Here is a 185,985-nt window from a genome sequence, read left to right on the forward strand (position 1 = left end):
TTAAGCAACTCGTTGAATTTCAAGGAGTTTCTCGTTCCGACTACGCTGGAAGTGGGGCGCATTATAAGGGGATTCGAACGCCCGTCAAGGCTTATTTCCAATAAACCCCACTATCGCTGAAAAGCAAAGCGGGGAGGCCTGACGACCTCCCCGCTTCTATATATAGCTACGCCGCCAGACACTCACTCTGCCTTGAGCTTGACCCGGGCAAACGCCTTCTTGCCCGCCTGGCACACATGAGTGGCGCCAAGCGCAAACATAAAGTCACGCTCAACCACAACACCATCAACCTTGACCGCACCACCATTGAGCAGGTCGCGCGCCATCGCCGAGTTCTTCACCAGGCCAGCACGGTTCAGTACAGCAGCGATCGGCAAGTCTTCAGCAGCGGTCACCTCAATCTCGGGAAGATCTTCTGGCAACTCACCCTCTTTCATGCGATTACCCGCCGCGCGATGGGCATTGGCAGCCGCTTCTTCACCATGGAAACGCGCAACGATTTCTTCCGCCAGCTTGATCTTGATGTCGCGCGGGTTCGCACCATTGGCGACATCGGCACGGAACTGCTCGATCTCATCCATGGAACGGAAACTCAGCAACTCGAAGTAACGCCACATCAGCGTGTCCGGGATCGACACCAGCTTGCTGTACATCACACCAGGCGCTTCCTGGATACCTACATAGTTGCCCAGCGACTTGGACATTTTCTTCACGCCGTCCAGCCCTTCGAGCAGCGGCATGGTCACGATGCACTGCGCTTCCTGCCCGTAAGCGCGCTGCAGCTCGCGCCCCATCAGCAAGTTGAACTTCTGGTCGGTACCACCCAGCTCCACATCAGCCTTGAGAGCTACCGAGTCATACCCCTGCACCAGCGGGTAAAGGAACTCATGAATGGCGATCGGCTGATTGGTGGTATAGCGCTTGTCGAAATCGTCGCGCTCAAGCATGCGCGCCACCGTGTACTGCGACGCGAGGCGGATGAAGTCAGCAGGTGTCAGCTTGTCCATCCAGGTGGAGTTGAACGCGACCTCGGTCTTGGCCGGGTCGAGAATCTTGAACACCTGCTGCTTGTACGTCTCGGCATTATCCAGCACCTGCTCACGGGTCAGCGGCGGACGAGTCGCACTTTTGCCGCTCGGATCACCGATCATTCCGGTGAAGTCGCCGATCAGGAAGACGACCTGATGACCAAGCTCCTGGAACTGACGCAGCTTGTTGATCAGCACGGTGTGCCCTAGGTGCAGGTCAGGCGCGGTCGGATCGAAACCTGCCTTGATACGCAGAGGCTGGCCACGCTTGAGCTTCTCCACCAGTTCCGACTCGACCAACACTTCTTCCGCACCGCGCTTGATAAGCGCCAGCTGCTCTTCAACCGACTTCATAGACAGACCCGCAAGGCTCAGATTCAAGGGGAGCCAACCATACAAGATCGGCCATCAAATACAAGTTTCGCAACGGAATGTGACCTGACCGCAGCCTCGCGGCGTCTACGCGCCCTTGCGTGAAATTGGATTTGGTTATATTTTATACAGTTATTTCATCTTCATCATGTCATTCATCTTTTCCATATTCACTTTTCTTCAAAAAGTCACCTTACCTATGACCGACGAAACGCCTAAAGCGCCACCGCTTTATCCGAAAAGCCATCTGCTGGCCGCCAGCGGCATAGCCGCCCTGCTCAGCCTGGCTCTGCTGGTATTCCCATCCAGCGAAGTCGAAGCCAAGAAGACCACCCTCAGCCTCGAGCTGGAAAGCCCGTCAGAGCAACTGAAGGATGAGTCCGGCGCCGCGCCGCTGGTGCAGACCGAAGCCGATCAAGGCTCGCCGTTCGCACAGATCGAAGGTGCCGATTCCAAAACCGAACAAGCTACTCAAGAGCTTCCGCCCCTAGAGCAACAACCAGAGGCCAAGGAGCCTGGGCATCGCGAAGTCACGGTGGCGCGAGGCGATACATTGTCCACCCTGTTCGCGAAAGTCGGTCTGCCAGCCAATGCGGTGCACGACCTGCTGGCCAGCAGCAAGCAGGCCAAGCAGTTCAGCCAACTCAAGCATGGCCAGGTACTGCAATTCGAGCTCGACAACGACGGCCAACTGGCCAGCCTGCAAAGCAAGGTCAGTACCCTCGAGACCATCCGCCTGACAAAGACCGCCAAGGGCTACAGTTTCGACCGTGAAATCAGCAAGCCGGTGGTACGCACTGCCTACGCCCATGGCGTGATCAAAAGCTCGCTGTCTGCCTCGGCCCAGCGTGCCGGCCTGTCACACAGTCTGACCATGGACATGGCCAAGGTACTGGGCTACGACATCGATTTCGCACAGGACATCCGTCAGGGTGACGAATTCGACGTGGTCTACGAGCAGAAGGTCATGGATGGCAAGGTGATTGGTACTGGCAACATCCTGTCCGCCCGCTTCACCAACCGCGGCAAGACCTACACTGCGGTGCGCTACACCAACAAGCAGGGCAACACCAGCTACTACACAGCCGACGGCAACAGCCTGCGCAAGGCGTTTATCCGTACCCCTGTGGACTTTGCCCGTATCAGCTCGCGGTTTTCCGCTGGCCGCAAGCACCCGATTCTGAACAAGATCCGCGCGCACAAGGGCGTCGACTATGCCGCACCACGCGGGACACCGATCAAGGCGGCCGGTGACGGTCGCATCGAGCTGGCCGGCCGTCGCGGTGGGTACGGCAACACAGTGATCATCGCCCACGGCAACAGATACAAGACCCTCTACGGGCACATGCAGGGCTTCGCCAAAGGCATCAAGACCGGCAGCAGCGTGAAACAGGGGCAGATTATCGGCTATATCGGTACCACCGGCCTGTCTACAGGCCCGCACCTGCACTACGAGTTCCAGGTCAACGGCGTCCACGTCGATCCGCTGAGCCAGAAAGTACCGATGTCAGACCCGATCGCCAAGGCTGAACGCCAGCGGTTCTTGCAGCAGAGCAAGCCACTGATCGCGCGCATGGATCAGGAAAAGGCCACCATGCTCGCAGCGAACAAGCGCTGATCTATGGCGCTCTACCTAGGAGTAATGTCTGGCACCAGCCTCGACGGCCTGGACATTGCCCTGATAGAACAAGGCGAGCAGCTGGAGCTGCTCGCCACCCACTACCTGCCAATGCCCGCCGAGCTGCGCCAGCAACTGCTTGCCCTGTGCGCCAGCGGCCCTGACGAAATCGCACGTGCCGCGTTGGCGGAAAACCGCTGGGCCAGCCTGGCCGCAGAAGGTATACAGCAGTTGCTGCAAAAGCAGGGGCTGCAGGCTGATGCCATTCGCGCCATCGGTAGCCATGGCCAGACCATCCGCCACGAGCCTGCCCGAGGATTTACCGTGCAGATCGGCAACCCGGCATTGCTCGCCGAGCTTACCGGAATCACAGTAGTAGCCGACTTCCGCCGGCGCGATGTGGCTGCTGGCGGCCAAGGCGCTCCTTTGGTGCCAGCGTTTCATGAAACCCTGTTCGGCCGTCTTGGCCAGCGGCTGGCAGTGCTCAACGTAGGCGGCTTCAGCAATCTCAGCCTGATCGAGCACGACAAGCCGGTCCACGGCTTCGACTGCGGCCCCGGCAATGTGCTACTGGATGCCTGGATCGAGCGTAAACGCGGCCAGGCTTATGACGCCGACGGAGCCTGGGCGGCCAGTGGAGTGGTCCAGACCGATTTGCTGAACGCGTTGCTGAGTGACCCTTTCTTCGCCGGCAGCGGCCCGAAGAGTACTGGCCGCGAAGTGTTCAACCTGTCTTGGCTGGATGGCCATCTCGCTTGCATGCCCCGTTATCGTGACGAAGATGTCCAGGCCACGCTGCTTGAGCTGACGGCGCGCAGCATCATCGAGTCCTTGCGCGATGCACAGCAAGGCACAGAAGCACTGCTTGTGTGTGGCGGCGGTGCGCGCAACGGTGCATTGATGGCTCGCCTTGACGCGCTACTACCCGATGCCCGGGTCACCAGCACCCAAGCATATGGCGTAGACCCCGACTGGGTCGAGGGCATGGCATTTGCCTGGCTGGCTCACTGCTGCCTGGAACGCATCGCCGCCAACCGCCCCAGTGTGACGGCAGCGAAAGGGCTGCGGGTTCTCGGCGCGATATACCCGGCCTGACCTTGCAGCCGCAACGAAAACGCCGCGCAAATGCGCGGCGCTTTTGTACTACCGGGCTTCAGATCGAGAAGGAAGAGCCGCAGCCACAGGTGGTAGCGGCATTCGGGTTCTTGATCACGAAGCGTGAACCCTCAAGGCCTTCCTGGTAATCCACCTCCGCGCCCGCCAGATACTGGAAGCTCATAGGATCAACCACCAGGGATACACCTTCGCGCTCGACGATGGTGTCATCTTCGGCCACATCTTCGTCGAAGGTGAAACCGTACTGGAAACCCGAGCAGCCGCCACCAGTCACGAAAACCCGCAGCTTCAGACGATCATTGCCCTCCTCGGATACGAGGGTCTTCACCTTTTGCGCGGCGCCGTGAGTGAATTCCAAAGCCGTAGGGGTGAAGGTTTCGACGCTCATGTTGATTCTCCCGGCGCAGTAGCCGCCATAAAACTCGATGAGGCGCATTATCCGCTTCTCCGAGAAAATCGGTCAACAATACGTAAGCAGCAAGTGACAAGCTACAAGCTGAACGCAATACGCTCACTTGCAGCTTGTCGCTGCTGTCAGGGCAGCAGGCCGGCATGGGACAGGCCCATGCGCTCGTCCAGGCCGAACAGGATGTTCAGGTTCTGCACCGCCTGGCCGGATGCGCCCTTGACCAGGTTGTCAATGACAGACAGAACCACCACCAGGTCACCACCTTGCGGACGATGAACGGCAATACGGCAGACATTTGCACCGCGAACGCTACGGGTTTCCGGGTGGCTGCCCGCTGGCATCACATCGACGAACGGCTCGTCCGCGTAGCGCTTCTCGAACAGTGCCTGCAAGTCGACCGACTTATCGGCCACCGTCGCGTACAGGGTCGAGTGAATACCGCGGATCATCGGGGTCAGATGCGGCACGAAGGTCAGGCCGATGTCCGTCCCCGCAGCCAAGCGCAGGCCTTGGCTGATTTCCGGCAGGTGACGGTGGCCCTTGACCGCGTAGGCCTTCATGCTCTCGCCAGCCTCACAGAACAGCGAACCCACGGCGGCACCACGGCCGGCGCCACTGACACCCGACTTGCAATCGGCGATCAGGCGCGACGGGTCGGCCAGGCCAGCTTCGAGCAGCGGCAGGAAGCCCAACTGGGTAGCAGTCGGGTAGCAGCCTGGCACGGCGATCAGGCGCGCCAGGCGAATTTTCTCACGGTTGACTTCAGGCAGGCCGTAGACCGCATCCTTCAGCAACTCCGGCGCGCCGTGCGGCTGCCCGTACCATTTCGCCCACTCGGCAGCGTCCTGCAAGCGGAAGTCGGCGGACAGGTCAATGACCTTGGTCCCGGCAGCCAGCAACTCGCCGGCCAAGGCGTGGGCGACACCGTGCGGGGTGGCGAAGAAGACCACGTCGCAAGCTGACAGAGCCTTGCTGTCCGGCACGCTGAAAGCCAGACCATCATAGTGACCGCGCAGGTTCGGATACATGTCGGCGACCGCTACGCCCGCCTCGGAACGCGAAGTGATGACCGCCACCTCGGCCTGTGGATGCTGTGCCAGCAGACGCAACAGTTCGACGCCGGTGTAACCCGTGCCGCCGACGATACCGACCTTGATCATAACGCTTGCCCCTTATCAACGAGCCGTCTGGAAAGCGCACGATGATAGGGGCGCAAGGCGCCTGTAACAACTCTTCGGGTGACCCTTCGGGCGCTTGGCCTCTACTATCTGACGACCGTGAATACCTGAAGGAACTCTCTCCATGCTTTACCTATGGATAAAAGCGCTGCACATCGTCAGCGTAGTCTGCTGGTTCGCCGGCCTGTTCTACCTGCCCCGGCTGTTCGTCTACCACGCGCAAAGCCAGGACAGCATCAGCCAGGAGCGCTTCGTGACCATGGAGCGCAAGCTGTACCGCGGCATCATGAACCCGGCGATGATTGCCACCTATGTGTTCGGCGCCTGGATGCTCTATCTCACGCCGGGCTGGCTGAGCCAGGGCTGGCTGCACGCCAAGCTGACACTGGTGATCCTGCTCACCGGCTACCATCACATGTGCGGCGCCCAGCGCAAACGCTTTGCCACCGGTGCCAACACCCGCAGCCACGTTTACTACCGCTGGTTCAACGAGGTACCCGTGCTGTTCCTGCTGGGCATCGTGATTCTTGTGGTGGTCAAACCGTTCTGACGATAATCGCACTGTACAGGAGCCTTGCCCATGTCCTTGCCTGCTTCGCTCGAACAACGCCTGCGCTTGCCCGTGGTGGCGGCGCCGATGTTCCTGATCTCCAATCCCCAGCTGGTCCTGGCCTGCTGCGGCAACGGCGTGGTCGGCAGTTTCCCCGCCCTGAACCAGCGCGACAGTGCCGGTTTCAAGGGCTGGCTCGAGGAGATCGAAGCGGGCCTTGGGCAGCTGCAGGCGCCAGCCCCTTATGCGGTCAATCTTATCGTCCACCCATCCAACCCGCGCCTGCAGGCTGACCTTGCCCTGTGTGTCGAGCATCAGGTGCCTATAGTCATCACCAGTCTTGGCGCGGTGAAGGAAGTCGTCGATGCCGTACACGCCTATGGCGGCCTGGTGTTCCATGATGTGACCACCCGGCGTCACGCTGAGAAAGCTGCACAGGCCGGCGTCGATGGCCTGATCGCGGTGGCGGCAGGTGCAGGCGGGCATGCTGGCACCTGGAGCCCGTTCGCCCTTGCGGCAGAAATCCGCCAGTTTTTCGACAAGACACTGCTATTGGCCGGCTGCATCAACCACGGCCATGAAATACTCGCCGCCCAGTTGCTTGGCGCGGACCTGGCCTACATGGGTACTCGCTTTATTGCCACCCGGGAGAGCCATGCCCAAGAGGCGTATAAACAGATGCTGCTCGGCGCGCATGCAGCGGATATCGTCCATACCCCAGCGGTTTCCGGCATACCGGCAAGCTTTTTGCGCCAGAGCCTTGAACAGGCCGGGTATGACATGGCCGCACTGAAGGCCGGCCAGGAGCAGGGCAAACTCAAGCCGATCGATGATGAAGCCAAGGCCTGGAAGACAGTATGGTCTGCCGGGCAAGGCGTCGGAGAAATCCATGACTTGCCCGGCGCCGCCGCACTGATCGAGCGCCTGCACGGCGAATACAGAGCAGCCCTGGAGCGCAGCCAGGCGTTACGCGCCAAGGCCTTGTAGCAAAAGGCAACACCTGGCCTGGCCACGCTGTACACTAGGCGCCCTCTTTAGCCCTCAGGAGCCTTGCATGACCCGTTACGCCATGATCACTGGTGCTTCCAGCGGCCTGGGCCTGGCCCTGGCGGAAGCTCTGGCGCGGCGCGGGCGCAATCTGATCCTGGTGGCACGCCACCGCGAAACCCTTGAACCGGTAGCCATCGAGCTGACCCAGCGCTTCGGCGTCGAAGTACTGCTACGCGCCTGCGACCTCAGCCAGCCGCTGCGCCTGTCCGGTTTCGTACTCGAGCTGGAAGAGGGCGAGCGGCGCATCGACCTGTTGGTCAACTGCGCCGGCCAACGTACCTATGGCCCGTTTCTGGCCCACGAGTGGGCGGACGAGCAGGACCTGCTGGAAGTGAACATTCTCGCCATGAGCCGCCTGTGCCATGCCATCGGTAACCTCATGGCAGTACAGGGAGGCGGGCAGATCCTCAATGTCGCCGGCCTGGCCGCCGTAGCGCCAGGCCCCCGGATGGCCACCTATGCCGCCAGCAAGACCTATGTGATGCATTTCACCGAAGCCCTGCGCGAAGAGCTCAAGCCCACGGGCATCAAGGTTTCGGTCCTTTGCCCCGGTCCGGTGCGCTCTTCGCGCCGCCGTATTCCAAGGCTCGAAGGCAGCAGCCGCTGCCTCAGCCCCGAAGAGGTGGCGCTGTATACCGTGCGCGCATTGGCGAAAAACCGGGCGCTGATCATTCCGGTTCGCCGCAACCGCTGGCTGGCATTCGCCCCGCGCCTGTTGCCCCGCTGGTTGGCTCGCAAGCTTGCAGGCTTCATCCACCGCCGTTACTGCCCGGTCGGAATGGAATAGCCCACTGGGCGAGCGGCGCCTGGCTAAGTACACTCGGCCAGGACCCTCACCATGGAGCAAGTGCTGTGGACGATTTATTCATCAAGATCATCAACCGGGAAATCCCGGCGAAGATCATCTACGAGGACGACCAGGTTCTGGCCTTCCACGACATCGCGCCTCAGGCGCCGGTGCATTTTCTGGTCATCCCGAAAAAACACATCCGTACGCTCAATGACCTGACCGAAGAGGACAAGGGCCTGGCCGGCCATATCCTGTTCACCGCCCAGCGCCTGGCCAAGGAGCTTGGCTGCGAGGATGGCTTCCGCGTGGTCATGAACTGTAACGAGCAAGGTGGCCAGACCGTCTACCACATCCACATGCACGTGCTCGGCCAGCGTCAGATGCACTGGCCACCGGGCTGACCCAAGGCAAGCCCACCCCGGGCGATTGAGGTAAACTGTCGGGCATCACTTCAGCGGAGGTGCCCGATGGCTACCGAACGTCACTATTCGCCGCTCGACCGCTTGTTGCTGCAGGCCGATACCGCCATGCGCACCTTGCTGCCCTTCAGCGGCCAACCCTCCCGGCCGTCCCCGGCCATTGTCCAGCCCGACGTCGAACTCGACGAAAGCCAGACCCGCCACATTGCCGGGCTCATGCGCATCAACCATACCGGCGAGGTCTGCGCCCAGGCGCTGTACCAGGGCCAGGCCCTGACCGCCAAGTTGCCCCAGGTGCGCAAGGCGATGGAGCATGCGGCGGAGGAAGAAATCGACCATCTGGCCTGGTGCGAACAGCGCATCCGTCAGCTGGGCAGCCACCCCAGCGTGCTCAATCCGCTGTTCTACGGCATGTCGTTCGGCATCGGCGCGCTCGCCGGCATGGTCAGCGACAAGGTCAGCCTGGGCTTCGTCGCCGCCACAGAGCATCAGGTGTGCAAACACCTCGACGAACACCTGGAGCAGATCCCCCATGAGGACGAAAAGTCCCGTGCCATTCTCGAGCAGATGCGCGTTGACGAAGAGCAACACGCCGACTCGGCCCTTGAAGCAGGTGGCTATCGCTTTCCCGCGCCGGTACGTTTCGGTATGAGCATGCTGGCCAAGGTCATGACCAAGAGCACTTACCGCATCTAGGGGCACGCCAATGACGGACCGTATCGACGCCAAGGACCTGGCGCGCGCCGTACAAGCAGGAGTTCTCCAGCCTGGCCAGGACAAGGCCCTGCTGGACTTCCTGCTCCAGCAGCCAGCAGCTCGTGGCAGTTTCCAGCTGGCGCACGTCGCGTTCTATTTCGGCGCAATGCTGATCATGGGGGCGATGGGCTGGCTGTTGACCGAAGCCTGGATGCGAATCGGTGACTGGGCGCTGCTGGCCATCGCCGTCCTTTACATCGGTCTTCTCACCTTGTTCGCCCTCAACCTGCAAAAACGCCAGCAACCCATCGCATCTGGCGTCCTGGCGGCGGTTGCGGTAAGCATCGTGCCCTTGGCTGTCTTTGCCATCGAACGCCTGGCCGGCTGGTGGCCACTGGATGATCGGCAAACGGACTATCACCAGTACTACACCTATGTGCAGGGTGGATGGCTGTTGATGGAGGCGGCCACGGTGGTCGCCGGTTTGCTCATGCTGCGCCTGATCCCCTACCCGTTCATTGTGATGCCGATTGCCATAGCCTTATGGTTCATGTCGATGGACCTTACCGAGTGGGTGTTCGGCTCACCCTTCAGCTGGGAACAGCGGCGCACGGTTTCGCTGTGGTTCGGGCTCGGGCTACTGCTGGTGTTTCTGGTGGTCGACGGGCGCACGCGTGAGGATTACGCCCACTGGGGTTACCTGGCCGGGCTGGCAGCGTTCTGGGGTGGGCTGACGATGATCGAAAGCGACAGCGAGCTGGGTAAGGCGTTGTATTGCCTGATCAACCTGGGTTTGATGAGCGTTGCGGTGCTGTTGCGTCGGCCGGTGTTCATGGTATTCGGGGCGCTGGGGGTGGCGGCTTATCTTGGCTACCTGTCTTACGAGGTGTTTGCCGATTCGCTACTGTTCCCGGTTGTGGTGACCTTGATCGGGCTAGGGGTAATCGGGCTGGGGCTGGGTTATCAGAAGCGCCGGGAGCACCTCAGCCAGTCATTTAGGCGCTGCGTACCCCGTTGGTTGGTGGTCGCTCTTCCAGCCTTGCGCAACTGAACACCGTCGGGGGCCGCATTGCGGCCCAAAAGTCTCAACCCAGCTCAACGATCTCGTAGCCATGGGTGATTTCCACACCCGCGCGCTCCAGCATGATCGACGCCGAGCAATATTTCTCTGCCGACAGCTCCACCGCACGCTTGACCTGAGCCTCTTTAAGCCCGCGCCCTTTGACCACGAAGTTCATATGAATCTTGGTAAACACCTTCGGGTCTTCGCTAGCGCGCTCGGCCTCCAGGAAGGCTTCGCAGCTTTCCACCGCTTGGCGCGATTTCTTCAAGATGCTCACTACGTCGAAGCTGCTGCAGCCGCCTAGGCCGAGCAGAAGCATTTCCATCGGGCGCACGCCCAGGTTGCGGCCACCCGCCTCCGGCGGACCATCCATCACCACGACATGGCCACTCCCCGATTCGCCAAGGAACATCGCTTCACCGGCCCATTGGATGCGTGCCTTCATCTGTCCGTACTCCTAAATTTCGCAAAAGGGTGTCAGCTTAAGCGTTGTGTGGCTGTCGGAAAAGCTCCACACGTTTGGCATTTGTGCCGAAACATCCTTCAGTGTCTGATAAGCTGGCGCCAATTGACTGACGCGTCGCGTTAGCCAACTCCCCACCAGAGCCTATGGGTCGTATCGAACAGGATTTCGTGATGGTTGCCTCAGCCCTACCCGCCAAGATCAAGAACATCGACAAGCTGCTGATGCACTGCCAGCGCCGCCGCTACACTGCAAAGAGTAATATCATCTGTGCTGGTGACCGGGCCGAAACGCTGTCGTTCATCATCAAGGGTTCAGTCACTATCCTCATTGAGGATGACGAAGGCCACGAGATGATCATCGCCTACCTCAACAGTGGCGATTTCTTCGGCGAGCTGGGTTTGTTCGAACCCGCCGGCAGCGATCAGCAGCGCAGCGCCTGGGTGCGCGCCAAGACAGAGTGCGAGGTAGCGGAGGTCAGTTATGACAAGTTTCGCGACCTGGCCCGCCAGGACCCGGATATTCTTTACTCCCTCGGCAGCCAGATGGCCCAGCGCCTGCGCAACACCACGCGCAAGGTGGGCGACCTGGCGTTCTTCGATGTTACTGGCCGAGTCGCCCGTTGCCTGCTGGACCTGTGCAAGCAGCCAGACGCCATGACCCACCCGGACGGCATGCAAATCAAGATCACCCGCCAGGAAATTGGCCGTATCGTCGGTTGCTCGCGGGAAATGGTCGGCCGCGTGCTCAAGGACCTCGAGGAACGCAGCCTGGTTCAGGTCAAGGGCAAGACCATGGTGGTTTACGGTACCCGTTAATCCTTGGGCAGCGCTGCAAGTACTTCCCTGTAAGCCTGCGAAAGGCGCTCGAACCACGGTACTGCGGGCGCCACTTCGTGCAGGGCAATATGGCTGTCAGCCCGGCAGCGCTGCTCGAGCCCGCAACATTCATTGAAACGGTTGACCGCCGCGACCATCGACTCGCGCTCGTTGTCCAGCAACAACGCACCATGCACCAGCACCACCGGCCGTTTTCCACCCAGCCCCTGGCGCCAGCGCTGGGCAGTCCCCACCAGCTTGCGGCCATTGAGGTTGACATTGTAGCGGCCGTCGCAGAAGGCCCCGTCGATCTCGCCCACCGAAGCCACGCCGCCCCATTCGCGCAGCACATCGCACAACGGCAGACAGAGGCGTTCATACGCGTTCTCGATGCGGCCATGGTCGCCTTCGCTGCGCGGAGCGACATACACCAGCGCCACATTCACTGTCGAATTCGACTGAGGTACCGGCTCACCACCGGTTTCTCGCAGCAGCACTGGCCAGCCAGCGATCGCCAATTCCGAGCAGGCTGTCTCGAAGTTGTCCAGGCGGCTCATGCGCCGAGGCATGACCAGCGCATGATCTGTCGGGCGCCAGAAAAGCACACCACTTTCGGTTTCGCCACGGCAGACCGAAGCCAAAAGATCTTGCTCGGCGTGCAGACCCTGCTCGACGGTGAGGGCCAGGGGTTGATCGGTCATTGATCCACCTTCGATAAAGCCGGCGATTGCCGGCTTCAACGTTGCTTAGTCCAGTTGCTGAACAGTCTTCTTCACCTGTTCAGGGAAGAACAACCGCTGCAGTTCCAACCCCGGCTGCTCGGCCCGCATGAACGCCTCGCCCACCAGGAACGAATAAACGTCATTGATTTCCATCAACTCGACATCGGCACGGTTGAGAATGCCACTCTCGGTGATGGCCAGGCGATCGCGGGGGATGCGCGGTAAAAGGTCGAGAGTGGTTTCCAGGCTAACTTCGAAGGTATGCAGGTTACGGTTGTTGACACCCACCAGCGGGGTATCAAGCGTTTTCAACGCACGCTCCAACTCGTCACCGTCATGTACCTCGACCAGCACGTCGAGACCGACTTCCTTGGCGGTAGCGGCCAACTCGGCCATCTTGACGTCGTCGAGCGCCGACACGATCAGCAGCACGCAGTCTGCGCCCAAGGCGCGTGCTTCGATGATCTGATAAGGGTCGACCATGAAATCCTTGCGGATCACCGGCAGCGAAACGGCGGCGCGTGCCTGTTGCAGATACTCATCAGCACCCTGGAAGTAGTCCACGTCGGTCAGCACCGACAGGCAAGTCGCCCCGCCCTTTTCGTAACTGACGGCAATTTCCGACGGCACGAAGTTCTCGCGGATGACACCCTTGCTCGGCGAGGCCTTCTTGATTTCGGCGATCACCGCTGGCTGCTTGCGCTTGGCTTGCTCGATCAGGGCATTAGCAAACCCGCGCGGGGCATCCGCCCCCTTGGCCAGGTGCTCCATTTCGGCGAGGCTGACGCGCGCGCTGCGCTCAGCCACTTCCTGGAACTTGCGGGCAACTATCCTTTCCAGCACCGTCGGGACACTCATGCTTCGTTCTCCACCTTGAATACCGCTGTAAAGGCACCCAGCTCCTGCAGCTTTTCCCAAGCCAGCCCGGTGTGCAGCACATCGTGGGCCAGATCCACACCAGCCTTCAGACTCATGGCGTGATCAGCGGCGTACAACGCAGCGCCCGCGTTGAGCACTATCATCTCGGCAGCCTTCTGGCCATTCTCGGTCTTGCGCCGGCCCAGTGCATCACGGATCAACTCCAGCGATGCCTGTGGGTTTTCGACTGCCAGGCCATGCAGGCTCTGGCTCTTCATGCCAAGGTCTTCAGGCTCGACCCAGTATTCGCTGATCTGGTCGTTCTTCAGTTCGGCGACAAAGGTAGGCGCGGCCAGGCTGAACTCATCCAGGCCATCCTTGGAATGCACGACCAGCACATGCTTGCTGCCCAGGCGTTGCAGCACTTCCGCCAGCGGGCGGCACAAGGCCTGGCTAAATACACCGACCACCTGGTGTTTTACTCCAGCCGGATTCGTAAGCGGGCCGAGCATGTTGAACAGGGTACGCAGGCCCAGGTCGCGGCGCGGGCCTGCGGCATGTTTCATGGCGGAGTGATGGCTTTGGGCGAACATGAAGCCGATGCCGAGGCTGTCAATGCAACGCCCCACTTGCGTGGGCGTCAGGTTCAGGTAGATGCCCGCAGCTTCCAGCAGGTCCGCACTGCCGCTCTTGCCGGAAACCGCGCGATTGCCATGTTTGGCCACGGTGCAACCCGCCGCCGCAAGGACGAAAGAAGAAGCGGTGGAAACGTTGAAGATGTTGGCGCCATCACCGCCCGTGCCGACGATATCGACTACGCCATCAAGGCTTTTCAGCTCGACCTTGTCAGCCAGCTCACGCATGACCGAAACCGCGCCAACGATCTCGTCGATGCTCTCGCTCTTCATGCGCATGCCCATCAGGAAGGCGCCGATCTGCGCCTCGCTGCACTGGCCGGTCATGATCTGGCGCATCACATCGCGCATTTCTTCGGTGGAAAGGTCCAGGTGGCCGACAATACGGCTCAACGCGCTCTTGATATCCATGCTCGGTCCTTAGCGGCGGCCGCCGGTCTGCTTGAGGAAGTTGGCGAACAGCTCGTGGCCCTGCTCGGTCAGGATGGACTCAGGGTGGAACTGCACCCCTTCTATATTCAGTGTCTTGTGGCGCAGGCCCATGATCTCGTCGACCGAACCATCGTCATGTGCAGTCCAGGCAGTCACTTCCAGGCACTCTGGCAGGGTCTCGCACTTGACCACCAGGGAATGGTAGCGGGTTACGGTGAGCGGATTGTTGAGGCCGGCGAAGACGCCCAGGTCGCGGTGATATACCGGGCTGGTCTTGCCGTGCATGACCTGGCGGGCACGCACTACATCGCCACCAAACGCCTGGCCGATTGATTGGTGGCCCAGGCAAACTCCAAGGATCGGCAGCTTGCCGGCAAAATGCAAAATGGCCTCGATGGACACACCGGCTTCGCTCGGCGTGCAAGGGCCAGGGGAGACGACGATGCGCTCAGGGTTGAGGGCTTCTATCTGGGCAACGGTGATTTCGTCGTTGCGAATGACTTTGACCTCGGCACCCAACTCGCCAAGGTACTGAACGACGTTGTAAGTGAATGAGTCGTAATTGTCGATCATCAGTAACATCGGGCTAAACCTCTAGAATCTACTGACTTTAAAAGTCGAACCTTCCTACACCAAAAACAGACACGGCGTTGCCACTAGGGGCGCTCGGAAACGGACAGGAAGGCAAACGGGGGCGGGCCGGACAGGCCGGCAAGAGATAAAGTCAGGCGCGCCAACGCCAACGGGCGTGGGCCTTGATAACGCGCATCAAGAGTTTGCTGACGATCAACACGGGATAGGTCTCGCTCATACTTGCAGGCACAGTAGCCTACCGGCGCGGCGGGCGCAATATGCCCGTAAATACGGGAAACGAATGGACTTGGAAGGCATGCCCTGCGATTTGCTAAGGTCGATCGGGTTGTCCTCATAAAAACAATGAAAAGGATGTTCCCAGATGCGAAAAGCACCTTTGCTACGTTTTACCTTGGCTACGTTGGCGCTCGCCTGCAGCCAGGCTTTCGCAGCCCCCTCGCCTTACTCGACAATGATCGTCTTCGGCGACAGCCTCAGCGATGCCGGGCAATTTCCTGACCTGACCGGCGGTACTGCCGGCATGCGCTTTACCAACCGTGATGAGAATGGCAACTTTGCACCTGTCTCGCCGATGATCCTCGGCGCACGCCTGGGTGTGAATCCGGATGAGCTCAACCCATCCACATCATTCGGAATACGCCCCGACGGCAACAACTGGGCCGTTGGCGGCTACACCACGCAGCAGATCCTGGATTCGATCACCACCACTTCCGAGACAGTCATTCCGCCAGGCCAACCTTTTGCCGGCCTGGTACTACGCGACAAGCCCGGCTATCTGGCCAATGGCTTGCGCGCAGACCCCAATGCCCTCTACTACCTGACCGGTGGCGGCAACGACTTCCTGCAAGGCCTGGTGAGCAGCCCTGCCGATGCCGCCGCTGCGGGATCGCGCCTGGCAGCCAGCGCCCAGGCCCTGCAACAAGGTGGCGCCCGCTACATCATGGTCTGGCTGCTACCCGACCTCGGCCAGACGCCGAACTTCAGTGGCACCCCGCAGCAAAACGCCCTGTCGCAACTGTCCAGCGTGTTCAACCAGTCACTGGTCAGCCAACTGGGCCAGATCGATGCCGAAATCATTCCACTGAACATTCCCGTACTGCTGAACGAAGCACTGGCCAGCCCGACGCAATTCGGCCTGGCCAGCGGGCAGAATCTGGTCGGCACCTGCTACAGCGGCAACAGTTGCGTGGAAAACCCACTGTACGGCATCAATGGCACCACACCCGACCCCACCAAGCTGCTGTTCAACGACTCGGTACACCCGACCATCGCCGGCCAGCAACTGATTGCCGACTACGGCTACTCGATCCTTTCCGCACCCTGGGAGCTGACGCTGCTGCCGGAAATGGCCCACGCCAGCCTGCGTGCGCATCAGGACGAACTACGTAATCAATGGCAGGCACCCTGGCAAGCGGCTGGCCAATGGCAGGCCTTCGTTGCCACCGGTGCGCAAGATCTGGACCTCGACGGGGGGCGTACTTCTGCCGACGCTGACGGGCGCGGCTACAACCTCACGCTGGGTGGCAGCTACCGGCTCAACGACACCTGGCGCGTAGGGCTTGCCGGCGGTATCTATCGCCAGAAACTGGAGGCAGGAGAACAAGACTCGGACTACAAGCTGGACAGCTACCTGGCCAGTGCCTTCGCCCAGTTTCGTAAGGACCGCTGGTGGGCCGACGCAGCGCTGAGTGCTGGGCACCTGGATTACCAGGACCTCAAGCGCTCCTTCGCCCTGGGCGTGAATGACCGAAGTGAGAAAGGTGATACTGACGGCGAAGCCTGGGCTGTGACCGGCCGACTGGGATACAACCTGGCAGCCGATAGCAGTCGCTGGCAGCTGGCGCCGTTCATCAGCGCCGACTACGCGCGGGTGAAGGTGGACGGTTATGACGAGAAGAGCGGACGTTCGACGGCACTGGGCTTCGATGACCAGGAACGCACTTCGCGTCGTTTGGGTCTAGGGTTGCAGGGCAGCGTGCAGGTACTGGCCAACACCAGGCTGTTTGCCGAGGTGGCGCAGGAGCATGAGTTCGAGGATGACCAACAGGATGTGACGATGCACCTGACGACACTGCCAGCCAATGACTTCACGCTAACCGGGTACACACCGCAGAGCAATCTGACACGCGCCAGCCTTGGGCTGAGCCATGAGCTCGCAGCGGGGGTGCAACTGCGCGGGAACTACAACTGGCGCAAGAGCGATGAGTTGACCCAGCAAGGCATAAGCCTGGGCGTCAGCGTCGACTTTTAACAGAACGGGGCCGCCATGCGGCCCCACGCCTGTGAATCACTCGGCAGGACGTTGCTCAGCCAACGCCACCGCACGGAACATCGCCCGGCGCTTGTTGATGGTTTCTTCCCACTCCAGCGCCGGCACCGAGTCGGCGACGATGCCGCCACCGGCCTGCACATGCAGCTCGCCGTCCTTGATCACTGCCGTGCGAATGGCAATCGCGGTATCCATGTTGCCATTCCAGGCAAAGTAGCCCACTGCACCACCGTAGACGCCACGCTTGACCGGCTCCAGTTCGTCGATGATCTCCATCGCGCGGATCTTCGGTGCACCCGATAAGGTACCCGCCGGCAGAATCGCCCGCAGTGCATCCATCGCGGTCAAGCCCTCGGCCAGTTGCCCGGTAACGTTGGAAACGATGTGCATTACATTGGAGTAGCGCTCGATCACCATCTTTTCGGTCAGGCGCACGCTACCGGTGGAGGACACACGCCCCACATCGTTGCGGCCCAGGTCGATGAGCATCAGGTGCTCGGCGATTTCCTTGTCGTCCGACAGCAGGTCATCTTCCAGCGCCCGGTCGGCCTCCTCGTTGGCCCCCCTTGGACGGGTACCGGCAATCGGGCGTACGGTGACCAGGTTGTCTTCCACCCGCACCAGTACTTCCGGCGAGCTGCCGACAACGTGGAAGTCCCCGAAGTTGAAGAAGTACATGTACGGCGTCGGGTTGAAGCAGCGCAGCGCACGGTACAAGTCTATGGGCGCTGCCTGGAAGTCGATCGACATGCGTTGGGACGGCACCACTTGCATGCAGTCACCGGCCAGGATGTACTCCTTCACGGTGTCCACAGCGCGCTCGTAATCCTCCTGGGTAAAGGAGGAGCGGAACGCCGGCTCTGCCGCCATGGGGCCGCTCAGGTCCAGGCCGCGTCGCGGCGTGATGGGTTCGCGCAGCTTGGCCAGCAGGCCTTGCAGGCGCGCCTGGCCTTGCTCGAAAGCCTGCTCCTCGGACGGGTCGACCAGTACGATCGCATGCATCTTGCCGGCCAGGTTGTCGAACACCACCACGGCATCCGAAACCATCAGCAGGATGTCCGGCACGCCCAACGGGTCAGGATTGGGGCAAGCGCCCAGGCGCTTTTCCACGTAGCGCACACAGTCATAGCCAAAGTAGCCGACCAGGCCACCGTTGAAACGCGGCAGACCGGCAATGTCAGCAACCTTGTAGCGGTCCTTGAAGGTTTCGACGAATGCCAGCGGGTCTTCGACATCATGGCTTTCGACCTGCACGCCATCGTGCAGGATGCTCACGTGATAGCCATGCACACGCATCACCGTGCGCGACGGCAGGCCGATCATCGAATAACGCCCCCACTTCTCACCGCCCTGCACCGACTCGAGCAGGTACGAGTTGGCCTGGTCGGCCAGCTTCAGGTAGATAGAAAGCGGGGTATCGAAGTCGGCCAGGGTTTCACAGGCCAAGGGGATGCGGTTGTAGCCGGCAGCGGCCAGGCGCAGGAATTCTTCGCGGGTCATGAGTAGCCTCGGAGCAACAATGAGAGTCGGGCAAACGGACGGGCCGGCAAAGGCCGGCGGGCAGAAGTCAGGCGCGCCAACGCCAACGGGCCAGGGCCTTGATGACTTTCATCCAGAATTTGCCGGTAACCACCACGGTGGGCTCTCTGTCTTGTGAGGCTTGAAGGTCCGCCAACGTTATCCCAGTGTCGGTGACTACGCAACCAGGTAGCAGCAGGCGCAGGTCGCCTATGACCAGGCTGGGCGCTTCCTCATCGATCGGCCGGCCGTGGTTATAGCCATAGCTCAGCCCAACGCACTGCACGCCGGCAGCCTTGGCCGCCAGCACATCACTGCGCGAGTCCCCCACAAACAGCGCCTGGCCGGGCTTCACGCCGGCCATTTTCATGACGAACAGCAACGCAGCAGGGTCGGGCTTCTTCTGTGGCAGGGTATCGCCGCCGATGATCCAGCGGAAATAACGGCCGATCTTCATCTGGTCGAGCAACGGTGCGACGAAGCGTTCAGGCTTGTTGGTGATCAGCGCCATCTCCACGCCCTGCTTGCGCAGCCAGCGCAAGGTGTCGTGCACACCAGGGTATACAACCGTTAGATCATGGCTTTCGGCGTACGCCTCCATGAACAGTGCAAGGCCGCGCTCGGCCAGCTCATCGTCTACGGTCGCGTGGTCCAGGCCGCCGGCAAGTGCGCGGCGCACCAGCACCGGTGCGCCGTTGCCGACCCAGTGCCGCACGGCGTCAAGGCCGGCGGCCGGACGGCCAAGTTCGAGCAGCATGCGGTCAACGGCTGCGGCCAGGTCGGGGACTGAATCGATCAGGGTACCGTCCAGATCGAACATCACCAGCCTGGGCAGCGTCCCGGGGAACAGCTGCTCGAAGCCGCTCATGGGCGGGCCTGAGCCAGTTCGGCGCGCATCTTGGCGATCACTTCCTGATAATCCGGCGCGTTGAAGATCGCCGAGCCGGCGACAAAGGTGTCAGCGCCAGCGGCAGCGATCTCACGGATATTGTTGACGTTGACCCCACCGTCGATTTCCAGGCGGATATCACGGCCACTGGCGTCGATCAGCGCACGGGCTTCGCGCAGTTTGTCCAAGGTGCCAGGGATGAACTTCTGTCCGCCAAAGCCTGGGTTGACGCTCATCAGCAGCACCATGTCGACCTTGTCCATCACGTACTTCAGCGCGTCCAGGCTGGTAGCCGGGTTGAACACCAAGCCGGCCTTGCAGCCACCGTCACGGATCAGCTGCAGCGAGCGGTCGATGTGCTGCGATGCCTCCGGGTGGAAGGTGATGTAGCTGGCACCGGCTTCGATGAAGTCACCGATGATGCGGTCTACAGGGCTGACCATCAGATGCACATCGATCGGCGCGGTCACACCATACTTGCGCAAGGCGGTGCAGACCATCGGGCCAATGGTCAGGTTGGGTACGTAGTGGTTGTCCATCACGTCGAAGTGGACGATGTCGGCACCAGCGGCCAGCACCTTGTCGACGTCCTCGCCCAAACGGGCGAAATCGGCGGAGAGAATGGAGGGGGCAATAGCGTAGGGCTGCATGGCGCACCTGTTGGCAGAATCTAGGTGGCGCGCATTGTAACTCAGGGAACCGGATAGGGGCTGATTGGCATCAATCCGTGGCGACGGGGTGTCGCCCCCCTCCCCGGTATCGGCCTTTTCGCGGGCTTGCCTGTGAAAAGGCCGATACCGGGGACATGACTCAGGCAGGCTGCTGAGTCCTAAGCTTCTCACTGCGCCCGCGCAGCCACTCCAGGGTCAGCAGCAGCACCACCGAAAAACCGATCAGCAAGGTCGCCGCCGCTGCAATCGTCGGGCTCAGGTTCTCGCGAATGCCGCTGAACATCTGCCGCGGCAGAGTGGCCTGTTCTGGCCCGGCGAGGAACAGCGTCACCACCACCTCATCGAACGAGGTCGCGAAGGCGAACAGCGCCCCCGAGATCACCCCGGGAGCGATCAGCGGCAAGGTGACCCTGCGAAACGCAACCACCGGTGAGGCCCCCAGGCTGGCAGCCGCACGCACCAGGTTGTAATTGAAGCCTTGCAAGGTCGCCGAAACGGTGATGATGACGAACGGCACACCCAGCACCGCGTGCACCAGGATCAGCGAAATGAAGCTGTTACCCATCCCCAACGGGGCAAAGAACAGGTAGCTGGCTACACCAATGATCACCACCGGCACCACCATCGGCGAAATCACCAGCGCCATGACCAGCGACTTGCCCGGAAAGTCGGCGCGGGTAAGCCCGATCGCTGCCAGCGTACCGAACACCATGGCCAGCAGCGTGGCCGCCGGGGCGACGATGACGCTGTTCCTCAGGGCGCGCATCCACTCGGCCGAGGCGAAGAAATCGTGGTACCACTGCAGTGAGAAGCCTTGCAGTGGGTACACCAGGAAGCTGCCACTGTTGAACGACAGCGGCACGATCACCAGTACCGGCAACACCAGAAACAGCAATATCAGGCCGCAAAGGATACGCAGGCTGTAGAACCACACCCGCTCCACGGGCGACATGTATGGGCTAAGCATCACTAGGCTCCTCAGCTCAGGCGCAGGCGGCTGGCACCGACCAGCCAGCTATAGATCAGGTACAGCAGCACGGTCGCCAGCAGCAACAGCCCGCCCAGCGCGGTAGCCATGCCCCAGTTGATGCTGGTGTTGGTATAGAAGGCCACGAAGTAGCTGACCATCTGGTCGTTCGGGCTGCCGAGCAGTGCCGGGGTGATGTAGTAACCGATGGCCAGGATGAACACCAGCAGGCAACCGGCGCCTACTCCCGCATAGGTCTGCGGGAAGTACACCCGCCAGAAGCTGGCGAACGGGTGGCAACCCAAGGAGATCGCTGCACGCATGTAGCTCGGCGAAATGCCTTTCATCACGCTGTATAGCGGCAGGATCATGAACGGCAGGAGGATGTGAACCATCGAGATGTAAACGCCAGTGCGGTTGAACACCAGCTCCAGCGGCTGATCAATGATGCCTATTGCCATAAGGGCGCTGTTGATCAAGCCGCCTGACTGCAGCAGCACGATCCACGCCGCCACCCGAACCAGTATCGAGGTCCAGAATGGCAGCAACACCAGGATCATCAACAAGTTGCTCTGGCGAGTTGGCAGGTTGGCCAGCAGGTAAGCCAGCGGATACGCCAGCACCAGGCAGATTGCCGTGATCACCACACCCATCCACAGGGTGCGGGCAAAGATATCCAGGTAGATAGCCTGGTCGGGGGTGGCCTTGGCCACCTCGCCAAGGTCATCAATACGGTGGTCGACCGATGCCAGCAGGTAATAGGAAGTCACGCTGCTGGTGTTGCGGCGGATAGCCTGCCAGTACGCCGGGTCCCCCCAACGTTCATCTAGGGCCTGCAATGCCTCTTTGTAAGAAGCAGGTTCGGCCTTGAACGGCAGCGCCCGAGCGGTTTTGGAGAGCAGGCTGCGGTAGCCGGCCAGCTCCATGTTCAGGCGTTTGGACAGGTCGCCCAAGGTCTGGTTCTTGCGCGATTCGGCCAGGTCCTGGCTCAGGGCCTTGTAAACCTCCTCGCCGGGCAGGCTCTTGCCGTCCCACTGCGACACAGCCTGGACCGTGCGCGGCAGGCCGCCGACCACTTCCGGGTTGTCAACGCTCTTGAACAACAGCGCCGCGATGGGCACCAGGAACACCAGCAGGAGAAACAGCGCCAGCGGCGCGATGAGCGCCTGCGCCTTCCAGCGGTTGACCCGCTCGGCGTGCTTGAGGCGCTGCTTGAGACTTGGACCTGCGCCTTCGGTGAGGGGCACTGCGATGGCCATGGCGAACTCCGCAAAAACAGGGGAACAGGGAGCGCCAGCCAGCGGGCCGGCGCTCCTTCGAGGCGTCTTACTTCTTCGCCGCCCAGGCGTTGAAGCGTTGCTCCAGTTGCTCGCTGTTGTCAGCCCAGAAGGCCACATCGATCTGCACCTGGTTGGCGATGTTTTCAGGCGTGGTCGGCATGTCCTTCTTCACCGCGTCCGCCAGCAGCGGTACGGCCTTGGAGTTGGCCGGGCCGTAGGCGATGTTCTCGGAGTAGGTCTTCTGCTGCTCAGGCTGAACGGTATAAGCGATGAATTTCTTCGCTTCCTCGACATTCTTGGCCCCTTTCGGGATGGCCCAAGCGTCGAAGTCGTAGATGCCACCGTTCCACACCACCTTGAGGTTGCTCTCTTTCTGTACCGCAGCGATGCGCCCGTTGTAGGCCGAGCTCATGACCACATCACCCGAGGCCAGGTACTGCGGCGGCTGGGCGCCCGCTTCCCACCACTGGATGCTCGGCTTGAGTTCGTCGAGTTTCTTGAAGGCGCGGTCCACGCCTTCCTTGGTGGCCAGCACCTGGTACACATCCTTGGGCGCAACGCCGTCGGCCATCAGGGCGAACTCCAGGGTGTACTTCGCGCCCTTGCGCAGGCCGCGCTTGCCCGGGAATTTCTTCGTGTCCCAGAAATCGGCCCAGCTGGTCGGGGCTGTCTTGAGCTTGTCAGCGTTGTAGGCCAGCACCGTGGACCAAACGAAGAAGCCCACGCCGCACGGTTGGATGGCGCCCTTCACATAATCGCTTTCGTTGCCGAACAGAGCCGGGTCGAGCTCCTCGAACATGCCTTCATCGCAACCACGGGCCAGCTCTGGCGACTCCACCTCCACCAGGTTCCAGGACACGCTGTTGGTGTCGACCATGGCTTTGATCTTGGCCATTTCACCGTTGTACTCGCCAGCGACGATCTTACCCTTGCCGGCCTTCTCCCATGGCTCGTAGAACGCTTTGACCTGGGCCGCCTTGTTGGCGCCGCCGAAGGACACTACGGTCAGGTCTGCCGCCATGGCCTGGCCGGCGGCGAACAGGCCAAGGGCCAGGGCGGTCAGTTTCAGCTGCTTGCGCATTATTATTCTCTCCACAGTACAGGGTTGGTGCAGCAATCCATCAGTGGGCCTCGGCAATCGGATCGAGCGCGCGCGCGTGCTCCACCTCCCAGCCCAGCGGTACCACATCGCCCACGGCCAAGGCCGGGTCGAGCTCGGCAATCGGCTGCTTCACGAAAAAGTCAGCCTTGCCACAGACTTCCAGACGCACCCGTACATGGTCGCCCAGGTAGATGAACTCGGCCACGCGGCCGGAGAAGCGATTGACGCAGCTTTGGCTGTGGCCATTGAGGCGCACGCGCTCCGGGCGGACCGACAGGGTCACCGGCTCCCCAGCCTGGCCGACGTTCACCGCCAGCGCCTCGACCCGCTCGCCGCGGGCCAACTGCACCTGGCAACGGTTACCGTCACTGGCCAGCAGCGTGCCGTTGATGCGGTTGTTCTCGCCGATGAAGTTGGCGACGAAGGTATTGCGCGGCTCCTCATAAAGAGTGCGCGGGTCGGCGATCTGCTGGATCTCGCCCTCATGGAACACGGCCACGCGGTCGGACATGGTCAACGCCTCGCCCTGGTCGTGGGTTACGTAGACCACTGTTACACCCAGGCGCTGGTGAATATGCTTGATCTCCATCTGCATGTGTTCACGCAGCTGCTTGTCCAGCGCGCCGAGCGGCTCGTCCATTAGTACCAGCTGCGGCTCGAACACCAACGCCCTGGCCAAGGCAACGCGCTGCTGCTGGCCACCGGAAAGCTGGCCAGGGTAGCGTTTGGCGAAGGCATCGAGCTGCACCATGTTGAGTACCCGCTTGACCCGCTCACTGATGTCGGTCTTGCTCAGGTTGCGCACGCTCAGCGGAAAAGCGAGGTTTTCCGCCACGGTCATGTGGGGGAACAGTGCGTAGTTCTGGAACACCATGCCAATGTCACGTTTGTGCGGCGGCACGTTGTTGATGGAGCGCCCGGCCAACTGGATTTCACCGGCGGTCGGGGTCTCGAAACCGGCCAGCATCATCAGGCTGGTGGTCTTGCCCGAGCCGGAAGGGCCGAGCAAGGTGAGGAACTCACCCTTGCGAATGTCCAGGTTGAGGTCTTTGACGATCAGCGATTCGCCGTCGTAGCTCTTCTGCACACCACGGAAACTGACCAGCGTCTCACCGGTGGTCGCGTTCGAATTCGCCTCGCTCATGCCTGCACCTTCTTGTTGGAATGACTGCGTAGGCAAAGACTAAAGAAGACGCAAGCGCCCGGAAATCGGGGGCGCTGAGAGAATGCCATCATCCGGCTGGAAGAGTTTGTGTAGGGATTGCCCTACACCGATGGCGGGATTGGAATGCAAGTATCAGCCAGCCAGCGGGAAAGTGGTGCCTGGCAGATAACCTATGTCGCAAACAGAACGGTCATACCAGCTTGTGCTCCATGGCGTACTTCACCAGTTCAGCCAGCGAGTTGACCTTGAGCTTCTGCATCAGCCTCGCCTTGTGGGTGCTGATGGTCTTGCTGGAGAGCGCCAGCTGCTGAGCGATATCGTTGACGTTGGCACCTTGAGCCAAACGTTCGAACACCGAGAACTCGCGCTCCGACAGCAGAGTATGCAGCGGCCGAGTTTCGGTCAGGCCAACCTCGAAGACCATGCGGTCGGCCAACGCCGGATCGATGTAGCGCCCACCGCCGGCCACCCGCCGGATTGCGGTCAGCAGCAAGGCAGGGTCACTGTCCTTGGTGGCATAGCCGGCAGCGCCGGCCTTGAGCGCGCGCGCGGCCATCTGCGCTTCGTCGTGCATCGACAGCATCAGGATCGCCGGCGGGTTGTGCAGCGCGCGGATCCGAGCAATTGCCTCCAACCCACTGACACCGGGCATCGAGATATCCAGCAACACCACTTCGCAGGGGGTGTGGCGCAGGGTTTCCAGCAACTGTTCACCATTACCAGCCTCCCCCACCACCTGCATATCCTTGGCCAGGCCGATCAACTGCTTGATGCCTTCGCGGACAATGGTGTGGTCTTCGGCCACCAGCACTCGAATCACGATCGTTCTCCTAATCCAACGCTATGGTCACGCTCAGGCTGGTGCCTTCACCTGGCTCGCTATTCAAAACCATGCTGCCACCGAGCATCAGTACCCGCTCACGCACCCCCACCAGGCCGAAAGAGGTTGGCCGTGCCTGGTCCAGGCAGAACCCGCTACCGTCATCACTGACCGTCATACGCAGTTTTTCGCCCTCGCGCACCAGCTCTACCTCCACACTGTGCGCCTGGGCGTGGCGCATGACGTTGGTCAGAGCCTCCTGCAGGATACGGAACAAGCCGATGGCTTTTGCATCGCTCAATGCTGGCAGATTATCCGGTACCTGCACCAGGCAGGGGATCTGTGTGCGCGCTTCGAAGCGCCGTGCCTGCCATTCGATGGCCGAAGCGATACCGGCGTCCAGGATCGGCGGGCGCAACGCCGTTGCCACATCGCGCACCAGCTGGAACAGCTGAGCGATCAGGCGCTTCATGCTGGCCAGGCGCTCGTTCAGCGCAGGGTCGAGCTCGGCAAAAGCCAATTCGCACATCGACACCTCAAGCTTGAGCACGGTCAGCATCTGGCCCAGTTCATCGTGCACTTCGCGGGCGATACGGGCCTTTTCTTCCTCGCGCACGCTTTCCAGGTGTGCCGACAGTTCGCGCAGTTGCTCCTGGGACCTTGCAAGTGCCAGCTCCGCGCGTTTGCTTTGGGTAATGTCCCAGACAACACCGTCCCAGACCACCCGGCCGTCGGCCAGGCGGCGGGTACTGGCCTTGATGTCGGCCCACCGCTGCTCACCTTCGCGGGTGAGGATGCGCCCTTGCCAGGACCAGTCCTGATCACTGGCAATGGCCAGGTCCTGAACCTGGTGATAGTCCGCACGATCGTCCGGGTGGACCAGATTGCGCAAGCCCATCTTCGGGTGCTGGATCTGCGCGGGCGTATAGCCCACCAACGCCTCACTGCCCTCGCTGATATAGGGAAACTCCGGGTCCCCTTCCGCTGGCGCGGGCTCCAGGCGGAACACCAGCCCCGGCACATTGCCAGCAATACCCTTGAGCCGCGCCTCGCTTTCACGCAGCGCCGCCAGAGCACGGTGGCGTTCGGTGACATCGGCAAGGTACACCACCAGATACTCGGCATCGCGAAAGCGCAGGAAGCTCAACGACAACTCCACCGGCAACAGGCTGCCATCGGCGCACAGGCATTGGGTCTCGAACTGCCTAGCCCCGGCCTCCCCGGCTCGCGCGGCCCGCCACAACTGCAGCCAGCGGTCCATGCTCAGGTTCGGCTCGAAGTCGCTCAGCGGACGCTCCAGCAACGCCGCCTCGGCATAACCGAGCATGCGCCCCACAGCGTGGTTGGCGTAACGCACGTGGCTGTCCCAGTTGACCCAGAGGATGCCGACCGTGCTCTGGTCGATGGCGAACTGGCTCAGGCGCAGTGCCTCCTCGCGCACCTGCCGCTCTGCCAGGTGCTCCCGCGCCGCCAGCAGGCTGCGCTCTAACTGGCGTTGCTGGCGGCGCTGCCACATCAGGGTGGCCCCGGCACACAGCAGCAACATGCCGAACAGCAACGCAAGGTTTTGCCAGAAACCGGTGGATTCGCTCAGGCGCGCGTATTTGGGCTGCAACCAACGCTGATGCAGTTGCTCCAGCTCTTTGGCGGGCATGGCCTGCAGGCCCCGTTCAAGCACGTCGGCCAGCAACGGCCAGTCACGCCGCGAACCCACCCGCAATAATTGTGGCAGGCCGATGTCACCGAGCACCGCCAGCTCACCGAACTCGCTTTCACGGGACAATCGGCTGAGCTGGGCTTCATCCAGCACCGCGTAGCTGGCCTGGCCCCCTACCACCAGTTGCAAGGCCTCGCGCTCGTTGGGCACACCTTGCAGGTTGAGATTGGCGTAATTGCCCCGCAGGTATTCGGCCAGCACGCTGGGCATGCGTACCGCCACGCGCTCGTTGGCTTCAAGTTTTTCCAGCTCGACGGCCAACGCACCGGTGCGCGGCCCGACCAACAGCTGCGGCACACGCATGTAGGGGTCGCTGAACAACCACAGACGCAAGCTGGCCGGTGTTTGCGTAAGGCCCGGGGCAAAGTCGATTTCACCCGCTTGCAGGGCGTGTTCGAGACTGGCCTGGTCAGTGAAGTTGCGCCAGGTGAGGTCTAGCTTCAGCGCCTGCGCCAGCCAGTTCACCAGCTCGACATTGGCCCCGTAGAGTTGCTGCAGACGGCGGTCGAACTGGGCATAGGGCGCCTGCAGCACCAGGCCGACCCGCAGACTGCGATGGGTGTCCAGCCATTGCTGCTGGGCAGGTTCGAGTACCACCGCAGGTGCTGCCTCAGGCCTTGCCAAAGCAATCAAGGGTAGCCACAAGCAGCCGATAACCAACAGGCGACGCAATCGCTTCATCTACACGCTCGTCTTGGCAAGGGCGGCCATGCAGCATGGCCGTCGCGGGCAAATACTATTAGGCTGCCGGTATCATTCTGGCCTTGGGTTGATTCATGTTCACACTTTATCGCACGACGCTGGCAATGTGCTGCCTTGCCTCGCTCCTACCACTTGGTGCCCTGGCCGCCGACGCCGAAAAACCAGCAACCGAAGAGGCTGCCGCCGCACCTGCGCCACGCCCACCGCTGCTGGAGCGTAGCCAGGAAGATGCGCAGGCCCTCGAACGCCTGTTGCCCAAAGCCGAGCAGCAAACTCTGGACGCCGGCTCCGACAGCTTCCTGGCCCTGTGGAAACCAGCCAACGACAGCGACCCGCAAGGCACGGTGATCATCGTTCCTGGCGCCGGAGAAACCGCCGACTGGCCCAATGCGGTCGGCCCATTGCGACGCAAGTTCCCTGACGCCGGCTGGCACAGCCTGAGCGTGAGCCTGCCCGACCTGCTCGCCGATAGCCCACAAGCACGGGTCGAGGCCACGCCAGCTACCGCACCGCAGCCAGACCAGGGCGAGAGCGCACCGGCAAAGGAAACCCCCGCCGATGCCAACGCCAATGTAGCCCAGGCTACCGCGGCGGATGCCGACACGGCAGAAAGCACCGATGCCGAACAGGCCAGCGAACAGAACGATCAGGCTGATGCCGAACGCATCTTCGCGCGTCTGGATGCTGCGGTTGCGTACGCTCAACAACACAACTCACGCAGCATCGTGCTGATCGGCCATGGCAGCGGCGCCTACTGGGCAGCGCGCTACCTGAGCGAGAAGCAACCACCGCAGGTACAGAAGCTGGTGATGATCGCCGCGCAGACCCCGGCAAGGGTCGAGCACGATCTGGAAAGCCTGGCACCGACGCTCAAAGTGCCGACTGCCGATCTTTATTACGCAACCCGCACAGGCGACCGCAATGCCGCCATGCAACGCCTGCAGGCCAGCAAGCGTCAGAAGGACAGCCAGTACAAGCAGCTGTCGCTGATTGCGATGCCGGGGAACAAGAGCGCGGAACAGGAACAGTTGTTCCGCCGGGCCAGGGGGTGGATGAGCCCGCAGGAATGAAGTGACGGGCCCGCTCCAGCCGTTTACCGGCAGGCAGGCTGCCAAAGGTATAGAGCCGCTTGCCGGTGACAGGGGTCTTAGAGCCCCCGCCTTTTACGGATCAACGCATAGGCCTGGTGCAGCTCTCGAGTGCGTTCGGTGGCCTCCCTGACCTGCGCTTCACTGGCACCGCTCCCGGCCAGCTTGTCCGGATGGTGCCGGCTGACCAGCCGGCGATAAGCCTGCTTGACCCGGTCGCCTTCCGTATCGGCATCTATCCCCAGCAAGCGCAGCGCAGCCGCATAGGTCATGACGCTACTGGCCGTGCTCATTTTGCGTGGCTCATATTCCAGCGACATGGCCTGCACCTGTCGCCGGCTGAGCCCCAGCTTCTGTCCCCAGTCCAGCAGCAGTTCCCGCTCATGATCCCCGGCCTTGCCGTCAGCCCAAGCCATACGCCAACACGCCCGCAACGTGCCTTCGGCCGCATGTGGCTGCAAGCGAATGCGACGCAGGTGGTGGGTCAAGCGGTCCTTGCCCGCCTTGCCACGGTTGAAGGCAGCAATCGCACGCATCCTCGCGGCCTCGGCCAGCCCCAGCCGGACCATCTCCTGGCGCGCCTGCTGAATATGCTGTTCGCCCACTCGCCCATCGCTTTTGGCCAGCCGCCCAAGCAGGACGAACAACAACTCCTCGTCACGCAGGGCCGGCCTACCTCCCAACCGTTCGCGCATGTCTTCCCAGCCCTGCACACGCAGGCGCCGATCCATGGCTTGGCCAAGCAATGCCCCCAGCAGCGCGCCAGGGATGCTGGCGACAGCGAAACCCGCGCCTAGCCCGATCACCGTGCCTGGCCACCACATCTCAGGAACGCTCGCGTATAAGGCGCTCGGCCTCGGCCAGGCGCTCCTGGGTACCAACATCGACCCACGCGCCACGGTAGTGCTCGCCGGTCACCTTGCCTGCCGACATGGCTTGGCGCAGAAGTGGCGCCAGTTTGAAGGCCCCTGCCTGGCAACCTGCGAACAAGTCTGGATGCAGCACTGAGAGGCCGCTGAAGGTCAGGGTGCCAGGGGCGTCGTCACCGTCCACGACCTGTCCACCTTGCAGGCGGAAGTCGCCCCGCCCGTGATGCCCAGGGTTATCGACCAGCACCAGGTGCGCCAGGCCCTGCAGCGGTGCACGCAAGCACGCGAACGGATAATCGGTCCAGACATCGCCGTTGACCAACAGGAACGGCGCGTCGCCCAGCAAAGGCAATGCTTGGAATATCCCGCCCCCGGTCTCCAGCGGCTCGCCTTCAGGGGAGTAACGAATGCTCAGGCCGAAACGGCTGCCATCACCGAGGTGATCCTCGATCTGCTGGCCAAGCCAGGCGTGGTTGATCACCACCTCGGTAAAACCGGCCGCCGCCAGGGCACGCAGGTGGTATTCGATCAACGGCTGGCCGGCCACGGACAACAAAGGCTTTGGCGTGTGCAGGGTCAGCGGGCGCATGCGCTCGCCCTTGCCTGCGGCAAGGATCATCGCTTTCATGCACGCGCTCCGGCCTTGAGTTCGGCGATCAGCTGGCCGAGCTCGGCCAGTTCAGGGCGACGGCCGATCACTTCGTCTATATAAGCGAAGAAACGCGGCACATCAGCCAGGTAGCGCGGTTTGCCGTCACGGTGGCAGATGCGCGCGAAGATGCCGATCACCTTCAGATGGCGCTGCACTCCCATCAGGTCGCTGGCGCGCTGGAAATCTTCGAACGAGGGCTGCACCGGGATCCCGGCGGCTTGCGCTTTGTCCCAATAGTTGCGCAACCAGCTTTCGACTCGCGCTTGTGGCCAGCTGAGGAATGCGTCCTTGAACAGGCAGGTTATGTCGTAGGTGACCGGACCGTACACCGCGTCCTGGAAGTCGAGCACGCCCGGGTTCGGTGCGCTCTGCATCAGGTTGCGCGGCATGTAATCGCGGTGCACCAGCACCTTGGGTTGGGCAAGGGCACTGTCGATCAGCAACTGGCTGATGCGCTGCCAACTGGCCTGCTGCGCCTCGTTGAAGGCCAGGCCGAGCTCACGCCCGACATACCACTCGGGGAACAGCTCGACCTCACGGCGCAGCAAGGCGTCGTCATAGCTCGGCAATGGCGCTTCCATCGGTAGGCGCTGGAACGCCAGCAGGGCGTCGATCGCGTCGGCAAACAATGCATCGGCGTTATCCGGGTTAATGATGTCGAGGTATGTCTGATGGCCCAGATCCCCCAGCAACAGGAAACCACGGTCCAGATCTTCGGCATGAATCACCGGTACATGCACGCCCGCACTGGCCAGCAGGTGGTCGATGGCAACGAACGGGCGGCAGTTTTCCTGGGGCGGCGGCGCATCCATGATCACAAAACTGTGGCCTGCGCCCTGCCAGCGGAAGTAACGGCGGAAGCTCGCATCGCTGCTGGCGGCGGTCAGGCTGCCCTCGGGCACCTCGCCCCAGGCGTTGTTGCGGAAAAGAACATTGAGCTGCTCGGCGAGCCAGACAGTCAGTTGTTGCAGGCGTACATCGTGTTCAGGCATTACAAGGGTCTCCGACGGCCCTAGCCGTCAAGCGGGTCATGCTTTATTATCCAGCATCTTTTTCAGACCATCGAGAGGCGTGCGGCCCCACACGCGGGCAGATGGCACGCAGGAAGCCCGGACTAATAAGATGGCATTGAAATCCCCCGCGTTTCGTAGAAAGTTTCCGTTGCTGGTCACCGGCGGTCTGCTGGCCCTGCAACCTTTTGCCACCTCGTACGTGGTAGCAGCCGAGCAGTTCGACTGCCAAGTGTCCGCCTCCGGTGGTTGGGACTGCAAGCCCAAGAGCCCAGTCAACAACTTGCCACCGCGCCCAGTGCATGACGGCGCTGCGCTCACTTCCGGCACCGAGGCCCCATCGGCCGAGGCCGAAAGTGCTGACAAGCCGGTGCTGGTTACCGAGAGCAAAGGCCGTGGCCTGAAGTCGCGCAGCGAGGATTACAGCCATCTCGATTGGGTCCCGCGCGAAAAGCTCACCGCTGCCCAGCTGGCCGAAACCGGTCCGTACTGTGGTGGCGCGTACATCGAGCCGACTCGCCCTGGCATGGCAGACACCACGCCCAAGGACGAATCGCCGACCTACATCAACGCCAAGGTCTCCAAGTACCAGCAGGAGCAGCAGATCGCTACCCTCGCCGGTGACGTGGTCATGCGCCAAGGCAGCATGCAGGCCGAAGCCGATGAGGCCAACCTGTACCAGGCCGAGAACCGTGGCGAGCTCAAGGGCAACGTCAGGATTCGCGACAACGGCTCGCTGGTCGTGGGCGACGAGGCGCAGATCCAGCTCGACACGGGCGAAGCCCAGGTCGACAACGCCGAGTACGTGATGCACAAGTCGCACATCCGCGGCAACGCGCTGTACGCCAAGCGTAGCGAGAACGCCATCATCCGCCTCAAGGATGGTACCTACACCACGTGTGAACCGGGCAGCAACGCCTGGCAGCTCAAGGGCAACAACATCACCCTGAACCCGGCCACCGGCTTCGGTACCGCGACCAACGTCACTCTGCGGGTCAAGGATTTCCCGGTGTTCTACACACCGTACATCTACTTCCCGATCGACGACCGTCGCCAATCCGGCTTCCTGCCACCGTCGTTCAGCAGCACCAGCGACACCGGCTTCATGCTGGTCACCCCGTACTACTTCAACCTGGCGCCCAACTACGACGCCACGTTGTACCCGCGCTACATGACCAAGCGTGGCTTGCTGATGGAAGGCGAATTCCGCTACCTGACCAAGTCCAGCGAAGGCCAGTTCGGCGGCGCGTACCTGAACGACAAGAACGATGATCGCAAAGACCAGACTGATTACGAAGATCAGCGCTGGATGATCAACTGGCAGCATAAAGGTGGCCTGGACGAGCGCCTGATGACTGAAGTCGATTACACCGACATCAGCGATCCGTTCTACTTCCAGGACCTGGAGAGCGATCAGATCGGCGTCGAGAGCAATGATGTGGTCAACCAGCAAGGTGCACTGACCTGGCGTGGCGACACCTATACCGCTCGACTGAATGCGCAAGCGTACGAGATGGCGACCCTGTCGCAGATCACCCCGTACAACAAGCTGCCGCAGATCACTGTAGACGGGATGCTGCCGTATCACCCGGGTGGTTTTGATTTCAGCTACCAGACCGAGGCCGTGCGCTTCGATCGTGACCTGAAGGATGACTTTGTCACTGACGAAGATGGCAACCCGGACTTCACCGCCGGCGCAGCAGGCCGACGTCTCGATGAAAACGTCAGCGGCATCGCGCGCGCCAACGGCAACCGCCTGAATTTTGCCCCGGCAATCAGCCTGCCTATGCAAGCCAGTTACGGTTACGTTACGCCAAAGCTGAAGTATGTTTACACCAACTATGACCTTGATCTTGATGGTCAAGGCAAGCAAGAAGCGCTGGCGCAAGCGTCACAACCAGGATACGGCAGCTACAGCAGCTCCATCAGCCGTGACGTTCCTGTCTTCAGTGTTGACAGCGGGTTGTACTTCGACCGCAACACCTCGATGTTCGGCACCAACTATCGCCAGACACTCGAACCGCGCATGTTCTACCTCTACGTTCCTTACAAGGATCAGACGGACATTCCGCTGTTCGATACCAGCGAAACGCTGTTCAACTTCGATTCGCTGTTCCGCGACAACCGCTTCAGCGGCACCGACCGTATCGGTGACGAGAACAAGCTGTCGCTGGGCGTGACCACCCGCTGGATTCAGGACGACGGTTTCGAACGTCAGAACTTCAGCATCGGTCAAGCACTGTACTTCAAGGATCGCAAGGCCCAGCTGCCAGGCATCAACTACCGTGATCGCAGTGACGCGCAGTCTGACGTTTCGCCATACGCGCTGGTGTACAACTACTACTTCAACCGCGACTGGCGCTTCAATTCGGACTTCAACTGGGACCCGGACAGCCGCAGCACCCGCTCGGGCAGCGCGATGTTCCACTACCAGCCTGAAGACAACCCGAACAAGGTGGTCAACCTCGGCTATCGCTACCGCAACGACACTATCGCCTACGACTCCACGACCGGTACCTGGAAAGTGGGTGGCGGTGACTATGGCAACCCAGGCGACCCGAACTACATCAAGGACTACTACAAGATCCAGCAGCACGACTTCTCGGTGATCTGGCCGATCGTGCCGCAATGGAACGTGATCGCCCGCTGGCAGCACGATTACAACCGCAACCGCACCCTGGAAGCCATGGGCGGTTTCGAATACGACAACTGCTGCTGGAAACTACGTCTGATCAACCGTTACTGGATCGACTATGACGACTTCAGCCAGGCCGCCCCGCAAAACGAAAAAGGCGACCATGGCATCTTCCTGCAGATCGTGCTGAAAGGCCTCGGTGGCGTGGTAGGCAACAAGGTCGAATCTTTCCTCGACCAAGGCATTGAAGGTTACCGTGAACGTGAAGACCAAGCTTATTGATCGTCTGCGCCCAGTGTTGCTGGGCGCTGTATTGCTGAGTGGCGCGGTGCATGCCGCGGTGCAACCCCTGGATCGTGTGGTGGCCATCGTCGACAACGACGTGGTCATGCAAAGCCAACTGGACCAGCGTGTCCAGGAGGTTCAGCAAACCATCGCCAAGCGCGGCGGCGGCGTACCGCCGACCAGCGCCTTGGAGCAGCAGGTACTGGAGCGCCTGATCGTCGAGAATCTGCAGTTGCAGATCGGTGAACGTTCGGGCATCCGCATCACCGACGAGGAACTGAACCAGGCCATCGGCACCATTGCCCAGCGCAATGGCATGTCGCTGGACCAGTTCCGTGCCGCGCTGGCCCGCGACGGCCTGTCGTTCGATGACGCCCGCGAACAGGTCAAACGCGAGATGATCATCAGCCGCGTGCGCCAGCGCCGTGTGGCCGAGCGCATCCAGGTTTCCGAGCAGGAAGTGAAAAACTTCCTCGCCTCGGACATGGGCAAGATGCAGATGTCGGAAGACTACCGTCTGGCCAACATCCTCATCCCAACCCCGGAAGGCGCCAACTCGGACGACATCCAGAAGGCTGCGCGCAAGGTCGGTGACGTGTACCAGCAACTGCGCCAGGGCGCTGACTTTGGCCAGATGGCGATTGCCAACTCGGCCAGCGAGAACGCCCTTGAAGGTGGCGAGATGGGCTGGCGCAAAGCCGCCCAGTTGCCACCTGAGTTTGCCAAGCTGCTCAGCAGCATGGCCACAGGCGACATCACCCAGCCACTGCGCATCCCTAGCGGCTTCATCATCATCAAGCTCGAAGAGAAGCGTGGCGGCAGCGAAAACGTGCTGCGTGACGAAGTGCATGTACGCCACATCCTGATCAAGCCGAGCGAAATCCGCAGCGAAGCAGCCACCGAGCAGCTGGCTGAGCGCCTGTACGAACGGATCAAGGGTGGCGAAGACTTCGCAGAGCTGGCGAAAAGCTTCTCGGAAGACCCGGGCTCAGCGCTCAACGGCGGTGACCTCAACTGGGTCGACCCGAACAGCCTGGTACCGGAGTTCCGCGAGCAGATGGCCAACGCCCAGCAGGGTGTCGTGACCAAACCGTTCAAGACTCAGTACGGCTGGCATGTGCTGGAAGTACTGGGCCGTCGTGCCACCGACAGCACCGAACAGGCACGTGAGCAGCAGGCAATGAACGTACTGCGTAACCGCAAGTACGATGAAGAGCTGCAGACCTGGCTGCGCCAGATCCGCGACGAAGCCTATGTTGAAATCAAGCTGCCTGGCGCTGACCAGGCCGCACAGTGAAGCCACTGCGCTTCGCCGTCACTCCCGGCGAACCGGCCGGCATAGGCCCCGACCTGTGCCTGCTGCTCGCCGCCGAGGCCCAGCCTCACCCCCTGATCGCCATCACCAGCCGTGACCTGCTCGCCGAGCGGGCCACGCGACTGGGGCTGGCCGTCAACCTGCTCGCGGTAGCGCCGGGCCACTGGCCTGACCAGCCGGCGCCGGCTGGTAGCCTCTACGTCTGGGACACTCCCCTGGCCGCCCCGGTGGTACCGGGCATGCTGGACAAGGCCAACGCGGCTTTTGTCCTGCAGACCCTGACACGGGCCGGGCAAGGCTGCCTTGAAGGGCATTTCGCCGGGATGATCACGGCCCCAGTGCACAAGGGCGTGATCAACGAAAGCGGTATTGCCTTTTCTGGCCATACCGAATTCCTGGCAGAGCTGACCCACACCGCCCAGGTCGTGATGATGCTAGCGACCCATGGCCTGCGGGTGGCGCTGGTAACCACACACCTGCCACTGCGGGAAATTGCGGACGCTATCACCCCTGAGCGCCTGGAGCGGGTTACCCGCATCCTGCATGCCGATATGCGCGACAAGTTCGGCATCGCCAACCCACGAATCCTGGTCTGCGGTCTCAACCCGCATGCCGGCGAAGGCGGCCATCTAGGCCGCGAAGAAATCGACATCATCGAACCGGCACTGGCCCGTCTGCGTACCGAAGGCATGGACCTGCGCGGCCCGCTGCCGGCCGATACCCTGTTTACCCCCAAATATCTGGAGCACTGCGACGCGGTGCTGGCGATGTACCACGACCAAGGCCTGCCTGTACTCAAGTACAAAGGTTTCGGCGCTGCAGTCAACGTGACCCTGGGCCTGCCGATCATCCGCACGTCGGTCGATCACGGCACCGCCCTGGACCTTGCCGGTACCGGCAACGTCGACACCGGCAGCCTGCGCGTCGCCCTGGAAACCGCCTACCAGATGGCCGAGAACCGACCATGAACGAGCACTATCAACACCGGGCGCGCAAGCGCTTCGGCCAGAATTTCCTGCATGACGCCGGCATCATCGACCGCATCCTGCGCGCCATCAATGCCAAAGCAGGCGAACACCTGCTGGAGATCGGCCCGGGCCAGGGCGCCCTGACCGAGGGCCTGCTGGGCAGCGGCGCACAGCTGGACGTCGTGGAGCTGGACAAAGACCTGGTGCCGATCCTGCAGCACAAGTTTGCCGGGCGCGACAACTTCCGCCTGCACCAGGGCGATGCCCTGAAGTTCGACTTCAACCAGCTGGGCGTGCCGGCACGCAGCCTCAAAGTCGTAGGTAACCTGCCCTACAACATCTCCACCCCGCTGATTTTCCACCTGCTCAGCCACGCTGGGCTGATTCGCGACATGCACTTCATGCTGCAGAAGGAAGTGGTCGAGCGCATGGCCGCAGGGCCGGGCGGCGGTGACTGGGGCCGGCTGTCGATCATGGTGCAGTACCACTGCCGGGTCGAGCACCTGTTCAACGTAGGCCCAGGTGCGTTCAACCCGCCGCCGAAGGTGGACTCGGCAATCGTACGCCTGGTACCGCATGAGGTGCTGCCGCACCCGGCCAAGGACCACCTGCTGCTGGAACGCGTCGTGCGCGAAGCGTTCAACCAGCGCCGCAAAACGCTGCGCAATACCCTCAAAGGCCTGCTTGACAGCCAGGCTATCGAGGCCGCTGGCGTTGATGGCAGCCTGCGCCCCGAGCAGCTGGACCTGGCCGCATTCGTGCGCCTGGCAGACCAGTTGGCCAACCAGCAAGCCTGACAGCTACAGCGCAGCGTCTTCGCGGCAACCCCGCGAAGACGCTGCCCCCCGAAGACTTTAAAGCCCCCTCCCTCCCCGACACCACTGGCCCTCCCCCCCGCCAATGGCCTAGACTGCATGTATCGCCGTATTCGCTTGTTTGCCCAAGGCCCATGCATGTCCGATCCCCGTTACCAGATCGACGTCAGCGTCGTGACCCGCTATCTGAAAGACCAATCCGACCCCGAAAGCGATCGCTTTGCATTCGCATACACCATAACCGTGCAGAACAATGGCTCGATCAAAGCCAAGCTGATGTCTCGACACTGGCTGATCACCAACGGTGATGGCGAAGTGGAGGAGGTACGCGGCGCAGGTGTGATCGGCCAACAACCGACCATCGAGCCGGGCCAGAGCCATACGTACAGCAGCGGTGCAGTGATCAGCACCCGCGTGGGCACCATGCAGGGCAGCTACCAGATGTTCGCCGAGGACGGCAAACGCTTCGAGGCCGACATTGCCCCCTTCCGCCTGGCGGTGCCGGGGGCCCTGCACTGATGGCTACCTACGCCGTCGGTGACCTGCAAGGCTGCCTGCAACCCCTCAAGTGCCTGCTGGAGCGCGTCAGGTTCGACCCGGCTGTCGATCGCCTGTGGCTGGTCGGTGACCTGGTCAACCGCGGGCCTGAATCGCTGCAGACCCTGCGCTACCTCTACTCGATCCGCCACTCGCTGACCTGCGTGCTGGGCAACCATGACCTGCACCTGCTGGCTGCATGGCAAAATGTCGAACGCCTGAAGAAAAGCGATACCCTGCGCGAAATCATCGAGGCGCCAGATGCCGATCAACTGCTCGACTGGCTGCGCCAACAAAAGCTGCTCCACTACGACGAGCCGCGCGGCATTGCCTTGGTGCACGCTGGCATCCCCCCCCAGTGGACACTGGGCAAAGCCCTGGAACTGGCAGGCGAAGTCGAGGAGGTGCTGCGCGATGACGAGCGCCTGAAGCTGTACCTCGATGGCATGTACGGCAACGAGCCGAACAAGTGGAGCAAGAACCTCGGTGGCGTCGAGCGCCTTCGGGTGATCACCAACTACCTGACTCGCATGCGCTTCTGCACCGGCACAGGCAAGCTCGACCTCAAGAGCAAGGAAGGGTTGGGCACGGCACCAAAAGGTTACAAGCCCTGGTTCGCGCACAAGGACCGCCGCTCACGGCATGTGAAGATCATCTTTGGCCACTGGGCAGCCCTCGAAGGGCGCGTTGACGAGCCCGGCATCATCGCCCTCGATACAGGCTGTGTATGGGGTGGCACCATGACCCTCTACAATGTCGACAGCGGTGAATACCTGCGCTGCGACTGCGCCGACGACGGCACCCTGCGCCCGCCGGCACAACCGACTAAACTTATCGATCAGCCCTGAAGGAAAGCCTTACCCATGAGCGAATTCAAACGCATCCCTCCCGAGCAGGCCCTGGCCTTGCGCGCGCAAGGTGCGGTCGTCGTCGACATTCGCGACCCGCAGGCCTATGCCGCCGGCCACATCGCCGGCGCCCGGCACCTGGACAATCATTCGGTTGCCGACTTCATCCGCAATGCCGACTTGGATGCCCCGACCCTGGTGGTGTGTTACCACGGCAACTCCAGCCAGAGCGCGGCCGCGTACCTGGTCGGCCAAGGTTTTTCCGACGTTTACAGTGTCGATGGCGGCTTCGAGCTGTGGCGCTCCACTTACCCGGACGAGACTGCGCAAGACACCCCTGAATAATTTTTTAATTCCACTCCAGCCCGCGCCCCACGCGGGCTTGCGCCTCACCTGACGAACGGTCGCCGACAACTTCTGCGCCGCTTGCCCTTGACCTTGCGGATAACCAACTATTCTTAAGCGCAGGCCATCCAAAAAAGGGGAGAGCCGGTACACCGGCGTGCGGGTCATCGGTAGCGTTACAGGGTGTTCTGGGGGGTATACAGCAATCGGCAAGCCCGGTTGCATGCCAGCATCAGCTGACTGATCCGGCGTCGTCTCCACGTATCGAGCGAGGTGACGTCATGAGTATTTTTAGCCACTTCCAACAACGTTTCGAGTCTACGCGCCAGGAAGAACTCTCGCTGCAGGAGTACCTCGAGCTGTGCAAAGAGGATCGCAGCGCCTACGCATCGGCGGCTGAACGGCTGTTGCTGGCCATCGGCGAGCCGGAACTGATCGACACCTCAAGCAACTCCAGACTGTCGCGCATATTCTCCAACAAGGTGATCCGCCGGTATCCGGCCTTTGCCGACTTCCATGGCATGGAAGAGTGCATCGACCAGATCGTTTCCTACTTCCGCCACGCCGCCCAAGGTCTTGAAGAGAAGAAACAGATCCTCTATCTGCTGGGCCCGGTGGGGGGCGGTAAATCGTCGCTGGCCGAAAAGCTCAAGCAGCTGATGGAAAAGGTCCCTTTCTACGCGATCAAGGACTCACCGGTTTTCGAGTCGCCCCTGGGCTTGTTCAACGCCACTGAAGATGGCGCCATTCTCGAAGAGGAGTACGGCATCTCGCGGCGCTACCTGAACACCATCATGTCGCCATGGGCTACCAAGCGCTTGCAGGAGTTCGGTGGCGACATCAGCAAGTTCAGGGTGGTCAAGCTTTACCCCTCGATCCTCAACCAGATCGCTATCGCCAAGACCGAACCAGGCGACGAAAACAACCAGGACATCTCTGCCCTGGTCGGCAAGGTGGATATCCGCAAGCTCGAGGAATTCCCGCAGAACGATGCCGACGCCTACAGCTACTCTGGCGCTCTTTGCCGGGCCAACCAGGGCCTGATGGAATTCGTCGAGATGTTCAAGGCGCCCATCAAAGTCCTGCACCCGCTGCTGACCGCCACCCAGGAAGGCAACTACAACAGTACCGAAGGCCTGGGCGCGATCCCTTATTCCGGGATCCTGCTGGCCCACTCCAACGAATCGGAATGGCACACCTTCCGCAACAACAAGAACAACGAGGCGTTCATCGACCGGATCTACATCGTCAAGGTGCCGTACTGCCTGCGCGTCAGCGACGAGATCAAGATCTACGACAAACTGCTGGTCAACAGTTCGCTGGCCAAGGCCCATTGCGCACCCGATACGCTCAAGATGCTCGCCCAGTTCACGGTGCTCTCACGCCTGAAGGAGCCGGAAAACTCCAACATCTACTCCAAGATGCGTGTCTACGATGGAGAAAACCTCAAGGACACCGACCCGAAAGCCAAGTCGATCCAGGAGTACCGCGATTCTGCGGGTGTCGATGAAGGCATGAACGGCCTGTCCACGCGTTTCGCCTTCAAGATCCTCTCCAAGGTGTTCAACTTCGACCCACATGAAGTAGCGGCCAACCCCGTGCACCTGCTGTATGTGCTGGAACAGCAGATCGAACAGGAGCAATTCCCCGCTGAAGTGCGCGAACGCTACCTGCGCTACCTGAAGGAATACCTGGCGCCCCGGTACATCGAGTTCATCGGCAAGGAAATCCAGACCGCCTACCTCGAGTCCTACAGCGAATACGGTCAGAACATCTTCGACCGCTACGTGCTGTACGCCGACTTCTGGATCCAGGATCAGGAATACCGCGACCCGGAAACTGGCGAGATCCTCAACCGCATTGCCCTGAACGAAGAGCTGGAAAAGATCGAAAAACCGGCTGGCATCAGCAATCCGAAGGATTTCCGCAACGAGATCGTCAACTTCGTGCTGCGCGCCCGTGCCAACAACAACGGCAAGAACCCAAGCTGGCTCAGCTACGAGAAGCTGCGGGTGGTGATCGAGAAGAAAATGTTCTCCAACACCGAAGACTTGCTGCCAGTCATCAGCTTCAACGCCAAGGCCAGCAAAGAAGATCAACAGAAACACAACGACTTCGTCACGCGGATGGTGGAGCGTGGCTACACCGATAAACAGGTGCGCCTGCTGTCGGAATGGTACCTGCGGGTCAGGAAATCGCAATAAAGCGGCAAGCTGCCCCTGCAGCAAGCTCCAAGCCGCCAGCAGCAAGCTGCAAGCTGTGCGCGCTCGGTTAACACCCGACGCGACAGTTTGCGGCAGCGCTGGCTGCTCTTTCTTGAAGCTTGTGGCTTGAAGCTTGTGGCTTGCAGTTGCAGCTGCATCCAGTCACCGGAGGGACCATGAGCTACGTTATCGACCGACGCCTGAACGGCAAGAACAAAAGCACGGTCAATCGCCAGCGTTTCTTGCGGCGCTACCGTGAACACATCAAGAAAGCCGTCGAAGAGGCCGTAAGCCGTCGCTCCATCATGGACATGGAGCACGGCGAGCAGATCAGCATCCCGGGACGCGACATCGACGAACCGGTGTTGCACCATGGCCGCGGCGGCAAGCAGACCATCGTACATCCGGGCAACAAGGAGTTCACCGCTGGCGAACACATCGCCCGGCCTCAGGGCGGTGGCGGCGGTGGTGGCCGCGGCAAGGCAGGCAACTCCGGCGAGGGCATGGACGACTTCGTCTTCCAGATCACCCAGGAAGAGTTCCTCGAGTTCATGTTCGAAGACCTCGAACTGCCCAACCTGGTCAAACGCCACCTGACCGGTGCCGACACCTTCAAGACCGTGCGCGCCGGTATCGCCAACGAAGGCAACCCGTCACGCATCAATATCGTGCGCACCCTGCGCTCGGCCCATGCCCGGCGTATCGCCTTGACCGGCAGCAGCCGTGCACTGCTTCGCGAGGCGCAGAAGGAACTGGCCCGGTTGAAAGTCGAGGAACCCGACAACTTCACCGACATCCAGGAGGTCGAGCAAGAGATCGAGCGGCTCAAGGCCCGTATCAACCGCCTTCCGTTCCTGGACACCTTCGATCTCAAGTACAACCTGCTGGTCAAGCAGCCCAACCCCAGTTCCAAGGCAGTGATGTTCTGCCTGATGGACGTGTCCGGCTCGATGACCCAGGCTACCAAGGACATCGCCAAGCGGTTCTTCATCCTGTTGTACCTGTTCCTCAAGCGCAACTACGACCGCATCGAGGTGGTGTTCATACGCCACCACACCAGTGCCCGCGAAGTGGACGAAGAAGAGTTCTTCTATTCCCGCGAGACCGGCGGCACCATCGTTTCCAGTGCACTCAAGATGATGCAGGAGATCATGGCCGAACGTTACCCGGCCAGCGACTGGAACATTTATGCCGCCCAGGCTTCCGACGGCGACAACTGGAACGACGACTCGCCCATCTGCCGGGAGATCCTTTCCAAACAAATCATGCCGCACGTGCAGTACTACACTTACGTGGAGATCACCCCCCGCGAGCATCAGGCGCTGTGGTACGAATACGAGCGTATCGGCGAGGCTTTCCCCGACACGTTCGCCCAGCAGCAGTTGGTTTCGGCCGGTGACATTTACCCGGTCTTCCGTGAACTCTTCCAGCGCAGGTTAGCCACATGACCGCCAGAGCACAGAGACGCCAACCCATTTCCACCGGGTCCGAGTGGACGTTCGAGCTGATCCAGACCTACGATCGTGAAATCGGCCGTCTGGCCGAACGTTATGCCCTGGACACCTACCCCAATCAGATCGAAGTGATCACTGCCGAGCAGATGATGGACGCGTATGCTTCCGTCGGCATGCCGCTGGGCTATCACCACTGGTCCTACGGTAAACAGTTCCTCAGCACCGAGAAGTCTTACAGCCGCGGCCAGATGGGCCTGGCATACGAAATCGTGATCAACTCCGATCCGTGCATCGCCTACCTGATGGAAGAAAACACCATGTGCATGCAGGCACTGGTGATTGCCCACGCCTGCTATGGTCACAACAGTTTCTTCAAAGGCAATTACCTGTTCCGCACATGGACCGACGCCAGTTCGATCATCGACTATCTGGTGTTCGCCAAGCAGTACATTGCCCAGTGCGAAGAGCGCCACGGCATCGATGCAGTCGAAGACCTGATCGACTCCTGCCACGCCTTGATGAACTACGGCGTAGACCGCTACAAACGCCCCTACCCGATCTCCGCCGAAGAGGAGCGGCGCCGCCAGAAGGAGCGAGAGGAGCACCTGCAACGCCAGATCAACGACCTGTGGCGCACCATTCCCAAAGGCGCGGAGAAAGGCGGCGACCGCGATGATGCGCGCTTCCCCGCCGAACCGCAGGAAAACATCCTATATTTCATCGAAAAACACGCCCCGCTGCTCGAGCCTTGGCAGCGCGAAGTGGTGCGTATCGTGCGCAAGATCGCGCAGTACTTCTACCCTCAACGCCAGACACAGGTCATGAACGAAGGGTGGGCGACCTTCTGGCACTACACCTTGATGAACGACCTTTACGACGAGGGTCTGGTCACCGACGGTTTCATCATGGAATTTCTTCAGTCGCACACCAGCGTGGTGTTCCAGCCCGGCTTCGACAGCCCTTACTACAGCGGCATCAACCCCTATGCCCTGGGTTTCGCCATGTACACCGACATCCGCCGCATGTGCGAAAACCCTACCGAGGAAGATCGCCGCTGGTTCCCGGACATTGCCGGCAGTGACTGGCTGTCGACCATCAAGTTCGCCATGAGCAGCTTCAAGGATGAGAGCTTCATCCTGCAGTACCTGTCTCCCAAGGTGATCCGCGATCTCAAGCTGTTCAGCATCCTCGATGACGACCAGCGCGACGACCTGCTGGTGCCGGCGATCCATGACGAAGCTGGCTACCGGGCGATACGCGAGCAACTCGCGGCCCAGTACAACCTGGGCAACCGCGAACCCAACGTACAGATCTGGAGCATAGACCGCCGCGGCGACCGGTCCCTGACCTTGCGCCACCAGCAACACAACCGCAAACCGCTGGGTGACTCCACTGAAGAGGTGCTCAAGCACCTGCACCGCTTGTGGGGCTTCGACATCCACCTGGAAACCGTGCAAGGCGATCAAGTGGTCAAGACCCATCACATGCCACCGCGTGGCGAGCATGGCGAAGCCGGCGACTATGGCCGTATGGACCTGGCCGTCATCCATCACCTCTAGCCTACACACCACCATTGCTGCCGACAGGGTATCCTGTGGGCAGTAATGGAGGCTGTACATGCAAATCTACAAAGTCGGCGGCGCCGTGCGCGACCGCCTGCTCGGGCGCACGGTCAGTGATATCGATTGGCTGGTGGTGGGTGCTAGCGTCGAAGAAATGCACGCCAAGGGCTTTCGCCCGGTCGGCGCTGACTTCCCGGTTTTCCTGCACCCCAAGACGGGCGAGGAATATGCCTTGGCGCGTACCGAGCGCAAGAGTGGGCGCGGCTATGGCGGTTTTACCTTCCACGCCAGCCCCGAGGTGACTCTCGAAGAAGACCTGATCCGTCGCGACCTCACCATCAATGCCATGGCAGAGGATGATCAGGGTAACGTTCTGGACCCCTTTCACGGTCGGGCTGATCTTGAGCAACGCCTTCTGCGCCATGTTTCCCCGGCATTCGCCGAAGACCCCTTGCGCGTACTGCGGGTTGCCCGCTTTGCCGCGCGCTATGCCCCGCTAGGGTTCAGGGTCGCCGATGAAACACTGGAGCTGATGAAGCAGATCGCGGCTTCTGGCGAACTGCAGGCGCTGACGGCTGAACGCAGCTGGAAAGAGATCGAGCGCGCACTGATGGAAGACGAGCCACAGGTGTTCATCAACGTGCTGAGCGACTGCGCAGCACTAAAACAATTGATGCCTGAGTTTGAGGGAGATGCGGCTGCGCTGGCTGCACTGACGCAAGCAGCCGAACATCATCAGCCACTGCACATTCGCTGGGCCTGCCTGCTGCATAACCTGAAGCCAGCCTCAATCAAGGCGCTCAACCAGCGCTTCAAGGCGCCGCGTGAATGCCAGGAACTGGCCATGCTGGTGGGTGAATGCGCCAGCAACGGCCACAGGGCCTTGCAGCTGGAGCCTGAAGACATGCTGGCATTGCTTCAGAAGTTCGATGTGTATCGGCGACCACAACGCTTCGAGGATTTCATTTCCGTGTGCCAGATGGTTGCCCGAGGAAGCGGACAGGCTTATCCACAGGCGGATTACCTGCGCGCAGCGGCAGCGGCCGCCAGGGCGGTAGAGGCAAAGCCCCTGGTGGAAGCAGGGCTGACCGGGCAGGCATTGGGGGAGGCGCTGAGGCATCAGCGCCTGGAGGCACTAAAGGCCTACAAGGCCAATGCAGAAAACTGATCGCTCAACTGCTCGTACCTGCCCGCGAAGGGGCCGGTACGTGCAGCGCTGCCCCCGGCTCAGACGCTGGTAAGCTGCAACCCGCGCCATTCAAACGCAACCGGCGCCAGCACCTGGTCGATATTTGCCTCCTGCCACAACCGGGCCATGCTCTTACCCTCTCCCGGGTGCACCAGCTCAGGCGCCAGCAATGCCAACGGCCATAGCACGAACGCGTTCTTCAGAATCTCGGCCCTGGGCAACGCCAGCCCATCGAACGTGCCATGCAGATCGTCATACATCAGCACATCGATATCCAGCGGCAGGCCCTTGCGGTCAGGCGCATAGCGGCCATTGTCGGCCTCGATGAACTTGAGCCGGCGGTCCAGCTCCATCAACCCAAGGTCCGTCTTGCCCGTCACCACGAAATTGATGAATGGACCGCTCTTGATCCCCACAGCCTGGCTTTCGAACGCCGGAGAACAACGCATGTCGCAGAGGATCGCCGCCAATGCATCGAGCCCGGCGCACAGGTGCGCATGGCGATCGATGTTGCTGCCCAGGCCCAGGTAAACCGTGCTCAGAGACATCCGCGCTCGATCTCCACACCAACACCGCCACGGGCCGCTGGGACCGCGCCCGGCTTGGTCAGCTTGAGCCGCACCCAGGGGATGTGGAACTCTTCCATCAGGGCCGCGACCAGCCGCTCGGCGAACGTCTCAACCAGCTCGAAACGCGCCTGCTCGGCAAAGGCCTGGATACGCGCCGAAACACTGGCATAGTCCAGAGCCAGGTTCAGATCATCGCCGGCCGCTGCCGGGCGATTGTCCCAGGCGAAACTCAGGTCCAGGCGCAGGCACTGGCGAATATCCCGTTCCCAGTCATAGGCACCGATGACGGTATCGACTTCCAGGCCTTCGATGAACACTCTGTCCAAGCACTTCTCTCCACAGCACGACAAGGGCGACTGGCGCCGTTAGAATCAGGGCGTCCTCGCCCGGAATAGTTAGCATGTTTTGGTTACTGGCGCTGCTCGCCTACCTGCTCGGCTCGCTGTCCTTCGCCATCGTCCTCAGCCGCCTCTCGGGCAGCCCGGACCCGCGCTCCTGCGGTTCGGGCAATGCCGGCGCCACCAACATGCTACGCCTGGCGGGCCGCAAAATGGCGATCCTGACCCTGCTTGGCGACCTGTGCAAGGGCTTGCTGCCCGTAATGCTGGCACGCCTGGCCGGGCTAGACCTGCAAGAGCAGGCCTGGGTAGGCGTCTGCGCGGTGCTCGGCCACCTGTTCCCAGTGTACTTCCGCTTCCAGGGCGGCAAGGGCGTGGCCACGGCGGCCGGCATGCTCATGGGCCTGTACTTCCCCGCCGCGCTACTGGCCATCGCCGCCTGGCTGCTGACGTTCTACCTCACCCGCACCAGCTCGCTGGCCGCGCTGATTGCCACACCGCTGACCCTGCCACTGCTGGCCTGGCGTGAGCCAGCGGCCCTGCTGCCGATCAGCGTGCTGACCGTGATGATCGTCTGGCGCCACCGCAATAACCTGCGCGATCTGTTCGCCGGGCGCGAACGCCACTTCTGACGCACACGCAGGCAGCTTACAACGGTGGCAACTGCTCCATCGGCCAGCGCGCCTGCACGCTGATCGCCAGGTCCTGCTGCTGCCCGGCCAACAACCGCTGGCAACCGGCATAGGCGATCATCGCGCCATTGTCGGTACAGAACTGGGGACGGGCGTAGTACACGTTGCCTTTGATACTGCCGAGCATGTCCTCGAGGGACGCACGCAATGCCTTGTTGGCGCTCACGCCACCGGCAATCACCAGACGCTTGAGGCCGGTCTGCTTCAGTGCGCGCTTGCACTTGATGGTCAGAGTCTCCACCACAGCCTGCTGGAACGCCAGGGACACGTCGCAACGGGTTTGCTCGTTGTCGTCGCCAGCATCGCGGCACTGCTGCCAGGTGTTCAGGGCAAAGGTCTTGAGGCCACTGAAGCTGAACGCCAGGCCCGGACGGTCGGTCATCGGCCGCGGGAACACAAAGCGCCCCGGTACGCCCCGTTCGGCCAGGCGAGCGATTTCCGGGCCACCCGGGTAATTGAGGCCGATCAGCTTGGCAGTCTTGTCGAACGCTTCGCCAGCAGCGTCATCCAGGCTCTCGCCCAACAACTCGTACTGGCCGATGCCATCGACCCGAACCAGTTGGGTATGCCCCCCTGACACCAACAAAGCGACGAACGGAAACTGCGGTGGATTTTCCTCAAGCATGGGCGCCAACAGATGGCCTTCCATATGATGCACGCCGATCGCCGGAATATCCCATGCGAAAGCCAGAGCCTGGGCGCAGGAAGCCCCCACCAGCAGCGCTCCGACCAGGCCAGGGCCTGCGGTGTAGGCAATGGCGTCGATCTCGGTGGCCACGCAGCCCGCCTCGTCCAGCACCTGGCGGATCAGGGGCAGCATGCGCTTGACGTGGTCCCGCGAGGCAAGCTCGGGTACCACCCCGCCAAACACGCGGTGCAGGTCGATCTGGCTGAACAGCGCGTCGGCCAACAAACCGCGTTCGCTGTCGTATAATGCGACGCCGGTTTCGTCGCAGGATGTTTCCAATCCCAGTACTAGCATGGGCTCGTCCCTTGTGGGGGCTGATTTCGAAGCCGCGCATGATAGTCCCCGTGCCGGGTGCCGACCAGCGGTTTTCGATCAGAGGCTTTGCATTCCGGCTTGCTAAGGGTTAACATCCGCAACCCTTGAAAACCGACGTTCTCCAGCACACCTTTGTTTTGCCAGGAGCACGTCTACCCCGGTAATGAATTAAGGTAGCCCTGGATGCCAGCCGTCAAAGTTAAAGAGAACGAACCCTTCGACGTAGCTCTGCGTCGTTTCAAGCGCTCCTGCGAAAAAGCCGGTGTACTGGCTGAAGTTCGTAGCCGCGAGTTTTACGAGAAGCCGACCGCCGAGCGTAAGCGTAAAGCAGCTGCTGCTGTTAAGCGTCACGCCAAGAAAGTTCAGCGCGAACAGCGCCGCGCCGTTCGTCTGTACTAATACAGTACAGCCGTTCTACGCAAAGCTTCTGCCCTGCCCGGCTCACCGCCGGGCCGATGGCAGCGGTTTGTTTCAACCTTGAGCAGCTAGCTCAAGGCGTCCATCGCAACTTGCAATGGGCAAAGCGCATCAAAACGTCAGAGCTGGTTTCGACCAGTCGTGCACGTCCTCACTGACGAGCCCCTGGTTAACCTGGAGGCTACCGACGAGCACACATTCCCTCGCACATCCCCTAGCAGCTCTTGCCCCTAACGGCGCGCTAGCGATTAGACTTGCCAGTTGCCAGATGACGAGACTGCCATGGCCGGGCTGATTCCCCAAAGCTTCATTGACGACCTGATCAACCGCCTCGACATCGTCGACGTGGTAAGTTCGCGTGTCCAGCTGAAAAAGGCCGGCAAGAATTACTCCGCCTGCTGCCCGTTCCACAAAGAGAAAACCCCGTCCTTCACGGTCAGCCCGGACAAGCAGTTCTACTACTGCTTCGGTTGCGGCGCAGGCGGCAACGCCCTGGGTTTCGTCATGGATCACGACAACCTGGACTTCCCCCAGGCCGTCGAGGAACTGGCCCGCGCCGCAGGCATGGAAGTACCACGCGAGGAAGGCCGGCGCGGCCAGAAGCCGCGACAACCTACAGACTCGCCGCTTTACCCGCTGCTGGATGCAGCCTCGGAATTCTACCGCCAGGCCCTGCGCAGCCACCCCACCCGCAAGGCAGCGGTGGATTACCTCAAGGGCCGCGGCCTGTCGGGCGAGATTGCCCGCGACTTCGGCCTGGGGTTCGCACCACCTGGCTGGGACAACCTGCTCAAGCACCTCGGCGCGGACACCCTGCAACAGAAGGTGATGATCGACGCCGGCCTGCTGATCGAAAACGCCGAAAGCGGCAAACGCTACGACCGCTTCCGCGACCGGGTGATGTTCCCGATACGCGACAGCCGCGGGCGCATCATCGCCTTTGGCGGCCGCGTTCTGGGCGACGACAAGCCCAAGTACCTCAACTCCCCGGAGACCCCGGTATTCCATAAGGGCCAAGAACTTTACGGGCTGTATGAGGCGCGCAAGCACAACCGCAACCTCGACGAGATCATCGTCGTCGAGGGCTACATGGATGTCATCGCCCTGGCCCAGCAAGGCCTGCGCAACGCCGTAGCCACACTCGGCACCGCCACCAGCGAAGAACACCTCAAGCGCTTGTTTCGCGTGGTGCCCAGCGTACTGTTCTGCTTCGACGGCGACCAGGCCGGGCGCAAGGCCGCCTGGCGCGCCCTGGAGTCGACCCTCTCGGCACTGCAGGACGGGCGCCGCGCGCGCTTCCTGTTCCTGCCCGAAGGCGAGGACCCGGACAGCCTGGTGCGCGCAGAAGGCACCGATGCCTTCATGGCGCGCATCAACCAGCACGCCCAGCCGCTGGCCGACTATTTCTTCGAGCAACTGAGCGTCGAGGCCGACCCGCGCTCGCTTGAAGGCAAGGCGCACATGGCGACCCTCGCTGCACCGTTGATCGAAAAAATTCCCGGCGCCAACCTGCGTCAGTTGATGCGCAACCGCCTGAAGGAAATTACCGGCCTCGATCCACAGCAGGTCGAGCAGTTGGCCCAGCAGGCACCTGCCGCCAACAGCGTGCCGGACTATGATCCTGGCTACGACTACGACGCCATGGCTAGCTACACCCCCGACTATGCCGACATGCCGCAACACGACTACGCCCCGGCGCAGCAGGAGCAGCAGTGGAAGCCGAACAAGGGGGGCGGCAAAAAGCCGTGGAGCGACAAGCCCTGGGACAAGAACCGCAAAGCAGGCAAGCCGTGGCAGCAGCGTGATGAAGCGCCACCACGCACGCCAGCACCGGTGGAACCCCCGACCCTGGCGGCCTTGCGCACGCTGCTGCACCACCCGCTGCTGGCCGGCAAAGTCGAGGACGCCAGCCACTTTGCCGACGAAGAGCACCTCTACAGCCAGTTGCTGGTGGCGCTGATCGAGGCCGCGCAGAAAAATCCTGGGCTAAGCTCAATGCAGCTGATCGCACGCTGGCACGGGACTGAACAGGGCCGCTTGCTGCGAGCCCTGGCAGAAAAGGAATGGCTGATCGTGGCCGACAACCTTGAACAACAGTTTTTCGACACTATAACTAGCTTGTCCGCCCGCCAACGCGAGCGCAGCCTGGAACATCTGCTCAGGAAAGCACGTCAAAGCGAGTTGAGCAGTGAGGAAAAATCTCAGCTTCTCGCCCTGCTGAGCCGGAATGTTCCCGCACAAACGCCGACCTCATCTGGCGCGTGAGGCCCATGCTCGGGTATAATCCTCGGCTTGTTTTTTGCCCGCCAAGACCTTCAGTGGATAGGGTGTTATGTCCGGAAAAGCGCAACAGCAGTCTCGTATCAAAGAGTTGATCACCCGCGGTCGTGAGCAGGGCTACCTGACTTACGCGGAGGTCAACGACCACCTGCCTGAGGATATTTCAGATCCTGAACAGGTGGAAGACATCATCCGCATGATCAACGACATGGGGATCAACGTATTCGAGAGTGCTCCGGATGCGGATGCCCTTCTGTTGGCGGAAGCCGACACCGACGAAGCCGCGGCCGAAGAAGCCGCTGCTGCGTTGGCGGCCGTTGAAACCGATATCGGCCGCACGACCGACCCTGTGCGCATGTATATGCGCGAAATGGGTACTGTCGAGCTCCTGACCCGCGAAGGCGAAATCGAAATCGCCAAGCGTATCGAGGAAGGCATCCGTGAAGTGATGGGCGCTATTGCCCACTTCCCGGGCACAGTTGACTACATCCTCGGTGAATACGACCGCGTCACCACCGAAGGTGGCCGTCTGTCCGATGTTCTCAGCGGTTACATCGACCCTGACGACAATATTGCCGCTCCGACCGAAGAGGTGCCGATCCCTGGCGCCAAGGCCGCAGCCGCGAAGGAAGAGGCCGACGACGAGGAAGAAAGCGACGATAGCAGTGACGATGAGGAAGAGACCGAAAGCGGTCCGGACCCAGTCGTTGCAGCCCAGCGTTTCGGCGCGGTGTCGGATCAGCTCGCCATCACCCTCAAGGTGCTGAAAAAGCATGGCCGCAGCCACGCCGAGAGCATCGGTGCAATGCAGGCCCTGGCCGATCTGTTCATGCCGATCAAGCTGGTGCCCAAGCAGTTCGACGTACTGGTAGAGCGCGTTCGCGATGCCCTGGCCCGCCTGCGTCAGCAAGAGCGTGCCATCATGCAACTGTGCGTGCGTGATGCGCGCATGCCGCGTGCCGACTTCCTGCGCCTGTTCCCGAGCAACGAGACCGACCAGACCTGGAGCGGTGACCTGGCCAAGCGCAACACCAAATGGGCTGCTGCCCTGGGTGAAAAGGACGCCGCCATCGTCGCCTGCCAGCAAAAGTTGATCGACCTTGAGACCGAGACCGGCCTGACCGTTGCCGAGATCAAGGACATCAACCGCCGCATGTCCATCGGTGAGGCCAAGGCCCGCCGCGCCAAGAAAGAAATGGTCGAGGCGAACCTGCGTCTGGTGATCTCCATCGCCAAGAAGTACACCAACCGCGGCCTGCAGTTCCTCGACCTGATTCAGGAAGGCAACATCGGCCTGATGAAAGCGGTGGACAAGTTCGAATACCGTCGCGGTTACAAGTTCTCGACCTACGCCACCTGGTGGATTCGTCAGGCGATTACCCGCTCGATCGCCGACCAGGCACGCACCATCCGTATCCCGGTGCACATGATCGAGACGATCAACAAGCTCAACCGCATTTCCCGGCAGATGCTGCAGGAAATGGGTCGCGAACCGACCCCGGAAGAGCTCGGTGAGCGCATGGAGATGCCTGAGGACAAAATCCGCAAGGTCCTGAAGATCGCCAAAGAGCCGATCTCCATGGAAACCCCGATCGGTGACGATGAAGATTCGCACCTGGGCGATTTCATCGAGGACTCGACCATGCAGTCCCCGATCGACGTGGCCACGGTCGAAAGCCTCAAGGAAGCGACCCGCGACGTGCTTTCGGGCCTGACCGCACGCGAAGCCAAGGTGCTGCGCATGCGTTTCGGTATCGACATGAACACCGACCACACCCTCGAAGAAGTGGGCAAGCAGTTCGACGTGACCCGTGAACGGATCCGTCAGATCGAAGCGAAGGCGTTGCGCAAATTGCGCCACCCGACGCGCAGCGAGCACCTGCGATCTTTCCTCGACGAGTGATGACGAACCCCGGCCCAGGCCGGGGTTTTTCTTATGTGACAAAAGGTCGTGGCAAGTAGCTACCCTTAGCGGCGATTGCCCGTCTACACTCGAGTTCAGACCACCTGAATGCGAGGCTGCCATGCCGCCAATGCCGGCCATTCTGTTGCTGCTCCTGATCCTGTGGAACACAACGGCCGGTGCCCTGACCCTGACAGACGAGGAAAAAACCTGGCTCACTGCCCACCCGCAGTTGAAGCTGGGCGTCGACGCCTCCTGGCCACCGTTCGAATTTCGTGACCAGGAAGGCCGGTACCAGGGATTGGCCGCCGATTACATCGCCATGCTCCAGGACCGTCTGGGCGTGGCATTCAAGCCGGTCGAACCCAGCACCTGGACCGAGGTACTTGAACAGGCGCGCGAAAGCCGCATCGACCTTTTACCCGGCGTCATGTCAACCCCCGAACGCCAAGGCTACCTGGCTTTCACGCGCCCTTATCTGGACTTCCCCATCGTCATCCTGGCCCATGAAGGCGGCCAGCAACCCCGCACACTGAAGGACCTGTACGGCCTGAAAATCGCTGTGGTGGAGAATTACGCTCCACACGAACTGCTGCGTACCCACCATCCAGATCTCAACCTGGTCGCCATGCCCAATGTCAGCTCGACCTTGCAGGCACTGGCCACCGATGAGGTGGATGCCGTAGTCGGTGATCTCGCCTCGAGCATCTGGAGCCTGCGCCAGCTCAAGCTGGACGGCCTTTATGTCAGCGGCGAAACGCCCTATCGCTATCAGCTGGCCATGGCCGCACCGCGCGACAAGAAGGTCCTGGTCGGCATCCTCGACAAGGTCATGGCCGACATGTCGACTGACGAGATCAGGCAGATCCAGCAACGCTGGGTCGGCAATGTGGTCGATCAACGCACCTTCTGGCACGACATGCTCATGTACGGCCTGCCCGGCGTCCTTTTGCTGATCGCCATCCTGGCCGTGGTGATCCGCATCAACCGCCGCCTCAGCTCGGAAATATCCAGGCGCATCGCACTGGAACAGGAACTGCGCAGCAGCGAGTACCACTATCGTGGGCTGATCGAAAGCCTCTCAGCCATCGCCTGGGAAGCTGACGCCAATGATTTCACCTATAGCTACGTCTCACCCCATGCCGAAGACCTGCTTGGCTACCCCTTGCACGAATGGCTCAAACCAGGCTTCTGGCGCACCATTTTGCACCCGGAGGATGCACTCTGGGCCCAAGCCTACTGCGAAAGCGAAACAGCAGCCGGGCGCGACCACAGCCTCGATTACAGGGTGATGCGTGCCGATGGCCATTCACTCTGGGTACGTAATATCGTCAGCATGATCGAGCATGGCCACCGCCCGGTGATGCGCGGCCTGATGATCGACATCAGCGAAACCAAGCGTACCGAAGACGCCTTGCGCCTGTCGGAGCAGAAGTTCGCTTCGGTATTCCAGCAATGCCCCGACATCCTGTTGATTGCACGCCACAGTGATGGGTGCCTGCTAGAGGTCAACGAAGCTTTCGAGGAGCAGATCGGTCTGACCCCGGGTCAAGTAGTGGGCCGCACCGCCACAGAGCTGAACCTGTGGGGCGCCCAAGGCGCCGGGCCCTTGTTGCTCGAGCGCCTGCACCAAGGAGGTATCCGCAACCTGGAAATGAGCTTCCGGCGCAGCAATGGCGAATTATTCACAGGCCTGACCTCTGCCGAAACCTTCGAGCTGGATGGAACGCTGGCCTTCGTAGTCGCGGTTCGCGACATCAGCCAGCTGAAAGAAACCCAGCAGCAACTGCAAACCTCCGAAGAGAAATTTGCCAAAGCCTTCCACGCGTCTCCGGACGGCCTGCTGCTGTCGCGCCAGAGCGATGGCTTGCTAATCGAGGTCAACGAGGGTTTCTGCAGACTGACCGGCTACGACCTCGACCCTGCCCTGGACCAGACGTCTTTCGACCTGGGTATCTGGGTCGACCTCAATGAACGTAAACGCCTGATCGCTCAACTCGCCCGCGATGGTTTCGTGCGTGATTTCAGCTGCCATATCCGCCGCAGCGACGGGCAGATTCGCCTTTGCGAGCTGTCCGCACGGCCACTGCCGATTGCCGGCGTCGACTGCATGCTGACCATCGCCCGCGACATCACCGAGCGCCATCTGATGCAGGAAAAACTGCAACTGGCCGCCACCGTGTTCGAAAACACCGCCGAAGGCGTTCTGATCACCGATATCGACCAGCGCATCAGCGCGGTAAACCGTGCGTTCAGCGAAATCACCGGCTACAACGAGACCGAAGCCCTGGGCCAGACCCCGCGCCTGCTTGCCTCCGGCCAGCATGACAGCGCCTTCTACGCCGCCATGTGGCATCAGCTAACAGCCGAAGGCCATTGGCAAGGCGAGATCTACAACAAACGCAAAAATGGCGAACTTTACCCGGGCTGGCTGACTATCAGCGCTGTGCGCAATAGCGACCGCGAGATCACCCACTTTGTCGCCGTGTTCGCCGACATTTCCAGCCTCAAGCACGCTCAGGCCAAGCTCGACTACCAGGCTCACCACGACCCGCTCACCGGCCTGCCCAACCGGGCGCTGTTCGAGAACCGCCTGCAGGCCGCGCTCATCTGCCCGCAAGCCTCCAACCGCCAGGGCGCGGTGCTGTTCCTTGACCTTGATCGCTTCAAGCACATCAACGACAGCCTTGGCCATCCGGTCGGCGACCTGCTGCTCAAGGGCATCGCCCAGCGTCTCAAGGAGCAAGTGCGCGACGTCGATACCGTGGCGCGCCTGGGTGGCGACGAGTTCATCATACTGCTACCCGGCCTGCACAAACCCAGTGACGCCAGCGCCATCGCCAACAAACTGCTGTCATGCTTCAGCGCCCCCTTCCAGGCAGGCGAACACGAGTTTTTCACCAGCGCGAGTATCGGCATCAGTCTCTATCCCCAGGACGGTAGCGACGTCGCCACGCTGATCCGCAACGCCGACGCCGCCATGTACCGCTCCAAGGCCAAAGGCCGCAACCGGGTCGAAGCCTACACCCGTGACCTCACCGCCCAGGCCAGCGAACGTATTGCCCTGGAGCACGAGCTGCGCCGCGCCATAGAACGCAACGAAATGAGCCTGTGCTACCAGCCCAAGTTCAGTCTCAAGACCCAGACCCTGGTTGGCGCCGAAGCACTGATACGCTGGAGCCACCCCGCCTTCGGCGAGGTGCCGCCAGAGCACTTCATCCACCTTGCCGAAGAGAATGGCACCATCCTGCAGCTCGGCGACTGGGTACTGGAGCAGGCCTGCCGGCAGATGCACCACTGGAAGAAGCACTACCAGGCCTTCGGCCCGCTGTCGATAAACCTCGCCGGTGCGCAGCTGCGCCATCATGGCCTGGCCAAGCGCATCGAGCAGTTGCTCAAGACCTACCAACTGAAGGCGGGCGACCTGCAGCTGGAAATTACCGAAAACTTCATCATGAGCCAGGCCGAAGAAGCCCTGGCCGTGCTGCACCAGCTAAAGCAGCTGGGTGTGCAATTGGCGATCGATGATTTCGGCACCGGTTACTCATCCTTGAGTTACCTCAAGCGCCTGCCACTGGACATCCTCAAGATCGACAAGTCGTTCATCCGCGGTTTGCCGGACGACCCGCACGATGCAGCCATCGCCCGCGCCATCATCGCGCTGGGGCGCAGCATGCAGTTGACCATCATTGCCGAAGGGGTGGAGAACCAGGCGCAGCAACGGTTCCTGGCTGCCGAAGGTTGTGAACAGATCCAGGGCTATATCGTCAGCCTGCCGCTGCCACCAGATGATTTTGCAGCGGCGTTTCTTCGCATAGCACTAACCGATCTTTCGGATGGCACGCTTTCGAAACCCTCGTTATAATCCGGGCACTTACTGAGGGCCTATAGCTCAGTTGGTTAGAGCAGAGGACTCATAATCCTTTGGTCCACGGTTCGAGTCCGTGTGGGCCCACCACCTTCAAAACCGCGCATTGCGCGGTTTTTTCATGTCTGCAGGAAAACAACCGACCCTGCGGCCTAAAAGTAAAAATCCCCAAGATCGTCGCTTGCCTGCAGAGGAAGAACGCCTCCCGCCGCTGACAACACCACCACAAAAGATGCTTGTATTCTGAGTTCCTGACACTAGTGGAGTTGGACAGGGAGCCGAATAGCCGGCATTATCGGCTCACCAAATGAGCCGAATAAGCTCGTTAATCGGCTCAAAAAAGAGCACCCCTCCATGAATGAACCGCTCTGGATCTGGCAGCAGCCCAACTGGGCGCACTTTAGCTGGCAAGCCGATGCACTTGCCCCGCTGCTGCGCGCTTGCAGCCAGGCTCAGGGTCGCTTGCTCGGGATGCTGGGAGCTGTAAGTAGTGACACGCAAGTGCAGAGCAGCCTGGATGCCCTACTGCAGAATATCGTCACTTCATCCGCCATCGAGTGTGAGCAGCTGAATGTCGGCTCGGTGCGCTCGTCGCTGGCGCGGCGCCTGGGGCTGAACGAGGAAGGTCGCACCACCTCTCGATCCGAAGGCCTGGCGCAACTGCTGCTCGATGCCACCCGCGCCTATCAGCAGCCGCTCGTTCTGCAGCGGCTGTTCGCCTGGCATGCTTGGCTGTTCCCCAGCGATGACCACTTGATGGCCCGCCCGTTACGCGTCGGCATGCTGCGCGGCGAAGAGCCCATGCAGGTAGTTTCCGGTCGTCTCGAGCGCCCTACCGTACATTTCGAGGCCCCACCTCGCGCCGGGCTGGAAGCGCAACTGGACGACTTCTTTGCCTGGTTCCAGAGCAGCCGCAGCGATGCGAGCCTCGACCCATTCTTGCGTGCCGGCATTGCGCACTTCTGGTTCGTTACCCTGCACCCATTCGATGACGGCAATGGTCGTCTTACACGCGCCATCACCGACCTGGCTTTGGCTCAGGGCGAACAGCACGCTATCCGCTTTTACGCCATGTCGGCTAGCATCCTCGACGATCGTGCCGGCTATTACCGCATCCTGGAGGCCAGCCAGAAGGGCACGCTGGATATCACCGCCTGGCTGCAATGGTTCCTCGCAACGCTGCTCAAAAGTCTGGAGCAAGCCCTTGCTCGTATAGACCGCGTGCTGGCCAAGGCGCGCTTCTGGCAGGCTCACCGCAGCCAAGCCATATCTGCCGAGCAGGTCAAAGTGCTTAACCGCCTGCTCGATGGCGGCGAGAGAGGTTTCGAGAACGGCATCAGCGCCGCGCAATACCAGGCCGTGGCCAAGGTCTCGAAAGCCACCGCCACGCGCCACCTGAGCGATCTTGTCGAGAAGGGCTGCCTTGCCCGACTGCCCGGCGGCGGGCGCAGCACGCGCTACCAGCTACAGCACCCGGAAAACGCTCAAGGCTGACCTCGCAGCGACAAAACAGCGCAACGCGACACGATCCTGCCATTACGCCAGTTCGAGTCCGTGTGGACACCCGATACAAGAAAGCCGCGCGACTGCGCGGCTTTCTTCATTTTCAGGCTCTCAAGAATCCTGCCGTGTCTACATGTTCCGCTGGCGCGGGTTGTAGAAGGTGCTATCGGGAGGAATGTCTCGGGTCACCAGCGACATGGCCCCAATGACCACGTTGTTGCCGATGCTGATATGGTCAGCAACGATGCAGCTATTGGTACCGAGGCTGACATTATCGCCTATGCACAGCGAGTAATGGTCCAGGCCAAGGGTCTTGATGCCGACCGAGCAATTCTGCCGTATCAAAAAATTACGCCCGATGCTTACTTGGCCAGTGATCACCACACCTGGCAGATGGGCGATACGAAGGCCGGGCCCTATTTGCGCACCGATGTCGATATCCACGGCGTACTTGAGGTTGAGCCGCTGCTGCATGCCGCGCGCATATCGCCTGCTCAGGCCGCCGCGACCATCGAGGTACTGCGCCAGGCGATAGGCGAAAAGAAAGCGCAGCTTGTTGTCCTTGCGCGCTCGACGCAGCACGTTGAAGAACAAGCTGATACGGCGTCCGGGCTTTTTCTTGTTGGAGACCTCCTGTCGCCAGCATTCCAGCAAGGTTTCGAAATTCACGACGTGGGCCCACTTGGATCAGCCACCCATGATGCCGCAATCAAGTCAGCCACGCATCAGCACTTTGTCTTGCCCTGGTCGCTGCAGCCTGGCTAGGCTTGCAAGCCCACTGTAGAGACTCGCCATGTCGAATCCCCGCCAGATCGCCCTCGATGACATCGATCACCAACTGATCGCCCTGCTGCAGATCAATGCCCGCGAAAGCGTTGCCACCCTTGCCCGCCACCTGGGTATCGCTCGCACTACCGTCAACTCGCGCCTGGCGCGCCTGGAGAAGGGAAAAGTCATCACCGGATATGGCGTACGCCTGGGCCAGCGCCTGGCCGATGGTGGCTTGCAAGCCTATGTCGGGATCAAGGTGCAACCGCGCTCTGGCAAGGAGGTCGTGCGGCGCCTGGCTGCCATGGGGCAAGTGCAGCAATTGTGCGCGGTCAGCGGCGAGTTCGATTACGTAGCATGGCTGCGCAGCGATTCGCCAGAACAACTGGACCAGTTGCTGGACCAGATTGGCAGCGTAGAAGGCGTGGAGAAGACCACCACCTCGATCATCCTCAGCAGCAAAGTGGACCGCGGCCAGCCCGTCTAAATGGCAACGGTGCAGCTGCCAAGCATCAATCGTCAAAAGTATTGATATACATGTCGTTATGACAAATAAAACGCCAATACGACGACGCTTTGCATCTTAATTACGAACACCCGTCGCCCTAAAATGACCACCAGGCATCTCCTATACTCAGGCTCCGCCCCTGCGCAGCCGCTCTGGCAAGGTAACTGCAATGAACAAGAAAAACCGCCACCCGGCCGACGGCAAGAAACCCATCACCATCTTCGGTCCGGACTTCCCGTTCGGCTTCGACGACTGGCTGGAACACCCTGCTGGTCTGGGCAGCATTCCGGCTGATCGCCACGGTGAGGAAGTCGCTATCGTCGGTGCCGGCATCGCAGGCCTGGTGGCGGCCTACGAGCTGATGAAGCTGGGGCTCAAGCCTGTGGTGTATGAGGCCTCGAAAATGGGTGGCCGACTGCGCTCCCAGGCCTTCAATGGCACCGACGGGGTCATCGCCGAGCTCGGTGGCATGCGCTTTCCGGTGTCCTCCACCGCCTTCTACCACTATGTGGACAAGCTGGGCCTGGAAACCAAGCCCTTCCCCAACCCGCTGACACCGGCATCCGGCAGCACGGTGATCGACCTGGAAGGCCAGACCTACTACGCCGAAAAAGTCAGCGATTTGCCCAAACTGTTCCATGAGGTGGCCGATGCCTGGGCCGACGCGCTGGAGAGCGGCGCGCAGTTCGCCGATATCCAGCAGGCGATCCGCGATCGCGATGTTCCGCGCCTCAAAGCGCTGTGGAACAAGCTGGTACCGCTGTGGGACGACCGCACCTTCTACGACTTCGTCGCAACCTCGCGCTCGTTCGCCCAACTGAGCTTCCAGCACCGCGAGGTGTTCGGCCAGGTCGGCTTCGGCACCGGCGGCTGGGACTCGGACTTCCCCAACTCGATGCTGGAAATCTTCCGTGTGGTGATGACCAACTGCGACGACCACCAGCACCTGATCGTCGGCGGCGTGGAGCAGGTACCGCAAGGCATCTGGCGCCATGTACCGGAGCGCTGCGCCCACTGGCCCGAGGGCACCAGCCTGAGCGCGCTGCATGGCGGCGCACCGCGCACCGGGGTAAAGCGCATTGCCCGAGCAGCCGACGGGCGCCTGGCCGTCACCGACAACTGGGGCGACACCCGCCACTACGGCGCCGTGCTCGCCACCTGCCAGAGCTGGCTGCTGACCACCCAGATCGATTGTGAAGAGTCACTGTTCTCGCAAAAGATGTGGATGGCCCTGGACCGCACCCGCTACATGCAGTCGTCGAAGACCTTCGTCATGGTCGATCGGCCGTTCTGGAAGGATAAAGACCCGCAAACCGGCCGCGACCTGATGAGCATGACCCTCACTGATCGGCTGACGCGCGGCACCTACCTGTTCGACAACGGCGACGACAAGCCAGGCGTGATCTGCCTGTCCTACGCCTGGATGAGCGACGCCCTGAAGATGCTCCCGCACCCAGTGGAAAAACGCGTGCAACTGGCCCTGGATGCACTGAAGAAGATCTACCCCAAGACCGATATCGCCGGGCATATCATCGGCGATCCGATCACCATTTCCTGGGAGGCCGACCCGCACTTCCTCGGTGCCTTCAAGGGCGCACTGCCTGGCCACTATCGCTACAACCAACGGATGTACGCGCACTTCATGCAGCAGGACATGCCAATGGAGCAGCGCGGGATGTTCATTGCCGGCGATGACGTGTCCTGGACCCCGGCCTGGGTCGAGGGGGCAGTGCAGACTTCGCTGAATGCGGTGTGGGGTATCATGAACCACTTCGGTGGCCAGACCCATCCGGACAATCCAGGCCCAGGCGACGTGTTCGACGAGATCGGGCCAATCGCCCTGGCAGACTGAGACAAGGAGGCAGCATGCGCATCGCTCTGTTCCAGGGCAAACCCAACCCGCTGGACGTGCCCGGCAACCTGCAACGGCTGCGCCACCAGGCGCAGTTGGCGGCCGAGCGCGGCGCGCAGTTGCTGGTGTGTCCGGAGATGTTCCTGAGCGGCTACAACATCGGGTTGGCACAGGTAGAACGCCTGGCAGAGGCCGATGATGGCCCGTCGGCCATGGAGGTGGTGGAAATCGCCCAAGCGCATCGCATCGCCATCGTCTACGGCTACCCCGAGCGCACTGACGAAGGCGCGATCTACAACAGCGTGCAACTGATCGACGCCCATGGCCGCAGCCTGTGCAATTACCGCAAGACGCACCTGTTTGGTGAGCTGGACCGCTCCATGTTCAGTCCCGGCGCCGATCACTTTCCGGTGGTCGAGCTGGAGGGCTGGAAGGTGGGGTTGCTGATCTGCTACGACATCGAGTTTCCGGAGAATGCCCGGCGCCTGGCGCTGGACGGCGCTGAGCTGATCCTGGTGCCGACCGCAAACATGACACCGTATGATTTTGTCTGCCAGGTGACGGTGCGCTCCCGGGCCCAGGAAAACCAGTGCTACCTGGTGTATGCCAACTATTGCGGGGCCGAGGGCGATATCCAGTACTGCGGTCAGAGCAGCATCATCGGGCCGGATGGCAGCCTGCTGGCCATGGCCGGTCGGGATGAGTGCCAGTTGCTGGCGGAACTGCAGCATGAACAGGTGGTGCAGGGGCGCCAAGCGTTTCCTTACCTCGTAGATCTGCGCCAAGAATTGCATCTGCGGCGGGGCTGAGAGGGGCCTGAGTCGGTGCTCAGGCCAACTAATTTGTTAGCATGAGTGCTTACCCCGGAGCCCCCATGCCTGATGCCACTCGCCACCTCAGATTAGCCAACGGCCTGCAGCTCACCCTGCGCCACGCCCCGCGGCTCAAGCGCTCGGCTGCGGCGCTGAGGGTCCACGCGGGCAGCCACGATGCCCCGGCAAAATGGCCAGGGCTCGCGCACTTTCTCGAGCATCTGTTCTTCCTGGGCACCCCTCGATTTGCCCTGGATGACGGCCTGATGCGCTACGTCCAGACCCTCGGCGGGCAGGTCAACGCCAGCACCCGCGAACGCACCACAGATTTCTTCTTTGAAGTCCCGCCCGCAGCCTTGGCCGGCGGGCTGGAGCGCCTTTGCCAGATGCTCGCCGAACCCGACCTGGGTAGCGAACGCCAGCGCCGCGAGCGTGAAGTGATCCATGCCGAATTCATCGCCTGGTCGCGCAACCCTAAGGCCCAGAAAGATTTTGCCCTGCTGCAATCAGTGTCGGCTGGCCATCCGCTAGGCGGTTTTCATGCTGGCAACCGGTATACCCTGGCGTTGCAGGATCCTGCCTTTCAGCGGGCCCTCACAGATTTCCATCAACGCTACTACCACGGTGGCCAGATCACCTTGAGCCTGTGTGGGCCGCAGCCGCTGGATGAGCTCGAACAGCTTGGCAGGCAATACGCTGGTTTGTTTACCTTCGGCGAACGCACGCCCCAAACGCCGCCACCTGCCCTGTCGAACACGAAAACAGCATTGGTATTCACCCATGAAAACCTGCCCCCTGGTGGCGAACGAGCATTGGAGTTGCTGATTGCCGGCTTGAGCGACAGCAGGCCGGGCACCTGGCTGGATGCACTGCGCCAGCGCAGCTGGCTGCAATCTTTCAAGGCTGAAATGCTGTATGCCTTCGCCGGGCAGATGCTCTGGCACATCGAGCTCGAACTCAGCGCAGACGCCTGTGCAGAGGAAGTACACGCCCTGCTGCACGGATGGTTCGGCTTCATCCGGCAATCCGATCCGGCGCACCTGAACGCCGAATTCGACCTTCTGCAACAGAGCCGCGAACGCAACGCCAGCCCCCTCGAGTTGGCCCGCCGTGACAGCGCAGGCCAGCCATTGGCGGCACTTGATGCACAAGCACTCTGCGCACTTCAGGCACTGCTCGAAGGCCTGCCATCGCGCAAGCATGGGCAATGGCAGTTGCCAGCACCCGAGCCTTTGCTGTTTACCGGCTTGCCCCCCACGCAGGCGCCTCAATTGCCTGCAGCGCTGACGGTCAGTGACCAACTGCCGGCGGCACGCCAATACGGGGCAGTTCACCTGCGCTGGCAAGTGCCTTCGGCCCTGCGCCAGGGCTTGCACGCCGTGCTCGAACGCGCCATGCAGCCGCTACAGGCGCGATGCGAGCGTGCCGCGTTGCAACTGCAGTTCAGTGCCGCAGGCGACTATTGGCAGCTGCGTTGCACTGGCCTGCCCGCAGCGGTCACGAGGGCCGTCGAACTCGCGATGGCGTGCTTGCGTTCGCCCGCTGACTGGGAGCCTGCGACACAACAGCCCCCCTTGCTGATCCCGATCAGGGCCCTGCTCAACCAACTGCCAGATGCACTCACCGGCGCAGCACCAAAGCCCGAACCAACCCGCGCGCTCAATCAACAGGCGCTCGACGATGCATGGCAGCACAGCCGATGGCATGGCCTGGCTGTGGGGTTCGACGCAACCGCCCTGCAAGCCCTGAGCGCAGCATTGCAAGGCTGCCCCGGGCAGTTCGGCATGCCGGTACCGCCGCCCGACTGGCAGGGCCGCCGCTGGCATCACGCCAAGGTGCCGGGCAGCGAACCCGCACTGTTGCTTTTTTGCCCCATGCCTGCCCATCAGCAAGCCTGCGGCCGGCTTCTCGCCCAGTTGCTGCAAGGGCCCGTGTACCAAAGGCTACGGGTGGAATTGCAGCTGGGTTATGCCGTGTTCAGTACCTTTCGTCAGGTAGAGGGCATCGGCGGGCTGCTGTTCGGCGTGCAATCGCCCCATGCCACCCACGCCGAGATCCTCGGTCACCTGCTCGCCCTCCTGCGCCAAGGTGTACGTCTCGACGCTGCTGCACGCCAAAGGTTGGCGGAGCAGTTCGACGAGCCAGCCATGGCCAACGCGGATCTTGCCGATTGGGCATGGCAGACACACTTGGCTACACTACCCTGCGATCTGCCCGCGTTACGCGTGGCTATCCTGAGGACGCAACAGGCGCATCTGGACGATTTGCTGGGCCGCTTGCTCGCAGCCGATTCACCCTTGCTCTGCCTGGCCAATGGGCCTGCGACAGAGGGGGCCTGGCACTGATCCGGCGTCAATTGTTACGTATACCGCAAGGGCGCTTTTCGAAGAATTAACCTTTCGGTACAAGATTTTCTTGTAAGATAACGCTATCTCAGCCGCCGGAACCTTCGGCGCGAGGCGACGCCAAACAAATAGCTGAACCCTCTACCCTAACCCGGAAGGAGCAAAAACCATGTGGACCAAACCTGCATACACTGACCTGCGTATCGGCTTCGAAGTGACCATGTACTTCGCCAGCCGCTAAGCATTGCCTGCGTTTCAACGCCTCGGCCAGCCGGGGCGTTGTCGTTTTTTCGGCTACGGTTCTTCGGACAGTTCGGATAGAGAGCAACCATGTACATCCAGATTCTCGGTTCCGCCGCCGGCGGTGGCTTCCCGCAGTGGAACTGCAACTGCGCCAACTGCAAGGGCTATCGCGATGGCAGCCTGCGCGCCACCGCACGCACCCAGTCGTCGATAGCCTTGTCCGATGACGGTGTGCACTGGATCCTGTGCAACGCCTCACCCGACATCCGTGCCCAACTGCAGGCCTTCGCGCCAATGCAGCCGGCCCGCGCCCTGCGCGACACCGGCATCAACGCAATCGTCCTGCTCGACAGCCAGATCGACCACACCACCGGCCTGCTCAGCCTGCGCGAAGGCTGCCCGCATCAGGTCTGGTGTACCGACATGGTCCATCAGGACCTCACCACCGGCTTCCCGCTGTTCAACATGCTCAGCCACTGGAACAGTGGCCTGCAGTGGAACCGCATCGAGCTCGAGGCCAGCTTTGTCATCCCGGCCTGCCCCAACCTCAGGTTCACTCCGTTCCCACTGCGCAGCGCCGCACCGCCTTACTCCCCGCACCGCTTCGACCCACATCCGGGCGACAATCTGGGGCTGCTGGTGGAAGACATCCGCACCGGCGGCAAACTGTTCTACGCGCCCGGGCTGGGCCAGGTCGACGACAAGCTGCTGGCAATGATGCACGGCGCTGAATGCCTGCTGGTCGACGGCACGCTGTGGGAGGATGATGAAATGCAGCGCCGCGGCGTCGGCACCCGCACTGGCCGCGAAATGGGTCACCTGGCGCAGAACGGCCCCGGCGGCATGCTCGAGGTGCTGGACGGTTTCCCACGCCAGCGCAAGGTACTTATCCACATCAACAACACCAACCCGATTCTGGACGAAGACTCCCCCGAACGCGCCGAGGTCCAGCGCCGAGGGGTGGAAGTCGCCTTCGACGGCATGAGCATCGAGTTGTAAGGAGGCCCGATGAGCGAGGCACTGCCACTGTCGCCTGCCGAATTCGAGCAGGCCCTGCGCGCCAAGGGCGCCTACTACCACATTTATCACCCCTACCACGTGGCGATGTACGAAGGGCGCGCCACCCGCGAACAGATTCAGGGCTGGGTGGCCAACCGCTTCTATTACCAGGTGAACATCCCGATGAAGGATGCCGCGATCCTGGCCAACTGCCCGGACCGCGAAGTGCGCCGTGAGTGGATCCAGCGCCTGCTCGACCACGACGGAGCCCCGGGCGAAGACGGTGGTATCGAAGCCTGGCTGCGCCTGGGCCAGGCCGTGGGGCTCGACCCGGACCAGCTGCGTTCCCAGGAGCTGGTGCTGCCAGGTGTACGCTTCGCCGTCGATGCCTACGTGAACTTCGCCCGCCGTGCCAGCTGGCAGGAAGCGGCCAGCAGCTCGCTGACCGAACTGTTCGCCCCGCAGATCCACCAGTCGCGCCTGGACAGCTGGCCGCAACACTATCCGTGGATCGATCCTGCCGGCTACGAGTACTTCCGCACCCGCCTGGGCCAGGCCCGGCGCGATGTCGAACACGGTCTGACGATCACATTGCAGCACTACACCACCCGGGCGGCCCAGGAGCGTATGCTGGAAATCCTGCAGTTCAAGCTGGATATCCTCTGGAGCATGCTCGATGCCATGAGCATGGCCTACGAGCTGCACCGCCCGCCGTATCACACCGTCACCCAGCAACGGGTATGGCACAAGGGGATTGCCCTATGAGTTTCGACCGCAAGCAAGTGCCGAACTGGCGCCCCGGTTACCGTTTCCAGTACGAACCGGCGCAGAAAGGCCATGTGCTGCTCTACCCTGAGGGCATGATCAAGCTCAACGACAGCGCGTCCCTCATAGGCGGCCTGATCGACGGAAAACGTGATGTGAACGCGATCATCACCGAGCTCGAACAGCAATTCCCTGGTGTGCCCGAAGTCGCTGATGACATCGAGCAATTCATGGAGGTGGCCCGTGGCGAACACTGGATCACTCTCGCCTGAGGTACCGGTCGGCCTGCCGCTGTGGCTGCTGGCCGAACTGACCTATCGCTGCCCGCTGCAGTGCCCTTACTGCTCCAACCCCCTCGACTTCGCCGAACAGGGCAAGGAGCTGTCGACCGCGCAGTGGTTCAAGGTGATGGCCGAAGCCCGTGAAATGGGTGCCGCGCAGATCGGTTTTTCCGGCGGTGAGCCGCTGGTGCGCCAGGACCTCGCCGAGCTGATCGGCGAAGCGCGCCGCTTGGGTTACTACACCAACCTGATTACCTCCGGCATCGGCCTGACCGAGGCACGTATCGCCAACTTCAAGGAAGCCGGCCTGGACCACATCCAGATCAGTTTCCAGGCCAGCGACGAGCAGGTGAACAACCTGCTGGCGGGGTCGAAAAAGGCCTTCGCACAAAAGCTGGAGATGGCTCGGGCAGTGAAAGCCCATGGCTACCCGATGGTGCTCAACTTCGTCACCCACCGGCACAACATCGACAAGATCGACCGCATCATCGAGCTGTGCGTGGCACTGGAGGCCGACTTCGTCGAACTCGCCACCTGCCAGTTCTATGGCTGGGCACACCTCAACCGCCTGGGCCTGTTGCCGACCCGTGCGCAGCTTGAACGCGCTGAACGCATCACCAACGAGTACCGTGCAAAGCTCAAGGCCGAAGGCAACCCGTGCAAGCTGATCTTCGTCACGCCGGACTACTACGAGGAGCGCCCCAAGGCCTGCATGAATGGCTGGGGCAGCCTGTTTTTGACCATCACGCCGGACGGCACTGCCCTGCCCTGTCATGGCGCACGTCAGCTGCCGGTGCAGTTCCCGAATGTTCGCGATCACGACCTCAAGCACATCTGGTACGACTCGTTCGGCTTCAACCGTTTCCGTGGTTATGACTGGATGCCCGAGCCCTGCCGCTCGTGCGACGAGAAAGAAAAGGACTTCGGCGGCTGCCGCTGCCAGGCCTTCATGCTCACCGGCGATGCCAGCAACGCCGACCCGGTGTGCGCCAAGTCGAGCGACCACGGCATCATCCTCAAGGCCCGCGAGGAGGCAGAAACGGCCGACCTCGCCATTGAACAGATGACCTTCCGTAATGAGCGCAACTCACGTGTCATTGCCCGCGGGTGAATTCAGTGCCGCGCAGGCCGTCGCCGCCGGCACCGATTTCGCCGAACTCAAAGCCAGCCCCAAAGGCCTGTTCTGGAATGAATTTCGCCCGGCCGACGGTGCCTGCCGCATCTGGTGCTGGCGTGACCAGCAGGCACGCTGCCTCACGCCTGACGGCTTCAGCGTGCGCAGCCGGGTCTATGAATACGGTGGAGGCAGTTTCTGCCTGAGCGATGACGCAGTGGTGTTCGTCAACGAGAAGGACCAGCAGATCTATCACCAGGGACTTGATGGCGCGCCACCGCATGCGTTGACCCAGAATGCCCAATGCCGCTACGGCGACCTGCAATGGCACGACGGCCAAGTGCTGGCGGTCGAGGAGTGCCATGGCGAGAGTGTGGAACATCGCCTGGTGGCATTGGGTGAGGGCACCGTTGAAGTGCTCGCCGCAGGCGCTGATTTCTATGCATCCCCTACGATCAGCGCCGATGGCACACGTCTGGCCTGGATCGAATGGGACCGACCGGCGCAGCCATGGACAGTCACACGGCTGATGTGTCGCGAACGGCAAAGTGACGGTAGCTGGGGCGCGCCGCGCTGCATCGCGGCGAATGACGAATCCCTCCAGCAACCGCGCTTCGACGCTGAAGGGCGCTTGTACTGCCTGTCCGACCGTAATGGTTTCTGGCAGCCCTGGGGCGAGCTCGACGGGCTATGGCAAGCCTTGCCGGCCGAGCCTGCGGACCACGCTGCCGCCCCCTGGCAACTGGGCACCAGTACCTGGCTGGCACTCGGACCACAAAGCTACCTGGCCAGTTGGTTCGAAGGTGGCGTAGGGCAACTCGGGCTACGCACAGCCGACGGTCAGATGGAGCGTTTCGCCAGTGCCTATAGTCGTTTTCGTAGCCTGGCCATCGACGCCGGGCATCTCTACGCAATCGCTGCCTCGCCGATCAGCCCGCCAGCCGTCATTGCCATTGACCGGGCAAGCCACGAAGTACGGGTTCTGGCAGGCGGCGCCGAATTACTGCCAGCCGATTGCATCAGCCTGCCGCAATCCATCCTCTACGACAGTGGCGGTGAGGTTGCCCATGGTTTCTTTTATCCGGCAGCCGGCGCCAAAGGGCCTTCCCCACTGGTGGTGTTCATCCATGGTGGGCCAACCTCAGCCTGCTATCCGGTCCTGGACCCACGGGTTCAGTACTGGACCCAGCGTGGCTTTGCCGTTGCCGACCTGAACTATCGGGGCAGTACTGGTTATGGTCGCGAATATCGCCAGGCCCTGCACTTGCGCTGGGGCCAGAGCGATGTTCAGGATGCCTGCGCGGCGGTCGAACACCTGGCCGAACGCGGTTTGATAGACCCCCGCAAAGCCTTCATACGTGGCGGCAGTGCCGGCGGTTATACCACCCTGTGCGCCCTGGCGTTCCATGACGTCTTCCGTGCCGGTGCCAGCCTCTACGGGGTGAGTGACCCGGTTGCGCTTGGCCGCGCCACGCACAAGTTCGAAGGCGATTACCTCGACTGGCTGATCGGTGACCCGCAACAGGATGCCGAGCGCTATCGCCAACGTACTCCACTGCTGCATGCCGAGCAGATCAACGTACCGGTGATTTTCTTTCAGGGTGAACTGGATGCTGTGGTGGTGCCGGAGCAGACGCGCTCGATGCTTGAAGCGTTAACGGCCAATGGCATCGAGGCCGAGGGGCACTTCTATGCGGGCGAACGGCATGGCTTTCGAAAGGCCGAAAACCTTGCACATGCCCTTGAGGAGGAATGGAAATTCTATTGCCGGGTGCTGGCCCTGTGAAACCTGGGGCCGCGCTGCGGCCCCAGCAGATTCAGCGCTTGGCGATGATATACACCGCATGCACGATACCCGGAATGTACCCCAGCAAGGTCAGCAGGATATTCAGCCAGAACGCCCCGCCGAACCCGACCTGCAGAAACACACCCAGCGGCGGCAGGATGATGGCGATGATGATGCGAATGATGTCCATGCAAGTTTCTCCTCAAAGGGTCTAAACAGAGACTAGCTGGGCATCACAGAGGTTCCAATGGTGCACGTCGTGGTTTTTTTTGCAGGGCCCAGCCGCCTCGCCAAAGGCCTGCCCCACCACAAAAAAAACGCCCCGGGCCAAATGAATCAGGCCAGGGGCGATGCGCAGGAACGCCAGACGGTTCGTAGAATTCTTATCAGGCCGAGACTTCACGGCGGGCATGCTGCTGCGCGTGCAGGCGTGCGAAGGCCCGGGCTAGGCGCAGGAGCATTTCATCGATGTTGCCTTTGCTCACCGTCAGCGCCGGTGTAAAACGCACCACATCGGCCTGCGGCGCATTCAATAGCAGGCCCTCGTGCAAGGCTGCCTGCACCAGGTCCTTGGCCAGATGTTCCTGCAACTGAAGCGCCCAGAGCAGCCCTTGGCCGCGCACTTCGCCCTGGCCATAGCGGCCGGCCAGGCGGCTCAGGCCATCGCGCAGATGGCGGCCACTGTCCTGGACATGCTCGAAAAAGCCCGGCTCCAGTACGGTATCCAGTACCGCGAGGCCCGCAGCGCACATCAGCGCATTACCGTGGTGGCTGCCCTCCAGCTCGCCGGGGGCCGCACAACAGGCGGTACCACGAGCGAGCAAGGCCGCCAGCGGCACGCCGGCTCCCAGGCCTTTGCCCAAGGTAATGATGTCAGCGCGCACCCCGTAGGTTTCCTCGGCCAGCAATGCTCCGCAGCGGCCAATGCCGGTCTGCACCTCGTCAAGGATCAGCAGGATGCCCAGCTCACGGCACAACCGCTCGACGCCTTTGAGGTATTCCCTTGTCGCGGGAATCACACCTGCCTCGCCCTGGACCGGCTCAAGCATGATTGCCACAGTTCGCGAGTCGACTTCTGCATGCAGCGCCGCCAGGTCGTTGAATGGCACTTTGCTGAAGCCAGGCAGGCCGGGTTCACAGCGGTTGCACGGCAGCGGATCGGACGCCGACAAGGCCCCCAGGCTGCGGCCATGGCAGCCCTGGCTGGCAGTGATGATGTGATAGGCGCCGTTGCGGTGTAGTTGGCCCCATTTGCGCGCCAGCTTGATAGCCCCCTCACAGGCCTCGGCGCCACTGTTGAGCAGGTACACCTGATCGCTACCGGTGCTCTGGCACAAGCGGTTGGCCAGCGCCAGCAGACCACGACTATGGAAACCAGCCCCCGGGTTGATCAACGCCTGGGCCTGGTTTCCCAGCGCCTTGACCAACACGCTGGGGCTGTGGCCCAGGCTATTTACTGCGCCGCCCTGGGTAAAATCCAGGTAGGCATGCCCTTCGTTATCCCACAACCAGGAACCCTGGCCACGCACGAACACTTGTGGCGCACGTTCGGCGCCGGGCATCAGGCGCTCACGGGACAACGCCGATGCGTCTGGCACGCTTACCGGCGCACGCTTTGGCTCGACAGCCGCGGCGGGGGCCGATCGGCGCAGGTTGAACAGGTTCATCGGGGGCTCCGGCCAGTCACGGCAAAGGGCAACGTCCGGTCTGGGCGCCGGCGCTTGATAATTTTGCCTTTCCTATCAAAAGTGTTTCTCAAACGGGGTAACAATGCGCGAATTGATCGCTGTAACCCGCTGGAATACGGCGATAGACTAGGCCTCGGCGGCGCTTGCGGCCATTCCGTTTTTTCAGCTTTTTCGATAAGTAATACTTATGGATTTTCGCCAACTGCGTTATTTCGTCGCGGTGTATGAAGAAGGCCATGTCGGCCGCGCTGCTGAACGCCTGTCACTGTCTCAGCCGGCCCTCTCGCAGCAGATCCGCCAGCTTGAACACAGCCTTGACCTGAGCCTGTTCGAGCGCAGCAACAAGCGCCTGCTGCCGACCTTGGCGGCCCACACCCTTTACAACCACGCCCTGCCCCTGCTCGACGGGCTGCAGCGCGCCCACGAAGCGATGCGTAACTTCAAGGGCCAGTCCTTGCGCACGCTGGCCATCGGCGTACTACAGACGGTTCGGCCGAGCCTGGTGCCGCAGTTGCTTGAGCGGTTGCGCAAGGCCCAACCGCATCTTGTGGTACAGATCTACGAGCTGTCCGGGCTGGAAATCGAACGACGCCTGCTCAACGGCAACCTGGATATCGGTATCAGCTACCTGCCGCCACGCCAACCTGGGCTGCACGGCTTGCTACTGTACGAAGATGAACTGCAGCTGGTGATCCCTGATACCCATCCGCTGAAGGACTTCAAGAAGGTCTCTATCAGACAAGCTGCAGAACTGCCGATGCTGATGCTTGGCGAGGAGTTCCAGATCCGTCAGATCTGGAAGCAACAGTTGGCCAGCCTGGGGCGCAGGCCGCAGGTTCAGGCGGAGATGAACAACATGGGCGGCATTCTCGACAGCCTGGCCCACACCGCACTGGCCACTATCCTGCCTGGCCGCGCCAAGGAGGCTGCCGACGATGACCAAGGGTTACTGTGGAAACCATTGAGCGAGCCGCGGGTGCCATTGAAGGTTGGCCTGGTATTTCGCGATGCTCAGCGCCAGCAGGCATCGGTTGAGTTGCTGCGCACGTTGCTCGAGGAAGAGGCCGACGCACGGCAGCTGGGGGCTTCACCGCTGGATGTGCTTGGCTGAAATACACGCGCGCAAAGAAAACCCCGCCGAAGCGGGGTTTTCCCAGACTTTTTCCCTGTGACATCCCTATCGCCCCACCGTCCTGGCAGGAAATCCTTCGTTTGTCCCTGTTCTGTCCTTTGCGCTTCCTGCGCAACGTCCATGTAGGAAGATTAGCCGTGGATCCAATCTGACACCAGTGGCGAAAAGTCACCGCGTGATGTAGGAAAATGCTTACAACCAACGCTCATCAACAAACGGCGGGCGTATATCCCAGTCGTCAGAACTGCTCGGCATCCAGCAAGTACAACGACTCACTCCCCGCCTTGACCGAAGCCACCAGCGAATCCACCCGCGGCAGCAGCCTGGCGAAGTAGAAACGTGCCGTCCCCAGCTTGGCCGAGTAGAACGCCTCATCGCCCTCACCTGCCTTGGCCGCCCGCGCCATCAACGCCCACATGTAGGCATAGGCGACATAGCCAAAGGCATGCAGGTACTCGACCGACGCAGCACCAATCTCATTCGGGTTGCCCTTGGCCTGCTCCAGTACCCACTCGGTCAGCCCGTCGAGTTGATCGAGGCATGCACCCAACGGCTTGGTGAACTCATCCAGGTCGCCACCCGCGCTGGCAATGAACTGGCGAATTTCCTCGGAGAACAGCTTGTAGTAGGCACCACCACTGGCCACCACCTTGCGACCCATCAGGTCCAGGGCCTGAATACCGTTGGTACCTTCATAGATCTGGGTAATGCGCACATCGCGTACCAGTTGCTCCTGGCCCCACTCGCGAATGTAGCCATGGCCACCGAACACCTGCTGGCCATGCACCGCACACTCAAGGCCCAGGTCGGTGAGGAAGGCCTTGGCTACCGGAGTCAACAGCGCCACCAGCTCTTCACTGCGTTTGCGCGTACCCGGCTCTTCGCTGTACTTGGCGCTGTCCAATTGCATTGCCACGTACGTGGAGAAGGCGCGACCACCTTCGATCAGCGCTTTCATGGTCAGCAGCATGCGGCGCACATCCGGGTGGACGATGATCGGGTCGGCCGCTTTTTCCTTGGCCTGGGGGCCGGTGGGGGCGCGGCTCTGCAAACGGTCGCGGGCATACTCGACGGCATTCTGGTAGGAACGTTCGGCCGTGGCCAACCCCTGAATGCCCACGCCCAGGCGCTCGTAGTTCATCATGGTGAACATCGCGGCCAAGCCCTTGTTCGGCTCGCCGACGATGTAACCTACTGCTTCATCGAAGTTCATTACGCACGTGGCCGAGGCCTGGATACCCATCTTGTGCTCGATAGAGCCACAGGTAGCCGGGTTGCGTGCCCCAAGGCTGCCGTCATCGTTGACCAGGAACTTGGGCACCAGGAACAGCGAGATGCCCTTTGGCCCAGCCGGTGCGTCCGGCAGCTTGGCCAGTACCAGGTGGATGATGTTTTCGGTCAGGTCGTGTTCGCCGCCAGTGATAAAAATCTTGGTGCCGCTGACCTTGTAGCTGCCATCGGCCTGGGGCTCGGCCTTGGTACGGATGATGCCAAGGTCGGTACCGGCATGCGGCTCGGTCAGGCACATGGAACCTGCCCACACGCCGGAATACATGTTCGGCAGGTACTTTTCCCTGAGCGCTTCGCTGGCGTGGGCGTTGATCGACAGGCAGGCACCCGCAGTCAGCATCGGGTACAGGCCGAACGCCAGGCTCGACGCGTTGACCATTTCTTCAACCTGGGCCGAAATCGCCTTGGGCATGCCCATGCCACCGTACCGGGGATCGCCGCCCACACCCACCCAGCCGCCCTCGGCGTAAGTGTTGTAGGCCTCGATGAAGCCAGCCGGGGTGCTTACCGCACCGTTTTCCCAGTGACAGCCCTCTTCGTCAGCCGCTCGGCTGAGCGGGGCGATGGACCTGCTGGTGACCTTGCCTGCTTCTTCCAGCACGGCAAGTGCGGTTTGCGCATCGACCGTTTCGGCCAGCTCAGGCAATTGCGCCCACAGCTCTGCCACGTTGAAGACTTCATTCAGAACGAAGCGCATGTCGCGCAGCGGCGCTTTATATTCAGCCATGACAACCTCTCGCTGGTGGGGTCGGGGCGGTCTCGAAGGACCGCAGCACGGAGTTGAATCCAGTGTAACCGAACAACTTTTGCGAGACATAGGGTCATCACGCGACCATATAGTCAATAATGGTCACGCAGTTCGAACGGCCCCGCGCCGTGATTGTTGGCCGTAAACCATGACACAGTTGCGGCCGGCACCTTTGGCGCTGTACAGCGCCTGGTCGGCAGATTTGAGCACCTCTTCGGGGTTGCGGTGCTCGATAAGGCGTTCAGCGACGCCGATACTGATGGTCACCGATACTGTGCCTGCCCCACTGCCGCTGCGGCGCTGACGGCCGGCGGAATCGTCCTGTGGCCGATTGTTCTGGTCACGCAGCTGCATCGTGTAATTGGCGATCATCTCCCGCACGGCTTCCACATGCGGCACGCACTCCTCGGCGGTCTTACCGGCGAACACCAGAGCAAACTCCTCGCCACCGTAGCGGTAGGCGCGCCCACCACCGGTGACCTTCGACAGCCGGCTGGCGACCAGGCGCAATACCTGGTCACCGACATCGTGGCCGTGGGTGTCGTTGAATTTCTTGAAATGATCGACGTCGGTCATGGCAATCACGTAGTTGCGCCCCAGGCGCTGCATGCGTTCGTTCAGTGCGCGCCGCCCAGGCAGGCCGGTCAGTTCGTCACGGAAGGCCATCTGGTAGGCCTCGTGGGAGACCGCCGCAGCGATCATCAACATCACTTGGCTGCACATGATGTTCAGCGTGAACGGCAGGATGAACGTTTTGGGCAGCATCCAGAAGATACCGATCAGCCCGATGATCTGGGCTGCATGCAGGGGCCTTGGCTCACGCAGGTATTGCACCACCAGCAGCATGAAGACACCGATGAACAACGGGTAGACCATCTGTATCAGGCTCATCCACTGCCCATGCAGCGACGGCCAACGGATTTCCGCCAACCAGGCCAGCAGTGCCTGGGGAAAACTTTGCTCCAGCGCCACTGCCACGCTACCCACCGCGAACAGCACAGCAAACCGGGCAAGCAGGTCCTGGGCCAGGTGGGTGCGCTCCTGCCAGGCGCCAAACAGGCCGAACAATGCAGGCAGCAACAGGCACACCAGATGGAAGATCACCGCTGCGTCCTCGCGCACGCGGCCGTTGTCACGGTAGTAGTCAGTCTGGGTATCGAGCAGGAAATAGGCGATGTACACCGTGACCATCAAGAACAGCTCGCGCTGGCGACGGTATACCGCGCAGTAGGCGCCGCCCAGCAGCAGGACCAAGGTGGGCAGGACGTTGAACAGTGATGTGAAGAAGACGCTGAGGTCTCTCACGTATGCCGCCGCAAGCCCTGCCAGCAAGAGGATCAGTGAAGGCAGGAAGTGGCTTGCGCGTACAGCGTTTAAACGAAACAAGGGTAATCTCCGACCCGGCAGATCAATAATGGCATTGTGCCTTTACTTCATCGGCAGCGCACATGAATAGATGAATGCACGGGGGGTTAACGGCAGCAGGGGCAGAGGGCTTGAGCTTTTCTTGTAACCGGATCTTGGGGCGTAGCGGCCCCAAAAATACGAAAACCCGCCTGCCGGTGAAGGCAAGCGGGTTTCAGTGACGCCTTGCGGCTTAGTAGGACAGGCCGAAGTGCTCTTCGTCCATCGCCATCAGGTTGTTGGCACCGGACAGCATGGTCGCGACGTGCGTGCGGGTACGCGGCAGGATACGCTGGAAGTAGAAGCGCGCCGTCTGCAGCTTGGCGGTGTAGAAGGCCTCTTCCGAAGTGCCGGCAGCCAGCTTCTCGGCAGCCAGGCGTGCCATGTCGGCCCAGAAGTACGCCAGGCACGCATAACCGGAGTACATCACGTAATCCACCGATGCAGCGCCTACTTCTTCGCGATCCTTCATGGCGGCCATACCTACTTTCATGGTCAGCTCACCCCATTCCTTGTTGATCGCAGCCAGCGGCTCGACGAACTCCTTGACCGCCTCATTGCCTTCCTGCGCCTGGCAGAACTTGTGCACGATCTTGGTGAAGCCCTTGAGCGCTTCGCCCTGGGTCATCAGCACTTTGCGGCCCAGCAGGTCTAGGGCCTGAATGCCGGTGGTGCCTTCGTACAGCATGGAGATTCGGCTGTCGCGCACGTTCTGCTCCATGCCCCACTCGGCGATGAAGCCGTGGCCGCCGTAGATCTGCACGCCGTGGTTGGCCGCCTCGAAGCCGACTTCGGTCATGAAAGCCTTGGCGATCGGGGTCAGGAAGGCAAGCAGGGCGTCGGCCTTCTTGCGCTCTTCCTCGTCCTGGCTGTATTTGACGATGTCCACCTGCTTGGCGGTGAAGTAGACCATGGCGCGGTTGCCTTCGGCGAAGGCCTTCATGGTCAGCAACATGCGGCGAACGTCCGGGTGCACGATGATCGGGTCAGCAGCCTTGTCAGGCGCTTTGGGGCCGGTCAGCGAACGCATCTGCAGGCGGTCACGGGCGTACTTCAGGCCACCCTGGAAGGCCACTTCGGCATGTGCCAGGCCTTGCAGCGCAGTGCCCAAGCGTGCGGTGTTCATGAACGTGAACATGCAGTTCAGGCCCTTGTTGGCTGGGCCAATCAGGTAGCCGGTGGCGCTGTCGAAGTTCATCACGCAGGTAGCGTTGCCGTGGATGCCCATCTTGTGCTCGATCGAGCCGCAGGTCACGCCGTTGCGCTCACCCACTCCGCCTTCGGCATTGGGCAGGAACTTCGGCACGATGAACAGCGAGATACCTTTGGTGCCGGCTGGCGCATCCGGCAGGCGGGCCAGCACGATGTGGACGATGTTGTCGGCCATGTCGTGTTCGCCGGCAGAAATGAAGATCTTGGTGCCAGAAATGCGGTAGGAACCGTCAGCTTGCGGCTCGGCCTTGGTGCGCAGCATGCCCAGGTCGGTGCCGCAGTGCGGTTCGGTCAGGCACATGGTGCCTGTCCATTCGCCCGATACCAGCTTGGTCAGGTAGGTTTCCTGCTGCTCTGCAGTACCGTGCGCAGAAATGGTGTTCATCGCGCCATGGGAAAGGCCCGGGTACATACCCCAAGACCAGTTCGACTCACCCACCATCTCGCTCAACGCCAGGCCCAGCGACTCAGGCAAGCCTTGGCCGCCATGAGCGACATCATGCGCAAGGCTCGGCCAGCCGCCTTCGACGAACTGCTCGTAGGCTTGCTTGAAACCGGTCGGGGTCTTCACGCCGGACTCGCTCCAGGTGCAGCCTTCCAGGTCACCGACACGGTTCAGCGGGGCCAGTACCTGCTCACAGAATTTCGCGCCTTCTTCGAGGATCGCGTCGACCATGTCGGGCGTTGCGTCCTGGCAACCCGGCAGGCTCTGATAGTGCGCCTCATAGCCAAGCAGCTCGTCGCGAACGAAGCGAATATCACGCAAGGGGGCTTTGTAATCAGGCATTGCGATGAACCTCTGTGATGAGTCCGGTGGGGAGACCGCTGATACCGACCAGCTCTTGCCGGCTTTCGGTCAAACAGTTGTTTGAAACTTACGTTTAGGACTGACCGATGTCAAGGAGGGACTATGGTGCCATTTATGCCGCGAAACATGGCGTTTATGCCATCGCCTGCAAAAGCACCAATGCCAATGGCAGCTGGCCTGCCCGCGAAGGCGTCGGTTCAGACAAAAAATCTAGCCTGATCAAACGCATCCGCGGGCAGGCCCGCTTCCACAGAGCACTGTGCAGGTTTGTGAAAGTGACGCGGTTCAGGCGTAGGTATCGATGAACCGGCCGAGCATTTCGTCGGAAGCCTTGGCGACTTTCGCGCCCAGTTCGACCTCGGTTTTGCCCAAAGCCAGCTGTACAGTGCTGGTGGCAAGGTCCATCTGCTGACTGCGGTCAACCGCACGCAGGCGCTCGGCCTGAAAATCGCTGGATTGGCTGGTGGCGGCGCGTTCGACAGTGTTGCTGGCGATCTGGCTGGCCGCCTGGTCGATGCGGTTCTGCCCGCTCTGGATGGCACTGAGGCCTGCGTAGTAGGCGGAGCTACCGGTGATTTCCATGTCAAAACTCCAATGACGCTGGATGTGAACAGGCCTGATTAAAGCAGGCCCGGGCCATAAAGGCCCGTTTAAATCGCTAATGGCCCCGTGCTATCTGATAGACGTGAGGCATGGCGCTTCAGTCCAGCAAGTCCAGCTGCAGATGTTCCGCGACTGCATCGGCAGTCGCCTGCTTGAGCTTGGGCACCCGCCCCAGGCAAGGCGCTGGCAAGCGCTCGGCCAGGCTGGCGAGGTTCTCCTCCAGCCGCGACGTACGCGGGTCGATGACATTGGCCACCCAGCCTGCCAGTTGCAACCCGTCCCTGGCGATCGCTTCGGCGCTGAGCAATGCGTGGTTGATGCAGCCAAGACGCACCCCTACCACTAGAATCACCGGCAACTTGAGGGCGATTGCCAGGTCAGACAGGTTGGCATGACCAGACAGCGGCACGCGCCAGCCACCGGCACCTTCGACCAGGGTGAAATCCGCGCCCTGATCCAGCACGTGACGCATGGCCTGGAGCAGGGCCGGCACCTCCAGCGTCACACCCGCTTCACGCGCCGCCACGTGCGGCGCGATGGCAGGTTCAAATGCAAAAGGGTTGATCGCTTCATAAGGCAGTTTGAGCGTGCTCTCGTCGATCAATGCCTGGGCGTCAGCGTTGCGCAGCCCCTTTGTGGTAACTGTGCAGCCGGACGCCACCGGCTTTGCACCCAGCGTACTCAGGCCCTGCAGCCGTGCGGCATGCAACAGCCCCGCTGCGATGGTGGTCTTGCCGACATCGGTATCGGTACCCGCAATGAAATAGGCCTGGCTCATTTCGCTCCTCTCACGCCTTTGGCTTGCGCAACACACCATAGACCACCTGATAGGTGGCGGGCAGCCCTTGCGGCTGGCGGAATGCTTCATACGCCTGCAGCAGCCCCTGCATGCGGGCGCGGCCAGTCAGGCCCGACGGCCGCCCAGGGTTGAGGTTGTGAGCGCCAAGTGCCTTGAGCTCATGGGTCAGGCCGCGCACATGCGGGTAGTGCAGCACATGCGCCTGCTGACGCAGGCCAAGCTGCTCCAGGCCGCTTGCCGCGCACAGTCGCTGGTAGTCCTCGAACCGGCGGAAGCGGTTGACATGCACCATGCCATCCACGGCCTGCCAACTGGCGCGCAATTCATCGAGGGTACCGACACACAGGCTGCTGAAGGCCAGCACCCCCCCCGGACACAATACCCGCCGTGCTTCTTCCAGCACGCTGGAGAACTGCGCGCACCATTGCACCGCCAGGCTGGAGAAAACCAGGTCGACGCTGTGATCGCGCAGCGGCAGCCGCTCGGCGTCGCCTGCCACATGGTAGCGGGCCCCGCCCTGCTCGCTTCGGGCATGGCGCAACATGCCTTCGGCGATGTCCACGGCCACGCCCGTCGCCGGCGTGAAGCGCTCGGCCAGCACCCGGCTGAAATGCCCCGTGCCACTGCCCAGGTCGAGCCAGCGCGATGGCGTCAGTGCGTCCGGCAACTGCTCCAGCAGGGTCACGCCCACCGCGCGCTGCAAGGCCGCCACGCTGTCGTAGCTGGCTGCCGCGCGGGAGAACGAGGCCGCTACCTGGCGCTTGTCCGGCAGCGCGCCGGGCAGGGTTGGACGGGAAAGGTCAGTCATCGCCACTCTCATGCAGGAAACTCTTGATGCCCGCCGCCAGCTCCTGCGGGTACTCCAGCAGGAAAGCGTGGGAACTCTCTTCAACCAGGCCGACTTCAACGTCGGGCAACAACTCGCTCAGCGCTTTGGCCGCCTCGGGGGGCACCAACGCATCGCTGCCGGCGAACAGGTGCAGTTGCGGGCCGCCGTACGCCTGCAGCGCTTCGCGGGTATCCAGCTGAGCCAGCACCTCAAGCCCGGTGGCCAGGTACAGTGGGTCGGTGTCCGGTACCCCTACGCCTAGCTGGCGCAGCAACGTGCGCGGCTGCAGGGCGCCGTCACTGCACAAGGTACGGAAACGCTTGAGGGTCACAGAGGTGTGGCTGCGGCAACCGTCGAGGAAGGTCCCGAAGGTGTCATCGGCCATGCCATGCGGCCAATCCGCCCGTGCCACGAAGCAGGGGTTGCTGGCCAAGGTCAACAGCCCGCAACAATGGTCGCCACGCTTGCGAGCCAGCTCACTGGCGAGCATGCCGCCAAGCGACCAGCCGCCCAGCCAGGTATCACTGGGCAGTTTGCGGTCAAGGTAGTCGACCCACGCCTGTACATCGGCGTCGGCCAGCTCCGGCAGGGGCGCCAGCTCAACCTGCAGGCGCGAGTCCTGCGCTCGCAGGCTGGCGGCCAGCGGCTCCAGGGCCGCGGTACCCAGGCCCCAGCCGGGAAGAAGGATCAGTCGGTTACGCATCGGCGGCCTCCAGCTGTGGATAACAATCGGCCAATGCATTCAACAATAGCTGTACCTGCGCCTCACTGTGCGCAGCGCTCAAGGTTACCCTTAGCCGTGCACTGCCAGCAGGTACGGTAGGCGGGCGGATGGCGGTGACCAACAGGCCTCGTTCGCGCAGCATCTGCGACAGGCGCAGTGCCTGTGCGCTGTCGCCGATCAGGATCGGCTGGATCGGGGTAGGGCTGTCCATCAGCTGCAGGCCGATCTGCACGGCACCCTCGCGGAACTGCCGGATCAACCCGGCCAGGTGCTCACGGCGCCAGGTTTCGCGGCGCAGCAGCTCCAGGCTCTTGAGCGTGGCGCAGGCCAGTGCCGGCGGCTGGCTGGTGGTATAGATGTAAGGCCGGGCGAACTGCACCAGTGCCTCGATCAAATCATCGCTGCCCGCAACGAAGGCGCCCGCTGTGCCGCAAGCCTTGCCCAGCGTACCGATCAGCACGGGCACGTCATCGATGCCCAGGCCAAAGTGCTCGACGATTCCGCCGCCGTGGGCACCCAAGGTACCCAGGCCGTGAGCGTCGTCGACCATCAACCAGGCACCACGCGCACGCGCGACCTCGGCCAGTGCAGGCAGGTCGGCCAGGTCACCGTCCATGCTGAACACACCGTCGGTGACCACCAGGGTATTGCCGCAGGCCTTGCCCAGGCGGTTGGCCAGGCTGACTGCATCGTTGTGCAAGTAACGGTTGAAGCGGGCACCACTGAGCAAACCGCCATCGAGCAGCGAGGCATGGTTGAGGCGGTCCTGCAATACCGTATCGCCCTGCCCCACCAGCGCGGTGATGGCCCCGAGGTTGGCCATGTAGCCGGTAGAAAACAGCAAGGCACGGGGGCGACCGGTCAATTCGGCCAGCGCCTCTTCGACCTGATGATGCGGCGTGCTGTGGCCGACCACCAGGTGCGAGGCTCCGCCACCGACACCCCAACGCTCGGCGCCGGCCTGCCAGGCGGCAATCACCTCAGGGTGGTTGGCCAGGCCCAAGTAGTCATTACTACAGAAAGCCAGCAACGGCTGGCCATCGACCACTACGTTCGGCCCCTGCGGGCTTTGTAGCAGCGGTCGCTGCCGATAGAGGTCTGCAGCGCGCCGTTCGGCAAGACGCGCTGCAAGATCGAAGGCCATCTCAGGCAGACGCGGCGTTATAGAACAGCTCGCTGCTGCGTTGCTCTACCAGCGCCTGCTCGATGGCGGCCTGGTGCACTTCGTCGGCATGCTCTTCACGCGCTTCAGGCTTGATGCCCAGGCGAGCGAACAGCTGCATGTCCTTGTCGGCCTGAGGGTTGGCGGTGGTCAGCAGTTTCTCGCCATAGAAGATCGAATTGGCCCCGGCCATGAAAGCCAGCGCTTGCATCTGCTCGTTCATCTGCTCGCGGCCGGCGGACAGGCGCACATGCGACTTGGGCATCAGCAACCGCGCGACCGCCAGCATACGGATGAAGTCGAACGGGTCGACATCTTCTTCTTCGGCCAGGGGGGTACCGGCCACTTTCACAAGCATGTTGATCGGCACCGACTCGGGATGCTCGGGGAGGTTGGCCAACTGGATCAACAGGCCTGCACGATCGTCGAGCGACTCGCCCATCCCGAGGATGCCACCGGAGCAGATCTTCATCCCGGCATCGCGTACGTAGGCCAAGGTCTGCAGACGCTCGCTGTAAGTACGGGTGGTGATGATGCTGCCGTAGAACTCCGGCGAGGTATCGAGGTTGTGGTTGTAGTAATCCAGGCCTGCCTGGGCAAGCGCCTGGGTCTGGTCCTGATCGAGCTTGCCGAGGGTCATGCAGGTTTCCAGCCCCATGGCCTTGACCCCTTTGACCATTTCCAGCACGTAGGGCATGTCCTTGGCCGATGGGTGCTTCCAGGCCGCGCCCATGCAGAAGCGGGTCGAACCGATGGCCTTGGCCCGTGCCGCTTCTTCCAGCACCTTCTGCACTTCCATCAGCTTCTGTTTTTCCAGCCCGGTGTTGTAGTGGCCCGACTGTGGACAATATTTGCAATCTTCCGGGCAGGCGCCGGTCTTGATCGACAGCAGCGTGGAAACCTGCACGCGGTTAGGGTCGAAATGCGCCCGGTGCACGGTTTGCGCCTGGAACAGCAGGTCGTTGAACGGAAGCTGGAACAGGGCCTTCACCTCGGCCAGGGACCAGTCGTGACGTGTTGTTGCAGTTGTGCTGGCGCTCATCGGCGTTTCCTTGTTTAGGCTGTAGCTGGCGCCGGGACAGGAATGCCCGCCAGCGCATCACGGATAGCTCGCATAGTCATGGAAGGCCTATGAACTGTCAACCTTGGGTAAAAGCACTGGTTTACAAGTGTATAAATATTGATCACGCCTGTTTGCTCTGCGGCATTTCTGCCGAGCAGCCCCACCCCATTTGTATCGCGTGTGAGGAAGAACTGCCTTGGCTGAGTGAGTACTGCATACATTGCGCGCTACCGCTGCCAATGGCCGGCCTGACCTGCGCCCAGTGCAGTCGCCGCGCCCCGGCCTTCGAGCAAGTGGTAGCGCCGTGGTATTACGGCTTTCCTGTGGACACACTGATCAGCCGCTTCAAACACAATCGCCAGTGGCCATTGGGGCGCTTGATGGCCGAAATGCTTAGCCTGGATTTGCGCTACCGCTTTGCCGATGGCCTGGCCAAGCCATCGCTACTGTTGCCTGTACCACTGGCAAAGCGTCGACAGCGCGAGCGTGGCTTCAACCAGGCAGGCATGCTGGCAAGGTGGTTGTCCAAGGCCCTGGCAATCGACAGCAACGAGCGATTTCTGCGGCGCACCCGCGAAACACCGGCGCAGCAAAGCCTGGATGCCAAGGCCAGACGGCGTAATCTGCAGCAGGCCTTTGCGGTGGTTGATGAAGGCGCATTGCACGGCCTGCATGTGGCCGTGGTCGATGACGTGCTGACCACCGGTGCCACGGCGCAAAGCATCGCCGCCCTGCTGCGCGGCGCCGGCGCACGTCGGGTTGATGTGTATTGCCTGGCACGCACGGCAAAACCGGGGCAAGCTTGACCGGTCAGTCCCAGATAGGCGCCATCATGACCCTGCCCGCTCTACTCACCCAGCACATCGCGCGCCGCCCACAGCGCATCGCTTTGCTTCAGCATATCGCAGAGCAAGGTTCGATCACCCGCGCAGCCAAGGCCGCAGGCATAAGCTACAAAGCCGCATGGGACGCCATAGACGAACTCAACAACCTGGCCAGCCAGCCGTTGGTCGAGCGTAGCACCGGCGGGCGCGGCGGCGGTGGCGCCCGCCTGTCGGGCGAAGGCGAACGGGTACTGCGCCTGTACCAGCGCCTACAGGCCTTGCAGGCCCAGATTCTTGAGGCTGCCGAAGATTCCAGCGACCTTGACCTGCTTGGGCGCCTGATGTTGCGCACCAGTGCCCGCAACCAGCTGCAAGGCCAGGTCAGCGCCTTGCGCCGCGAGGGGCGGCACGACCGCGTGAGCCTGGCGCTGGGTGGCGGGCTGGAAATCGAGGCACTGATCACACACGACAGCACTTCACGCCTGGAGCTGACGCTCGGAACCATGGTGGTGGCGTTGCTCAAGGCCGGGTGGGTGCAGTTATCGAGCGCCGCAGATGAAGCCGAAGCGGGCAGCAATGTGCTCAAGGCCACCGTGGAAGAGGTGATAGCGGATGGGCATGACACCAGTGAAGTGAGGCTGGCGCTGGGTAATGGCCAGACACTCTGCGCGTTTGCCGATGCGCACTGGCTGGCACAAGAGGCAGTGGCAACAGGTAGCCAGGTCCGGGTGCAGTTTCATCCCTCCCATGTATTGCTGGGGGTACCGGTGTAGGTTGGTCGCGCCACCCCGCCAGAGGGCCGGCACTGATACCATGAGCCCTTGCAGCCCACCCCGGAGCCACCATGTCTCACCCCTTCGCGACCCTCACCCCCGACCTGGTACTGGACGCCGTGGAGAGCCTCGGCTTTCTCAGCGACGCCCGCGTACTGGCCCTGAACAGCTACGAGAACCGCGTCTACCAAGTGGGTATCGAAGGCGAGCAACCACTGATCGCCAAGTTCTATCGACCCGGCCGGTGGAGCAATGAAGCGATTCTTGAAGAACACCGCTTCACCGCCGAACTTGCTGAGTGCGAAGTGCCGGTGGTCGCCCCGCTGCAACACAATGAACAGACCCTGTTCGAGCACCAGGGCTTTCGCTTCACGCTGTTTCCCCGCCGCGGCGGCCACGCACCGGAGCCGGGCAACCTCGACCAGCTCTACCGTCTGGGCCAGTTGCTGGGCCGCTTGCATGCCGTCGCGGCAACACGCCCGTTCGAGCATCGCGAAGCATTGACTGTGGAAAACTTTGGCCACGCCTCCCTGCAAACCCTGCTTGATGGCAACTTCGTACCTCGGGAATTGCTGCCTGCGTTCGAATCTGTAGCGCGCGAGCTGCTCAAACGGGTCGAAGACATCTACGCACGCACCCCACATCAGGTCATGCGCCTGCACGGCGACTTGCACCCCGGCAACCTGATGCATCGCGACGACGTCTACCACGTCGTCGACCTCGATGACTGCCGGATGGGCCCGGCCGTGCAAGACCTGTGGATGATGCTGGCCGGTAGCCGTGAAGAACGCCTGGGCCAACTGGCAGAGCTGATCGACGGTTACAACGAGTTTCACGATTTCGACCCGCGCGAGCTGCCTCTGATCGAACCGCTGCGCGCCTTGCGCCAGCTGCACCATAGCGCCTGGCTGGCAAGGCGCTGGGACGACCCGGCATTCCCGCGCAGCTTCCCCTGGTTTGGCCAGCCGCGTTACTGGGGCGATCAGATTCTGGCCCTGCGCGAGCAAACGGCGGCACTCGACGAGCAACCCCTGAAATTGTTCTAAATGCCTGCAAAGGTCTGTCTACAATAGGCGTCGCTGTATTTAGCTACCTAAGCAAGGATTCTGCATGCACGCCGCAAACCCGCGTCGCGGGTACATTCTTGGCCTTTCGGCCTACATCATCTGGGGCTTGTTCCCCCTCTATTTCAAAGCCATACAAAGTGTCCCGGCGGTTGAGATCATCGTGCACCGGGTGCTCTGGTCCGCTTTGTTCGGTTCGCTGCTGCTGTTGGTGTGGAAGCACCCAGGGTGGTGGCGCGAGCTGCGCGACAACCCCCGCCGCCTGGCCATTCTTGCCCTCAGTGGCGCCCTGATTGCCGGCAACTGGCTGACTTACGTATGGTCGGTCAACAACGGGCGCATGCTCGAGGCCAGCCTGGGCTACTACATCAACCCGCTGGTGAACGTGCTGCTGGGCATGCTTTTGCTGGGTGAGCGCCTGCGCCGCCTGCAATGGCTGGCAGTGGGCATGGCCGCAGTAGGTGTGGCGCAACAGGTGTGGCAAGTCGGTAGCCTGCCTTGGGTGTCATTGGTACTGGCGTTGACGTTTGGCTTCTACGGCCTGATCCGCAAACAGGCACCGGTAGCGGCGCTGCCCGGCCTGGTGGTGGAAACCTGGATGCTGGTGCCCCTGGCGCTTGGCTGGCTGCTGCTGCACCCTGCCGCGATGAGTGCACAAGGCAGTTTCTATACCGGCAGCGAGGCGTTATGGCTGATTGCAGCCGGGCCGGTAACGCTGATACCGCTGGTATGCTTCAACGCCGCTGCACGGCACTTGCCCTACACCACCCTGGGCTTCCTGCAGTATCTGGCGCCGACCCTGGTACTGCTGCAAGCGGTACTGCTATTTGACGAGCACCTGTCTTCCAGCAGCCTGATGGCTTTCTTGTGCATCTGGGCTGGCCTGGCGCTCTACAGCGTCGATGCCTGGCTGAATCTGCGCAAGCGCGCCTGATCAAAAAACGACCAAAACTCTGCAGGCCACGCCGTCCGTGGCCTGGCAGAAGATCTCCAGAGGTTATCCACACCCTCGTCCCCGTGGTTTGTGCACAAGCTATTGATTAGTGGCTGTTTTTTGACCAAACCGCGGGAGAGCTCGCCGTCTCTGGGCTAGCGAGGAGCGCCCCCAGGTTATCCACAGGGCCGTCCCCGGTTAATCGGGATAACCCGCTACCGCCTCGGCTCAATCCTGGGGCCGCAATTTCAACTCCACCATCAAGTCATCTGCCAGGCTCTCCAGCTTCTGCTGCAGATCATCCAGCGACAAGGTCAATGGCAGCGCCAGCAAGGCATCGGCATGGAACAGCGGCTCGCTACTCATTGGCGCCGGGCGCACTTCGGTGGTGAAGCGCTCAAGGTTCACCCCTTGGTCAGCCAACAATCGGGTGATATCACGTACGATGCCTGGGCGATCATTACCCACCAACTCCATAGCGATCGGCTTCCAGGTACAGGAAGGCTCGATGCCGCTTTCTGCGATCAGTACACGGATGTCGTACTGCCCCAAGGCCTGAAGCGATTTCACCAGCTCATCGTAGCTTTCTGCGGGCACCGCGACCCGCAGGATGCCGGCGAATTGCCCTGCCATACGCGACATACGGCTCTCCAGCCAGTTACCGTTGTGGTCGGCGATGCACTGGGCAATCCGTTCGACCTGGCCGGCCTTGTCAGGAGCAATCACGGTCAGTACAAGATGATCCACAGGGCTTCCTCTGCGTCGTGCCGCCTGCAGCGGCGAGAATACGGGGGGATTGGTTCAGTATAGGCAAGGCGCGGCAACCTGCCGCAGGACGGTCTGCCGAACTAATCGTGTACTGTTTCAAGATTTATCTGGAACAATCCACCGGTTTTTTGCGAACATAGCCACTCCCAGCGTGACCCTACGCGACCTACCGGTCGCAGAGCGACGCTTTTAGTCTGATGTTCACCGGCCTGCTGCTTCATGTAGTATGCCTCGGCGCGGACTACAAAACGTCGTTACGATGTCTGCCAAGGCGCCTGTGAAAATACGCCAACCGCCCGCCAGCCTTATGGCGAGCCGCACCCAGCCGCTCTCGTGAGTGGTGAGAGCATGTACTGGTGCCGTGTTTAGAGAAGCGCTACAGGCTTAATACAGAAGAGCGAAAGCGAAATAGCTGAGCAAAGGTGAGGCAAGCAATGACTGGATACGTTCAAGTCGGTGGCCTTCAGGTCGCCAAGGCCCTGTACGACTTCGTCAACAACGAAGCGATCCCTGGAACCGGCGTCAAGGCCGATGCGTTCTGGGCCGGGGCAGAAAAGATCATCAACGACCTCGCCCCAAAGAACAAAGCCCTGCTCGCCAAGCGCGACGAGCTGCAAGCCAAGATCGACGCCTGGCACCAGGCACACAAAGGCCAGGCACACGACGCCGTAGCCTATAAAAGCTTCCTTCAGGAAATCGGCTATCTGCTGCCACAAGCCGACGATTTCCAGGCCACCACCCAGAACGTGGACGAAGAAATTGCCCACATGGCAGGCCCACAGCTGGTCGTGCCGGTGATGAACGCCCGCTTTGCCCTGAACGCCGCCAACGCCCGCTGGGGTTCGCTGTACGACGCACTGTACGGCACCGACGCCATCAGCGATGAAGGCGGCGCCGAAAAAGGTCAGGGCTACAACAAGGTCCGTGGCAACAAGGTCATCGCCTTCGCCCGCGCCTTCCTCGACGAAGCCGCGCCGCTGGCTGCTGGCTCGCACGTCGACTCCACCGCTTACCGCATCGAAGGCGGCAAGCTGGTCGTTGCCCTCAAGGGCGGCAGCAACAGCGGCCTGCGTGACGACGCCCAGCTGATCGGCTTCCATGGCGATGCCGCCGCGCCAACCGCCGTGCTGCTCAAGCACAATGGCCTGCACTTCGAAATCCAGGTCGATGCCAGCACCCCGGTCGGCAGCACCGACGCCGCCGGAGTCAAAGACATCCTGATGGAATCGGCGCTGACCACCATCATGGACTGTGAAGACTCGGTCGCTGCCGTCGATGCCGACGACAAGGTCATTGTCTACCGCAACTGGCTGGGCCTGATGAAAGGCGACTTGGCCGAGAACGTCAGCAAAGGCGGCAAGACCTTCACCCGCACCATGAACCCGGACCGCGAGTACGCAGCGCCCAATGGCGGCACCGTGACCCTTCACGGTCGTTCGCTGCTGTTCGTGCGCAACGTGGGTCACCTGATGACCAACCCGGCAATTCTCGACGCCCAAGGCAACGAGATTCCCGAAGGCATCCAGGACGGTCTGTTCACCAACCTGATCGCCCTGCACAACCTCAACGGCAACACCAGCCGCAAGAACACCCGTACCGGTAGCGTCTACATCGTCAAACCGAAGATGCACGGCCCTGAAGAAGTGGCGTTCGCCGCCGAGATCTTCAGCCGCGTCGAAGACCTGCTGGGCATGCCGCGCAACACCGTCAAGGTCGGCATCATGGACGAGGAGCGCCGTACCACGGTGAACCTCAAGGCTTGCATCAAGTCGGCCGCCGAGCGCGTGGTGTTCATCAACACTGGCTTCCTCGACCGTACCGGCGACGAGATTCACACCTCGATGGAGGCCGGCGCCGTGGTGCGCAAAGGCGCCATGAAGAACGAGAAGTGGATCGGCGCCTACGAGAACAACAACGTCGACGTCGGTCTTGCCACCGGCCTGCAAGGCCGTGCGCAGATCGGCAAAGGCATGTGGGCCATGCCGGACCTGATGGCCGCCATGCTCGAGCAGAAGATCGCTCACCCGCTGGCCGGTGCCAACACCGCTTGGGTTCCTTCGCCGACCGCCGCCACCCTGCACGCCCTGCACTACCATAAAGTCGACGTGCAGGCGCGTCAGCGCGAGCTGGCCAGCCGCACCCCGGCCTCGGTCGACGACATCCTGACCATCCCGCTGGCAGCTGACACCAACTGGTCGGCAGAAGAGATCCGCAACGAGCTGGACAACAACGCCCAGGGCATCCTCGGCTATGTGGTTCGCTGGATCGACCAGGGCGTGGGTTGCTCCAAAGTGCCGGACATCAACGATGTGGGCCTGATGGAAGACCGCGCTACCCTGCGTATCTCGGCCCAGCTGCTGGCCAACTGGCTGCGCCATGGCGTGGTTACCCAGGAGCAGGTGCTGGAAAGCCTCCAGCGCATGGCCGCCGTGGTCGACAAGCAGAACGCCGGTGACGCCCTGTACCGCCCGATGGCGCCGAACTTCGACGACAACGTGGCATTCCAGGCTGCAGTGGAACTGGTAATCGAGGGTGCCAAGCAACCGAACGGTTATACCGAGCCGGTACTGCACCGTCGCCGCCGCGAGTTCAAGGCGCGTAACGGGCTGTAAGACATCGGGGCCGCTCCATCAATTACAGGAGGATCGCATTCCCCTGTAGGAGCGGCCTTGTGTCGCGAAAGGGCTGCAAAGCAGCCCCAATCCCGCTCACTCAAGCTTCAATTCTTTCTTCACCAACCCCAGCAATTTCCCCAGATCCACCGGCTTCAGCAAAAAATCCACCACCCCTAGGTGCATCACATCCACCGCCTCTTTCACATCGGTGTCGCCTGACACCACGATGATCGACAACGCCGCCCGTTCCGACTCACGTATCTGCCGGATCAGCTCCAGGCCATCCTTGGGCTGCATGCGCAGGTCGGTGATCATCAGGGCAATGCGCGGTTCGTAATGCAGTTTGAACATCGCCTCCTGAGCACCATCGGCCTGCATGCAGTCGATCCCCCTGCTCTTCAGGTAAAGGCACAGGGCCTCACTGTTCACCGGGTTGTCATCAACCACCAATACCACCGGCCTGGGCGCAACAGGCGCACTCAACCCGGCCAGTGCCTCGCGTTCGGCGTCACTCAGGATGTCGTCATGCTCAACCATGGTCGTCTCATCAAATAGTCTTGCTCACCGGTAAGACCGCAGCTTGCGATATTGATCACACTACGCTCATAGACTTACGTCCAATGGGCACCGCACGGCCGTCAGCCGACCATGGGGACCGAGAACAACAAGGCCGCACCTATATATAGATATATATAGTTCGGCATAGCGATACGGTCAGTGTCATGAGCAAAAACGACGCCTACACCCAGGCGGGCAGAACTGCCGTTCTGCAGAACATTCAGGGCACCCTGCAGTTTTTGCAGCGTTTCCCGCCGTTCAACCAAATGGAACACAGCCACCTGGCGTTCCTGGTGGAACAGTGCCAGTTGCGTTTCTACGCCAGCGGGGAAAGCATCATCAAACCCGCTGACGGCCCGGTGGAGCACTTCTACATCGTCAAACAGGGGCGCGTGGTCGGTGAACGCCAGCACCTGGTCAAGCCTGGTGTGGAAACCACTTTCGAGATCACCAGCGGGGAGTGCTTCCCGCTGGCTGCCCTGCTCGGCGAACGCGCTACCCGCACCGAACACCTGGCGGGCGAGGACACGTTCTGCCTGCAATTGAACAAAGCCGCCTTCATCCGTGTGTTCTCCCTGTCGGATGTGTTTCGCGATTTTGCGCTGCGTGGCGTCAGTAGCTTGCTAGACCAGGTCAACCAACAGGTACGTCAGCAAGCGGTGCAAACACTCGGCACCCAATACTCGCTGAACACCCCACTGGGTGAACTGGCCATGCGTCATCCGGTGGTCTGCACCCCGGGCACGCCGCTGCGCGACGCCGTGCGGTCGATGCACGAGCAACAGGTCGGCAGCATCGTGGTGGTCGATACGCAGCGTTACCCGGTGGGCATCTTCACCCTGCGTGACCTGCGCCAAGTGGTGGCCACTGTCGATGCCGACCTCGGTAGCGCAATCGAACGGCACATGACCGTCAAACCCTTCTACCTCAGCCCGCAGGCCAGCGCCTTCGACGCGGCCATGGCCATGACCGAGCGACACATTGCCCATGTTTGCCTGGTGGACAACCAGCGCCTGTGCGGCGTGGTCTCGGAGCGCGACCTGTTTTCCCTGCAACGGGTCGACCTCGTGCACCTGGCCCGCACCATCCGCCATGCACCGCGCCTGGACTCGCTGGTGGCGCTGCGTGGCGAGATCGGCCAGCTGGTGGAGCGCATGCTCGCCCACGGCGCCTCCTCGACCCAGATTACCCAGATCATCACCCTGCTCAACGACCACACTGTCTGCCGGGTAATCGAACTGGCTCTGGCCGAACGCGGCGACCCTGGGGTGCCGTTCAGCTGGCTGTGCTTTGGCAGCGAAGGGCGACGTGAACAGACCCTGCATACCGACCAGGACAACGGCATCCTGTTCGAGGCAGCTGACAGCAGCGAAGCCGAAGCCATTCGCGCCCGCCTGCTACCACTGGCCCACTACATCAACCAATGCCTGGCCCAATGCGGCTTCACCCTGTGCAAGGGTAACGTCATGGCAGGCAACCCCGAGCTGTGCCTGTCGCGCACTGAATGGGCACGGCGCTTCGCCGGCTTCATCCGTGAAGCCAGCCCAGAGAACCTGCTCGGCTCGAGCATCTATTTCGACCTGCGGGTGGTATGGGGCGACGAACAGGGTTGCGAACAACTGCGCCAAAGCGTGCTGGAACAAGTAGCCGAGAACCGCATTTTCCAGCGCATGATGGCCGACAACGCCCTGCGTCAGCGGCCTCCGGTAGGCCGCCTGCGCGAATTCGTCCTGACACGCCAAGGCAACGACAAGGCCGCAACCCTGGACCTCAAGGTCCAGGGCCTGACGCCCTTCGTCGATGGTGCCCGGCTGCTGGCCCTGGCCAATGGCATCGGCGCCTGCAATACCCTTGAGCGCCTGCGCCAGCTGGTCGACAGAGGCGTTATCGAGGCACTCGACGGCGCGGCCTACGAAGAGGCCTACCATTTCATCCAGCAAACGCGCATGCAGCAGCACCAGCGCCAAAGCCGCGATAATCAGCCGTACTCCAACCGCCTCGATCCGGACAGCCTCAACCATCTGGACCGGCGCATCCTGCGTGAGTCGCTGCGCCAGGCGCAGCGCCTGCAAAGCAGCCTGGCCCTGCGGTACCAGCTATGAGCCTGTTCGCCTGGCTGCGCCCTGCCGCGCCGGCCCTGGACGATGCACTGCATCAACGCCTGGCGCGCCTGCCAAAACCCGCACCGCTGGGCGTGTGCTCGCTGCGTGATCAGCGCTGGGTGGTGCTGGACCTTGAGACCAGCGGCTTGAACCCCAACCGCGATCAGGTCCTGTCGATCGGTGCCGTAGCCATCGAAGACGGCGCCATCGACTTCTCCCAGCAGTTCGAGCGCACCCTGCACCGCCCGGCCCAGAAAACCAACGCCAGTGTACTCATCCATGGCCTGGGCCCGAGCGCCCTGGCCGCAGGCAGCGACCCGGCCGAGGCGTTGCTCGAACTGCTCGAGTTCATCGGTGACAGCCCGGTGCTGGCATTTCATGCACCTTTCGACCAGCGCATGCTGGCTCGGGCGTTGAAAGAAACCCTTGGTCATCGCTTGCAACTGCCCTTTCTCGATGTCGCTGAACTGGCGCCCATGCTCAACCCAGACACCGTACTGCGCGAAGCCGGGCTGGATGACTGGGTGGCGCGCTTCGGGCTGCAGGTGGATGAGCGCCACCACGCCAGCGCAGACGCCCAAGTCACTGCTGAGCTGGCGTTAATCCTGTTCAGCCAGGCCCGTCGCCAGCAGCTCGACAGCCCGTTGCAGCTGGAGCAGCGGTTGCGCAGGTGGCGGCGGCGCAATGTGCAGGGGCATGGGCTTTAGAAACATACCCTTTGAAGGGGCTGCGCCCGTAGTATCGGACACCGGCCCCCCATGACAGTCAGTGGCAACCCGATAAGCGTCCATTGCGCCGCGCCCCCCGCCTCTGCAACAATCGCGAATAATTATCGTTAGTTAACGCATTCGTTCCGGGGGGGACACTGCTTGTCTTCTGCTCAGAGCCCACACGCCGAACTGGTCGGTGCGCTGTACCGCGACCATCGCAGCTGGCTGCTTGCCTGGCTGCAACGCAGCATGGCCTGCCGTCAGCGTGCTGAAGACCTGAGCCAGGACACCTTCGTGCGTCTGCTCGGGCGCGAACAACTGGACACCCCCCGTGAGCCGCGCGCATTCCTGGCCGCAGTGGCCAAGGGGCTGATGTTCGACCACTTTCGCCGCGCCGCCCTGGAGCAGGCCTACCTGGCCGAACTGGCCCGCTTGCCGGAAGCCGAACAACCCTCCCCAGAGCTTCAGCACCTGATCCTCGAAGACCTCAAGGCCATCGACCGCCTGCTCGGCAAGCTGTCGAGCAAGGCACGCACGGCATTCCTGCACAATCGCCTGGACGGCATGGGCCACGCCGAAATCGCCGAGCGCCTGGGCGTATCGGTATCGCGGGTGCGCCAATACATCGCCCAAGGCATGCGCCAGTGCTATGTGGCCCTGTATGGGGAGCCGACGTGAACAACTCACCGGTTTCTGCCGGGGTCCTTGAAGCTGCCATCGCCTGGAAACTGAGCCTGGACGACGGTACCGGTACGCCCGACGAGCGCAGCGAGTTCATGCGCTGGCATGCCGCCAGCGAAGAACACGCTCGCGCCTGGCGCCAGCTGGGCGCCCTCGATCAGCGGGTAAGTGCCGCCGCCGGCCCCGCGCGCCAGGCCCTGCAGCAATCGCGCGCCGGGTTGCGCCGGCGGGTGGCCAAGGTGGGCGGAGGGCTGGCCGGCATGTTCCTGCTCGGCTCACTGCTGGCCTGGGTCGGCGCGCCCTCGCTATCGGCAAGCTACTGGTTGGCCGATCAGCGCACCGCCACCGGCGAACTGCGGACCTTGCGTCTGGAGGACGGCACGCTGCTGAGCCTGAACACTCATACGGCGGTAGACATCGACTACGAAGGCGACCAGCGTGTACTGGTGCTGCACCAGGGTGAAATCTCGGTGGAGACCGGCCACCAAGACCCTCGCCCGTTGCTGGTGCGCACCGACGATGGCCGCCTGCGCCCTCTGGGCACGCGCTTTCTGGTACGTCGCGAAAACCACGGCACCCGCCTGGAGGTGTTGCAGGCCTCTGTCGCAGCGCAGCCGCTGAACAGTGGTGACGAGCAGGTACTGCGTGAGGGCCAGCAGGTGCTCATGAACGCAAATGGCCTGGGCCGTATCGCGCCAGTGCAAGCCGGTGCGGATGCCTGGACCCGCGGCATGCTGGTGGTGGACAACATACGCCTGGCCGACCTGGTAGCGCAGCTGGGCCAATACCGTAGCGGCCACTTGGGCGTAGCCGATGAAGTGGCCGACCTGCGCGTGACGGGGAGCTTCCCGCTGACTGACACCGAGCTGGCCCTCGCATCGCTGGTGCCCGCGTTGCCGGTGAAGATCGAGCGGCATACCCAGTGGTGGGTGAGCGTGGTGCCCAAGTAGCACCATAGCGCCCCCGTGGAGCCGGCTTGCCGGCGATGAGGCCTAAGCTGGCTGCGTACAAATACAAACCATTTCCACTTTTTTTCCAGATACCCCTGTCACTTCTGAAATCTCGCTCGGCAAGGAAGCAATTAGCACTTATCCGTCGAGGAACCGCTGCATGTCCCGTGCCGTTGATCGTATCCTGCGCCCCAGCCTGGTGGCCTTGGCCATCGCCCTGGCTGCCCCGTTGGCCAGCACTGCCCTGTTCGCCGCCGAGCAGTCCGCACAGCGCGCCTACGACCTGCCCAGCGCCCCGCTGGCCACCACCCTGAACCAGATCGCCAGCCAGTCGGGCATCGCCCTGGCCATCGATCCGGCACTGGTCAGCGGCCGAAACTCGGCGCCGGTCAACGGCCAGTTCGACGGCCTCGGCGCCCTGCAGGCCGCCCTGCTCGGTACCGGCCTGCAGCTGCAGCAGAGCACTGTCGGCAGCTACAGCTTGGTGGCTGTTCCTGATGGCAGCCTGGCGTTGCCCGAGACCGCGATCAATGCCGATGCATCGTACGAAAGCGCCTGGGGCCCGGTTGACGGCTACCTGGCCAAACGCAGCGCCGCGGGCACCAAGACCGATACCGCGCTGGTCGAAATTCCTCGTTCGATCTCCGTCGCCACCCGTCAACAGATGAGCGACCGCGGCGTTCACAGCCTGGATGATGCGGTGCGCTACATGCCCGGCATCGTATCGGCCAGTTTCGGCAGCGACACACGCTATGACTGGATGCGCGTGAGGGGCTTCGAACCGACTCAGTTCCTCGACGGCCTGCCGCTGCCACGTGGCGTTTACGCTAACCCGAAAGCCGAAACCTGGAACCTGGACCGCCTCGCATTGCTGCGTGGCCCAGCGTCCTCACTCTACGGCCAGACCCCACCCGGCGGCCTGCTGGACATGGTCAGCCGCCGTCCGCAGGCCGAAAGCGCAAATGAAATCGAAGTGCAATACGGCAGCGACAACCACCGCCAGATCAACTTCGCCAGCACCGGCAAAATCGATGACCAAGGGCAGTTCCTGTACGGCGTCAGTGGCGTGATTCGCGATGGCGGAACGCAGATCGACCATATAGACGACAAACGCTACAACATTGCCCCAAGCCTGACCTGGAACATCGACGACGACACGTCACTGACCCTGCTGACCCAGTTCACCCGCGACGATACAGGCGCTACCAGCCAGTTCCGCCCCATTCAGGGCACCAAGATCGACATGCCATTCGGTAAGATCTCCCACCACAAGAACCTGGGGGATCCGGACTACGAGTTCTACGACCGTACCTACTACGCGCTGGGCTACGCCTTCGAGCACCGGATCAACGATGTGTGGCAGTTCCGCCAGAACCTTCGCTATACCAAGACTGACCTGTCCTTTCAGACCATCACCCCTGGCAGCTACAACACAACCACTCCTCCGGTACAAGACGACGGTACCGTCAGCCGTATGTCCACCAACACCGATGAAGACATCAGCCAATTTGCAGTGGATAACAACTTCCAGGCTGACTTCACCACTGGGGACATCAGCCACACCCTGCTGGTCGGCCTGGACCACCAACGTGTCAACACCAATTACCTGTCGATCTTCGGCTTCAACGTGCCGGACAGCAACGTCATCAACCCGGTCTACGGGCTGCCAATCACACGGCCGGATCGCTCCACGGCGTTCTATGACTACAACCAGAAAACCCGCCAGGCCGGCCTGTATGTTCAGGACCAGATGGCGTTGGGCAACTGGCGCCTGACGCTGGGCGGTCGTGAAGACTGGGTGCATACCAGCACCAGGTTCCTGAACCAGGGCGATGCCACCAACACCCAGAGAGACAAGAAATTCAGCGGCAACGCGGCCATCAGCTACGTCTTCGACTCGGGCTTCGTGCCTTACCTTTCGTATGCCGAGTCGTTCCAGCCGGTCAGCAATGCTGCCGCATCCGCCACGGAGTCTTTCAAACCGACCGAAGGCAAGCAGTGGGAACTGGGCATCAAATACCAGCCACCGGGCTCCAACACCCTGTTGTCCGCAGCCGTATATGACCTGACCCAGAAAAACGTCTCGGTCACCAACAACGAGGGCGGTGTGACCGTTACTAGCCAGACCGGCGAAGTGAAGGTTCGTGGCCTGGAGTTGGAAGCCGTTTCCGACGTCACCGAAAATCTGAAGGTGACTGCGGCCTACACCTTGGCCAAATCCGAAGTGCAGGACGGCATCTACAAAGGCAACCGCCTGCAACTGATGCCTAACCAGCAGGCCTCGCTGTGGGCCGATTACACCTGGCACACCGGCGTGCTCGACGGCTTCGGCATCGGCGCTGGCGCGCGCTACACCGGAAACACCTATGGCGATCAGGGCAACACCTGGCTGGGCAAGGCCGATGCGTACACCGTGTTCGATGCCTCCGTGCACTACGACCTGGGGCGCCTGAGCTCCAGCCTGAAGGGCGCATCGGTAGCGGTCAACGCGACCAACGTGTTCAACAAGGACTACATCTCCACCTGTGACAGTTACTACTGCTACTACGGTGACGAGCGTAGCGTCGTCGCCAGCGCCAGCTACAAGTTCTGAGTACCCAGGGGCCGCTAAGCGGCCCCCATGAGAAATTTCGGTACCGTGATGAAAAGCCAAACCATCCGCCGCTGGTCCGTGATTCACACCTGGAGCAGCCTGGTCTGCACCCTGTTCCTGCTGTTGCTGGCCCTAACCGGCCTGCCGCTGATCTTCCACCACGAAATCGAGCATCTGCTCGGCGACGCACCAAAGCTGCGCGAAATGCCTGCAGGCACCCCGCAACTGGACCTGCAGCAACTGGTGCTCAAGGCCGAGCAGCATCGTCCAGGCGAGGTGATGCAGTACTTCGGCTATGACGAAGACGAACGCAACGGCGTGGTGGCGATCACCGCTGCCACTGCGGGCACCGAACCCAATTCGTCACACACCTTCATGCTCGACGCCCGCACCGGCGAAGCCGTCGCCATGCCGGCCGCCAACGGCGGTTTCATGATGATCATGCTGCGCCTGCACGTCGACATGTTCGCCGGGCTGCCCGGCAAGCTGCTGCTGGCGTTCATGGGTGTGTTGTTCGTTGTCGCGATCATCTCCGGCACCGTGCTCTACGCACCGTTCATGCGCCGCCTGCAATTCGCCACGGTGCGCCACGACAAATCCCGCCGCCTGCGCTGGCTCGACCTGCACAACCTGATCGGGGTGGTGACCCTGGCCTGGGCGCTGACCGTCGGTGTAACCGGGGTCATCAGCGCCCTGTCCGACCTGGTCATCACCGCCTGGCGCAACGACAGCCTAGCCGCAATGGTCGCGCCCTACCGTGACGCCCCGCCACTCACCGAGCGCGCACCGGCCAGCCGCCTGCTGGACATCGCCAAGCAGGCCGCACCCGGAATGCGCCCAGACTTCATCGCCTTCCCCGGCACGCGGTTCTCCAGCGAGCACCATTACGCCGTGTTCATGAAAGGCGCCACCCACCTTACATCGCACCTGCTCACGCCCGTACTGATCGATGCGCGCAGCCTGCAGGTGACGGCAGTGGGCGAACGCCCCTGGTACATGGACGCCATGGGCCTCTCGCAGCCACTGCACTTCGGCGACTACGGCGGGCGGCCGATGCAGATCCTCTGGGCAGTACTCGACGTGTTGACCATCATCGTGCTCGGCAGCGGCCTTTACCTGTGGTGGGGCAAACAGCGCAAAAACCGGGAGGCGCGGGCATGAGCCACAAATCGCAACCGACCCTGCGCATCTTCACCTGGCCCGCCGCCATCGGCCTGCTCGGCGCCGCCGGCCTGTTCGCCGCCTTGCTGGGTGACGGCGCGTGGGATGCCCTGGCCTGGCTGGGCCTGGGCATACCCGCGATCCTCGGGCTGCGGGGGCTATGCGGGCGATAACCGGCTACCGCTTCGGCCCTTGCCCTGGGCCCTAACGTTGCGCCTCCCTGACCGAAGGAGCGCAACATGCTACCGCTGGAACGTATCGAATTCGTCGACCAACAGATCATCGCCCTGCTGGCACAATTACCAAGCCCCGACCGGCCGGGACTCACCCGTCAGCAGCTACAAGGCGAACTGGCTGAATACTGGGCAGCCTGCGACCCCCAGGGCCGCTCGCGCAGGGTCCGCCTATGCGATCTGCGCCGCGCCCTGATGCATGCCGAGTTGAATCTACGCCAAGGCGACCGGACCTTGCCCACCCCCGAGGCCGATGCCCTGAGCCTGTGCCTGGACCTGCCCAACGCCTGGCAACGCCGGCCCCAAGCGATGGCCACACGTGCCCAGATATACCGCTTGGTCCTCAGCCGTAGCCAGCCCCACAGCCGAGCGGTGCTGCCAGGTATGTTCGTGGTCATCACCGGTAACGACGAGGCTGCCGAGCTCACCCCGGAGCATGCCCACGGGCCGGCGTTGCTGTGCGGCCTGACCCAAGGCATCGAGGCCTACGCATCGCTGGCCGAATTGCACCTTGAGCTGTGCGAACGCCTCGACGACCCACTGCAGGGTCCGCCACTGCTACGCCTGCTGGTCGATGGGGAGCGTATAGAGAACGCCGCCAAGGCCGACCGCCTGCGCTACGAATGGTATGCCGATGACCCGGTGCAAGCCCAGGTCGACGCCCTGATCGAAGCCCAGCGCCTGCGTGTCAACCACGCTTGGACATCTGCCCATGGCGCCCTGGCACCCGCCGCCGAGACGCTGCGCAGGGCCCTTTCACTGGCGGCCGAAGTCGGCAAGCAAGCGTTGCTCGAAACGCGCTACGGCCTGCTGCTGGAAAAAAACCTGCCCAACTGGTTGAGCACGGCAGGGCCCCAGGCGCTTACGCACATCATGCAGACCATGCAACAACTGGTCGCCGCCGGCAATCGCATCGCCGCGCCAGGCATCCTCACCCTGGCGCAGTTCCGCGAGCAGGAGAGCTTGCAGAACTGGGCCCGCGCGCGCGTAGAGGAACGCCTGCGCCACGATCATGGCCTGCGCTACGCAGCCGCCGACATCATGGTACATGTGGTGCACAGCCGTCAGGCAGGTCCGCAGCTGAACCCCTTCAACCCATCGAGCTACGTCACCTGGCGAGGTTTCGAGCGCGTCGGTGGGCAGATGGTCGAGCTAACCAGGGAGAGTTACCCGCTGCACGAGCTGGCGTTGCGCAACCTGAACTGGTTCGACTACGACTATTGGCTCACCGCCCGGGTAACCCACCGTCAAGACAAGCCATTACCCGAAGCGCTGAACCCGGCCTACATCAAGGCGATGATCAGGCACCTGAATGTCGGCGGTAGCTATCATGCCTACCTGAAAACCCAGTTGATCGATTCCCCGGTCGGGGGATGGCGGCTCAATGCCCATGCTTTGATCAACCGCGCCCGCATGCGCGCCGAGGCCGCCAAGGCACTTTACGCCGGGCACTTTGGCCTTGCCTATCAGGCTGACCAGGGCTACCGCTGGGTACGTCAGGTACTGGACTACCCACACAACGCGCTGCGCCCCCCGGTGGACAACCAGCGCATCACCGTGCGCCAATTGACGATCCATGGCCATACCCTGCAAGGCGTTTTGCTGATCAATGCCGAAAGTGCCGGCACAGGCGCGTTCATCCTCTACACACCGGACGCACCCGACCGCCGCGCCTGGCGCGGGCTGAGCAATGCCCGTGAACTGATGCGGCTGCTACGCAAACAACCCGCCCTACGCGCCTACGCCGCCAGCCGCCTGCCCCTGCTGGCGCCTGTCCGTATCGAACAGCTGCTGAGCAAGGGCCGGCTCAGCCCCGTACTGCGCACTCCAGCCATCGAAAATGAGCTGTTCTTTGCCTACTACATGGCTCAGGTGCGCGGCTGGTTGGCAGTGGTCGATGCCCAGAGCCGCACCACCGGGGAAGCCGATCTCCAACAGGGCACCGACCTGATCTGGCGCTTGCTCGACCTTATCAGCCTGGTGCTGCCCGCCCGTGTGCAGGTTCCGCTCGCGCTGGGGCGCATGGTGATCGAAATCTGGAACGGCCTGGAAGCCTTCAGCGAAGACGATATCAACGGCGTGCTGACCCATACGTACAACGCCCTGAGCTATGCCAACGACGCTGGTACCAGCGTCGTCAGCACCGGCCTGATGCGCCGGATGATGCGTGGCATGCCAACGCAACCACCGTTGCCACTGCCCTCGCGCTACAGCGTCACGCCTGCGCTGGAACACCTACGCTACGCCATTGACGGTGTGCACGGCGAAGGCGTGTTCGAGAAAGCATCGACATTCGAAGGGCTGACCCTGTATTTCATCCAGGATGCCCACGGCCGGTATTACAAGGTTTCATTCGACGGCCATCGCTGGCGGGTCATCGACCCGACCCAACCCGACGCTTACCTGCTGCAGCCGGTCAAACGCCTGGCCAATGGCAACTGGGTCATCGACTCACCGGTGCTGTGGTACGACGGCCTTCCCGATCTGCCGCAGTTGTTGGCCAGCTGCCGCCTGCAGCCGCCATTGGCGGGTGAGGTGGTGGACACGCTGGCAGGGTTGTATCGGGCAGACGACCAGCTTTATCTGCAAACCCCTGCCGGGCAACTGCCAGTGCGCGCGCACCTGCTCGCCGGGCGCTACCACCTGTTGATCCCGCACGCACGGGAAGCCGGCGTGGTGCCGTGGGCGATCCTGCGCTGGCAAGACCGGCAGTGGCGCGTCCGTGTGCGCCAGGCAGGGCGCAGCAGCGATTGGCTGGCGCTGCCGGATGCCTACTCGCCGAGCCTTGGCAACAACCGGTCGAGCCGCTGATGCAAGGCACTGCTGCTCGGCCAGTTGCGCAGCAGCCGCGCCCGATCACGGGCGTAGGCCGGGGCAAAGCTGAGCCCGGTGGCGTGCTGGCACATGGCGTCAAGGTCGATCAAGGACCATTGGCCGTTGTGCCAGAACAGGTTGTGGCCCTTGAAGTCGCCATGGCTGATACGCTCGCGGATCAGTTGCTGCATCACTTCCACCAGGGCATCGACTTGCTCTTCTGGCGCCTCGCCGTTTTCCACATAAGGGGCGAAGCACGCGGTGAGGTCCGGGCCATCGACATGTTCGGTGACCAAGTACGCCCGGCTGCGCAGCCCCATGACGCGCTGCTCCAGCACTGCCAAAGGGCGCGGCGTGGCGATGCCCAGGAACTCCAGGCGGTGGCCTTCAATCCAGGAGTGCCAGGCCCGGCTCGGGCGCCAGAAACGCTTGAACCAATGCGCAGTGTTCTTGATGTTGTAGCGCTTGAGTACCAGTGAGCGCCCACCCACCTCGACACGCGCCACGCTGGCCGCCCCGCCTGTCTTGTACAGGTGGCCTTGGTCGATCAATGTATCGGCCTGTTCCAGCACCGGCAGCATGGCCTGGACTTCGCTGCGGCGAATCGCCCGCAAGCCCGAAAGGCTGCGCTCGACGCTGAACAGTGTGCATTCGCGGCCGGCCTTCTCCAGGTAATCCTTGAGGCGCCAGTTCCGCACCTTGTCCACCTGCTTCTGCAACGCTTCCATCGGCAACGCGTGCTCGGCATTGGCCAACAGGTAATGCACCAGCACCTCTTCGATGAACGGCTCCAGGCGCTTGGGCAATTGAGCGAAGAAAACCCCGAGGTTTTCCAGCACACGCGGACGCGACAGCTGCTGGCCTGGTGTTTCGGCCTTGATGCCAGCGCCATCGATCAGGTACAGCTTGCCGCCGTGACGCAACAGGTTGTCCAGGTGCAAATCTTCCTGCCAGAGGCCCTTGGCATGCATCTGCGCCACGGCAGTCAGCGCTTCGCCAAGCACCAGGTGCTGTTCGTCGGCCAGCACCGGCAGGTTTGCCACCTCGTCCCAGGCATCGGCCAGGCTTTCGGCGCCGTCGAGGAACTCGAACAGCAGCCAGCCACCCTCACCTTCCTTGAGCCCATCGGCAAGCAGCTTTGGCGTTGTCAGGCCCTGTTCGGCCAGCAACCTCACACCCTCCAGCTCCCGTTGGAAATGGCGCGCGGCGTTAGCGCCCACCAGCAACTTGGCCAACACCGGCGTACCGCGCCATACACCGGCACCGACATAGCGCTGGCCTGGCAACACGCGCAGCAGGCTGAGCAGCTGCAGTTCGGCGTTGCCAGCGGCGTCGACCAAGCTGATCGAGAGCGGCAGTGAAGGGCTGCGCCCGGCATCTTTCAATTCAGACAAACGCATCAGCGGGCCTCTTTTTCACGACGTCGTTGCGTCAGGCGCTGCAACCAGGTGCCGACCAGTGCGCTGTCGGCCGGCTGGGCAAGATAGGCGGCCAGCAGCTTGCGCACATCCGCTTCGCTCCAGGCCCGGGCGCGGCGCAGTAGCGGCTCCAGGTCCTTCAGGCGATCACGCATGCCGAACAGCAGTGGCCGGGTCTTCTCCAGGTCGATCAATTGCGCGTCCCAGCCTTCGCGGCGCTGGCGCAGGAAGATGTGCTTGGGGTAGAAGCAGCCATGCACCTGGCCGGCGCTGTGCAGCGTGCGCGCCAGCTGGCCACAGGCCTGGAGGATGCCGTTGCGCTCAACGTCACTGAGCTGCGGCCACTGGCCCAGCAGGCTTTCCAGGTCGCTCCATTCATCCAGAGCACGGGTGAGCAGAATCGCCCGGTGCTGGCCCGCATGCTTGCGCTCACCGTAGAACACCGCCTGCAGGGCCGGGATATGCAGCTTCTGGTAACGGCTGATGTTGCGGAACTCACGGGCGAAAGTCGGCTCGCCAAATGGGCGATGCAAAGTGCGGGTCAGGTAGTCGCTCTGGCGCTTGAGGTAATACCCTTTGCCCTCGAGCTCCAGGCGATAGACGCTGCTCCAGCCGCCACGACCGGTATTGGGTTCGTCCACGGCATCGAGCTGCAGCGCCCACAGTGCTTCGAAGTCATTCAGGCCATGGCGTTTGAGCAGCGCGAGGTCCGCGCTGGCCAGGTAATCGGTCATTCCCTTCCCTCGAAGAAGCTCAGTACCTGACGGATCCGCCGCTTGTCGCGCGCATTCAGGCGCTGGCGCCCGCGGTACTGCAAATAGAAGCGCAGACGCTGAGTCGCCGTCAGGTGGTATTTGGCGACCTTGTCCAGGCATGCCAGGTCCTTGATCAGCCGGTGGCGCCACATGAAGCCGCGCCAGAAGTCACCGGTCGGGCAGTCGATGAAGAATAGCGTGCCCCGGTCATCGACCAACAGGTTGCGCCACTTAAGGTCGTTGTGGGCGAAATGGTGCTCATGCATGACCCGGGTATGGCGCGCCAGCTGTTGGCTGATGTGCTCGACCCAGGCGCGATCGGCCAGGCGCGGATCATTACGCTCAGCCAGCGCCGACAAGTCTTCGGTGCGAGGCAGCTCGCGAGTGATCATCGCGCCACGGCCAAATGCCAGGCCATTGCGCTCCAGACCCCAGGCCACAACTTCAGCGGTCGGGATGTCCCATTTGGCGAACTGCTTGAGGTTCTGCCATTCGGCCTTGATGCGCGGCCGGCCGAGATAACGGCGCATGTGCTTGCCGGCGCCGGTGTACCGCTTGACGTAATAGTTGACCCCGTCACGCTCGACGCGGACCACTTCGCTGAGCGGGTCACGGGTCAGGCGTTCACCCTGCAGGGCAAACACTGCATCGAGACTGCCGAAGTCCGCCGCCAGCTGTTCGTAGCCAGCCGCCAGTGTCCAACCCGCCATCAGAGTGCATCCCCATAGCGTTGTTTGCGATCGTAGAGTTTCTGCGCCTTGCGATCGAGCCAGGCTAGCAGCGTGGCTTCCTCGCTGAGGATCTGGCGCAGCGGGCGTTGGAAGTATCCGCGCAGGAAACGCAGCTTGTCGCGCCGGGTAAGGCCGATGTCCAGCGCTGAGAAGTAGAGCGCGGCCAGGTCCTTGTCCCGCCAGCGGCGGCTGATTGTCGCCCGGGTCTGGGCGCGGTGCAGGTCGATTACCGACAGCTTGAAGTCTTGCGCCGTCACCGGGCGGTCGGTGTGCAGCAGGAAGTGGCAGATGTAGCAGTCGCGGTGGTTGACCCCGGCGCGGTGCATGCCGCCGGTCATCTTCGCCACTTCGGCGATCAGCGCGCGCTTGAGCGCCGGCTCAGGCGGCTGCCTGACCCAGTCGATGCTGAAGTCTTCCAGGCTGATGGTCGGCGCCAGTTCTTCGGTGACGATGAACGAGTGCTGCGTGGCCGGATTACTGCCACGCTCGCCATAGGCCACTGCAGTCATGGTCGGCACACCGACTTCATGCAGGCGCTCGATGGCCCGCCATTCCTGCCCGGCGCCCAGCACCGGAAGCTTGGCGGTGAGCAGGTTCTTGAAGATTTCGCCCCAACCAATACCACGGTGGATCTTGACGAAGAAACCTTCGCCATCGACCTCGGTGCGCAGCGTGCGGCGGCCTTCCAGCTCGCGGTACACCTCGCCTTGCAGAGCCTCCACGGCATCAAAGGCATCACGCCCGGCCCACATGCGCTTGAACGGTTCGGCCAGGATCAGCTTCATGCGCTCTCCTGCCCCAGAATCACGTCGGCAGCGTGCTGCGGCATGCTGTAAAGATCGGCGGTTTCGGCAAATGCCAGCCCATTGCGCGCCCACTCGGCACGCGCCGTTGGCGCTTCGAGCATGCGCTGCAGGTAGCCGTTGAGCTGTTCCTGCTCGAACGGCTCATCCAGCACCAGGCCGCTGTCGGCCTCGGCAATGTAATGGGCGTAGCCGCAGACTTTGGAAACCAGCACCGGCAAGCCAGCCACCAGCGCCTCGAGCAACACCGTACCGGTGTTCTCGTTATAGGCCGGGTGGATCAGCAGGTCGGCACCCAACAGGAAGCGCGGGATGTCACTGCGGCCCTTGAGGAACTGCACCTGTTCGCCCAGGCCCAAGGCTGCGCTCTGCAGCTGGAACACCTTGGGATCGTCCTGGCCGATGACCATAAGCCGGGTGCGCTTGCGCAGAGACGACGGCAGCGCGGCCAGGGCCTTGAGGCTACGGTCGAGGCCCTTGGTCTTGAAGCCCGAGCCGATCTGTACCAGCAGCAGGTCGTCATCGCCCAGGTTGAACTCCTTGCGGAACTGCGCGCGGATCTCGGCGGCATTGGCCGGCGCACGGCGGTCCTGGGAAATGCCGGGCGGCAACAGGTGAAAGCGCTCGACAGGGGTGCCGTAATGCTTGATGAACAGCGGTTGCTGCACCTCTGAAATCATCAGCACTTCGGTGCGTGCATCTTTGGCGAACACGGCCCGCTCGTACTCGGCAAAGTGCCGGTAGCGGCCCCAGCGGCGGTACAGGCCGCCACGCAAAGTCTGGGCCTTGTCCTCGAAACAGGCGTCGGCCGCGTAATACACATCCAGGCCCGGCATCTTGTTGAAGCCGATCAACCGGTCTACTGGACGCTTGGCCAGATCGGCTTCCATCCAGGCAGTGAGTTTTTCGTTGCGACGGTGATTGAACAGCGCTTTGACCGGCGCCACCAGCACTTCGAAACCGGGCGGAATATCGCCTTCCCAGATCAGCGTGTAGACACGGATCTGGTGGCCCCGCTTCTGGCATTCCAGGGCAATGCGCATGAAATCGCGCTGCAGGCCGCCGAAGGGGAAATATTTGTAAAGCACGAAAGCCAATTGCATCAGCGGACATCCTCAGCCAGCAGCAACGCGCTCAAGCGGCTCGCCACATGCTCGGGATTCAGGCGAGTGAAGCACAGTGGCCACTCGCGTTTGAGATCGAACCGGCGCAGGTCGTCGGCGCTCGGTCTGTAGGTGCACTTTTTCTGCAGGCACGGTGCACAGGGGAAATCGCTGGCCTGGTGCACCTGCACACGGCCATAGGCGCCGGTCAGGCCCGGGTTGGTCGGGCCGAACAGCGAAATGGTAGGCACATCCAGCGCTGCGGCCAGGTGGCCCAGCCCAGTGTCCACCGCTACACAGGCCTTTGCCGCCGCCAGCACGCGGGCGACGCCGGCAAGGTTCAATTTGGGGAGCACCTGGCAGTTGTTCAAGCCCTGGGCAATACGCTCGGCGCGGTCTTTCTCGGCCGGGTTGCCCCATGGCAGGCATACCTGCAGCTTGCTGCGGCCCAGGCGTTCAGCCAGCTCACGCCAGTAGGCCTCGGGCCAGTGCTTGGTCGCCCAGGTGGTGCCGTGCAGAAACACCACATACGGCGCTGCTGGCGGCAGTTGCAGGCGGTCCAGGTCCAGGCCGTAGTTGCCGATGCCTTCGGGCAGGTCATAGGCCAGGGCCATGGCGAACAGCTGGCGCACGCGCTCTACCGCATGCTGGCCGACGGCGACCGAAAGGCGCCGGTCATAGAAGCGGCTGGCCCAGCCTTCACGCGCCGAGTAACGGTCCAGGCCGGCCACCGGCGCCTTGACGTAGCGGGTCAGCCACGCCGACTTGACCAACCCCTGGGCATCTATCACCAGGTCGTACTTGCGCTCGCGCACGCGTTGCTTGAACGCCTTCCACTCGCCGCTCTTGATGGTCTGCCAGACATTCTTGCGCCAGCGCCGAATGGCCACCGGTATCACCTGGTCGACCGCCGGGTGCCAGCTGGGGATCTCGGCGAAGCCTTCTTCCACCACCCAGTCGAAGCGGATGCCCGGGATCGCATGGGCGGCATCGGTGAGCGCCGGCAGGGTGTGGATCACATCACCCAGCGACGAGGTCTTGATGATCAATACCCGCACTTACTCGACCTCGGCCACGGTATCGATCAGGTTCGGCCCACCCAGGCTGTGCAGGGCGGCGATGACTTTGCCAGGCTCCAGCAGACGCAGGCAGTTGTAGTGGCCGAAACGGCAGGTGCGGTCGAAGCATGGGCTGCACTCGATGCCGGTGCGCACGATTTCCACCTGCTCGGCCAACGGCGGGGTAAAGCCCGGCGAGGTCGAGCCATAAACGGCAACCAGTGGGCGGTTCAACGCCGCAGCAACGTGCATCAGCCCGGAGTCGTTGGACACCACCGCGTTGGCGCAGGACATAAGGTCGATCGCCTCGGCCAACGAGGTTTCGCCCGCCAGGTTATAGGATTCTTCACGCAAACCCGGGATCAGCCGGTCGCGAATCTGCTCGCCGACCGGGTGATCATTTTTCGAACCGAACAGCCAAACCTGCCAGCCTTGACGAATCATGGCGTCGGCAACGCTGGCGTAGTGCTCTGCCGGCCAGCGCTTGGCTTCACCGAACTCGGCACCTGGGCACAGCGCAAGCACCGGGCGGTCCAGCTCCAGACCGAACTTGGCCAGCGCTGCATCACGGCTCTGCGCCTGGATCTGCAGCTCAGGCCGGGGATAAGGCTGCGGCAGCTCGGCACCCGGCGCGTAGGCCAGGGCCATGAAGCGCTCGATCATCAGCGGGTAACGCGCCTTGTCCAGTTTGCGCACGTCGTTGAGCAGGCCGAAGCGCATTTCGCCACGCCAGCCGGTGCGTTTGGGAATGCCGGCAAAGAACGGCACCAGCGCTGACTTCAGCGAGTTGGGCAGCAGGATCGCCTGGTCGTACTGGCCGGCCAGGGACTTGCCGATGCGCCGGCGCGTAGCCAGTTCCAGCGCGCCATGGCCGAGCGGGAAGCTCAAGGCCTGACGCACTTGGGGCATGCGCTCAAGGATCGGCCGGCTCCACTCGGGTGCCAGCACATCGATCACGCAGTCGGGGTGCTGCTGTTTCAGGCACTGGAACAGGGTTTGCGCCATCACCATGTCGCCGACCCAGCTGGGGCCAATGATCAGTATTCTCATGCTTAGTCCAGAAACGCTCGGGGAGGCTGCAGGCTGCGGTACAGCCTGGCCTCCCCTCTTTATATTCAGGCTATGTGGCGGACAGTGTAACACCGGTGGTGGAACATCGGCCTTTAGGCCCCTGCAGGAGCGGCCTTGCGTCGCGAAAGGGCCGCAAAGCGGCCCCAACAATCTCATGCCAATCCCAGTTCACCCCAGATCCGCCGCACCTCGCGGCGCTCATCGGCAAACTGTGCCGCATCGATCACCCCGGCCTGCTTCTGCAAGGCCTGGCGGTGCGAGGCTGAGCGAAACGCCTTGTACACTTCACGCAACAAAACCGCATCGCTGGCCGGCATCAAGCCCGCCTGCTCCAGCTCTTCCAGAATGCGAATGTTATCGGTCCAGCGCAGTATGGCCGGATGGTCGTGGGACCAGGCCAAAGCGGCGTATTGCACCATAAATTCGATATCGACGATACCGCCGGCATCCTGCTTGATATCGAATGCCATCCCCGCATCGAAGGCATTGGCCGCAGTGCCCGCGGCGGTGGCCTTGGTACCCAGGTTGTCGCGCATCTTGGCGCGCATTTCGCTGACTTCGCTGCGCAGCTTGTCCAGATCACGAGCCTGGCCCAGAACCTTGGCGCGCACACCCTCGAACGCTGCCGCCACCTGCTTGCAGCCCACCAGCACGCGGGCGCGCACCAGGGCCTGATGCTCCCAGGTCCAGGCTTCGTTCTGCTGGTAGCGCTCGAACGCGCCCAGCGAGCTGACCAGCAGCCCCGCTGCCCCCGATGGCCGCAGGCGCATGTCGACGTCATAAAGCTGGCCGGAGTTGGTTTGCGTGGTCAGCAAATGGATGATGCGCTGGCCAAGGCGCGTGAAGAACTGCGCGCTGTCGATCGGCTTGGCACCGTCGGTTTCCGCCTGCGGGTCGCCGTCGTGGATGAACACCAGGTCCAGGTCAGAGCCGTGGCCCAGCTCCAGGCCGCCCACCTTGCCGTAGCCGAGGATGATGAAGCCCGGGTCGCACAGGCTGCCGTCGCTGCGCTTGGGCTGGCCGTGGCGCGCCACGGTCTGGCGCCAGGCCAGAGCCAGCACCTGGTCGAGAATGGCTTCGGCCAGCCAGGTCAGGTAGTCGCTGACTTTCATCAACGGCAGGTTGCCACTGATCTCGGAGGCTGCCACGCGCAGGCTGTGGGCCAGCTTGAAGTGGCGCAAGGCCTCCATCTGCTGTTCAAGATCGTCCTCGGGGATGCGCGTCAGCCGCTCGCGCAGCTCGGCGGCCAGCTCCGGGGCCAGCGGCGGGCTGAACAGCCGGCCTTCATTGAGCAACTCATCGAGCAGCAATGGGTAACGGGCGATCTGTTCGGCGATCCAGGGGCTGGCGGCACAAAGGGTCAGCAGACGGCGCAAGGCTCCCGGGTTTTCAGTCAACAGCACCAAGTAGGCCGAACGCCGCGCCACAGCTTCGACCAGCGGCAATACACGTTCCAGTACCAGGTCAGGGTTGTCATGCTCAACCGCCTGGGCCAGCAGACGCGGGATGAAGGCATCCAGACGCTCACGGCCGATGCGCTGCATCGAGCGCAACTGTGGGCTGGCACGCAACCCCGCAAGCCTGCGCAAGGCTTCGGCGGGCTGATTGAAACCGGCCTCTTCCAGCTGACGGCCGGCGGCCTCCTCATCCTGCGCCTGCTCCCACAAGGGCGACCACTCGCCGCCAACCACCAGGTCACCCTCGCCTTCTTCTTCATCAGGGTCGGCGATGACCTGGCGGAAGTGCCAGTCAACACGGCCGCGCCAGTGCATCAGCTGATCGTGGAAGCTCTGCCAGCCGGCAAAACCGAGCATATAGGCCACGCGCTCACGGTCGGTCTCGTCATCAGGCAGCATCTGCGTCTGACGATCTGCAATGGCCTGGATGGCATGCTCGGTATAACGCAGGAACTCATACCCTTCACGCAGCTCCGCTACCACGGCCGGCGGCAGGTAACCCTGCCCCTCCAGGGTGGCCAGGACTTTAAGCAATGGCCGCTGTTGCAGGCTCAAGTCACGCCCACCGTGAATCAGCTGGAAGGCCTGAGCAATGAACTCCACTTCACGAATACCACCGGCGCCAAGCTTGATGTTCTCGGACATGCCCTTGCGCCGCACCTCCTGCTGGATCAGCTGCTTCATGGTACGCAGCGCTTCGATCGCCGAGAAATCCAGGTAACGCCGATACACGAACGGGCGCAGCATCTCCTGCAGTTGCGCGCCAGCTGCCTGGTCGCCGGCCACCACCCGCGCCTTGATCATCGCGTAGCGTTCCCAGTCGCGGCCCTGATCCTGGTAGTACTGCTCCAGGGCATTGAAGCTGAGCACCAGCGAACCGGCCGAGCCGTAGGGGCGCAGGCGCATGTCGACGCGGAACACGAAGCCATCGACGGTGACCGGGTCGAGCGCCCTGATCAGGCGCTGGCCCAGACGGGTGAAGAATTCCTGATTGTCCAGCGAGCGCTTGACCCCTTCGGTCTCACCGCCCTCGGGGAAGGCAAAGATCAGGTCGATATCCGATGACAGGTTGAGCTCGACCGCCCCCAGCTTGCCCATGCCCAGCACCACCATATGCTGCGGTTCACCACTGCGGTTACCGATCGGCGTACCAAACTGCTGGCAGTGGCGCGGATACAGCCATTGATAAGCTTCGTCGATCGCCGCGTCAGCAAGGTCGGACAGGTCGCGACAGGTTTCGCCCAGTTCAGCCTGGCGGGTGATATCGCGCCAGATGATGCGCAACTGCTGGCGGTTGCGCTCGCGGCGCAGGTTGCGTGCCAGCTCGTCTTCACTCGACGCCGCCTGGGCCGCTGCCGCGATGTGCCCACGCAGCTCGCCCGGCGTATAACGGCGGTCCATCTCGCCGCTGGCCAATAGGGCAAACAGCATCGCCGGCTCACGCTGGGCCAGGCCGAGCACAAAGTCACTGGCGGCGGCCACCTGGTCGAACTGTTGCCGGTGAGCCGGGCTCCAGGCGTTGGTGTCGAGCCCCTGATGGCTGCTCAGGGCATCGAGCAGAAACTGCCGATTACGGACGACCAGCGGTTGCAGGGAGGCAGGCAGTTCGAGCGGCAAAGGCAGGCGCATGGTCTATCCTTGATCGGCGTGAAAGTGAGAGTAAAAAGCGGCCACGAGGAAACCGGCCCCCGGTTGGACTGTCGTACAAAAGTTGGAAATAGCTGAAAAAAACGAATCATTGGCATGAAACATCAAGAATCACCCGCTCGTAGCACAACGCCAACCAACATGAACGTTTTTCCTCACAAGCCAAGGTGCGACCAAACGTCGCATTTGTGTAGTTTTACTACTATCCCGACCGTGCAAAAGCATGAAATGCGAAAGCAAATGTAGTAAAACTACACGCCGCCGGTTCACACTCCGGTAATCCAAGAATTCACGACGTCTGCCCATAAGGCCAGTCGCAAACTCAGGCCCCCGATTCTGGTGGCCTTTCCGCCCTGGAGCAAGCCATGCAAGACCTCGATCCAATCGAAACCCAGGAATGGCTGGATGCCCTGGAGTCGGTCCTCGACAAAGAAGGCGAAGACCGCGCTCATTACCTGATGACCCGCATGGGCGAGCTGGCCACCCGCAGTGGCTCCCAGCTGCCATACGCGATCACCACGCCATACCGCAACACCATCCCTGTCACCCACGAAGCACGCATGCCTGGCGACCTGTTCATGGAACGCCGCATTCGCTCGATGGTGCGTTGGAACGCGCTGGCCATGGTGATGCGCACCAACCTGAAGGATTCGGACCTGGGCGGCCACATTTCCAGCTTCGCCTCCAGTGCCACCCTGTATGACATCGGCTTCAACTACTTCTTCCAGGCCCCGACCGAAGAACACGGCGGCGACCTGATCTTCTTCCAGGGCCACGCTTCGCCAGGCGTTTACGCCCGTGCCTTCATGGAAGGTCGCATCAACGAAGAGCAGATGAACAACTTCCGTCAGGAAGTGGACGGCAAAGGCCTGTCTTCGTACCCGCACCCATGGCTGATGCCTGACTTCTGGCAGTTCCCGACCGTTTCCATGGGCCTGGGCCCGATCCAGGCGATCTACCAGGCGCGCTTCATGAAGTACCTGGAAGCCCGTGGTTTCATTCCGGCCGGCAAGCAGAAAGTCTGGTGCTTCATGGGCGACGGCGAGTGCGACGAGCCGGAATCCCTCGGTGCCATCGCCCTGGCAGGCCGCGAGAAGCTGGACAACCTGATCTTCGTCATCAACTGCAACCTGCAGCGCCTCGACGGCCCGGTTCGCGGCAACGGCAAGATCATCCAGGAACTCGAAGGCGTGTTCCGTGGCGGCGGCTGGAACGTCAACAAAGTCGTCTGGGGCCGCTTCTGGGACCCACTGCTGGCCAAAGACACCAACGGTGCCCTGCAGCGCCGCATGGACGAAGTCATCGACGGCGAGTACCAGAACTACAAAGCCAAAGACGGCGCGTACGTTCGTGAGAACTTCTTCAACACGCCAGAGCTCAAGGCCATGGTCGAAGACCTGTCCGACGACGAGATCTGGAAGCTCAACCGTGGCGGTCACGACCCGTACAAGGTCTATGCGGCCTACCACCAGGCGGTCAACCACAAAGAGCAACCGACTGTCATCCTGGCCAAGACCATCAAGGGTTACGGCACCGGTGCTGGCGAAGCCAAGAACACCGCGCACAACACCAAGAAGGTCGACGTCGACAGCCTGCGCCACTTCCGTGACCGCTTCGACATCCCGGTCAAGGATGCCGACCTTGAAAGCCTGCCGTTCTACAAGCCCGAAGAAGGTTCGGCCGAAGCCAAGTACCTGGCCGAGCGCCGCGCAGCCCTGGGTGGCTTCGTACCGCAGCGCCGCGCCAAGAGCTTCAGCGTGCCGACCCCGCCTCTGGAAACGCTGAAAGCGATCCTGGACGGCTCGGGCGACCGCGAAATCTCCACCACCATGGCCTTCGTGCGTATCCTCGCGCAGCTGGTCAAGGACAAGGACATCGGCCAGCGCATCGTTCCGATCATCCCGGACGAAGCCCGTACCTTCGGTATGGAAGGCATGTTCCGCCAGCTGGGCATCTACTCGTCGGTCGGCCAGCTCTACGAGCCAGTCGATAAAGACCAGGTGATGTTCTACCGCGAAGACAAGAAGGGCCAGATCCTCGAGGAAGGCATCAACGAAGCCGGCGCCATGTCGTCGTTCATCGCTGCCGGTACCTCGTACAGCTGCCACAACCAGCCGATGCTGCCGTTCTACATCTTCTACTCGATGTTCGGCTTCCAGCGTATCGGCGACCTGGCCTGGGCCGCTGGCGACAGCCGCACCCGTGGCTTCCTGATCGGCGGCACCGCCGGCCGTACCACCCTCAACGGTGAAGGCCTGCAGCACGAAGACGGTCACAGCCACATGATGGCGGGCACCATCCCGAACTGCCGCACCTATGATCCGACCTACGGCTACGAGCTGGCGGTGATCATCCAGGACGGCATGAAGAAGATGACCGAAGAGCAGCAGGACATCTTCTACTACATCACCGTGATGAACGAATCCTACCAGCAGCCAGCCATGCCGGCCGGTGTCGAGGAAGGCATCATCAAGGGTATGTACCTGCTCGAAGAAGACACCCGCGAAGCCGCGCACCACGTTCAGCTGATGGGCTCCGGCACCATCCTGCGCGAAGTCCGCGAGGCCGCGAAGATCCTGCGTGAAGAGTTCAACGTCGGTGCCGACGTGTGGAGCGTCACCAGCTTCAACGAGCTGCGTCGCGACGGCCTGGCCGTGGAACGCGCCAACCGCCTCAAGCCTGGCCAGAAGCCTCAGCAGACTTACGTCGAAGAGTGCCTGGCCGGTCGTAAAGGCCCGGTCATCGCCTCCACCGACTACATGAAGCTGTTCGCCGAACAGATTCGCCAGTGGGTGCCGAGCAAAGAGTTCAAAGTCCTGGGTACCGATGGCTACGGTCGCAGCGACAGCCGCAAGAAGCTGCGTCACTTCTTCGAAGTCGACCGTCACTTCGTGGTGCTGGCTGCCCTGGAAGCCTTGGCTGACCGTGGCGAGATCGAACCGAAGGTGGTGGCCGACGCCATCGTCAAGTTCGGCATCGATCCGGACAAGCGCAACCCACTGGACTGCTGAGGAGTATTTTTAAGTGAGCGAACTCATTCGCGTACCTGACATCGGCAGCGGTGAAGGTGAAATCATCGAGCTGTTCGTCAAAGTCGGTGACCGTATCGAGGCTGACCAGAGCCTGCTGACCCTGGAGTCCGACAAGGCCTCCATGGAAATTCCGGCCCCCAAGGCCGGTGTCATCAAGGAACTGAAGGTCAAGCTGGGCGATCGCCTGAAAGAAGGCGACGAGTTGCTGGTCCTGGAAGCCGAGGGCGCTGCGGCGCCCGAGGCGCCAGCCGCCGCACCTGCCCCGGCCGCAGCTCCGGCTGCTGCCGAAAAGCCGGCTGCCGAAGCCGCCCCTGCGCCGGCTGCAGCCCCTGCTGCCGCCAGCGTGCAGGACATCCACGTGCCGGACATCGGCTCGTCGGGCAAGGCCAAGATCATCGAAGTGCTGGTCAAAGTCGGCGACACCGTCGAAGCCGACCAGTCGTTGATTACCCTGGAGTCTGACAAGGCCTCCATGGAGATCCCTTCGCCCGCCGCAGGCGTGGTCAAGGAAGTGATCGCCAAGCTGGACGACGAAGTTGGCACCGGTGACCTGATCATCAAACTGGAAGTCGCCGGCGCCGCCCCGGCTGCTGCGCCAGCGCCTGCCGCTGCTGCTGCACCGGCCAAGGCTGAGGCGGCTCCGGCCGCTGCGCCTGCTGCCGCTGCCCCAGCTGCTGCCCCTGCACCGGTCGCTACCGCACCGGCTGCCGGCAGCAACGCCAAGGTTCACGCAGGCCCTGCTGTTCGCCAGCTGGCCCGCGAGTTCGGCGTAGACCTGGGCGCGGTCACCGCGACCGGTCCGCACGGCCGTATTCTGAAAGAAGACGTGCAAGTCTACGTCAAGTCGGTCATGCAGAAGGCCAAGGACGCACCGGCAGCTGCTGGCGCGACCGGCGGCGCCGGCATCCCGCCGATCCCGGTGGTGGACTTCAGCAAGTTCGGTGAAGTGGAAGAAGTGGCAATGACCCGCCTGATGCAGGTCGGTGCCGCCAACCTGCACCGCAGCTGGCTGAACGTGCCGCACGTAACCCAGTTCGACTCCGCCGACATCACCGAGCTGGAAGCCTTCCGCGTTGCACAGAAGGCCGTGGCCGAGAAGGCTGGCGTCAAGCTGACCGTACTGCCACTGCTGCTCAAGGCCTGCGCCTTCCTGCTCAAGGAACTGCCGGACTTCAACAGCTCGCTGGCGCCAAGCGGCAAAGCCGTGATCCGCAAGAAGTACGTGCACATCGGCTTCGCCGTGGACACCCCGGACGGCCTGCTGGTCCCTGTGATCAAGAACGTCGACCAGAAAAGCCTGCTGCAACTGGCTGCCGAAGCCGCGGCCCTGGCCGAGAAGGCACGCACCAAGAAGCTGTCGGCAGACGACATGCAGGGCGCCTGCTTCACCATCTCCAGCCTCGGCCACATTGGCGGCACCGGCTTCACGCCGATCGTCAACGCGCCCGAAGTGGCGATCCTCGGCGTGTCCAAGGCAACCATGCAGCCTGTCTGGGATGGCAAAGCCTTCCAGCCGAAGCTGATGTTGCCGCTGTCGCTGTCCTACGATCACCGTGTGATCAACGGCGCGGCCGCCGCGCGCTTCACCAAGCGCCTGGGCGACGTGCTGGCGGATATCCGCACCATGCTGCTGTAAAACGCAGCCAGCCTGCCCCTCTTCGGGGGGCAGGTACCCTTTTCGAGCTGCCACGCTCGTACCTCAACCCCGCCATCTGGCGGGGCTTTTTTTTGCCTGCAGGGGCCCAATCGCCGGCAAGCCGACTCCCACAGAGACCCCACAAAGCCTGAGGTCAACGCTGTACCTGTGGGAGCCGGCTTGCCGGCGATTGGGCCGCAAAGCGGCCACCGTTTTTCCGCAGCCCTAAGGATTCCCGCCCCGCCGCCGAAAACATATACATGACATCCCTCATGGCCGCTTGCCAGCCTCCGGGACATGATGCAACCTTGCCAGATGCGCCGCCGCCCAGGCCGCGCCACCCTCTTCAAGCGAGTCTTCGATGAAAAGCCAACCCGATGCCGCCAGCCGTGTGGCGGCCGAGGTCGTCACGCAGCTTCCCGTGCCTTCACGGCTCGGCATGCTGCGTTTCGAAAGGCTCAACGAAGCCACCTGGGCAATGCTTTACCTGGACCCGGCCTGCGAACGCCAGTTCGGCCTGCAGGCCTCCGAGCTGTGCGCGCTGATCGACTCGCCGTATGCCAGCCTGATGGAGCCTGAGGCCCGCTACCGGCTGCATGACGAGATCCAGCGGCAACTGAGCACCCGTGGGTATTACCGTGTGCGCTACACCCTGCATGCACAGCCGCGCGCGCTGCGCCTGCTCGAGGCGGGCGAAGCCTACAAGCAGCACAACCGCCAGCTGTTACGCGGTTTTTTGACGGTACTCGACGACCAGCCTGAAGACGCTGTCGAAGTGGACGCCGACGACCTCGAATCACGTAACAGCCGCCTGCAGCTTGCCCTGCAACTCAACCAGCGCGCCCAGCAGGAACAGCTGGAACACCTTGAGCGCGTGCGCAGCCAGCAGGACCTGATCCTGCGCCTCGCTCGCCAGCGCTACAGCGCGGAAAACTCGCTGCTCGAAGCCGCCCAGCTGATTACCCGCAGCGCCTGTGAGATCTACAAGGTGGACTGCGCCAGCATCTGGCATCTGGAAGACCAGCGTCTGGAGCCGATCAGCGCCTGGTTGCGCAATGAGCAAGTGCATCGCCTGCCCGAAGCGATCGATGCCAGCCGCTTCCCGGATTATCTGGATGCCCTGCACGCCAGCCGCGCTATCGATGCCCACAACGCCAACCACGATCCGCGCACCCGTGAACTGGCCGAAAGCCTGTACGCCGACAACAATGCCATGCTCGATGCCAGTATCCGCGTCGATGGCCAGGTGGTTGGCGTGCTGTGCCTGGAGCAGACCGGCCAGCCGCGGGCCTGGCAGTCGGACGAAATCGCCTTTGCCGGTGAGTTGGCCGACCAGTTCGCCCAGGTCATCACCAACCATAACCGACGCACCGCCGCCAGCGCCCTGCACTTGTTCCAGCGTGCGGTGGAGCAAAGCGCCAGCGCCTTCCTGCTGGTGAACCGCGACGGCGTGGTGGAGTACGTCAACCCCAGCTTCACCGCGATCACCCAGTACAGCACCGATGAGGTACAAGGCCACCACCTGGCAGAGTTGCCAGCGCTGGAGAACCTCAGCGAACTGCTGTTCGATACCCCGTCGAGCCTGGCCATGGGCAACAGCTGGCAGGGCGAATTCAAAAGCCGGCGCAAGAACCTTGAGCCCTACTGGGGCCAGTTGTCGATTTCCAAGGTGTATGGCGATAACCGTGAGCTGACCCATTACATCGGCATCTACGAAGATGTCACCCAGACCAAGCTGGCCCAGCAACGCATCGAGCGCCTGGCCTACACCGACAACCTGACCAACCTGGGCAACCGCCCGGCTTTCATCCGCAGCCTCGACGAGCGCTTCGCCCGCGATGGCCAGAGCCCGATCTGCCTGCTGCTGGTGGACATCGACAACTTCAAGCGGATCAACGACAGCCTTGGCCACCAGACCGGTGACAAACTGCTGATCAGCCTGGCCCGGCGCCTGCGCAACAGCCTCAGCGTTGGCGGCGTGCTGGCCCGCTTTGCCAGTAATGAATTCGCCGTGCTGCTCGACGACACCAGCCTGGAAGACGGCCAGGGCGTCGCCCAGCAACTGCTGCGCACCCTCGACAAGCCGATGTTCGTCGACAACCAGCTGATCAACGTGACCGCCTCGGTTGGCCTGGCCTGTGCGCCGCTGCACGGCAGTGACCCGACCACCCTGATGAAAAATGCAGGCCTGGCCCTGCACAAGGCCAAAGCCAACGGCAAGCACCAGGTGCAGGTATTCACCGAAGTGCTCAATGCCGAAGCCAGCTACAAGCTGTTCGTCGAGAACAACCTGCGCCGCGCTTTGACGCAGAACGAGCTAGAGGTGTTCTACCAGCCCAAGCTGTGCCTGCGCAGCGGCCGCCTGCTGGGGCTGGAAGCACTGCTGCGCTGGAACCACCCAGAGCGCGGCATGATCCGCCCGGACCAGTTCATCAGCGTGGCGGAAGAGACCGGCCTGATCATCCCCATCGGCAAGTGGGTGGTACGCCAGTCGTGCCGCATGAGCCAGCAACTGCGCGAGGCCGGCATGGGCAACCTGCACGTGGCCATCAACCTGTCGCCCAAGCAGTTCTCCGACCCCGACCTGGTGGCTTCGATCGCCTCGATCCTCCACGAAGAAGCCCTGCCTGCGCACCTGTTGGAGCTTGAGCTGACCGAGGGCCTGCTGCTGGAAGCCACCGAGGACACCCACCGTCAGCTCGACGAACTGAAGGCATTGGGCCTGACCCTGGCCATGGATGACTTCGGCACCGGTTATTCTTCGCTGAGCTACCTGAAGAAATTCCCGATCGACATCATCAAGATCGACCGCAGCTTCATCAACGAAATCCCCGACAACCAGGACGACATGGAGATCACCTCGGCGGTGGTGGCCATGGCCCACAACCTCAAGCTCAAGGTCGTGGCAGAAGGGATCGAGACGCCCGAGCAGCTGGCCTTCCTGCGCCGGCACCGTTGCGATGTGGGCCAGGGGTATCTGTTCGACCGGCCGATCCCGGGGCGAGAGCTGGCCGAAAGACTCAAGCGCTATCCGCGCGGTCCAATGGCCTGACAGCTGCGTAATCCTCGGGCACTATAGAACCCATTCGGGCCTCATCGCCGGCAAGCAGGCGATGAGGCCAACACCTGTCCAACTGAAAAACACAGAGGAACGGCCATGGTCCTGCGTTCGGAAATCCTGGTGAACAAAAACGTCATGCCAACCGCGGAGCAGGCCCTGCCTGGCCGCGAAACGCCAATGTCCCTGCCCGAGTTTCATTACGTATTCAAAGACACCCCACTGCTCGGCCCGTTCTTTGAAGGCAGCATCGACTTCGCCATCTTCGGCCTGGGTTGCTTCTGGGGCGCCGAGCGCCGCTTCTGGCAGCGTGAAGGCGTGGTCAGCACCGTGGTCGGCTATGCGGGCGGCTTTACCCCGAACCCCACCTACGAAGAAGTCTGCTCGGGCCTGACCGGCCACACTGAAGTGGTGCTGGTGGTGTTCGACAAGGACAAGGTCAGCTACCGCGAGTTGCTGGCGATGTTCTGGGAACTGCACAACCCGACCCAGGGCATGCGCCAGGGCAACGACGTCGGCACCCAGTACCGCTCGGCCATCTACTGCACCTCGCCACAACAGCTCGAAGAAGCCAAAGCCAGCCGCGACGCCTTCCAGGCCGAGCTGAACAAGGCCGGTTACGGCGAGATCACCACCGAAATCGACCAGGCGCCGACCGTGTACTTCGCCGAGGCTTACCACCAGCAGTACCTGGCCAAGAACCCGGACGGCTACTGCGGTATCGGCGGCACCGGCGTGTGCCTGCCGCCCAGCCTGCAGGGCAACTGAACCATGAGCACGATGACCCTGTTCCACTCACCGCTGTCGCCATTCGTGCGCAAGGTGATGGTCGTGCTGCACGAGACCGGGCAGCTTGAACGCGTTGCACTGCAGGGGGTGAACATCACCCCGGTCAGCGGTGACGACCAGCTCAACCACGGCAACCCGATCGGCAAGATCCCGGCCCTGCGCCTGGAAGACGGCACTGTGCTGCATGACAGCCGGGTCATCTGCGAATACCTCGACCTGCAGCATGTCGGCCTGCCGCTGCTGCCGCGCGAGGGTTCGGCACGCTGGCGGCGCATGACGCTGGTGTCGCAGGCGGATGCGATCATGGATGCGGCGGTTTCCAGCCGCTATGAGAGCGTCCTGCGGCCTGAGGACAAGCGCTGGGACGGCTGGCTTGACGCGCAAAGCGAGAAAATCCGTCGCAGCCTGGCCAACCTGGAGCAGGAGCACTTGGCAGAGCTGATATCAGGCTTTGATCTGGCCGCAATTGGCGTGGCCTGTGCACTGGGGTACCTGGACCTGCGTCAGCCTGATTTTGGCTGGCGTGAGCACCAGCCCGGGTTGGCAGCGTGGTATGCCGAGGTGGCCAAGCGGCCGTCGATGGTCGCCACAGCACCGGGCACCTGATACACCGCCATCGCCGGCAAGTCGGCTCCCTCTCTTTGGGAGCAGGCTTGCCGGCGATCGGGCTGCAAGGCAAGCCTCGGCCTCAGCGGGGTATTACCGGAAACAACTGCCCAATCCTGCGAGCCAACCACCGCCCGATCTCTCTGTCCTCCCTCATGCCGCCCTCCCCACCCGCGCCCAGTCCAGGCGACGGGTCAGCACCATGAACACACCCAGCAAGCCAAAGCACAGCAGCGACCCCATCAACAGCGCATAATCCTCGGCACTGAGCAGCCCATAGAGCATCGCGTACAACACCGCCAAACCCGCCGCAAAGCTCACTCCACGCACCAGGCTGTGCAATACGTGGCTCAGGTAGAAGCCGAGCAGCAACACACAGGCCGAGGCCGACAGGCCATATGCCAGGCCAAACCCGATGTGCTCGGACAACGAAAGCAGCAGCAGGTAGAAGAACGCCAGGGCCACCCCCACCAGGATGTACTGCACCGGGTGCACACTGAGGTTCTTCAGCACCTCGAACAGGAAGAAACCGGCAAAGGTCAGGGCGATGAACAACAACGCGTATTTGATCGCCCGCTCACTCTTGAGGTACTGGTCCACCGGGTCGACGAAACTTACCCCGAAGGTCCGCTCGCTGAACTCCGCACACTGCCCGCCGCTGGCGCATTGGCGCAGGGCATCTTCAAGGTTGGTGGCGAAGAATGACGTCTGCCAGTGCGCGCTGAAGCCTTTGTCGTCGATTTCTCGGCGGTTGGGCAGGTAACTGCCAACGAAGCTGGGGTGCGGCCAGTTGGCGCGCATGTCCACGCTGCTGGTGCGCCCCACCGGCAACAGGTGCAGTTGCCCGGTGCCTTGCAGTGCCAGATCGAAACCGTAGTTGAACGCGCGGGCCTGCTGGCCATCCAGTTGCGGCAACGCGACGTGCACGCCACTGCGCAGCCAGTCCAGCCCGGTACCGGCTTCAAACGCCAGGCGCTGGTCATCAATGTTGAGTTCCAAGGCATTTTCAATGCCGCGGATGTCGCTTATGCCAACCACCAAAAATGGCTTGTCGAAGCGGTAGTCATCGAAGTCCTTGTCGATACCCCAGCGCTCCGGCAGCTGGAAACGACCCGAAAATCGCCCTTGGGCATGGAACAGCCGCGCTTGGTAGATACCCCGCGCACGCAGTTCGGTGTCCACCCCGAAGTCGGCATCGAAGGTTTCCGGGAGGAAGTACAAGTGGCCGGCGATGGTGCTGGTTTCCTGCACGCTCTGGCCGTCCTTGTCGATCCAGCGGCGCTGCACCTTGCGGTACGGCACCACCAGCAGCGGGCCACTGATCTGCTGGTCAAAACTGGCGCTACGGGCGATGTCGTGCAACACACCGTCGCGCAGGTTCTGGCGCTCGTCGATCAGGTTGTCGATCATCAACAGGGGAATCAGCAACAGCAAAATCAGCAGGGCAATGGTGCCGAGCTTGAAACCGAGGGTCTTGTTCATGGGGCCTCCTGTGGCAGTGGGCGCAGTGTCTGCGCCCTGCGTGGAGGCCTTGGGGAGATTGTGTGGAGATTCGGTGTTTTTTGGGGCCGCGCAGCGGCCCCGACGACCTCAGCTGATGCGCCGCTCCGGCAGCCAGAGCCTGACGCGTACCCCGCCATCGACGTTGCTCACCGCCAGCGCCCCGCCATGCAGTTGCATCACCTCGGCCACAAAGTTCAGCCCCAGCCCGGTACTCTTGCGCCCACTCCCCGGCCGCGGCAGCGAATAGAAACGCTCGGCAACCCGGCCGATGGCGTAGGCGGGTATCGCCTCCCCCTGATTGAACAGGCTCAGCGCCACCCGCTCGCCATCGCGCTCCAGCTCGAACAGCAGCGCGCCGCCCGGCGGGGTGAAATCCAGGGCATTGTCGAGCAGGTTGGCAAGCGCCTGGCGCATGAGAAACGGATCGCACAGCAGCCACAACCCCGCCGGCACCCGCTGGCGCACCTGCAAGCCGCTTGCGTCGATGCGTGCGGCATGTGCCAGCAGCAGCTCATCGACCAACGCGGCCAAAGCAACCTGCTGCTCATCTTCCAGCGCCTGCATCTGCTCGACCCGCGCCAGGTTGAGCAAACGCTCGATCATCTGCTGCAACCGCTCGCTTTCGCGCTCGATATTGCCGGCAAAACGCGCCCGCTGCTCGGCCGGCATATCACCCTGGAGCAATTCAGACGCACCGCGGATAGCCGCCAGCGGGCTCTTCAATTCGTGGGTCAGGGTATGAACGTAGCGTTCGACATACGCCTTGCCCTCAAGCTGTGTGCGCATGCGCTCCACCGCATTTGCCAGGTGCGCCAGCTCACCGCCCTTGTAGTAAGGCAGCGCAGCGCGCTGGCCTTCGCTGACCGCCTGCGCATAGCGTGCCAGCCTGCGCAGGGAGCGGGCCAGCCACCAGGACAGCGCAGCGCCGATCAACAGCCCCATGCCGATCAGCCCCAACCCCAGGCCAAGCAAACGCTGTTCGGAACGGTCGATATACGGCTGCAACGAGCTGTTGGGCTTGGCCACGGTGACCACACCGATAACCTTGCCCTGGTCCACGATCGGCGCGGCCACGTGCATCACCGAGGTGCTTTCGTCCTCTTCCACGCTGCGGGTGGAACGGGCACCGTATTGGCCACGCAGCGTCAGGTACACGTCATTCCAGCGCGAATAGTCCTTGCCCAGGTCCTGGCCGCTGGAATCGAGCAGCACGATGCCTTTGGCATCGGTAACGTAGATGCGGTGGCTGACCTGGTTCTTGGCCAGGCCCCAGATCTGCGCGCCGGGGCTACGCAAGCCATACGCCTTGAGCACCTCAGGCAGGCGGCTCTGGGCAAGGGTGCCGGCCTTGACGTCATCATGAAGGATCTCGGCCAGCAGGTTGGCGGTGTCTACCAGGGTTTCCTCGGAAGACTGGCGTACTACGGGGCGAATCTGCTCGCGCACCGTATTGAGCAGGAAGTAACCCGCCAACCCGACGAACAGGAAGTACACCAGAAAGATCCGAATGCCCAGGCGCATCAGGCGTGTTCCGGGCTGTAGCTGTAACCCAGCCCACGATGGGTCTGGATCGGTTCGGCATGGGCAGCCACCTGCCGCAGCTTGGCGCGCAGGCTCTTGATATGGCTGTCGATGGTGCGCTCGTAACCCACATCGGAGGCCACTCCCAGCGCATCGAGCAACTGTTCGCGGCTGAATACACGCTGCGGTTGCGTCAGCAGGCATTGCAGCAAACGGAATTCGTGGCGGGTCAGGCTCAGCGGCTGGCTGCGGTAGCTGATCAGCATGCGCAGGGTGTCGAGCTGGAACAGTGCCGTTTCGGCAGGTGGCTCGACCCGTGGCGCCATGCGCTTGAGGATCGCCCGCACCCGGGCCGCCACCTCCCGCGGGCTGAAGGGTTTGACCACGTAGTCGTCGGCGCCTATTTCCAGGCCTACAACCCGGTCGATTTCACCGTCACGGGCGCTGAGGAACATCACCGGCACCTCGCTGAAGCGGCGTAGCTGGCGGCAGGTATCAAAACCACTGATGTCGGGCAGCCCGATGTCGAGGATCACCAGGTCGGCCGGCCGCTGGCGCTGCTGCTCCAGGGCCGCGGTGCCCAGGGTCACCCACGCGGTGCTGTGGCCCTCGGCCTGCAGGGCGTAGATCAGGGTATCGGCGATGGCGGCTTCGTCTTCGACGATGAGAATGTGGGGCATGGCATCCGGCCTTGCTGAGGGCGAAGCTGGACATATAGGCAAGTTTCAATGAAGACGCAATCCTCTGTAGGAGCGGCCTTGTGTCGCGAAGGGGCGCGCAGCGGCCCCAATATCTGTGCTGCTGTGGATATTTCGGGGCCGCTGCGCGCCCCTTCGCGACACAAGGCCGCTCCTACATGAAGAGCGCGTCGCCCTTCGGATCAGCAGTCAGGCTTGCCCGCAGTGAAGCGTTTTGCCGGGTTTACCGCAGCCTTGAACTCGCGCAATGCCTTGGCACCCACCAGCAACGGATAGTTGAAGCTGCTGCGGTCGACCAGGTTCACTTCTACGGTGCGCTTCTCATCCCCCAGGCACAACTCAAGGTCGATTACCGGCCTGCGCGAAAGCTCGGGCGCATCGCCTTCATCGTCTTCGTCGGCGCGGTTTTTGATCTTACTGATGCGCGAAACCTTATGCTCGTACACCTTGCCGTCGGACTCCTTGGTCGCCAGGCGGAAGCGCACCCAGTCCTCGCCATCGCGGGTGAAGCGCTCGATGTCCTTGGCCGACAGCGACGCGGTGTAGGCACCGGTGTCCATCTTGGCCTTCAGGGTTTCGCCGAGTTCAGGCAGGGAGATGTTCTCATAACGGCCGTAAAGCGTAGGTTCTGCGGCCATTACCGGCAGCGCCAACAGCGACAACAGGGCTAGCATTGGTTTCACAGGCAGGCTTCCTTGAAAGGGGTCAGTGCTTAGACTGTGCAAGCAGGATAGGTTCGCTGTCACAAGGGTAAACAACATAATGTGAAACATTTGTCCCCGCCGCTGGGCATTGGACATTTGGCGTAGGCTGCGGCGCTGCTTATCATTGCCGCCCGTTCAAATCCCACAACAAGAGTTTCCCTATGCGTCGCCTGCTGACCGGCATTCTTACAACCACCCTGCTGCTGCTCAACACCGTGGTGCTGATCTGCCCGCTGCTGGTCTTCGCCCTGCTCAAACTGGTGCTGCCGGGCCGATGGCGTGACTACGCCTCCGCTGCCGTAATGTGGGTCGCTGAAGCCTGGTCGGAAATCGACAAGGCCATTTTCGCCCTGTGCATCCCTACCCAATGGGACATCCGCGGCGTCGAGAGCCTGCGCAAGGACACTTCCTACCTGGCCGTGAGCAACCACCAGACCTGGGTAGACATCCCTGCGCTGATCGAAAGCCTCAACCGCCGCACGCCGTTCTTCAAGTTTTTCCTCAAGAAGGAGCTGATCTGGGTACCGCTGCTGGGCCTTGCCTGGTGGGGCCTGGATTACCCGTTCATGAAGCGCTACAGCAAGGCGTTTCTGGAAAAGCACCCGGAGCTGAAGGGCAAGGACCTGGAAATCACCAAAGCGGCCTGCGAACTGTTCAAGCGTCAGCCGGTAACAGTGGTCAACTACCTCGAAGGCACCCGCTTCACCGAGGCCAAACGCCAGGCACAGCAGTCGCCATACCGTTACCTGCTCAAGCCCAAGGCCGGCGGCGTGGCGTTCGTGCTGGCGGCGCTGGGCGAGCAGCTGGATGCGCTGCTGGACGTGACCATCGTTTACCCCGGCAACAAGGCTCCGGGGTTTTGGGACCTACTCAACGGCAGCATCAGCCGGGTGATCATCGACATTCAGGTGCGAGAGCTTGACCCTGCCCTGTGGGCAGGGGATTACGAGAATGATCCGGCTTTCCGCCAGGCAGTACAGGCCTGGGTGAATCAGCTGTGGATTGAGAAGGACCAGCGGATCGAGCAATTGCGCGGGGAGATGGGCTGACCGCGGCCCTATAAGGCCCTCACACCGACGGCTGAGCCAAAGGCGCCGGGGTAGTCCACAGGCTGCCCAGGTTCTGCAGCAACGAACCGGCAATCCCCTGCTGGCCCAGGTACTGCAAAATCAACGGCGCGAACTGCCCGATCATGCCCGTATCCATACCCAGCGCCTTGAAGGCATTGTCCAGGTCGCTGCGGTTCTCAACGTTGTTACCCAATGCATTGCTCAATGCCGACTGGTTTTGGCTGCTCTTGCCCAGCATTTCGCCCAGCCCACTCAACCCGCCCAGCATGGCAGCGCCAGACAGCAAGTCCAGCCCCGGCACAGCCTGGGTCAGCTGACCGTAGTCGTCACTGCTCAGGTTGTTGCGCGCCAGCCCCAGCATCGCCCCTGCCCCGCCCACCGCCTGTTCCGGGGTGATGTTCAGTTCGCTGCCCAGGGTGTTGAGCAGATTGGCCTGCGCCTCAGGCGCCTGCACCTGGGCTTGCTGATTCTGGTTTTGCACGGCCGACACAGCATTGGCGGCATCGCTGAGGTTGAAGGCGAACACCGGGCTTGCGGCCAGGGTCATCAGGGTTGCCAGGGTGAATGCTTTCATCGGGGGGACCTCGTAGGCCGGAATGGCCTGGGAAACGAGGCATTCGACTGAGTGTTCAGGGGTTTGTTCCGGGCCGCGCATCGGGCAGGCCCGCATCAGCCCCCCGTTCAGCTGCAGGAGCGGCCTCGTGTCGCGAAAGGGCCGCAAAGCGGCCCCAGCAGCCCGACTGCCAGCCTCACCCTCACATGCGCTCAAGCGCATGCTCGATCAACGCATGTGCGGTATCGGCGCTGTGCACGGCATTGGTGAGCATGTGCACGCCCGGCTCGCCGGTATGCGCGCGGCAATACTCGCCGACGACTTCAGAGATACCCAGCAGCATCTCGCTGGCGACCGCCAAGGCCTCGGGCGGGATCAGTTCGGGGTGGATGGAGGAATAGAGGGTGTTGAACAGTTTGAGGCGGGGTGGATCGGGGACTATTTTTTTCATGGTTCAACTCGATGTGATGGGAAAGCCACCACCATCGTTTCCACACGAATGGAGGCAGCTGAACGCGGGGTGGAAAACCGGTCATCGAGCAACCCGGTAGGCCAAACGGCCTCCCGCGCACAGCTGCCATAACGGCATGTCGATCGATGACTACCGGGGTTTCCACACCCCCATCGCTGAACCTTTCAGCGACCCGATGAGGCTACGGGCCAGGGTTATCAAGGGCAATCAGACGCGATTCGACAGACTGCGTAGGGTATTTCCTACTACCTCAACGAGTAAGTAGGAAATTACCCATCGCTACGTGGGCAGTTTCCGCATACCTATCATTTTTGCCAGTAGCCGGCGGCTCCACCCATGAACAATATCCTGTGGTAGGCCCATCAGCAGCAGTGACTGATAACAGGAGCGCTTCATGAAAAATCAGTCGAATGCTACACAGTTCTTCTATCAGAACAAAAAGCTCATCACCGTCACCCGGGAGCGCATAAGTACGCCATATTGCGCAATGCCGACATGCCCTTGGCCGAGGTTCAAGCCGGCGAAACGTCTGGCACAAGATATCTATATTCAGAAACGCACCAAACGTGCGGAACGAAAACTGCAAGATCTTGATTATCTCCATGAGCCTTCGACGATCGAGCTTGCCAAAAAGAAAGGCGTTACTGAAGAGCAGCATGGGAGCGCAAGATATAAAAATCGCATAGCAGTTTATCGAAATGAAAGATCGGCTAAATAATCTTAACTCCACACTCAGAAGCTATTGATGGCCAGACGTGAGGGATACTCGATGAAAAACGCTGCATTTTATGTTTATACGCCTTATGGGCATCGTCAAGAGGGCCTATCACATCAGCAATTGCTCGGTTTCAATGGTGAATTGCTAGAAAGGCACTCTCAAACTTACCAGCTGGGCAATGGCTATCGCCCGTACAGCCCGCGAATCATGCGATTCATTGCACCTGATAGCTGGAGTCCGTTCGGCGATGGGGGGGTGAATGCCTATGGCTATTGCACAGGAGACTCCATAAACAACGTAGATCCAGACGGGCATGCAGCTTTCAATCGATTACGCCGCCACGCCGTAATACTAACGTCCGATGTTCCTCCCCCCCAGACGGCCCAGCGTCTCAACCACTCCCTCAACAGGCAGCGCTTGGAAACCGGACGCAGCGACCCGTCAACTCCACCACCGCAAACGCAGCAGCCACGCGTCAATAGAAACCCACTAGCCAACGGCGGTCGAATGCCGTTTGAAGACCGGCGAAATCCAAGCGTGACATTGAGTGAGGTCGTAACTCTGGCCAACGAACTGGTGGGGGCGAGGCAGTCCCTTGCACGTGCTCCAGTGTTTCTGAAATACGTGCATGACCCGGGAATGCGTGCAGATTACCTTGCGGATCTCGCCAGAATCCGTAGTGAAGTGCCAAAACAGCAAGATCGATTGAACATGGCGATGATCAGGTGGTTCCACTCCTGACCAATCCATGTCCAGCCCAATCAAACCGACGGCGTATTTACTGGCGCCGGAGTGGTCCAGAGGCTCCCAAGGTTCTGCAGCAACGACCCAACCATACACTACTGGCCCAGGTACTGCAGAATCAGCGGCGCAAACTGGCCGATCATCGCGGTGTCCATCCGCAGCGCCTTGAACGCCGCGTCCAGGTAGTTGCGGTTCTCGACGTTGTTGCCCAGGGCATTGCTCAGCGCCGACTGGCTTTCACTATTCTCGCCCAGCAACTCACCCAGGCCACCATTGGGAGGAACCTCGTGGGCCGGGATGGCCGGGGAAACGAGGCATTCGACTGAGTGTTCAGGGGTTTGTTCCGGGCCGCGCATCGGGCAGGCCCGCATCAGCCCCCCGTTCAGCTGTAGGAGCGGCCTCGTGTCGCGAAAGGGCCGCAAAGCGGCCCCAGCAGCCCGACTGCCAGCCTCACCCTCACATGCGCTCAAGCGCATGCTCGATCAACGCATGTGCGGTATCGGCGCTGTGCACGGCATTGGTGAGCATGTGCACGCCCGGCTCGCCGGTATGCGCGCGGCAATACTCGCCGACGACTTCCGAAATACCCAGCAGCATCTCGCTGGCGACCGCCAAGGCCTCGGGTGGGATCAGCTCGGGGTGGATGGAGGAATAGAGGGTGTTGAACAGTTTGAGGCGGGGTGGATCGGGGACTAGTTTTTTTCATCAAAACACCATGCAGTGTGAAGTGCCACCCGTCCGTTTCCACACATTAGGGTGACAGCTGTACACGGGGTGGAAAGACCGGTGCATGGTTAACCCGGCAGGCCCGAAGACCTCCCGCGTACAGCCGTCATATCGACAACAGCCATGCATCTTGCCGGGTTTCCACGCCCGATCGCTGAGCCATTCAGCGACCCAATCAGGCTAGAGGGTGAGGATTCCAGGGGCAATCAGACGGCGGTCGACAGAATGCGTAGGGTATTTCCCAAGGCTAGGGATGACTAGCTTGTAGGTGTAAGAATTTTCTCGATCTTTTGTCCGATGTCAGCGCAACCATGATCAAGAACTAGCAGTTTTGCCAGTTGTGGAGGGCTATTAAGAACCAGACACTGGTACTTCGCTGCCCACCCTATTTCTAGGCAAACACCTTATCCTGTACGAGGGAATCCCCAGTGAGCAAAAAAATCGAGCGCCGGCAGTTAAACTTCTACCAGGGTGCAAACCTAGTGACCGTAAAGCACGGAAAAAAAACGAGTTCCGTTGTTCGTATGCCGGATGCCCTTCTAGCCGAAAAAGAGCAGGGTGATACAAGCTCGATCAAAATACTGGTAACCGACGAAGACGGGTCGATTCTACAGGCAAACAGTTTTTCCGAGAATAGCCCTCTTACCTATGACGCTTACGGATACCACCTGAAGAAAAAATGCAACCCCTGTTTACTGGGCTTTAAGGGGGAGCGATACCAGCCAGAAACCGGTTGGTATTTGCTGGGCAATGGCCAACGTGCGTACCATCCAACACTCATGCGATTTTTAAGTCCCGATAGCTTAAGCCCGTTTGGGGCTGGCGGGCTCAATGGCTACGCATTTGTCACTGGCGACCCCGTTAATCATAGCGATCCATCGGGGCACTTCAGAATCTTCGGAAAAACCAATAGGTTTTCTGGCCAAGCTAAAAATACAACCGGTTTTTTTGCTTACATGGCAAAACACCCCACGCGCAAGAACGCACAAGCAATCACTGTTGCTTCGCACGGCAAACAGGGCAAAATTGCAACTGAGCAAGGCAAACTCGACGGACAGCAATTAGTTAAGAACCTAGAAAACCTAGGATTTGCCACCAACAGTTATGACATACATATAATCTCCTGCAAGTCAGCCGATCCGACAGCAAACAACGGCCCATCACTAATACAATCGGTATCCAACATCACCAACCGTCGCGCCATTGGTTATTCAGGTACAGTCACTGCAACACCTTCCTTCAAATTCAATTCCAACAATGGCGGACAAGCCATAATCAACATGGCAATACGTGAGAAGCAATCATCTTTCAAGCGAACCCCCGACTTTAACTTTCAACGCAAAATCGCCACCCCGTCAGACGGCGCTATAATTTATGCGACTGAACACGCCCGTCAAATGATACGTAATAGCGATGTACTGTATTGATTTTCAACTCCATATTTTCTTTACCAAGGACTGATTGATGAACAAGCCATCATGCAGCTCTCTCTTCTTCTACCAAAACGGGAAACTCGTCACCGTAAAGCAGGGCAACCAGCATCGCGCCATCTTGCGCAATGACGACATGCCCCTGGCTGAGGTTCAAACCGGCGACACGCCTGCCACCGGGTTGCTGGCAACCGATGACAAGGGTTCCGTACTCAACGTTCAAGATTCGGCGGGCCTGGAAGGCCACAACTTTTCAGCCTACGGGCACGATCCGAACTTGCCCTCGATGCGAATAACGCTTGGCTTCAATGGCGAAGCTTACGTGCCAGGTGCGGCCTCCTACCTACTTGGGCTTGGATACCGCAGCTATTCTCCGCGCCTGAGACGTTTCCTGGCAGCAGACAGCTGGAGCCCATTCGGGCAGGGTGGGTTGAATGCTTACTGCTATTGCGAAGGTGACCCGGTCAACTTCATCGACTCAAGCGGGCATATGCCAAAAAGGTTTGTTAAACCACGGCCTAAACTGAGGCGGGTTGAACTCCCAAATGACGAGATACTCAAGGTTAGCAAGAACATCGCCGTGAATATCGGTTCGTCAACAGCAAAAAGTTCGTCGAATAGCTCGCTGACACCCTCTTCTCAAGCCGGAGGGCACACCGCTCATACAGAAGCCGGACTAACGTCGGGCGAAACAGCGGCCCGACGGGATTCGCCCGCTACAATCCCAAAAATGCCAACGCCCGGCTCGCCAATACCATCGACGGATAGTTCCCCTGCAGGATCACGCAGCGGAAGCCCGCTGCCCGATGCCGCGCCCCCGCAGCCGCTGTTCGTCAGAAGCTTTGTTGAGGCACCGCGGTCGCTGTTCCATTCTAGGGCTAGCGAAATCAGGCAGTCCACTGATGCGTTCCCAAGGGCTCCGTCACGTTGGGACTAACGAATAGCAAAAAGCCCCTCTCTCGTGGGGCTTTTTGTTTTTTAATTACGCCGCGCTAAACGTCTTGTGCGGGTCAATCACAAACTTCTTCGGCACCCCGGCATCGAACTCGCCGTACCCTTCTGGCGCCTGATCCAGGCTGATGACCTGCACACCAACAACTTCAGCGATGTTGATCCGGTCCCACATGATCGCCTGCATCAATTGGCGGTTGTACTTCATGGTCGGGGTCTGGCCAGTGTGGAAGCTGTGCGATTTCGCCCATCCCAGGCCGAAGCGGATGCTCAGCGCGCCGATCTTGGCGGCAGCATCCACCGCGCCCGGGTCTTCGGTCACGTACAGCCCCGGGATACCGATGTTGCCAGCAACGCGGGTGACCTGCATCAGCGAGTTCAGCACAGTGGCCGGTGCTTCATGTTTGGCGCCTTCATGCCCATGACCACGTGCCTCAAAGCCCACCGCATCAACTGCACAGTCCACTTCCGGCTCGCCAAGGATGTCGACGATCTGCTCGTGCAGCGGGGTGTCCTTGGACAGGTCGACCACTTCGAAGCCTTGCGCCTTGGCATGCGCCAGGCGGGCCGGGTTCAGGTCACCGACGATGACGCAGGCAGCGCCCAGCAGGCGGGCAGAAGCGGCGGCAGCCAGGCCGACCGGGCCAGCACCTGCGACGTAAACGGTACTGCCTGGGCCTACGCCAGCAGTCACGGCACCGTGGTAGCCGGTTGGCAGGATGTCGGACAGGCAGGTCAGGTCACGGATCTTCTCCATGGCCTTGTCGCGATCCGGCAGTTTCAGCAGGTTGAAGTCGGCATACGGTACCAGCACGTATTCAGCCTGGCCGCCGGTCCAGTCGCCCATGTCAACGTAACCGTAGGCACCGCCGGCGCGGGCCGGGTTGACGGTGAGGCAGACACCGGTGTGCATCTCTTTGCAGGAGCGGCAGCGGCCGCAGGCGACGTTGAACGGCACCGACACCAGGTCACCGATTTTCAGGCGTTCGACGTCACGCCCCATCTCGACGATTTCACCGGTGATTTCGTGGCCCAGGACCAGGCCGACCTGGGCAGTGGTGCGGCCGCGGACCATGTGCTGGTCGGAGCCGCAGATGTTGGTGGAGACCACCTTGAGGATGACGCCGTGCTCGATCTTCTTGCCGCGCGGGTCCTGCATCTTTGGGTAGTCGATTTTCTGCACCTCGACCTTGCCAGCGCCCAGGTACACCACTCCACGATTGCCAGACATGCTCTTACCTCGCTTGATTTGTATTTATGCAGCGTTGGTTGAAGCGCCGCCGTCCATGGGCGACATGTGTTGCTGGAATGCAGGGAATTGTGGGCTTGATGGAGCACAAGGCACTGACTGAAAACGACAGGGGGATGCCTTTTTACGGCAGGCCACAAGCGGGGGCCGCTTTGCGGCCCTTTCGCGACACAAGGCCGCTCCTACAGGGGACGCGATCGCCTGTAGGAGCGGCCTTGTGTCGCGAAAGGGCTGCGCAGCAGCCCCAGAATTGTTCAGAGAACGACAGTACGGTTGGCGTTGAGAAACACCCGCCGCTCGATGTGATACCCGACTGCCCGCGCCAGGGTCAGGCATTCGATGTCACGCCCCTTGGCAATCAGGTCTTCGGGGTAATGGCTGTGATCCACCACCTCAACGCCCTGGGCGATGATCGGCCCTTCGTCGAGGTCGTTGTTGATGTAATGCGCCGTGGCACCCACCATTTTCACACCCTTGTTGTACGCCTGGTGATAAGGCTTGGCGCCCTTGAACCCCGGCAACAACGAGTGATGGATATTGATCGCCCAGCCGTCCAGGCGCCGGCACAGTTCAGGCGACAGCACCTGCATGTAGCGGGCAAGGATAACCAGCTCGGCGCCGGTCTCCTCGATCACCCCCAGCACCTTGCGCTCTTGCCCGGCCTTGTCGTTGGGGTCGAGTGCGAAGTGGTAATAGGGAATCTTGTGCCAGTGCGCCAGCGGCTCGAGGTCGGGGTGGTTGGACACCACCGCGACCACGTCCATGCCCAGTTGGCCGATGCGCTGGCGATAGAGCAAGTCGTTCAGGCAGTGGTCGGCTTTGGACACCATGATCACCACCTTGGGGCGGTGATTCGGTGCGGTCAGCTCGAACGCCATGCCAAACGCATCACCGCGCTCGGCGAGGCCGGCACGGAAACCGACCTCGTCAAAATCGTCCGGCTGGCGGAACTCGACGCGGATGAAAAAGCGCCCCGACTGCCTGTCATCGAAGGAGTGGTGCTCCGTCACGTAGCAGCGCTGCTCGAAGAGGTAACGCGTCACCACGTCGACGGTGCCGAGCATGCTCGGGCAGTCGGCGGTGAGAATCCAGGTATCCGGTGCCCGACTCATGCTGCTCTCCTTAGGCTTCGATGCTCAGGCCGTATTCGGCAGAAGCGTCCTGCAGCCACAGCCACCAGTAATCGGCGAAGCTGCGGCGAATCACCAGCTCCCAGGTGTCCTCGGCCGTGCGGCGGATCACCAGTTGCGACTTGGCGAACACGGTACCCACCGCCTTGCCCACCGGGAAGTTGTTCGGGTGAACATCATAGCTGGTGGACTTCATCAGCACTTCGCGCACGTGCGGGCCACGCAGCTCCAGCAGGCTTTGCCCGCCGCTGACGTTGACCACCTGGATGTGCTGGCCTTCAAGGGCCGCGCGCAGTTTTTGCTCGACGGCGAACTCCTGGCCGCCGGGGACGATCAGCAGCCACTCATCGGGGCCGAGCCACTGCAGCGACATCTCACTATTGGCGACCACGGTCAGGGCCACTGGCAGCTCCAGGCCCAGGGCCTTGTGCACGCCTGCGGCGAATTCCGGGTCGTGGCCATCGCCGCGAAGGGTCAGGTGGCCGAGGAATTTCTTTTCACGCAGGGTCACGCCTGCGTTCTTGCGGCCCTTGCCAACCAGGCTGGCCAGGTCGGCGTGATGCAGCGGCGACTGAGCCTTGGCGTCGGCGCCGGGGTTTTGCTGGAAGACGTTGATAGCGCTCATTTCTTACCTGCCTTGAATTCTTGGTCGTCGATACGACGCAGCTTGCAGGGTGTGTTTGCCGGCCTCATCGCCGGCAAGCCGGCTCCCACAGGGACCGCACCTACCTTCATAACTGCATCGATCCTGTGGGAGCCGGCTTGCCAGCGATTGGGCCAGCCGGCTCGTCACAGGGCCCGGAGTCAAACGTTCTGCCGCTCACCCTTCGGATCGAAGAACACCGAAGACACGATTTCTGCCTCGATCACGCTGCCATCGGCTTGCGGCGAATAAACGCGCTCGCCCATGCGTTTCAGGCCGCCTTTGACCACACCCATGGCAAACGAATAACCCAGGGAGTTGGCCGCGTAGCTGGAGGTGACGTGGCCGACCATGTCCATCGGGATCGGCTGCTTGGGGTCGAACACCAACTGAGCGCCTTCGGGCAGCCACTTGGTCGGGTCCACAGGCTTGAGGCCCACCAGCTGCTTGCGGTTTTCACGCACGCAGTCTTCGCGGTTCATGCCACGCAGGCCGATCCACGAGAACGGCTTGTTGCGGCCCACACACCAGCTCATGTTGAGGTCGTCCGGGGTCATCGAGCCGTCGGTGTCCTGGCCAACGATGATGAAGCCCTTCTCGGCACGCAGCACGTGCATGGTTTCGGTGCCGTACGGGGTCAGGTTGTACTTCTTGCCGGCCTCGATGACTTTTTCCAGCACGCCCATGGCGTAGTTGGCCTGCACGTTGACTTCGTAAGACAGCTCACCGGTGAACGAAATACGGAACACGCGGGCCGGTACGCCACCGACAGTGCCTTCCTTCCAGGTCATGAACGGGAAGGCGTCCTTGTCCAGGTCGATGTCGTCGGTCAGCTCGCTGAGCAGCTTGCGGCTGTTGGGGCCGGACAGGGTCAGCGTGGCCCAGTGATCGGTGACCGAGGTGAAATACACCTTCATCTCTGGCCATTCGGTCTGGTGATACAGCTCCAGCCACTGCAGCACGCGTGCGGCGCCGCCGGTAGTGGTGGTCATGTAGAAGTGGTTGTCGCCGACACAGGCGGTCACGCCGTCGTCGAAGACCATGCCGTCTTCTTTGCACATCAGGCCATAACGGGCCTTGCCCACATCCAGCTTGGTCCAGGCGTTGCTGTAGATGCGGTTGAGGAACTCGCGGGCATCCGGGCCCTGGATATCGATCTTGCCCAGGGTCGAGGCGTCGAGCAGGCCCACGCTGTCGCGCACGGCCTTGCACTCACGGGCCACGGCGGCGTGGATGTCTTCACCGGCCTTGGGGAAGTACCAAGGGCGCTTCCATTGGCCGACGTCTTCGAACTCGGCGCCGTTCTTCACGTGCCAGGCATGCAGGGCAGTGAAGCGCACGGGCTCGAACAGGTGGCCACAGTGACGGCCCGCTACCGCACCGAAGGTAACCGGCGTGTAGTTGGGGCGGAACATTGTGGTGCCCATTTCCGGAATGGTGATACCGATCGAACGGGCCGCGATGGCCAGGCCGTTGATGTTGCCCAGTTTGCCTTGGTCGGTACCGAAGCCCAGCGCGGTATAGCGCTTGACGTGCTCGACCGACTCGAAGCCTTCGCGGGTGGCCAGTTCGATACCGGCGGCGGTCACATCGTTCTGCTGGTCGACGAACTGCTTCGGCCCCTTGCTGCCCTTGTCGTGCGGCACCTGGAACAGCGCCACGGTGGCCTCTTCCTTGCGTGCAACGGTCTTAGGCAGGGTGCCGGTGGTAGCCTTGAAGCCGGCTTCGGTGGCGGCGCGCACGCCGCCTTCGAAACCATCGGCAATCACATCGCCCAGTGCATATACGCCGTTGATGCCACCCACGCACACGCGCTTTTGCGGCGCATCACCGGGCACGAAGCCAAGAATGTCATCACGCCAAACCGGGCGACCGCCCAGGTGCGAGGCCAGGTGGACGATCGGGCTGTAGCCGCCGGAGGTTGCGATCAGGTCGCATTCGAGGGTTTCGCCGGGGCTGGTGACCTTGTGTGCCTGCACATCGATGGCCGCCACGCGGGCACCGGTGACATGCTTGCTGCCTTTGGCCTCAATCACAGCGCTGGAAGTGAGGATGCGGATGCCTTTGGCACGGGCTTCCTCAACCAGCGAACCACGTGGGTTGTGGCGGGCGTCGGCGATGGCGACGACCTGCAGGCCAGCGTCATGCCAGTCCAGCGCAGCCCGGTAGGCATGGTCGTTGTTGGTCGACAGCACCAGCTTGCGGCCCGGTGCCACGCCGTAGCGGCGCACATAGGTGGAGACAGCGCCGGCCAGCATGTTGCCCGGCACGTCGTTGTTGCCGTACACCAGCGGGCGCTCGTGGGCACCGGCTGCCAGTACAACGCGCTTGGCACGTACACGGTGCACACGGTGGCGAACCTGGCCGATCGGGGCACGGTCACCGAGGTGGTCGGTAAGGCGCTCGTGAATGGTCAGGAAGTTGTGGTCGTGGTAGCCGTTGACCGTGGCGCGTGGTAGCAGGGTCACTTCCGGCAGGCTTTGCAGTTCTTTGACCACGGCGTTGACCCAGTCAGCGGCCGGCTTGCCATCGAGGGTCTCGCGGCTGTCGAGCAGGCTGCCGCCGAACTCTTCCTGTTCGTCGGCCAGGATCACCCGGGCACCGCTGCGCGCAGCGGCCAGGGCAGCGGCCAGGCCTGCAGGGCCGGCACCGACGATCAGCACGTCGCAGTGCTGGTTCATGTAGTCGTAGCTGTCCGGGTCGTTCTGCAGCGGCGCACGGCCAAGGCCTGCCGCCTTACGGATGTACTTCTCGTAAGTCATCCAGAACGATTTCGGGTACATGAAGGTTTTGTAGTAGAAGCCCGGCGGCATCATGCTGCCGCCGACCTTGCCGAGGATGCCCATGACGTCGTTGTTGACGTTCGGCCAGCCGTTGGTGCTGGTGGCGACAAGGCCTGCGTACAGCGCCTGCTGGGTAGCGCGCACGTTGGGGATCTGCGTGGCTTCGCTGGAGCCGATCTGCAAGATGGCGTTCGGCTCTTCGGTACCGGCGGCGATGATGCCGCGTGGGCGCGAGTACTTGAAGCTGCGGCCCACGATATCGACGCCGTTGGCCAGCAGCGCGGCGGCCAGGCTGTCACCGGCATACCCCTGGTAGGTCTTGCCGTTGAAGGTGAAGTTCAGGACCTTGCTGCGGTCGATACGGCCGCCGCTGGCGAGGCGATAGGTCTGGCTCATACTTTTTCCCCTTGGCCTTTGACGGTCGACGGTGCGCTGCTTTGCTTGCCGCCTGCGGTCACCTGCGGCTTCTCACCGATCTTGTAGGTTTCCAGAATTTCGTAGGTCACGGTGTCGCGGGTGACGTTGAAGTACTGACGGCAGCCGGCAACGTGGTCCCACAGTTCATGGTGAATACCGCGCGGGTTGTCGCGGAAGAACATGTAAGTGCCCCACTCTTCGTCGGAGCAGGCGTTGGGGTCCAGCGGGCGAGCGATGTGCGCCTGGCCAGAGGCGTGGAACTCTTCTTCGGAGCGCAGCTCGCCGCAGTGGGGACAAAAAATATGCAACATGACGGTGTCTCCGGTTAGTGGGCGACGGCGGCGGCGCCGTGTTCGTCGATCAGTGCGCCGTTGTAGAAACGGTCCATGGAGAACGGCGCAGCCAGCGGGTGCATCTCGCCTTTGGCCAGGCTTGCGGCAAAGACGTTGCCCGAGCCCGGGGTCGCCTTGAAGCCGCCGGTGCCCCAGCCGCAGTTGAAGAACATGTTCTTGACCGGAGTCTTGGAAATGATCGGGCAGGCGTCCGGCGAGGTGTCGACGATGCCGCCCCACTGGCGGTTCATACGCACGCGCGAGAGGTTGGGGAACATCTCGACGATGGCCTGCAGGGTGTGCTCGATAACCGGGTACGAACCGCGCTGGCCGTAGCCGACCCAGCCGTCGATACCGGCGCCGATCACCAGGTCGCCCTTGTCGGACTGGCTGATGTAGCCGTGCACGGCGTTGGACATGATCACGCTGTCGATGATCGGCTTGATCGGCTCGGATACCAGTGCTTGCAGCGGGTGCGACTCCAGCGGCAGGCGGAAGCCGGCCAGCCTGGCCATGTGCCCGGAATTACCGGCAGTGACCACACCGACGCGCTTGGCGCCGATGAAACCTTTGTTGGTTTCCACACCGATCACTGCACCGTTTTCCTTGCGGAAACCGATCACTTCGGTCTGCTGGATCAGGTCCACGCCCAGGGCGTCGGCGGCACGGGCGTAACCCCAGGCCACGGCGTCGTGACGGGCGACGCCACCACGGCGCTGAACGGTAGCGCCGAGGATCGGGTAACGGGTGTTCTTCGAGCAGTCCAGGTACGGGATTTCGGCCGCGACCTGGGCGGTGTTGAGCAGTTCGCCATCGACGCCGTTGAGGCGGTTGGCGCTGACGCGGCGCTCGGAATCACGAATGTCCTGCAGGGTATGGCACAGGTTGTAGACCCCGCGCTGGGAGAACATCACGTTGTAGTTGATGTCCTGGGACAGGCCCTCCCACAGCTTCATGGCATGCTCGTACAGCTGGGCCGATTCGTCCCACAGGTAGTTGGAACGCACGATGGTGGTGTTACGGGCGGTGTTGCCGCCGCCCAGGTAACCTTTCTCGACCACCGCGACATTGGTGATGCCGTGTTCCTTGGCCAGGTAGTAGGCGGTGGCCAGGCCATGGCCGCCACCGCCGACGATGACCACGTCGTAGACCTTTTTAGGGGTCGGCGTGCGCCACATGCGCTGCCAGTTCTCGTGGTGGCTGAGGGAGTGTTTGAAGAGGCCGAAGCCCGAGTAGCGTTGCATGGTCGTTTACTCCACTCAGCGGTAAACAGGGAAGTCTGTGCACAGAGCCGCGACGTTCTTCGCCACATCGGCTTCGACGTCAGCGTCACCGAGGTTGTCGAGGATGTCGCAGATCCAGCCGGCCAGGGCCACACACTGGGCGACCTTGAAGCCGCGTGTGGTGACAGCAGGGGTGCCGATGCGCAGGCCGGAAGTGACGAACGGCGACTGCGGGTCGTTCGGCACAGCGTTTTTGTTGACGGTGATGTGCGCGCGGCCCAAGGCAGCGTCGGCATCTTTGCCGGTCAGGCCCTGGCGGATCAGGCTGACCAGGAACAGGTGGTTGTCGGTACCGCCGGAGACCACGTCGTAGCCGCGGTCGATGAACACCTGGGCCATGGCCTGGGCGTTCTCGATGACCTGCTTCTGGTAGCTCTTGAACTCAGGCTCCTGAGCTTCCTTGAAGCACACGGCCTTGGCGGCGATGACGTGCATCAGCGGGCCGCCCTGGGCGCCAGGGAATACTGCGGCGTTGAGCTTTTTCTCGATTTCTTCGTTCGACTTGGCCAGGATCAGGCCGCCACGTGGGCCGCGCAGGGTCTTGTGGGTAGTGGTGGTCACCACGTCGGCGAACGGGATCGGGTTCGGGTACAGGCCAGCGGCAACCAGGCCGGCAACGTGGGCCATGTCGACGAACAACAGCGCACCGACCTTGTCGGCGATGGCGCGAAAACGCGGGAAGTCGAGGGTCTTGGAATAGGCCGAGAAGCCGGCAACGATCATCTTCGGCTTGTGCTCGACGGCCAGGCGCTCGACTTCGTCGTAGTCGATCAGACCGGTGTTGGTGTCGATGCCGTATTGCACCGCGTTGTACAGCTTGCCCGAGGACGACACTTTGGCGCCGTGGGTCAGGTGGCCGCCGTGGGCCAGGCTCATGCCCAGGATGGTGTCACCGGCCTGCAGCAGAGCCAGATACACGGCGCTGTTGGCCGAAGAGCCGGAATGTGGCTGAACGTTGGCGTAGTCGGCACCGAACAGCTGCTTGGCGCGCTCGATGGCCAGCGCCTCGACTTTGTCGACGTGCTCGCAGCCACCGTAGTAGCGCTTGCCTGGGTAGCCTTCGGCGTACTTGTTGGTCAGGCCGCTGCCTTGGGCCTGCATGACGCGCTTGCTGGTGTAGTTCTCCGAGGCGATCAGCTCGATGTGATCTTCCTGGCGCTGTTCTTCGGCATTCATCGCCGCCAGCAGTGCGTCGTCGTAACCCTGGATCTGGTCTTGCTTGCTGAACATCGTGGTTCTCCCGGCAGCGATCGTTTCTTGTCTGTAGAGCACTGTGGCCCTTTGTGGCGATGGTATGACTGGCCGGGGTGGGTCAGATGCCTGCGCACGCCTTGCAATGGCGCGTTTACGACATTCACCCGTCGGTTGCGCAAATCCCTGTAGGAGCGGCCTTGCGTCGCGAACGGGTCGCGCAGCGGCCCCAAGCTTCAGCAGCGCTTAAGCAATGGCTGGGGTCGCGTCGCGACCCTTTCGCGACGCAAGGCCGCTCCTACATAGGCAACCGCTGAATCGATGGTTTAGAGTGCTGTTCTGCGTTGTTCACAGGACCGTGTCATGACAGATAAAAGCCAACAATTCGCCAGCGACAATTATTCCGGTATCTGCCCCGAAGCCTGGGCAGCGATGGAAAAGGCCAACATGGGCCACGACCGCGCCTACGGCGACGACCAGTGGACCGAGCGTGCCGCACAGTACTTCCGCGAGCTGTTCGAAACCGACTGCGAAGTGTTTTTCGCCTTCAACGGCACCGCGGCCAATTCGCTGGCCCTGGCCTCGCTGTGCCAGAGCTACCACAGCGTGATCTGCTCCGAAACCGCCCACGTAGAGACCGACGAATGCGGCGCGCCGGAGTTTTTCTCCAACGGTTCCAAGCTGCTCACCGCGCCCAGCGTCAACGGCAAGCTGACGCCACAATCAATTCGTGAAGTGGCGCTCAAGCGCCAGGACATCCACTACCCCAAGCCACGCGTGGTGACCCTCACCCAGGCCACCGAAGTGGGCACCGTGTACCGCCCCGATGAGCTCAAGGCGATCAGCGCCACCTGCAAGGAGCTGGGCCTGAACCTGCATATGGACGGCGCGCGGTTCACCAATGCCTGCGCATTTCTTGGCTGCAGCCCGGCCGAGCTGACCTGGAAGGCGGGCGTGGATGTGCTGTGTTTTGGCGGCACCAAGAACGGCATGGCGGTGGGTGAAGCGATCCTGTTCTTCAACCGCGACCTGGCCGAAGACTTCGACTACCGCTGCAAGCAGGCCGGGCAACTGGCCTCGAAGATGCGCTTTTTGTCGGCGCCCTGGGTCGGGCTGCTGGAAGACGGCGCCTGGCTGCGCCATGGCAACCACGCCAACCGTTGCGCACAATTGCTGGCGTCGTTGGTGAGTGACCTGCCGGGGGTGGAGCTGATGTTCCCGGTGGAGGCCAACGGGGTGTTCCTGCAGATGCCGGAGCCGGCGCTGGAAGCACTGCGTGGCAAGGGCTGGCGGTTCTACACCTTCATTGGCAGTGGCGGGGCGCGGTTCATGTGCTCCTGGGATACCGAAGAGGCACGCGTGCGCGAGCTGGCGGCGGATATTCGCAACATCATCGGCGCCTGACAGCTTGCCGGGAGGGCTTTGCCCTCCTTTCGCGACGCAAGGCCGCTCCTACAGAATGCTGTAGGAGCGGCCCCAGCGATCTAAAGTTTGAACCCACCCATCTGCCGCGCAAGATCATCGGCCAGCCCACGCAACGCCTGGCACTCCTCGCGACACCCCTGCACTTCCGCCGCCGTTTCCCTGGCCAGGTCAGAAATCCCCTGCACCGTCCGGTTGATCTCCTCGGTCACCGCCGACTGCTCTTCCGTCGCCGTTGCCACCTGATGGTTCATGTCGCTGATGTGCTCGACCTGGTCGGTAATCGCCCCCAACGAGGCGCCGGTTCGCTGGCTCGACTCCACGCCACTACCCGTCGCCTGCTGCCCCGCGTGCATCGACGTTACCGCCGAACCCGCCCCGTGCTTGAGGCGCTGGATCATCTGCTGGACTTCATCCGTCGACACCTGGGTACGACGTGCCAGCGTCCGCACCTCATCTGCCACCACGGCAAAGCCACGCCCCATCTCCCCTGCTCGCGCCGCCTCGATGGCAGCGTTGAGCGCCAGCAGGTTGGTCTGTTCGGAAATGCTGCGGATCACCGCCAATACTTCATCGATAGAGGCGACTTCGTCGGCCAATTGCGCCACCGCATCCGCAGCCTTGCCGATGTCACCTGACATGCCCTCGATACCCTGGATCGACCGGCGCACCACTTCACGCGCCTGCAAGGCTTCGTCCCGCGCTGACTGCGAAGCCTGCGCAGCATCGCCGGCGTTGCGGGCAATGTCCTGCACGGTCAGCCCCATTTCGTGCACGGCGGTGGCAACCATTTCGGTCATTTCCTGCTGCCGCCCGGAACGTTCGGCCGTGTTGTCCACAACCTGAGTCACCTGTTCGACAGCCCGATGCAAGCGCTCGGTGGTGCGCAGCACCTCGCCGATCAGCCCGCGCTGGCTGTCGAGAAAACGGTTGAAGCCGCGGGCCAGATCGCCCAGTTCGTCCTGACGCGAATCGTCCAGGCGATGGCTGAGGTCACCCGCACCGCTGCCAATCTGCACCAGCGCGGCGGTCACACGGCGAATAGGCCGCACCAGCCCGCGCGCCAGCAGCACCACCAGCAAAAGCGAGAGCAGCGCCACACCACCACCGATCGCCGTGGTGAGCCAAACCGCCTGACGCATCTGCGCATAGATCTCTGCCTCAGGCACCTCGGCAACCAAGGTCCAGTTCAGGTCGCGCAGGGGCAAGCCCAAGGCCAGATAGCCTTCGCCTTCACGCTGGAAACGGCTGGTGCGCAAGCCCTGCTCACCACTCATCACCACCTTGGCGGCCTGTTCATCGAGCTGCTGCGCGAGCTGTCGCTTGCCGCTGAAGGCATTGTCCGGGTGCACCTGGATCAAGCCATCGTTGCGTACCAGAAACACCTTGCCGTGCTCGCCAAAGCTGAAGTCGTGGATAAGTTTCGACAGCTCGGTCATGCGCAGGCCCATGCCGGCCACACCGACCAGCTTGCCGTCCTTTTCCACGCGGTAGTCGATGAACAGCGCCAGCTCGCCGGTAGCGCCGTCGATATCGATATTGATCAGGCGCTCGGCGCCACTGTCGATGTAGCCGTAAAACCACTTGTCTTTGGGGTTGTCACGGCTGAGGGTGCGGTCCAAGCCATTCTCGTTGTAGTAGTGGCCGGTCTCGGTCGAGGCGAAGAGTGTGGTGAAGGCCTGGTTGCGCTGCTTGGCGGCCTGCAGGTATTCGATAAAGCGCGGCATTTCGCCAGCATCTTCACCGGCGGCCAGCCAATCACGCAGCAGCGTGTTGCCGGCGATGTCGGCTGCGGCTACCAGCGGCTGGCCAAGCATTCGCTCGATGTCGTTGCGGATGGCTTCGATGCTGGCCGGCAGCGCCGTGTCCACAAGGTAGCGATCGGTGAGGCGGTTGAGCGCCACGGTGAAAATGATCACGACCACCAGGATGCTCACCAGCAGTGCCGCGCCCATGCTCGCGATCAACTGCCACTGGATACTTCGACGCCAGATACCCATGCCCCTTCCTCCCCAGGAATTTTTGTTTGGGGGAAAGTGTATACACTCAGGTATCCAGTTATACCAGCGATCTGCAACAAGGGTGGAGACGCCGTGGGGCAGGCAAGCCTGTACCCACAGCGTTATCGGTGCGCTCTTACTGTTCGGCGATGGTCCGAACGATCGCGTCCACCGTGGCGTCGATCTGCGCCTGTGTACGCTCAAGGGTCTGCTGATGTTCCTTCTGCAGTTCAACCTGCTTGGAACACAGATTCAGGGCGGCCAGCACCAGCAGCTTGTCGCCGATCAGGGTCGGGTACGAACGTTTGGTTTCGGCAAGGGCGGTGTTGAGCATGCGTACCGCCTGCGCCAGGGTTTCTTCCTGGCCTTCGGGCGCCTTGATCGAATAATCGTTGCCGAGGATCGACACGACATTGACCGGCTGCGCTTGCAGTCTCATGCGCCGACGACACCTGCACTGGCGCGCTCAACCAGCGCCTGGATGCGCGCGGCGGTGGCGCCGTGCTTCTCTTCCTGCTCCATCAGCGACAGTTGCAGGGTTTCGTTCTCTTCCTTGGCCTGGGCCAGTTCCTGGCCAAGGGTGGTGTTCTGCTCGGTGAGTTGAGCGTTTTTCTGCATCAGGTCGCTGACCAGTTGCTCGAGTTGATTCAGGGAGGCTTCCAGCATGGGGTCTATCTCGGGTTGTTGCAAAGGGCGCACACGATAAAGAAAAGTGTGAGCCCTCGCCATTAAATATCGGAATCTCAAGGTTTCTATCCCGCAGATTGACAGGGTATCGGGCCCCTTGTTCCGACCTGGGTCAACCGCCGGTCAGGTAAATGGATAGCTGGCTCACAACTTTCGCCGTTCACGCTCAAGACTGGCCGGTCACGACCGATAGCCAGGTAAGTCATATTTCGTCGCATGGAACGCGTCCACTTCTCTGTCTGGATTCTTCCTTCCATGTCCCTACGCAACATGAATATCGCCCCGCGCGCCCTGCTCGGGTTCGCCCTGATCGGCTTGCTCATGCTCGGCCTTGGCGTCTTCTCGCTCATGCAGATGGGCAACATCCGCCAGGCGGGCCTTGCCATCGAAAACATCAGCGTGCCCAGTATCAAGACCCTGGACGAACTGACCTCGCTCAACCTGCGCCTGCGCACCCTCTCCTACCGCTTGATGCTCAACCGCGAGCCGGAAGTCCAGCGCGACACCCTCAACCTGCTGGACCAGCGCAACGCCGAGATCGACCGTGCTCGCCAGGCCTACCTGCCCCTGATCAGCGCCGCAGACGAACAGGCCGCCTTCGACCAGTACACCGAGCTGCTAAACCAGTACCGTCAGCTGGAGTCGCGCATGCGCAGCCTGAGCCAGGCCAACCGCACCGATGAGCTGCGTGATCTGCTCAACCGCGACCTGCTGGCCAATTCCGAGCAGATCAACAAGGTCATGAACACCTTGGTGCGCATCAACACAGAACAGACGCGCGCAACCAACGAAACCGCTGCCAATCAGTATGCCGCGGCCTTCGCGTTGGTGATCGGCCTGCTGATTGCCGCAGCCGTGCTGACCTTCCTCTGCGCGTTGCTGCTGACCCGCAGCATCGTCAAGCCGATCGACGAAGCCCTCCTAGCCGCCGAGCAGATTGCCGACGGTGACCTGACCCATATCATCCGCGCCGAAGGCACCGATGAGGCCGCACGCCTGCTGCGCGCGATGGCGCGCATGCAGGAAAAATTGCGTGACACCCTGCAGCTGATTGCTGGCTCCGCTACCCAGCTGGCGTCGGCCGCCGAAGAGCTGAACGCCGTTACCGACGAGAGCGCGCGAGGCCTGCAACAGCAGAACAACGAAATCGAGCAGGCCGCCACGGCGGTGACCGAGATGACCAGCGCCGTCGAGGAAGTGGCACGTAACGCTGTAAGCACCTCAGAAGCCTCCAGCGAAGCCAGCCGCTCGACCGGCGACGGCCGTGACCTGGTGCTGGAAACCGTGGGTGCCATCGAGCGGATGAGCGGTGATGTGCAGGCTACGGCCAAACTGATCACCCACTTGGCCGAACAATCGCGCGACATCGGCAAGGTACTGGATGTCATCCGTGGCCTGGCCGACCAGACCAATCTGCTGGCGCTCAACGCTGCGATCGAGGCAGCCCGCGCGGGTGAAGCAGGCCGTGGCTTTGCCGTGGTGGCAGACGAGGTGCGCGCACTGGCCCACCGCACCCAGCAGTCGACCAGCGAAATTGAACGGATGATCGGCAGCATCCAAGGCGGCACCGAACAGGCGGTCGAATCGATGCGCACAAGCACCGAACGCGCCGAGTCGACGCTGAATATCGCCAAGGGCGCCGGCATGGCGCTGGACACCATCGCCGGGGCAGTGGCGCAGATCAATGAACGCAACCTGGTAATCGCCAGCGCGGCGGAAGAACAGGCCCAAGTGGCGCGGGAAGTGGACCGCAACCTGGTGAATATCAATGACCTTTCGGTGCAGAGCGCAACCGGCGCGCACCAGACCAGCGCGGCGAGTGCAGAGCTGTCGCGCCTGGCTGTGGATCTGAATGGGCTGGTGGCACGTTTTCGCACCTGACATCGCCGGGGCCGCTTTGCGGCCCAATCGCCGGCAAGCCGGCTCCCACAGAGATCTGTGCCAGCTGTGCCATTGACAGCAGCGCTACGGAACCTTGTGGGAGTCGGCTTGCCGGCGATTGGGCTGCAAGGCAGCCCCAGCAATTTCCGGATCAGTAATCGATCCGCACATCCCCTTTCGGCACGCTGCAGCAAGACAGAATGTAGCCCTCGGCTTCGTCCTCTTCGGTGATACCGCCGTTGTGCTCCATTTCCACTTCCCCGCCCAGCTTGAGCACCTTGCACGTCCCGCAAATGCCCATACCGCAGGCTTTCGGAATCATCAGGCCAACCTTCGCCGCCGCCGCATGCACGGTCTCGCCCGGGGCAACCCGGATGCTCTTCTCGCTGCCGATGAACTCCACCAGGTTGAGCTCGGAAACGTCCACTTCCGGCGCATCGGCCGCCTGCTCGGCATGCTCCACGGCGTCGGCCTTGGCCTCTGCCGGCGTCGCACCGAACGACTCCTCGTGGTAGTTCTTCATGTCAAAACCGACGGCCTCGAGCATGCGCTTGACCGCAGTCATGTATGGCGTCGGGCCGCAGCAGAACACCGTGCGCTCCATGTAATCGGGCGCAATCAACTCCATAAGCCGCTGGTTCAGATAGCCGCGATAACCCGCCCATGGCTCACCCAGGCCATGCTTCTCGCAAATGATGTGCAGGCTGAAGTTGGGGATGCGTGAAGCCATCTGCTCCAGTTCGCGGTGGTAGATGATGTCTTTCGGTGAACGGGCGCTGTGCACGAAGACCATGTCGACATTGGCGTTGGTGTCGTAGAACCAGCGCGCCATGGACATCACCGGCGTAATACCGACACCGCCGGAGAGGTACAGCACCTTGGCCGCCGGGAAGTCGATGGCGTTGAACAGCCCCACCGGGCCGTGCACCGGCACTTCAAGGCCTTCGTGCATGGTGTCGTGCAGGTAGTTGGACACATGCCCGCCTGGCACCCGCTTGACCGTGATCGAGAAGCTGTAGGGCACCGACGGCGAACTGGAGATGGTGTAGGAACGCATCACCGGCTTGCCTTCGATCTCCAGCTCCAGGGTGACGAACTGCCCAGGCTTGAAGAAGAACATGATCGGCTGGTCGGCCATGAAGCAGAAGGTGCGCACGTCCCAGGTCTCCTGGATGACCTTGACGCAGCGCACGATGTGGCGGCCATTGGCCCAGGTCTGGGTGGTGACCGGATTGAGGAAAGTATCGGACATGTTCATCTCCAGCGGCCGACAATTGGCCCTTTTCATGGCTGCGATAATGCGCAAGCTGAAGGCGCCGCACATTCCTGCCTGCGACATCGGCGTGCTTATCGCGACCAGCCCCGTGCTACAAGGGCTGGCGCGTCGTAATTCAAATCGGCCATGTCGCCCATGGATACGGTTCGCGGCGTCTTCGGACGCACACTCCACGGCAAAAGAACCTGCTGTTTTTTGACAGATGCTCTTGCGGCACCACAACAACGATTAGCCACCTTTTGCCGGCCGCATACGGCCCCGAGGATTACACGATGGACGTCACCGCAACCCTGAGCCTGGGCGATCCACTGGAACCTGCACGCAAGGCCACCGCCGAGATGCTGCAGACCCGCGAGCGCACCTACTCGCTGCCCCAGCCGTTCTACACCGACGAGCGTCTGTTCCAGATAGACATGCAGGAGATCTTCCACAAGGAATGGCTGATTGCCGGCATGACGTGCGAAATCCCGGCCAAGGGCAACTACATCACCCTGCAGATCGGCAAGAACCCGATCATTGTGGTGCGCGGTAGCGAAGGTAAGGTGCATGCCTTCCACAACGTCTGCCGCCATCGCGGCTCGCGCCTGTGCGTCAGTGAGAAAGGCAAAGTGGCAAAGCTGGTCTGCCATTACCACCAGTGGACGTATGAACTGGACGGCCGCCTGCTGTTCGCGGGTACTGAAATGGGCGCCGACTTCGACATGAAGGAGTACGGCCTGAAGCCTGTGAACGTTAAGGTCGCAGGTGGCTACATCTTCATCAGCCTGGCGGAAAACCCACCTGCTATCGACGAGTTCCTGGCCACCCTGGACCACTACATGGAACCGTATGACATGGAGAACACCAAGGTGGCAGTGCAAACCACCTTGATGGAAAAGGCCAACTGGAAGCTGGTGCTGGAAAACAACCGCGAGTGCTACCACTGCTCCGGCTCACACCCGGAGCTGCTGCAAACCCTGCTGGAGTGGGACGACACCAACGACCCGCGCGCCAGCCAGGAATTCAAGGACCACGTGGCCGCCTCCGCCGCCGCCTGGGAAGCCGAGAAGATCCCGTACCTGCACAAGAGCCATGGCCTGCGTAACCGCATCGTGCGCATGCCGCTGCTCAAGGGCACCGTGTCGATGACCATGGACGGCAAGCAGGCCTGCCAGAAGCTGATGGGCCGTATCAAGAACCCGGACCTGGGCTCGATGCGCATCCTGCACCTGCCGCACTCGTGGAACCACTGCATGGGCGACCACATGATCGTCTTCACCGTATGGCCGATCAGCGCCCAGGAGACCATGGTCACCACCAAGTGGCTGGTGCACAAGGATGCCGTCGAAGGTGTCGATTACGACCCGGAACGTATGCGCAAGGTCTGGGATGCCACCAATGACCAGGACCGCCGTTTGGCGGAAGAGAACCAGCGTGGCATCAACTCCACGGCTTACCAGCCAGGGCCGTACTCGAAGACTTATGAGTTTGGTGTGGTGAACTTCATCGATTGGTACAGCCAGCGCGTGCTGGAGAACCTTGGTGCAGAGCCGGCTGCGTACCTTAAGGAAGTGCAGGCTCAGTAAGTAGCCGCTCACCTTCGGCCAGTGGCGCCCGCCACTGGCTCAAGCTCGCTCCAAGATTGCCGTATGGCGTTTGCAGCCGTGCTGTTCGACCTAGCGGCCGGAGGCGTCGAGCCTGCTGAATCTGCCCCGTTGGAGTTCATCCGCACAGTGGTGACAGGATATCGCTCCCACGACCTGGCCTGGGCCAACGCCCACACCTCTTTGACCGATGTGCCTAGTGATATGACGGTCAGGGTCGCCAACGCCCATGTCTGCCAGTCTTCTCCTGGCTCCACGGTTCGGCTGATGCCCAGGGTGATGCCTGCAACGGCACTGACACCACTTATCCCTGTGAACGCCCAATCGACCGATGACGGCGGTAATGTATGACTTTCCACGGTGCCATAGGTCATAAAGCCACCACGGCTGGCAGGATAGGATCCCGTTGCTTGGTGCATCTGGCGGGTTCGCGACATCGATCGCAGCCGTAGACCACTGGTGAACGCACCCGCAAGGTTGGAAAGGATGCTCAGGATGGGAAACAGATAGTCTGCGGCCTCCTGCCCCGTCGGATCGCGATGGTTGATCGGGTCTCCAAGGCAATAAGCGTAAGCATTCAGGCCACCCCGCGCGAACGGGCTGAGTCGGTCAGGCGAACCAAAGCGCATCAGTGCCGGGCTAAAGGCGCGGTGCCCGTTACCCAGCAAGTAGCAGCCACTGGCGTGATCAAGGTGGGCGTCTGAAAACCCCAACCAGGAGCCATCATCCGGCCTGAATCCGCCATAGGGGGTATAGCGTCGAGGCAAGGCATCCCCGCTGCGCACAACGGTGCGCTGGAGATCAGTCGCCAGCAGTGTGGTTTTGCCCATGGCAACGCTCCAGGCCATTTGTGCCATAACGTTAACAAGGGCTGTATGGAACGTTAACTGGCAGAAATGACAGTTACAGCTGGACCGGAGCGAAGCTCAGCCTCGTCAGATCATTTTTTGATCAAAACCCTGCAAGCCTTTGAAAGCAATGGCTGTAGCACTTACCAAACAACTTGCCCACAGGTTGACTAACAGACATTGTGGGCAAGTCATAGGGATGTTGATAACTGCTGTGGATAACAAAGCAAAACCTTAGGGGCCGTGGTGTTTAGACCCAGGTTTGAAGTAATTGGCGATTATTTGATCATATCCTTCAAGACGGCGTCCTTGCTGGCTTGCAGCGATTGGCAAACACTTTATCCACACCTTGGCGAACAGATTCCGTGGGTAACCTCAGCGCAATACGCCCTCCTCCACCAGCAACTTGAGAATCGCTTCGGCGCCTTCCTGTGGAGAAACGTCTTTCAAGACCTTACCGCCGCCTCCACTGGCCTTGGCCGTCGCGGCCTTCATCCGGTCGGCGCCGCTTTTGGCCTTGATCACCTTCAGGCGCTTGGGCCTTGGGCGGGCTGGCTGCAACTGCGCTTCGCCCAGCAGTTCATCCTCGACGATGGCGACATTGCGTGCCGCCAACACACCGCGCCGCGCCGGCCCAAAGGCACTCTGCCGCGGTTTGGGCGCCGCGTTATCCACAGTTGCCAGCAACGGCAGGCGCACTTTCAGCCTGCGCCGCTGCCCACGAGGCAACGCCTGCAGTACTTGGGCGGTGCCGTTGTCGATCGACTCCACCTCTGCCAACCCCACGATCAACGGCCAGCCGAGCTTTTCGGCCAGCAGGAAGGGCAACATGCCAGAGCCCTCGCCGGTTTCGGCCTGGCTGCCGGTCAGTACCAACTGTGCCCCGGCATCGCGTAGGTAATCGCCCAGCACACCGAGCACATCGGCACCGGCCGGCTGCTCCAGCACGTCCAGATGGTCCAGGCCCATCCCCAAGTATGCGCGCAGCGCTTCTTCGCGCGGGTCACCGGCATGCACCACCTGCAAGTTATCCCCAGCCAGCTGCAAGCCCAGCTCCACGGCACGGGCATCCTGCTCGGCGCGACGGGCGCGGCCGGAGCTTGGATGGGCACCGATGGAAACCAGGCTGATGACTTTCGTACTCATGCTCATGCCCTTACGCTGCGTCGCGCTGGCCGCCGCTGCGGAAGTTGTCCACAGCCTCGATCAGTGCCTGGAGAATCGCCGAACTGTCGCCAATCACCGACAGGTCAGCCCGTTTGATCATGTCGCAGCCCGGGTCCATGTTGATCGCCACCACCTTGTCGCAGGCACCGATACCCTGCAGGTGCTGGATCGCGCCCGAGATCCCCACAGCCACATAGACCCGTGCGGTAACCCAGGTGCCGGTTGCGCCGACCTGGCGATTACGCGGCATGAAGCCATCGTCCACCGCCACCCGCGAAGCACCCTCGGTTGCCCCCAGAGCAGCAGTCGCCTTGTGGTAGAGGTCCCAATCCTTGACGCCATTCCCCCCCGAGACGATGAATTCGGCCTCGGCCATGGCGATGGTCGCCGGGTCGACGGCCACCGAGCCAAGGTCTTCGATACGCGACAAGCTGCGCACCACGCCTGTGGACAACTCCACCGGCAATGCTTCGTGGCGGGTCTCGCTGACCGGCTCGGCGCACTCGGCAGCACCCAGGATCAGGCGCGGCACCGCGCGTTGCAGGTCCTGCTGACCCGCGCCAGCACGGCCGATGCATTGGCCGTCCTTGATCTGCCAGACGCGCGTCGCCGGCCGTTCGCCCAAGGCTGCAGCCAAGCGCCGGCCCAGTTCGCCACCCCCGGTGCGGCTATCGGGCAACAACCAATGGCGTGGGGTGAACTGGTTATCCACAGCGCGCAGACCCTGGACCCGTTGCTCCGGTGCATAACCTTCAAACTGCTCGCCGTCGATGACCAGCACGCGGTCGACACCCGCTGTGGAAAACTTGCTTTCCTTGTGCTCTCCAAACACCACGGCCAACACCGCGCCGTCACTCCCGGCCAGGCTGTGGGCAAGGCCGAGCAGGTCACGGTCATGGCTGCTGAGGCGGCCGCCCACCATGTCGGGCACCACGGCGATGTAGAACGCAGGCGCTGGCACCTGATGCAGCGGCAATTGCACTTCGGCCGCCGCGCTGCGCCGCCCGCCGACAGCGGTGCCCTGTTGAGCACCGCTGCGGTCGATGCGCTTGAGGCCATTGGGACCGATGAAACCGGCGGCGATGGCATGCGGGTTCTTGCGCATGAGGCCGTTGGGCCCCAGCCAGCGGGTTTGTTGCGTCTGCAGCGCCGCATGCAGCGGATGCAGGCGGTTACGGGCGATCCACTCGGCGCGTGGGTCGCGGCGGATGATGTCGCTCATCAGTGCACCTCCGCAGGTTCACGTTCTACCGTTGGCGACTTTGGGGCCGCAGGTGTTTCCTCTTCGATCAGCACATCGGCTACCAACTCGGCGAGGTCCTTTATCTGTGGGCGTGGTTCGACCACCCCTTCGAGCATCGCAGTGCACTGCGGGCACCCTACCGCCACCAGCTCGGCCTGGGTCTCCCGGATGTCATCCATGCGCATGTCGGGGATACGTTGCTTGCCCGGGATGTCGGTGATCGGCGCACCGCCGCCTCCGCCGCAGCAGCGGGAACGGAACCCCGAGCGCTGCATTTCGCGTACTTCGATACCCAGCGCCTTCAACACTTGCCGCGGGGCCTCGTATTCGCCGTTGTAGCGGCCCAAGTAGCACGGGTCGTGATAGGTGACGCTGCCGCCCTTGTGCTGCCCGAGGTTGAGCTTACTGGCTGCGATCAGCTCGGCGATGTAAGTGCTGTGGTGCTGCACCTGGTAGTCGCCGCCCAACGCGCCGTACTCGTTCTTCAGCACATGGAAGCTGTGCGGATCGCAGGTGACAATGCGCTGGAACTTGTACTTGGCCAGGGTCTGGATATTGCGTTTGGCCAACTGCTGGAAGGTCGCTTCGTCACCCAGGCGGCGCGCCACATCGCCGCTGTCACGCTCTTCCAGGCCAAGCACGGCGAAGTCCACGCCCGAGGCCTTGAGTACTTTGACGAACGACCGCAGGGTGCGCTGGTTGCGCATGTCGAACGCGCCGTCACCGACCCAGAACAGCACTTCGGTGGTTTTCACGTCAGACAGCAGGTTCAGGTTAAGGTCAGCGGCCCAGTTCATCCGCCCGCCTGGGGCAAAGCCGCCCGGGTTGTCGGTCGCGATCAGGTTATCCAGCACCTCGGCGCCCTTGTTCGGGGTTGCGCCCTTTTCCAGGGTGAGGTGGCGGCGCATGTCGACGATGGCATCGACGTGCTCGATCATCATCGGGCATTCCTCGACGCAGGCACGGCAGGTGGTGCACGACCACAGTGTTTCGGCGTCGACCAGGCCGTTGACGATCGGTTGGTGTGGATTACCGCCGTGTTCGCCGATCGGCTTGCCAGGGTACGGGCTGCCAGCGAACTTGGCATCGGTGCCACCGGCCAGGCCGATGACCATGTCCTGAATGAGTTTTTTCGGGTTCAGCGGCTGGCCCGCAGCGAACGCCGGGCACACCGCCTCACATTTGCCGCACTGCACGCAGGCGTCGAAGCCCAACAGCTGGTTCCAGGTGAAGTCCACCGGCTTTTCCACGCCCAGCGGGGCGTTCGGGTCTTCCAGGTCCAGCGGCTTCAAACCGGTTGAACGGCCGCCGCCGAAGCGTTCGGCGCGGCGGTGCCAAGCCAGGTGCAGGGCACCGGCGAAGGCGTGTTTCATCGGGCCGCCCCAGGTCATGCCGAAGAACAGCTCCGACACGCCCCACAGCACGCCCAAGCCAAGTATCGCGACCATCACCCAGCCACCGGTGTTGGCGGGCAGGATGCCGGCCACCGGCAAGGTGGCAATGAAGAAGCTTGCGGCGAACACCAGCAGGCTTTTCGGCAGGCGCATCCATGGGCCTTTGGACAGGCGCGATGGCGGGTTGAGCCGGCGCTTGAAGACGAAGATGGCACCGGTGAACATGATTACAGTCGCCACCAGCAAGGCGTAGCCAAGGATCTTGCTCTGCAGGCCGAAGCCGTGCACCAGGATTGCCAGCACTGCCGATAGTACAAAGCCGCCCGCAGTGGCCACGTGGGTCTTGGACATGTACTTGTCGCGCTCGACCACGTGGTGCAGGTCCACCAGGTAGCGCCGCGGCATGGCCAGCAGGCCGCCGATCAGGTCGACCTTGGAGGCTCGGCCACGCCGCCACATGCGCACCCGGCGCAGGGCGCCGAGCACCGCCAGGCCAAGGGCAGCGAACAGCAGGATGGGTAACAGGGTGTTCAACATGGGGGGCTCCCACAACAGCTGGATTCTTGCGCTGCCCCGAAGGCCAGCGCGGACCCCATGTAGGAGCGGCCTTGTGTCGCGAAAGGGTCGCGAAGCGGCCCCAAAATCTATAGTGCTGTGAAGATCTTGGGGCCGCTTCGCGACCCTTTCGCGACACAAGGCCGCTCCTACACGGGGGGCCGGTCCCGCCCCTAGAGAGGCGGTGCGATCAGAAATCCTTGCACAGGCGCAAGGCGTCGTAGATCGCCGCATGTACGTTGCGCTGGGCCACGCAGTCGCCGATGCGGTACAGCAGGTAGCCTTCGCCCGGCTGGCTCAGGATCGGCTGTGGCTTGATGGCGAACAGCGCCTCCACGTCGATCTGGCCCTTGTTGCGCGAGCCTTCCTTGAGCGCGTAGTACAGCGCTTCGTCAGGGCGCACACCGTTCTCGACCACCACCTGATCGACCACGCGCTCTTCCTTTGCGCCGGTGTATTCGTTCTCAAGCACCGCCACAAGTTTGTCGCCTTCGCGGTAGACCTTTTCCAGCATCATGTCGCCGGTCATGATCACTTCTTTGGGGTACATGCTGCGGTAATAGGTCGGGAAGCTGGTACCGCCCATGGCAACGCCCGGTTTGATGTCGTCGGTGACGATTTCGACCTGGCTGCCCTTGTCGGCGATGAAGTCGGCCACCGACATGCCGGTGAATTCGCAGATGGTGTCGTACACCAGCACGTTCTTGCCCGGCGCGACCTTGCCGTCGAGCACGTCCCAGCTGCTGACCACCAAGCCTTCGGCAGCCCCCCAGTGCTCGTTCTGTTCCAGGAACGAGTGCCCGCCTACTGCCAGCACGATGACGTCCGGGCGCAGGTCCTGAATGGTCGCCACGTCAGCGGCAGTACCCAGGCGCAGGTCGACCTTCAGGCGTGCCAGCTCCAGCTGGTACCAGCGGGTGATACCGGCAATCTGGTCACGCTGCGGCGCCTTGGCGGCGATGGTGATCTGCCCACCGATCTGGTCCTTCTTCTCGAACAAGGTCACGTCGTGGCCGCGTTCGGCAGCAACGCGCGCCGCTTCCATGCCGGCAGGGCCGGCACCGACCACCACCACCTTGCGCTTGACGCCGGTAGTCTTCTCGATGATGTGCGGCACGCCCATGTATTCACGGGAGGTCGCAGCGTTCTGGATGCACAGCACATCCAGGCCCTGGTATTGGCGGTCGATGCAATAGTTGGCACCGACGCATTGCTTGATCTGGTCGATCTGACCCATCTTGATCTTGGCGATCAGGTGCGGGTCGGCGATGTGCGCACGGGTCATGCCGACCATGTCCACGTAGCCGCCTTCGAGGATGCGCGTGGCCTGGTTCGGGTCTTTGATGTTCTGCGCGTGCAGCACCGGGACCTTGACCACTTCCTTGATGCCGGCTGCCAGGTGCAGGAACGGCTCTGGCGGGTAGCTCATGTTGGGAATGACGTTGGCCAGGGTGTTATGGGTATCGCAACCCGAGCCGACCACGCCGATGAAGTCGATCATGCCGGTAGCATCGTAGTAGGCGGCGATCTGCTTCATGTCCTCGTGGCTGAGGCCATCGGGGTGGAACTCGTCACCACAGATGCGCATGCCCACGCAGAAGTCGTCGCCGACTTCGGCGCGCACCGCCTTGAGCACTTCCATGCCGAACTTCATGCGGCCTTCGAAGGTGCCGCCCCACTCGTCAGTACGTTTGTTGACCCGCGGGCTCCAGAACTGGTCGATCATGTGCTGGTGCACAGCCGAAAGCTCGACGCCGTCCAGGCCACCTTCCTTGGCACGGCGCGCGGCCTGTGCGTAGTTGCCGATCACGCGCCAGATCTCTTCCACCTCGATGGTCTTGCAAGTGGCGCGGTGCACGGGCTCACGGATGCCGGAAGGCGACATCAGGGTCGGCCAGTTGAAACCGTCCCAGCGCGAGCGGCGACCCATGTGGGTAATCTGGATCATGATCTTGGCGCCATGCTTGTGCATGGCGTCGGCCAGGTTCTGGAAGTGCGGGATGATGCGGTCGGTCGACAGGTTGACCGACGACCACCATTCCTGCGGGCTGTCGATGGCAACGACGGACGAGCCGCCGCAGATCGCCAGGCCGATACCACCCTTGGCCTTCTCTTCGTAGTACTTCACATAGCGGTCGGTGGTCATGCCGCCGTCAGTGGCGTAGACCTCGGCGTGCGCGGTGCTGAGCACGCGGTTGCGAATGGTCAGTTTGCCGATCTGGATCGGCTGGAACATTGCTTCGAATGCCATGACGCTATCTCCGGCTTACAACGGCTTTGTAACGAACAGGCCATCTTCGTGGCCTTCTTCCGACCCGCCATAGACCTGCTCGGCCACGGTGCGGATCGAGCTGCCACGTGCAGCGAGAATCTGGTCCATTGCGCCGGCGAACCAACCGGTGAACATGTAGTCGACCTTGCGGCCGCACTTGCCGTACACGTACACGAACGCCGAGTGCTTGAGCTTGACGCTGCAGGTACCTTTGTCCAGGTCGATGTCCTGGATCTCGAACAGGCCCCAGCCACGCTGGGACAGGCGCTTCATGTAGTGCTCGAACACCGCTACGCCTTCCAGGCCATGGCACTCGGCTTCCTTCTCGCACCAGTGCCAGGCCGACTTGTAGCCTGCCTTGTAGAGGATCTCGGCATAGGCGTCGGCGCCCAGCACTTCCTCGATGCCCATGTGGTTGTTGACGAAGAAATGACGCGGCACATACAGCATCGGCAAGGCGTCGCTGGTCCAGACACCGGTTTCGCTGTCGACTTCGATTGGCAATTGCGGGGCGATCTTGGCCATGGAAACTCAACTCCATAAAAAATTTTGTTTGGCTGCCCCGACGTTGCTGGCCGGGGCCTTGAGGCTTGGAGAGCGGCTTACTCGCCCCAGACGTCCTTGAGAACGTTTACCCAGTTCTCGCCCATGATCTTGCGCACCACACGCTCGGAATGGCCGCGCTTGAGCAAGGTCTCGGTGAGGTTGGGGAACTCGCCGACGGTGCGGATGCCCAGCGGGTTGATGATCTTGCCGAAATTGGTCAGGCGACGGGCGTAACCCTTGTCGTGGGTCAGGTACTCGAAGAAGTCCTGGCCGTGGCCTTGGGTGAAGTCGGTGCCGATGCCGATAGCATCCTCACCGACGATGTTCATGGTGTACTCGATGGCTTCGGCGTAGTCGTCGATGGTGGAGTCGATGCCCTTGGCCAGGAACGGCGCGAACATGGTCACGCCGACGAAGCCGCCATGGTCGGCGATGAACTTGAGCTCCTCGTCCGACTTGTTGCGCGGGTGTTCTTTGAGGCCCGAGGGCAGGCAGTGGGAGTAGCAGACCGGCTTTTTCGACTCCAGAATGACCTCTTCGGAGGTCTTGGAGCCAACGTGGGACAGGTCGCACATGATGCCGACGCGGTTCATCTCGGCGACGATTTCGCGACCGAAACCGGACAGCCCGCCATCACGCTCGTAGCAGCCTGTACCAACCAGGTTCTGGGTGTTGTAGCACATCTGCACGATGCCCACGCCCAGCTGCTTGAACACATCCACGTAGGCAATCTGGTCCTCGAAGGCGTGAGCATTCTGGAAGCCGAAGAGGATACCGGTCTTGCCCAGTTCCTTGGCCTTGCGGATGTCGGCGGTGGTACGTACTGGCATCACCAGGTCGCTGTTGTCGCGGATCAGCTTCTGGCTCGCAGCGATGTTGTCGACGGTGGCCTTGAAGCCTTCCCAGACCGACACCGTGCAGTTGGCTGCGGTCAGCCCGCCTTTGCGCATGTCCTCGAACAGTTCGCGGTTCCACTTGGCGATGATCAAACCGTCGATGACGATGCTGTCGGCGTGAAGCTCGGCTGGGCTCATCAGGCTGTCCCCTTTTATTGAGTGGGTTCGCACCGAACGTTGTGCCGGCGCTTTGGGGCCAGCATATGCCTGTGCCCAAGGGCGCCCCGATGCAAAAACGACAGGGGGTTTGCCGAAAGCGTCAATGCGCGACATGACCGCGTCTGGGACGCCGTCAGAGGATGCGAGACAGTCTCGATAACGAACATTTTGCGGCCGTTGCATGAACATTTGCCCGGGGAGCTATCGCCGAATCTACGGCTGAGCGAGAATCTCGGCGATTCGACAGCCTGTTGAGGAGAAACGGATGAAATCAATGGCATGGCTGGTGCTGCTGGCCATCGTGAGCGGGGCCCAGGCCGGTGAGGAAGAAAGCACGCCTTGCGACAATGTCGAGACCGACCAGCAGACGTTCGCCTGCGCGGCATTCAACAAGCAGACCGCTGAGCGTGAACTGAACTCGGCCTATGACGACCTGATTCAGCGAATGCTCGATCAGTATGGTGATGAAGCTGGCCTGCAGTCGCAGATCGAATCCGCCAGGAAGGTCTGGGCTCAATTGCGCGATGCCGATTGCAAAGTCGAAACCTACGGTGAGCAAGCGGGTAGCAAGGCATTCCAGATAGCCTGGAATAGCTGTATTGCACAGCGTAGTGATGAGCGATCGGAGTATTTGCGCAGCCTGGGTTCACAAAACAGTGATGAACCGGCACCCGAGGATTGATCAGGCACGAGAGCGTGAACACTCAACGCCAGAGGAACAATATGCTGCTGATGAGCATTCCCTGCTTTCTCGATAGTGCGTCAAGACCACGGGCTAGCAATGTGTGTCTTTGACTCCCTCCACTATCAAGGAATCATGAAATGGCTGACATCAAAGCTGAAATGGAAAAAATTCGCAAAGAAGGTCAAGAGCGCGTAGCCGCTACCGGCCAGACCATCTGCATATTCGCTGACAATGTACCTGCCAGCATCGCAGAAGACATCTTGGCCGGTATGCGCCTGATGACCGAACTGACCAACAAGAAGTTTGACAAAGAGACCCAACAGCGGGAGTGGTACAACTACTACAACGACGGCCTGATCAAGTTCGGCTGGACCATGACGGGTGCGGCACATGCCGAAGACGCCATTGATGAAGACAACCTGACACTGGCAGAGTTGATTACCCACTCCATTACCATCAGCGTCGCCCGTGACCCGCGTCGCGCGGCGTGTGCCAGGCGCGTAATGCAGGTGATCGTTGAAAAACCGCAAGTCCGGGAGCACCTGGAGAAGCACAGCCATAGCGAATCCGGCAAGTCGAGCAACTTCGTAGTGGCCCAGTGCGAAATGACTCCCCAAGGTCTGCCTGTCATGCACATGACCAGCTTCCAAGCCAGCTACGATTCGAAAATCGAGCGTGACGGCGCACTGACCCGCAAAATCGACAAAACCTCGACCCGCGTCTATCGCGCCTCGCAAAACGGCAGCTTCAGCGTACGCCACTTTGATGCTGCACGTGATCTTGTCAATGAGAAGATCAAAGGCGACATCGCAGCATTCCTCGCCATTTAAGGGGTGAGGCTGGGTATCAGGGTCACCTGGTACCCGCTTACGCCCTCTGCACTCATCGAGGAGCGATGCCGCATGGACGCTACACACCTGGACACCCGAATCTTCGAGCAGCGACTGAACATCAAACCCGCCCCATGGCTGACACTCGAAACATGGGAGGACTTGCAGCTTTGCCTGCGTTATTCACAGGCAATAGCCAATGAAAGTTATTCCATGGAAACTCAACCTGCGCCATGGTTCTCAGTTGTTCTCGCCACCTTGCAATCGCTGCACTTCACGTTGTTGGAGCATACCCATAAAAAAATCGTGTATGAGCCGCACCTGCTCGCATTGAGCGATGTGTACAACGGCTATATTCCTCCTCCCCGCGATAAAGGCCCCTGGTTCAAGAGCATGGAAAAAAACGTCCAAGCGGCTGTGAACTCGGCAGGCATGCGCACGGTTTCCGTGATGAACGCGTCTTCGCACCTGAGCATCGAAATGGACCATGAAGGGGACGCGATCCCGGTCGGAATCCTGTTTTATGTCTACTGCATCACTGACCCTGACGAGCCAACCAAAAAACTGAACCTGATATTTGATCATCTGGGGGCACGTTTCAATCCCGTTGCCTTCGCCCCGCTACGCACTGAATTGCAATCACGCAACCGCGAAAAGCTGCGAGCCATCCTCAAGCGTGAGCTGGAATGAAGCCTACTTTGCACGGCCCGAGCGACGCTCTTCCCGCGGGCATTTTCCAAACCTCAACTTGTAACGCCGGGTGAAGTACGAGGGCAATTCAAAGCCGCACGCAAGGCTGACCTCAGTCACCGTCATGTCGGTCTGGGCCAATAGCTGGCGTGCCTTATCCAGCCGAAGGGCAAGATAAAAACTGCTCGGTGTTTCATTCAGGTGCATGCGGAACAAGCGCTCCAGCTGACGTCGTGTCACCTTGATCGCGGCCGCCAGGTCCATTGTGCTCAGCGGTGGTTCGGTGTGTTTTTCCATCTCGCCAATGGCATGGACCAGCTTCTTGTTGCTGATACCGTAACGCGCACCAATCTGCAGGCGCTGATGGTCCTGGCGCTGACGGATACGCCCCAGCACGAACTGTTCGGACACCTTGACTGCCAAGTCGCTGCCGTGGGACTGGGCTATCAGGTGCAACATCAAATCAATCGAAGCTGTCCCACCGGCGCAAGTGATGCGATTGCGGTCAATCTCGAATAGCTCCTGGGTAGCCTGCAAGCTTGGAAAGCGCTCCTTGAATGCCTCGAGCGCTTCCCAATGCAATGTCGCCCGGTAGCCGTCCAGCAGGCCTGCCTCAGCCAGCACCATCGCACCCGTGTCGATGCCCCCGAGCACCACAGCTTCGTGGTTGAGCCTTCGCAGCGCATGCAGCAGTTTCGGTGCAACATTGGCCAAGGGCTCGAAACCTGCCACCACGAGCAGGGTGTTTGCAGGCTCACATCCGCCAAGCGCGGCATCGGCATTCACCGACATGCCGTTGCTCGCCAACACCGCACTGCCGTCCAGGCTTAGCACCTGCCACCGGTACAACTGCCCGCCGAAACGATTGGCCACCCGAAGGGGTTCCACCGCCGAAATGAACCCCATGGCGGAAAAGCCCGGTACCAAAAGAAAGGCAATTGTCTCGGTCATTCCCTACTCCACAAAATCTGGTCGCTCAGGTGCTAATTCCTGTCGCCAGAGTGCGATTTTCCACCTTGCCGCCAGCGTAGCGTATTCACACGGTCCGCAGAGGCCGCCCTCAATAACAATATGCACTGCCGATGGAGAGCCACCATGCACAGCTTGATCCGCCGCAGCCTGTTGTCACTTGCCCTGAGCAGCATCGTTGCCACACCGCTTTTCGCCGCAGAACCTGCGGCCTGCAAGAACGTGCGCCTTGGCGTGGTCAACTGGACCGACGTCATCGCCACCAGCGCCATGGCGCAAGTGTTGCTCGACGGCCTGGGTTACCAGACCAAACAGACCAGCGCCTCGCAGCAGATCATCTTTGCCGGCATCCGCGACAAGCGCCTGGACATGTTCCTGGGTTACTGGAACCCGATCATGACCCAGACCATCACACCGTTCATCGATGCCCAGCAGGTCAAGGTGCTCGACAAACCGAGCCTGGAAGATGCCCGGGCCACCTTGGCCGTACCCAAGTACCTGGCCGACAAAGGCCTGAAGAGCTTCGCAGATATCCACAAGTTCGAGAAAGAGCTGGGCGGCAAGATCTATGGCATCGAGCCCGGGTCCGGCGCCAACACTCAGATCAAGGCGATGATCGCCAAGAACCAGTTCGGCCTGGGCAAGTTCCAGCTGGTCGAGTCCAGCGAGGCCGGCATGCTCGCCGCAGTCGACCGCGCCGTGCGCCGCAAGCAGGCCGTGGTGTTCTTCGGCTGGGCGCCGCACCCGATGAACGTGAACATCGACATGGTCTACCTGAGCGACAGCCAGGATGCCCTGGGCCCTGACGAAGGCCGCGCCACGGTGTGGACCGTCACCGCGCCGGACTACGCCCAACGCTGCCCCAACGCCCATCGCCTGCTGGCCAACCTGAAATTCAGCGCCGAAGACGAGAGCCGCATGATGCAGCCGCTGCTTGACCACAAGGACGCGCTGGAGTCGGCCCGCCAATGGCTCAAGGACCACCCCGAGGACAAGACGCGCTGGCTTGAAGGGGTAACCACCTTCGATGGCAAGCCCGCAGCGGACAACCTCAAGCTCACCGCCAACTGACAGGGCCTCATCGCCTGTAGGAGCGGCCTTGCGTCGCGAAAGGGCCGCGACGCGGCCCCAGGATCTGTGCGCGCTGCACAAACCCAAGGGCCGCTATGCGCCCCCTTCGCGACACAAGGCCGCTCCTACGCCGATTGGGCCACCACAACCCTGACAAGGAACCACCATGAACCACGACGTCATCATCACCTGCGCCCTCACCGGTGCCGGCGACACAGTCGCCAAGAGCCACCTGGTCCCGGTCACTCCCAAGCAGATCGCCGAAGCCGCCGTAGAGGCCGCCAAAGCCGGCGCCACCGTGGTCCACTGCCACGTCCGCGACCCGCAAACCGGCCGTTTCAGCCGCGACGTGAACCTGTACCGCGAGGTCATGGAACGCATCCGCGAAGCCGATGTGGACATCATCGTCAACCTCACCGCCGGCATGGGCGGCGACCTGGAAATCGGCCCGGGCGAGTCGCCCATGGAGTTTGGCCCCGGCACCGACCTGATCGGCCCGCTGGAGCGCCTGGCCCACATCGAAGCACTGCTGCCGGAAATCTGCACGCTCGATTGCGGCACCCTCAACTTCGGCGACGGCAACGCCATCTACGTCTCCACACCGGCGCAATTGCGCGCCGGCGCCAAACGCATCACCGAACTGGGCGTAAAAGCCGAACTGGAAATCTTCGACACCGGCCACCTGTGGTTCGCCAAGCAGATGATCAAGGAAGGCCTATTGCATGACCCGCTGTTCCAGCTGTGCCTGGGCATACCGTGGGGCGCACCGGCCGATACCACAACCATGAAAGCCATGGTCGACAATTTGCCTGCCGACGTCACCTGGGCCGGCTTCGGCATCGGCCGCATGCAGATGCCCATGGCGGCACAGGCGGTGCTGCTGGGCGGCAACGTACGGGTGGGCCTTGAGGACAATCTCTACCTGGACAAAGGCGTGTTGGCCAGCAATGGCCAACTGGTGGAGCGCGCGAGCGAAATCATCACCCGCATGGGTGGCCGCATCCTCACCCCGGCAGAAGGCCGGGAAAAAATGAACCTCAAACGCCGCTGATACCCCGGAGTCCGATATGCCTTTCATCACCGAGATCAAGACCTTCGCCGCCCTGGGTAGTGGCGTGATCGGCAGCGGCTGGGTTGCCCGCGCCCTGGCCCACGGCCTGGACGTGGTCGCCTGGGACCCGGCCCCCGGCGCCGAGCAGGCGCTGCGCAAGCGCATCGCCAACGCCTGGCCGGCACTGGAAAAACAGGGACTGGCACCTGGCGCGGCGCAAGACCGCTTGAAGTTCGTCGCCACCATCGAGGAATGCGTGCGCGACGCTGACTTCATCCAGGAAAGCGCGCCAGAGCGGCTGGACCTCAAGCTCGATCTGCACGCCAAAGTCAGCGCCGCAGCCAAGCCTGATGCAATCATCGGTTCCAGCACATCTGGCCTGCTCCCCAGCGAGTTCTACGAATCGGCTACCCACCCCGAACGCTGCGTGGTCGGCCACCCGTTCAACCCGGTTTACCTGCTGCCGCTGGTGGAGATCGTGGGCGGCAACCGTACCGCGCCTGAAGCCATCGAGGCGGCGAAAACAATTTACACCGCACTGGGCATGCGCCCACTGCACGTACGCAAGGAAGTGCCGGGCTTCATCGCCGACCGCCTGCTCGAAGCGCTGTGGCGCGAGGCGCTGCACCTGGTCAACGACGGTGTGGCCACCACGGGCGAAATCGATGATGCCATCCGCTTCGGCGCAGGCCTGCGCTGGTCGTTCATGGGCACGTTCCTGACCTACACCCTGGCCGGTGGCGATGCTGGCATGCGCCACTTCATGTCGCAGTTCGGCCCGGCGCTGAAACTGCCCTGGACCTACCTGCCGGCGCCAGAGCTTACCGACAAGCTGATCGATGATGTGGTGGCCGGCACGGCCGAGCAGTTGGGCGAGCGCAGCATCGCCGCGCTGGAGCGCTATCGTGATGACACCTTGCTGGCGGTGCTGGAAGCGGTGAAAACCAGCAAGGCCAGCCACGGCATGTCGTTCAGCGACTGAGGAGACCACGATGCCCGCACTGATCACCTACCGCACCCCAGTCCAGGAGGACTGGGTCGATTACAACGGGCACCTGCGCGATGCCTATTACCTGCTGATCTTCAGCTACGCCACCGATGCGCTGATGGAGCGCATCGGGCTGGATGCCGACGCCCGAGGGCAAAGTGGGCATTCATTGTTCACACTCGAAGCGCATATCAATTACCTGCATGAGGTCAAGCTGGGTACCGAAGTATGGGTACAGACGCAAATCATCGGGTTCGATAAAAAGCGCCTGCACCTGTATCACAGCTTGCATCGCGAGGGGTTTGAAGAGGTTTTGGCAGCCAGTGAGCAGATGCTTTTGCATGTTGATCTGGCAGGACCGAGGTCGGCTGCGTTCGGCGAAGGGAGTGTGACGCGCCTGCAATCGCTGGTGGCCGGACAGGAAGACCTGCCATCACCAGCGTTCACTGGGCGCATCATGCAACTTCCGGCCTGACCTGGTTACCTGTACTGGTCGGTGCCGCTGGCAGTCGCTTTGATGAACTCAACCTGGGTAATCTTTTTGCTCAGGTTGCCTCCGTGGGGCGTCAAAACCAGTCCTACAGGAACGTCATGGGCGAAACCCGTGAGGGTCGGAATGTCGAAACTGCCACCGTATGTTTGGCTTGTATAGGTATGCCAAGCCGACGTGTTGCCTATCCGCAAGGTATGACCTAATCCAAAATTTGTAACCCGCACCGACCAGACCTTGGTTTTCCATGCTGCGCCACAGGCGTCCTCGATCAAGGTCGTGCGGGCATCTTCAGCGAGGTCGAACGTGCATGTGTCGCCCTGCATGTTGATGTTGTCGAAGACAGTTACCTGCACCGCGGGCATCGGCGGATAGAAATTTTCTATTTCTTCACGACGCTCGTTAAAGCGCCGAGCAACATCGTGATGCTCGAAAGTACCGATCCTGACGCCTTGATAAAACAGGTTCGGATTAGAGAAATAGGGGATTGCGTAGGCGGTCGTTATCATGATCGTGTGGAATTTTGGATCGGCATGCTCATATCCATGGTTATATCCGGCATTCGGGTTTCCATTCCAACCATGTGCCGCCCCCAGGTTATGGCCATACTCATGACCGAGGGAGGGATAGTTTCCAACAATTGAATAAACGGCGCCGGAAGCCTCCCCCCCTGTACCAGGCCATGACGTATAGAGGGTGACCAAATCAGCGTAAAGCTCCGCTCGCCGCTGCAAAACCTGAGTATTCAGTTCACGGCCTGCAGTTCTGAAATCTTGAAACTGCTCAACGCCGGTCTTGCCACATTCGCAATAATCGACATCGTTGAATCCGGCGACTTCGAACGTAACAGGAACTTGCGAGTTGATCATGTACTGATTCGCTGTCTGCAGTGCCAGCAAAAGCTGTTGCCGGTAGGTTGGCCTGCGTTCACGTACCTCGTTGGTGCTGCTAAAAAGTACACGAATCGTACTGTGCGCCGAATGCGGCACCTGGCCAGCGGCAGCTTTCAGGCTCCGGACATCCGGATCCGACGTGGCGGCCGCCTCCGCCGGCAGCTTCGACGCATCTTCTTTAATCAGGACATGCTGCCCGGCCCCTATGTACTCCAACCGATAGTGCTGCCCATCGACATACATGCTGCCCACCAGTTGATCGCCTTTGCGCACCAGGGAAATCCAGGTGAAGGGGTCAAAGTCGACCTCCGAGACAGAGCGCGGTTTCTGGTCGGGGTTCCTCAGCGCATCCCCTACCCAACCCTCCATGCCAAGTGCCGGCGGATCTGCTCGTTTCAACTTGAAGGCTACCGTCTCGTCACTGTTCAACGGCACCGACAGCGTCTGGGTATCGGCGGTAACCAAAGAAGCATTGACCGTTACCACCTGTACTTGCTCAGACGCCGGATCATTGATCAATGTGTTGAGGTAAGGATAAATACCTGGCGCTTGCTCAAGTACTTGCAGATCACTTTTTTTATTCAGTTCGAAAAGCTGGGGCGCCTGGGTATCGGCAGTCATAGCCGGGTGTGAGGATGAAGTGCAGCCGCCCACAACGACGCCACCCAACACCATTAAACCGACCGCCCAACAACGTATTTTCATGATGCCGCCTCATTATCAGAGTTGGGATCATTAGGAGTGAACGGGCCACGCGCGACAACTGGCAGAACTAACAGGTCGCGGATAAAAAATAACCCCGGTAAGCCGTGAGCTACCGGGGCCAAGAGCGAGCAACATCCACTGTACGTGAGTGAGGGTGACCAACCCTCCGGTGCCGTGAATGACTGCAGTGTGCGGCCTTCCCTGCCCCTGGATTTAGCCGTATACGACCTGTTCTTAGCCAAAGCAGCCATGGCGACATTCAGCCCTTGCGGGCATGTCGTCATGGACACAGAATCGGTCGTAAATCACAGCAGCACTCTCTTAGCGATAAAAGGGACAACAGCCATGATGCATGCGGATTTGATTGATCAGGACGACCTGGCAGGCCACCTGCGAGCGCGCGGGTTCGAGATTCCGGCGGGTGCCAGTGCCGAGCAGGCTTGCGAAGCGGTCGTGCGTGGGCTGACCGAGCCTAATGCGCGGGCGCTCAAGGGCATGGTCGAGCAGATGTACACGGGCAGTGCGACGATTCTGCCGGCGGTGCGCCAAGCGATCGACAAGCAGTTGCTGCCGGCACTTGCGAGTTTCAACAAGCGCGCCTGATCGCGTATTTCTGTATTGGCCTCATCGCCGGCAAGCCGGCTCCCACAGGTTCCACACCGCTCTCAGGCCTGGTGGCGAATCTGTGGGAGCCGGCTTGCCGGCGATTGGGCTGCAAAGCAGCCCCTGGGCGTCAGAGCCTCACACTGGCAAAGGTCGACTCGTTACGCGCCTGGCTCAGTGCAGCCATCGGCCCACTGTGCGGGGACAGGGTCATGGCTTGCGGAATAGGCATCATTGCCACTTGCTGTGCGGTGTTTGAACCTACTCGTTCATCACGCGGCGGTATGCCGAAGTACTCGCGGTAGCACTTGGAGAAGTGCGGGGTGGACACGAAGCCGCACACCGAGGCCACTTCGATGATCGACATCGGCGTCTGCTTCAGCAGCTGCCGCGCGCGAATCAGGCGCAGCTTGAGGTAATAGCGCGACGGCGAACAATGCAGGTACTTCTGGAACAGGCGCTCAAGCTGGCGACGCGACACGGCCACGTACACGGCCAGTTCGTCGAGGTCGATCGGCTCTTCCAGGTTGGCCTCCATCAGCGCGACGATTTCCTGCAGCTTCGGCTGGTTGGTGCCCAGCATGTGCTTGAGCGGCACGCGCTGGTGGTCCTGCTCGTTGCGAATGCGCTCGTAGACGAACATCTCAGAGATCGCCGCAGACAGTTCACGGCCATGATCGCGGCTGATCAGGTGCAGCATCATGTCCAGCGGCGCAGTGCCGCCAGAGCTGGTGAAACGGTTGCGGTCGAGGGTGAACAGGCGAGTGCTCATGTTTGCCCGCGGAAACGCCTCCTGCATCGCCGCCAGGCATTCCCAGTGCACGCTGCAGTCGAAGCCATCGAGCAAGCCGGCACAGGCCAGCGCCCAGCTGCCGGTACACACAGCGCCCAAACGGCGCGACTGACGGGCCTGGGCCTGCAGCCAGGTGACATGCTCACGGGTGACCGAACGCTGGATACCGACGCCACCGCAGACGATCACGGTGTCGATGGGAGGAGCGTTGGCGATGGCGGCGTCCGGGGTGATCTGCAAGCCATCGCTGGCCCAGACCTGGCCGCCATCGACGGTCAGCGTGTGCCAGCGATACAGCTCACGGCCCGAAAGCTGGTTGGCCATGCGCAGCGGCTCGACGGCCGATGCCAGGGAAATCAGGGTGAAGTTGTCCAGTAGGAGAAACCCGATGGACTGGGGTGCTGTGCGGTTCTGGGTTGGATTCCCGGAGGTGTACGACGTCATCGCGATTTCTCCTCACACAAAAACAGGGTGTGCCTCAGGCGGGCACTGATTTTTTGTCATGGCCCCAATTCATTTGCAGGGGCTTTACCAATCTCAACGCAAGGGCCGTGCCTGAAATTGAACGGCTATCCAAAAAAACCCAAAAACGACGCCTTTTTTCAGCAATTCGGGCTCGGCAATCGGGTTGTGGAACAAACCAAAACCGGCGGGCCAGCGCCTTTGCGTGTCACTTATGAGCAATTTGGTGACACGCTCAAGGCAGGTTGCCCAGAAACGACACTGTTTAGTGTCACCGACAATGGCCACACTGATCGCGACACCCGACGATCGGCTGATGCGAAGACGCCCCAAAACGGGGCGTCCTGACGAGCGTAGCGCATAGTCAGCGCGTCAACATTCGATGGCGCTGACCGCCAGGCCGCCGCGCGAGGTTTCTTTATACTTGTCATGCATGTCGGCGCCGGTGTCGCGCATGGTACGGATCACCTGGTCCAGGGAAATGAAGTGCTCGCCATCACCGCGCAGGGCCATCTGTACAGCGTTGATGGCTTTTACTGCCGCAATGGCATTACGCTCGATACACGGCACCTGCACCAGGCCACCGACCGGGTCGCAGGTCAGGCCCAGGTTGTGCTCAAGAGCGATCTCGGCGGCGTTCTCCACCTGCGGCGGGGTCGCCCCCAGCACTTCGGCAAGGCCCGCCGCCGCCATGGCGCACGCTGAACCGACTTCACCTTGGCAACCCACTTCGGCACCTGAAATCGATGCGTTCTTTTTGCAAAGGATGCCCACTGCGGCGGCGGCCAGGAAGAAGTCGACCACGTTGGACTCGTCGACCGCATCGCTGAACCGCATGTAGTAGTGCAGCACCGCCGGGATGATGCCTGCCGCGCCATTGGTGGGCGCAGTGACCATGCGCCCGCCCGCGGCGTTCTCTTCGTTGACCGCCAGGGCGAACAGGTTGACCCACTCCATGGCACTCATGGTCGAGCCGATCACGTTGGGCTTGCCGATCTCCTGCAGGCTGCGGTGCAGCCTGGCGGCGCGGCGGCGCACGTTCAGCCCGCCGGGCAGCGTACCTTCATGCTTGAGACCGTTGTGCACACATTCCTGCATGGCTTGCCAGAGCGTGTGCAGGCCGGCGCGGATCTCTTGCTCGCTGCGCCAGACCTTCTCGTTGGCCATCATCAATTGCGACACACTGAGGTCGTTTTGCTTGCACAGGCGCAGCAGCTCTGCGGCACTGTTGAAATCGTACGGCAGCACCGTCTGGTCGGCATCCAGCACACCACTGGCGGCCTGGGCGGCGTCGACCACGAAACCACCACCCACCGAGTAGTAGGTGTCACGGTGCAGCTCGCCCTGCTCGCCTTCGGCGATCAGGGTCATGGCATTAGGGTGGTACGGGAGGTTCTCGTCCAGCAGCAGCATGTCGCGGGCCCAGACGAATTCGATGGGCAACCGGTTATCCAGCTTCAGGGTGTTGGTTTCGCGCAGGTCGGCGATGCGTGGGATGATCTGGGCCGGGTCGATGGCGTCCGGCCATTCGCCCATCAGGCCCATGATGGTGGCGTGGTCGGAGCCGTGGCCAATACCGGTGGCCGACAGCGAACCGTACAACCGCACCTGCACCCTTTTCACCTGCTCCAGCTCGCCGCGCTCACGCAGGCCTTGGACAAACAGGGCGCCCGCACGCATGGGGCCGACGGTATGGGAGCTGGAGGGCCCGACTCCGATCTTGAACAGGTCGAACACGCTGATGGCCATTGTCGCTACACCTCTTGCTGGGCTTGTCTCTGCGCGCCATGCGCAGGGCGGGGCAACTGCTAGGCTGAAGCTGCGAGCCGCCACGAATGCACGCATCATCGGGCTTTTACGCCCCCCCTCGCCGTCTGCAACCGACGTACTTTTGTCCAGCAGCGCCGCGCTGTTTCACCTGCATGTGCGCCGCTTTCGGGCGCTCTGATGACGGAAAAATACGCAGGCAAGGGAGGAAAAAGCCATATGCGACATCGCCAGTACTCAAAGCGACCCGTTCCGTACTGGTTACGACCCCACCAGTAGGCGATTGCCCGGCGCTGGTGGATTATCAAAAGCGACTCGTATTGCACGGCCTCGCATCCTGCCCTCTGCAGGCCTGGTTGACCGGACCCTGAGAAAGCCCGGCAGCCCTCGCGAACCCGAAGATAAAATCACAGGAGTCCATCCATGAAAGGTTCACCCTCGCTGTTGCTGGCCGCGTTGCTGTCCGCCCCCTTGCTGGCCCAGGCCGCAGAACCCGAGCAGTGTCAGACGGTACGTTTTTCTGATGTCGGCTGGACCGACATCACGGTAACCACCGCGACCACCAGCGTTGTGCTCGAAGCACTGGGTTACAAGACTCACACCACCATGATCTCGGTACCGGTGACCTACAAGTCGCTGGCCACCGGCAAGGACCTGGACGTGTTTCTCGGCAACTGGATGCCGACCATGGAGAACGACATCAAGCAGTACCGTGACGCCGGCACTGTCGAAACCGTGCGCGCCAACCTGGAAAACGCCAAGTACACCTTGGCCGTGCCCCAGTCGCTGTACGACAAGGGCCTCAAGGACTTTGCCGACATTCCCAAATTCAAGAAGGAACTGGACGGCAAGATCTACGGCATCGAACCCGGCAATGACGGCAACCGCACCATCCAGAGCATGATCGACAAGAACGCCTTCGGCCTGAAGGACGCCGGTTTCAAGATCGTGCAGTCCAGTGAAGCCGGCATGCTGTCCCAGGTCGACAGGGCGCAGAAGCGCGGTGACGCGATCGTGTTCCTCGGCTGGGAGCCTCACCCGATGAACACCCGCTTCAAGATGCAGTACCTGACCGGCGGGGACGACTTTTTCGGCCCCGAATTGGGCAAGGCAACCGTGCTGACCAATACCCGCAAGGGCTATGTGCAGGAGTGCAGCAACGTAGGCCAACTGCTCAAGAACCTGTCGTTCGAGCTCAAGGATGAAAGCACCATGATGGGCTATGTCCTGGACGACAAGATGAAACCCGAGGCAGCTGCCAAGAAGTGGCTCAAGGACAACCCAGGCAAGCTGGACGCCTGGCTCGCCGGGGTGACCACCGTGGACGGCAAACCCGGCCTCGAGGCAGCCAAAGCCAAACTGACGCAATAACGCAAGACGCCAAGGCAACACCGCGGGGCGGGACCGTGCTCGCCCCGGACTGATTTCAATCTTTGCAGGTGGAAGCTCGCTATCATGCTTATCGATCAGAAAATACCCCTGGGTCAGTACATCGCGTCATTCGTCGAATGGCTGACCCAGAATGGCGCCGATTACTTCGACGCCATCGCCCAAGGCCTGGAATTCATGATCCATGGCGTCACCAGCACCCTGACCTGGTTCAACCCGTTCGTCCTCATCGCCCTGTTCGCCGCCCTCGCGCACTTGATCCAGCGCAAATGGGCACTGACTGTGTTCGTCGCCCTCTCCTTTCTGCTGATCCTCAACCTGGGGTACTGGCAGGAGACCATGGAAACCCTGGCGCAAGTCACCTTTGCCACCGTGGTCTGTGTGGCCATCGGCGTGCCGCTGGGTATCGTCGCCGCGCACAAACCGATGTTCTACACCGCGATGCGCCCGGTGCTCGACCTGATGCAGACGGTACCGACCTTCGTTTACCTGATCCCTACCCTGACACTGTTCGGCCTGGGCGTGGTGCCTGGGCTGATCTCCACGGTGGTGTTCGCCATCGCCGCACCGATTCGCCTGACCTACCTGGGCATCTGCGACGTGCCGCAGGAGCTGCTGGACGCCGGCAAGGCCTTCGGCTGCTCACGACGCCAGTTGCTGACCCGCATCGAACTGCCCCACGCGATGCCCAGCATCGCCGCCGGTGTTACCCAGTGCATCATGCTGTCGCTGTCGATGGTGGTGATCGCGGCCCTGGTGGGCGCCGACGGCCTGGGCAAACCCGTGGTCAACGCACTGAACACCGCTGATATTTCCCTGGGCTTTGAAGCGGGCCTGGCGATCGTACTGCTGGCCATCATGCTCGACCGTATCTGCAAGCAACCGGAAGTCACGGTAAGGGGTGAAGCATGAGCATCATTCGTTTCGAAGACGTCGACGTCATCTTCTCCAACAAGCCGCGGGAAGCGCTGGCATTGCTCGATCAGGGCAAAACCCGCGAGCAGATCCTCAAGCAGACCGGCCTGGTGGTGGGTGTCGAAAAGGCCAACCTGGATATCAACAAGGGCGAGATCTGCGTGCTGATGGGCTTGTCCGGTTCGGGCAAGTCGAGCCTGCTGCGCTGCATCAACGGCCTGAACACCGTCAGCCGCGGCAAGCTGTTCGTCGAGCACGAAGGCAAGCACATCGACATCGCTCACTGCACCCCGGCGGAGCTCAAGATGATGCGCACCAAGCGCATCGCCATGGTCTTCCAGAAGTTCGCCCTGATGCCCTGGCTGACGGTGCGCGAGAACATCAGCTTTGGCCTGGAAATGCAGGGCCGCCCTGAAAAGGAACGGCGCAAGCTGGTGGACGAGAAGCTCGAGCTGGTGGGCTTGACCCAATGGCGCAACAAGAAGCCGGACGAACTCTCCGGCGGCATGCAGCAGCGCGTGGGCCTGGCCAGGGCGCTGGCCATGGACGCCGACATCCTGCTGATGGATGAACCGTTCTCGGCCCTCGACCCGCTAATCCGCCAGGGCTTGCAGGACGAGTTGCTGGAGCTGCAGCGCAAGCTCAACAAGACCATCGTGTTCGTCAGCCACGACCTGGACGAAGCGCTCAAGCTGGGCAGCCGCATCGCCATCATGAAGGACGGGCGGATCATCCAGTACAGCAAGCCCGAGGAGATCGTGCTCAACCCGGCGGACGAGTATGTGCGCACCTTCGTGGCCCACACCAACCCGCTGAACGTGCTGTGCGGCCGCAGCCTGATGCGCACCCTGGACAACTGCAAGCGGATCAACGGTTCGGTGTGCCTGGACCCAGGCATCGACTCGTGGCTGGACCTGGGCGAAGGGGGCTCGCTCAAGCGTGCACGCCAAGGGCAGAACGGGCTGGACCTGCAGAACTGGGCGCCAGGGGAAGATGTCGAGTTGCTGGAACGCCGGCCTACGCTGGTCAACGCCGATATCGGCATGCGCGAGGCGCTGCAGATCCGTTACCAGACAGGCAACAAGCTGGTGCTGCAGGATAACGACAAGGTGGTGGGGATACTTGGGGATACCGAGCTCTACCACGCGTTGCTTGGCAAGAACCACGGGTGATGCAACCGGGGCCGCTGTGCGGCCCTTTCGCGACACAAGGCCGCTCCTACAAAAGCGTATCTGTAGGAGCGGCCTTGTGTCGCGAAAGGAGGGCAAAGCCCTCCCAACAATCCATCAGCGAACGACGATACCGCGTGCAGCCATATAGGCCTTGGCCTCCGGCACCGTGTACTCACCGAAGTGGAAGATGCTCGCCGCCAGCACCGCGCTGGCATGCCCTTCCAGAATCCCGTCAGCCAGGTGCTGCAGGTTACCCACACCACCCGAAGCGATCACCGGAATCCCCAGCGCATCGCTGATGGCGCGGGTCACACCCAGGTCAAAACCGTTCTTCATGCCGTCCTGGTCCATGCTGGTCAGCAGGATCTCACCGGCACCCAGGCCTTCCATCTTCTTCGCCCACTCGACGGCGTCCAGCCCGGTCGGCTTGCGCCCGCCATGGGTGAAGATTTCCCAGCGCGGCGCTTCACCGGGCGCAGACACCTTCTTGGCATCGATGGCCACCACGATGCACTGCGAACCGAAACGGTCGGCAGCCTCACCCACAAACTCTGGGTTGAACACCGCGGCGGTGTTGATCGAAACCTTGTCGGCACCGGCATTGAGCAGGTTGCGGATGTCCTGCACGGTACGCACGCCACCGCCCACGGTCAGCGGGATGAACACCTGGCTGGCCATGCGCTCGACGGTATGCAAGGTGGTGTCGCGGCCATCGACGCTGGCAGTGATGTCGAGGAAGGTGATTTCATCGGCACCCTGCTCGTTGTAGCGACGGGCAATTTCCACCGGGTCGCCGGCATCACGAATGTTCTCGAACTTGACGCCCTTGACCACCCGGCCGTTGTCCACGTCCAGGCAAGGGATGATGCGCTTGGCCAGTGCCATGGTTCAGTCCTCAGCCTTTATAGTTGTCGCAGAAGGCCTGGGCCTCGGCGACATCGAGGGTGCCTTCGTAGATGGCACGGCCAGTGATTGCACCGACGATGCCTGGGGCCTTGGCGTCCAGCAGGGTCTTGATGTCACCCAGGTTGTGGATGCCGCCCGAGGCGATCACCGGGATCGAGGTGGCCGCTGCCAGCGCCGCGGTGAATGGCACGTTGCAGCCCTGCATCATGCCGTCCTTGGCGATGTCGGTGTAGACGATCGCCGAGACGCCATCGGCCTCGAAGCGCTTGGCCAGGTCGATGACCTGCACCGAGCTCACTTCAGCCCAGCCGTCGGTGGCGACGAAACCGTCCTTGGCGTCCAGGCCGACGATGACCTTGCCGGGGAAGGCTTTGCAGGCTTCGGCGACGAACTCAGGCTGCTTGACCGCCTTGGTGCCAATGATCACGTAACTGACGCCAGCCTTGACGTAGTGCTCGATGGTTTCCAGCGAACGGATGCCGCCGCCGATCTGGATCGGCAGGTTCGGGTAACGCTTGGCGATGGCAGTGACCACCTCACCGTTGACCGGCTGGCCTTCGAAGGCGCCGTTGAGGTCGACCAGGTGCAGGCGACGGCAACCACCCTCGACCCACTTGGCGGCCATGCTCACCGGGTCGTCGGAAAATACCGTGGAGTCTTCCATACGGCCCTGGCGCAGGCGCACGCAGGCACCGTCCTTCAGATCGATAGCGGGGATAATCAGCATGCTCTTTCCTTCGTCAATTCAAGCGGCAAGCTGCAAGCGACAAGCTGCAAGCATGCGCGTCGTGTTTTCGATGGCGGTCCAGCTTTGGCTTACAGCTTGAGGCTTGAAGCTTTCAGCTTTTTTCCAACGCCCACAGGTCGCTTTCGATGCTCTCGAACCGCTCCTTGAGGTGCAGCTGAACATCGGCAATCGCCCTGTTGTAGTAATGGGGTGCAATCTCTTTGCTGAACACGTCGAGGACCTCAGCCACCTCGAACGACCCCAGCTGCAACTCGAAGCGGTCTTCGAGGAAGCGCTTGAGGGTGTCGAGCGCTTCGCGCTCCTGCTCGGGGGCCAGGGTGATGACGGGGGCCTTGGTCTTCGACCTGCTCATTTACCAGCGCCCGTCCCAGGCGACGAAGTTCTGCAGCAGTTGCAGGCCATGGGTATGGCTCTTCTCCGGGTGGAACTGCACGGCAAAGCGCGAGCCCTCGGCCAGCGCGGCAGCGAAGTCGACGCCATAATGGCCGCGGCCGACCACCTGGCCCGGCTTGCCGGCATTGATGTAGTAGCTGTGCACAAAATAGAAGCGCGCACGATCAGAGATGTCGTGCCACAGCGGGTGGTCGACGGCCTGGGTGACTTCGTTCCAGCCCATGTGCGGCACTTTCAGGTGCTCACCACCTTCCTGCAGGTCTTTACCAAAAAAGCGCACCTGGCCAGGGAACAGGCCGATGCAGTCGACACCGTCGTTTTCTTCGCTGTGGTCCAGCAGGGCCTGCATGCCGACACAGATGCCCAGGAACGGGCGGTCCTGGCTGACTTCACGCACCAGGCTGTCGAAGCCCAGGCGGCGGATTTCGGCCATGCAGTCGCGAATCGCGCCCACGCCCGGGAACACCACACGGTCAGCCTCGCGAATCACCGCAGCATCGCTGGTGACCAGCACCTTGCCGGCGCCGACATGCTCGAGCGCCTTGGCTACCGAGTGCAGGTTGCCCATGCCATAGTCGATTACGGCTACCGTCTGCATTTACAGGCATCCTTTGGTGGATGGCATCTGCCCGGCCATGCGCTCGTCCTGGGTCACGGCCATGCGCAGGGCACGACCAAAGGCCTTGAACACGGTTTCGATCTGGTGGTGGGTGTTGTGGCCACGCAGGTTATCGATATGCAGGCTAACCAAGGCGTGGTTGACGAAGCCCTGGAAGAACTCCTGGAACAGGTCGACATCGAAGCCGCCAACGGTGGCGCGGGTGTACGGCACGTGCATCTGCAGGCCTGGGCGGCCGGAGAAGTCGATGACCACACGCGACAGCGCTTCGTCCAGCGGCACATAGGCATGGCCGTAACGGAAGATGCCTTTCTTGTCACCGATGGCCTGGGCGAATGCCTGGCCCAGCGTGATACCGACGTCTTCGACGGTATGGTGATCGTCGATATGCAGGTCACCCTTGCACTCGATATCCAGATCGATCAGCCCGTGTCGGGCAATCTGGTCGAGCATGTGTTCAAGGAAAGGCACGCCGATATCGAATCGGGCCTTGCCACTGCCATCGAGGTTGATCGAGCACTTGACCTGGGTTTCCAGGGTATTGCGCTCGACGGAAGCCTTACGTTCGACCATCACCAGCTCCGCAAAATCATTGGGCGAAAAGGGCTCCATTATAGGCCCAGAACGCTCAAGCTTGGAACGCGGATGACATATGGCATTGCAAGGGGCTGCTCTGCAGCCCTATCGCCGGCAAGCCGGCCCCCAGAAGCCTCCCCAAAACTCATGCTTGGTGGAGCAACCTGCAGGAGCCGGCTTGCCGCGATGAGGCCATCACAGCCAGCCAGTCAGCTGGCTGTCATGCACCTCAGTGGAACAGCACCGCCGTCTTCTGCAGGGTAATCCAAACCCCCCAGGCCAGCGGAATCACCACCACTGCCCAGGCGATCAGCACCAGCGGCAGGCTGCCAGGCGCAGCATGCCACTCCAGCGAACGCGCGCCGTCGGCACCTTTGTCGTGGCTCAGGGCACGCTCGGCCGCAAGCTCGGCATCGCTCATGAAGTGCTTGTCGGCCACCGGGCGCACCAACAGGTTGCAGACGAAGCCCAGCACCAGCAGGCCAGCAAGGATGTACAGGGTCATGTCATAAGCCGCCGCACGCTCCACACCCGCCGCCAGCTGGTACTCACGCAGGTAAGTGATCAGCACCGGGCCCAGCACACCGGCAGCGGCCCAGGCCGTCAACAGCCGACCGTGGATGGCACCGACCATCTGCGTACCGAACAGGTCGGCCAGGTAGGCCGGCACCGTGGCGAAACCACCGCCGTACATGGACAGGATGATGCAGAACGCCGCCACGAACAGTGCCACATTGCCCAGGTGACCCATGTTCGGCACCAGGCTGTAGAGGCCCACACCCAAGGCGAAGAAGGCGAAGTAGGTGTTCTTGCGGCCGATGTAGTCCGAGAACGATGCCCAGAAGAACCGCCCGCCGATGTTGAACAGGCTCAGCAGGCCGGTGAAACCAGCGGCAATGGCGGCAATCTGCGCCAATTGTGCAGCGTTCAGCTCGCTGAAGCTCAGCTCGTTGCCCAGCAGCTTGCCGGCGAACACCTCCTGCAGCAGCGGCGACGCCATGCCCAGGATGCCGATGCCTGCAGAAACGTTCAGGCACAGCACCAGCCAGATCAGCGCGAATTGGGGGGTTTTCCAGGCAACGCTGACGTGCACGTGACGGTCGGTGACCATCGCATTGGCTTTCTTCACCGGCGCGGTCCAGCCTTCAGGCTTCCAGCCGGTCGGCGGCACGCGGTACGCCAGGGCGCCAGCGGTCATGAACACGAAGTAGATCGCCGCCATCACCACGAAGCTCTGCCACACACCCACTTCATGCTCATTGCCGAAGTGCCCCATCAGCGCAGTGGCCAACGGTGCACCGACCATGGCGCCGCCGCCAAAGCCCATGATCGCCATGCCAGTGGCCATGCCGCGCTTGTCCGGGAACCACTTGATCAGGGTCGAAACCGGCGAGATGTAGCCCAGGCCCAGGCCAATACCGCCGATCACGCCGGAGCCCAGCCACATCAGCCATAGCTGATGGGTCTTCACGCCAATTGCCGAAATCAGCATGCCGCCGCACCAGCACAGGGCCGACACCAGGCCAGCCTTACGCGGCCCAGCGTGTTCCAGCCAACCGCCCAGCACCGCCGCCGAGCAACCGAGGAACACGAAGAACAGGGTGTAGATCCAGCTCAGCATGGAAATGGGCCAGTCGCACTCGGCGCTGAACATGCGGGCAATGAAGCCCATGTCCGCCGAGCACGCTACCGGGGCCGTAATGCCGATGGCTTGGGAAAGCGGCAGCCAGAAGACGGAAAAACCGTAGGCCATGCCGATGCACAGGTGGATGGCCAACGCGGCCGGGGGTACCAGCCAGCGGTTGAAGCCCGGGCGGGCGATGATGCGCTCCTTCGACAGGAAACTTGGCGCGCTGGCCACTGCTCCTGCCGTGATACTGCTGTTCATGGATGTGATCCTTATGTAGGTAGACGATGCGTGCGCATTGAATGCCCGGCTCTTCTGGTTGCACGTAAGGCTCGGCCGTTTCAGGGCAACGTCCCGCGACAATACGTCGCGGCCGCTTCGCAGGCGGCGAAAGAGTACCAGTTCGCCTATGACATGAAAGCAATCTGATATCGTTATTTTTTGCTCGGCTGAATCGGTATTGCTGCCAGGTCAGCAAAAAGGAACTGCCCAAACCACAACTGTCGAAAGCCACAACACCTGATCAATTGGTAGGAAATGCTCTGTATCTCTTGTCGAATACTCTGGGCATACCACTGCGGCGCTATACTCTGGCGCTTGAAAATCAAATACGGACTACAAGGACTCGCCCATGAAAGCGTTCGGCAAACTCCTGGGACTGGGGCTTCTCGGGTTGCTGCTGATCATCGTGGCGCTGGGCTTCGCCCTGACCCACCTCTTCGATCCCAACGACTATAAAGACGAGATCCGCCAGTTGGCGCGCGACAAAGCCCACGTCGAGCTGACCCTCAATGGCGACATCGGCTGGAGCCTGTTCCCGTGGCTGGGCCTGGAGCTTCACGAAGCCAGCATCGCCACCCTGAACAAGCCCAAGGAACCGTTCGCCGACCTGCAGATGCTTGGCCTGTCGGTACGCGTGCTGCCCTTGCTGCGCCGTGAAGTGCAGATGAGCGATGTGCGCGTCGAAGGCCTGAACCTGACCCTGAACCGTGATGAACAGGGCCATGGCAACTGGGAAGACATCGGCAAGCCGCTGCCTGCGCAAACCGACCCAACTGCCAGTGCACCTGCGCCTGCCGAACAGCCCAGCGCACCTGCAGAGGCCAGCAGCGAACGTTCGGTCAAGCTCGACATCGACAGCCTGACCGTGAACAACGCCCGTGTGCACTACACCGATGCCAAGACCGGCCAGAGCTACACCGCCGAAAGCATCCAGCTGAGCACCGGCCCGGTCCACGAGGGCGCGAACATCCCGCTCAAGGCCAGCGCCTTCCTCAGCGCCAGCCAGCCGAACATCAAGGCACGCACCGAACTTGCCGGCGAACTGCGCTTTGACCGCAAGCTCAAGCGCTACAACTTCGAGGACATGCGCCTGTCCGGCGAAACCTCGGGCGAGCCTCTGGCCGGCAAAACCATGACCTTCGCGGCCCAAGGTCAGCTGTTGGTCGACATGGCAGCCAACGTCGCCTCCTGGAACGGCCTGAAAATCTCGGCCAACCAGCTGCGCGCCCTTGGCGAGCTGAACCTGCGCGACCTGGACAAGACGCCGCAGCTCAGCGGTGGGCTGTCCATCGCCCAGTTCGACCTGCGCACCTTCCTCGATGGCGTCGGCCATCCGCTGCCGGCCACCAACGACCCCGCCGCCTTCAACAAGCTGGAGCTGGTCAGCCGCCTGCAGGGCACGCCAAGCAGCCTGGCCCTGGAAGACCTCGCCGTAAAACTCGACGACAGCACCTTCAGCGGCCGCGTTGCCGTCGAGGACTTTGCCAAGCAAGCCCTGCGCGTGCAGCTCAAGGCCGACAAGTTCGACGCCGACCGCTACATGCCGGCCAAGAGCGAAGCAGCCAAGGGTGCCACCGCAGCGCGCCAGAACGAGGTCAAGCAACAGGAAGCCAGCGCCATCGCCGGTGCCGGCAGTTCGCCGCTGCCAAACGCGCCCACCCAGGTAGCCTGGAGCAACGACAAGCTGCTGCCGGTGGACCGCCTTCGCACCCTCGACCTGCTGGCAGACCTGGCCTTCGGTTCGTTGACCTTGGACAAGCTGCCGATCAGCGACGCGCAGCTGCAAGCGAACGGCCAGGGCGGCCTGATTACCTTGCAGACCCTGCGCGGTGGCCTCTACAACGGCAGCTTCGAAGCCAAGGGCACCGTAGATGTGCGCCCAGCCGTGCCGCAGATCGGCGTCAATACCAAGATCAACCGGGTGCCGGTGGAGCACTTCATCAAGGCTGAAGACAAAGACCAGGCACCGCCGGTCAAAGGCCTGCTGACCCTGACCAGCGACCTGACAGCCACCGGTAACAGCCAGAAGGCACTGGTGGACACCCTCAACGGCAACGCAAACTTCACCATCAACGACGGCGTGCTGGTCAACGCCAACCTGGAACAGCAGCTCTGCCAGGCCATCGCCACCCTCAACCGCAAGACGCTCAGCGGCGAACCACGCGGCAAGGACACGCCGTTCGAAGAACTGCGCGGCAGCCTGGTGGTGCGCAACGGCGTGGCCAGCAACCCGGACCTCAAGGCGCGCATCCCAGGCCTCACCGTCAACGGCCACGGCGACCTCGACCTGCGCGTGCTGGGCATGGACTACAACGTCGGCGTAATCGTCGAAGGTGACCAGCGTGCCATGCCCGACCCGGCCTGCCAGGTCAACGAGCGTTACGTCGGCGTCGAACTGCCGCTGCGTTGCCGTGGCCCGCTGGAGCTTGGCGCCAAGGCCTGCCGCCTGGACCAGGACGGCCTGGGCAAGGTTGCCGCCAAACTGGCCGGCAACCGCCTCAAAGACAAGATCGATGAAAAGCTCGATGAAAAACTCGGAGACAAAGTGAGCCCAGAATTGAAAGACGCGCTCAAGGGGCTGTTCAAGCGATGAGCCCTGCGCAGTTCTCCAGCGCCGTGCTGGACTGGTACGACCAGCACGGCCGACACGACCTGCCCTGGCAACAGGGCATCAACCCTTACCGGGTGTGGGTGTCGGAAATCATGCTGCAACAGACCCAGGTCAGCACCGTGCTGAACTACTTCGACCGCTTCATGCAGGCCCTGCCCACTGTGCAGGCGCTGGCCGAGGCCCCGGAGGACGAGGTGCTGCACCTGTGGACCGGCCTGGGTTACTACACCCGTGCACGCAACCTGCAGAAGGCCGCCAGGATCGTCGTCGAGCAACACGGCGGCGAGTTCCCGCGCAGTGTCGAACAGCTTACCGAGCTGCCAGGTATAGGCCGCTCCACGGCCGGTGCCATTGCCAGCATCAGCATGGGTATCCGTGCGCCGATCCTGGACGGCAACGTCAAACGCGTGCTGGCCCGCTTTACCGCCCAGGCCGGCTACCCGGGCGAGCCGAAGGTGGCCAATGCCCTGTGGGCCACTGCCGAGCGCTTTACCCCGCAACAACGCGCCAACCACTATACCCAGGCGATGATGGACCTGGGCGCCACGCTGTGCACCCGCAGCAAGCCGAGTTGCCTGTTGTGCCCCGTGCGCAGCGGCTGCGAAGCGCACCTGCACGGCGAAGAAACGCGTTACCCCGAGCCCAAACCGCGCAAGGCCCTGCCCCAGCGGCGCACCCTGATGCCGTTGTTGGCCAACCATGAAGGCGCGATCCTGCTTTACCGCCGCCCGTCCAGTGGCCTTTGGGGTGGCCTGTGGAGCCTGCCCGAGCTGGACGCCATCGAGCAGCTCGATGACCTGGCCTACCAGCATGGCCTGCGCCTGGCCGAAAGCCGCGCGCTGGACGGCCTGACCCATACCTTCAGCCATTTCCAGCTGGCGATCGAGCCTTGGCTGGTGCGTGTCGACCCGGTCGGCCAGCACGTGGCCGAGGCCGACTGGCTCTGGTATAACCTCGCCACCCCGCCGCGCCTGGGCCTCGCTGCCCCGGTCAAAAAGCTGCTCAAACGCGCGGCCGACGAACTGATTGCAGGAGATGCCCGATGACCCGCACCGTGATGTGCCGCAAATACAAAGAACAACTGCCAGGCCTGGAGCGCCCGCCTTACCCCGGCGCCAAGGGCCAGGACATCTTCGAGCACATCTCGCAGCAAGCCTGGGCCGACTGGCAGAAGCACCAGACCATGCTGATCAACGAGAAGCGCCTGAACATGATGAACGCCGAGGACCGCAAGTTCCTTCAGGGCGAGATGGACAAGTTTTTCGCCGGCGAAGAGTACGCGCAGGCGGAAGGTTACGTTCCACCGGCCGAATGACCCCAAAAATCGTAAGCGACGGAATTAATTTAAAATTTTTTCAAAAAGTCGTTGACGAGCGGTCTGGAAATCTATTTAATTCACCTCGTCGCCCAGATAGCTCAGTCGGTAGAGCAGAGGATTGAAAATCCTCGTGTCGGCGGTTCGACTCCGTCTCTGGGCACCACCTTCAGCTTCTGGTGGTTGCAAAGTTACCCGAAGCGACAACAAGAAACCCGCCTAGTGCGGGTTTTTTGTTGTCTGGGATTTCTCATCCTGTTATGCCTACCCCGTATAGTTGACCCGCATCAACTAACCCCCTCTCGCTCAAACCCACAATTGCAGGCGAACATTCGAATCGACCTCGCAAGGACCTCCATGAGCGAAGAATCCCCCCTACTGCTCCCCGCCCCCGCCGAACCGACGCCCAGCACCACACCAAAGCCTCGAGCCCGCCGCGCCCGTCAGCGCAAACCTGAGCCATCCATCACCCAGGTCAGCCAGGAGCCCGCAGCACTGGAAGTGGCCAGTGCGCCGAAAGGCAGCAACGAGGACAGCACCTCTGCCCGCCTGCCGGCGAGCTACCCCTACCCGACCCGCATGCGCCGCCAGGAATACGAGAAGGCCAAGCACGCGCTGCAGATCGAGCTGCTGAAGGTACAAAGCTGGGTCAAGGACACTGGCCAGCGCGTGGTAGTGCTGTTCGAAGGGCGAGATGCGGCAGGCAAGGGTGGCACCATCAAGCGCTTCATGGAGCACCTGAACCCGCGGGGTGCGCGCATCGTTGCGCTGGAGAAGCCTTCCGAGCAGGAAAAGGGCCAGTGGTATTTCCAGCGCTATATCCAGCACCTGCCCACGGCCGGTGAAATGGTGTTCTTCGACCGCTCCTGGTACAACCGCGCCGGGGTCGAGAAGGTGATGGAGTTCTGCACACCGCTGCAGTACCTGGAGTTCATGCGCCAGGCGCCGGACCTTGAGCGCATGCTGTGCAACAGCGGCATCCTGTTGTTCAAGTACTGGTTCTCGGTGAACCGTGAAGAGCAGTTGCGCCGCTTCATCTCGCGCCGGGACGACCCGCTCAAGCACTGGAAGCTCTCGCCCATCGACATCAAGTCGCTGGATAAATGGGAGGACTACACCGCCGCCAAGGAGGCGATGTTCTTCCATACCGACACTGGCGATGCACCGTGGACGGTGATCAAGTCCGATGACAAGAAGCGCGCACGGATCAACTGCATCCGGCATTTCCTGCATTCGCTGGATTACCCGGGCAAGGACCCAAGCGTGGCGTTCGCGCCGGATGACTTGCTGGTTGGCCGGGCTTCGCGCGGGTTCGAGGAGGATGAAGGGCCTGCGCTCGACAGTTGAAGGCCGGGGCCTACAAGGGGTGCTCCGGTCTTCCGGGCGCCAGCAACGCTTGGGTTTGCTCGGCAAGTACGATTCAATACGCACATTTTCGCCCCCAAGGATTTCCAGCCCCATGGCCACCAATACCAAGCAACAGAAACGCGCCAAACGCGCCGCCAGCAAAGCCAAGCAAAACCGCATGGTACGCAGTGGCCAGGCAGTGAAAGCCAGCGCCGGTGACAGCGCCAGCATCGAGCAGGTGTTCAACAAGGCCATGGAGACCGACAGCTATAAAGAGCTGTTCGTGAAGATGAAGGCCGCCCAGGAGACCAGCCTGGTCTCGATGATCTCGGTGTTCCTGGTCGACCCGCTGCTGGCACTGGTGCTCAAGGGCCACAAGGAAGAGCACGCCACCGACTACATCGTGCTGGTGTTCAACGCCTACCGCACCTGGCTCGATGGCGCCGACGAAGACACCACCATGGCCTGGCTGGAAAGCGACGAGTTCCAGGAAGCCTACATCGCCGCTTCCGAACTGGTGGCCAAGCAGCAACAGCAGCAGAAACAGTTCGGCTGAATGCTCACCGGCCCTATCGCCGGCAAGCCGGCTCCCACTGGGTTTGCGCTGAGCTTGAGAGCAGCGGGGTACCTGTGGGAGATTCTATGGTTGTAAACAACGGTCTTTAGGCCGTTCTGCTTACGTATTCCTCCTTGTTCTTCATCAGGGCAAATGCAACCCGGGCGAGCTTGCGCGACAAGATCACCAGCGCTTCAGTCGTGGCCTTCCCCTTGTTTCGATAGTGTTCGTACGTCTCTTTCCAGGCCGCCGAGCGGCTGGCTGACATAGAGGCGTTATGCAGCAATCGGCGAATTTCCGGGCAACCTCGCTTCGTTAAACGACGTAGTCCCGTCTTCTGCCCGGA

164 protein-coding genes and 2 tRNA genes are annotated in these 185,985 nt (G+C 61.8%); 84 read left to right on the plus strand and 82 right to left on the minus strand.

The genetic code is table 11. The features are described 5' to 3' along the window. Nucleotides 1-182: 182 nt before the first annotated feature. Nucleotides 183-1,382: a tyrosine--tRNA ligase gene (tyrS, locus tag ACW4TB_RS18040; RefSeq protein WP_279933700.1), complete on the minus strand. Its 1,200-nt coding sequence runs from the start codon at nucleotides 1,380-1,382 to the stop codon at nucleotides 183-185. Nucleotides 1,383-1,599: 217 nt separating this feature from the next. Between tyrS and ACW4TB_RS18045 the strand changes: the two genes are divergently transcribed. Together ACW4TB_RS18045 and ACW4TB_RS18050 are read left to right on the plus strand one after the other, a co-directional pair. Then, nucleotides 1,600-3,018, plus strand: a complete 1,419-nt coding sequence (locus ACW4TB_RS18045) for a peptidoglycan DD-metalloendopeptidase family protein (RefSeq protein WP_012316530.1) — start codon at nucleotides 1,600-1,602, stop codon at nucleotides 3,016-3,018. A gap of 3 nt (nucleotides 3,019-3,021) precedes the next feature. Beyond that, nucleotides 3,022-4,113: an anhydro-N-acetylmuramic acid kinase gene (locus tag ACW4TB_RS18050; RefSeq protein ID WP_042111800.1), complete on the plus strand. Its 1,092-nt coding sequence runs from the start codon at nucleotides 3,022-3,024 to the stop codon at nucleotides 4,111-4,113. Nucleotides 4,114-4,171: 58 nt separating this feature from the next. On the opposite strand, the gene erpA is transcribed toward ACW4TB_RS18050, so the two are convergent. Then, nucleotides 4,172-4,522, minus strand: coding sequence for an iron-sulfur cluster insertion protein ErpA (erpA, locus tag ACW4TB_RS18055; RefSeq protein ID WP_028633511.1), 351 nt, complete (start codon nucleotides 4,520-4,522; stop codon nucleotides 4,172-4,174). A gap of 146 nt (nucleotides 4,523-4,668) precedes the next feature. Further along, nucleotides 4,669-5,703, minus strand: a complete 1,035-nt coding sequence (gene argC, locus ACW4TB_RS18060) for an N-acetyl-gamma-glutamyl-phosphate reductase (RefSeq protein ID WP_012316533.1) — start codon at nucleotides 5,701-5,703, stop codon at nucleotides 4,669-4,671. 142 nt (nucleotides 5,704-5,845) lie between these two features. On the opposite strand from argC, the gene hemJ reads away from it, so the two are divergent. From hemJ to ACW4TB_RS18090, 6 genes are all read left to right on the plus strand, one after another. After that, entirely contained in the window at nucleotides 5,846-6,271 is a 426-nt protein-coding gene (gene hemJ, locus ACW4TB_RS18065; RefSeq protein ID WP_012316534.1) for a protoporphyrinogen oxidase HemJ, read from the plus strand. Between the two features lie 30 nt (nucleotides 6,272-6,301). After that, the gene (locus tag ACW4TB_RS18070; protein ID WP_279933701.1) at nucleotides 6,302-7,258 is read left to right on the plus strand and encodes an NAD(P)H-dependent flavin oxidoreductase; all 957 of its coding nucleotides are present in this window, start codon (nucleotides 6,302-6,304) and stop codon (nucleotides 7,256-7,258) included. Between the two features lie 67 nt (nucleotides 7,259-7,325). Next, entirely contained in the window at nucleotides 7,326-8,108 is a 783-nt protein-coding gene (locus tag ACW4TB_RS18075; protein WP_279933702.1) for an SDR family NAD(P)-dependent oxidoreductase, read from the plus strand. Between the two features lie 65 nt (nucleotides 8,109-8,173). Further along, nucleotides 8,174-8,512 carry a histidine triad nucleotide-binding protein gene (locus tag ACW4TB_RS18080; RefSeq protein ID WP_012316537.1) on the plus strand — a complete coding sequence of 113 codons (339 nt, stop codon included), beginning with the start codon at nucleotides 8,174-8,176 and terminating at the stop codon, nucleotides 8,510-8,512. Nucleotides 8,513-8,578: 66 nt separating this feature from the next. Further along, complete coding sequence (coq7, locus tag ACW4TB_RS18085) at nucleotides 8,579-9,226, plus strand: 2-polyprenyl-3-methyl-6-methoxy-1,4-benzoquinone monooxygenase (RefSeq protein ID WP_012316538.1); 648 nt, start codon at nucleotides 8,579-8,581, stop codon at nucleotides 9,224-9,226. A gap of 10 nt (nucleotides 9,227-9,236) precedes the next feature. Beyond that, nucleotides 9,237-10,277, plus strand: coding sequence for a DUF2157 domain-containing protein (locus ACW4TB_RS18090; RefSeq protein WP_254466667.1), 1,041 nt, complete (start codon nucleotides 9,237-9,239; stop codon nucleotides 10,275-10,277). A gap of 34 nt (nucleotides 10,278-10,311) precedes the next feature. On the opposite strand, the gene ACW4TB_RS18095 is transcribed toward ACW4TB_RS18090, so the two are convergent. Beyond that, complete coding sequence (locus ACW4TB_RS18095) at nucleotides 10,312-10,734, minus strand: OsmC family protein (protein ID WP_004376171.1); 423 nt, start codon at nucleotides 10,732-10,734, stop codon at nucleotides 10,312-10,314. Between the two features lie 191 nt (nucleotides 10,735-10,925). Here ACW4TB_RS18095 and crp point away from each other — a divergent pair, with 191 nt between their 5' ends. Continuing rightward, nucleotides 10,926-11,570, plus strand: coding sequence for a cAMP-activated global transcriptional regulator CRP (gene crp, locus ACW4TB_RS18100; protein WP_012316540.1), 645 nt, complete (start codon nucleotides 10,926-10,928; stop codon nucleotides 11,568-11,570). Here crp and ACW4TB_RS18105 read toward each other — a convergent pair. The 4 genes from ACW4TB_RS18105 to ACW4TB_RS18120 are packed head-to-tail and all read right to left on the minus strand — an operon-like array spanning nucleotide 11,567 to nucleotide 14,799. Further along, entirely contained in the window at nucleotides 11,567-12,271 is a 705-nt protein-coding gene (locus tag ACW4TB_RS18105; protein WP_012316541.1) for a lipoate--protein ligase family protein, read from the minus strand. The two genes, crp and ACW4TB_RS18105, sit on opposite strands and share 4 nt — an antisense overlap. A 45-nt stretch (nucleotides 12,272-12,316) precedes the next feature. Further along, complete coding sequence (gene trpC, locus ACW4TB_RS18110) at nucleotides 12,317-13,150, minus strand: indole-3-glycerol phosphate synthase TrpC (RefSeq protein WP_012316542.1); 834 nt, start codon at nucleotides 13,148-13,150, stop codon at nucleotides 12,317-12,319. After that, the gene (trpD, locus tag ACW4TB_RS18115) at nucleotides 13,147-14,196 is read right to left on the minus strand and encodes an anthranilate phosphoribosyltransferase (RefSeq protein WP_012316543.1); all 1,050 of its coding nucleotides are present in this window, start codon (nucleotides 14,194-14,196) and stop codon (nucleotides 13,147-13,149) included. Before trpD ends, trpC begins: the two co-directional genes overlap by 4 nt. A gap of 9 nt (nucleotides 14,197-14,205) precedes the next feature. Then, entirely contained in the window at nucleotides 14,206-14,799 is a 594-nt protein-coding gene (locus ACW4TB_RS18120) for an aminodeoxychorismate/anthranilate synthase component II (protein ID WP_279933703.1), read from the minus strand. Between the two features lie 373 nt (nucleotides 14,800-15,172). On the opposite strand from ACW4TB_RS18120, the gene estP reads away from it, so the two are divergent. Continuing rightward, on the plus strand, nucleotides 15,173-17,062 hold the full coding sequence (estP, locus tag ACW4TB_RS18125) for an esterase EstP (RefSeq protein ID WP_279933704.1): 1,890 nt from the start codon (nucleotides 15,173-15,175) through the stop codon (nucleotides 17,060-17,062). Nucleotides 17,063-17,098: 36 nt separating this feature from the next. On the opposite strand, the gene trpE is transcribed toward estP, so the two are convergent. The 9 genes from trpE to ACW4TB_RS18170 all read right to left on the minus strand — a co-directional run bounded on the left by trpE (nucleotide 17,099) and on the right by ACW4TB_RS18170 (nucleotide 27,890). Further along, entirely contained in the window at nucleotides 17,099-18,580 is a 1,482-nt protein-coding gene (gene trpE, locus ACW4TB_RS18130) for an anthranilate synthase component I (RefSeq protein WP_279933705.1), read from the minus strand. A 67-nt stretch (nucleotides 18,581-18,647) separates the two neighbouring features. Further along, nucleotides 18,648-19,466: a phosphoglycolate phosphatase gene (locus ACW4TB_RS18135; protein ID WP_012316547.1), complete on the minus strand. Its 819-nt coding sequence runs from the start codon at nucleotides 19,464-19,466 to the stop codon at nucleotides 18,648-18,650. Then, nucleotides 19,463-20,137, minus strand: coding sequence for a ribulose-phosphate 3-epimerase (gene rpe / locus ACW4TB_RS18140; RefSeq protein WP_012316548.1), 675 nt, complete (start codon nucleotides 20,135-20,137; stop codon nucleotides 19,463-19,465). Before rpe ends, ACW4TB_RS18135 begins: the two co-directional genes overlap by 4 nt. A gap of 160 nt (nucleotides 20,138-20,297) precedes the next feature. Next, the gene (locus tag ACW4TB_RS18145; RefSeq protein WP_455843045.1) at nucleotides 20,298-21,110 is read right to left on the minus strand and encodes an ABC transporter permease; all 813 of its coding nucleotides are present in this window, start codon (nucleotides 21,108-21,110) and stop codon (nucleotides 20,298-20,300) included. Nucleotides 21,111-21,136: 26 nt separating this feature from the next. Beyond that, nucleotides 21,137-22,384, minus strand: a complete 1,248-nt coding sequence (locus ACW4TB_RS18150; protein ID WP_012316550.1) for an ABC transporter permease — start codon at nucleotides 22,382-22,384, stop codon at nucleotides 21,137-21,139. 67 nt (nucleotides 22,385-22,451) lie between these two features. Beyond that, nucleotides 22,452-23,486 (minus strand): ABC transporter substrate-binding protein, encoded by a 1,035-nt coding sequence (locus ACW4TB_RS18155; protein WP_012316551.1) that lies wholly within the window; start codon nucleotides 23,484-23,486, stop codon nucleotides 22,452-22,454. Nucleotides 23,487-23,526: 40 nt separating this feature from the next. Beyond that, nucleotides 23,527-24,651: an ABC transporter ATP-binding protein gene (locus ACW4TB_RS18160; RefSeq protein ID WP_012316552.1), complete on the minus strand. Its 1,125-nt coding sequence runs from the start codon at nucleotides 24,649-24,651 to the stop codon at nucleotides 23,527-23,529. A gap of 211 nt (nucleotides 24,652-24,862) precedes the next feature. After that, the gene (locus ACW4TB_RS18165) at nucleotides 24,863-25,492 is read right to left on the minus strand and encodes a response regulator (RefSeq protein WP_012316553.1); all 630 of its coding nucleotides are present in this window, start codon (nucleotides 25,490-25,492) and stop codon (nucleotides 24,863-24,865) included. 10 nt (nucleotides 25,493-25,502) lie between these two features. Then, complete coding sequence (locus tag ACW4TB_RS18170) at nucleotides 25,503-27,890, minus strand: PAS domain-containing sensor histidine kinase (protein WP_012316554.1); 2,388 nt, start codon at nucleotides 27,888-27,890, stop codon at nucleotides 25,503-25,505. A 95-nt stretch (nucleotides 27,891-27,985) separates the two neighbouring features. Between ACW4TB_RS18170 and ACW4TB_RS18175 the strand changes: the two genes are divergently transcribed. Further along, nucleotides 27,986-28,981 (plus strand): alpha/beta hydrolase family protein, encoded by a 996-nt coding sequence (locus tag ACW4TB_RS18175; protein WP_254466671.1) that lies wholly within the window; start codon nucleotides 27,986-27,988, stop codon nucleotides 28,979-28,981. Nucleotides 28,982-29,058: 77 nt separating this feature from the next. On the opposite strand, the gene ACW4TB_RS18180 is transcribed toward ACW4TB_RS18175, so the two are convergent. Genes ACW4TB_RS18180 through ACW4TB_RS18190 form a run of 3 tightly spaced genes read right to left on the minus strand, consistent with a single transcriptional unit; the run spans nucleotide 29,059 to nucleotide 31,512 of the window. Then, nucleotides 29,059-29,823 carry a TerB family tellurite resistance protein gene (locus ACW4TB_RS18180; RefSeq protein ID WP_254466672.1) on the minus strand — a complete coding sequence of 255 codons (765 nt, stop codon included), beginning with the start codon at nucleotides 29,821-29,823 and terminating at the stop codon, nucleotides 29,059-29,061. A gap of 1 nt (nucleotide 29,824) precedes the next feature. Then, entirely contained in the window at nucleotides 29,825-30,496 is a 672-nt protein-coding gene (murU, locus tag ACW4TB_RS18185; RefSeq protein WP_254466674.1) for an N-acetylmuramate alpha-1-phosphate uridylyltransferase MurU, read from the minus strand. Next, complete coding sequence (locus ACW4TB_RS18190) at nucleotides 30,493-31,512, minus strand: aminoglycoside phosphotransferase family protein (RefSeq protein ID WP_279933706.1); 1,020 nt, start codon at nucleotides 31,510-31,512, stop codon at nucleotides 30,493-30,495. Before ACW4TB_RS18190 ends, murU begins: the two co-directional genes overlap by 4 nt. Nucleotides 31,513-31,642: 130 nt before the next feature. On the opposite strand from ACW4TB_RS18190, the gene ACW4TB_RS18195 reads away from it, so the two are divergent. From ACW4TB_RS18195 to ACW4TB_RS18245, 11 genes are all read left to right on the plus strand, one after another. Beyond that, nucleotides 31,643-34,447, plus strand: coding sequence for an LPS-assembly protein LptD (locus ACW4TB_RS18195; RefSeq protein WP_279933707.1), 2,805 nt, complete (start codon nucleotides 31,643-31,645; stop codon nucleotides 34,445-34,447). Further along, nucleotides 34,428-35,747: a peptidylprolyl isomerase SurA gene (surA, locus tag ACW4TB_RS18200; RefSeq protein ID WP_042112125.1), complete on the plus strand. Its 1,320-nt coding sequence runs from the start codon at nucleotides 34,428-34,430 to the stop codon at nucleotides 35,745-35,747. The genes ACW4TB_RS18195 and surA overlap by 20 nt, the downstream gene beginning before the upstream one ends. Next, entirely contained in the window at nucleotides 35,744-36,733 is a 990-nt protein-coding gene (gene pdxA / locus ACW4TB_RS18205; RefSeq protein WP_012316561.1) for a 4-hydroxythreonine-4-phosphate dehydrogenase PdxA, read from the plus strand. The genes surA and pdxA overlap by 4 nt, the downstream gene beginning before the upstream one ends. Next, nucleotides 36,730-37,530 (plus strand): 16S rRNA (adenine(1518)-N(6)/adenine(1519)-N(6))-dimethyltransferase RsmA, encoded by an 801-nt coding sequence (gene rsmA / locus ACW4TB_RS18210; RefSeq protein WP_012316562.1) that lies wholly within the window; start codon nucleotides 36,730-36,732, stop codon nucleotides 37,528-37,530. The genes pdxA and rsmA overlap by 4 nt, the downstream gene beginning before the upstream one ends. A gap of 156 nt (nucleotides 37,531-37,686) precedes the next feature. After that, nucleotides 37,687-38,067, plus strand: a complete 381-nt coding sequence (gene apaG / locus ACW4TB_RS18215; RefSeq protein ID WP_012316563.1) for a Co2+/Mg2+ efflux protein ApaG — start codon at nucleotides 37,687-37,689, stop codon at nucleotides 38,065-38,067. Then, nucleotides 38,067-38,933 carry a symmetrical bis(5'-nucleosyl)-tetraphosphatase gene (locus ACW4TB_RS18220; protein WP_254466680.1) on the plus strand — a complete coding sequence of 289 codons (867 nt, stop codon included), beginning with the start codon at nucleotides 38,067-38,069 and terminating at the stop codon, nucleotides 38,931-38,933. The genes apaG and ACW4TB_RS18220 overlap by 1 nt, the downstream gene beginning before the upstream one ends. 15 nt (nucleotides 38,934-38,948) lie before the next feature. Beyond that, nucleotides 38,949-39,278: a thiosulfate sulfurtransferase GlpE gene (gene glpE / locus ACW4TB_RS18225; protein WP_254466681.1), complete on the plus strand. Its 330-nt coding sequence runs from the start codon at nucleotides 38,949-38,951 to the stop codon at nucleotides 39,276-39,278. Between the two features lie 281 nt (nucleotides 39,279-39,559). Beyond that, nucleotides 39,560-41,482 (plus strand): PrkA family serine protein kinase, encoded by a 1,923-nt coding sequence (locus tag ACW4TB_RS18230; RefSeq protein ID WP_012316566.1) that lies wholly within the window; start codon nucleotides 39,560-39,562, stop codon nucleotides 41,480-41,482. Between the two features lie 176 nt (nucleotides 41,483-41,658). Then, on the plus strand, nucleotides 41,659-42,930 hold the full coding sequence (locus tag ACW4TB_RS18235; protein ID WP_012316567.1) for a YeaH/YhbH family protein: 1,272 nt from the start codon (nucleotides 41,659-41,661) through the stop codon (nucleotides 42,928-42,930). Next, nucleotides 42,927-44,495, plus strand: coding sequence for a SpoVR family protein (locus tag ACW4TB_RS18240; RefSeq protein ID WP_012316568.1), 1,569 nt, complete (start codon nucleotides 42,927-42,929; stop codon nucleotides 44,493-44,495). Before ACW4TB_RS18235 ends, ACW4TB_RS18240 begins: the two co-directional genes overlap by 4 nt. 58 nt (nucleotides 44,496-44,553) lie before the next feature. Further along, nucleotides 44,554-45,666 carry a multifunctional CCA addition/repair protein gene (locus ACW4TB_RS18245; RefSeq protein ID WP_279933410.1) on the plus strand — a complete coding sequence of 371 codons (1,113 nt, stop codon included), beginning with the start codon at nucleotides 44,554-44,556 and terminating at the stop codon, nucleotides 45,664-45,666. Between the two features lie 59 nt (nucleotides 45,667-45,725). On the opposite strand, the gene folK is transcribed toward ACW4TB_RS18245, so the two are convergent. Both folK and folB read right to left on the minus strand, forming a co-directional pair. Further along, entirely contained in the window at nucleotides 45,726-46,235 is a 510-nt protein-coding gene (folK, locus tag ACW4TB_RS18250; RefSeq protein ID WP_012316570.1) for a 2-amino-4-hydroxy-6-hydroxymethyldihydropteridine diphosphokinase, read from the minus strand. After that, nucleotides 46,226-46,573 carry a dihydroneopterin aldolase gene (gene folB / locus ACW4TB_RS18255; RefSeq protein ID WP_455843046.1) on the minus strand — a complete coding sequence of 116 codons (348 nt, stop codon included), beginning with the start codon at nucleotides 46,571-46,573 and terminating at the stop codon, nucleotides 46,226-46,228. Before folB ends, folK begins: the two co-directional genes overlap by 10 nt. 83 nt (nucleotides 46,574-46,656) lie before the next feature. Here folB and plsY point away from each other — a divergent pair, with 83 nt between their 5' ends. Continuing rightward, nucleotides 46,657-47,226: a glycerol-3-phosphate 1-O-acyltransferase PlsY gene (gene plsY, locus ACW4TB_RS18260; RefSeq protein WP_012316571.1), complete on the plus strand. Its 570-nt coding sequence runs from the start codon at nucleotides 46,657-46,659 to the stop codon at nucleotides 47,224-47,226. 16 nt (nucleotides 47,227-47,242) lie between these two features. Here plsY and tsaD read toward each other — a convergent pair whose 3' ends face one another. Continuing rightward, on the minus strand, nucleotides 47,243-48,268 hold the full coding sequence (tsaD, locus tag ACW4TB_RS18265; protein WP_012316572.1) for a tRNA (adenosine(37)-N6)-threonylcarbamoyltransferase complex transferase subunit TsaD: 1,026 nt from the start codon (nucleotides 48,266-48,268) through the stop codon (nucleotides 47,243-47,245). A gap of 204 nt (nucleotides 48,269-48,472) precedes the next feature. Between tsaD and rpsU the strand changes: the two genes are divergently transcribed. The 6 genes from rpsU to ACW4TB_RS18295 all read left to right on the plus strand — a co-directional run bounded on the left by rpsU (nucleotide 48,473) and on the right by ACW4TB_RS18295 (nucleotide 58,251). Further along, nucleotides 48,473-48,688 (plus strand): 30S ribosomal protein S21, encoded by a 216-nt coding sequence (rpsU, locus tag ACW4TB_RS18270; RefSeq protein WP_003255575.1) that lies wholly within the window; start codon nucleotides 48,473-48,475, stop codon nucleotides 48,686-48,688. 300 nt (nucleotides 48,689-48,988) lie between these two features. Beyond that, a complete protein-coding gene (gene dnaG / locus ACW4TB_RS18275) occupies nucleotides 48,989-50,971 on the plus strand; it encodes a DNA primase (RefSeq protein ID WP_279933415.1) in 1,983 nt (660 codons plus the stop codon). 67 nt (nucleotides 50,972-51,038) lie between these two features. Next, nucleotides 51,039-52,889 carry an RNA polymerase sigma factor RpoD gene (gene rpoD / locus ACW4TB_RS18280; protein WP_012316574.1) on the plus strand — a complete coding sequence of 617 codons (1,851 nt, stop codon included), beginning with the start codon at nucleotides 51,039-51,041 and terminating at the stop codon, nucleotides 52,887-52,889. Nucleotides 52,890-53,010: 121 nt separating this feature from the next. Continuing rightward, a complete protein-coding gene (locus ACW4TB_RS18285) occupies nucleotides 53,011-56,754 on the plus strand; it encodes a bifunctional diguanylate cyclase/phosphodiesterase (protein WP_279933418.1) in 3,744 nt (1,247 codons plus the stop codon). Nucleotides 56,755-56,770: 16 nt separating this feature from the next. Beyond that, nucleotides 56,771-56,847 (plus strand) — tRNA-Ile (locus tag ACW4TB_RS18290). Nucleotides 56,848-57,111: 264 nt separating this feature from the next. Continuing rightward, nucleotides 57,112-58,251 carry a Fic family protein gene (locus ACW4TB_RS18295; RefSeq protein WP_279933420.1) on the plus strand — a complete coding sequence of 380 codons (1,140 nt, stop codon included), beginning with the start codon at nucleotides 57,112-57,114 and terminating at the stop codon, nucleotides 58,249-58,251. 138 nt (nucleotides 58,252-58,389) lie between these two features. On the opposite strand, the gene ACW4TB_RS18300 is transcribed toward ACW4TB_RS18295, so the two are convergent. Next, the gene (locus tag ACW4TB_RS18300; RefSeq protein WP_254466686.1) at nucleotides 58,390-58,929 is read right to left on the minus strand and encodes a serine acetyltransferase; all 540 of its coding nucleotides are present in this window, start codon (nucleotides 58,927-58,929) and stop codon (nucleotides 58,390-58,392) included. Nucleotides 58,930-59,053: 124 nt separating this feature from the next. On the opposite strand from ACW4TB_RS18300, the gene ACW4TB_RS18305 reads away from it, so the two are divergent. The 10 genes from ACW4TB_RS18305 (at nucleotide 59,054) to ACW4TB_RS18350 (ending at nucleotide 69,733) form a co-directional block, all read left to right on the plus strand. Next, the gene (locus tag ACW4TB_RS18305; protein WP_012316578.1) at nucleotides 59,054-59,515 is read left to right on the plus strand and encodes an Lrp/AsnC family transcriptional regulator; all 462 of its coding nucleotides are present in this window, start codon (nucleotides 59,054-59,056) and stop codon (nucleotides 59,513-59,515) included. 190 nt (nucleotides 59,516-59,705) lie between these two features. Beyond that, the gene (locus tag ACW4TB_RS18310; protein WP_012316579.1) at nucleotides 59,706-61,388 is read left to right on the plus strand and encodes a flavin monoamine oxidase family protein; all 1,683 of its coding nucleotides are present in this window, start codon (nucleotides 59,706-59,708) and stop codon (nucleotides 61,386-61,388) included. A 14-nt stretch (nucleotides 61,389-61,402) separates the two neighbouring features. Further along, entirely contained in the window at nucleotides 61,403-62,197 is a 795-nt protein-coding gene (locus ACW4TB_RS18315) for a carbon-nitrogen hydrolase family protein (RefSeq protein WP_254466690.1), read from the plus strand. Between the two features lie 65 nt (nucleotides 62,198-62,262). Next, nucleotides 62,263-64,545, plus strand: a complete 2,283-nt coding sequence (gene pqqF, locus ACW4TB_RS18320) for a pyrroloquinoline quinone biosynthesis protein PqqF (protein WP_279933424.1) — start codon at nucleotides 62,263-62,265, stop codon at nucleotides 64,543-64,545. A 169-nt stretch (nucleotides 64,546-64,714) separates the two neighbouring features. Then, nucleotides 64,715-64,786, plus strand: coding sequence for a pyrroloquinoline quinone precursor peptide PqqA (pqqA, locus tag ACW4TB_RS18325; RefSeq protein WP_008365141.1), 72 nt, complete (start codon nucleotides 64,715-64,717; stop codon nucleotides 64,784-64,786). Nucleotides 64,787-64,875: 89 nt separating this feature from the next. Beyond that, nucleotides 64,876-65,787: a pyrroloquinoline quinone biosynthesis protein PqqB gene (gene pqqB, locus ACW4TB_RS18330; protein WP_279933426.1), complete on the plus strand. Its 912-nt coding sequence runs from the start codon at nucleotides 64,876-64,878 to the stop codon at nucleotides 65,785-65,787. Between the two features lie 9 nt (nucleotides 65,788-65,796). Then, nucleotides 65,797-66,552, plus strand: a complete 756-nt coding sequence (gene pqqC, locus ACW4TB_RS18335; RefSeq protein ID WP_279933428.1) for a pyrroloquinoline-quinone synthase PqqC — start codon at nucleotides 65,797-65,799, stop codon at nucleotides 66,550-66,552. Continuing rightward, nucleotides 66,549-66,824, plus strand: coding sequence for a pyrroloquinoline quinone biosynthesis peptide chaperone PqqD (gene pqqD, locus ACW4TB_RS18340; RefSeq protein ID WP_012316584.1), 276 nt, complete (start codon nucleotides 66,549-66,551; stop codon nucleotides 66,822-66,824). The genes pqqC and pqqD overlap by 4 nt, the downstream gene beginning before the upstream one ends. Beyond that, nucleotides 66,766-67,944 (plus strand): pyrroloquinoline quinone biosynthesis protein PqqE, encoded by a 1,179-nt coding sequence (gene pqqE, locus ACW4TB_RS18345; protein WP_455843041.1) that lies wholly within the window; start codon nucleotides 66,766-66,768, stop codon nucleotides 67,942-67,944. Before pqqD ends, pqqE begins: the two co-directional genes overlap by 59 nt. Continuing rightward, a complete protein-coding gene (locus tag ACW4TB_RS18350; protein WP_012316586.1) occupies nucleotides 67,910-69,733 on the plus strand; it encodes a S9 family peptidase in 1,824 nt (607 codons plus the stop codon). The genes pqqE and ACW4TB_RS18350 overlap by 35 nt, the downstream gene beginning before the upstream one ends. Nucleotides 69,734-69,764: 31 nt before the next feature. Here ACW4TB_RS18350 and ACW4TB_RS18355 read toward each other — a convergent pair whose 3' ends face one another. Both ACW4TB_RS18355 and ACW4TB_RS18360 read right to left on the minus strand, forming a co-directional pair. Next, nucleotides 69,765-69,923: a YqaE/Pmp3 family membrane protein gene (locus ACW4TB_RS18355; protein ID WP_012316587.1), complete on the minus strand. Its 159-nt coding sequence runs from the start codon at nucleotides 69,921-69,923 to the stop codon at nucleotides 69,765-69,767. Nucleotides 69,924-70,119: 196 nt separating this feature from the next. Next, nucleotides 70,120-71,400 (minus strand): aspartate aminotransferase family protein, encoded by a 1,281-nt coding sequence (locus ACW4TB_RS18360; RefSeq protein WP_279933432.1) that lies wholly within the window; start codon nucleotides 71,398-71,400, stop codon nucleotides 70,120-70,122. 208 nt (nucleotides 71,401-71,608) lie between these two features. Between ACW4TB_RS18360 and ACW4TB_RS18365 the strand changes: the two genes are divergently transcribed. After that, the gene (locus ACW4TB_RS18365) at nucleotides 71,609-72,532 is read left to right on the plus strand and encodes a LysR family transcriptional regulator (protein WP_046787554.1); all 924 of its coding nucleotides are present in this window, start codon (nucleotides 71,609-71,611) and stop codon (nucleotides 72,530-72,532) included. Nucleotides 72,533-72,791: 259 nt separating this feature from the next. Here the strand turns inward: ACW4TB_RS18365 and ACW4TB_RS18370 are convergent, their stop codons facing one another. The 9 genes from ACW4TB_RS18370 to bioB all read right to left on the minus strand — a co-directional run bounded on the left by ACW4TB_RS18370 (nucleotide 72,792) and on the right by bioB (nucleotide 83,174). After that, nucleotides 72,792-74,570 (minus strand): acyl-CoA dehydrogenase C-terminal domain-containing protein, encoded by a 1,779-nt coding sequence (locus tag ACW4TB_RS18370; RefSeq protein WP_279933435.1) that lies wholly within the window; start codon nucleotides 74,568-74,570, stop codon nucleotides 72,792-72,794. A 123-nt stretch (nucleotides 74,571-74,693) separates the two neighbouring features. Continuing rightward, entirely contained in the window at nucleotides 74,694-75,977 is a 1,284-nt protein-coding gene (locus ACW4TB_RS18375; protein ID WP_279933437.1) for a GGDEF domain-containing protein, read from the minus strand. 211 nt (nucleotides 75,978-76,188) lie between these two features. After that, nucleotides 76,189-77,994 carry a phenylacyl-CoA dehydrogenase gene (locus tag ACW4TB_RS18380; protein WP_012316592.1) on the minus strand — a complete coding sequence of 602 codons (1,806 nt, stop codon included), beginning with the start codon at nucleotides 77,992-77,994 and terminating at the stop codon, nucleotides 76,189-76,191. Between the two features lie 306 nt (nucleotides 77,995-78,300). Continuing rightward, nucleotides 78,301-78,597, minus strand: coding sequence for a pyrroloquinoline quinone biosynthesis protein PqqE (locus ACW4TB_RS18385; RefSeq protein ID WP_254466700.1), 297 nt, complete (start codon nucleotides 78,595-78,597; stop codon nucleotides 78,301-78,303). 118 nt (nucleotides 78,598-78,715) lie between these two features. After that, complete coding sequence (bioD, locus tag ACW4TB_RS18390; protein ID WP_012316594.1) at nucleotides 78,716-79,396, minus strand: dethiobiotin synthase; 681 nt, start codon at nucleotides 79,394-79,396, stop codon at nucleotides 78,716-78,718. 10 nt (nucleotides 79,397-79,406) lie between these two features. Then, on the minus strand, nucleotides 79,407-80,225 hold the full coding sequence (gene bioC, locus ACW4TB_RS18395; protein WP_012316595.1) for a malonyl-ACP O-methyltransferase BioC: 819 nt from the start codon (nucleotides 80,223-80,225) through the stop codon (nucleotides 79,407-79,409). Then, nucleotides 80,218-80,949: an alpha/beta fold hydrolase gene (locus ACW4TB_RS18400; protein WP_012316596.1), complete on the minus strand. Its 732-nt coding sequence runs from the start codon at nucleotides 80,947-80,949 to the stop codon at nucleotides 80,218-80,220. Before ACW4TB_RS18400 ends, bioC begins: the two co-directional genes overlap by 8 nt. Continuing rightward, nucleotides 80,942-82,114, minus strand: a complete 1,173-nt coding sequence (gene bioF, locus ACW4TB_RS18405) for an 8-amino-7-oxononanoate synthase (RefSeq protein WP_012316597.1) — start codon at nucleotides 82,112-82,114, stop codon at nucleotides 80,942-80,944. Before bioF ends, ACW4TB_RS18400 begins: the two co-directional genes overlap by 8 nt. Before the next feature lies 1 nt (nucleotide 82,115). Beyond that, nucleotides 82,116-83,174, minus strand: a complete 1,059-nt coding sequence (gene bioB, locus ACW4TB_RS18410) for a biotin synthase BioB (RefSeq protein WP_012316598.1) — start codon at nucleotides 83,172-83,174, stop codon at nucleotides 82,116-82,118. 260 nt (nucleotides 83,175-83,434) lie between these two features. On the opposite strand from bioB, the gene ACW4TB_RS18415 reads away from it, so the two are divergent. From ACW4TB_RS18415 to rarD, 4 genes are all read left to right on the plus strand, one after another. Beyond that, the gene (locus ACW4TB_RS18415) at nucleotides 83,435-84,001 is read left to right on the plus strand and encodes a ComF family protein (protein WP_455843042.1); all 567 of its coding nucleotides are present in this window, start codon (nucleotides 83,435-83,437) and stop codon (nucleotides 83,999-84,001) included. 26 nt (nucleotides 84,002-84,027) lie between these two features. Further along, the gene (locus ACW4TB_RS18420) at nucleotides 84,028-84,792 is read left to right on the plus strand and encodes a TOBE domain-containing protein (RefSeq protein WP_254466708.1); all 765 of its coding nucleotides are present in this window, start codon (nucleotides 84,028-84,030) and stop codon (nucleotides 84,790-84,792) included. 71 nt (nucleotides 84,793-84,863) lie between these two features. After that, nucleotides 84,864-85,838: a serine/threonine protein kinase gene (locus tag ACW4TB_RS18425; RefSeq protein WP_012316601.1), complete on the plus strand. Its 975-nt coding sequence runs from the start codon at nucleotides 84,864-84,866 to the stop codon at nucleotides 85,836-85,838. 64 nt (nucleotides 85,839-85,902) lie between these two features. Continuing rightward, nucleotides 85,903-86,790, plus strand: a complete 888-nt coding sequence (gene rarD, locus ACW4TB_RS18430) for an EamA family transporter RarD (RefSeq protein WP_012316602.1) — start codon at nucleotides 85,903-85,905, stop codon at nucleotides 86,788-86,790. A 228-nt stretch (nucleotides 86,791-87,018) separates the two neighbouring features. Here rarD and ACW4TB_RS18435 read toward each other — a convergent pair whose 3' ends face one another. After that, entirely contained in the window at nucleotides 87,019-87,537 is a 519-nt protein-coding gene (locus ACW4TB_RS18435; RefSeq protein ID WP_012316603.1) for a glycine cleavage system protein R, read from the minus strand. A gap of 455 nt (nucleotides 87,538-87,992) precedes the next feature. On the opposite strand from ACW4TB_RS18435, the gene ACW4TB_RS18440 reads away from it, so the two are divergent. Next, a complete protein-coding gene (locus ACW4TB_RS18440) occupies nucleotides 87,993-90,170 on the plus strand; it encodes a malate synthase G (protein ID WP_279933448.1) in 2,178 nt (725 codons plus the stop codon). Between the two features lie 96 nt (nucleotides 90,171-90,266). Here ACW4TB_RS18440 and ACW4TB_RS18445 read toward each other — a convergent pair whose 3' ends face one another. After that, on the minus strand, nucleotides 90,267-90,710 hold the full coding sequence (locus ACW4TB_RS18445; protein ID WP_012316605.1) for a response regulator: 444 nt from the start codon (nucleotides 90,708-90,710) through the stop codon (nucleotides 90,267-90,269). 185 nt (nucleotides 90,711-90,895) lie between these two features. Here ACW4TB_RS18445 and ACW4TB_RS18450 point away from each other — a divergent pair, with 185 nt between their 5' ends. From ACW4TB_RS18450 to ACW4TB_RS18485, 8 genes are all read left to right on the plus strand, one after another. Further along, nucleotides 90,896-92,833 (plus strand): putative nucleotidyltransferase substrate binding domain-containing protein, encoded by a 1,938-nt coding sequence (locus ACW4TB_RS18450; protein WP_012316606.1) that lies wholly within the window; start codon nucleotides 90,896-90,898, stop codon nucleotides 92,831-92,833. Continuing rightward, nucleotides 92,830-93,540 (plus strand): 3'-5' exonuclease, encoded by a 711-nt coding sequence (locus ACW4TB_RS18455; protein WP_012316607.1) that lies wholly within the window; start codon nucleotides 92,830-92,832, stop codon nucleotides 93,538-93,540. Before ACW4TB_RS18450 ends, ACW4TB_RS18455 begins: the two co-directional genes overlap by 4 nt. 162 nt (nucleotides 93,541-93,702) lie before the next feature. Next, nucleotides 93,703-94,221, plus strand: a complete 519-nt coding sequence (locus ACW4TB_RS18460) for an RNA polymerase sigma factor (RefSeq protein WP_012316608.1) — start codon at nucleotides 93,703-93,705, stop codon at nucleotides 94,219-94,221. Beyond that, nucleotides 94,218-95,174 carry a FecR family protein gene (locus tag ACW4TB_RS18465; RefSeq protein WP_279933453.1) on the plus strand — a complete coding sequence of 319 codons (957 nt, stop codon included), beginning with the start codon at nucleotides 94,218-94,220 and terminating at the stop codon, nucleotides 95,172-95,174. The genes ACW4TB_RS18460 and ACW4TB_RS18465 overlap by 4 nt, the downstream gene beginning before the upstream one ends. Before the next feature lie 160 nt (nucleotides 95,175-95,334). Next, the gene (locus ACW4TB_RS18470; RefSeq protein ID WP_279933455.1) at nucleotides 95,335-97,767 is read left to right on the plus strand and encodes a TonB-dependent siderophore receptor; all 2,433 of its coding nucleotides are present in this window, start codon (nucleotides 95,335-95,337) and stop codon (nucleotides 97,765-97,767) included. Between the two features lie 48 nt (nucleotides 97,768-97,815). Beyond that, nucleotides 97,816-98,928: a PepSY-associated TM helix domain-containing protein gene (locus tag ACW4TB_RS18475; RefSeq protein WP_455828471.1), complete on the plus strand. Its 1,113-nt coding sequence runs from the start codon at nucleotides 97,816-97,818 to the stop codon at nucleotides 98,926-98,928. Next, on the plus strand, nucleotides 98,925-99,101 hold the full coding sequence (locus tag ACW4TB_RS18480) for a hypothetical protein (protein WP_279933459.1): 177 nt from the start codon (nucleotides 98,925-98,927) through the stop codon (nucleotides 99,099-99,101). Before ACW4TB_RS18475 ends, ACW4TB_RS18480 begins: the two co-directional genes overlap by 4 nt. Before the next feature lie 66 nt (nucleotides 99,102-99,167). Continuing rightward, entirely contained in the window at nucleotides 99,168-101,972 is a 2,805-nt protein-coding gene (locus ACW4TB_RS18485) for a dermonecrotic toxin domain-containing protein (protein ID WP_279933461.1), read from the plus strand. On the opposite strand, the gene ACW4TB_RS18490 is transcribed toward ACW4TB_RS18485, so the two are convergent. From ACW4TB_RS18490 to glnE, 8 genes are all read right to left on the minus strand, one after another. Continuing rightward, nucleotides 101,933-103,375 (minus strand): lipopolysaccharide kinase InaA family protein, encoded by a 1,443-nt coding sequence (locus ACW4TB_RS18490; RefSeq protein WP_279933463.1) that lies wholly within the window; start codon nucleotides 103,373-103,375, stop codon nucleotides 101,933-101,935. The genes ACW4TB_RS18485 and ACW4TB_RS18490 overlap by 40 nt on opposite strands. Beyond that, complete coding sequence (locus tag ACW4TB_RS18495; protein WP_012316615.1) at nucleotides 103,375-104,127, minus strand: lipopolysaccharide kinase InaA family protein; 753 nt, start codon at nucleotides 104,125-104,127, stop codon at nucleotides 103,375-103,377. The genes ACW4TB_RS18490 and ACW4TB_RS18495 overlap by 1 nt, the downstream gene beginning before the upstream one ends. Then, the gene (locus tag ACW4TB_RS18500) at nucleotides 104,124-104,858 is read right to left on the minus strand and encodes a lipopolysaccharide kinase InaA family protein (protein ID WP_279933466.1); all 735 of its coding nucleotides are present in this window, start codon (nucleotides 104,856-104,858) and stop codon (nucleotides 104,124-104,126) included. The genes ACW4TB_RS18495 and ACW4TB_RS18500 overlap by 4 nt, the downstream gene beginning before the upstream one ends. After that, entirely contained in the window at nucleotides 104,858-105,664 is an 807-nt protein-coding gene (gene rfaP, locus ACW4TB_RS18505; protein WP_012316617.1) for a lipopolysaccharide core heptose(I) kinase RfaP, read from the minus strand. Before rfaP ends, ACW4TB_RS18500 begins: the two co-directional genes overlap by 1 nt. After that, entirely contained in the window at nucleotides 105,661-106,785 is a 1,125-nt protein-coding gene (locus ACW4TB_RS18510; protein WP_012316618.1) for a glycosyltransferase family 4 protein, read from the minus strand. Before ACW4TB_RS18510 ends, rfaP begins: the two co-directional genes overlap by 4 nt. Continuing rightward, nucleotides 106,785-107,843, minus strand: a complete 1,059-nt coding sequence (gene waaC / locus ACW4TB_RS18515) for a lipopolysaccharide heptosyltransferase I (protein WP_012316619.1) — start codon at nucleotides 107,841-107,843, stop codon at nucleotides 106,785-106,787. Before waaC ends, ACW4TB_RS18510 begins: the two co-directional genes overlap by 1 nt. Continuing rightward, nucleotides 107,844-108,893 carry a lipopolysaccharide heptosyltransferase II gene (gene waaF, locus ACW4TB_RS18520; RefSeq protein ID WP_279933469.1) on the minus strand — a complete coding sequence of 350 codons (1,050 nt, stop codon included), beginning with the start codon at nucleotides 108,891-108,893 and terminating at the stop codon, nucleotides 107,844-107,846. A 173-nt stretch (nucleotides 108,894-109,066) separates the two neighbouring features. Next, nucleotides 109,067-112,000, minus strand: a complete 2,934-nt coding sequence (glnE, locus tag ACW4TB_RS18525) for a bifunctional [glutamate--ammonia ligase]-adenylyl-L-tyrosine phosphorylase/[glutamate--ammonia-ligase] adenylyltransferase (RefSeq protein ID WP_279933471.1) — start codon at nucleotides 111,998-112,000, stop codon at nucleotides 109,067-109,069. A gap of 383 nt (nucleotides 112,001-112,383) precedes the next feature. Here glnE and aceE point away from each other — a divergent pair, with 383 nt between their 5' ends. The 5 genes from aceE to ACW4TB_RS18550 all read left to right on the plus strand — a co-directional run bounded on the left by aceE (nucleotide 112,384) and on the right by ACW4TB_RS18550 (nucleotide 121,139). Then, nucleotides 112,384-115,029 (plus strand): pyruvate dehydrogenase (acetyl-transferring), homodimeric type, encoded by a 2,646-nt coding sequence (gene aceE / locus ACW4TB_RS18530; protein WP_012316622.1) that lies wholly within the window; start codon nucleotides 112,384-112,386, stop codon nucleotides 115,027-115,029. A gap of 13 nt (nucleotides 115,030-115,042) precedes the next feature. Beyond that, on the plus strand, nucleotides 115,043-116,686 hold the full coding sequence (aceF, locus tag ACW4TB_RS18535; RefSeq protein WP_012316623.1) for a dihydrolipoyllysine-residue acetyltransferase: 1,644 nt from the start codon (nucleotides 115,043-115,045) through the stop codon (nucleotides 116,684-116,686). Nucleotides 116,687-117,047: 361 nt separating this feature from the next. Further along, nucleotides 117,048-119,738, plus strand: coding sequence for a putative bifunctional diguanylate cyclase/phosphodiesterase (locus ACW4TB_RS18540; RefSeq protein WP_012316624.1), 2,691 nt, complete (start codon nucleotides 117,048-117,050; stop codon nucleotides 119,736-119,738). A 105-nt stretch (nucleotides 119,739-119,843) separates the two neighbouring features. Further along, the gene (gene msrA / locus ACW4TB_RS18545) at nucleotides 119,844-120,512 is read left to right on the plus strand and encodes a peptide-methionine (S)-S-oxide reductase MsrA (RefSeq protein ID WP_012316625.1); all 669 of its coding nucleotides are present in this window, start codon (nucleotides 119,844-119,846) and stop codon (nucleotides 120,510-120,512) included. A gap of 3 nt (nucleotides 120,513-120,515) precedes the next feature. Next, nucleotides 120,516-121,139: a glutathione S-transferase gene (locus tag ACW4TB_RS18550; RefSeq protein WP_254466721.1), complete on the plus strand. Its 624-nt coding sequence runs from the start codon at nucleotides 120,516-120,518 to the stop codon at nucleotides 121,137-121,139. 153 nt (nucleotides 121,140-121,292) lie between these two features. On the opposite strand, the gene creD is transcribed toward ACW4TB_RS18550, so the two are convergent. From creD to rloA2, 4 genes are all read right to left on the minus strand, one after another. After that, nucleotides 121,293-122,621, minus strand: coding sequence for a cell envelope integrity protein CreD (gene creD, locus ACW4TB_RS18555; protein ID WP_254466723.1), 1,329 nt, complete (start codon nucleotides 122,619-122,621; stop codon nucleotides 121,293-121,295). A 108-nt stretch (nucleotides 122,622-122,729) separates the two neighbouring features. After that, on the minus strand, nucleotides 122,730-124,163 hold the full coding sequence (gene creC, locus ACW4TB_RS18560; RefSeq protein ID WP_012316628.1) for a two-component system sensor histidine kinase CreC: 1,434 nt from the start codon (nucleotides 124,161-124,163) through the stop codon (nucleotides 122,730-122,732). After that, nucleotides 124,163-124,843, minus strand: coding sequence for a two-component system response regulator CreB (creB, locus tag ACW4TB_RS18565; RefSeq protein WP_012316629.1), 681 nt, complete (start codon nucleotides 124,841-124,843; stop codon nucleotides 124,163-124,165). The genes creC and creB overlap by 1 nt, the downstream gene beginning before the upstream one ends. A gap of 200 nt (nucleotides 124,844-125,043) precedes the next feature. After that, nucleotides 125,044-125,535: a retropepsin-like aspartic peptidase RloA2 gene (rloA2, locus tag ACW4TB_RS18570; RefSeq protein ID WP_217433394.1), complete on the minus strand. Its 492-nt coding sequence runs from the start codon at nucleotides 125,533-125,535 to the stop codon at nucleotides 125,044-125,046. A gap of 191 nt (nucleotides 125,536-125,726) precedes the next feature. On the opposite strand from rloA2, the gene ACW4TB_RS18575 reads away from it, so the two are divergent. Then, a complete protein-coding gene (locus ACW4TB_RS18575) occupies nucleotides 125,727-126,614 on the plus strand; it encodes an acyltransferase (RefSeq protein ID WP_012316631.1) in 888 nt (295 codons plus the stop codon). Between the two features lie 19 nt (nucleotides 126,615-126,633). On the opposite strand, the gene ACW4TB_RS18580 is transcribed toward ACW4TB_RS18575, so the two are convergent. Both ACW4TB_RS18580 and ACW4TB_RS18585 read right to left on the minus strand, forming a co-directional pair. Next, on the minus strand, nucleotides 126,634-127,209 hold the full coding sequence (locus tag ACW4TB_RS18580) for a DUF2780 domain-containing protein (RefSeq protein WP_042111818.1): 576 nt from the start codon (nucleotides 127,207-127,209) through the stop codon (nucleotides 126,634-126,636). Nucleotides 127,210-127,390: 181 nt separating this feature from the next. Further along, nucleotides 127,391-127,639 (minus strand): hypothetical protein, encoded by a 249-nt coding sequence (locus tag ACW4TB_RS18585; protein WP_046787518.1) that lies wholly within the window; start codon nucleotides 127,637-127,639, stop codon nucleotides 127,391-127,393. Nucleotides 127,640-128,054: 415 nt separating this feature from the next. On the opposite strand from ACW4TB_RS18585, the gene ACW4TB_RS18590 reads away from it, so the two are divergent. Both ACW4TB_RS18590 and ACW4TB_RS18595 read left to right on the plus strand, forming a co-directional pair. Beyond that, on the plus strand, nucleotides 128,055-128,378 hold the full coding sequence (locus tag ACW4TB_RS18590) for a hypothetical protein (protein ID WP_279933481.1): 324 nt from the start codon (nucleotides 128,055-128,057) through the stop codon (nucleotides 128,376-128,378). Between the two features lie 51 nt (nucleotides 128,379-128,429). After that, complete coding sequence (locus tag ACW4TB_RS18595) at nucleotides 128,430-129,119, plus strand: RHS repeat-associated core domain-containing protein (protein WP_279933483.1); 690 nt, start codon at nucleotides 128,430-128,432, stop codon at nucleotides 129,117-129,119. Nucleotides 129,120-129,217: 98 nt separating this feature from the next. Here the strand turns inward: ACW4TB_RS18595 and ACW4TB_RS18600 are convergent, their stop codons facing one another. Both ACW4TB_RS18600 and ACW4TB_RS18605 read right to left on the minus strand, forming a co-directional pair. Then, complete coding sequence (locus ACW4TB_RS18600; RefSeq protein WP_455843043.1) at nucleotides 129,218-129,493, minus strand: DUF2780 domain-containing protein; 276 nt, start codon at nucleotides 129,491-129,493, stop codon at nucleotides 129,218-129,220. An 85-nt stretch (nucleotides 129,494-129,578) separates the two neighbouring features. Then, entirely contained in the window at nucleotides 129,579-129,737 is a 159-nt protein-coding gene (locus ACW4TB_RS18605; protein WP_347882143.1) for a hypothetical protein, read from the minus strand. Nucleotides 129,738-130,276: 539 nt separating this feature from the next. On the opposite strand from ACW4TB_RS18605, the gene ACW4TB_RS18610 reads away from it, so the two are divergent. Both ACW4TB_RS18610 and ACW4TB_RS18615 read left to right on the plus strand, forming a co-directional pair. Beyond that, the gene (locus ACW4TB_RS18610) at nucleotides 130,277-131,275 is read left to right on the plus strand and encodes an RHS repeat-associated core domain-containing protein (RefSeq protein WP_254466729.1); all 999 of its coding nucleotides are present in this window, start codon (nucleotides 130,277-130,279) and stop codon (nucleotides 131,273-131,275) included. Nucleotides 131,276-131,312: 37 nt separating this feature from the next. Further along, complete coding sequence (locus ACW4TB_RS18615) at nucleotides 131,313-132,215, plus strand: RHS repeat-associated core domain-containing protein (RefSeq protein ID WP_254466731.1); 903 nt, start codon at nucleotides 131,313-131,315, stop codon at nucleotides 132,213-132,215. A gap of 45 nt (nucleotides 132,216-132,260) precedes the next feature. Here the strand turns inward: ACW4TB_RS18615 and fdhA are convergent, their stop codons facing one another. The 7 genes from fdhA to ACW4TB_RS18650 form a co-directional block, all read right to left on the minus strand. After that, entirely contained in the window at nucleotides 132,261-133,460 is a 1,200-nt protein-coding gene (fdhA, locus tag ACW4TB_RS18620) for a formaldehyde dehydrogenase, glutathione-independent (protein WP_279933487.1), read from the minus strand. Nucleotides 133,461-133,732: 272 nt separating this feature from the next. After that, nucleotides 133,733-134,590: a formyltetrahydrofolate deformylase gene (gene purU, locus ACW4TB_RS18625; RefSeq protein ID WP_012316638.1), complete on the minus strand. Its 858-nt coding sequence runs from the start codon at nucleotides 134,588-134,590 to the stop codon at nucleotides 133,733-133,735. Nucleotides 134,591-134,600: 10 nt separating this feature from the next. After that, nucleotides 134,601-135,233 (minus strand): sarcosine oxidase subunit gamma, encoded by a 633-nt coding sequence (locus tag ACW4TB_RS18630; protein WP_012316639.1) that lies wholly within the window; start codon nucleotides 135,231-135,233, stop codon nucleotides 134,601-134,603. Between the two features lie 179 nt (nucleotides 135,234-135,412). Next, the gene (locus ACW4TB_RS18635; RefSeq protein WP_012316640.1) at nucleotides 135,413-138,430 is read right to left on the minus strand and encodes a sarcosine oxidase subunit alpha; all 3,018 of its coding nucleotides are present in this window, start codon (nucleotides 138,428-138,430) and stop codon (nucleotides 135,413-135,415) included. Next, the gene (locus ACW4TB_RS18640) at nucleotides 138,427-138,762 is read right to left on the minus strand and encodes a sarcosine oxidase subunit delta (protein ID WP_012316641.1); all 336 of its coding nucleotides are present in this window, start codon (nucleotides 138,760-138,762) and stop codon (nucleotides 138,427-138,429) included. The genes ACW4TB_RS18635 and ACW4TB_RS18640 overlap by 4 nt, the downstream gene beginning before the upstream one ends. Before the next feature lie 14 nt (nucleotides 138,763-138,776). After that, nucleotides 138,777-140,027 (minus strand): sarcosine oxidase subunit beta family protein, encoded by a 1,251-nt coding sequence (locus ACW4TB_RS18645; RefSeq protein ID WP_012316642.1) that lies wholly within the window; start codon nucleotides 140,025-140,027, stop codon nucleotides 138,777-138,779. A gap of 15 nt (nucleotides 140,028-140,042) precedes the next feature. Beyond that, nucleotides 140,043-141,296 (minus strand): serine hydroxymethyltransferase, encoded by a 1,254-nt coding sequence (locus ACW4TB_RS18650; protein ID WP_012316643.1) that lies wholly within the window; start codon nucleotides 141,294-141,296, stop codon nucleotides 140,043-140,045. Nucleotides 141,297-141,620: 324 nt separating this feature from the next. On the opposite strand from ACW4TB_RS18650, the gene ACW4TB_RS18655 reads away from it, so the two are divergent. Then, the gene (locus ACW4TB_RS18655) at nucleotides 141,621-142,661 is read left to right on the plus strand and encodes a threonine aldolase family protein (RefSeq protein ID WP_012316644.1); all 1,041 of its coding nucleotides are present in this window, start codon (nucleotides 141,621-141,623) and stop codon (nucleotides 142,659-142,661) included. A gap of 80 nt (nucleotides 142,662-142,741) precedes the next feature. Here ACW4TB_RS18655 and ACW4TB_RS18660 read toward each other — a convergent pair whose 3' ends face one another. The 3 genes from ACW4TB_RS18660 to ACW4TB_RS18670 all read right to left on the minus strand — a co-directional run bounded on the left by ACW4TB_RS18660 (nucleotide 142,742) and on the right by ACW4TB_RS18670 (nucleotide 145,345). Next, on the minus strand, nucleotides 142,742-144,679 hold the full coding sequence (locus tag ACW4TB_RS18660) for a methyl-accepting chemotaxis protein (protein ID WP_279933699.1): 1,938 nt from the start codon (nucleotides 144,677-144,679) through the stop codon (nucleotides 142,742-142,744). A gap of 136 nt (nucleotides 144,680-144,815) precedes the next feature. After that, on the minus strand, nucleotides 144,816-145,118 hold the full coding sequence (locus ACW4TB_RS18665) for a cell division protein ZapA (protein WP_012316646.1): 303 nt from the start codon (nucleotides 145,116-145,118) through the stop codon (nucleotides 144,816-144,818). Next, a complete protein-coding gene (locus ACW4TB_RS18670; RefSeq protein WP_012316647.1) occupies nucleotides 145,115-145,345 on the minus strand; it encodes a hypothetical protein in 231 nt (76 codons plus the stop codon). Before ACW4TB_RS18670 ends, ACW4TB_RS18665 begins: the two co-directional genes overlap by 4 nt. Nucleotides 145,346-145,621: 276 nt before the next feature. Here ACW4TB_RS18670 and ACW4TB_RS18675 point away from each other — a divergent pair, with 276 nt between their 5' ends. After that, nucleotides 145,622-147,247, plus strand: a complete 1,626-nt coding sequence (locus ACW4TB_RS18675) for a methyl-accepting chemotaxis protein (protein WP_254466736.1) — start codon at nucleotides 145,622-145,624, stop codon at nucleotides 147,245-147,247. Between the two features lie 151 nt (nucleotides 147,248-147,398). On the opposite strand, the gene gbcB is transcribed toward ACW4TB_RS18675, so the two are convergent. Beyond that, entirely contained in the window at nucleotides 147,399-148,499 is a 1,101-nt protein-coding gene (gene gbcB, locus ACW4TB_RS18680) for a glycine-betaine demethylase subunit GbcB (protein ID WP_042111822.1), read from the minus strand. Between gbcB and ACW4TB_RS18685 the strand changes: the two genes are divergently transcribed. Further along, nucleotides 148,498-148,722, plus strand: a complete 225-nt coding sequence (locus tag ACW4TB_RS18685) for a hypothetical protein (RefSeq protein ID WP_080516501.1) — start codon at nucleotides 148,498-148,500, stop codon at nucleotides 148,720-148,722. The genes gbcB and ACW4TB_RS18685 overlap by 2 nt on opposite strands. A 73-nt stretch (nucleotides 148,723-148,795) precedes the next feature. Next, nucleotides 148,796-150,088, plus strand: a complete 1,293-nt coding sequence (gbcA, locus tag ACW4TB_RS18690; protein WP_012316650.1) for a glycine-betaine demethylase subunit GbcA — start codon at nucleotides 148,796-148,798, stop codon at nucleotides 150,086-150,088. An 8-nt stretch (nucleotides 150,089-150,096) separates the two neighbouring features. Here the strand turns inward: gbcA and ACW4TB_RS18695 are convergent, their stop codons facing one another. The 7 genes from ACW4TB_RS18695 to ACW4TB_RS18725 form a co-directional block, all read right to left on the minus strand. Next, on the minus strand, nucleotides 150,097-150,936 hold the full coding sequence (locus tag ACW4TB_RS18695; protein ID WP_279933698.1) for an RHS repeat-associated core domain-containing protein: 840 nt from the start codon (nucleotides 150,934-150,936) through the stop codon (nucleotides 150,097-150,099). A gap of 393 nt (nucleotides 150,937-151,329) precedes the next feature. Further along, nucleotides 151,330-152,100 carry an electron transfer flavoprotein subunit beta gene (gene etfB, locus ACW4TB_RS18700; RefSeq protein ID WP_012316652.1) on the minus strand — a complete coding sequence of 257 codons (771 nt, stop codon included), beginning with the start codon at nucleotides 152,098-152,100 and terminating at the stop codon, nucleotides 151,330-151,332. A gap of 10 nt (nucleotides 152,101-152,110) precedes the next feature. Then, on the minus strand, nucleotides 152,111-153,343 hold the full coding sequence (etfA, locus tag ACW4TB_RS18705) for an electron transfer flavoprotein subunit alpha (protein WP_012316653.1): 1,233 nt from the start codon (nucleotides 153,341-153,343) through the stop codon (nucleotides 152,111-152,113). After that, nucleotides 153,343-155,295, minus strand: coding sequence for a dimethylglycine demethylation protein DgcB (dgcB, locus tag ACW4TB_RS18710; protein ID WP_012316654.1), 1,953 nt, complete (start codon nucleotides 155,293-155,295; stop codon nucleotides 153,343-153,345). Before dgcB ends, etfA begins: the two co-directional genes overlap by 1 nt. Nucleotides 155,296-155,503: 208 nt before the next feature. Beyond that, nucleotides 155,504-157,564, minus strand: a complete 2,061-nt coding sequence (gene dgcA / locus ACW4TB_RS18715) for a dimethylglycine demethylation protein DgcA (RefSeq protein ID WP_012316655.1) — start codon at nucleotides 157,562-157,564, stop codon at nucleotides 155,504-155,506. A 15-nt stretch (nucleotides 157,565-157,579) separates the two neighbouring features. Continuing rightward, nucleotides 157,580-158,110: a DUF5943 domain-containing protein gene (locus ACW4TB_RS18720; protein WP_012316656.1), complete on the minus strand. Its 531-nt coding sequence runs from the start codon at nucleotides 158,108-158,110 to the stop codon at nucleotides 157,580-157,582. Nucleotides 158,111-158,187: 77 nt separating this feature from the next. Continuing rightward, complete coding sequence (locus ACW4TB_RS18725) at nucleotides 158,188-159,165, minus strand: dipeptidase (protein WP_003257506.1); 978 nt, start codon at nucleotides 159,163-159,165, stop codon at nucleotides 158,188-158,190. Between the two features lie 286 nt (nucleotides 159,166-159,451). Here ACW4TB_RS18725 and ACW4TB_RS18730 point away from each other — a divergent pair, with 286 nt between their 5' ends. The 3 genes from ACW4TB_RS18730 to ACW4TB_RS18740 all read left to right on the plus strand — a co-directional run bounded on the left by ACW4TB_RS18730 (nucleotide 159,452) and on the right by ACW4TB_RS18740 (nucleotide 161,391). Next, nucleotides 159,452-159,868 carry a lysozyme inhibitor LprI family protein gene (locus tag ACW4TB_RS18730; RefSeq protein WP_012316657.1) on the plus strand — a complete coding sequence of 139 codons (417 nt, stop codon included), beginning with the start codon at nucleotides 159,452-159,454 and terminating at the stop codon, nucleotides 159,866-159,868. Nucleotides 159,869-160,008: 140 nt separating this feature from the next. Continuing rightward, on the plus strand, nucleotides 160,009-160,701 hold the full coding sequence (locus tag ACW4TB_RS18735) for a hypothetical protein (protein ID WP_279933697.1): 693 nt from the start codon (nucleotides 160,009-160,011) through the stop codon (nucleotides 160,699-160,701). Nucleotides 160,702-160,773: 72 nt separating this feature from the next. After that, nucleotides 160,774-161,391 carry a hypothetical protein gene (locus ACW4TB_RS18740; protein ID WP_012316659.1) on the plus strand — a complete coding sequence of 206 codons (618 nt, stop codon included), beginning with the start codon at nucleotides 160,774-160,776 and terminating at the stop codon, nucleotides 161,389-161,391. Nucleotides 161,392-161,394: 3 nt separating this feature from the next. On the opposite strand, the gene ACW4TB_RS18745 is transcribed toward ACW4TB_RS18740, so the two are convergent. Next, on the minus strand, nucleotides 161,395-162,342 hold the full coding sequence (locus ACW4TB_RS18745; protein WP_012316660.1) for a GlxA family transcriptional regulator: 948 nt from the start codon (nucleotides 162,340-162,342) through the stop codon (nucleotides 161,395-161,397). A gap of 144 nt (nucleotides 162,343-162,486) precedes the next feature. Here ACW4TB_RS18745 and choX (ACW4TB_RS18750) point away from each other — a divergent pair, with 144 nt between their 5' ends. The 4 genes from choX (ACW4TB_RS18750) to ACW4TB_RS18765 all read left to right on the plus strand — a co-directional run bounded on the left by choX (ACW4TB_RS18750) (nucleotide 162,487) and on the right by ACW4TB_RS18765 (nucleotide 165,945). Then, nucleotides 162,487-163,431 carry a choline ABC transporter substrate-binding protein gene (choX, locus tag ACW4TB_RS18750; protein ID WP_279933696.1) on the plus strand — a complete coding sequence of 315 codons (945 nt, stop codon included), beginning with the start codon at nucleotides 162,487-162,489 and terminating at the stop codon, nucleotides 163,429-163,431. Between the two features lie 166 nt (nucleotides 163,432-163,597). Continuing rightward, entirely contained in the window at nucleotides 163,598-164,482 is an 885-nt protein-coding gene (locus ACW4TB_RS18755) for a BKACE family enzyme (RefSeq protein WP_161871646.1), read from the plus strand. 16 nt (nucleotides 164,483-164,498) lie between these two features. After that, complete coding sequence (locus tag ACW4TB_RS18760; protein ID WP_012316663.1) at nucleotides 164,499-165,464, plus strand: L-carnitine dehydrogenase; 966 nt, start codon at nucleotides 164,499-164,501, stop codon at nucleotides 165,462-165,464. Nucleotides 165,465-165,474: 10 nt separating this feature from the next. After that, nucleotides 165,475-165,945, plus strand: a complete 471-nt coding sequence (locus tag ACW4TB_RS18765) for a thioesterase family protein (protein WP_012316664.1) — start codon at nucleotides 165,475-165,477, stop codon at nucleotides 165,943-165,945. Nucleotides 165,946-165,950: 5 nt separating this feature from the next. Here the strand turns inward: ACW4TB_RS18765 and ACW4TB_RS18770 are convergent, their stop codons facing one another. Continuing rightward, the gene (locus ACW4TB_RS18770; protein WP_279933695.1) at nucleotides 165,951-167,558 is read right to left on the minus strand and encodes a reprolysin-like metallopeptidase; all 1,608 of its coding nucleotides are present in this window, start codon (nucleotides 167,556-167,558) and stop codon (nucleotides 165,951-165,953) included. A 345-nt stretch (nucleotides 167,559-167,903) separates the two neighbouring features. On the opposite strand from ACW4TB_RS18770, the gene ACW4TB_RS18775 reads away from it, so the two are divergent. Further along, nucleotides 167,904-168,161, plus strand: coding sequence for a hypothetical protein (locus ACW4TB_RS18775; protein WP_012316666.1), 258 nt, complete (start codon nucleotides 167,904-167,906; stop codon nucleotides 168,159-168,161). A 130-nt stretch (nucleotides 168,162-168,291) separates the two neighbouring features. Here the strand turns inward: ACW4TB_RS18775 and gbdR are convergent, their stop codons facing one another. Both gbdR and ACW4TB_RS18785 read right to left on the minus strand, forming a co-directional pair. Beyond that, entirely contained in the window at nucleotides 168,292-169,398 is a 1,107-nt protein-coding gene (gene gbdR, locus ACW4TB_RS18780; RefSeq protein ID WP_012316667.1) for a choline metabolism transcriptional regulator GbdR, read from the minus strand. A 390-nt stretch (nucleotides 169,399-169,788) separates the two neighbouring features. Then, a complete protein-coding gene (locus tag ACW4TB_RS18785; RefSeq protein ID WP_012316668.1) occupies nucleotides 169,789-171,165 on the minus strand; it encodes an L-serine ammonia-lyase in 1,377 nt (458 codons plus the stop codon). A gap of 441 nt (nucleotides 171,166-171,606) precedes the next feature. Here ACW4TB_RS18785 and choX (ACW4TB_RS18790) point away from each other — a divergent pair, with 441 nt between their 5' ends. From choX (ACW4TB_RS18790) to choV, 3 genes are all read left to right on the plus strand, one after another. Then, nucleotides 171,607-172,554: a choline ABC transporter substrate-binding protein gene (choX, locus tag ACW4TB_RS18790; RefSeq protein WP_012316669.1), complete on the plus strand. Its 948-nt coding sequence runs from the start codon at nucleotides 171,607-171,609 to the stop codon at nucleotides 172,552-172,554. 84 nt (nucleotides 172,555-172,638) lie between these two features. Next, complete coding sequence (choW, locus tag ACW4TB_RS18795) at nucleotides 172,639-173,484, plus strand: choline ABC transporter permease subunit (RefSeq protein ID WP_012316670.1); 846 nt, start codon at nucleotides 172,639-172,641, stop codon at nucleotides 173,482-173,484. Continuing rightward, a complete protein-coding gene (gene choV / locus ACW4TB_RS18800; RefSeq protein ID WP_012316671.1) occupies nucleotides 173,481-174,659 on the plus strand; it encodes a choline ABC transporter ATP-binding protein in 1,179 nt (392 codons plus the stop codon). Before choW ends, choV begins: the two co-directional genes overlap by 4 nt. Nucleotides 174,660-174,773: 114 nt before the next feature. Here the strand turns inward: choV and hisF are convergent, their stop codons facing one another. The 6 genes from hisF to ACW4TB_RS18830 all read right to left on the minus strand — a co-directional run bounded on the left by hisF (nucleotide 174,774) and on the right by ACW4TB_RS18830 (nucleotide 179,798). Next, nucleotides 174,774-175,544 (minus strand): imidazole glycerol phosphate synthase subunit HisF, encoded by a 771-nt coding sequence (hisF, locus tag ACW4TB_RS18805; RefSeq protein WP_012316672.1) that lies wholly within the window; start codon nucleotides 175,542-175,544, stop codon nucleotides 174,774-174,776. 10 nt (nucleotides 175,545-175,554) lie between these two features. Next, nucleotides 175,555-176,292, minus strand: a complete 738-nt coding sequence (gene hisA, locus ACW4TB_RS18810; protein WP_012316673.1) for a 1-(5-phosphoribosyl)-5-[(5-phosphoribosylamino)methylideneamino]imidazole-4-carboxamide isomerase — start codon at nucleotides 176,290-176,292, stop codon at nucleotides 175,555-175,557. Nucleotides 176,293-176,404: 112 nt separating this feature from the next. Continuing rightward, complete coding sequence (locus tag ACW4TB_RS18815) at nucleotides 176,405-176,665, minus strand: DUF2164 domain-containing protein (RefSeq protein ID WP_012316674.1); 261 nt, start codon at nucleotides 176,663-176,665, stop codon at nucleotides 176,405-176,407. Further along, nucleotides 176,666-177,304, minus strand: a complete 639-nt coding sequence (gene hisH, locus ACW4TB_RS18820; protein WP_012316675.1) for an imidazole glycerol phosphate synthase subunit HisH — start codon at nucleotides 177,302-177,304, stop codon at nucleotides 176,666-176,668. Continuing rightward, a complete protein-coding gene (gene hisB, locus ACW4TB_RS18825; RefSeq protein ID WP_115275448.1) occupies nucleotides 177,305-177,898 on the minus strand; it encodes an imidazoleglycerol-phosphate dehydratase HisB in 594 nt (197 codons plus the stop codon). A 232-nt stretch (nucleotides 177,899-178,130) separates the two neighbouring features. Then, the gene (locus ACW4TB_RS18830) at nucleotides 178,131-179,798 is read right to left on the minus strand and encodes an OFA family MFS transporter (protein WP_455843047.1); all 1,668 of its coding nucleotides are present in this window, start codon (nucleotides 179,796-179,798) and stop codon (nucleotides 178,131-178,133) included. Between the two features lie 361 nt (nucleotides 179,799-180,159). Here ACW4TB_RS18830 and ACW4TB_RS18835 point away from each other — a divergent pair, with 361 nt between their 5' ends. The 6 genes from ACW4TB_RS18835 to ACW4TB_RS18860 all read left to right on the plus strand — a co-directional run bounded on the left by ACW4TB_RS18835 (nucleotide 180,160) and on the right by ACW4TB_RS18860 (nucleotide 185,639). Continuing rightward, nucleotides 180,160-182,403 carry an AsmA family protein gene (locus ACW4TB_RS18835; protein WP_279933694.1) on the plus strand — a complete coding sequence of 748 codons (2,244 nt, stop codon included), beginning with the start codon at nucleotides 180,160-180,162 and terminating at the stop codon, nucleotides 182,401-182,403. Further along, nucleotides 182,400-183,467 carry an A/G-specific adenine glycosylase gene (mutY, locus tag ACW4TB_RS18840; RefSeq protein WP_119687916.1) on the plus strand — a complete coding sequence of 356 codons (1,068 nt, stop codon included), beginning with the start codon at nucleotides 182,400-182,402 and terminating at the stop codon, nucleotides 183,465-183,467. The genes ACW4TB_RS18835 and mutY overlap by 4 nt, the downstream gene beginning before the upstream one ends. Further along, nucleotides 183,464-183,736, plus strand: coding sequence for an oxidative damage protection protein (locus tag ACW4TB_RS18845; RefSeq protein WP_039603029.1), 273 nt, complete (start codon nucleotides 183,464-183,466; stop codon nucleotides 183,734-183,736). Before mutY ends, ACW4TB_RS18845 begins: the two co-directional genes overlap by 4 nt. Nucleotides 183,737-183,826: 90 nt before the next feature. Beyond that, a tRNA-Phe gene (locus ACW4TB_RS18850) sits at nucleotides 183,827-183,902 on the plus strand. A 191-nt stretch (nucleotides 183,903-184,093) separates the two neighbouring features. After that, entirely contained in the window at nucleotides 184,094-185,083 is a 990-nt protein-coding gene (gene ppk2 / locus ACW4TB_RS18855; RefSeq protein ID WP_279933693.1) for a polyphosphate kinase 2, read from the plus strand. Between the two features lie 112 nt (nucleotides 185,084-185,195). Continuing rightward, nucleotides 185,196-185,639 carry a hypothetical protein gene (locus ACW4TB_RS18860; protein WP_039603031.1) on the plus strand — a complete coding sequence of 148 codons (444 nt, stop codon included), beginning with the start codon at nucleotides 185,196-185,198 and terminating at the stop codon, nucleotides 185,637-185,639. A 106-nt stretch (nucleotides 185,640-185,745) separates the two neighbouring features. Here ACW4TB_RS18860 and ACW4TB_RS18865 read toward each other — a convergent pair. Continuing rightward, on the minus strand, nucleotides 185,746-185,985 hold a 240-nt coding region (locus tag ACW4TB_RS18865), incomplete at its 5' end, for a transposase (protein WP_455843044.1).

It is taken from the genome of Lelliottia jeotgali (assembly GCF_977070485.1).

Bases quoted from the DNA above. Each gene is read 5' to 3' on its own strand.
- ACW4TB_RS18310 (WP_012316579.1), top strand. From the start codon at position 59,706: ATGAACAAGAAAAACCGCCACCCGGCCGACGGCAAGAAACCCATCACC.
- erpA (WP_028633511.1), bottom strand. From the start codon at position 4,522: ATGAGCGTCGAAACCTTCACCCCTACGGCTTTGGAATTCACTCACGGC.
- ACW4TB_RS18650 (WP_012316643.1), bottom strand. From the start codon at position 141,296: ATGTTCAGCAAGCAAGACCAGATCCAGGGTTACGACGACGCACTGCTG.
- ACW4TB_RS18355 (WP_012316587.1), bottom strand. From the start codon at position 69,923: ATGGACATCATTCGCATCATCATCGCCATCATCCTGCCGCCGCTGGGT.
- choX (WP_012316669.1), top strand. From the start codon at position 171,607: ATGAAAGGTTCACCCTCGCTGTTGCTGGCCGCGTTGCTGTCCGCCCCC.
- bioC (WP_012316595.1), bottom strand. From the start codon at position 80,225: ATGACTGACCTTTCCCGTCCAACCCTGCCCGGCGCGCTGCCGGACAAG.
- ACW4TB_RS18415 (WP_455843042.1), top strand. From the start codon at position 83,435: ATGGCCGGCCTGACCTGCGCCCAGTGCAGTCGCCGCGCCCCGGCCTTC.
- ACW4TB_RS18725 (WP_003257506.1), bottom strand. From the start codon at position 159,165: ATGAGCCCAGCCGAGCTTCACGCCGACAGCATCGTCATCGACGGTTTG.
- ACW4TB_RS18580 (WP_042111818.1), bottom strand. From the start codon at position 127,209: ATGAAAGCATTCACCCTGGCAACCCTGATGACCCTGGCCGCAAGCCCG.
- ACW4TB_RS18360 (WP_279933432.1), bottom strand. From the start codon at position 71,400: ATGAACCTGTTCAACCTGCGCCGATCGGCCCCCGCCGCGGCTGTCGAG.
- pqqC (WP_279933428.1), top strand. From the start codon at position 65,797: ATGAGCGAGGCACTGCCACTGTCGCCTGCCGAATTCGAGCAGGCCCTG.
- ACW4TB_RS18305 (WP_012316578.1), top strand. From the start codon at position 59,054: ATGTCGAATCCCCGCCAGATCGCCCTCGATGACATCGATCACCAACTG.
- ACW4TB_RS18590 (WP_279933481.1), top strand. From the start codon at position 128,055: ATGAAAAATCAGTCGAATGCTACACAGTTCTTCTATCAGAACAAAAAG.
- tsaD (WP_012316572.1), bottom strand. From the start codon at position 48,268: ATGCTAGTACTGGGATTGGAAACATCCTGCGACGAAACCGGCGTCGCA.
- ACW4TB_RS18295 (WP_279933420.1), top strand. From the start codon at position 57,112: ATGAATGAACCGCTCTGGATCTGGCAGCAGCCCAACTGGGCGCACTTT.
- dnaG (WP_279933415.1), top strand. From the start codon at position 48,989: ATGGCCGGGCTGATTCCCCAAAGCTTCATTGACGACCTGATCAACCGC.
- ACW4TB_RS18540 (WP_012316624.1), top strand. From the start codon at position 117,048: ATGAAAAGCCAACCCGATGCCGCCAGCCGTGTGGCGGCCGAGGTCGTC.
- hisF (WP_012316672.1), bottom strand. From the start codon at position 175,544: ATGGCACTGGCCAAGCGCATCATCCCTTGCCTGGACGTGGACAACGGC.
- ACW4TB_RS18860 (WP_039603031.1), top strand. From the start codon at position 185,196: ATGGCCACCAATACCAAGCAACAGAAACGCGCCAAACGCGCCGCCAGC.
- rpe (WP_012316548.1), bottom strand. From the start codon at position 20,137: ATGCAGCCCTACGCTATTGCCCCCTCCATTCTCTCCGCCGATTTCGCC.
- ACW4TB_RS18670 (WP_012316647.1), bottom strand. From the start codon at position 145,345: ATGCTGGAAGCCTCCCTGAATCAACTCGAGCAACTGGTCAGCGACCTG.
- etfA (WP_012316653.1), bottom strand. From the start codon at position 153,343: ATGAGCGACATCATCCGCCGCGACCCACGCGCCGAGTGGATCGCCCGT.
- ACW4TB_RS18660 (WP_279933699.1), bottom strand. From the start codon at position 144,679: ATGGGTATCTGGCGTCGAAGTATCCAGTGGCAGTTGATCGCGAGCATG.
- ACW4TB_RS18175 (WP_254466671.1), top strand. From the start codon at position 27,986: ATGTTCACACTTTATCGCACGACGCTGGCAATGTGCTGCCTTGCCTCG.
- ACW4TB_RS18760 (WP_012316663.1), top strand. From the start codon at position 164,499: ATGCCTTTCATCACCGAGATCAAGACCTTCGCCGCCCTGGGTAGTGGC.
- ACW4TB_RS18170 (WP_012316554.1), bottom strand. From the start codon at position 27,890: ATGAAGCGATTGCGTCGCCTGTTGGTTATCGGCTGCTTGTGGCTACCC.
- ACW4TB_RS18630 (WP_012316639.1), bottom strand. From the start codon at position 135,233: ATGAGCGCTATCAACGTCTTCCAGCAAAACCCCGGCGCCGACGCCAAG.
- ACW4TB_RS18575 (WP_012316631.1), top strand. From the start codon at position 125,727: ATGCGTCGCCTGCTGACCGGCATTCTTACAACCACCCTGCTGCTGCTC.
- trpD (WP_012316543.1), bottom strand. From the start codon at position 14,196: ATGGATATCAAGAGCGCGTTGAGCCGTATTGTCGGCCACCTGGACCTT.
- ACW4TB_RS18645 (WP_012316642.1), bottom strand. From the start codon at position 140,027: ATGCAACGCTACTCGGGCTTCGGCCTCTTCAAACACTCCCTCAGCCAC.
- ACW4TB_RS18675 (WP_254466736.1), top strand. From the start codon at position 145,622: ATGTCCCTACGCAACATGAATATCGCCCCGCGCGCCCTGCTCGGGTTC.
- ACW4TB_RS18315 (WP_254466690.1), top strand. From the start codon at position 61,403: ATGCGCATCGCTCTGTTCCAGGGCAAACCCAACCCGCTGGACGTGCCC.
- ACW4TB_RS18070 (WP_279933701.1), top strand. From the start codon at position 6,302: ATGTCCTTGCCTGCTTCGCTCGAACAACGCCTGCGCTTGCCCGTGGTG.
- ACW4TB_RS18235 (WP_012316567.1), top strand. From the start codon at position 41,659: ATGAGCTACGTTATCGACCGACGCCTGAACGGCAAGAACAAAAGCACG.
- ACW4TB_RS18615 (WP_254466731.1), top strand. From the start codon at position 131,313: ATGAACAAGCCATCATGCAGCTCTCTCTTCTTCTACCAAAACGGGAAA.
- ACW4TB_RS18600 (WP_455843043.1), bottom strand. From the start codon at position 129,493: ATGCGGGCCTGCCCGATGCGCGGCCCGGAACAAACCCCTGAACACTCA.
- ACW4TB_RS18770 (WP_279933695.1), bottom strand. From the start codon at position 167,558: ATGAAAATACGTTGTTGGGCGGTCGGTTTAATGGTGTTGGGTGGCGTC.
- tyrS (WP_279933700.1), bottom strand. From the start codon at position 1,382: ATGAAGTCGGTTGAAGAGCAGCTGGCGCTTATCAAGCGCGGTGCGGAA.
- ACW4TB_RS18445 (WP_012316605.1), bottom strand. From the start codon at position 90,710: ATGGTTGAGCATGACGACATCCTGAGTGACGCCGAACGCGAGGCACTG.
- ppk2 (WP_279933693.1), top strand. From the start codon at position 184,094: ATGAGCGAAGAATCCCCCCTACTGCTCCCCGCCCCCGCCGAACCGACG.
- ACW4TB_RS18350 (WP_012316586.1), top strand. From the start codon at position 67,910: ATGAGCGCAACTCACGTGTCATTGCCCGCGGGTGAATTCAGTGCCGCG.
- ACW4TB_RS18400 (WP_012316596.1), bottom strand. From the start codon at position 80,949: ATGCGTAACCGACTGATCCTTCTTCCCGGCTGGGGCCTGGGTACCGCG.
- ACW4TB_RS18845 (WP_039603029.1), top strand. From the start codon at position 183,464: ATGACCCGCACCGTGATGTGCCGCAAATACAAAGAACAACTGCCAGGC.
- ACW4TB_RS18665 (WP_012316646.1), bottom strand. From the start codon at position 145,118: ATGAGACTGCAAGCGCAGCCGGTCAATGTCGTGTCGATCCTCGGCAAC.
- pqqB (WP_279933426.1), top strand. From the start codon at position 64,876: ATGTACATCCAGATTCTCGGTTCCGCCGCCGGCGGTGGCTTCCCGCAG.
- ACW4TB_RS18160 (WP_012316552.1), bottom strand. From the start codon at position 24,651: ATGAGCGAGGCGAATTCGAACGCGACCACCGGTGAGACGCTGGTCAGT.
- creB (WP_012316629.1), bottom strand. From the start codon at position 124,843: ATGCCCCACATTCTCATCGTCGAAGACGAAGCCGCCATCGCCGATACC.
- ACW4TB_RS18450 (WP_012316606.1), top strand. From the start codon at position 90,896: ATGAGCAAAAACGACGCCTACACCCAGGCGGGCAGAACTGCCGTTCTG.
- hisH (WP_012316675.1), bottom strand. From the start codon at position 177,304: ATGCAGACGGTAGCCGTAATCGACTATGGCATGGGCAACCTGCACTCG.
- bioD (WP_012316594.1), bottom strand. From the start codon at position 79,396: ATGAGCCAGGCCTATTTCATTGCGGGTACCGATACCGATGTCGGCAAG.
- ACW4TB_RS18510 (WP_012316618.1), bottom strand. From the start codon at position 106,785: ATGCAATTGGCTTTCGTGCTTTACAAATATTTCCCCTTCGGCGGCCTG.
- estP (WP_279933704.1), top strand. From the start codon at position 15,173: ATGCGAAAAGCACCTTTGCTACGTTTTACCTTGGCTACGTTGGCGCTC.
- rpsU (WP_003255575.1), top strand. From the start codon at position 48,473: ATGCCAGCCGTCAAAGTTAAAGAGAACGAACCCTTCGACGTAGCTCTG.
- ACW4TB_RS18635 (WP_012316640.1), bottom strand. From the start codon at position 138,430: ATGAGCCAGACCTATCGCCTCGCCAGCGGCGGCCGTATCGACCGCAGC.
- ACW4TB_RS18385 (WP_254466700.1), bottom strand. From the start codon at position 78,597: ATGGAAATCACCGGTAGCTCCGCCTACTACGCAGGCCTCAGTGCCATC.
- pqqF (WP_279933424.1), top strand. From the start codon at position 62,263: ATGCCTGATGCCACTCGCCACCTCAGATTAGCCAACGGCCTGCAGCTC.
- ACW4TB_RS18090 (WP_254466667.1), top strand. From the start codon at position 9,237: ATGACGGACCGTATCGACGCCAAGGACCTGGCGCGCGCCGTACAAGCA.
- rarD (WP_012316602.1), top strand. From the start codon at position 85,903: ATGCACGCCGCAAACCCGCGTCGCGGGTACATTCTTGGCCTTTCGGCC.
- apaG (WP_012316563.1), top strand. From the start codon at position 37,687: ATGTCCGATCCCCGTTACCAGATCGACGTCAGCGTCGTGACCCGCTAT.
- ACW4TB_RS18045 (WP_012316530.1), top strand. From the start codon at position 1,600: ATGACCGACGAAACGCCTAAAGCGCCACCGCTTTATCCGAAAAGCCAT.
- folK (WP_012316570.1), bottom strand. From the start codon at position 46,235: ATGTCTCTGAGCACGGTTTACCTGGGCCTGGGCAGCAACATCGATCGC.
- ACW4TB_RS18720 (WP_012316656.1), bottom strand. From the start codon at position 158,110: ATGGCCAAGATCGCCCCGCAATTGCCAATCGAAGTCGACAGCGAAACC.
- plsY (WP_012316571.1), top strand. From the start codon at position 46,657: ATGTTTTGGTTACTGGCGCTGCTCGCCTACCTGCTCGGCTCGCTGTCC.
- ACW4TB_RS18245 (WP_279933410.1), top strand. From the start codon at position 44,554: ATGCAAATCTACAAAGTCGGCGGCGCCGTGCGCGACCGCCTGCTCGGG.
- ACW4TB_RS18480 (WP_279933459.1), top strand. From the start codon at position 98,925: ATGAGCCACAAATCGCAACCGACCCTGCGCATCTTCACCTGGCCCGCC.
- ACW4TB_RS18220 (WP_254466680.1), top strand. From the start codon at position 38,067: ATGGCTACCTACGCCGTCGGTGACCTGCAAGGCTGCCTGCAACCCCTC.
- choV (WP_012316671.1), top strand. From the start codon at position 173,481: ATGAGCATCATTCGTTTCGAAGACGTCGACGTCATCTTCTCCAACAAG.
- dgcB (WP_012316654.1), bottom strand. From the start codon at position 155,295: ATGTTGAACACCCTGTTACCCATCCTGCTGTTCGCTGCCCTTGGCCTG.
- ACW4TB_RS18765 (WP_012316664.1), top strand. From the start codon at position 165,475: ATGCCCGCACTGATCACCTACCGCACCCCAGTCCAGGAGGACTGGGTC.
- crp (WP_012316540.1), top strand. From the start codon at position 10,926: ATGGTTGCCTCAGCCCTACCCGCCAAGATCAAGAACATCGACAAGCTG.
- ACW4TB_RS18835 (WP_279933694.1), top strand. From the start codon at position 180,160: ATGAAAGCGTTCGGCAAACTCCTGGGACTGGGGCTTCTCGGGTTGCTG.
- ACW4TB_RS18455 (WP_012316607.1), top strand. From the start codon at position 92,830: ATGAGCCTGTTCGCCTGGCTGCGCCCTGCCGCGCCGGCCCTGGACGAT.
- glnE (WP_279933471.1), bottom strand. From the start codon at position 112,000: ATGCGCCTGCCTTTGCCGCTCGAACTGCCTGCCTCCCTGCAACCGCTG.
- fdhA (WP_279933487.1), bottom strand. From the start codon at position 133,460: ATGTCTGGCAATCGTGGAGTGGTGTACCTGGGCGCTGGCAAGGTCGAG.
- glpE (WP_254466681.1), top strand. From the start codon at position 38,949: ATGAGCGAATTCAAACGCATCCCTCCCGAGCAGGCCCTGGCCTTGCGC.
- bioB (WP_012316598.1), bottom strand. From the start codon at position 83,174: ATGAGCGCCAGCACAACTGCAACAACACGTCACGACTGGTCCCTGGCC.
- gbcB (WP_042111822.1), bottom strand. From the start codon at position 148,499: ATGTCCGATACTTTCCTCAATCCGGTCACCACCCAGACCTGGGCCAAT.
- ACW4TB_RS18365 (WP_046787554.1), top strand. From the start codon at position 71,609: ATGGATTTTCGCCAACTGCGTTATTTCGTCGCGGTGTATGAAGAAGGC.
- gbdR (WP_012316667.1), bottom strand. From the start codon at position 169,398: ATGACGTCGTACACCTCCGGGAATCCAACCCAGAACCGCACAGCACCC.
- ACW4TB_RS18180 (WP_254466672.1), bottom strand. From the start codon at position 29,823: ATGTGGTGGCCAGGCACGGTGATCGGGCTAGGCGCGGGTTTCGCTGTC.
- mutY (WP_119687916.1), top strand. From the start codon at position 182,400: ATGAGCCCTGCGCAGTTCTCCAGCGCCGTGCTGGACTGGTACGACCAG.
- murU (WP_254466674.1), bottom strand. From the start codon at position 30,496: ATGAAAGCGATGATCCTTGCCGCAGGCAAGGGCGAGCGCATGCGCCCG.
- ACW4TB_RS18195 (WP_279933707.1), top strand. From the start codon at position 31,643: ATGGCATTGAAATCCCCCGCGTTTCGTAGAAAGTTTCCGTTGCTGGTC.
- ACW4TB_RS18775 (WP_012316666.1), top strand. From the start codon at position 167,904: ATGATGCATGCGGATTTGATTGATCAGGACGACCTGGCAGGCCACCTG.
- ACW4TB_RS18730 (WP_012316657.1), top strand. From the start codon at position 159,452: ATGAAATCAATGGCATGGCTGGTGCTGCTGGCCATCGTGAGCGGGGCC.
- ACW4TB_RS18815 (WP_012316674.1), bottom strand. From the start codon at position 176,665: ATGAGCAGGTCGAAGACCAAGGCCCCCGTCATCACCCTGGCCCCCGAG.
- ACW4TB_RS18145 (WP_455843045.1), bottom strand. From the start codon at position 21,110: ATGTCGCCCGTGGAGCGGGTGTGGTTCTACAGCCTGCGTATCCTTTGC.
- coq7 (WP_012316538.1), top strand. From the start codon at position 8,579: ATGGCTACCGAACGTCACTATTCGCCGCTCGACCGCTTGTTGCTGCAG.
- creC (WP_012316628.1), bottom strand. From the start codon at position 124,163: ATGCGCCTGGGCATTCGGATCTTTCTGGTGTACTTCCTGTTCGTCGGG.
- ACW4TB_RS18470 (WP_279933455.1), top strand. From the start codon at position 95,335: ATGTCCCGTGCCGTTGATCGTATCCTGCGCCCCAGCCTGGTGGCCTTG.
- ACW4TB_RS18685 (WP_080516501.1), top strand. From the start codon at position 148,498: ATGTTCATCTCCAGCGGCCGACAATTGGCCCTTTTCATGGCTGCGATA.
- ACW4TB_RS18695 (WP_279933698.1), bottom strand. From the start codon at position 150,936: ATGGGCAAAACCACACTGCTGGCGACTGATCTCCAGCGCACCGTTGTG.
- ACW4TB_RS18735 (WP_279933697.1), top strand. From the start codon at position 160,009: ATGGCTGACATCAAAGCTGAAATGGAAAAAATTCGCAAAGAAGGTCAA.
- rsmA (WP_012316562.1), top strand. From the start codon at position 36,730: ATGAACGAGCACTATCAACACCGGGCGCGCAAGCGCTTCGGCCAGAAT.
- bioF (WP_012316597.1), bottom strand. From the start codon at position 82,114: ATGGCCTTCGATCTTGCAGCGCGTCTTGCCGAACGGCGCGCTGCAGAC.
- ACW4TB_RS18485 (WP_279933461.1), top strand. From the start codon at position 99,168: ATGCTACCGCTGGAACGTATCGAATTCGTCGACCAACAGATCATCGCC.
- ACW4TB_RS18755 (WP_161871646.1), top strand. From the start codon at position 163,598: ATGAACCACGACGTCATCATCACCTGCGCCCTCACCGGTGCCGGCGAC.
- aceE (WP_012316622.1), top strand. From the start codon at position 112,384: ATGCAAGACCTCGATCCAATCGAAACCCAGGAATGGCTGGATGCCCTG.
- ACW4TB_RS18150 (WP_012316550.1), bottom strand. From the start codon at position 22,384: ATGGCCATCGCAGTGCCCCTCACCGAAGGCGCAGGTCCAAGTCTCAAG.
- ACW4TB_RS18105 (WP_012316541.1), bottom strand. From the start codon at position 12,271: ATGACCGATCAACCCCTGGCCCTCACCGTCGAGCAGGGTCTGCACGCC.
- ACW4TB_RS18190 (WP_279933706.1), bottom strand. From the start codon at position 31,512: ATGCCTGAACACGATGTACGCCTGCAACAACTGACTGTCTGGCTCGCC.
- ACW4TB_RS18640 (WP_012316641.1), bottom strand. From the start codon at position 138,762: ATGTTGCATATTTTTTGTCCCCACTGCGGCGAGCTGCGCTCCGAAGAA.
- ACW4TB_RS18380 (WP_012316592.1), bottom strand. From the start codon at position 77,994: ATGCCTGATTACAAAGCCCCCTTGCGTGATATTCGCTTCGTTCGCGAC.
- creD (WP_254466723.1), bottom strand. From the start codon at position 122,621: ATGAACAAGACCCTCGGTTTCAAGCTCGGCACCATTGCCCTGCTGATT.
- ACW4TB_RS18285 (WP_279933418.1), top strand. From the start codon at position 53,011: ATGCCGCCAATGCCGGCCATTCTGTTGCTGCTCCTGATCCTGTGGAAC.
- trpE (WP_279933705.1), bottom strand. From the start codon at position 18,580: ATGACCCGCGAAGAATTCCTGCGCCTGGCCGCTGCCGGCTACAACCGC.
- etfB (WP_012316652.1), bottom strand. From the start codon at position 152,100: ATGAGTACGAAAGTCATCAGCCTGGTTTCCATCGGTGCCCATCCAAGC.
- ACW4TB_RS18550 (WP_254466721.1), top strand. From the start codon at position 120,516: ATGAGCACGATGACCCTGTTCCACTCACCGCTGTCGCCATTCGTGCGC.
- hisB (WP_115275448.1), bottom strand. From the start codon at position 177,898: ATGGTCGAACGTAAGGCTTCCGTCGAGCGCAATACCCTGGAAACCCAG.
- ACW4TB_RS18500 (WP_279933466.1), bottom strand. From the start codon at position 104,858: ATGGCGGGTTGGACACTGGCGGCTGGCTACGAACAGCTGGCGGCGGAC.
- gbcA (WP_012316650.1), top strand. From the start codon at position 148,796: ATGGACGTCACCGCAACCCTGAGCCTGGGCGATCCACTGGAACCTGCA.
- ACW4TB_RS18075 (WP_279933702.1), top strand. From the start codon at position 7,326: ATGACCCGTTACGCCATGATCACTGGTGCTTCCAGCGGCCTGGGCCTG.
- ACW4TB_RS18425 (WP_012316601.1), top strand. From the start codon at position 84,864: ATGTCTCACCCCTTCGCGACCCTCACCCCCGACCTGGTACTGGACGCC.
- ACW4TB_RS18230 (WP_012316566.1), top strand. From the start codon at position 39,560: ATGAGTATTTTTAGCCACTTCCAACAACGTTTCGAGTCTACGCGCCAG.
- waaF (WP_279933469.1), bottom strand. From the start codon at position 108,893: ATGAGAATACTGATCATTGGCCCCAGCTGGGTCGGCGACATGGTGATG.
- ACW4TB_RS18440 (WP_279933448.1), top strand. From the start codon at position 87,993: ATGACTGGATACGTTCAAGTCGGTGGCCTTCAGGTCGCCAAGGCCCTG.
- ACW4TB_RS18370 (WP_279933435.1), bottom strand. From the start codon at position 74,570: ATGGCTGAATATAAAGCGCCGCTGCGCGACATGCGCTTCGTTCTGAAT.
- choX (WP_279933696.1), top strand. From the start codon at position 162,487: ATGCACAGCTTGATCCGCCGCAGCCTGTTGTCACTTGCCCTGAGCAGC.
- ACW4TB_RS18595 (WP_279933483.1), top strand. From the start codon at position 128,430: ATGAAAAACGCTGCATTTTATGTTTATACGCCTTATGGGCATCGTCAA.
- ACW4TB_RS18490 (WP_279933463.1), bottom strand. From the start codon at position 103,375: ATGCGTTTGTCTGAATTGAAAGATGCCGGGCGCAGCCCTTCACTGCCG.
- ACW4TB_RS18785 (WP_012316668.1), bottom strand. From the start codon at position 171,165: ATGGCCATCAGCGTGTTCGACCTGTTCAAGATCGGAGTCGGGCCCTCC.
- ACW4TB_RS18740 (WP_012316659.1), top strand. From the start codon at position 160,774: ATGGACGCTACACACCTGGACACCCGAATCTTCGAGCAGCGACTGAAC.
- ACW4TB_RS18135 (WP_012316547.1), bottom strand. From the start codon at position 19,466: ATGAGCGGCTTCGAGCAGCTGTTCCCCGGGACGCTGCCCAGGCTGGTG.
- argC (WP_012316533.1), bottom strand. From the start codon at position 5,703: ATGATCAAGGTCGGTATCGTCGGCGGCACGGGTTACACCGGCGTCGAA.
- ACW4TB_RS18240 (WP_012316568.1), top strand. From the start codon at position 42,927: ATGACCGCCAGAGCACAGAGACGCCAACCCATTTCCACCGGGTCCGAG.
- pqqE (WP_455843041.1), top strand. From the start codon at position 66,766: ATGACATCGAGCAATTCATGGAGGTGGCCCGTGGCGAACACTGGATCA.
- rpoD (WP_012316574.1), top strand. From the start codon at position 51,039: ATGTCCGGAAAAGCGCAACAGCAGTCTCGTATCAAAGAGTTGATCACC.
- ACW4TB_RS18585 (WP_046787518.1), bottom strand. From the start codon at position 127,639: ATGAAAAAAATAGTCCCCGATCCACCCCGCCTCAAACTGTTCAACACC.
- ACW4TB_RS18475 (WP_455828471.1), top strand. From the start codon at position 97,816: ATGAAAAGCCAAACCATCCGCCGCTGGTCCGTGATTCACACCTGGAGC.
- choW (WP_012316670.1), top strand. From the start codon at position 172,639: ATGCTTATCGATCAGAAAATACCCCTGGGTCAGTACATCGCGTCATTC.
- ACW4TB_RS18495 (WP_012316615.1), bottom strand. From the start codon at position 104,127: ATGACCGATTACCTGGCCAGCGCGGACCTCGCGCTGCTCAAACGCCAT.
- hemJ (WP_012316534.1), top strand. From the start codon at position 5,846: ATGCTTTACCTATGGATAAAAGCGCTGCACATCGTCAGCGTAGTCTGC.
- ACW4TB_RS18655 (WP_012316644.1), top strand. From the start codon at position 141,621: ATGACAGATAAAAGCCAACAATTCGCCAGCGACAATTATTCCGGTATC.
- ACW4TB_RS18120 (WP_279933703.1), bottom strand. From the start codon at position 14,799: ATGTTACTGATGATCGACAATTACGACTCATTCACTTACAACGTCGTT.
- ACW4TB_RS18050 (WP_042111800.1), top strand. From the start codon at position 3,022: ATGGCGCTCTACCTAGGAGTAATGTCTGGCACCAGCCTCGACGGCCTG.
- hisA (WP_012316673.1), bottom strand. From the start codon at position 176,292: ATGCTGATTATCCCCGCTATCGATCTGAAGGACGGTGCCTGCGTGCGC.
- ACW4TB_RS18095 (WP_004376171.1), bottom strand. From the start codon at position 10,734: ATGAAGGCACGCATCCAATGGGCCGGTGAAGCGATGTTCCTTGGCGAA.
- ACW4TB_RS18420 (WP_254466708.1), top strand. From the start codon at position 84,028: ATGACCCTGCCCGCTCTACTCACCCAGCACATCGCGCGCCGCCCACAG.
- ACW4TB_RS18745 (WP_012316660.1), bottom strand. From the start codon at position 162,342: ATGACCGAGACAATTGCCTTTCTTTTGGTACCGGGCTTTTCCGCCATG.
- ACW4TB_RS18155 (WP_012316551.1), bottom strand. From the start codon at position 23,486: ATGCGCAAGCAGCTGAAACTGACCGCCCTGGCCCTTGGCCTGTTCGCC.
- msrA (WP_012316625.1), top strand. From the start codon at position 119,844: ATGGTCCTGCGTTCGGAAATCCTGGTGAACAAAAACGTCATGCCAACC.
- pqqD (WP_012316584.1), top strand. From the start codon at position 66,549: ATGAGTTTCGACCGCAAGCAAGTGCCGAACTGGCGCCCCGGTTACCGT.
- rloA2 (WP_217433394.1), bottom strand. From the start codon at position 125,535: ATGCTAGCCCTGTTGTCGCTGTTGGCGCTGCCGGTAATGGCCGCAGAA.
- purU (WP_012316638.1), bottom strand. From the start codon at position 134,590: ATGAGTCGGGCACCGGATACCTGGATTCTCACCGCCGACTGCCCGAGC.
- dgcA (WP_012316655.1), bottom strand. From the start codon at position 157,564: ATGGCATTCGAAGCAATGTTCCAGCCGATCCAGATCGGCAAACTGACC.
- rfaP (WP_012316617.1), bottom strand. From the start codon at position 105,664: ATGAAGCTGATCCTGGCCGAACCGTTCAAGCGCATGTGGGCCGGGCGT.
- trpC (WP_012316542.1), bottom strand. From the start codon at position 13,150: ATGAGTGTCCCGACGGTGCTGGAAAGGATAGTTGCCCGCAAGTTCCAG.